Annotated in this window: 188 protein-coding genes and 7 pseudogenes (2 of these 195 only partly in view); 154 read left to right on the plus strand and 41 right to left on the minus strand. The window is 41.6% G+C overall.

The genetic code is table 11. The annotated features are described in order from the left end of the window. From ant(6) to NQ117_RS01515, 3 genes are all read left to right on the plus strand, one after another. Positions 1–101 carry the final stretch of an aminoglycoside 6-adenylyltransferase gene (gene ant(6) / locus NQ117_RS01505; RefSeq protein WP_258278126.1) on the plus strand. It extends 754 nt beyond the left edge of the window, so the window shows 101 of its 855 coding nt (coding positions 755–855); the start codon falls outside the window, past its left edge; its stop codon occupies positions 99–101. 213 nt (positions 102–314) lie between these two features. Beyond that, positions 315–1,367, plus strand: coding sequence for an NADH:flavin oxidoreductase/NADH oxidase (locus tag NQ117_RS01510; protein ID WP_258276266.1), 1,053 nt, complete (start codon positions 315–317; stop codon positions 1,365–1,367). A gap of 180 nt (positions 1,368–1,547) precedes the next feature. Beyond that, a complete protein-coding gene (locus NQ117_RS01515) occupies positions 1,548–1,991 on the plus strand; it encodes a MarR family winged helix-turn-helix transcriptional regulator (RefSeq protein ID WP_258276267.1) in 444 nt (147 codons plus the stop codon). A 44-nt stretch (positions 1,992–2,035) separates the two neighbouring features. Here the strand turns inward: NQ117_RS01515 and NQ117_RS01520 are convergent, their stop codons facing one another. Further along, positions 2,036–2,734, minus strand: coding sequence for a L,D-transpeptidase family protein (locus NQ117_RS01520; protein ID WP_258276268.1), 699 nt, complete (start codon positions 2,732–2,734; stop codon positions 2,036–2,038). 348 nt (positions 2,735–3,082) lie between these two features. Here NQ117_RS01520 and NQ117_RS01525 point away from each other — a divergent pair, with 348 nt between their 5' ends. After that, the gene (locus NQ117_RS01525; protein ID WP_258276269.1) at positions 3,083–4,024 is read left to right on the plus strand and encodes an aminoglycoside phosphotransferase family protein; all 942 of its coding nucleotides are present in this window, start codon (positions 3,083–3,085) and stop codon (positions 4,022–4,024) included. 57 nt (positions 4,025–4,081) lie between these two features. On the opposite strand, the gene NQ117_RS01530 is transcribed toward NQ117_RS01525, so the two are convergent. Then, entirely contained in the window at positions 4,082–4,945 is an 864-nt protein-coding gene (locus NQ117_RS01530; protein WP_258276270.1) for a LysR family transcriptional regulator, read from the minus strand. 125 nt (positions 4,946–5,070) lie between these two features. On the opposite strand from NQ117_RS01530, the gene NQ117_RS01535 reads away from it, so the two are divergent. The 6 genes from NQ117_RS01535 to NQ117_RS01560 all read left to right on the plus strand — a co-directional run bounded on the left by NQ117_RS01535 (position 5,071) and on the right by NQ117_RS01560 (position 12,785). After that, a complete protein-coding gene (locus NQ117_RS01535) occupies positions 5,071–6,060 on the plus strand; it encodes a zinc-binding dehydrogenase (protein ID WP_258276271.1) in 990 nt (329 codons plus the stop codon). Between the two features lie 153 nt (positions 6,061–6,213). Continuing rightward, a complete protein-coding gene (gene trxA, locus NQ117_RS01540) occupies positions 6,214–6,534 on the plus strand; it encodes a thioredoxin (RefSeq protein WP_258276272.1) in 321 nt (106 codons plus the stop codon). A gap of 199 nt (positions 6,535–6,733) precedes the next feature. Continuing rightward, entirely contained in the window at positions 6,734–7,345 is a 612-nt protein-coding gene (locus NQ117_RS01545; protein WP_258276273.1) for a TetR/AcrR family transcriptional regulator, read from the plus strand. Positions 7,346–7,392: 47 nt separating this feature from the next. Further along, positions 7,393–8,613, plus strand: a complete 1,221-nt coding sequence (locus NQ117_RS01550) for a cytochrome P450 family protein (protein ID WP_258276274.1) — start codon at positions 7,393–7,395, stop codon at positions 8,611–8,613. A 348-nt stretch (positions 8,614–8,961) separates the two neighbouring features. Then, complete coding sequence (locus NQ117_RS01555) at positions 8,962–12,246, plus strand: tandem-95 repeat protein (protein WP_258276275.1); 3,285 nt, start codon at positions 8,962–8,964, stop codon at positions 12,244–12,246. Positions 12,247–12,311: 65 nt separating this feature from the next. Further along, positions 12,312–12,785: a GyrI-like domain-containing protein gene (locus NQ117_RS01560; RefSeq protein WP_258276276.1), complete on the plus strand. Its 474-nt coding sequence runs from the start codon at positions 12,312–12,314 to the stop codon at positions 12,783–12,785. Between the two features lie 487 nt (positions 12,786–13,272). Here NQ117_RS01560 and NQ117_RS01565 read toward each other — a convergent pair whose 3' ends face one another. Further along, positions 13,273–14,520 (minus strand): hypothetical protein, encoded by a 1,248-nt coding sequence (locus tag NQ117_RS01565; RefSeq protein WP_258276277.1) that lies wholly within the window; start codon positions 14,518–14,520, stop codon positions 13,273–13,275. Positions 14,521–14,845: 325 nt separating this feature from the next. Between NQ117_RS01565 and NQ117_RS01570 the strand changes: the two genes are divergently transcribed. Together NQ117_RS01570 and NQ117_RS01575 are read left to right on the plus strand one after the other, a co-directional pair. Continuing rightward, on the plus strand, positions 14,846–17,230 hold the full coding sequence (locus NQ117_RS01570; protein WP_258276278.1) for a polyprenyl synthetase family protein: 2,385 nt from the start codon (positions 14,846–14,848) through the stop codon (positions 17,228–17,230). A 651-nt stretch (positions 17,231–17,881) separates the two neighbouring features. Then, positions 17,882–18,367 (plus strand): HXXEE domain-containing protein, encoded by a 486-nt coding sequence (locus NQ117_RS01575; protein WP_258276279.1) that lies wholly within the window; start codon positions 17,882–17,884, stop codon positions 18,365–18,367. 68 nt (positions 18,368–18,435) lie between these two features. On the opposite strand, the gene clpP is transcribed toward NQ117_RS01575, so the two are convergent. Further along, a complete protein-coding gene (gene clpP, locus NQ117_RS01580; RefSeq protein WP_258276280.1) occupies positions 18,436–19,020 on the minus strand; it encodes an ATP-dependent Clp endopeptidase proteolytic subunit ClpP in 585 nt (194 codons plus the stop codon). Between the two features lie 181 nt (positions 19,021–19,201). Between clpP and NQ117_RS01585 the strand changes: the two genes are divergently transcribed. The 4 genes from NQ117_RS01585 (at position 19,202) to NQ117_RS01600 (ending at position 23,034) form a co-directional block, all read left to right on the plus strand. Continuing rightward, the gene (locus tag NQ117_RS01585) at positions 19,202–19,942 is read left to right on the plus strand and encodes an RNA polymerase sigma factor (RefSeq protein ID WP_258276281.1); all 741 of its coding nucleotides are present in this window, start codon (positions 19,202–19,204) and stop codon (positions 19,940–19,942) included. 347 nt (positions 19,943–20,289) lie between these two features. After that, the gene (locus NQ117_RS01590; protein ID WP_258276282.1) at positions 20,290–21,495 is read left to right on the plus strand and encodes an MFS transporter; all 1,206 of its coding nucleotides are present in this window, start codon (positions 20,290–20,292) and stop codon (positions 21,493–21,495) included. Between the two features lie 185 nt (positions 21,496–21,680). Then, positions 21,681–22,454 (plus strand): alpha/beta fold hydrolase, encoded by a 774-nt coding sequence (locus NQ117_RS01595; protein ID WP_258276283.1) that lies wholly within the window; start codon positions 21,681–21,683, stop codon positions 22,452–22,454. Beyond that, positions 22,438–23,034, plus strand: a complete 597-nt coding sequence (locus NQ117_RS01600) for a TetR/AcrR family transcriptional regulator (protein WP_258278127.1) — start codon at positions 22,438–22,440, stop codon at positions 23,032–23,034. The genes NQ117_RS01595 and NQ117_RS01600 overlap by 17 nt, the downstream gene beginning before the upstream one ends. A gap of 86 nt (positions 23,035–23,120) precedes the next feature. On the opposite strand, the gene splB is transcribed toward NQ117_RS01600, so the two are convergent. Together splB and NQ117_RS01610 are read right to left on the minus strand one after the other, a co-directional pair. Continuing rightward, positions 23,121–24,149: a spore photoproduct lyase gene (gene splB / locus NQ117_RS01605; RefSeq protein WP_258276284.1), complete on the minus strand. Its 1,029-nt coding sequence runs from the start codon at positions 24,147–24,149 to the stop codon at positions 23,121–23,123. Next, positions 24,142–24,399 carry a transcriptional regulator SplA domain-containing protein gene (locus NQ117_RS01610; protein ID WP_258276285.1) on the minus strand — a complete coding sequence of 86 codons (258 nt, stop codon included), beginning with the start codon at positions 24,397–24,399 and terminating at the stop codon, positions 24,142–24,144. Before NQ117_RS01610 ends, splB begins: the two co-directional genes overlap by 8 nt. A 197-nt stretch (positions 24,400–24,596) precedes the next feature. On the opposite strand from NQ117_RS01610, the gene NQ117_RS01615 reads away from it, so the two are divergent. From NQ117_RS01615 to NQ117_RS01640, 6 genes are all read left to right on the plus strand, one after another. Then, positions 24,597–25,793, plus strand: a complete 1,197-nt coding sequence (locus NQ117_RS01615) for a serine hydrolase domain-containing protein (protein ID WP_258276286.1) — start codon at positions 24,597–24,599, stop codon at positions 25,791–25,793. A gap of 37 nt (positions 25,794–25,830) precedes the next feature. Further along, the gene (locus tag NQ117_RS01620; protein ID WP_258276287.1) at positions 25,831–26,808 is read left to right on the plus strand and encodes a phosphotransferase enzyme family protein; all 978 of its coding nucleotides are present in this window, start codon (positions 25,831–25,833) and stop codon (positions 26,806–26,808) included. A 235-nt stretch (positions 26,809–27,043) separates the two neighbouring features. Further along, positions 27,044–27,400 carry a HesB/IscA family protein gene (locus NQ117_RS01625; RefSeq protein WP_309137839.1) on the plus strand — a complete coding sequence of 119 codons (357 nt, stop codon included), beginning with the start codon at positions 27,044–27,046 and terminating at the stop codon, positions 27,398–27,400. Between the two features lie 19 nt (positions 27,401–27,419). Further along, positions 27,420–27,662, plus strand: coding sequence for a YuzB family protein (locus NQ117_RS01630; protein WP_258276288.1), 243 nt, complete (start codon positions 27,420–27,422; stop codon positions 27,660–27,662). 60 nt (positions 27,663–27,722) lie between these two features. Next, positions 27,723–28,667: a bifunctional riboflavin kinase/FAD synthetase gene (locus tag NQ117_RS01635; protein WP_258276289.1), complete on the plus strand. Its 945-nt coding sequence runs from the start codon at positions 27,723–27,725 to the stop codon at positions 28,665–28,667. A gap of 449 nt (positions 28,668–29,116) precedes the next feature. After that, positions 29,117–30,493 (plus strand): alpha/beta hydrolase family protein, encoded by a 1,377-nt coding sequence (locus NQ117_RS01640; protein WP_258276290.1) that lies wholly within the window; start codon positions 29,117–29,119, stop codon positions 30,491–30,493. Between the two features lie 206 nt (positions 30,494–30,699). Here the strand turns inward: NQ117_RS01640 and NQ117_RS01645 are convergent, their stop codons facing one another. After that, positions 30,700–30,990 (minus strand): peptidoglycan recognition protein family protein, encoded by a 291-nt coding sequence (locus NQ117_RS01645; protein ID WP_258276291.1) that lies wholly within the window; start codon positions 30,988–30,990, stop codon positions 30,700–30,702. 273 nt (positions 30,991–31,263) lie between these two features. On the opposite strand from NQ117_RS01645, the gene ahpC reads away from it, so the two are divergent. Next, positions 31,264–31,827 (plus strand): alkyl hydroperoxide reductase subunit C, encoded by a 564-nt coding sequence (ahpC, locus tag NQ117_RS01650; protein ID WP_258276292.1) that lies wholly within the window; start codon positions 31,264–31,266, stop codon positions 31,825–31,827. A 13-nt stretch (positions 31,828–31,840) separates the two neighbouring features. Continuing rightward, positions 31,841–33,370 (plus strand): alkyl hydroperoxide reductase subunit F, encoded by a 1,530-nt coding sequence (gene ahpF / locus NQ117_RS01655; RefSeq protein ID WP_258276293.1) that lies wholly within the window; start codon positions 31,841–31,843, stop codon positions 33,368–33,370. 132 nt (positions 33,371–33,502) lie between these two features. On the opposite strand, the gene NQ117_RS01660 is transcribed toward ahpF, so the two are convergent. Then, positions 33,503–34,153 (minus strand): helix-turn-helix transcriptional regulator, encoded by a 651-nt coding sequence (locus tag NQ117_RS01660; RefSeq protein WP_258276294.1) that lies wholly within the window; start codon positions 34,151–34,153, stop codon positions 33,503–33,505. Between the two features lie 322 nt (positions 34,154–34,475). Between NQ117_RS01660 and NQ117_RS01665 the strand changes: the two genes are divergently transcribed. The 8 genes and pseudogenes from NQ117_RS01665 to NQ117_RS01700 all read left to right on the plus strand — a co-directional run bounded on the left by NQ117_RS01665 (position 34,476) and on the right by NQ117_RS01700 (position 41,122). Next, the gene (locus NQ117_RS01665; protein WP_258276295.1) at positions 34,476–34,751 is read left to right on the plus strand and encodes a HesB/YadR/YfhF family protein; all 276 of its coding nucleotides are present in this window, start codon (positions 34,476–34,478) and stop codon (positions 34,749–34,751) included. A gap of 133 nt (positions 34,752–34,884) precedes the next feature. After that, on the plus strand, positions 34,885–35,883 hold the full coding sequence (locus NQ117_RS01670) for an NAD(P)/FAD-dependent oxidoreductase (protein WP_258276296.1): 999 nt from the start codon (positions 34,885–34,887) through the stop codon (positions 35,881–35,883). A 358-nt stretch (positions 35,884–36,241) separates the two neighbouring features. Continuing rightward, a complete protein-coding gene (locus tag NQ117_RS01675) occupies positions 36,242–36,508 on the plus strand; it encodes a CD3324 family protein (RefSeq protein WP_258276297.1) in 267 nt (88 codons plus the stop codon). A 184-nt stretch (positions 36,509–36,692) separates the two neighbouring features. Continuing rightward, a complete protein-coding gene (locus tag NQ117_RS01680; protein ID WP_258276298.1) occupies positions 36,693–38,168 on the plus strand; it encodes an amidase family protein in 1,476 nt (491 codons plus the stop codon). Between the two features lie 247 nt (positions 38,169–38,415). Further along, positions 38,416–38,745 (plus strand): PadR family transcriptional regulator, encoded by a 330-nt coding sequence (locus NQ117_RS01685; RefSeq protein ID WP_258276299.1) that lies wholly within the window; start codon positions 38,416–38,418, stop codon positions 38,743–38,745. 14 nt (positions 38,746–38,759) lie between these two features. After that, positions 38,760–39,629 carry a pentapeptide repeat-containing protein gene (locus NQ117_RS01690; RefSeq protein WP_258276300.1) on the plus strand — a complete coding sequence of 290 codons (870 nt, stop codon included), beginning with the start codon at positions 38,760–38,762 and terminating at the stop codon, positions 39,627–39,629. A gap of 13 nt (positions 39,630–39,642) precedes the next feature. Further along, a pseudogene (locus NQ117_RS01695) lies at positions 39,643–39,795 on the plus strand (ATP-binding cassette domain-containing protein); the annotation flags it as partial. Positions 39,796–39,913: 118 nt separating this feature from the next. Then, the gene (locus NQ117_RS01700) at positions 39,914–41,122 is read left to right on the plus strand and encodes a cytochrome P450 family protein (RefSeq protein WP_258276301.1); all 1,209 of its coding nucleotides are present in this window, start codon (positions 39,914–39,916) and stop codon (positions 41,120–41,122) included. A 19-nt stretch (positions 41,123–41,141) separates the two neighbouring features. Here the strand turns inward: NQ117_RS01700 and NQ117_RS01705 are convergent, their stop codons facing one another. Continuing rightward, entirely contained in the window at positions 41,142–41,837 is a 696-nt protein-coding gene (locus NQ117_RS01705) for a Crp/Fnr family transcriptional regulator (RefSeq protein ID WP_258276302.1), read from the minus strand. A gap of 85 nt (positions 41,838–41,922) precedes the next feature. On the opposite strand from NQ117_RS01705, the pseudogene NQ117_RS01710 reads away from it, so the two are divergent. The 8 genes and pseudogenes from NQ117_RS01710 to NQ117_RS01745 all read left to right on the plus strand — a co-directional run. Continuing rightward, positions 41,923–42,102, plus strand: a pseudogene (locus tag NQ117_RS01710) (HAD hydrolase family protein); the annotation flags it as partial. Between the two features lie 771 nt (positions 42,103–42,873). Then, positions 42,874–43,605, plus strand: coding sequence for a hypothetical protein (locus NQ117_RS01715; RefSeq protein WP_258276303.1), 732 nt, complete (start codon positions 42,874–42,876; stop codon positions 43,603–43,605). A gap of 19 nt (positions 43,606–43,624) precedes the next feature. Then, positions 43,625–44,221 (plus strand): hypothetical protein, encoded by a 597-nt coding sequence (locus tag NQ117_RS01720; RefSeq protein WP_258276304.1) that lies wholly within the window; start codon positions 43,625–43,627, stop codon positions 44,219–44,221. Positions 44,222–44,751: 530 nt separating this feature from the next. Continuing rightward, positions 44,752–45,519, plus strand: a complete 768-nt coding sequence (locus NQ117_RS01725) for a Cof-type HAD-IIB family hydrolase (RefSeq protein ID WP_258276305.1) — start codon at positions 44,752–44,754, stop codon at positions 45,517–45,519. A gap of 156 nt (positions 45,520–45,675) precedes the next feature. Beyond that, positions 45,676–46,803 (plus strand): NAD(P)/FAD-dependent oxidoreductase, encoded by a 1,128-nt coding sequence (locus NQ117_RS01730; protein ID WP_258278129.1) that lies wholly within the window; start codon positions 45,676–45,678, stop codon positions 46,801–46,803. Between the two features lie 585 nt (positions 46,804–47,388). Beyond that, positions 47,389–47,643: pseudogene (locus NQ117_RS24225) on the plus strand (S-layer homology domain-containing protein); the annotation flags it as partial. Between the two features lie 225 nt (positions 47,644–47,868). Further along, positions 47,869–48,471, plus strand: a complete 603-nt coding sequence (locus NQ117_RS24230) for an ankyrin repeat domain-containing protein (protein WP_258278130.1) — start codon at positions 47,869–47,871, stop codon at positions 48,469–48,471. 98 nt (positions 48,472–48,569) lie between these two features. Continuing rightward, the gene (locus tag NQ117_RS01745) at positions 48,570–50,060 is read left to right on the plus strand and encodes a DHA2 family efflux MFS transporter permease subunit (RefSeq protein WP_258278131.1); all 1,491 of its coding nucleotides are present in this window, start codon (positions 48,570–48,572) and stop codon (positions 50,058–50,060) included. A 73-nt stretch (positions 50,061–50,133) separates the two neighbouring features. Here NQ117_RS01745 and NQ117_RS01750 read toward each other — a convergent pair whose 3' ends face one another. Together NQ117_RS01750 and NQ117_RS01755 are read right to left on the minus strand one after the other, a co-directional pair. Further along, positions 50,134–50,670: a hypothetical protein gene (locus tag NQ117_RS01750; protein ID WP_258276306.1), complete on the minus strand. Its 537-nt coding sequence runs from the start codon at positions 50,668–50,670 to the stop codon at positions 50,134–50,136. 118 nt (positions 50,671–50,788) lie between these two features. Beyond that, on the minus strand, positions 50,789–51,451 hold the full coding sequence (locus NQ117_RS01755; protein ID WP_258276307.1) for a class I SAM-dependent methyltransferase: 663 nt from the start codon (positions 51,449–51,451) through the stop codon (positions 50,789–50,791). A gap of 230 nt (positions 51,452–51,681) precedes the next feature. On the opposite strand from NQ117_RS01755, the gene NQ117_RS01760 reads away from it, so the two are divergent. From NQ117_RS01760 to NQ117_RS01800, 9 genes are all read left to right on the plus strand, one after another. Next, a complete protein-coding gene (locus NQ117_RS01760) occupies positions 51,682–52,506 on the plus strand; it encodes a MerR family transcriptional regulator (protein ID WP_258278132.1) in 825 nt (274 codons plus the stop codon). A gap of 77 nt (positions 52,507–52,583) precedes the next feature. Next, positions 52,584–53,606 carry a serine hydrolase domain-containing protein gene (locus NQ117_RS01765; protein ID WP_258276308.1) on the plus strand — a complete coding sequence of 341 codons (1,023 nt, stop codon included), beginning with the start codon at positions 52,584–52,586 and terminating at the stop codon, positions 53,604–53,606. A 236-nt stretch (positions 53,607–53,842) separates the two neighbouring features. Then, positions 53,843–54,751, plus strand: a complete 909-nt coding sequence (gene rbsK, locus NQ117_RS01770) for a ribokinase (RefSeq protein ID WP_258276309.1) — start codon at positions 53,843–53,845, stop codon at positions 54,749–54,751. Positions 54,752–54,790: 39 nt separating this feature from the next. Then, positions 54,791–55,189 carry a D-ribose pyranase gene (gene rbsD, locus NQ117_RS01775; RefSeq protein WP_258276310.1) on the plus strand — a complete coding sequence of 133 codons (399 nt, stop codon included), beginning with the start codon at positions 54,791–54,793 and terminating at the stop codon, positions 55,187–55,189. 31 nt (positions 55,190–55,220) lie between these two features. After that, positions 55,221–56,723: a sugar ABC transporter ATP-binding protein gene (locus NQ117_RS01780; RefSeq protein ID WP_258276311.1), complete on the plus strand. Its 1,503-nt coding sequence runs from the start codon at positions 55,221–55,223 to the stop codon at positions 56,721–56,723. Further along, positions 56,713–57,660, plus strand: a complete 948-nt coding sequence (locus NQ117_RS01785) for an ABC transporter permease subunit (protein ID WP_258276312.1) — start codon at positions 56,713–56,715, stop codon at positions 57,658–57,660. The genes NQ117_RS01780 and NQ117_RS01785 overlap by 11 nt, the downstream gene beginning before the upstream one ends. Positions 57,661–57,709: 49 nt before the next feature. Then, positions 57,710–58,663, plus strand: a complete 954-nt coding sequence (locus NQ117_RS01790) for a D-ribose ABC transporter substrate-binding protein (RefSeq protein ID WP_258276313.1) — start codon at positions 57,710–57,712, stop codon at positions 58,661–58,663. Positions 58,664–58,797: 134 nt separating this feature from the next. Further along, complete coding sequence (locus NQ117_RS01795; RefSeq protein WP_258276314.1) at positions 58,798–59,781, plus strand: LacI family DNA-binding transcriptional regulator; 984 nt, start codon at positions 58,798–58,800, stop codon at positions 59,779–59,781. 221 nt (positions 59,782–60,002) lie between these two features. Further along, entirely contained in the window at positions 60,003–61,223 is a 1,221-nt protein-coding gene (locus NQ117_RS01800) for an MFS transporter (protein WP_258276315.1), read from the plus strand. A 113-nt stretch (positions 61,224–61,336) separates the two neighbouring features. On the opposite strand, the gene NQ117_RS01805 is transcribed toward NQ117_RS01800, so the two are convergent. Then, positions 61,337–62,224 carry a LysR family transcriptional regulator gene (locus NQ117_RS01805; protein ID WP_258276316.1) on the minus strand — a complete coding sequence of 296 codons (888 nt, stop codon included), beginning with the start codon at positions 62,222–62,224 and terminating at the stop codon, positions 61,337–61,339. A 149-nt stretch (positions 62,225–62,373) separates the two neighbouring features. Here NQ117_RS01805 and NQ117_RS01810 point away from each other — a divergent pair, with 149 nt between their 5' ends. After that, complete coding sequence (locus NQ117_RS01810) at positions 62,374–63,132, plus strand: arylamine N-acetyltransferase family protein (RefSeq protein WP_258276317.1); 759 nt, start codon at positions 62,374–62,376, stop codon at positions 63,130–63,132. A 110-nt stretch (positions 63,133–63,242) separates the two neighbouring features. Here NQ117_RS01810 and NQ117_RS01815 read toward each other — a convergent pair whose 3' ends face one another. After that, positions 63,243–64,403, minus strand: coding sequence for a serine hydrolase domain-containing protein (locus NQ117_RS01815; protein ID WP_258276318.1), 1,161 nt, complete (start codon positions 64,401–64,403; stop codon positions 63,243–63,245). Positions 64,404–64,601: 198 nt separating this feature from the next. Between NQ117_RS01815 and NQ117_RS01820 the strand changes: the two genes are divergently transcribed. From NQ117_RS01820 to NQ117_RS01830, 3 genes are all read left to right on the plus strand, one after another. Further along, positions 64,602–64,949 (plus strand): DUF1904 domain-containing protein, encoded by a 348-nt coding sequence (locus NQ117_RS01820; protein WP_258276319.1) that lies wholly within the window; start codon positions 64,602–64,604, stop codon positions 64,947–64,949. Positions 64,950–65,000: 51 nt separating this feature from the next. After that, on the plus strand, positions 65,001–65,474 hold the full coding sequence (locus NQ117_RS01825) for a GNAT family N-acetyltransferase (protein WP_258278133.1): 474 nt from the start codon (positions 65,001–65,003) through the stop codon (positions 65,472–65,474). Between the two features lie 74 nt (positions 65,475–65,548). Beyond that, on the plus strand, positions 65,549–66,103 hold the full coding sequence (locus tag NQ117_RS01830; protein WP_258276320.1) for a GNAT family N-acetyltransferase: 555 nt from the start codon (positions 65,549–65,551) through the stop codon (positions 66,101–66,103). 58 nt (positions 66,104–66,161) lie between these two features. Here NQ117_RS01830 and NQ117_RS01835 read toward each other — a convergent pair whose 3' ends face one another. Further along, complete coding sequence (locus tag NQ117_RS01835) at positions 66,162–66,863, minus strand: MerR family DNA-binding transcriptional regulator (RefSeq protein WP_258278134.1); 702 nt, start codon at positions 66,861–66,863, stop codon at positions 66,162–66,164. A 159-nt stretch (positions 66,864–67,022) separates the two neighbouring features. Between NQ117_RS01835 and NQ117_RS01840 the strand changes: the two genes are divergently transcribed. From NQ117_RS01840 to NQ117_RS01885, 10 genes are all read left to right on the plus strand, one after another. Then, positions 67,023–67,529: a DUF6022 family protein gene (locus NQ117_RS01840; protein WP_258276321.1), complete on the plus strand. Its 507-nt coding sequence runs from the start codon at positions 67,023–67,025 to the stop codon at positions 67,527–67,529. A gap of 70 nt (positions 67,530–67,599) precedes the next feature. After that, on the plus strand, positions 67,600–68,493 hold the full coding sequence (locus NQ117_RS01845; protein ID WP_258276322.1) for a Vgb family protein: 894 nt from the start codon (positions 67,600–67,602) through the stop codon (positions 68,491–68,493). 174 nt (positions 68,494–68,667) lie between these two features. Then, positions 68,668–69,900, plus strand: coding sequence for a phosphatidylinositol-specific phospholipase C (locus NQ117_RS01850; RefSeq protein ID WP_258276323.1), 1,233 nt, complete (start codon positions 68,668–68,670; stop codon positions 69,898–69,900). A 297-nt stretch (positions 69,901–70,197) separates the two neighbouring features. Further along, on the plus strand, positions 70,198–70,581 hold the full coding sequence (locus NQ117_RS01855) for a GntR family transcriptional regulator (RefSeq protein ID WP_258276324.1): 384 nt from the start codon (positions 70,198–70,200) through the stop codon (positions 70,579–70,581). Further along, a complete protein-coding gene (locus tag NQ117_RS01860; RefSeq protein WP_258276325.1) occupies positions 70,578–71,444 on the plus strand; it encodes an ABC transporter ATP-binding protein in 867 nt (288 codons plus the stop codon). The genes NQ117_RS01855 and NQ117_RS01860 overlap by 4 nt, the downstream gene beginning before the upstream one ends. After that, positions 71,437–72,057, plus strand: a complete 621-nt coding sequence (locus NQ117_RS01865; protein ID WP_258276326.1) for an ABC-2 transporter permease — start codon at positions 71,437–71,439, stop codon at positions 72,055–72,057. Before NQ117_RS01860 ends, NQ117_RS01865 begins: the two co-directional genes overlap by 8 nt. A gap of 58 nt (positions 72,058–72,115) precedes the next feature. Then, complete coding sequence (locus NQ117_RS01870) at positions 72,116–72,997, plus strand: CPBP family intramembrane glutamic endopeptidase (protein ID WP_258276327.1); 882 nt, start codon at positions 72,116–72,118, stop codon at positions 72,995–72,997. A 306-nt stretch (positions 72,998–73,303) separates the two neighbouring features. Continuing rightward, complete coding sequence (locus NQ117_RS01875; protein WP_258276328.1) at positions 73,304–74,380, plus strand: LytTR family transcriptional regulator DNA-binding domain-containing protein; 1,077 nt, start codon at positions 73,304–73,306, stop codon at positions 74,378–74,380. Positions 74,381–74,539: 159 nt separating this feature from the next. Further along, a complete protein-coding gene (locus NQ117_RS01880) occupies positions 74,540–75,388 on the plus strand; it encodes an ABC transporter ATP-binding protein (protein ID WP_258276329.1) in 849 nt (282 codons plus the stop codon). Further along, positions 75,385–76,098 carry an ABC transporter permease gene (locus tag NQ117_RS01885; RefSeq protein ID WP_258276330.1) on the plus strand — a complete coding sequence of 238 codons (714 nt, stop codon included), beginning with the start codon at positions 75,385–75,387 and terminating at the stop codon, positions 76,096–76,098. Before NQ117_RS01880 ends, NQ117_RS01885 begins: the two co-directional genes overlap by 4 nt. 226 nt (positions 76,099–76,324) lie before the next feature. Here the strand turns inward: NQ117_RS01885 and NQ117_RS01890 are convergent, their stop codons facing one another. Then, positions 76,325–77,185 (minus strand): hypothetical protein, encoded by an 861-nt coding sequence (locus NQ117_RS01890; protein ID WP_258276331.1) that lies wholly within the window; start codon positions 77,183–77,185, stop codon positions 76,325–76,327. Between the two features lie 120 nt (positions 77,186–77,305). Between NQ117_RS01890 and NQ117_RS01895 the strand changes: the two genes are divergently transcribed. Continuing rightward, on the plus strand, positions 77,306–79,903 hold the full coding sequence (locus tag NQ117_RS01895; RefSeq protein WP_258278135.1) for a winged helix-turn-helix domain-containing protein: 2,598 nt from the start codon (positions 77,306–77,308) through the stop codon (positions 79,901–79,903). A 251-nt stretch (positions 79,904–80,154) separates the two neighbouring features. Here NQ117_RS01895 and NQ117_RS01900 read toward each other — a convergent pair whose 3' ends face one another. Then, positions 80,155–80,994: a response regulator transcription factor gene (locus NQ117_RS01900; protein WP_258276332.1), complete on the minus strand. Its 840-nt coding sequence runs from the start codon at positions 80,992–80,994 to the stop codon at positions 80,155–80,157. 62 nt (positions 80,995–81,056) lie between these two features. Then, positions 81,057–82,682 carry an ATP-binding protein gene (locus tag NQ117_RS01905; RefSeq protein ID WP_258276333.1) on the minus strand — a complete coding sequence of 542 codons (1,626 nt, stop codon included), beginning with the start codon at positions 82,680–82,682 and terminating at the stop codon, positions 81,057–81,059. A gap of 84 nt (positions 82,683–82,766) precedes the next feature. Here NQ117_RS01905 and NQ117_RS01910 point away from each other — a divergent pair, with 84 nt between their 5' ends. From NQ117_RS01910 to NQ117_RS01950, 9 genes and pseudogenes are all read left to right on the plus strand, one after another. Next, the gene (locus NQ117_RS01910) at positions 82,767–83,831 is read left to right on the plus strand and encodes a TRAP transporter substrate-binding protein (protein ID WP_258276334.1); all 1,065 of its coding nucleotides are present in this window, start codon (positions 82,767–82,769) and stop codon (positions 83,829–83,831) included. Between the two features lie 164 nt (positions 83,832–83,995). Then, positions 83,996–85,288 carry a dicarboxylate/amino acid:cation symporter gene (locus tag NQ117_RS01915; protein WP_258276335.1) on the plus strand — a complete coding sequence of 431 codons (1,293 nt, stop codon included), beginning with the start codon at positions 83,996–83,998 and terminating at the stop codon, positions 85,286–85,288. A 202-nt stretch (positions 85,289–85,490) separates the two neighbouring features. After that, on the plus strand, positions 85,491–86,036 hold the full coding sequence (locus tag NQ117_RS01920; RefSeq protein WP_258276336.1) for a GNAT family N-acetyltransferase: 546 nt from the start codon (positions 85,491–85,493) through the stop codon (positions 86,034–86,036). A gap of 634 nt (positions 86,037–86,670) precedes the next feature. Beyond that, a complete protein-coding gene (locus NQ117_RS01925) occupies positions 86,671–87,648 on the plus strand; it encodes a hypothetical protein (RefSeq protein WP_258276337.1) in 978 nt (325 codons plus the stop codon). A 211-nt stretch (positions 87,649–87,859) separates the two neighbouring features. Continuing rightward, positions 87,860–88,617: pseudogene (aiiA, locus tag NQ117_RS01930) on the plus strand (quorum-quenching N-acyl homoserine lactonase AiiA). Between the two features lie 747 nt (positions 88,618–89,364). After that, positions 89,365–90,159: a hypothetical protein gene (locus tag NQ117_RS01935; RefSeq protein ID WP_258276338.1), complete on the plus strand. Its 795-nt coding sequence runs from the start codon at positions 89,365–89,367 to the stop codon at positions 90,157–90,159. 38 nt (positions 90,160–90,197) lie between these two features. Beyond that, positions 90,198–90,995 carry a hypothetical protein gene (locus NQ117_RS01940; RefSeq protein ID WP_258276339.1) on the plus strand — a complete coding sequence of 266 codons (798 nt, stop codon included), beginning with the start codon at positions 90,198–90,200 and terminating at the stop codon, positions 90,993–90,995. Positions 90,996–91,125: 130 nt separating this feature from the next. After that, a complete protein-coding gene (locus NQ117_RS01945) occupies positions 91,126–91,485 on the plus strand; it encodes a hypothetical protein (RefSeq protein ID WP_258276340.1) in 360 nt (119 codons plus the stop codon). 199 nt (positions 91,486–91,684) lie between these two features. Next, positions 91,685–93,349 (plus strand): DUF6138 family protein, encoded by a 1,665-nt coding sequence (locus tag NQ117_RS01950; protein ID WP_258276341.1) that lies wholly within the window; start codon positions 91,685–91,687, stop codon positions 93,347–93,349. 141 nt (positions 93,350–93,490) lie between these two features. Here NQ117_RS01950 and NQ117_RS01955 read toward each other — a convergent pair whose 3' ends face one another. Beyond that, positions 93,491–94,876 (minus strand): SMI1/KNR4 family protein, encoded by a 1,386-nt coding sequence (locus NQ117_RS01955; RefSeq protein ID WP_258276342.1) that lies wholly within the window; start codon positions 94,874–94,876, stop codon positions 93,491–93,493. Positions 94,877–94,949: 73 nt separating this feature from the next. After that, positions 94,950–95,504 (minus strand): SMI1/KNR4 family protein, encoded by a 555-nt coding sequence (locus NQ117_RS01960; RefSeq protein WP_258276343.1) that lies wholly within the window; start codon positions 95,502–95,504, stop codon positions 94,950–94,952. Positions 95,505–95,568: 64 nt separating this feature from the next. Between NQ117_RS01960 and NQ117_RS01965 the strand changes: the two are divergent. From NQ117_RS01965 to NQ117_RS01990, 6 genes and pseudogenes are all read left to right on the plus strand, one after another. After that, a pseudogene (locus NQ117_RS01965) lies at positions 95,569–95,807 on the plus strand (DUF2935 domain-containing protein); the annotation flags it as partial. A 258-nt stretch (positions 95,808–96,065) separates the two neighbouring features. Next, positions 96,066–96,800 carry a hypothetical protein gene (locus tag NQ117_RS01970; protein ID WP_258276344.1) on the plus strand — a complete coding sequence of 245 codons (735 nt, stop codon included), beginning with the start codon at positions 96,066–96,068 and terminating at the stop codon, positions 96,798–96,800. A 143-nt stretch (positions 96,801–96,943) separates the two neighbouring features. After that, complete coding sequence (locus tag NQ117_RS01975) at positions 96,944–97,336, plus strand: BlaI/MecI/CopY family transcriptional regulator (RefSeq protein ID WP_258276345.1); 393 nt, start codon at positions 96,944–96,946, stop codon at positions 97,334–97,336. A 17-nt stretch (positions 97,337–97,353) separates the two neighbouring features. Beyond that, complete coding sequence (locus NQ117_RS01980) at positions 97,354–99,189, plus strand: M56 family metallopeptidase (protein ID WP_258278136.1); 1,836 nt, start codon at positions 97,354–97,356, stop codon at positions 99,187–99,189. Between the two features lie 731 nt (positions 99,190–99,920). Then, positions 99,921–100,376, plus strand: coding sequence for an MBL fold metallo-hydrolase (locus NQ117_RS01985; RefSeq protein ID WP_258276346.1), 456 nt, complete (start codon positions 99,921–99,923; stop codon positions 100,374–100,376). Positions 100,377–100,538: 162 nt separating this feature from the next. Then, on the plus strand, positions 100,539–101,813 hold the full coding sequence (locus tag NQ117_RS01990; protein ID WP_258276347.1) for an alkyl/aryl-sulfatase: 1,275 nt from the start codon (positions 100,539–100,541) through the stop codon (positions 101,811–101,813). A 44-nt stretch (positions 101,814–101,857) separates the two neighbouring features. On the opposite strand, the gene NQ117_RS01995 is transcribed toward NQ117_RS01990, so the two are convergent. After that, a complete protein-coding gene (locus NQ117_RS01995) occupies positions 101,858–102,418 on the minus strand; it encodes an NAD(P)H oxidoreductase (protein ID WP_258276348.1) in 561 nt (186 codons plus the stop codon). Between the two features lie 286 nt (positions 102,419–102,704). Here NQ117_RS01995 and NQ117_RS02000 point away from each other — a divergent pair, with 286 nt between their 5' ends. Further along, a complete protein-coding gene (locus NQ117_RS02000) occupies positions 102,705–103,607 on the plus strand; it encodes a copper amine oxidase N-terminal domain-containing protein (protein ID WP_258276349.1) in 903 nt (300 codons plus the stop codon). A 75-nt stretch (positions 103,608–103,682) separates the two neighbouring features. Here the strand turns inward: NQ117_RS02000 and NQ117_RS02005 are convergent, their stop codons facing one another. Next, positions 103,683–104,069, minus strand: a complete 387-nt coding sequence (locus NQ117_RS02005; RefSeq protein WP_258276350.1) for a VOC family protein — start codon at positions 104,067–104,069, stop codon at positions 103,683–103,685. 259 nt (positions 104,070–104,328) lie between these two features. Here NQ117_RS02005 and NQ117_RS02010 point away from each other — a divergent pair, with 259 nt between their 5' ends. Together NQ117_RS02010 and NQ117_RS02015 are read left to right on the plus strand one after the other, a co-directional pair. Next, complete coding sequence (locus NQ117_RS02010; RefSeq protein WP_258276351.1) at positions 104,329–105,387, plus strand: hypothetical protein; 1,059 nt, start codon at positions 104,329–104,331, stop codon at positions 105,385–105,387. A gap of 96 nt (positions 105,388–105,483) precedes the next feature. Next, positions 105,484–106,002: a DinB family protein gene (locus NQ117_RS02015; RefSeq protein ID WP_258276352.1), complete on the plus strand. Its 519-nt coding sequence runs from the start codon at positions 105,484–105,486 to the stop codon at positions 106,000–106,002. A 60-nt stretch (positions 106,003–106,062) separates the two neighbouring features. Here the strand turns inward: NQ117_RS02015 and NQ117_RS02020 are convergent, their stop codons facing one another. After that, a complete protein-coding gene (locus tag NQ117_RS02020) occupies positions 106,063–107,001 on the minus strand; it encodes a helix-turn-helix transcriptional regulator (protein ID WP_258276353.1) in 939 nt (312 codons plus the stop codon). 110 nt (positions 107,002–107,111) lie between these two features. Here NQ117_RS02020 and NQ117_RS02025 point away from each other — a divergent pair, with 110 nt between their 5' ends. The 3 genes from NQ117_RS02025 (at position 107,112) to NQ117_RS02035 (ending at position 109,900) form a co-directional block, all read left to right on the plus strand. Continuing rightward, positions 107,112–107,561, plus strand: coding sequence for a VOC family protein (locus NQ117_RS02025; RefSeq protein WP_258276354.1), 450 nt, complete (start codon positions 107,112–107,114; stop codon positions 107,559–107,561). Positions 107,562–107,761: 200 nt separating this feature from the next. Further along, positions 107,762–109,324, plus strand: a complete 1,563-nt coding sequence (locus NQ117_RS02030; RefSeq protein ID WP_258276355.1) for a sigma-70 family RNA polymerase sigma factor — start codon at positions 107,762–107,764, stop codon at positions 109,322–109,324. 180 nt (positions 109,325–109,504) lie between these two features. Continuing rightward, positions 109,505–109,900, plus strand: a complete 396-nt coding sequence (locus NQ117_RS02035; RefSeq protein ID WP_375163010.1) for a collagen-like protein — start codon at positions 109,505–109,507, stop codon at positions 109,898–109,900. Between the two features lie 283 nt (positions 109,901–110,183). Here NQ117_RS02035 and NQ117_RS02040 read toward each other — a convergent pair whose 3' ends face one another. Then, the gene (locus NQ117_RS02040) at positions 110,184–110,684 is read right to left on the minus strand and encodes an Rrf2 family transcriptional regulator (protein ID WP_258276356.1); all 501 of its coding nucleotides are present in this window, start codon (positions 110,682–110,684) and stop codon (positions 110,184–110,186) included. Positions 110,685–110,895: 211 nt separating this feature from the next. On the opposite strand from NQ117_RS02040, the gene NQ117_RS02045 reads away from it, so the two are divergent. The 23 genes from NQ117_RS02045 to NQ117_RS02155 all read left to right on the plus strand — a co-directional run bounded on the left by NQ117_RS02045 (position 110,896) and on the right by NQ117_RS02155 (position 158,702). Then, entirely contained in the window at positions 110,896–111,333 is a 438-nt protein-coding gene (locus tag NQ117_RS02045; protein ID WP_258276357.1) for a carboxymuconolactone decarboxylase family protein, read from the plus strand. A gap of 194 nt (positions 111,334–111,527) precedes the next feature. Beyond that, positions 111,528–112,058 (plus strand): GNAT family N-acetyltransferase, encoded by a 531-nt coding sequence (locus NQ117_RS02050; protein WP_258276358.1) that lies wholly within the window; start codon positions 111,528–111,530, stop codon positions 112,056–112,058. A 157-nt stretch (positions 112,059–112,215) separates the two neighbouring features. Beyond that, complete coding sequence (locus tag NQ117_RS02055) at positions 112,216–113,700, plus strand: aminotransferase-like domain-containing protein (protein ID WP_258276359.1); 1,485 nt, start codon at positions 112,216–112,218, stop codon at positions 113,698–113,700. Between the two features lie 148 nt (positions 113,701–113,848). Then, complete coding sequence (locus tag NQ117_RS02060; RefSeq protein ID WP_258276360.1) at positions 113,849–114,787, plus strand: D-alanine--D-alanine ligase; 939 nt, start codon at positions 113,849–113,851, stop codon at positions 114,785–114,787. Then, entirely contained in the window at positions 114,780–115,964 is a 1,185-nt protein-coding gene (locus tag NQ117_RS02065; protein WP_258276361.1) for an aminotransferase class I/II-fold pyridoxal phosphate-dependent enzyme, read from the plus strand. The genes NQ117_RS02060 and NQ117_RS02065 overlap by 8 nt, the downstream gene beginning before the upstream one ends. A gap of 253 nt (positions 115,965–116,217) precedes the next feature. Beyond that, positions 116,218–116,994 (plus strand): glycosyltransferase family 2 protein, encoded by a 777-nt coding sequence (locus tag NQ117_RS02070; RefSeq protein WP_258276362.1) that lies wholly within the window; start codon positions 116,218–116,220, stop codon positions 116,992–116,994. 578 nt (positions 116,995–117,572) lie between these two features. After that, the gene (locus NQ117_RS02075; RefSeq protein WP_258276363.1) at positions 117,573–117,902 is read left to right on the plus strand and encodes an ArsR/SmtB family transcription factor; all 330 of its coding nucleotides are present in this window, start codon (positions 117,573–117,575) and stop codon (positions 117,900–117,902) included. Next, positions 117,899–118,297: an SRPBCC family protein gene (locus tag NQ117_RS02080; protein ID WP_258276364.1), complete on the plus strand. Its 399-nt coding sequence runs from the start codon at positions 117,899–117,901 to the stop codon at positions 118,295–118,297. The genes NQ117_RS02075 and NQ117_RS02080 overlap by 4 nt, the downstream gene beginning before the upstream one ends. Before the next feature lie 186 nt (positions 118,298–118,483). Then, positions 118,484–120,739: an excinuclease ABC subunit UvrA gene (locus tag NQ117_RS02085; RefSeq protein WP_258276365.1), complete on the plus strand. Its 2,256-nt coding sequence runs from the start codon at positions 118,484–118,486 to the stop codon at positions 120,737–120,739. Positions 120,740–121,152: 413 nt separating this feature from the next. Then, a complete protein-coding gene (locus NQ117_RS02090) occupies positions 121,153–122,127 on the plus strand; it encodes an ABC transporter ATP-binding protein (RefSeq protein WP_258276366.1) in 975 nt (324 codons plus the stop codon). Continuing rightward, positions 122,120–123,637: an ABC transporter permease/substrate-binding protein gene (locus tag NQ117_RS02095; RefSeq protein WP_258276367.1), complete on the plus strand. Its 1,518-nt coding sequence runs from the start codon at positions 122,120–122,122 to the stop codon at positions 123,635–123,637. The genes NQ117_RS02090 and NQ117_RS02095 overlap by 8 nt, the downstream gene beginning before the upstream one ends. Before the next feature lie 23 nt (positions 123,638–123,660). Further along, positions 123,661–123,795 (plus strand): hypothetical protein, encoded by a 135-nt coding sequence (locus NQ117_RS02100; RefSeq protein WP_375163011.1) that lies wholly within the window; start codon positions 123,661–123,663, stop codon positions 123,793–123,795. 154 nt (positions 123,796–123,949) lie between these two features. After that, positions 123,950–126,496, plus strand: coding sequence for a winged helix-turn-helix domain-containing protein (locus NQ117_RS02105; RefSeq protein WP_258276368.1), 2,547 nt, complete (start codon positions 123,950–123,952; stop codon positions 126,494–126,496). A 180-nt stretch (positions 126,497–126,676) separates the two neighbouring features. Continuing rightward, positions 126,677–128,182 (plus strand): hypothetical protein, encoded by a 1,506-nt coding sequence (locus NQ117_RS02110; RefSeq protein ID WP_258276369.1) that lies wholly within the window; start codon positions 126,677–126,679, stop codon positions 128,180–128,182. Continuing rightward, on the plus strand, positions 128,175–129,797 hold the full coding sequence (locus NQ117_RS02115) for a hypothetical protein (protein ID WP_258276370.1): 1,623 nt from the start codon (positions 128,175–128,177) through the stop codon (positions 129,795–129,797). Before NQ117_RS02110 ends, NQ117_RS02115 begins: the two co-directional genes overlap by 8 nt. A 3-nt stretch (positions 129,798–129,800) precedes the next feature. After that, a complete protein-coding gene (locus NQ117_RS02120; RefSeq protein ID WP_258276371.1) occupies positions 129,801–132,638 on the plus strand; it encodes a hypothetical protein in 2,838 nt (945 codons plus the stop codon). 589 nt (positions 132,639–133,227) lie between these two features. Further along, positions 133,228–144,582: a non-ribosomal peptide synthetase gene (locus NQ117_RS02125; RefSeq protein ID WP_258276372.1), complete on the plus strand. Its 11,355-nt coding sequence runs from the start codon at positions 133,228–133,230 to the stop codon at positions 144,580–144,582. 21 nt (positions 144,583–144,603) lie between these two features. After that, positions 144,604–151,515 (plus strand): non-ribosomal peptide synthetase, encoded by a 6,912-nt coding sequence (locus tag NQ117_RS02130; protein WP_258276373.1) that lies wholly within the window; start codon positions 144,604–144,606, stop codon positions 151,513–151,515. 89 nt (positions 151,516–151,604) lie between these two features. Continuing rightward, positions 151,605–152,834 (plus strand): MFS transporter, encoded by a 1,230-nt coding sequence (locus NQ117_RS02135; RefSeq protein WP_258276374.1) that lies wholly within the window; start codon positions 151,605–151,607, stop codon positions 152,832–152,834. Positions 152,835–152,849: 15 nt separating this feature from the next. Then, entirely contained in the window at positions 152,850–154,133 is a 1,284-nt protein-coding gene (gene fabD, locus NQ117_RS02140; protein WP_258276375.1) for an ACP S-malonyltransferase, read from the plus strand. Next, positions 154,130–155,857, plus strand: coding sequence for a M28 family peptidase (locus NQ117_RS02145; RefSeq protein WP_258276376.1), 1,728 nt, complete (start codon positions 154,130–154,132; stop codon positions 155,855–155,857). Before fabD ends, NQ117_RS02145 begins: the two co-directional genes overlap by 4 nt. A gap of 192 nt (positions 155,858–156,049) precedes the next feature. Then, positions 156,050–156,703, plus strand: coding sequence for a GNAT family N-acetyltransferase (locus tag NQ117_RS02150; protein WP_258276377.1), 654 nt, complete (start codon positions 156,050–156,052; stop codon positions 156,701–156,703). Positions 156,704–157,022: 319 nt separating this feature from the next. Further along, the gene (locus NQ117_RS02155) at positions 157,023–158,702 is read left to right on the plus strand and encodes a S41 family peptidase (RefSeq protein ID WP_258276378.1); all 1,680 of its coding nucleotides are present in this window, start codon (positions 157,023–157,025) and stop codon (positions 158,700–158,702) included. Between the two features lie 315 nt (positions 158,703–159,017). Here NQ117_RS02155 and NQ117_RS02160 read toward each other — a convergent pair whose 3' ends face one another. Both NQ117_RS02160 and NQ117_RS02165 read right to left on the minus strand, forming a co-directional pair. Then, entirely contained in the window at positions 159,018–159,515 is a 498-nt protein-coding gene (locus NQ117_RS02160; RefSeq protein ID WP_309137841.1) for an MFS transporter, read from the minus strand. Then, a complete protein-coding gene (locus tag NQ117_RS02165) occupies positions 159,502–159,777 on the minus strand; it encodes an MFS transporter (protein ID WP_258276379.1) in 276 nt (91 codons plus the stop codon). The genes NQ117_RS02160 and NQ117_RS02165 overlap by 14 nt, the downstream gene beginning before the upstream one ends. A 270-nt stretch (positions 159,778–160,047) precedes the next feature. Between NQ117_RS02165 and NQ117_RS02170 the strand changes: the two genes are divergently transcribed. From NQ117_RS02170 to NQ117_RS02200, 7 genes are all read left to right on the plus strand, one after another. After that, the gene (locus NQ117_RS02170; RefSeq protein ID WP_258276380.1) at positions 160,048–160,767 is read left to right on the plus strand and encodes a lipoprotein BA_5634 family protein; all 720 of its coding nucleotides are present in this window, start codon (positions 160,048–160,050) and stop codon (positions 160,765–160,767) included. A 41-nt stretch (positions 160,768–160,808) separates the two neighbouring features. Continuing rightward, positions 160,809–161,516, plus strand: coding sequence for an ABC transporter ATP-binding protein (locus tag NQ117_RS02175; protein ID WP_258276381.1), 708 nt, complete (start codon positions 160,809–160,811; stop codon positions 161,514–161,516). A 2-nt stretch (positions 161,517–161,518) separates the two neighbouring features. Continuing rightward, a complete protein-coding gene (locus NQ117_RS02180; protein ID WP_258276382.1) occupies positions 161,519–163,507 on the plus strand; it encodes an ABC transporter permease in 1,989 nt (662 codons plus the stop codon). Positions 163,508–163,594: 87 nt separating this feature from the next. Then, positions 163,595–164,290 carry a response regulator transcription factor gene (locus NQ117_RS02185; protein WP_258276383.1) on the plus strand — a complete coding sequence of 232 codons (696 nt, stop codon included), beginning with the start codon at positions 163,595–163,597 and terminating at the stop codon, positions 164,288–164,290. 4 nt (positions 164,291–164,294) lie between these two features. Beyond that, positions 164,295–165,530: a HAMP domain-containing sensor histidine kinase gene (locus tag NQ117_RS02190; RefSeq protein WP_258278139.1), complete on the plus strand. Its 1,236-nt coding sequence runs from the start codon at positions 164,295–164,297 to the stop codon at positions 165,528–165,530. Between the two features lie 320 nt (positions 165,531–165,850). After that, entirely contained in the window at positions 165,851–166,681 is an 831-nt protein-coding gene (locus tag NQ117_RS02195) for an MBL fold metallo-hydrolase (RefSeq protein WP_258276384.1), read from the plus strand. A gap of 90 nt (positions 166,682–166,771) precedes the next feature. Next, on the plus strand, positions 166,772–167,185 hold the full coding sequence (locus tag NQ117_RS02200; RefSeq protein WP_258276385.1) for a MarR family winged helix-turn-helix transcriptional regulator: 414 nt from the start codon (positions 166,772–166,774) through the stop codon (positions 167,183–167,185). A 243-nt stretch (positions 167,186–167,428) separates the two neighbouring features. On the opposite strand, the gene NQ117_RS02205 is transcribed toward NQ117_RS02200, so the two are convergent. Continuing rightward, entirely contained in the window at positions 167,429–167,983 is a 555-nt protein-coding gene (locus tag NQ117_RS02205) for a DinB family protein (protein ID WP_258276386.1), read from the minus strand. Between the two features lie 318 nt (positions 167,984–168,301). Between NQ117_RS02205 and ppsA the strand changes: the two genes are divergently transcribed. Then, the gene (ppsA, locus tag NQ117_RS02210; protein WP_258276387.1) at positions 168,302–170,917 is read left to right on the plus strand and encodes a phosphoenolpyruvate synthase; all 2,616 of its coding nucleotides are present in this window, start codon (positions 168,302–168,304) and stop codon (positions 170,915–170,917) included. A gap of 85 nt (positions 170,918–171,002) precedes the next feature. Here the strand turns inward: ppsA and NQ117_RS02215 are convergent, their stop codons facing one another. Then, positions 171,003–172,346, minus strand: coding sequence for a lytic polysaccharide monooxygenase (locus tag NQ117_RS02215; protein WP_258276388.1), 1,344 nt, complete (start codon positions 172,344–172,346; stop codon positions 171,003–171,005). A 403-nt stretch (positions 172,347–172,749) separates the two neighbouring features. Here NQ117_RS02215 and ric point away from each other — a divergent pair, with 403 nt between their 5' ends. From ric to NQ117_RS02240, 5 genes are all read left to right on the plus strand, one after another. After that, positions 172,750–173,448 (plus strand): iron-sulfur cluster repair di-iron protein, encoded by a 699-nt coding sequence (gene ric, locus NQ117_RS02220; RefSeq protein WP_258276389.1) that lies wholly within the window; start codon positions 172,750–172,752, stop codon positions 173,446–173,448. Between the two features lie 509 nt (positions 173,449–173,957). Then, positions 173,958–175,421 (plus strand): Msr family ABC-F type ribosomal protection protein, encoded by a 1,464-nt coding sequence (locus NQ117_RS02225; protein ID WP_258276390.1) that lies wholly within the window; start codon positions 173,958–173,960, stop codon positions 175,419–175,421. A 756-nt stretch (positions 175,422–176,177) separates the two neighbouring features. Then, the gene (locus tag NQ117_RS02230; RefSeq protein WP_258276391.1) at positions 176,178–177,806 is read left to right on the plus strand and encodes a discoidin domain-containing protein; all 1,629 of its coding nucleotides are present in this window, start codon (positions 176,178–176,180) and stop codon (positions 177,804–177,806) included. A 224-nt stretch (positions 177,807–178,030) separates the two neighbouring features. Continuing rightward, entirely contained in the window at positions 178,031–178,627 is a 597-nt protein-coding gene (locus NQ117_RS02235) for a TetR/AcrR family transcriptional regulator (RefSeq protein WP_258276392.1), read from the plus strand. Between the two features lie 16 nt (positions 178,628–178,643). After that, positions 178,644–179,534, plus strand: a complete 891-nt coding sequence (locus NQ117_RS02240) for an alpha/beta hydrolase (protein ID WP_258276393.1) — start codon at positions 178,644–178,646, stop codon at positions 179,532–179,534. A gap of 223 nt (positions 179,535–179,757) precedes the next feature. Here NQ117_RS02240 and NQ117_RS02245 read toward each other — a convergent pair whose 3' ends face one another. Both NQ117_RS02245 and NQ117_RS02250 read right to left on the minus strand, forming a co-directional pair. Beyond that, the gene (locus NQ117_RS02245; RefSeq protein ID WP_258276394.1) at positions 179,758–180,549 is read right to left on the minus strand and encodes a polysaccharide lyase; all 792 of its coding nucleotides are present in this window, start codon (positions 180,547–180,549) and stop codon (positions 179,758–179,760) included. 534 nt (positions 180,550–181,083) lie between these two features. Next, positions 181,084–182,436: a lytic polysaccharide monooxygenase gene (locus NQ117_RS02250; protein ID WP_258276395.1), complete on the minus strand. Its 1,353-nt coding sequence runs from the start codon at positions 182,434–182,436 to the stop codon at positions 181,084–181,086. Positions 182,437–183,189: 753 nt separating this feature from the next. Here NQ117_RS02250 and NQ117_RS02255 point away from each other — a divergent pair. After that, the gene (locus NQ117_RS02255) at positions 183,190–183,897 is read left to right on the plus strand and encodes an FAD-dependent oxidoreductase (RefSeq protein WP_258276396.1); all 708 of its coding nucleotides are present in this window, start codon (positions 183,190–183,192) and stop codon (positions 183,895–183,897) included. A 147-nt stretch (positions 183,898–184,044) separates the two neighbouring features. Here NQ117_RS02255 and NQ117_RS02260 read toward each other — a convergent pair. Beyond that, positions 184,045–184,440: pseudogene (locus tag NQ117_RS02260) on the minus strand (DUF1398 family protein). A 225-nt stretch (positions 184,441–184,665) separates the two neighbouring features. On the opposite strand from NQ117_RS02260, the gene NQ117_RS02265 reads away from it, so the two are divergent. The 10 genes from NQ117_RS02265 to cydC all read left to right on the plus strand — a co-directional run bounded on the left by NQ117_RS02265 (position 184,666) and on the right by cydC (position 197,664). Continuing rightward, the gene (locus tag NQ117_RS02265; protein ID WP_258276397.1) at positions 184,666–185,442 is read left to right on the plus strand and encodes an NUDIX hydrolase; all 777 of its coding nucleotides are present in this window, start codon (positions 184,666–184,668) and stop codon (positions 185,440–185,442) included. 156 nt (positions 185,443–185,598) lie between these two features. After that, positions 185,599–186,168, plus strand: coding sequence for a cysteine hydrolase family protein (locus NQ117_RS02270; RefSeq protein ID WP_258276398.1), 570 nt, complete (start codon positions 185,599–185,601; stop codon positions 186,166–186,168). A 2-nt stretch (positions 186,169–186,170) separates the two neighbouring features. Further along, positions 186,171–187,655: a nicotinate phosphoribosyltransferase gene (locus NQ117_RS02275; RefSeq protein WP_258276399.1), complete on the plus strand. Its 1,485-nt coding sequence runs from the start codon at positions 186,171–186,173 to the stop codon at positions 187,653–187,655. 32 nt (positions 187,656–187,687) lie between these two features. After that, a complete protein-coding gene (gene nadD, locus NQ117_RS02280; protein WP_258276400.1) occupies positions 187,688–188,302 on the plus strand; it encodes a nicotinate (nicotinamide) nucleotide adenylyltransferase in 615 nt (204 codons plus the stop codon). Positions 188,303–188,320: 18 nt separating this feature from the next. Next, complete coding sequence (gene nadE, locus NQ117_RS02285) at positions 188,321–189,139, plus strand: ammonia-dependent NAD(+) synthetase (protein WP_258276401.1); 819 nt, start codon at positions 188,321–188,323, stop codon at positions 189,137–189,139. A gap of 277 nt (positions 189,140–189,416) precedes the next feature. Then, a complete protein-coding gene (locus tag NQ117_RS02290; RefSeq protein ID WP_258276402.1) occupies positions 189,417–191,024 on the plus strand; it encodes a polysaccharide lyase 6 family protein in 1,608 nt (535 codons plus the stop codon). A gap of 656 nt (positions 191,025–191,680) precedes the next feature. Then, the gene (locus tag NQ117_RS02295) at positions 191,681–193,048 is read left to right on the plus strand and encodes a cytochrome ubiquinol oxidase subunit I (protein WP_258276403.1); all 1,368 of its coding nucleotides are present in this window, start codon (positions 191,681–191,683) and stop codon (positions 193,046–193,048) included. Then, complete coding sequence (locus NQ117_RS02300) at positions 193,045–194,058, plus strand: cytochrome d ubiquinol oxidase subunit II (protein WP_258276404.1); 1,014 nt, start codon at positions 193,045–193,047, stop codon at positions 194,056–194,058. The genes NQ117_RS02295 and NQ117_RS02300 overlap by 4 nt, the downstream gene beginning before the upstream one ends. A 67-nt stretch (positions 194,059–194,125) precedes the next feature. Continuing rightward, positions 194,126–195,940, plus strand: a complete 1,815-nt coding sequence (cydD, locus tag NQ117_RS02305) for a thiol reductant ABC exporter subunit CydD (protein WP_258276405.1) — start codon at positions 194,126–194,128, stop codon at positions 195,938–195,940. Further along, positions 195,937–197,664 (plus strand): thiol reductant ABC exporter subunit CydC, encoded by a 1,728-nt coding sequence (gene cydC / locus NQ117_RS02310; RefSeq protein ID WP_258276406.1) that lies wholly within the window; start codon positions 195,937–195,939, stop codon positions 197,662–197,664. The genes cydD and cydC overlap by 4 nt, the downstream gene beginning before the upstream one ends. A 165-nt stretch (positions 197,665–197,829) precedes the next feature. On the opposite strand, the gene NQ117_RS02315 is transcribed toward cydC, so the two are convergent. The 3 genes from NQ117_RS02315 to NQ117_RS02325 all read right to left on the minus strand — a co-directional run bounded on the left by NQ117_RS02315 (position 197,830) and on the right by NQ117_RS02325 (position 199,913). Then, positions 197,830–198,318, minus strand: coding sequence for a DinB family protein (locus NQ117_RS02315; RefSeq protein ID WP_258276407.1), 489 nt, complete (start codon positions 198,316–198,318; stop codon positions 197,830–197,832). Positions 198,319–198,363: 45 nt separating this feature from the next. After that, positions 198,364–199,329 carry an NAD(P)H-dependent flavin oxidoreductase gene (locus tag NQ117_RS02320; RefSeq protein ID WP_258276408.1) on the minus strand — a complete coding sequence of 322 codons (966 nt, stop codon included), beginning with the start codon at positions 199,327–199,329 and terminating at the stop codon, positions 198,364–198,366. 422 nt (positions 199,330–199,751) lie between these two features. Further along, positions 199,752–199,913, minus strand: a complete 162-nt coding sequence (locus tag NQ117_RS02325; RefSeq protein ID WP_258276409.1) for a hypothetical protein — start codon at positions 199,911–199,913, stop codon at positions 199,752–199,754. A gap of 82 nt (positions 199,914–199,995) precedes the next feature. Between NQ117_RS02325 and NQ117_RS02330 the strand changes: the two genes are divergently transcribed. Next, positions 199,996–200,238, plus strand: coding sequence for a response regulator transcription factor (locus NQ117_RS02330; protein WP_258276410.1), 243 nt, complete (start codon positions 199,996–199,998; stop codon positions 200,236–200,238). 83 nt (positions 200,239–200,321) lie between these two features. Here NQ117_RS02330 and NQ117_RS02335 read toward each other — a convergent pair whose 3' ends face one another. The 3 genes from NQ117_RS02335 to rocF form a co-directional block, all read right to left on the minus strand. Beyond that, positions 200,322–201,281: an arsenic resistance protein gene (locus NQ117_RS02335; protein ID WP_258276411.1), complete on the minus strand. Its 960-nt coding sequence runs from the start codon at positions 201,279–201,281 to the stop codon at positions 200,322–200,324. A gap of 220 nt (positions 201,282–201,501) precedes the next feature. Beyond that, positions 201,502–202,689: an ornithine--oxo-acid transaminase gene (locus NQ117_RS02340; RefSeq protein ID WP_258278140.1), complete on the minus strand. Its 1,188-nt coding sequence runs from the start codon at positions 202,687–202,689 to the stop codon at positions 201,502–201,504. Positions 202,690–202,713: 24 nt separating this feature from the next. Next, on the minus strand, positions 202,714–203,655 hold the full coding sequence (rocF, locus tag NQ117_RS02345; RefSeq protein WP_258276412.1) for an arginase: 942 nt from the start codon (positions 203,653–203,655) through the stop codon (positions 202,714–202,716). A gap of 733 nt (positions 203,656–204,388) precedes the next feature. Here rocF and NQ117_RS02350 point away from each other — a divergent pair. Further along, the gene (locus NQ117_RS02350; RefSeq protein ID WP_258276413.1) at positions 204,389–204,799 is read left to right on the plus strand and encodes a hypothetical protein; all 411 of its coding nucleotides are present in this window, start codon (positions 204,389–204,391) and stop codon (positions 204,797–204,799) included. A 553-nt stretch (positions 204,800–205,352) separates the two neighbouring features. Here NQ117_RS02350 and NQ117_RS24105 read toward each other — a convergent pair. Further along, positions 205,353–205,598 carry a Tn3 family transposase gene (locus tag NQ117_RS24105; RefSeq protein ID WP_375163012.1) on the minus strand — a complete coding sequence of 82 codons (246 nt, stop codon included), beginning with the start codon at positions 205,596–205,598 and terminating at the stop codon, positions 205,353–205,355. A gap of 48 nt (positions 205,599–205,646) precedes the next feature. Next, positions 205,647–206,531, minus strand: coding sequence for a LysR family transcriptional regulator (locus NQ117_RS02355; RefSeq protein WP_258276414.1), 885 nt, complete (start codon positions 206,529–206,531; stop codon positions 205,647–205,649). 278 nt (positions 206,532–206,809) lie between these two features. Between NQ117_RS02355 and NQ117_RS02360 the strand changes: the two genes are divergently transcribed. The 13 genes and pseudogenes from NQ117_RS02360 to NQ117_RS02425 all read left to right on the plus strand — a co-directional run bounded on the left by NQ117_RS02360 (position 206,810) and on the right by NQ117_RS02425 (position 218,122). Further along, positions 206,810–207,436: an FMN-dependent NADH-azoreductase gene (locus NQ117_RS02360; protein ID WP_258276415.1), complete on the plus strand. Its 627-nt coding sequence runs from the start codon at positions 206,810–206,812 to the stop codon at positions 207,434–207,436. Positions 207,437–207,478: 42 nt separating this feature from the next. Continuing rightward, positions 207,479–208,105 (plus strand): FMN-dependent NADH-azoreductase, encoded by a 627-nt coding sequence (locus NQ117_RS02365; RefSeq protein WP_258276416.1) that lies wholly within the window; start codon positions 207,479–207,481, stop codon positions 208,103–208,105. Positions 208,106–208,629: 524 nt separating this feature from the next. Continuing rightward, positions 208,630–209,478: an SPFH domain-containing protein gene (locus tag NQ117_RS02375; RefSeq protein ID WP_258276417.1), complete on the plus strand. Its 849-nt coding sequence runs from the start codon at positions 208,630–208,632 to the stop codon at positions 209,476–209,478. Between the two features lie 14 nt (positions 209,479–209,492). Then, the gene (locus NQ117_RS02380) at positions 209,493–209,675 is read left to right on the plus strand and encodes a type II toxin-antitoxin system antitoxin (protein WP_258276418.1); all 183 of its coding nucleotides are present in this window, start codon (positions 209,493–209,495) and stop codon (positions 209,673–209,675) included. A gap of 53 nt (positions 209,676–209,728) precedes the next feature. Next, the gene (locus tag NQ117_RS02385; RefSeq protein ID WP_258276419.1) at positions 209,729–210,358 is read left to right on the plus strand and encodes a hypothetical protein; all 630 of its coding nucleotides are present in this window, start codon (positions 209,729–209,731) and stop codon (positions 210,356–210,358) included. A gap of 944 nt (positions 210,359–211,302) precedes the next feature. Next, entirely contained in the window at positions 211,303–211,989 is a 687-nt protein-coding gene (locus NQ117_RS02390) for a response regulator transcription factor (protein WP_258276420.1), read from the plus strand. Then, the gene (locus NQ117_RS02395) at positions 211,986–213,797 is read left to right on the plus strand and encodes a sensor histidine kinase (RefSeq protein ID WP_258276421.1); all 1,812 of its coding nucleotides are present in this window, start codon (positions 211,986–211,988) and stop codon (positions 213,795–213,797) included. The genes NQ117_RS02390 and NQ117_RS02395 overlap by 4 nt, the downstream gene beginning before the upstream one ends. Positions 213,798–213,935: 138 nt before the next feature. Then, positions 213,936–214,781 (plus strand): polysaccharide deacetylase family protein, encoded by an 846-nt coding sequence (locus NQ117_RS02400; RefSeq protein ID WP_258276422.1) that lies wholly within the window; start codon positions 213,936–213,938, stop codon positions 214,779–214,781. Position 214,782: 1 nt separating this feature from the next. Beyond that, positions 214,783–215,874 (plus strand): alpha/beta hydrolase, encoded by a 1,092-nt coding sequence (locus tag NQ117_RS02405; protein ID WP_258276423.1) that lies wholly within the window; start codon positions 214,783–214,785, stop codon positions 215,872–215,874. A gap of 533 nt (positions 215,875–216,407) precedes the next feature. After that, positions 216,408–216,647: pseudogene (locus NQ117_RS02410) on the plus strand (chromosome condensation regulator); the annotation flags it as partial. 135 nt (positions 216,648–216,782) lie between these two features. Continuing rightward, on the plus strand, positions 216,783–217,097 hold the full coding sequence (locus tag NQ117_RS02415) for an erythromycin esterase family protein (RefSeq protein ID WP_258276425.1): 315 nt from the start codon (positions 216,783–216,785) through the stop codon (positions 217,095–217,097). Positions 217,098–217,120: 23 nt separating this feature from the next. Continuing rightward, a complete protein-coding gene (locus tag NQ117_RS02420; RefSeq protein WP_258276426.1) occupies positions 217,121–217,438 on the plus strand; it encodes a hypothetical protein in 318 nt (105 codons plus the stop codon). 450 nt (positions 217,439–217,888) lie between these two features. Beyond that, positions 217,889–218,122: a hypothetical protein gene (locus NQ117_RS02425; protein ID WP_258276427.1), complete on the plus strand. Its 234-nt coding sequence runs from the start codon at positions 217,889–217,891 to the stop codon at positions 218,120–218,122. Positions 218,123–218,644: 522 nt separating this feature from the next. Here the strand turns inward: NQ117_RS02425 and NQ117_RS02430 are convergent. From NQ117_RS02430 to NQ117_RS02440, 3 genes are all read right to left on the minus strand, one after another. After that, positions 218,645–219,847 carry an MFS transporter gene (locus NQ117_RS02430; protein ID WP_258276428.1) on the minus strand — a complete coding sequence of 401 codons (1,203 nt, stop codon included), beginning with the start codon at positions 219,845–219,847 and terminating at the stop codon, positions 218,645–218,647. Then, positions 219,844–220,671 carry a MerR family transcriptional regulator gene (locus NQ117_RS02435; protein WP_258276429.1) on the minus strand — a complete coding sequence of 276 codons (828 nt, stop codon included), beginning with the start codon at positions 220,669–220,671 and terminating at the stop codon, positions 219,844–219,846. The genes NQ117_RS02430 and NQ117_RS02435 overlap by 4 nt, the downstream gene beginning before the upstream one ends. 118 nt (positions 220,672–220,789) lie before the next feature. Next, positions 220,790–221,797 (minus strand): alpha/beta fold hydrolase, encoded by a 1,008-nt coding sequence (locus NQ117_RS02440; RefSeq protein WP_258276430.1) that lies wholly within the window; start codon positions 221,795–221,797, stop codon positions 220,790–220,792. A gap of 207 nt (positions 221,798–222,004) precedes the next feature. Between NQ117_RS02440 and NQ117_RS02445 the strand changes: the two genes are divergently transcribed. The 7 genes from NQ117_RS02445 to NQ117_RS02475 all read left to right on the plus strand — a co-directional run. Next, positions 222,005–222,898 (plus strand): LysR family transcriptional regulator, encoded by an 894-nt coding sequence (locus tag NQ117_RS02445; protein WP_258276431.1) that lies wholly within the window; start codon positions 222,005–222,007, stop codon positions 222,896–222,898. Positions 222,899–223,226: 328 nt separating this feature from the next. Next, positions 223,227–225,770: a DUF4097 family beta strand repeat-containing protein gene (locus tag NQ117_RS02450; protein ID WP_258276432.1), complete on the plus strand. Its 2,544-nt coding sequence runs from the start codon at positions 223,227–223,229 to the stop codon at positions 225,768–225,770. A 135-nt stretch (positions 225,771–225,905) separates the two neighbouring features. Next, on the plus strand, positions 225,906–226,751 hold the full coding sequence (locus NQ117_RS02455) for an STM4015 family protein (protein ID WP_258276433.1): 846 nt from the start codon (positions 225,906–225,908) through the stop codon (positions 226,749–226,751). A gap of 2 nt (positions 226,752–226,753) precedes the next feature. Continuing rightward, the gene (locus NQ117_RS02460; RefSeq protein WP_258276434.1) at positions 226,754–227,968 is read left to right on the plus strand and encodes an STM4014 family protein; all 1,215 of its coding nucleotides are present in this window, start codon (positions 226,754–226,756) and stop codon (positions 227,966–227,968) included. Positions 227,969–227,987: 19 nt separating this feature from the next. Beyond that, a complete protein-coding gene (locus tag NQ117_RS02465) occupies positions 227,988–228,773 on the plus strand; it encodes an STM4013/SEN3800 family hydrolase (RefSeq protein WP_258276435.1) in 786 nt (261 codons plus the stop codon). 19 nt (positions 228,774–228,792) lie between these two features. Beyond that, positions 228,793–230,169, plus strand: coding sequence for an STM4012 family radical SAM protein (locus tag NQ117_RS02470; protein WP_258276436.1), 1,377 nt, complete (start codon positions 228,793–228,795; stop codon positions 230,167–230,169). After that, positions 230,166–230,686, plus strand: partial view of an STM4011 family radical SAM protein gene (locus tag NQ117_RS02475; protein ID WP_258276437.1) — the 5' portion only. Its footprint extends 337 nt past the window's final position; only the first 521 of its 858 coding nucleotides appear in the window; its start codon is at positions 230,166–230,168; its stop codon lies beyond the right edge, outside the window. Before NQ117_RS02470 ends, NQ117_RS02475 begins: the two co-directional genes overlap by 4 nt.

Below are 230,686 nucleotides of genomic sequence, written 5' to 3' on the forward strand. Positions count from 1 at the left end.
AAACGTCTCAATTAATCGCAGCACAACTAGGATACAGCTATTCTGATTATGATGAAAAAGTAAGCACTTATTTGGATCGTATTCGTCAACAATATGCCTAACAAGTATATTTGCATCGTCAACAGTGCACCTTGTAGTTAGAGGTGGTTTTTTATTATTGTTTGTTTTGAAAGAACATGTAGCAGCGCAATATTAGGTTGAAAAGAAATGCGTAGTTGACAGAAGATAGGATGCACATTATATTAAATGCATGCACATGCATGTAACTTCAATGACCACGATATATATAATTTTGATATAAGAGGAGAGTTATCATGGATCATTTATTTACCCCTTACGAATTAAAGGATTTGAAATTGAAAAACCGCGTCGTTATGCCTCCGATGTGTCAATATTCTGTCACGAACAAAGACGGGATCGCAACCGATTGGCATTACAATCATTATGTGAGTAGAGCTATTGGCGGAACGGGATTAATTATTATCGAAATGACCGATGTTGAGCCAGATGGACGAATTTCCGATTATGATCTTGGTATATGGTCTGATGATCATATTGCGCCATTGGCAAAAATAGTGGAGGCTTGCCACGCTTATGGGGCAAAAGTAGGTATTCAAATTGCCCATGCAGGACGTAAAGCAGAAGATGCGGAAGTTCCTGTAGCGCCATCAGCGATTCCATTCGGTCCTGAATCTAAAACGCCTAGAGAATTGACGACTGTAGAAGTGAAGGAAATGGTCGAGAAATTCAGACTGGGTGTAGAACGTGCTGTCAAAGCGGGATTTGATGTCATCGAGCTTCACGGTGCACATGGTTATCTGATACATCAGTTCCACTCGCCATTATCAAACCAGCGCACAGATGAATATGGAAAGGATGTAACACTGTTCGGTCGTGAAGTTATACGTGCAGCGAAAAGTGTAATGCCCGAAGAAATGCCCTTGATCATGCGTATTTCCGCTAGAGAATATGTACAGGGTGGATACGGAATTGAGGAAAGCTTACGCTTCAGCAAAGCGTATCAAGAAGCAGGGGCAGACATTTTCCATATCAGTACTGGAGGCGAAGGTTCAATTGGGGTAGGACCAATTGCAATGAATGACAAACCAGGGTCCCATGCTGCCTACCAAGTGCCATTTGCAAGAACGATCAAGCATCAGCTAAACGTTCCTGTTATTGCAGTTGGCAGATTGGATGAGCCAGCACTTGCGGATGCAGTCATTGGCAATGAAGATGCAGATCTCGTTGCAGTAGGGCGAGGGATGCTGAGAAATCCATACTGGACGCTAGAGGCAGCTCACCAACTTCATAAACAGACGGATGTTCCTCGACAATATCAATTCGGATTTCCTAAATGGAACAAATAAAGTTGCAGTTAAAATTATTGAGAGACCAGTCAATTCGTTTTGACGGTCTCTTTTTATAACAGGGACCACTTACAAGCGCTATCCAATCGATTCTACTTGACGGTTGATGTTATAATTTGTACAGGTAAGATAGAGTGAATATATTGATCAGCAGCTTGACGCTCAGGAAGGAACTATGAGATGGACAACGTTCTTAACAATGACTTGATATCGAATTGGCTGACCCTAACACAAATACAAATGAACGTAGCCAATGAATTGGAAGCGCATTTGCAGGCGAATTATCAGCTGTCATTAAAAGAATTTTATTTGCTATTATCGCTGTCTGAGGCTCCAGGCAAGAAACTAAAGCTGCAGCAGCTAGAATCCATGGTTGGACTAAGTCAAAGCGCCGTATCCAGACTTGTAAGCCGCTTTGAAGCCAAAGGTTGTGGAGCACTGCAACGAATTAGCTGTGATGATGATCGCAGAAGCATATACACTTCACTAACCCCATACGGTCAAGACAAGATTGACAGGGCGTTAGCAGCGTTTGAAGAAATTCTGTTATCTATCTTCCCTGAGCAGCAAGTAGAGCAATTGCTGCAACAGATGTTACATTTTAAGCAGAGCAAGTCTGAGTAAAGCCCAGTATGGGCTTTTTTTATAGGTAAAGGTATTGGAACGGTTTATTCTATCAATCCCAATGCCTCATAAATGTGCTGTGAGACGACTCCATCTTGTATCATACGCTGGTCGCGTTGGAATTTCTTCAAGGCTGATGTTGTGCTGGCACGAAATTTTCCGTTGCATATCCCGTCAAAATATCCTGCGCTCTTCAAGCGGCTTTGAATCAGCAGTACATCTCCGCCAACATCACCCTCTGCTAAATCCCGAGGACTATCTTTTGGAGCTCCCAATACATGGCCATAAATAGTTACCTTCGTACCAATCGGAATCATTTCATACAGCTCAAGAACATCACGATTAAACATACGAATGCAACCGTGGCTCATATGTTGGCCAATGGAGTACGGCTTATTCGTGCCATGAATGCCATAGTTGCCCCAAGGAACGTTTAACCCCAGCCATCTTGGACCAAAGGAAGGTCCCCAGTCTGTTCCCTTATAAGTAATGTAATATACGCCAATAGGAGTAGGGGTCGATGGGTTTCCTACAGCAACGGGATACGCTTTAATTTGCTGGCCTCGTACTCGAACAATCAAACGATTTCTTTGCGGATATACTTCGATCGTATAAATAGATTGTTCTGCTGCGATTGGCCGTAACGGGTAGGCATATGCAGCGATGGGGCTAATTGCTAAAATGATGCTTATGATAATAATAAAAAAAGCAATGGATCGAAGTGGAAAGTAGATAGTTTGCATTTTTTCACCACAATTCAGGTATATAGATACTTTTCTAGATTGTCCCAATATTCGACATTCATGCGCTTCTTGGAGCCATGTTTATTTCCCTAGATTCACCAATATGAGTTATGGCAGAATGGAAAAAGTTCGATACAAGAGCGACTATTCCTTATGTGCAGTCACTAAGCCCTGGGTATAAGGGTATACGACCTGTTGATTATGGTGCGGAGCACCGGCTTGATTTTTGGAAGAGCATGACTCCATAGTAAGCTATGATAGGATGCGAATTCATCATAAAACCGAACATTTGCTTACTCATTGTTGTGAAAATGAAGCAGTAAGAGTATAGGAGGATGGGAGGAACTTATGAGCAATTACCGATTCATGTTAAAAGAGCAATACGGTATAGAAGCGACTGAAATAACCACACAGCAAGGAGGTTGGTCGGCACTAGCTTACAAAGTACACAGCAACCAGAATTACTATTTTCTCAAAGTATATGAAAAATCGAGAGCATCCACGCCTAAATGGACCGCTTTAATTGACCAATATGTGCCCATCATCCAATGGCTTGCGCATCATACCGATCTACAAAGGAAAATTCCAATTCCTATATTAACGAAGAACTCAACCTACAAATATGAAGATGATAGCGGGGTTTATCAGCTATTTGCCTATATTGAAGGCACGACAATTGGTCAGTCTCCTTTAAGCCACGTTCAAATTCGTCAGCTTGCAGAAATGGTCTCAGAGCTGCATCGTCATGGGGAAGAGATTCCGATGGATACAGATGCGATAAAGGAAGATTTTAAAATTCCTTACTTGCCGGCATTGAAAGAAGCGCTGGCTCAAGATGCCAATAGAACGCTAAGTGATGTTAAGGAATTAGTAGCTCCGTATTTAGAAACCATGCAGCATCAAATCGCTGCTTTAGAAGGGCTATCTTATACATTACAATCTAGCAATATGAAAATGAGGCTATGCCATACGGATATTCATAATTGGAATTTGATGCAATCTAATGATGAACTGATTCTTATTGATTGGGAAGGGTTGAAATTGGCGCCAGTAGAAGCTGATTTGATGTTCTTAGTGGATGAGCCTTATTTTGATGAATTTATGGCTGGCTATGTAAAGATACATTCACATTTCACGATCAATCACGATGCGTTGATGTTTTATCAACTACGACGCAAGCTTGAAGACATTTGGGAATTTATTGAGCAGATTTTATATGATGACCTGCCAGAGCAAGATAGAGTAGAGGTGCTCAGCAGCATAAAGAAAGAACTGGAAGGAATTTTTTAATGCTCGCTTCAACTGAACGCTGCAGACAATGAACGGTATAACAAACAGCCCAGAACTCTAATGTTCCAGGCTGTTTGTTATGAATTCCGTTAGTTTTACTAACGGAGTTGAGTACATCGAATCTCGTCTATACACGAAATAAATTTCCAAATTTCTATATTCCTCTGGTATCCGATGAGAAGTAATCAATCCCGTCTCTTCATCCCTACTAATCGCCGACTTGGGCAGCAATGAAACACCGAGACCTGAGCGCACTCCATTTAAAATGACTTCCAACGTTCCAAACTCCATCATTTGATAAGTAACAATCCCATGTTCCTGTAGAAATTGCTCCGCTTTTGCACGATGCGTGCATCCAACATCAAAAAACAGCATTGGCTTTCTAAGCAGTTGGTGCAGATTACATGTATCTGGTTGAGAAATGAAAACTAACTCATCTTCAAAGGCAGGAATACATTGAATATCTGCGTCTTCTATAGGTCCATAGACAAATGCTCCATCAAGTTCATATTTAAGCACCTTCTGTAGGAGATTGTGAGTTCCACCTGTTACTAGGGAAAGCTCAACATCCGGGTAGAGGGAGTGATAATCGATGAAAAGTGGAGCAAGCTGTGCAGCGGCTGTCGTTTCGATTGAGCCTATGCGTAATGGTCCACTAGGATGCTCTGTAAATTGTGAAGATTTCACTGCTTCATCAACTAGATTTAAAATTTTGTCCGCATATTTTAGCAAATTTTCACCTGCAGGCGTTAAAGTCATCCCACGATTCGAGCGACGGAATAAAGGGATTTTTAATTGCGACTCCAAATATTGAATGCGGTTTGTCACATTAGACTGCACATAATTCAGAACCTCCGCTGCCTTTGTTATGCTGCCTTCACGAGCCACGGTTTGAAATATTTTCAAGTCCTTCGTCTCCATCTTCTGTCACCTGCCTAGTATGATTTTTTCAGATAGTCACGTTCTATTCCATTCATTTTACTGAAACAAATACGCTAAGTACAATTTTTAATAGATACACAGAGTCCCAATTAGGAGGAGAGAAGATGAAAGCAATCGTTCATGCCAACAGCGTCGGTTTGCAAGGTATAACTTATCAAGATCATGTTGAAAGGCAGCCAAGCTATGGCGAAGTGAAAGTTAAGTTGAAAGCAGCAGGTTTGAACCATAGAGATTTGTTTATTATGGATGACCGCAAGGAAGGAGAGGGTCCTTTGATCATCGGTTCAGACGGTGCAGGCATCATCGAAGCAATAGGAGAAGGTGTGTCTGAGCTTAGAATAGGGGCGGATGTAATTATCAATCCTTGTATAGGATGGGACGTTACAGACGAAGTTCCATCTGTGCCAGCTATACTAGGAGGCCCTACGGATGGAACATTAGCCGAATATGTAATCGTTCCAGCTCGTAATGTCTTCAGCAAACCGGCCTACTTGTCATGGGAAGAGGCAGGGGTGTTACCATTAGCTGCACTAACAGCTTATCGAGCACTCTTCACGAGAGGACAATTACAGCAAGGTGAGCATGTGCTTATTCCTGGAATTGGTGGTGGAGTAGCCACTTATGCGATGCTTATGGCGCTAGCCGTAGGGGCGAAAGTCAGTGTAACCTCACGAAGTGAATCTAAACGACAAGCTGCGCGCACATATGGGGCTCATCATGCATTTGACAGTCATAGTAAATGGAAGAAAATGGTTGATTGTAACCATGTAGACCTTATCCTAGATAGCATTGGCCCAGCAGCATTTCAACAATATTTCGATGTCATTAAACCAAATGGACGTATCGTCATGTTTGGAGCAAGTTCAGGGGATCGAATAGAGCTACCAGTCAGAGATATATTTTTTCCTCAAATCAACATCATAGGCACTTCAATGGGCAGCAGCGAAGAGTTCGTGGAAATGCTTCAATTTATGGAACGTCACTCGATTCATCCTATTATGGATAAAGTATATCCTTTGCAAGATACGGTTCAAGCCTTTTATCGAATGAAGCAAGGAGAGCAGTTAGGCAACATTGGAATCCGAATAGATTGATCCTGATAGGTGATTGTTACGATAATATCCATTTTTGAGGTAGTGCAACAACTATATTTTTCACAGAAGTAGTTCATCATTAATATCAATGTAGGAGCGGTACCTGTACAGGTACGAAAATGAATTCTCATAACGAACGGGAGGAACACATGAATGACCATTTTCCATACAACGGATGCTACCTTTAAAAAGGACATAAAAAGCAAGGGTTATACGTTGGTGAATTTCTGGGCACCTTGGTGTGCGCCGTGCCGCTCACTTGCTCCTATACTTGAAACGTTTGCTCACAATCATAGCAGTGAAATCAAAGTACTCAAAGTAAATGTTGATGAGCAATCCGAATTGCCAAGCAAATTCGCGGTTAAAGGTCTTCCAACTACGATTTTATTCAAAAACGGCAAGCAGGTAGAAAAAATAATTGGACTTGTTAGTACGGAAAAGCTGCAGCAATTTCTCTCCGTTCATAAGAAATAGACAGTCGGAATGTAGAGTAGTTGATGTCAATGGATGTTGCTAGTCTTGGACGGCAGCTGCTGTTGTGCATAAAATCCCGTCGGTATGGAGCTTACATCCATCCGGGCGGGATTTTTATTTTGAGAAACTTGACTACTGGTAAAAATTGATCTATATTCTTACTGACCAATTGGTTAGTAAGTGAGTGGGAGGTGGGGGATTGCCTTTACAACGATATGACAAAGAGAAGGTGCTAGAGGCTTGTATGTCTGTGTTTGCGCAGCATGGATATAAAAATACCTCAACAATCATGTTGGCGGAGGCAGCTGATATTTCGAAAGCTTTGATCTTTCATCATTTCAAAAGCAAAAAGAATCTGTACCTTAGCCTAATGGAGCATTGCATCACAAAAATTCGGTTTAAGCTTGGTGTGGACGCTATTATTGAGCATGGTAATTTTTTTGAAGTAATCGAGAAGATTACGCTTTTAAAGTTCGACTACTATCGGAAGTATCCAACTGAATATAAGTTTGTATTTGAGGCTTTTTATGCCGTACCGGAGGAATTAAAGAAAGAGATTGAAGAGAGATATGGCATAGGATCTGCAGAGCGGTATCAACTTTTAGAACAATTATTTGAAAAGGTTCCACTTAAAGACGGTGTAGACCGTAATCATGCCTTTGAACTTCTCATGATTGCAATCGAGCATTTCGATAAGAAATTTATATCGGAAGTCACAGATATCGAGGCAATTGATGAAGAGTATGGTCCGAATTTTTTAAAAGAAATGAATCTTTACCATCGAATGATTCGCCTAGGAATTGCAAAGTGAAGCTAGCTCTAGTGTACTTATCCTTTATTTATGAAAGGGGTATTCCCATGAGACAGTTTACGAGCGCCGAATTTATTTCTCCTGAAAATATGCGTGATTTTAGTTCTCTCTACAAAAAACTTACCGAAACAGGTGAACCGATCCATCGAATGGATGACTTTTTTGGTATGGGAGCAGCATGGATTGTTCATAGTCATGATGATGTAGCCAGGATCCTCAAAGACCCTCGTTTTGTGATAAATATGAAACATCTCGCTTCGAATACTCCAAATTCAGAAAGTTCAACGATTCAATCACTGGTCGAAAAGTTGCAAAGCATGCCAAATATGATTACTGTGGATCCACCTGATCATACTCGTTTGCGCAGATTAGCCTCCAAAGCATTTACTCCCCGTATGGTCGAGGAATTGCAACCTCGTATCCAACAAATCGCAGATGAGTTATTGGATGCTGTACAGGCACGCGGGCAGATGAATATTGTTGAAGATTATGCGTATCCGCTTCCCATTAAGGTTATATCTGAAATGTTGGGAGTCCCTGCCTCTGACCATACTCGATTCCGTGAATGGACAAAAACAATTAGTAATTCTTCTTTGGATCCGAGCAAATTAAATGAAGTCGAGAGCGCGTTGGAAGCATTTATGGAATACATCAAAACATTGGTGGAAGAGAAACGAAAAAAGCCTAGCAATGATGTAATAAGCAGCTTGATTCAAGCATACGAAGATGGGGACCAGTTCACTGAAAATGAAATTATATCCACGATATGGCTTCTCATTACCGCTGGTCACGAAACGACGGTTCATCTTATTACAAATGGTACTTTAGCTCTCTTGCAGCACCCCGAACAAATGAACCAACTCCTTAATGACTCTTCTTTATTGCCAAGCGCGGTTGAGGAAATGCTGCGTTATGCTGGTCCTGTCATGTTTGGTATGAGGATTGCCGGTGAGGATCTGGTCCTTCATGGTCAGGAAGTTCGCAAAGGTGAAGTAGTTGTCCTTTCTATTGCTGCAGCCCATTTAGAAGCAAGTAAGTTTGAAAATGCGGCGGAATTCAACATTACACGTGAAGAGAACGATCATCTTGCATTCGGAAAGGGGATCCACTTCTGTCTGGGTGCGCCATTAGCTCGTCTAGAAGGGAAAATTGCTTTTGGTACGCTGCTGCGGAGATGTCCTAATATGCGCTTAGCAGTCGAACCGGAACAATTAGTATTTAAACATAATTCAATGCGTTCACTTGAGAGCCTGCCAGTTGTATTTTAAAAGGCTGCGTACTCATAACGGTTGTTGTAAGATACGATTGATGATGACGTCAAATCAGATTAGACTTTAAAATTGAATTAAGTATTTGGTGATAAGAGTAGGGTCGGATGACGTTAAGTCGTTCGGCCCTTTTAGGTGATGGTGATTGAAGATATGCATGTTCTTATTTCCATTGAAATTGCTATGAAAATGTATTCCAGTAGAGCCCGTTCTCTATTATACTGAATTCACTAGGCGCATCGTTCTACTAGGCTTTACAAGGCTAAGAGGAATAGCCGTGTTTAGATATGGTTTGCAAAGGATTGCTAGTGCTAAAGGTATAAACAAATTATGGGGTGAACAAATTGTATGATTAGAAAATGTTCAATGTTGTTAATTTTAGTACTTGTTCTTCAGCTTGTTCCTGTTGAAAATATGTTTAGAGAAGTACAGGCATCGGGGGGGATGACAACGTACACGATGAAACCAGTTGCTGCGGGATTTCAAGATAATAGTGGATATTATCCTAATGGCGACGGTGGTCTTCATTATGCTGGTTACGAAGTTGACCCTGCTTTAGGGAAGAGCGTTGGGGCATTACGCTTTGATTTGAATGGCGTAACAGGAAAAGTAATTGAGGCAAAGCTGAGGCTCTACGTACAAGAAATTCAGGCGCATGGTGGTCCTGTGTATGTTGACTTGAAAGTGGCTTCAGATGATCAATGGATTACCGATCTTCCACAAAAATATGCTCCTCATGCATGGACAACTATATACAGGGAAGGGAACTTTCCCGCTAGCGTAATATACAATCAACCGGTTGAATTTGTAAACTCTGCGGCAATAGTGCCGTACGTCCAAAATGAAATAAACGATAACAAAGTTATTTCCTTTGTATTAGATGGTAATTCATCAATCACACCTGGTTATCCCTATAACGGAAATTCGTTTATGGCCTATAGTATGGCAGAGCTTATTATCATAACAGAGCCGATAGTGAACAAGGCACCAATAGCTGGTGATGCAAATATTATCCTTTTCGAAGATAGGGTGGCAGGAGGTATGTTATCTGGAACAGATCCTGATGGCAACCCACTTACATACAGTATCGTCACACCGCCAAATAAGGGCACGGTCACAATCACGAATGCATTTACAGGTACTTATACATATACGCCTTATCCGAATGCATCAGGGAATGACTCGTTTACCTTTAAGGGTAATGACGGGTCACTAGATTCAGTCCCAGCAACGGTAAGTGTTACGATAAATCAAGTAAATGATGCACCGGTTGCTATTCCCGGGACTCTATCAGTTGTAGGAGGGGCTCCTACTAACGGAACGGTTACAGGAAGTGATATTGAAGGGGATATATTGACCTTTAGTTTGATAACAGCCCCCAGCAAAGGTACTGTCGTGTTAAATGCAAACGGAGCATACACGTATACACCAATTTTGAATGCAACAGGTACGGATTCGTTTATGTTTAAAGTGAACGATGGCGTACTCGTTTCGGCGCCAGCGACAGTTAGGATAACGCTTACCCCTACTGCAAACACAGTTCCTTTAGCAGCAGCAAGCACGATAAGTACAGTGAAAAATACAGCTGTGGGCGGTACGTTGCTGGGTACAGATGCTGATGGTGATACGTTGGCGTACAGCATCGTACAGCAGCCGAGTAAAGGAAAGATTTCATCTCTGGATACAGCAACAGGAACATACACGTATACACCGAACAATAATGTAACCGGCAGCGACACTTTCACATTCCAAGTGAACGATGGTACGTCAAATTCAGCACCAGCTGCGATTTCAGTAGTAATTGCACCGATTAATGACGCACCCGTATCCGCAGATAGTACATTGTCGGTTACGGAAGATACGTATGAAGATGGAAGGTTAACCGCAGTGGATGTCGATGGAGATGCATTGCGGTACAGCATCGTGACATCACCTGCAAAAGGCACGATAACTATTATCGACCCAGCAACAGGCGCATACAAATTTACGCCGAATCAGAATGTCACAGGAACAGATAGCTTCACCTTCAAAGTCAATGATGGAGTGGTAGATTCCAATACCGCTACGGTATCGGTAACGATTGCAGAAGTGAATGATGCTCCAATTGTAAGCGAGGTGATGATTACAGGAATAGCTCAGGTAGGGAAGGTACTGACTGGAACGTATACCTATGCCGATGTGGAGGGTGATCGTGAGGGGGCTTCTAAATACCGTTGGTATGCAGTAGATGCAGATGGTAACCATAAAGTTGTTATTCCAAATGCAACTGGAACTACAGTTACCTTAACGTCAGCACAGCAAGGCAAGTATATTACGTTCGAAGTAGTACCGACAGCTTCCCTAGGAATGTTGGAGGGGACAGCTGTTGAGAGCGCAGCAACAAGTATGGTGGCTGCAACTCCTAGCGTACCAAATGTGTATATTCCCGTTACCAATTCTGCATCTGTGATCGACAAAAACGGTGATATCATTTATCCAGAAAATATCGATACAACGAAGCCGTCGATTACGCTTGAAGTAGCTCCTAAGAATGGGGGCACTTATGTTACGATTCCAGCAGGCATTTTAAAACGTTTCGAACAAAAAAACAATCGGTTTTTGATCGAGATTAAAGCACCTTACGGCAGTTATCATGTCCCTGCTAATCTAGCATCTCTTATTCCAAATCTTCAGGACTTACTTAAAATAAACAACCTGAAAGAAGAGGATGTAAGCTTCAAGATTGTCATAAATGAAATATCCTTGGACAAGGCTATACAAGCAGCATTATATGAAAAAATACCTAATAGTACTATTTTAGGCTTACCCGTGGACTTTTCGATGCAAATCATTAACCATCATACAGGGAAAATAGTTGGCAATGCTGATCAGTTAAGTCAGTCAACTACAAGGTTGATTCCGATGCCTAAAGATATGTCTAGTCTGCCAGCACATTGGGGAGTGTTCCGCTATACGGAAGCAACAAAGAAATTTGAATTTGTCCCTGCTAAACAGCTACAAATTGATGGTGTATGGTATGCTATGATAAATTCATATTCAAACCGTGTACACGTTGCAGTCGAAAATGCGATAAGTTATTCCGATATGAAGCAGCACTGGGCTAAATCTTATGTACAAACTGCCGCTGCAAAAGGGCTTGTTGATGGAGTTGGCAGCAGCAAATACAATCCGGAAAAAGCTGTGACAAGAGCGGAATTTACGGCAATGGTCGTTCGAGCACTTGGACGCGGCGTGGCTATTGAATCGAGCAAAGTGCTCTACAACGATGTTAAACCTGATGCATGGTATTTCAATACGGTAACGATTGCACAAGAATATGGATTATTGAAATTTGCAAAGGGCGATTCTTTCATGCCTAACAAGCCTATTACACGTGAAGAAATGGCAAGTATGCTTTCTGCCGTTATTTCCGTAGAGAAACTACCAATGACAATGGAATATGTCAGCTTGGAAGGCTTCAAAGATATCGGCAATGTGAACGCAGCTTACCTAGAGGATGTTCGTACGATGGTGAAGCTAAAAATTATGTCGGGCCAGGATAAGGCAACCATCCTACCGAAAGGTGAAACAACTCGAGCGCAAGCAGCAGTCGTTTTAGTCAAGACTTTGCAAGCCCTAGGCTCCATTGACTAAAGCGGGAAGTGGCAAGAATAATTGACTAATCCGTATTACATTTTGAACTAGGAGACGTGTCCAATATGAGCACAGAACAAGTCCAAACATTGCAACTCAATGAAAAGAAGTTGGTTGGTTTCTCTGTAACGGTCTCGCTAAATCAAGATTTAGAAAATGGAATTGTCGTAAATTTGCGAGAAGAACTCATTTCTAAACGTTCTGAAATTACAAATCGAGTGGATGAGGGAATATACTTAGTTCAAGTGTATCCAGATTGTGATTGGACACCTGATGTTCCATTTGAAAGTATTGTTGCAGTCGAAGTTACTGGAGATAGAGACACGCCAGAGGGATTCATTCAGTATACGATACCTGCTGGAGACTTTGCAAAGTTCACACATAGGGGACCAGAATCCGAACTAGGAGAAACCTATGATGCCATTCGAGAAACAGGTATCGCAGCACTTCGTCCATTTGATTTTGAGTATTGGGCAGATAGTAATGCGCTAGAGCAAGACGAGAGCACGATAGACATTTATTTGCCATTGGATGCTTAATGTTTTTATAATTCTGATTGTTCATAGGAATGAACGTTATTTTTCATAATGTATAATGTCGTCAAAAGAAAACCAGTCTAACGCATGATTAATGTGTTTAGACTGGTTTTTTCTACTCTTTCCATACAATGCCGGCAGTATCAACGCCGATTTATACTTCTACATGAGACGAACTTGCTGCAATGACCTTGCCCAATCCAGATATGAGGCCGAGATGAATAGCTTCATGGGCAACAGCAAAGTTAAACACCTCTCCAGCCGTTTCAAAACGAAAGTATTGTTTCTGTCCATTCCGCAGGATTGGTTCCTGATTTAAACCATTCTGCATACGGTTTAGGGAGCTTATAATCAAGTGGTACGATAGTAGATAAAAACCAACTCATGGATGCGATCATATGTCCCACATTCCATTTAATTGTATTGCTAAATGCTTCAGGTTGAATATCGTACCATTCTTCTGGAATGGCTCAACACCGATTATTTTTCGCTATTTTGAGGTTATAGAATGTGTTTTATCCAAGGCAATGATGCTGGCTGGCGACTTCTCCTTTAATCTAAGCGCGACTAATTTAGCTCCGGCTGTTTGCCAATTATAATAGGTTCGCTCTGGTACATAAGTACGAAACCATGCGAGCGCCTCCAAAGCGGTAGCATCTAGCTTATCCGCTGAATATCTCATACTGTATGGCTTAATCCCGACAATGTAAGGGAAATAAAGTGCATTATAATATCGCCATTCATCTGAAGTGCCGAAATCCTCACCTTGTCTGGGCTTTATATTTCCAATGCTTTCAAGGAGGATGGATTTCAGCTCAATGGCTCTTTCCACAACGTCCTCCTCAGCACCGCGATCATGCAAGCGGGTATCAATAAGCTTTAGCTTCGTAAGGGGACTAGCCGCGAGACGCTGCAGATCACCAAATTGGCTCAGTGCACGGCGTGTATGTCGATAAAGCTCATCCTCATCCATTTCCTCTGGCTCCGCTTGATCATTTAGCCTTGTTTGAACATCTTCAACCATTCGCAAGTGGGCACGTTCTTCACGAAGCTTCGGAAACATAGAAAATGCAATGCTGTCCAAGAGCGCGCGCAGTGGATACACAAACACTTGAAAAGTAATCGATATACAAATACTTATTAGCAAAAGCAATATCGTCATGCTGTTCCAAGTAGAAGTGAGTTGGATAACTAGGGCAATTTGCCCGGTGAATATCGTGGTAAATATAATCGAGTAATCCAAGGAGCGAAGAAAGTCGGGCAGGTATGCTTCACCTTGTGCTGCTAGTTCTTTTATCAATATGCGAATCGAGAATGTAAGGAGTGCAGTTCCGAATAGAATCCAGTTCCATTCAAAATCAAGATTCCACGATAGAAATCTTCCTTTTAGCGAAATAAGTATATACACAACAAAAGGGAGTGTAGTGATCACTCGATCAATCACAAGCATTTTCTTCCATAGAAAGACGCGCTTCTGCGTTTCATCGTCCATTTGAGTAGTAGATCCTAATGCAGCAATCATCCATGTTATAAAGGTAACGTGTAGAAATAGTGCGGAAAATAGGTAGGTGTGATCAAATAAATCAGTAACAGAAAGCACTAAAGAGGCGCCGAGTCCTACGGCAGCTAGCAGTAAGCATAAACCAATGGTTAGAAATAGCTTATTGTATGTATCGCGGTTACATATATATAATCCTAGCCAAAAAAGAAGACCGAACATCATATAGGTTAACACCATCCGAACGTATCACCTCATCATCAATTTCCACTGACCTAAAAAGAATGGAGTACAAAGTAAGATTATATACGTCCAAATTATAACATGAACCTGACGAATATGATTCACAATCGTGGGACAACGAACGATATTTTTATAAATAACTCCACAGCGGATGTAACCCAGAAGATTCCTTTACGTATTAAAATATGAGAAAATAAAAGATGCCGCAGCAATTCTGATGAGGCACGTATACAAACTATTTCATGTTATTGCATTGCGTAATCTCGTTCATCCGTAATGGATGCATGTGAAATAATAAATAGAAGCTGAGGTAATCCATTATATGTGTGAGGAAATTACAGATCATGCCGATACACGGTATCGACTGCATGAGCAGAAGGCAGCGCAATATTTTGCATCACTTCATGCTCAAATAAAAGAAAAAACATATGTAGCATCTTTGATTGACGATTTCCATTTGTGGAAAAAGAATCATATTCATTATCATTCCTTGCTTTCTTTATTGTCACGAGGGAAGAGGAAGCCAGACTCGAAGGACTACCATCGTTATATCCAATGGCTGAATTATATGGGGAAACTGGACGATTATTTAGATCGAAGCATTTCTTATATTTATATGAGAGATTTAGGAAAAGCGCTGTATGCTCCCGATACACAGGTTAGCATTCAACGCCTTGTGAAGAATATAAAAGATCATTTGCTTCGTTCTACCTCTAGCAGCAAGCATAATCAACCTGAGTTCATGAGTATGGCGGGCATATACCGTTGGGGGCAGAAGGAAAACATTGAGCACGCAGTAATCTGGATGATGGATAAAATTAAATCGGTTTCTGCTCATATTCCGAAAGAAATGAATGCGGAACATGCCGTTCGCAAACTAATCAAAATTATTCTCGGTGTTATTCTTCATGTTCTTGATGAGATGGACGATAGTACACCGCCTGCGGAGCGTGCACGGTCTCTGGATGATGCGATTCGATTGGGCTACTGTTATGGACTGACGTATCCCTTTATTGATGATCTGCTTGATTCCGACGCCTTAAACGAATATGAGAAAGAGCAATATTCCAATATGATTCGTACTGCTATCACTAGTAGAGAAGTTCCCGAGCTGGGGGAATGGACGGGTAATAACGCAGACATCATCCCTTTCATACATGCAGAGCTGCGCGATGCTTTTGAGTATATTAAGAACCATCAACGATCAGAAACGTTGAATACGTTCTTTGAGCAATCCTATGTATTTTTTCATTCTCAAGATATCGATAGAGTTAAAGTGCTTACGAATACGAACTACACAAATGAAGATTTGTACGTACCTATCATTTTAAAATCAGCTTCCTCCCGGTTAATTGTCCGTTCTGTCATTAGTGCACCAGTTGATGAGGGGTTTGATAATCGAACGTTTTATTATGGCATTTACAATCAGCTTGCTGATGACTTTGCAGATATGTTTGATGATATGAAAGAGGGAGCGGTAACACCGTATACGTATTACTTAACCTACCGGGATCAGCGACCTGATTTGATTAACCCATTTGAAATGTACTGGACCGTCATTTCAAATTTGATTCACAATGTATATCAATCTGATGCCAAGACGCGAGAAGTAATACTAGATCGTGCCATCAATGGCTTAAAGCGCTGTAAAGAACGTCTCGGACTCGAAAAGTACAATGAGATTATGAATATATTCGCGTCAGGGATGCCAGAGCTGAATCAGCTGATTCAGCAAATGGTTCGAAAAGCGGATGATGTAGATTTCTTTGATAAGCTGGTTCGAGATCAGATGGTGACCACATTACGAAATAATCGAACAGAAAAAGAGCACTTTTTCAATACGATTAAATCGGTTCGTAATCAAATAAACACGTTATTGCAAATTCCGAAACATAACGGGATTCCAGCGATGAAAGAGTCGATTATCGATGCTGCTAATTACAGCCTTGAAAGTGGAGGCAAGCGATTAAGACCTATTATGGCGTGGGTGATGGGTGTAAATGAATATGGACTTCCATCTACTGCAATTATGCCCTTGCTGCGATCGTTAGAGTATATGCATACGGCATCCTTGATTTTTGATGACTTGCCGTCGCAGGACAACGCATCTACCCGCAGAGGACGTCCGACTTTGCATCATTTGCATAATAGCGCGATTGCGGAATTAACGGGTCTATTTCTAAACCAAAAGGCAATGGGAGAGCAGGCTTCTCTGAACGATTTTGATGCGAAAGCCGTGTTATCCTTAATACAATACTCGTCCGAAAGGGCAGCGGATATGTGTGCAGGTCAGGCCATGGATTTGCAATCTAAAGGAAAAGCGCTCACACTAGAGCAGTTGAATACAATATGCTTCTACAAAACGGGAATTGCATTTGAAGCATCGCTCGTTATGCCTGCCATTCTGGCTCAAGTGCAAGAAACGGAAATTAGCACGCTGAAGAAGTTCGCTTATCATGCAGGCATCGCTTTTCAAATTAAGGATGATTTGCTTGATCTTGAAGGAGAACAGCAACTGCTTGGCAAGCCAGTTGGGCAAGATGCACACAACAATACTTCGACGTTCGTGAGTATCCTTGGTAGTGAGGGCGCTAGGAAAGAGATGTGGGAGCATTATTGCCTTGCTACGGAAGCTTTGATAGATATGCCGCGCAATACTGCATTTTTGAAGCATTTATTGAATTATATGATTCATAGGGAATCTTAAAGGTTAGGGATGTTGTTACACAACATTCTAATGGCTGCGAACGAATTTGTTCGCAGCTTTTTTGCGTGGCAATGTGCTGTAAAGCAGTATTAAAAGCTGCAGTAGCTCCACAACTACATCGTCTACATACGTGCGTAGAAGGCAATAGTGGCGGGCCAGATTATACCTTTCCTTAAAAAAGCTTTTCTCTGTTAAATTTGGTTCAAAGTTTCTCTGACTTCTTATCTATCATAACAAACAGCAGCAGGGCTTTCCCATTGTTTGTCATAATAAATGTTGATAAACTAATTGAAATGGAGAATGAGCAGCGTGAATAAGATTTAGCGGTCTTAAGTATTCGATTTATTCTTATTAACGGATTAAGTAAGCGTAACGGTTGCCATAAGCGCTATTTAAACGGATTCTCCTGATTTTTTGCTACAACGGTTGTGACTGCGCTTATGTGATTGATTTAGCGTTTTTTCTGCTTATTTTAATCAAATAGCTTCTCTCACAACCGTTACGTTTCCTATGGGAGAAATTTCACTATCATAGCGATCATAGTAACCGTTAGGGCGCAACAGGATTGCTTTAAAAGTGAACTTTCTCGACCACGCCTTCAAAATGAAAATTATGTTATCTGTCTAATTATAAGTCTGGGAGGAAAATAGGATGGACAGTTCGATGTTGGTGCTATTTTTATTTGCCTTTGCCCTTCACAATGCTGAAGAAGCTGTGTGGCTAATCAGACAATCTTCGTCCCTTAAAGTTAATTTGCACCAATCCGTTACTCAGGATCAATTTCTATTTGGCTTACTATGGGTTACTGGATTGGCATGCTTGATCACCGCGCTGTATATTTTCCTTCCTCACCATGAGATATTGAAATATGCTTATTTTGGCTATGTGGGCACGATGATATTGAATGTTTTATTTCCACACTTGATTTCTACAATGATAGAGCGAAGTTATTCTCCAGGCTTATTTACCGGCATTCTATTTCTAATTCCAATTAATAGTTTGATTATAAAAATGGGGCTGGATACAAATACGATTACATCCGTTCAACTTATTGTGAGTACGTTAGTGGTTACCTTATTTCTGGCAGCGAGCATCCCATTAAGCTTTTGGCTAGGAAGGAAGCTTATTACCTACTAGATGCTTATTTGATAATTTGAAATAAACATACAAAAGCCACCAATTCGGTGGCTTCTCTCATACATGGATTAGACGGATGTGAGCACCTTATCGATAATTCCGTACTCTAGGGCTTCCTCCGCAGACATAAAGTAGTCTCGATCCATGTCTTTTTCTATTCTTTCAATTGACTGTCCTGTCCGTTCAGCGGTGATTTGAACCAATTTCTCACGGGTTTTAAGAATGCGTTTTGCACTAATAGCAATATCGCTTGCCTGGCCTTGGGCTCCTCCATGAGGTTGGTGGATCATAATCTCACTATTAGGCAGTGCAAAGCGTTTACCTTTTGCTCCGGCGAGGAGCAGCATAGCTCCAAACGATGCAGCAAACCCAGTACAGATCGTGTGTACCTGGGGCTTGATGTACTGCATCGTATCATAAATACCGAAACCAGCACTGACCGAGCCTCCGGGGCTGTTGATGTACATATAAATATCTTTATCAGGATCTTCAGCCGCGAGGAGCAGCAGCTGTGCAATAATGCTGTTGGCGAGGGGATCATTGATCTCTGAGCCAACGAATATAATTCGATCCTTAAGCAATCTTGAATAAATATCGTATGATCTTTCGCCGCGGTTGGTTTGCTCCACAACATATGGGATAAAACTAGACATGGCATTACCTCCGTGTTTGAATTTGAGTAATGTAACAACAGGTAAACGAATCCACGGTGTCAAAGGGTACGGAGATAGCGTAAATAAAAAGATTAAGAACAGCGTAACGTAACGCATGTATTGTTCGTTTACTTATAAGATAATCTAAACAACGCAACGGATAAGGAGCTGACTGTGAAGGATGAATGATTCATTAACAACATCGCATGAGATGGGAGAAAGCAGTCTGGAACAGTTGAATGAGCTGCTCAATCGATACTGTCTTTCTTTAACCCATTCGGTGTGGGATTCCGAAGATTTAGTGCAGGATACATGGGTGAAATATTTGGACCGCAAGCAAGAACATGTTCACGCCAATCCTGAAGCATTACTATTGCGAACAGCAAAGAATTCGTGGATTGACCAGCACCGACGCAAAAAAGTATTCGAGCGAATATTGAATGAAAATAGGGAGCAACTAGATAACGGGGAGAAGTTCGCCCAAGACAGCAGTAGCTTCGATCTTGAAACGGCATTCCAGCAGCTCATGAAACACCTGTCTCCGCTGCAAAGAACGGTTCTCCTGTTGCGTAGTGTATTTGGTTACTCGGTAGCGGACACGGCTAAGAAGCTTCAGACAACCGAAGGTGCTGTTAAGGCTGCTTATCATCGTGCTCGAAAAGAACTGCACGGGTTAGCAATCGACATGGAAGATGTGCCAATAAGTTCTGAGGATGAGGAAGCTCAATGGAAATCGGGCGCTATCGTAAGAGCATATATAAATGGTGATGTGGACGAGGTATTAAGGCTTGTCCAAGGAGATCAAGGAGCTATTTATGCATGCAGTGCCTATTCGATCGCTTCGATCCGTGTGCAAATGAAAAATAAAACCCATCAACATCGTTACGCTGTAACATTTACAAAAGCTTTGATGGCAGCGTAGGGTAGAACAGGAAGCCAATTAGGCTGCTGAATTGACAACTCAGAGCTTTAAATGTTACGATTCGCTTACTATTAATAAGGAGGCTCGACATCTATGACTCATTCCATACGTTTAAGATAAGCTGGCAATAAAAAAGCGGATTTTCCATCCACAGTTGTGGGCTTTTTTTGAGCTGCTTATTTTTGCGTAGAATGACATAGATTGCGATTAGGTTAACTTTTTTGTTGTGCCTTATATCGCCGTGTCCTCACTCGTGATCATGCAGATCTTACGCCCACATGCCGGCTTGGATCTGTATTTTTTATTGCCTAAAGCAGACAAACAATAAAAAATACGGGAGCATGAATATGAAACAACAAAATTGGAAGCGAAGTTTCTTTACGATTTGGGCAGGTCAGGCCGTTTCTCTTATTACAAGCGCAGTTGTACAAATGGCGATTATATTGCATTTAACAGATACAACAGGGTCTGCGATGGTCCTTTCAATAGCTACGATGGTAGGCTTTTTACCACAGGCTGTATTGGGAACGATGATAGGCGTGCTTGTTGATCGTTGGAATCGAAAATTGGTTATGATCGGTGCAGATCTTTTCATTGCAGCAGCGGGTGCTATCTTGGCACTAGTAACACTTACGATGGACCTGCCAATTTGGGTTGTCATGGTCGTTCTATTCGTACGTAGTGTCGGCACTGCATTTCACACACCTGCATTAAGTGCTGCAACACCATTGTTAGTACCGGAAGATCAATTGACTAAGTGCGCTGGATACAGCCAATCCGTCCAATCGGTCAGCTATATTTTAAGTCCTGCTATCGGTGCATTTCTATATGCATCATGGGAACTAGGGGCCATTATTGCCCTTGATGTAGTTGGTGCGATAATTGCATGTATAACCGTAGCGTTAATCAAAATTCCAAATCCAGACTCGCAACATGCAAACGCCGAAAGCAGCTTTATTGAGGAAACAAAAGAAGGCTACCGTGTATTCAAACAATCAAAGGGACTATTTGCTTTGCTGTGGATCGGTGCTTTATATGCCCTTGTCATTATGCCGATCAATGCTTTGTTCCCATTAATGAGTATGGGGCACTTTGGAGGAACAGCTACTCATGTCTCGATTGTTGAAATTGTGTTTGCAGTAGGTATGCTTGTTGGTGGCTTGCTGCTTGGAGCTTGGGGTGGTTTTAAGAAGCGTGCGTTTAGTATTATTTTCTCTATTGCATTGATGGGCATCAGCTTATTGATTTCTGGTCTGCTGCCGATAGATGGCTTTGTTATTTTTGTACTATGCAGCGCATTGATGGGCTTCTCCAGTCCATTCTACAGTGGAGTGCAGATGGCGCTCATTCAAGAGCAGATTGAGCCTGAATATTTAGGTCGAGTATTTGGTCTGTTAGGCAGTATTATGTCCTTTGCTATGCCGTTCGGGTTAATCTTGTCGGGCATTTTCGCTGATCAGATTGGCATTGCGACATGGTTTATGTTATCAGGAGTAGGTGTAATGGGAATAGCGATTCTTTGCGCACTGATTCCATCTATTCGCAAGTTGTAAGTCAAGACTAGTGAGATTGGGATATAGTTGCTCAGAAAATAGTACGGTGCAATAAGAAGTAGTAATGATTAATAAGCAAAGATCATCCGTGTAAATGGGTGATCTTTTTTATATTGACTTAACGTTCATTCAATAATAAACTGTGATCATCTTTTCGCATTACCAATTCATGGAGGGGTTGCCGAATGGATTTGCATTATGAAGTACATGGTGAAGGAGAACCTGTTGTTCTTGTGCACAGTGGTGCTGCTGACGTAAGAGATTGGGCGTATATCACGCCAATTTTGGCTAAGAAATATCAGGTCATTGTTTTTGATGGTCGTGGATGTGGACAATCGCCGTCTCCAACAGTGCCTCCTAATTACGTGGATGATTTGCTTGCCGTGTTGGATCATCTTAATCTTGAACAGGCAACCATTGTAGGGCACTCGATAGGAGGTCGGATTGCAACCGATTTTGCCTTGACCTATCCGCAGCGCGTCATTAAGATTGTGCTCATAGCTCCAGCCTTGTCTGGATTTCAACATAGTGAGGTATTCACGAAAAACATGCTAGACATACAAGCGGCATCCCCGGATGTCGATAAAATGATCGAGATATCATTGAATAACTGTATGTATCGTCTTGTTTTGGCAAGCCCGCAACGAAAATACTTTATCGACATGCACAAGTTCAATATGTTAAAAATGTTCCATTGGCAGACTTGGGAGTCTGTATGGCCGCAGCCTCCGGCGATTGAACGACTTGGTGAGCTTACAGCTCCAACTAGCTTCATCATTGGAGAAGAAGATTCATCTGATCTGCATAGCATTGCTGAGCATTTTCAGGTTGTTCCTAATATCCAATTTGTTAGGATTGAAGACGCTGATCATAAACCTACACTAACTCACCCAGAAGAACTGAGCCGACATATACTTGAATTTTTGGAGGATGATTATAACCGTGCCTCGTACCCCTGAAGAGAACGAACGTATTCGACAAGCTGCCAAAGACAAAATTCATGCAGCGGCGATGGTGCTGTTTGTTAAAAAAGGTTACCACGCTACCTCTGTTGAAGATGTAGCCAAACAAGCCAATATATCGAAAGGTTTGCTCTACAATTACTACAAAGGTAAAGAAGATCTCCTTGCATCTATGATCCAAGTTAGGATCGAAGAAATTGCCGAAGTGATAGAAACCGCCGCTACGATAAAGACACCGATTGAGCAGCTGCGCTATATTGTGGATGGTGCATTAGATAACGTGTACCAGCGCCCTGAAGTGTATCGATTTTACTTGAATTTGCAAACACAGCCAGAAGACGATCTCGTGCTTGCTGCCTATAGGAAGCAGTTGAATGAGGAATCCCGCAAGCAATTTGAAGTGCAGTGCCAAATGTTTGAAGGTCTAGGGGTAAAGGAACCGAGAATGAGGTCGCTATTCTTCTCTTCTGCGCTTCATGGCACGATGTTGATGATGGCAACTTATACAGAAGGCTTCCCTGTAGAGAAGATGAAACAACAACTGATGCGAGAATATGGCAGCTGCAAGGAGCAATAAGGGATTGCTGAATGGCAGTACTAACTTGCTTTATAAAAATAACGCGGCAGTTAAAGTACAATTTCGTACTCTAGACTGCCGCTATATTAAGTGAAATACTCTATTTTTGCTTGTGGAAAATAGGTGTTAATCAAACTACCTAATGTATCTTTTATTTCTTCTTGTTCCTTGTCAGTATAGACATACTTTCCAATCCCGTAGCGACCCCATTTCCATTTTCGCTTAGATTCTTCAAGCTCCAATTTTGTCATCGGATAGTTTTGCTGAATAACGCGTTTGGCTGGCTTTGTAAAGCGATGCTGAATCATTTCAAACGTTACATTGCTTTTTGCAGACGCAGGAAGTGAGGACGCAAGGTTTGTGATAAGCTCGGTATAGCCTTCCTGCCAGCCTTCATGCAAATAAATAGGAGCAATGATAAATCCTAACGGATAACCAGCTTCAGCAACCTTAGCTGAGGCTTCAATTCGTTCTTGAAGTCTGGACGTTCCAGGTTCAAAGTTTTTAATGATATAGTCAGCGTTTATGCTAAAGCGAAAGCGGGTTCTCCCATTATGCTTGGCATCCAGAAGATGATCTACATGCGCAAACTTCGTCACAAACCGAAGCTGGCCATGCTCAGATTGACCAAAATGTTCAATCGTTTTTTTCAATGTATGTGTCAAATGGTCCACACCGACAATGTCTGATGTACAAGATGCTTCAAAGCGAGTAGGGTGTGGAGCACGCTCCTGCATATACTTGTCAGCTGCTTCTAAAATATCCTCTACGTTTACATAGGTGCGAATGTATGGTTTACTTCCCATTGTTGTTTGCAAGTAGCAGTAGTGGCAGTGACCCATACAGCCGGTTACTAATGGAATCGCATACTCTGCGGATGGCTTGGATGTGTCAAATTTGAGAGTCTTACGAACACCAAGTACGAGTGTTGATTTCGCAATACGGTATCGCTGGAAGTCATTTTCTCCAGGCAAGTTACGAATTTGGTTATGGGAAGTTGTTTGTCTAATTTCAACACCCATCTGTTCAAATTTGTGGACCAATTCTTTGCCTAATGGATATTCCAATGCAGTAGGCTCAACATAAACAAGCTGCGGTACAAATGGCTTAACCATAGTAGTTCTCCGATTCTCCTATACCAAAGGCTTCTTGATATGCCAATTCAGCATCTTCCAAAGAAGAATATACGGCAACTTCATTGGTTAGCGGATAATAAGTTTCATACAAAAAGAGGGCCAGCCCACTCGAAACTTCAGGATTGTGGACAACAGCGGCTTGTTGCACGTTAGCTACATCTTGAGAATGGGGGTTCCGAATAATGACATATACTACTTGTCCGGGTGAAAAAGGTACGCTGTAATCCATATATGTATCTTACCTTTCTATAATCAAATTGACTTTCTAAATTTTGCTTACAGTATTAGTGTCCTAATCCACATCATTTATGCTTGTCGTGCAAATCATTTCCATTTGCAGGTGAATAATATCGTAAACTAGAACAATAATGTAAGAATTCATGCTCTAAGATATAAGTTAAGGAAGCAAAAAATGGAGGTGCTGTAATGTCGAAGCCAGCATGGTCGTCAGAAGGACTTGAGCAATTAAAAGCTGCGGTTGCTGCACATGTAGAGCGTGGGGCGCTCCCAGGCGTCGTTTACGCGGTAAGTCGTAAAGGAGAGACACACGTTGAAGCTATCGGTAAGATGGAAGTAGCAGGTGATCATCCGATGACACGGGATGCGATATTCCGTTTGGCTTCGCTGACAAAGCCAGTTGCAGCCGTCGCGGCGCTGATTCTAGTTGAGCAGGGTAGATTGAACCTGGACGATCCTGTAGATCGTTGGCTTCCCGAGTTAGCAGAACGCCGCGTTCTCCTTCATCCTGATGGAGCGCTTGATCAAACGGTGCCCGCCAAACGCCCGATTACTGTACGCGATTTGTTGACATTAAAGCTAGGTATTGGCCTTGTCATGAGGCCTCCAGGAAGTACGCCAATCCAGCGAGCGATGGAAGAGGTCGGCGTCGCTCCGGGTCCCCATTATACGGTTTTACCGCCAGATGAGTGGTTGAAACGGCTAGGCAGCCTGCCATTAATTCATCATCCTGGGGATGAGTGGATGTATGAAACAGGCAGTGAGATCCTTGGAATATTGATTGCGCGAGTATCTGGACACTCGCTAGAGGAATTTATGCGCGAGCAGATCTTTGATCCGCTTAGGATGAAGGATACTTCATTTAGTGTTTCTCCTGAGCAAGTACATCGTCTGCCGACCAGTTATATGACGGATTGGGAATCGGGTGGCTTAGCGATTCATGATGAGCCAAGCAGCAGTCGATGGCTCGTTCCTTCCATATTTTCATCCGGGGCTTCTGGTCTTGTATCTACAATAGATGACTATTTAGCGTTCTATTATATGCTGATGAACAAAGGGGCCTTTGAAGGAGGACGCATTTTGTCTGCTTCATCGGTGGAAATGATGGCATCTGATCAATTGACCCTACCTCAAAGATTAGCCAACCAATTCATTTTAAATGAAGGGGGAAGTTGGGGCTTGGGAGTAGGCATTGCGGTCGAGCGCACCCGTTGGTTTGAAAAAGGGAGCTTTGGATGGAATGGCGGCACTGGTACGAGTGCTTATATCGATCCCGAAAATGAACTGATAGGCATTTTGCTTACACAACGAATGATGGATTCTGCCGAACCGCCTCCTATTTTTGATAATTTCTGGACAAATGTTCATAAGGTATTTCATAAATAAATTGTAAAACTAGTGCAGGGAGAGGATGCTTACGATCATGACAAACGAAATACTCTATGACATAGTAAACTGCTACGACATCGATCAGCCTGCGATTACCTTTCTAAGGCATAACGAGAATAGGACATATAGAGTAGATGATGCTCTTGGTAAATCATATTTGCTGCGTATTCATCAGCCAGTGAAAGAAAGTATGGTAGGCCTACAGCATACTTACGCAGGACTTCTTGGTGAGCTCGAAATGCTAGATGCACTCGCAAGTCAGAGCCGTCTAATCGTTCAGTCGCCGCTTCGTAATCGAGAAGACGAGTTCATTACGGTTGTAGAGTATGAAGGGCAGCGACTTAATTGCTCGGTACTGACCTGGCTCGATGGAAGAGATCTTCAGAAGGAGGATGTTGCGAATCGAGAGAGAGTAAAGCAGTTGGGTGCTCAGCTTGCTGAACTCCATTCTTTTTTTCTCAAATATCCGCATGAAGGTTTAGAGAATCGTCCTAGTCAAGGAATTGCTTATAACTTGGGAATGATAGAGACGATTAAGGAAGGATTGAAGTTAGAATTATTCACGTCTTCAGATCTCTCTATTATTGAAGATACAATTGTGTTCATTAACGCCCACTTAGAGAAGGTAGGTCACACTTCAGATACGTGGGGACTGATACACGGTGATTTGGGTCTAGGAAATATCATCGTGACTACTGAAGGAAAGTTAAGCTTTATTGATTTTGGCTTTTTTGGGCCTGGCTATTATCGGACAGACGTCGCTATGGGAGCTCAATTGATTCCCGCGGAGCACAGAGACACTTTCCTAGAAAGCTATTACGGCCATACCAATTTGAATTTTGATGAACTTATTCTATTAGAAGGGTATATGCTAATCTCGATCATTGGCTTCTATGCTTTTATGATAGGAAATGAGTCGGTACATGAATGGATGCGAGAAAATATGCCTCAGTTGTGCGCCGATCATTGCCTTCCTTATATGAAAGGTGAACGAATATTTTATAAGGTCTAGAACGGTTAGCAAACAGGCAGTGTTTCAGCACTGCCTGTTTGTTATTCTACTTGATTATACGTTTGTAGTAGAAAGTAGATCGCTCGATTTGTTAAGCACCATCTATTTAATATACATTTAGATATAAAAAATATAATTATTGACGCTACAATCTAGATGGGGTACCATTTGTTCATATACTTATTATACTTTTATGTATAATTAATGGGATAAACTTTCTACTTATGGGGTGAATATGATGATCGAAATTAGTGATAAAGCTGCTGACCAAATCAATGAAATGCTTAGCACCTTGGATTGGCAGAACGTATTTTTGCGTGTCGGAGTTGTTGATGGAGGCTGCAGCGGTTTGTCTTATGACCTGCGTCCTGACGATACAAAGACAGAAGTTGATCTTTCACTTGAGGAGAAAGGCGTCCACATTATTATGGACGCCAAGAGCGTCGAATTCCTCGTCGGATTGAAAATCGACTATAAAGTGCAAGGAATGACTGGTGGATTCACGATGGATAACCCAAATGTGAGAGCAAGTTGTGGATGTGGGGCTAGCTTTAGAACGGCTACATACCGGGGCAGCGCGAAAAAGTGCTAGAGGCTGTGAAACAATCATTATGTTTGGTTTTGTAATTGTTGAATTGTGCGGATCGAACCAAATTCATTCCGCGGAGCTTGAACATTTTGAACAAGAACATCTAGATCTCCCTGTTTTGAAAATGGAGTGTCTGAATCGCTGCGGACTTTGCCGTTCACGACCGTATGCGCTGGTAAACGGCAAGGTGGTCACAGCTCGTACAATTTCGCAATGCTTTGAAAAAGTTACTAAGGTGATTTCTGAAATCAATGAAGAGTTTTAATAGAAGAGGCAGTACCGAACGAGCGTGCGAAAGGAACGGAAGTGGGAGGGTCGAATCAGCATGGAGTTTATTCATCTAGCAGGCAAACCACCGATTGATACGCAATCACAAGTACTGTTAATAGGGAAGTTTGATGGTGTCCATAAAGGGCACATTCAGCTGCTGCAAACAGCAAGAAGTTATTTGGAAGCTGGCGATATTTTATCCGTGATGAGTTTCTCGGAACACCCATTATGGGTATTGCGTCAAAATCCTGAATATAAGCATTCGTTAACACCAGTACAAGAGAAAATAAAGATCTTATCTGACTTTGGTGTAAAACGTTTTTATCAAATTGCATTTACCCAGGAGTACGCGCAGGTGTTAGCAGATGATTTTGTTCTGGAGCATCTTCTTAGCTTACATATTAAAAGAATTGTTGTGGGTGAAGGGTTCCGATTTGGGCATAAAGGTCAGGGTGACATCCAAAAATTGATTTTACTATGCAGTCAAATTGGTGTTCAGGTAACCGTTGTACCTCATATAAATGCCAATGGTGAAAAAATAAGCAGCACAACGATAAGAAACTACGTACTTGAAGGTAAAGTAGAAGCAGCTCAAGCTTTACTAGGCAGGCCCTATCGGATCACAGGACATGTCATTCACGGAGATGCATTAGGAAGACAACTAGGTTTCCCTACAGCCAATTTGGAAACGGTTGATGGATACATTCTTCCAAAGCCAGGCATTTATGCCGGAATAGCGGAGATTCATAGTGATTTATCTGGAAATGAGTTTTGGAATTGCCTTATAAGCGCAGGATATCGGTCTACTGTTGGTGGAACAGAGTACTGTATGGAGGCGCATTTACTTGACTATTCCGGGAACTTATATGATAAGACCTTGTCCTTATCTTTTCTAAGCTATTTCCGAGATGAGATAGAATTCAATAATCTCGATGCGCTCGTAGATCAAATGAACATTGACAAAGATAACGCTACAGCATTTTTTGGAACTAAACGTTGAATGAAAATGAGACAGTTAATTTGTAAACTACTATGTGCAGTATGATCGAATATACGAACAAAAGCGAGGGGCCACAGTGATGACTGAGGCTCCTTTTTGCAATTACATACATTCAAAATTCTAATGAAGGATGCATGCCATTTTAGAACGTCCATTATAAGCAAACATATACTTGCTTCACATGAACAACACGATTAGACACTCCATTTATCCCTTCTTTGCACCATAATTCTCATACAGCTTCTATCTTTTACAATGAAATCCAACTCATAGAGTATGGTGCTTTATCAAACAGACACATGTCGCAATCAATTCTGGCCATTGCTTCACATTTTCACCTAAAAAGAAAAGGGGTATTTCAGTTGCGGACTTACGTAGACAAATGTAACAAGGCAATCATATGTTTTTTATTAGTCAGCTTTATAGCAATGCTAATTCCTAGTGGGGTTATGAATGTAACCTCGGCACTAGCTAAAGCAGGGGCTTTCCGGGAAGAGAAAGTTACTTTCGTGAGCGGCAAAGGAGAGTTTGAGGAAGTCATCGAAGGTACGATATTGATTCCTACTCATAAAGCTTCCACGTATCCGGGTATTGTACTCGCGCATGGTTCTGGTATCAATAAAGAGGGTGGCGGCGGAAATCAGACAGCACTCCGCAAAGAAGCCGAGGTGTTTGCTAAAGAAGGGCTTATCACCTTAGTGTATAACAAGCGCAGCAAAGGTTACTCCAAAACGAATCGATCTTATGATCTGTTAGCGCAGGATTTATTAGCAGGCGTACATGCATTGCAAGAGAGATCAGATGTAATGAAAAACAAAGTCGGCGTGTGGGGAATTAGTGAAGGTGGATGGGTTGCCCCGATTGCAGCATCGCAGTCCACAGACATCGCATTTGTCATAACGAGTGGAGCACCAGGAATTTCTCCGATCCAGCAGCAAACATGGAATGTGGAAAATCGACTGCGACACCAAGGGGTGACGAATCCAACACCCATTCAAGCTCTTGTACGCAATGGAGCAGGTGTTATGTTGTCGCTATCTTCATCGGAAGCAGATATGTACGATCCTGTTCCCATTCTAAAAAAAGTTCATCAACCATTTCTAGCAATTTGGGGCAGTATCGATCGTCAAGTGCCACCTGCTGAAAGCGCGCAAATCCTTAAAGATGCATTTGATAGTTCTGGCAATCGACATTATACGCTTCAATTTATAGAGGGAGCCGATCATTCCATCTATAACAATACCGATGATGGATTCCGTACACTGAAGACACTATATCCTGGCTATGCGGAAGCAATGGCCTCTTGGCTTAAGCAAGTTGTAGAAGATCAACCTCCTGTGGCTCAAACGATTGGAAAGACGCCTGTACAAATGAGCTCAAGTCCAAAAGAAGTAGCAAAAATAGATTGGTATGATTTATATTGGGTACATTTAGGCGTATCGGCAATCCTATTGATCATTTGCTTAACTGCAATTATTGTGTCGCTTGTTAAAAAGATCCGTAGTCATCAGCCACTTTTCATAAATGGGTATACCAACTGGATTTGTTTGTCGGCGATGATTTCAATTACTGGTTTCTGGGCATATCTTGTTACTCTATGGATGAATGGCGGGAGAAATATCGGGTTGGTAGTATTCGGAACCCCATTGCTGTGGCTGCTTATCCAAATCGTGTCTACAGTGACGGTAGTTCTTACCTTGCTTTCAATCGTGCGTGTCATTCGTAAAAGAGAAGGGCAGCAACGGGGCAAGATGGAGATCATCGTTATTGGTGCGGGTATCGTATATATTCCATGGGCGTTGTACTGGCATTTGTGTTTCATTTAATAAAATAGGTGAATTAGGTAGAGGCGCATCCACAACTGGAGCGCCTTTCTATCCGTTGGATATTCATCTCGGTTACGCTCAACACGGCTTCCAAATTTTATATCGTTACTGTTAAATAGGACCCATCTGTGTTAAAAGGCGATTAAACTTCATTTTCAACCATGTTAATAAATTCATTTTTGCCTATGCTTGTGCCTGGACAACTTTTAGGCAGGGAGTCCATTAATTAAACACTCTCGATGAAAAACAATGTCTACACCTTGTTCATGAAAATAACGAGTAACCGATAACGCGCTATGTAACTGTTTGCCCTCCAGATGATCAAAGCCTACATCGAAATTTCCAATCATTTTGAACATGAATGGATGTTCACTATCATTTCCGTTGCAGCCTTTAGCTGATGCCGGTGTAGTATTGATATTACGTCCAGTCATAACAGTGCCATCTGGAAAGATGGTAATATGTTGAGCAATATCAGACCATCCGTTGTTTTCCATGTGATAAGTTCTCATTTCATCTTGTAATTGACGATGGTTATTACCATTACGAATACGATAGTGCAATTCGTATCATAATGAATAATGTTCCATTAAGAGAAGAACCCAAACTGAAAAATGTTCTCATTTTATAATGATTATAAATAGCTTGACAGATTGCACCCTCTAGTAAATAATAATGATTATAAAGTAAGTTCGACTGCTGAGTTTAGCATGTCATGAATTTACTCTATACCTATAAAATAAAACTATACGTCAAAGGAGATATAAAACATGTCACTTATCGGAACAGAAGTACTACCATTTACAGCACAAGCATTCCAAAACGGTAAATTCCTTGAAGTATCTGAGCAAAACTTCAAAGGTCAATGGAGCGTAGTTTGCTTCTATCCTGCAGACTTCACATTCGTTTGCCCAACAGAGCTTGAAGATTTGCAAAACCAATACGCAGAGTTGAAACAACTTGGCGTTGAAGTATATTCCGTATCTACAGATACTCATTTCACACATAAAGCTTGGCATGCAAGCTCCCCAGCAATCGGTAAGGTTGAGTACATTATGATCGGCGATCCATCTCATGTGATCTCCCGCAACTTCGATGTATTGATCGAGTCCGCAGGTCTTGCAGATCGTGGAACTTTCATCATCGATCCAGAAGGCGTAATCCAAACAGTTGAAATCACTGCTGGCGGCATCGGTCGTGATGCAAGTGCGCTTATCAGCAAAATCAAAGCTGCTCAATACGTTCGCAACAACCCAGGTGAAGTTTGCCCAGCTAAATGGCAAGAAGGTAGCGAAACACTTAAGCCAAGCCTTGATCTTGTAGGCAAAATCTAAGGTGGGACTGTAAATGGCATTAGATCAAGACATCAAACAACAGCTAGCGCAGTATTTACAGCTATTAGAAGGCGATATCGTTCTAAAAGTTAGTGCTGGCGATGATGCCGCATCTTTAGAGATGATGTCTCTTATAGATGAGATTGCCAGTATGTCTACCATGATTATCGTAGAAAAAACCGAATTACCTAGAACACCAAGCTTTAGTGTAAATCGTGTTGGTGAAGAGACAGGCGTATCCTTTGCGGGTACGCCTCTCGGACACGAGTTTACTTCTTTAGTATTGGCATTGCTTCAGGTAAGCGGAAGAGCTCCTAAAGTTGATCAAAGCGTGATTGATCAAATTAAGAGCATAGAAGGCGAGTATAAGTTTGAATCTTATATCAGCCTAAGCTGCCACAACTGTCCAGATGTGGTACAGGCATTGAACTTGATGAGTATCTTCAATCCTGGCATTTCACATACGATGATTGATGGTGCAGTATTCAAAGAAGAGGTAGAGAGCAAGAACGTTATGGCTGTTCCAAGCGTTTACCTCAATGGCGAGTTTTTTGAGAGCGGTCGTACGACGGTTGAAGAAATTCTCGCTAAGTTGGGTACGGCTCCTGATGCATCGGAGTTTGACAATAAGGCTCCTTATGATGTTCTTGTTGTCGGCGGTGGCCCAGCTGGAGCAAGTGCAGCGATTTACGCTGCGCGCAAAGGGATCCGTACAGGTATCGTTGCAGATCGCTTTGGCGGTCAAGTGAATGATACGTTGGGCATCGAGAACTTTATTAGTGTAAAGTACACGGAAGGTCCTAAGCTCGTTGCTAGTATTGAAGAGCAAGTCAAGGAATATGGCATTGATGTAATGAAAACGCAGCGTGCTAAACGTCTTGATAAGAGCGACTTCATCGAGATTGAGCTTGAAAACGGTGCTGTTCTCAAGAGTAAAACAGTCATTATTTCAACGGGGGCTCGTTGGCGCAATATTGGCGTACCTGGTGAAGCGGAGTTCAAGAACAAAGGGGTGGCTTACTGCCCACATTGTGATGGTCCTCTATTCACAGGCAAAGATGTTGCAGTTGTCGGCGGTGGTAACTCTGGTGTCGAAGCAGCGATTGATCTCGCTGGTATCGTGAAACATGTGACGGTTCTTGAGTTTGCCCCAGAGCTCAAAGCAGATTCAGTGCTTCAAGATCGTTTATACAGTTTGCCGAATGTTACGGTTCTGAAGAACGTTCAGACGAAGGAACTAACGGGAACTGATAAGCTCGATGGCGTTACGTATATCGATCGCGATACAGGTGAAGAGAAGCATATCGAGTTGCAAGGTGTATTTGTGCAAATCGGTCTTGTGCCAAACACAGACTGGTTAGCAGATACCGTTGAACGCACTCGTATGGGTGAAATCGTGGTTAACAGTCATGGTGCTACAAGCATTCCTGGAGTGTTTGCTGCCGGTGACTGTACGAATAGTCCATACAAGCAGATTATCATTTCAATGGGATCTGGTGCGACTGCGGCTCTAGGTGCATTCGATTACCTAATCCGTAATTAATCGATTATGAGATAGGAGCAAATGCTTGTTATCTCTGAATAGATAAGAAAAACAGCCCTTACTTCATGCGAAGTAGGGGCTGTTTTTTGATCTTAGTTAAGTTTTTAAAGATGAAGTATGATCTCACAAGAGCTACACTATACTTTTATCCACTTCATCAAACTTTACGACAAACTTGCAAAAATGATCTCCATCTGTACGGCAGCATGTTCTCGATACATCTTCCGTACCGAGCACACTTTTCAGCATATCTGTTTCGCAGCTACAAGCGGTCTTAAACTCTCTCGCAACCGATAGAATAGGGCAGTTATACTCCACTAATTCGTATGTGGTTTCATCAATTTGAGAATAGCCAGCCATGTAGCCTTTTTCGTTCTGAATCTTAACCATTTCAGTAACTTTTTCAGATGCAGTTTTGTTGTGCATTCTTGTATCATATTCATTCGTCAATCGTTCTTGTCTCTTATCAAAGAGACGTTGAATCGCTTCGTTCCCATACAACTCTTCAATATCGTGAAGAAACTCAAGACTAATGCCATCATAATTTTTAGGGAAGTAAACCTCTGCCTTTTCCGATAAAGAAAACGTTTGAATCGGTCTTCCCATAGGCTGCCGTACTTCATTCGTTATAATGAACCCGTCTTTATCCAGCACATTCAGATGTTTTCTCACAGCCATATGCGTTATATCTAAAAGTTCTGTAAGTTCATTTACAGTCAACACAACTTCTCTTTTAAGCAAAGTAAGAATTTTATCTTTCGTGCTTTTCTTTGTAATTTCCATGCAACTGTCCCTCCAATAAACAGGTGGAGTTAACTCTCATTCAAACACCGTAGTTTTCACTCAAATTTTAATCTTATAATTATACTATAAAGTATAAAATATTGATAGATATGCGGATAGATAAGAGTAAGGTATGTTTAGGTCAAATCATATTGATGAGCATTTAAAATGAAGTTTATTGACGAAAAGCTTAATAAAATATTATACTTATAGATATAAAAAGTATAACTTACTTTTTGGGTAGTGGAAAGTTCCAGAACAAATTAACAATTCTATAAGTGAAACCGCAGGTACTTATAAACAGGATTGGAGTGAAATCATCATGGAAATCGTAATCTCTGAAAATGCGATCCGTTCTTTCCAACACGAGTGGGCGTTAGTAGAAGGTCAGTATGTAAGAATATATGCGAAATACGTTGGTGCAAGCGATGATGCTTTCGCAATCGGCATAAATGCGAGTGCAGATCCGATTGATCCTGCTCTAGTGAAGACGATTGGCGGCTATCAATTTTTTATTGAAAATAGCGATGCATGGATGTTTAAACATAAAATATTGAAAATAGATAGCAATGAAGAAGAGGGAGTATTTTTCCATTAAGCTCATTTCGTGTCCGTAAGTATGTATGCTTTACTATATAGAAATTTATATATTTTAGTATATAAGGTATACATATTGATTACATGAAATGAAGAGATAAATATTATTGTGTTACCGTGAGAGGAGAAACATCATGCAGGAGCAACAAACAAATGAAATCGTGGATATGATCATAATTGGTGGAGGCCCGGCGGGTATGTTTGCTGGATTCTATGCAGGAATGCGCAGTGCAAGCGCGAGAATCATCGATAGCATGCCTCAATTAGGAGGTCAGCTGGCAGCCCTGTACCCGGAAAAATATATTTATGACGTTGCAGGTTTCCCTAAAGTGACAGCTCAAGAGTTGGTAAACCGTTTGAAAGAGCAAATGAGTGCATTTCCGGTTGATATTAAACTAGAGGAGAAAGTACTGCAAGTCATTAAGGAAGATGAGCGTCTATTTAAAGTGGTTACGAATAAAGGTGAACATATTGGACGTTCTGTCATCATTGCAGGAGGAGTAGGTTCCTTTGAGCCGAGAAAGCTAGATCTTCCTGAAGCAGCTGCGTTTGAAGGAAAAGGGCTGCATTATTTCATTGGTGACTTACAGTCCTTTGCTGGACAAGACGTTGTCGTATGTGGAGGCGGAGACTCTGCTGTTGACTGGTCCCTGATGCTAGAAGGCATCGCGAAGAGCGTAACGATTATTCATCGCAGAGACAAGTTCAGAGCACATGAACATAGTGTTGAGAACTTGATGAAATCCAGCGTTAACGTAATGACTTTCATGGATGTTAAACAGCTCAGTGGCGAAGATCGCTTACATGAGCTTACGGTCGTAAACAATCGTACGGGTGAAGAAATGAGCATTGCTTGTGATGCGTTAATCGTCAATTACGGCTTTGTTTCCTCCCTAGGCCCTGTCTCTGAATGGGGATTGGATATTGAAAAAGGTTCCATTCGTGTCGATACGAAAATGGAGACGAACATTCCAGGTATTTTTGCTGCAGGAGATATTACGACGTACCCTGGTAAATTGAAGCTTATTGCTGTAGGATTAGGTGAAGCACCAACGGCGATCAACAATGCGAAAGTGTATATTGATCCAAGTGCTAAACTTTCCCCAGGTCACAGCAGCAATATGAAGTTTTAAAACATCATATTTCGTTAAATAACAGGTAATAAGCCCGCAAGCGAACTTGCGGGTTTTTCTTTGTGTAAAGGTATTATATCCGGTGAGAAGGAGTTAACGTAAATATCATCGAATAATGAATGATGGCGTTATCGTTATCAAAATTTTGGTATCGTAATAAGGAGGGAATAGCTTGAACTATAGTGCTGCTAACAAGAAGCTCCATGCAAAGTCTATATGATAATGACAGCGGTTATTTGCATGGAGCCGACTAAAGAGGACCGCATGTTTTCATTGCTAACTCGTATATGGTGAGAACCGTTTATCGTATAGATTTTGCTGCCTTAAAATGATTTTGATTTTAAGGAGTCGATCATCTTTGAAATATACGAGTGCAGAAGCTGTTTTACCAGAACATTTATTGAAGGAAGTTCAGAAGTATATACAAGGTCAGACGTTATATATCCCTAATGCTGAAGGATCTCGCAAAAAGTGGGGCGAAAAATCAGGCAACCGAACTTACTTGGACTTGAGGAATCGTCAAATTCAGCAGCAATTTAAAGAGGGGACAACGATTGATCAGCTTACGGAACAATTTTTTCTTTCTTATAATAGTATCAAGAAAATTGTGTACGCAAAAAAATAGCGAAACGATAAGGTTTGTGGGAGTAAGCCCGCAAGCCTTTTTTCTATGTGCAAACATGATTAGGAATGATTTTATATATATAGGTGGAGAAGCATTCAATCTATTATGAAATGACAACTGAATCGAACATCATAGGACTATGAAAGCGCAATGAAGTGAATGAAAATCGAAAGCAGGGATACGCATGGATCATATTTTCCAAATAAACAACGATGTGAATTTCGAGGAAGCAACCATACTGGAGCTACAGAATGCCATGAATAGAGGTGAGATTACCTCCAGAGAACTCGTCATGTATTACATGTACCGCATAGCCATCTATGATCAGGATGGGCCGATGATTAACGCTGTTATGGAAATCAATCCAGATGCGATATTTATTGCAGAGGGGTTAGATCGAGAAAGAAAACAAACAGGAGCAAGGGGACCATTACACGGTGTTCCTGTATTGCTGAAAGGAAACATTGAAACGAATGACAAGATGAATACATGTGCTGGCGCATTAGCATTGCAGCATCATGTAAGTTCTAATGATGCATTCTTGGTTCAACAGCTAAGGCAAGCTGGCGCTATTATTTTGGGAAAAGCAAACCTGACCGAGTGGGCCAATGGGATGTCATCCACGATGTGGGCGGGATACAGTTCAGTAGGAGGTCAAACCCAAAATCCATATGGTGATCATTTTCCTGGTGGATCGAGTACAGGTTCTGCCGCATCCGTTGCAGCTAACTTCACTACAGTATCAGTGGGGACAGAGACGTCTGCCTCCATTTTAAGCCCAGCTGTCAATCAAGCTATCTTTGGGATTAAACCGACCGTAGGCTTAATAAGCCGTTCGGGCGTTATTCCATGGTCGTATTCGCAGGATACAGCGGGACCAATGGCAAGAAATGTGACGGATGCAGCGATTGTACTAAGTATTCTTGTAGGGAAAGATGAACAAGATCCAGCCACTTGGAAGCAAGAACGACCTAACTTAGATTACACGGCTTTCTTAGATAAAGAGGGATTAAGAAATACAACCATAGGTGTATTCAGGAATGCTGCATCTAACCATTTCCGTGATAGTGGCGAATATGACGAACAATTATTTAATGATGTTGTATCTGCACTGCAAACGTGTGGAGCCACGATAATTGAAAATGTTGAAATTCCGACTTTCCATAATGAATGGACGTACAACAAAATGCAGTGTGAATTCAAGCATGCGATGGAGAACTATTTGCAAAGCCTACCAGCTCATCTTCCTGTTCACACATTAGATGAGTTAATAGAATGGAACGAACAGCATGTTGATCAGGCATTAAAATATGGACAGGACAAGCTAAAGTTTCGTTCGCAGATAATCCATCCATTAAAAAATCCTAAGTACCTACTAGAGTCCATCAATGACTTATATGATTCACAAAATAGAGGGATCGATTATGCTTTGCAAAAATATCGATTAGACGCAATATTATTTCCAGCTTATGTGGGTGCGGATATTAGTGCGAAAGCAGGTTACCCTTCCATAGCGGTACCTGCTGGATTCCAAGCGAATGGTAGGCCGTTCGGTGTTACCTTTGCAGGGACAGCCTTTAGCGAACCGACACTCATTCGTATCGCTTATGCCTTCGAACAAGCGACGAAACATAGAAAAATGCCCGATTTAAAGCGTTAGGAATCGTACAAGCGAAGTTGATAACATCCACAAAATAGATAGGATTATATGAAATGTTTAAGTTCCTCTTCCGCAGGCGCGTAGGGGAGCTTTTTGCTGTTCCTGGAACTTCAACCTCCAGCCTTAGTGCTCGATTAACTAATCCATCTAAAAATGATTCAAGTTTCTTCAACAAAGTATTATAATTAAAATACTACCTTGACAGTCACAGTACTATATCGTATTATGCAAATAAGGAGGTGGTTGAATGAGTGAGAAGAAAATCACATCCGACCTGCTGCGCGGACATACAGATACGATGATTTTACGGCTCTTGTCAGAAGCTGACCGCTATGGCTATGAGATTGTCAAACTGATTGCCGAGCGCTCGAGTGGTGAGTATGAATTAAAGGAAGCCACGATGTATTCCAGTGTCCGTCGGCTTGAGGCAGATGGCGATATTGAATGGTATTGGGGCGATGAATCGCAGGGCGGACGGCGCAAATATTTTAGGATTACCGAAAAGGGCAAGGTTACATACTCGCGCAATAAAAGCAATTGGGAGTATGCCAAGCACGTGTTAGAAAACTTATTATAAGGGGATTTGATGCGATGAATCAGAAATTGACCGATTATTTGAATGGCGTTTTTACGCCATACGACGGGGTAAAGAGCGCCACCGAGTTAAAGACCGACCTGCTTTCCGATCTACAGGAACGGTATAGTGAACTTAGAGCTGAGGGTAAAGACGATGAGACGGCATTTAAGATGACCATTGATAGTATCGGCGACATTGAGCAGACGATCTTGGAGGTCGCGAATCTCTCCCGATCGTTGGAGCGGCAAGTGCAGATAAACCTCCGCGCGATCGATTTGCAAGAAAGTGATTTCGCGGGTGTTATTTTGCACAAAGGAACATTCAAAGCGAGTTCCTTGAACAGAGCCGACTTTACTGGCGCAGACTTGACTGGTAGCTCGTTTGCAACCAGTGATGTGAGTGAAGCCAAGTTTGACAGCGCAAATTTGACAGACTGCAACCTATCCACCATTGACCTTACGAATGCGAGCTTCCATAAAACGATCCTTGTTCGCACCCACTTCAACACGTCCGGGCTGGACGGAGCAAAATTTAAAGACGTAAAACTGACCGACGTCACTTTAACCAAGAGCGATCTTAGAAAAATAAGCTTTGAGAACTGTATCTTTAACGGCGTTGATTTCAAACATTGCGATCTGCGCGGGATTCATTTTGACGGACAGACCTTCATCGGTGTCAAATTTGACAAGTCTGCACTTAACGATGTTTCGTTTAGGGGAGCGACACTCAAGAACGTGTCATTCCGCCTTCCTTTTTCCATGACAAACAAATCTTACCTTGATTTTAAAACCGTCTGCTTTGACGGCGCGACGATGGATAAGCTGACCTATGCTGCACTTAAAGGCCTATGGGTCGTTGATTTGTCTAAAGTTACGGTCATTTAAGTGAGGGATTCAGATGCAAACCGTACAAACCAAATCCATTCAAGTAAAAGGGCTTCAAAAATGCTACAAGCAGCATCAAGTGCTCAAGGGCGTTGATTTCGAGGTGGAGAAGGGGAGTGTTTTCGCTCTCCTTGGCTCCAACGGGGCAGGCAAGACAACGGTTGTCCGTGCGGTGGGCAATTAGTCTGACCGGGCAATTTGCTGCTGTTGATGAAATATTAGAATTATGCTCGTGTCTTATATCTTTACAATGAGAGCATATAAACGAAAGAGAGGGGAAGCACATGCAAAAGATTACAACAGAAGATTTTAGTTCGCCACAAAATATGAAGGATGTTGTTGGCTTTTATAAAAAGCTAACGGAACAGCAAGAGCCGCTTATCCGATTAGATGATTATTATGGAATGGGACCGGCTTGGCTTGCGATTCACTATGAGGATACAGCAGCTATTCTCAAAGATCCTCGGTTTATTAAAGATGTGCGAAAGCTACAGCCTACACAAGAACAACCAGACTTAGAAGATCGATCTGAGAAGTGGGAATGGAGTATCAATTTTCCCAATATGCTGGACTCTGATCCTCCTGATCATACTCGTTTGCGCAGGTTAACAGCCAAAGCCTTTACTCCTCAAATGATCGTGAATTTAGAACCTCGCATTCAACAGATTGCAGATGAATTATTGGATGCAGTACAGAAAAAAGGAAAGATGGATCTTATTGCAGATTTCGCCTTTCCGCTACCATTTCGGGTTATTACCGAGATGCTAGGAATACCTGTTTTGTATCAACATAAAATTCGTGATTTGTGGGTGAGCATAAAGACAAATCCGCAGCAAGACCATCAAGCATGGATCAAAGCATATTACTCATGCATCCGAGCAACATTGGAAGAAAAACGAAAACATCCAACGGAAGATGTAATCAGCGCTCTTTTACATGCACACGATCAAGGGGATAAACTAAGTGAACCAGAACTGCTCTCTACTGTTCAATTACTCATTACGGCTGGACATGAGACTACAACGAATTTGATTGGAAATGGTATGGTTGCTTTGCAGAACCATCCCGACCAATTAGCATTGCTGCGCAGTAATCTTTCCTTGCTGCCTAATGCGATTGAAGAACTGCTTCGCTATGCTGGGCCGATCATGATTAGCTTGCGTTTTGCAGGTGAAGATATAACGATGCATGGGAAAAACATCCGAAAAGGTGACATGGTACTATTCTCTCTTGGCACAGCGAACTTTGATCCCAAACAATTTTCCAATCCTGAAGTATTCGATATTACGAGAAGTGAAAACGCTCATCTTGCTCTCGGCAAAGGTATTCATCACTGCTTGGGCGCGCCACTTGCAAGATTGGAAGCCAAGGTTGCCTTTCGTACTTTATTTAGACGCTTCCCTGATTTAAAATTGGCGGTTGATCCAGATGACTTGGTTTATAACCATAGTGGAATAGTGCGTTCCATTTCTAGCATCCCCATGACTTTCTAACCTTCGGTAATTCAACGCATTAATCATATCGTAGTCCATTGGACAGTTCGTCCAAACGCTCCCAATCTAGCACATATAACTTTTTCTTTTCTTTACGTAGGATATCCATTTCATTCAGCTTTACAATGACACGATTCAGATGCCGCGGAGTCGTTCCTATTAAAGATGCGATCTCAGAAATGTGCGGCGTCAGCATCTCCTTACCGAACTCATTTTTAAGATGTGTCGTTAATAGATAGCTTGCAAAGCGCTCCTCAACAGAAGCTAATAGATTGATTCTTGAAGCTGTGGTACAGGTTTGAAGTTTATAAGAAAGATGTTTTAGAAGCTCATTTAAAAAGTGATAATCTTTCATGAGTTCAGTTTCAACGGTCTTCTTGTTCACGTATAAAAAAGCAGTCGGCTGTACGGCTTCAACCTGAGACTGAATGACAACGTTTTGGATCAGCTCAATATCACCAAACACAGATAAAGGATGGCAGAACCGAAGCAGCAGCGCTTTTCCTGTCTCGACACTGGATGACACTTTTGTTTTTCCTGCAACTTGAAAATAAATGCCATCCAGTTCTTCTCCTTCTCTAAGTATGAGTTCATTAGGCTTATAGATGCGAAGTTGTAGTGGCAAGGAATTGGATTGCGATTGTGCGAAAAGATTATCGAGTTGATATTTTACGAGATAGTGCTGGATCATATCGCTATCATGAATCATTTTCATCGTATACTCCTCATTTCGGACATCTGTCCTTTTTATTATACAAGCAATTGATATGATAAAAATAAAAAGCGAAGGAGAATAAACGATGAAAATGGTTTTTGATTTGGACGGAACAATCTGTTTTTCGGGAAAGCCTTTAAGTAGCAAGATGATACAGGCGCTTGATTTCCTGGTGAATGACGGTCATGAAATTATTTTTGCTTCTGCGAGACCAATTCGTGATCTATTGCCCATAATTCCTGAGCATATGCACTCTTATTCGATGGAACAGGTACATAATGAGGAAAAACGAGTGGTTGAAAAAATTATAATTTTTTTGATTCTGTAGGATTAGACAAATATCACCTTAAAGTTCTCAATCTAAGTCGAATTATTAAATATAATTATGCGGGTAAAGTAATAAGCCATACTCATTTCTCTTAAAGCAATATTATTTTGAAAGATACATTAAACATTAGAAAAGTCACTAACGCTATACCGATAATTTGCAATATTAATGCTTTAAGTAACCCGTTCGACAAAAAGGTATATAAATTCAAATACATGTGGTTGACAAATGTTTGGAATGTGATAACATATTATTTTCCAAGTATAAATACTCCTAAAATTATCCTCGAATGTAATTTTTTCAACGGAAGTGCTTTGAATTATTATTCTATCCGAACCTTATACTCGATTATTTCTAAGAAATAGATAGTTACTGAAACCCATATGAAATTATTAAATAGTATATATATTAGATCATTCGATACTTATCAAATAAAATTGAGCATTTTAAAATCACGGTTATTTGCTTTATTCTTGTGAATTATATTCAAAAAACTTATATGACAACTTGCATAGATAGAGTTCAATTTGTTGTTAGATATATTTCGGGTATTAAATAATAGGGTCTGCATAAATATTATAATCTAACTCTAGAGAATTTTGAGAATAATACAGGCCTATGTCAAGACTTTTGCATTTATGTACTATTGTTGATAAGCTGGCCAGCTATATCATATAAGCAATTCAAGAGAAATAGAGGAGGATTCAAATGAAGAGATTTTCTATTTTTGCGACGACTATTCTTTTGTTTATTACAGTTTTTTCTGTTAACGTTACTGCAAAGGATCTTTCTATTGAAAAATTAAAGAGTATGGGCTTCTCTGATATTGAAATATCAGGAATGGATAATATTAAGAGAACTGTTCTATTAAAGATCTATGATAAATATAATGGAACTGCTAAAGTATTGTCTTCTGAAGCTCAGCCCTCCACTTTAAGTGGTATAGACGACATCAATGTTACAATTATTGGTGGAAACACAGGAAATTCTTGTATGAATGGTTTTACTTGTAAAGGGATAACTGTAATGGGTGGGGTTGATAAAGGCCCTTTGGAGTTTGACCAAATAAAACAAGTAGCATCTGGTACCGCCTGGTCTGATAATTGGAATGCAATAAATTATAGTGCTGAAGTACATTATGGAGACTATTGGGGGAATCCGGTTTATAAATCTATGAGCTTGATTTCGGCAGTGCCAGAAAGCGGTGTTTCTTTTGCGTTTTCCAGTGTTCCAAGTCATATTAATGATATCTATACTACTGTTGATGTTTCATTAAGACGTGCTTCGGGAGATACTGGTACAACAGATGCAGTAGGTGTAGTAGGCTATACAGGTAAAAGTATGCAAATTTCTGCATCCGTTGGTTATCCACCATCCGTTACGTTTACCCCATCTACTGACATCTATCAAAAGTCGCATCTTACATCATTTTATTATTAATTGAAAGTGCGTCTAACTTATGATTAATAGAATTAATCATAAGTTAGAATTTTTACGGAAGTTGATTAAGGAAAAAATGGCTGCACCTTCTGAGCCATTTTTTCCAGTTGAGGAGATAGATATGAGATTGAAGACAATTATACGTTATGTACTATTTTTAATTCCTATTCTCTCCTTGATATCTTGTCTTGGATCTAGTAAAAATATTAAAGACGCTATTGATTGGCAGGAGATTCATGATGATTTTTCAATTCTTCATACTTTTGATGTAGAAAATGGTCATATATCTTTATTTGAAAGAACTACTTACTCTGATATAGGAATAGCATATATCAACAAGTCTAGAAAAAAGTCTCTAACAAGTATTAACGGATATTTGAGTCAAAAAGCTGAAGCCCCTGAATGGATTTACTCATCAGGGAGTTTAGGTGGGGGAGTATACTCTATTTACTATGGAAGATTAGATGAAAGACCTAACGGAAAAGTATTTGTACAATTCAATAATCAAGGATTGAGCAAAGAGGCCACTTTAATAGAAGCAAGTTCTAGTATGATATGGGTTGTTATTTTTGATGAGAGATTTGAATCTAAAGATATTAGAATAATGTATAAATAATTTTGTTTTTAAGTGTGAAGTGTCGAGCTATATGACATGACAGTTTGTATAAATTATCAACTTCAGATTATTTAAGTTGTCTGCTAAATTCAAGAAGAGTTAATAAGAGAATGAAAATTTGATATATCCTTATCAAGTAATAAAAGCTATGCCTTAATGCTATGACCGTTTCCCGATTTTTTATCGGGGAACGGTCATTAATTTCTTAATTGAGACACTCGCGACTATAGAAATACATAATTAAAAAAACTTTACCTCATTATGTTATTGATAACAATTGGGAGATGTATCTTTTCTCTTTCAAAATGTGAAAATAACGAATGCACACAGCGTTGTCAAAGTAGTCCCACGCTCAGAATAGTGATAAATATTCCAATTTGGGTAGATTCATTGATAAGAGGTTGGGATGCAATAAAATCTATTTTTGCTATAAAATCCATTTTCATCGTGTTCTCCTCATTTCGGACATCTGTCCTTTTTATTATACAAGTAATTGATATGATAAAAATAAAAACGAAGGAGAATAAACGATGAAAATGGTTTTTGATTTGGACGGAACAATTTGTTTTTCAGGAAAGCCGCTAAGTAGCAAGATGGTACATGCGCTTGATTTCCTGGTGAATGAAGGCCATGAAATTATTTTTGCCTCAGCCAGACCAATCCGTGATTTGCTGCCTGTTATCCCAACACATATGCACTCTTATTCGATGGTAGGAGGAAACGGTGCATTTGTGGCAGCGCTAGGGAACATTTTATCGACCGTGCACTTTGATACAGGACTGACGGACAAGCTTATTCGACTGATACAGGAGTATGAGGCTAGTTATTTAATAGACAGCAGATGGGATTACGCTTATACCGGTGATGAGGATCATCCGATAAGACGAAATGTTGATCCAGATAGAAGGGCAGTACAAAGACCTCTTGAAGAGTTAAATGAGATCGTGAAAATAGTTATTTTACATAGTAATGATCAGCAAAGTTTACTAAGTGAGCTGCAGCAGCTTTCGATCGTTATTCATATGCATGGATCTGAGAACATTATTGATATCAGTCCAACAGGCGTGGATAAATGGGCAGGGTTGCAAGCATTGGGACTGCGTCCACAGGAGTTTATCGCATTTGGAAATGATGCGAATGACATGTCCATGTTCAAACACGCTCAACGCTCTATTTGTGTAGGGAATCATCCTGAACTTACGGACTTGGCCACGGAACAGGTACTTAATGAGGAAGAAAGAGTGGTTGAAAAAATTATAAATTTATGTCGTGAACATGTAGCTGTAGAGTACATGTAAGTTGCCTGTCCTTTTGTACGATGATGTACTTCACTTTCGTAATAATGAATAGCTGCTATGATGATGGTTGTTATGATCTGAAATAATTCGTTACTATTATGCTTTTATGTGGAATTCGCTATAATGGAAACAGTGAGTTAGGAAAGGAATGCAATTATAATGAAAGTCATCGTAGTAGGAGCAGGAATTCTAGGGGCGTCTACGGCCTACCACTTAGCAAAAATGGGTGCTGAGGTCCTGATCGTAGACCGCAAAGATAAAGGACAAGCTACAGATGCAGCCGCTGGCATCATTTGCCCATGGTTAACACAACGACGCAATCAAGCTTGGTACCGTCTCGCGAAGGCTGGTGCACGCTTTTACCCTGAATTGATTGAACAACTCGAAAGCGAAGGTGAAACCAAGACGGGCTATGCTCAAGTTGGATCGCTAAGTCTTCATCATGATGTGGAGAAAATCAACAAGATGGTAGAGCGAGCGCATCTCCGAAGAGAAGATGCACCAGAAATAGGGGAGATTACCCAGCTTCATGAAAATAAAGCCCGTGAGCAGTTTCCACTGTTAGCGGAAGGATATCATGCTGTACATATTAGCGGTGCTGCCCGTGTAGATGGTCGTGCGCTGCGAGATGCACTCTTTCGATCTGCACAAAGAAACGGGGCTGTCCTCATTCATGGGGATGCCACGCTGCAATATGAGTCGAATCGTGTATCTGGAGTGAAAGTCGGTGCAGAAAGCTACTCGGCTGATGCAGTTGTCGTGTGCGCTGGTGCATGGGCAAAGCCACTTCTACAGCCATTGGGCATTAACTTTAAGGTAACGTATCAAAAAGCACAAATTATGCATGTACAAGTTCAAGATGCACCAGACACGAGCACTTGGCCTGTAGTTATGCCTCCATCTGATCAATATTTGTTAGCATTTGATCATCAAAAGATCGTAATTGGAGCAACTCACGAAGATGATATAGAAGGCTACGATACAAGGGTAACATCTGGCGGCATGCAGGAAGTTCTGAATAAAGGGTTAACCTTGGCACCTGGATTAGCTAAGAGCACGTTTGAAGAAGTACGAGTTGGTTTTCGACCTTTTACACCGGGTTTTCTTCCAGTTATCGGTGCTTTTCCTGATTGGGATGGTCTTATTGCGGCTAATGGACTTGGCTCATCGGGCTTAACAATGGGTCCATTTATTGGGATGCAGCTCGCTAAACTGGCGCTAGGAATGGAACTGGATATCGATATAAATGATTACGATATTCGAAAAGCAATGGATGAAACCTGATTCAGTGAATAGCCTTGCTATTACAATAAAAAGTGCTGGGGAGTTGTTTCTCTCCTCTTGTAAATAAAAGTGAAAACAAATCCAGACAGTCCATTGACGAAGGATGATCTTATAAAGTTAGCTAAAACAATGGTTAAAAAGTAGACGATTAGCGGGTTCTTTTATCCAGTAATAATTAGAAACAATTACAGTCTTATGCGGCGGATCTCCTTCTCTGTGAGGAGTATCCGTCTTTTTTTACACACGTAAAAGCCTCTAATTAATTTAGTTACTTCGAAATAGTTCTCGCTTCTGATATCCTTGAACTTCCACGTGCCTTTATTCTTTCATACGAAAAAGATATGTAAAGTTAATTTTTTTAATATTTTTCATATGCGTTATAACCATGTTAGCATGTTTACATGTAAAAATGTAAGGAGTACATGAGGGTGCATCGCAGCTTTGTGTGAAATGGAGGACCTATCGATGAAAAAACTTTCTACTAAATTAGCTAGCTTATTGCTTATATCTGCTCTAGGAACAACAACCTTACCACTTTCTGTTCTCCACGCAGAACCAGCCATTAAGCAGGCCTTGACACAAGATATGGAACAAGCTGTTCAAGAACTCGCCAAGCTTCGAGTAATGACCGGCTACCAAGACGGCTCTATGAAAATACACAACGTACTCACTCGTGCAGAACTAGCGAAAATGGTCGTTCTTGCGTTTGGATTACAAGGTAAAGCGAATCAAGGAGCCACCTTCACGGATGTGTATTCGAAAGCATGGCATTACAAGTATGCGGCAGAGGTGGCAGCTCGAGATATCATGCAGACAAAAGACGGACGTTTTGAAGCGAATGGAACACTGACAGACGCAGAACTTGTGCAGATCGTAGCCAAGGCGTTAAATCGGGATGTGAAATCCGTGGAAAAGTGGGCACAACCTTTTTATTCAGAACGAAGCAATGCTACTCGCGGAGAAGCAGCGTATCTATTGAACATTGCCCGGCAAGCTAGTAAGGCTGAAGTCGGACAACCTGTAGAGGAGCAAGTAAACCAAGAAAACCAAAAGGGAGTGAAGGATATGGAGAAGTTGAATGGCGATTTGTTAGCAGCTGTGAAGCAAGGAAATCAAGTATTAGTTGTAAAGATTTTGAAAGATGGCGCTAATATAGATACAACGGATGAAAGAGGCCGGACTTCAGCGATGATCGCTGTACATACAAACCAGCTAGATCTGTTTAAACTGCTTGTCAAGCAGGGAGCTAATATCGACATTAGAGAAAATAATAAGGATAACCCGTTGCTATTTGCTGGAGCTGAAGGGAAGCTGGACTTTGTAAAAGCTGCGATTGCAGCAGGGGCTGATACGACGATTACTAACCGCTTTGGCGGCACTGCTCTTATTCCAGCAGCTGATCGTGGGCATGTCGAGGTTGTCCGGGAATTACTGACTAATTCCGACGTAAAAGTGAATCACGTAAATAACCTAGGCTGGACCGCTTTACTCGAAGCTGTCATTTTGGGAGACGGCGGGAAACATCATCAGGCGATCGTCAACTTATTGATTGAGCACGGAGCTGATGTCAACCTTGCTGATAATGATGGCGTGACTCCGCTGCAGCATGCTAAGAGCCGCGGCTATCAAGAAATGATTGATGCTTTGGAGCGTGCCGGCGGGAAATAGATTTTCATTCATAAAGGGATAGAGCAAGCCATTTATCTCTGGCACTCTATCTCTTTTTAGTTACATACAAGTAGAAGGAGTCATACATGACAGCTCATATGCAATCTAGCCAAGCGAATAGGAAACAGATTAAAGTTATTCCGCTTATGATGTCTTTACTCATTTGTGGTTTTATGGGGATGTTTAGTGAAACAGCCTTAAATATTGCCTTACGTGGTTTAATGATCGAATTTCAAATTTCAGCATCAACTGTACAATGGTTAACAACGAGTTACTTACTTGTTCTCGGTATTCTTATTCCTATTTCAGGGCTGCTTATTAAGAGGTTTCCGACTAGGAATTTATTTATTACGGGTGTTTGTTTTTCCGTGATAGGATTGTTCATTGCAGCAACTTCCTCTAGTTTCGTTATATTATTAATCGGTCGAATCGTTCAGGCAACGGGCACAGGTTTAATCACGCCTTTGTTGTTTAATACCGTTCTCGTTATTTTCCCCATACAAAAACGTGGAACAGCGATGGGTATTGTTGGCCTTGTTCTTATGTTTGCACCAGCGATTGGGCCGATGATTTCAGGATTTATTATTCAGCAGCTTGATTGGCACTGGATATTTTGGATACCGATACCGTTTTATTTGCTAGCCTTAGCGCTTGGTATCGTTTATTTGATTGATTTATCGACGGATAGGAAGCCCAACATCGATATGTTATCTATTATTTTCTCAACAATGGGTTTCGGAGGACTTGTGTTTGGGTTCAGTCGAGCTGGAGAAAATGAGGGATGGACGAGTTTGACTGTATTAATACCTCTCGTTGTCGGCGTAACTTCTCTGATTCTTTTTGTGATTCGGCAGCTGTCCCTAAAGGAGCCGATCCTGAATGTGAGGGTATTTACATATCCGATGTTTAGGATGGGGATCGGACTAACGGTATTAAGCAATATGATTATTTTTTCGAGCACCTTGCTTTTGCCGATGTTTATGCAGGGGGCGCTCGGCTTCACCTCAGCTGAGGCTGGATTATATTTGTTAGCTGGTGGAGTTTGCAATGGGATCATGGCACTTTTAAACGGACGTATTTTTGATAAATATGGACCGAGACGGCTGGTTATCCCGGGTTTTGTACTAGCAACGATTTCCGTTATCGTATTTACGAATTTATCTACTACGATTAATCCTGTAATCATTATTATTTTCCATACGTTACTAATGGTAGGAATGTCGATGACTACGACGCCTTCACAAACCAATGGTCTTAACCAACTGCCACGATCTATGTACCCGGATGGTTCAGCTATCGTCAATACGACGATTCAAACATGCGGTGCTATCGGAACAGCTATCGGTGTAAGTATTTTGAATGCGAGTCAACGCACCTATTTGGATCAGGCTAACCATTCTTCTAGCCCAGAAGTTCAAATCGAGGCATTGGTTTCCGGCGTTCAGCATGCCTATATATTTGCATCCATTGTTGCTGTTATCGGCCTTATTTGCTCTCTCTTCATCAAGCGAGTGATCGTTGGAGATGCGGAGAAAAGGGATAAACAAGAAAAAGGTAATTATTCATTAGAAAGCGATAGAGTGAGTTAATAGATGATAGAGTGATAAAAGGGAGCAATGCATAGTCGATGCAGAGCTCCCTTTTACATGTGAGTAATGATGATTACTTTCTTGTTTTTCTCCGTTTGTTGACCCATTTGTTCCGAGCAGTTCCGCCTCCTCCTACCGCATGCTGCTGTTTCGTTCCCGTGCTTTCGATGGCGGAGTTCGTGCCGCTAGTACTGTATTTCCCAGCGCCGCTTGCGATCTGTGTAGCTGATGCGTTAGGAGCATTTGCAGGAAGTTTTACAATTTGATCGTTGAGGACTACAACAATTTCTTTATAAGGACGACGAGATTTTCCCCAGTTATTTCGGCGGTTCAGTTTGTGATGAGCAGATTTCAACCATTTATTGGTGGCTATTCCTCCAGCTCCGACGCTCTGCTGCTGTTGGGTATAGGGTGACTTTATAGCAGCATTATTCCCAGCAGCACCGCTGCGGCCTGCACCACTTGCAATTTGTGTTGTATTGGGGGCATTCGTAAACTGATGGTTTACGACAAATACTAATCTATCTACTCCAGCAAGCGGTGTTCTAGTGACTATACGTTTCTTTCCTTTTTCTATAATTATAGTGAGTCTGTCAGATTTCTTAACCACGGACGAACATCCTCCTCATTCTAGTAGATCTTTCTAAAGTATATGTCTGGAAGAGGAATCGGAAAGGTATAGGTGTCAAGTAGGTTGTCGTATAGTTTTTATCGTTAGTAGATTAACGTTATTTTTCCCACACAATGCCCATAGCCCAGCCCAATTTATGAAGTCTGCAATTTGGTAATAACGATTCATATAAATCATGATATTGTTTTTCTGATAAATACTTATCAGATGCTAGATGTTCAAGCCATGATTTTGAAGTGTTGTGTTTGAAAATTCTAATGGCGTTTTTTAGCCCGAATTTGCGAAGATGTGGAGTAAACTCAAGAATTGCTCCAATCACATAGACGTAAGTAGGAGGAGTTTCTACCTCCGATACATTATCGAAAATGACCATTTTTCCGCCATCATTCAGTAAGCTTTTGATATGGTTTATAACACGCGGTATATCATTTAGATGATGAACAGTAGTCCGACTCACAATGAAATCAAATTTTTTATCAAAGGCAAGATGCTCTGCATCCATGTTGATGTAGGTTGTATTTGAACGCTGACGCTTCACTTGAGCTATTTTGAGCATTTCATCTGAAATATCGATACCAATGACCTCATCGAAATGAGAGGACAATTCATCTACAAGTATACCTGAACCGCAGCCAACATCTAAGGCTCGACCTCGTTGCAAGGGGAAGTTATTCATAAAAAAAGAGTAGTCATATAATAACGTGTTCACAAAATCATATTCTTCTGCAACTTTGTTAAATTGATGTATCGTTGTTTTCAAAACGGTTACCTCTTTTACACGTATTTAATCAGTTGTGATTACCATTTTTTTATTCGACACTAAGTTCTGTAATCCTTGATCTCTAAATATCGGCACGCAGAAACACTATATTACTTTTCGTGTTGACCTTACCCTTAGGGGAAAGTGTACAGTGAAAAAGAAGCAAGTTTCGATAAGGAAAGGATCAAGCAGTAACAGCCCATACCAAAAGGAAGAAGGGAGGCGAGTTGGTGCTAGCGATTGGCGAATTTTCAAAAATATGCGGAGTATCTACGAAAACGCTTCGCTATTATGCTGAGGTTGGACTACTGATTCCTGATGAGATAAATCCAGAAAACGGATATAGGTACTACTCCATCAGGCAGCTCAAAAAAATGATCTTTATCAATCGCTTGAAATCCTATCATTTTTCTCTGGAAGAAATCAGAGAGGTTCTAGAATGGGAGGAAGACCAATTCGAAGAAAGTCTTCATAAAGCCTTACATCGTAAACGAAGCGGGGTACAGGAAAAGATACAAGCTCTTGCGTATACCTTGAAGCAGATGAATAATGATATTTCCAAATTAGAAAAGAGCGTTCCTTTTATGTCTTATCTTGATGAGATAGAAATACAGCTTGTTGAAACGCCAACAATGAATATTCTTTCCATCCGTCAGCTGATAAGCAGTGATGATCTCGTTGCAGGATACGGACCGTATTTTAGCAGACTTTATGAAAAGGTTGCTGCCGATCAGCTTACGTTACTTGGCACGCCGATGACGATTTATCACAGTCCTGATTACAATCCTGCTGGCAATGATACGGAATTTGCTCTTCCAATAAAAGAGGCTGTCAAGGGAACGAGAGATTTGCTTGGAGGCCTTTGTGCCAAGTCTATTTTAAAAGGCCCTTATCCTGAATTGACCTCCGTATACGCCAAGCTGATGGAGTGGATAGAGCAGGAAGGCTATTCGTTGGTGAAATCCCCATACGAGGTATATATAACAGATCCTAGCCAAGTCACTGCTCCAGAAGAACTTGTTACCGAAGTGTATTTTCCTATTAAGAATAAATAAAGCGCAATCCGTTGTTTTCCTGAACTTTTACTGTAGAGAATTAAATGAATTCTACTCATGTAGGGAGGTACGATTTCATGAAAAGAAACGATTGGCCAACTACAACATGGCAAGCTATAGAACCGGATCTCTTGGACATGGATGTGAACAAGCTTACGGACCTCGACACTAAGATCAAATACGAGTACAGAAATATAACGGGTGTAGTTATTGCAAGACATGGATATATAGCCTACGAAAAGTATTACAACGGCTATGGTCCAGAAGATACACACCATGTAGCTTCTGTAACAAAGAGCATTTTATCTGCGCTTATTGGTATTGCGACAGACAAAGGATTTATCAAACATATTGATCAAACGGTACTCGATTTTTTCCCTGATTATATGCCAGATCTTGATGATAATCTGAAACAGAAAATAACGATACGCCATCTGCTTACGATGACAGTGCCTTATCCATTCGAGGATTGGCGCGAACCGTTGGATAAGCTGTGCATCCAGCCTGATTGGGTGACGTATACGCTAAATATGCTTGGCCAAGGAGGAAATCTTGGAACGTTTAAGTATTCCACTGCTGGAGCGCATCTGCTCTCCGCTATTATTACTCGCAGTACAGGAAAAAATGCACGAGAGTTCGCGAATGAACACTTGTTTAAGCCGATTGGTATGCAAGAAATCTCGAATTATGAAATGGAGTCATTTGGCTTCGATGATCTATTTGGGGAAAATGTAAAAGGGTGGGTGCATGACCCGCAAGGAAATTCTACAGGAGGATGGGGACTTACATTAAGTCCTAGGGATATGGCTCGTTTTGGTTTGCTTTATTTGAATCGTGGCGTTTGGGACAATCAATCGATCATTTCAGAAAAATGGATCCATGAATCAACAGCGATGAATCCCAATCATTACGGGTATCTATGGTGGATGCGTGAAGAAGTTGATGTTCGTGCAAACTTAGCACTAGGGGATGGAGGGAATGTCATTTGCTGCATCCCGCAATTGGACCTCGTTGTAGCCATTGCATCCTCTTTTGTAATGAATCCAAGTGATAGATGGACTCTAATTAAGCAGTTTATTATTCCGTCAATTAGAGCATAGCGTAAATTAGAAAAGCACATGGATACAAAGGTAAATCCATCCTACTGATACGTCATAGGATGGATTTTTATTGTGTCATCATCCGTTCACTACAAAAACATCAGCTGAATAAAAACGGGTATGAATCTTAATTCCACATTTTATGAGATTGACTATTTATACTACGCGTACTATGATCAGTGTGTAAACGGTTACACAAAACAAAGCACATTTTGATAGAAACAAGGGGTGCACACATGAAAAAACCTAAAATTACGGTTGTTGGCAGTTTAAACATAGACATGGTGAACGAAACAAAGCATTTTCCAAATCAAGGTGAAACCGTAATTGGAACCGCTTTCTATAGCTTTGTCGGCGGAAAAGGCGCTAATCAAGCAGTAGCTTGTGCCCGTCTTGGCGCACAAGTAACAATGATTGGCTGTGTAGGGGAAGATCATTTCGCGAAGCAACTCTTAGAAACACTAGATAGAGAAGGTATTACTACGAAATATGTGAAAACGGTTCCACATCAAACAACAGGCGTAGCAACGATAACCTTATATGATAACGATAACCGAATTATTGTTACACCCGGCGCCAATCACAGGCTTCTACCCGAAGATGTAGTGTCGCTAAAGGAAGTTATCGCTGATTCTGATATGGTCCTGCTGCAGCAGGAAATTCCTTTTGAGACGGTAGAAGCAACGATTAAGCTTGCAAATGAATTACAAGTTCCCGTTATGTTGAATCCCGCTCCAGCGATTGAGCTGCCTAGTGAGCTGTTGAAGCAGGTTGATGTTATAACACCAAATGAATATGAGCTTGCTGTATTGCTTGGACTCGATGAAAAGCAGGTACAATCGTTCGAGTACATTATTAAATGGTACCCGTATCGCATCGTAATGACAGGCGGAAGCAACGGAGCCTTTTATAAATCGCCTGATGGTCAGATTAAGCATGAACCAGGAAGACAAGTAGATGTTGTGGATACAACGGGGGCAGGGGACACCTTCAACGGAGCATTGGCGGTAAAGCTTAGCGAGGGTTCAACGCTAGAAGAAGCAGTGAAGTTCGCTGTAGCTGCCAGCGCGTTATCTGTAATGAAGCTTGGAGCACAGAGCGGCATGCCTTTACGTTCTGACGTGGAACGATATATGGAATCATGAAACTTAGACATATTATAGGACTTGGAGAGGGACTTAACGATGAAAAAAACTGGCATATTAAATAGTGACATCGCAGCAGTGATTGCCAAGATGGGTCATACCGATTGTATTGTAATTGGCGATTGCGGGCTGCCGATTCCAGATTCGGTTCAGCGAATTGATTTGGCTGTAAAGCTAGGCCTTCCATCCTACTTGGATACATTAGAGGCAGTATTAGCCGATATGGAAGTCGAATCCGTCACCATTGCAAGTGAAATGACGGAGCACAATGAAGAAATCTATGAAGGCACACAGCGACTGCTGGGCGATATTTCGATAAATCAAGTTTCTCATGAAGAGTTTAAAAAATTAACTTTTCAAGCTAAAGCAGTCATACGTACAGGCGAAGCAACACCATACGCGAACATTATTCTTCAATCAGGTGTTTTCTTTTCATAAAAACTTTTGTTTAGCAAAAGGGGTGATATAGATGGAAGCATTATTCGAAATGACAGGCATTTATAAATCCTTTTCTTCCGTACAAGTTTTAAAAGGTGCTGCGTTTCAGCTCAAGCCTGGCGAGATTCACGCGCTAATGGGTGAGAACGGTGCAGGCAAATCGACGCTGATGAAAATACTAACAGGCGTTTACAAAGCGGACTCCGGCTCGATTAAAGTGAAGGACAAAGAGGTCATGTTTACGGATCCGAAGCAAGCTGAAGAAATGGGTGTCGCGATTATCCATCAAGAGCTAAACATTATTCCAAAGCTGACCGTAGCGGAAAACATGTTTCTCGGTAGACAGCTTACTTATGGCAAAACAGGATTTGTACGGGATAAAGAAATGAAGCGCAGAACCCGAGAATATTTGCAGCGATTAGGTGTTGATATCGATCCAGATGTACCGGCAGATACATTATCAATTGGGCAACAGCAAATGATCGAAATTGCGAAAGCGCTATCAAAAAATGCCGAGGTCCTTATTATGGACGAGCCTACTGCGGCTTTGACGGATCGGGAAATCGAAGCATTGTTTAAAATCATGAACCAGCTCCGCAGTGAAGGAGTCGGCATCGTCTACATTTCGCATCGAATGGAAGAAATCTTTCTCATGTGCGACCGCATTTCTGTACTACGAGATGGTTCGTTTATTGGCACGGAGAACATTGCTGAAACGACGATTGATCATATTGTTCATATGATGGTAGGCCGCGAGATTGGCGAGCGTTACCCAGAGCGCAATAGCAAAATCGGCGCTGAACGACTGCGGGTTGAAAACTTAAGTGACGGTAAGAAGGTAAGTGGAATTAGTTTCTCAGCTGCAGCTGGAGAAATCGTAGGTGTCGCTGGGCTAATGGGAGCAGGACGAACGGAAATCGCACGGATGCTGTTCGGAGCCGACAAGAAAAAGCAGGGCAAAATCTTTATTGACGGACAAGAGGTATCGATAACAAGTCCATCAAAAGCGATTGAATCAGGAATTGTATTCGTAACGGAAGATCGAAAGCATCAAGGGTTAGTGCTAGGGATGTCTGTCCGTGAAAATTTATCATTAACCAACTACAAGCATATTTCAAACTCTGGTGTTATTTCGTCCAAGAAGGAAGAAGAGCTTTCTGAGAAAATGATTAAGCGCTTCCATATTCGAACGCGTGATCCCGAACAGACCGTGAAATCGCTAAGTGGAGGCAATCAGCAGAAGGTAGCCATTGGAAAATGGCTGGGCGAACTGCCTAAAGTGTTTATTCTGGATGAGCCAACAAGAGGGGTAGACGTTGGGGCGAAAAAGGAAATTTACACAATGATGAACGAGCTGAGTGAACAAGGCGTCACCATCATTATGATTTCATCGGATTTGCCTGAGGTTCTAGGAGTCAGCGACCGTGTCATCGTCGTTCATGAAGGACACATCGCTTCGATATTGGACAAATCACAAATGAATCAGGAAACAATTATGCATGCAGCGACAGGGGGAAGCAGCAATGGCCACTGACAAAAAACAGCTATCATCGACATTGCAAAAGCTAGGTCCACTCATCGGACTCCTTATTATTATAGCTATATTAATTATTGCAAGTCCTAACTTCTTGACTCTCAACAATATATTGAATGTGTTCCGCCAAGTATCCATTAATGCGTTAATCGCGTTCGGGATGACCTTCGTTATCCTGACTGGGGGCATTGATTTATCAGTCGGCGCTACACTTGCATTATCGGGGGCATTGACCGCAGGGTTGTTGAATGGCGGAATGGACCCAGTAACAGCCATCATGATTGGACTTGCTTCCGGTGCTGTAATGGGGACCATTAACGGTGTTCTCGTGACGAAAGCGAAGATAGCACCATTTATTGCAACGTTGGCGACAATGACCATATACCGCGGTTTAGCACTTGTTTATACGGATGGTAGGCCGATAACCGGATTTAATAGTGAATTTTTCACACTCGTTGGTGGAGGTTACTTCTTCGGGATTCCGGTGCCAGTCATCATCATGGTCATGATATTCGCCGTACTATTCTTCATCCTACGCAAGACGACTTTCGGCAGAAACGTATACGCAATTGGGGGCAATGAAGAAGCTTCACTTCTTTCTGGTATTAAAACGGGACGCGTTAAAATTTATGTGTACGCGCTGACTGGCTTGCTAGCATCGCTTGCAGGGATTATTCTTACGTCTCGTCTGAACTCTGCACAGGCAAATGCCGGTATGGGCTATGAGCTAGATGCCATTGCAGCGGTCGTGCTGGGAGGTACCAGCTTATCTGGCGGTAAAGGATGGATTGTGGGTACGTTAGTAGGGGCGCTCATTATTGGCGTATTGAATAATGGCTTGAATTTGCTAGGTGTTTCCTCCTTCTATCAGCAAGTTGTTAAAGGGTTGGTTATCTTGTTGGCAGTCTTGCTTGACCGTAAGAAAGCGAATAGTTAACTTCTAAACAAACTAACAATGAATACTACATGAAAAGGGTGGTTACAACATGAAAAAGACAACTAAACTACTAAGTATCGGTTTGACGGCAGTTCTGCTCCTTGCAGGTTGTTCAACAACGGCACCCGGCTCAAATAATAATGAAGCTGCACAAGGTGGCAATAAAACAGATGGTATTAAAATTGGACTAGCCGTATCGACGCAAAGTAATCCGTTCTTCGTTACGTTAAAGGAAGGTGCAGAGAAAGCCGCGGCAGCTGGTTCAGCTGAGTTGATTACGGTTGATGCGCAGGATGATGCAGCTAAACAGGCGTCCTCCATCGAGGACCTCATCCAACAGCAGGTAGATGTTATTATTATTAACCCTACAGACTCAGGAGCTATCATTCCAGCTGTTGAATCTGCAAATGCAGCAGGAATTCCGGTTATTACGGTCGACCGCACATCTGATGGTGGTAACGTAACGACGCATATCGCATCTGATAACAAAGCAGGCGGCGTACTAGCGGCTAAGCATATTGCTGAGCAGTTGGGCGGCACGGGGAAAATGATTGAGCTTGAAGGGATTCCGGGCTCTTCCGCAGCACGTGAGCGTGGTGCAGGCTTTAATGAAGAAATAGCAAAATCAAGCGGTATTCAAGTCGTAGCGAAGCAGCCTGCTGATTTTGACCGTGCGAAAGGCTTGACAGTAACGGAGAACATTTTACAAGGAAACAAAGATATTAAAGCAATCTTCGCACACAATGATGAAATGGCTCTAGGCGCACTTAAGGCAATTGAAGCATCTGGTACAAAGGGCATCACGGTTGTTGGGTTTGATGCGACAGATGATGCAGTGAAGCAAGTAGCTGATGGAAAGTTGAGTGCAACAGTAGCTCAAAAACCGGAGAAGATAGGAACTTTAGCTGTCGAAACGGCAATGAAAATTGCAAAAGGTGAGACGGTTGAAGCTTCGATTCCTGTCGAACTTGAGCTCATTACAAAAGATACAGCTAGCAAGTAATCTAATTTAGTAAAATAAGTTGTACATCTAACAAACAAGTGTGTTTATGTTCTTTGAGCGTAGCACACTTGTTTTTTTAAAGGCTCTTTCCGTATACTTTATAGGAAGGTTACTCGTGAAAGGTTTTGTTATGAATGACGACAATTAGAGATGTTAGCAAGCTAGCGGGTGTATCTGTAGCAACGGTTTCCCGACTGCTTAATCAAAGCGGTTATGTGAGTAAGGAAGCAGAGATCGCAATTATGGCAGCGATTCAAAAATTAAACTACAAGCCAAACAATATTGCAAGAAGCTTGGCTGGCAAAAAAACGGCTGCTGTTGCCTTGATGGTGCCCGATATTTTAAATCCCTTTTTCCCAGAAATCGCTCGTGCAGCAGAAGATGCTGCTGCGGCTGAAGGTTATACGCTCGTGCTATGCAACACGGACGATAACCCTGCTAAAGAAAAACAGTATATCGAAACGCTTATTAACAAGCAAATTGACGGTATTATTATTTCATCTTATACGATTCAACCTGAGCAAATCATTGCTTTGCAGGATCGTTCCATCCCGGTTGTAGCTATCGATAAATCTTTTCCTGACCATCCGATCGTTACCATTACAGCGGCCAATCGTCATGGCGGTGAAATGGCAGTTAACCATCTTTTATCTATTGGTAGTCGCAAGATTGCTCATATTTCTGGTCCTACGCATGTGCATGCATCTAGAGAAAGAACGCTTGCCTATGAAGAAATTTGCAAGGAGCTTCCCTGGTTTACACCAAGCCTAATTGGTTACGGCAACTTTACGGTAGCGGGGGGCTATCAAGCTATGAAGGACATTTATAAGAAGCACCCTGATGTTGACGGTGTATTTGCAGGGAACGATTTGATGGCGGCCGGAGCATTGAAGGCACTGATAGAGCTAGGCGTTAGGGTACCTGAACAGGTGAAGTTAATCGGCTTCGACGGCATTCGAATGGATATGGTGTACCCTGAGATTACAACGATCTCCCAGCAAATTTACTCCTTCGGCGAAACTGCGATGAATTACTTAATCCGTTTAATTAACAATGAGCCAGTTGAGCGTAAAAATTACGAGTTTGATGTAGAACTGCTGCGCAAGGGGACAACTTGATGTAATTCTATTTACAAATGATTGTGCCACATCAATAACGAATCAGCCAGCAGGCTCCACGAGTTAAAGTGGGGCCTGTTTCTAGTACGTTCATATGTTTTATATGTTATTGAAAGTAGGGATGTGCTTGGCGTTTCGATTTCATTACGTTATCATATTGAACTAGAGAATAAATGATCTCCATGTAAATAAACATGAGATGGTAATACGGAGGTGAGGACATGGCTCTAGAAAAGAGCTGGAAACGTACAATTGCGCTATTCATGACTAGTCAAACGGTTTCTATGTTCGGTTCGACATTAGTTCAGTATGCAATCATGTGGCACATCGTGCTAACGACGCAATCAGGTATCATGTCAACGATTTATATCATTTGCGGTCTCGTACCAACTTTCTTACTTTCTCCGTTTGCTGGCGTATGGGCCGATCGATATAATCGAAAAAAGTTGATCTTGCTGTCTGATTCAACCATTGCGCTGTCAACACTTCTCTTAGCGATATTATTTCTAGCTGGCTATGATTCACTCTGGATGCTCTTTGTTATATCGTCCATCCGCGCATTTGGGGCTGGAGTCCAAACACCTACAGTCGGAGCCTTACTTCCCCAATTAACTCCATCAGACAAGCTGACTAAAGTAAATGGGATCAACAACAGCCTTCAATCCTTCGTTTTTCTTCTATCTCCTATGCTGAGCGGTGCTTTACTGACCATTGCTTCTATCGAATTCATATTATTCATTGACGTGATTACAGCTGCTATAGCCGTGCTTATCTTGCTGTTGTTCGTGCGGGTGCCCGACCATGATAAAGTTTCCGAACAGCAATCTCTTAGCTATTTTGAAGATATGCGCTCTGGCTTTGCCTACATCAATAAGCAGCGATACGTGAAGACCTTTTTCATCTATACCGCATGCTTCATGATATTAGTTGCTCCGGTTTCTTTTTTAACACCACTGCAGGTTACACGGAGCTTTGGCAGTGAAGTGTGGAAATTAACAGCGATTGAAATTGTGTTTTCCATCGGCATGATAGCAGGAGGGCTTCTAGTCGCTTTTTGGGGAGGTTTCAAGAACAAAATACACACGATGGCATTGTCGAGTGTTGCGATTGGTATTTGTACCTTCGCTCTTGGCATCGTTCCACTATTTTGGATATACCTCATTTTCGCTGGGATCACCGGTGTCGCTGTGCCGTTCTTTAACACGCCTTCAAACGTCCTCTTGCAGCAAAATGTCGAAGAAAATTATATGGGCAGAGTCTATGGGGTTTACGGGATGCTGTCAACTAGCATGATGCCGTTAAGCATGCTAGTATTTGGTCCAGTCGCTGATCTTATTCCGATCGAGTGGATATTAATAGGGACAGGCATACTGCTTTTTGCACAGGGACTCGCCATGTTTGGCAGCAGAGCACTTGTCGAGGCGGGGGAGGCCAAATCATAGTAAAATGCGAATGATTAAGCATTCTTTGTACACATTCGTCCCCATTAGGAAAAGAAGCGCCCGGTCGTTGTTCGCTGTTCCATGACTGGGTGCTTCCTATTAGAATTTTTCAATTAGAAATCAGACTGTGCTGTATCATGATGTCCCATTATAAATTTGCGAAACGCCTGTGCCGCAAGGGATAGATAATGTTCTTCAAGCCATATTAAATGAGGCGTCCACTGACATAGCGGTTCTTCAATATGAAGCAAATGAAGAGGTGGCAGTTCTCGCTTTGCGACTGCTGGCAGAAATGCAACTCCGAGACCAGCTCGAACTAAACTGCTAATCGCTGCGGGTTCATCGCCTTCGCAGATGAGATTCGGTATGAAACCCGCTTTATTGCAAAATTCATCGGTAATCCTCCGAAAGCTGTATCCCTCTTTCAAATTGATGAATGGATCATTGGCTACCTCGCTGAGACGAATACTGCTGCGCTCCGCAAAACGATGCGTAGATGGCACAGCCAGCATAATTTCTTCCGTCTGCAATGGAAGATTACAAATGCCAGGTTGTTCGATCAATGAAGTAGCGATACAAAAGTCGATTTCCCCTTTGTCCAGCAACTCAACCATGACTTCCTCTGTAATGGCTTGAGTAATGCGGAAGTTTACATGGGGATGCAGCGAGAGAAAAGGGCCTAAATAATCAGCGACCCGATGTAAAGTTGTGGTGGCTAATAAAATACTGCCTTGTTCCAAGCCTGCCATGTCTTCCATTTCACGACGACCTTCTTCTAACGCACCAAGAGCTTTGTCTACATGTTTAAGATAAGCTTTACCGAACACATTAAGACGAATTTGTCGCCCGACCCGATCAAACAACTTCACGCCCAAATCCTCTTCCAAACGTGCAATCATCACACTAAGGGCAGGTTGAGCGATATGCAGCTCTCGCGCTGCTTTCGTCATATGTTCGGTACGAGCTACGGTCTGAAAATATTTGAGCTGCAGCAAGTCCATTGTACGTTACCACCTTAATCCATATCATTTACATTATTAATATGATAAACATTTATATATTTTTCATTATGTACAATTCATTTTACAATAATAAATGTACCGGCACCATTCAATAATAAAGATGAATAGGAAAAGGACAGGTGATACGCATGGACGTACAAACATATTTAGATCGTATACAAGCTGAAAAAAGAGTGGAGGCGAATCTTGATTATTTGTCCCACCTCCAAAAACAGCATGTACTTAACATACATTTTGAGAATCTAGACATCCTTTCTAAAAAACCATTATCTTTAAAGGCAGAGGATCTTTATCAGAAAATGGTTCGTGATCAACACGGAGGCGTCTGTTACGAGTTAAACGGATTATTTTATCATTTGTTAGATGAGATTGGCTTTAAACCAAATTTAATGGCAGGAACCGTATATGTCGGCAACGGGGTATGGGCGCTTGAAAATGCGCACATGTTCATCATCGTGCCGATAGAAGGCAAGGAATACTTGGTCGATGTAGGGTTTGGAGGCAACTGCCCACGTCTGCCTGTTCCACTCAATGGGGAAGAGGTTATAGATAGTGATGGGGTGTACCGAGTTAGTAAAGACGAATCCCAATCATGGTTCTACTTGCAAAAGAAGAGTGACGAAGAATTTGAAACGCTTTATCGATTTGATACTCCTTCGAATCAATGGGATTTGGAAACGATACACCCTTTATGTGTATTGACTGAAACGGCTCCTGACTCTATGTTTAACAAGATGTATTTTCTTTCACGAGTTACAGAAGAGGGTCGTATCACGTTGTTAGGGAATACACTCATCATTGTTAATGGGGATCAAAAAACGAAGCAGAAGCTTGAAGAGAATGAGATTGTTGGTGCAGTTCGTCAACATTTTCAGCTAACGATTTGACAGTTGGCCCAATAGCATACCTATTTATTGAATGATGTTGATGTGTCACATCCTATCTTATCTTTTCACGAGAAAGAGTTCGATAGCATGTGACACATCTTTTATTTACCTTATGCAGTCTTGTCCACTTTATTCAAATGTTCAATGATCGTGCGATATGCAGTAACCGCCTCATAATCATGAATATTAAAGACAGTAGGGTCAACCCCAGATTTAACGATAACCGTATGTTCCTTCTGATTCACATAAATATGCTGTCCGTAAATGCCTCGCGCCATAAACTCCGTGCCATCGCTTCCGAGTGGAGCCCACCATTGGTATCCATAGCCAAAGAAATCATTCGCTGCCCCAGGCATCAAATCTGCGCGGTCTGGCGTAACGGATGCTTTAATCCACTGCTCAGATATAAGTTGGCGGCCATTCCAATTGCCATTATGCAAATAGAGTCTTCCGAACTTGGCGTAATCTCGAAGTGTCGCGTTAATAAAGGTAAATGCGATTTCATTGCCATGCAGATCGGTACTCCAATAAGCATCCTGCTCCATGCCTAATGGCTTCCATAACTTCTCCTCTAAATAAGCAGAAACATGGTTTCCAGTCGTTTTTTCTAGCAGCATCCAAAGTACTTGCGTATCAACGCTTTTATATTCAAAATGACCTGGCTCCTGCAATTTTGTGAGCTGCTGTACGTATTTCGAGATCGGGACAGCTTTTTCACCGAACACGTCACTCAAAAAGGTGTGGATTTCCGCATCTTTATCATTGTAATCTTCATTGAAGCGCACACCAGATGACATTTGCAATATATCTTTAATGCTAGCCCCATCAAAGCCGCTTCCTATGAGTTCAGGCAGGTAGGAAGTAATAGGATCATGAACGTCTTTCAACGCTCCTTCATCCAATGCAATGCCCACTAAGGCAGAAACGATCGATTTGGCTACAGACATCGACATTGCAGTCGAATGTTGGTTGTAACCGTTATAATATTGCTCTGTCACAATCGTATCGTCATGAATAACGAGAAATCCTGTAGCAGAAGCCTTCTGCAAGTAATCGGCAACCTTACTGCTGTAGCCATTAAATTCATAGTTAATTTCCGTCAATGGTTGCTCGTTCTTTTGAAACAAAAATTTGTGTTCGGGCGCATGGATATCGTTCTTAGGCATAATCTTGTCCATATTTCGAAAGCTCCACGCGATATGGTCTTCGTTCAGCATCGTAGCTAATTTGCTTAAATCATATTGCTGCTTGTGTTCATTGTTCAATGTCATCGAAACCTCCTGATGCGAAAATGTGCGTGTGAATTCTATACTTTTCATTGTACCTTACGATTAGTGAGTATACAAATTCAAAACAATTATTGATGCTAATAAGATCAAATTTTCAAAATCACGAAAAAATTCAGTGATATTAAAGTACGTTAATTAGCTGTATACTAATAGTAAGTATGTAGAAGGGGAATTGATTGTATGCCATTTTTGAGGTTCAAAGGTTTTGATAAAAGCATTATTGAGCAAGTATCACCATCTATCATTGAACAGTTTTCAACGATTGTTGATATCCCACAAGAGATTGTAAAAATAGAGCTTCTTCATGTTGATCAAATAGCCAATTCACCGTTATCGGTAGAAATTTATATGTTTCAACGCGAACAAGAAATTCATGATGCCGTTGCGGCTATGATTCATGCAAAGGTGAGCGAGTATAATTGTCATAATCCACACATCTTTTTCGTAATCTTGTCGCCTTCCCTCTATTACAAAGAGGGTAAGCCATTGAATGCTTTACGGAAAACATCTTATCAAACAAGTAAGTAAAGCGGCTTTGCATCGATACAAGAAACAAGGGGGTTTTTAAAAAAGATGAGTATAAAAATCATTAGATTTAGAAACTCTGACATGAAAGAGATTATGGAGCTGTTTTATGAGACTGTACATTCCATTAATGCTCAAGATTACTCGCCAGCACAACTAGACGTATGGGCACCGAAGGAAGAACAAGTACGTAGAGAGCAGTCATGGATGGAGTCTTTAAGCAACAATATCTCGTTTGTCGCTCGAATGAACGATGTAATCGTTGGCTTTGCTGATATGTCCCATAGTGGGTATTTGGATAGATTATATGTTCACAAACATTTTCAAAGGCAAGGAATCGCTTCCTCTTTAGTGGATGTGATTGAATCTGAGGCTAAGAAACTTGCTCTTATGGAACTAAGTACGGAAGCAAGTATCACAGCAAAGCCCATTTTTGTGAATCGAGGATACCAGATCGTTCAAAAGCAAAACATAGAACGAAAAGGCGTTACATTAGTAAACTATAAAATGATAAAAGCATTAAGGTAGCAAATCATTTCATTTTTCTTTCAATTTAGCGAGACAATAAATAACATGCAGCCTACATAAGGAGAACATTATACATGAGCGAGACAGATTTTGAGACTATCTTCCAGATAATGAAAGAATCATTTCCTGAGTATGAGCGGAGAACATATGAGGGACAAAAGGCATTGTTAGGCGATGCTCATTACCGAATTATTTCAAAAGTTAATGACACGAATCAATTGGTCGCTTTTATGGCTGTATGGGAATTTCCTTTGTTCCGCTTCGTTGAACATATAGCTGTTACACCAGCTGGACGGGGAAGTGGTATCGGTGGAAAATTAATGGCCGATTATATTGCGGGATCACAAAAGCCTATCATCTTGGAAGTTGAGCTGCCTGATACGGATTTGGCTCAGAGGAGAATAGGATTTTACGAGCGATTGGGGCTTCACCTTAATGACTTTGGATATGTACAGCCTTCTCTTCAGAAAGGGCAACCCGATATACCGCTCAAAGTGATGAGCTATCCTCAAACGCTCACGGAATCGGAGTTTGTTCTGTATAGAGATATCTTGTATACAAACGTGTATAAAGTTAATAGTACGCAAGATTTAATCGAGCATGCGAGAAATCAGGAAAGCCGTCCTTAGATAAGGACGGCTTCTTTTTGCATGCTGAACCGCTGTTTTCTGTCTGTTACATTCCCATCTATTCTGGAGCTTGAGTCAACCGAAGTAGTGGGTACAAATAGGATATCCCTCGCATCTGAGATTCGATGATTTGATCGAAGTAAGAACGAATATGTTCCGCAAGGTTTAGGATTTGAGGCAAATCCGTATGTTCGACTGAGGCAATCATTTGTTTGAAATGAACGGTGTCCTCTGAATAAACGGAGTTTTGCAGTAGTTGCAGCAACCTGATTTTGAACAGGTGAGATCCGCTATATACACGATATCGGTTAGTAGGATCCCTGTCGGCAGTTACATAGCCAGCTTGCTCCCAGTAGCGGATCGCTGATTTGGGAACCTGTGTCACTTCAGATACTTCGTTGATGGTGAGGCATTTTTCATTTATGCGAGTTTGATTTTCTTTAGTATACATCCTTATATCCACGATTAATGCTTTTAATCTTGCTTTTTCCTCATACAAGGCAACTTCTTGTTGGCGTACAACCCACAAAGCCTCATAAGGCTTTTCTTGTTGGAGGAGATTTAATACCTCCGTTGTTATTTCCATTCCGAAAGCTGGAGCCATTGCTTGAATACATGCCAAATAAGCTTCATGCAGATTCGTATAAACACGATAACCATTAGCAGAACGTTCCGCAGCGGGAATTAGACCTTTAGTTTCGTAATTTCGTATGGTGCTAGGGCTAATGATGAATTTAGATGCTAGTTTTTTAGGACGCATCGTCAATTGTGTCTCTCCCTTTGAAAATGATCAGTATTAAAGTTGATTGTAAGGTTTTCGATAAAAGAACCCATTTTCCTGCTTTATATTCATAAAACCTTTCAATTGGCTTCTATGTTCTACAATGGAATTGAAATGATGAATAGGAGGCGGTTATTTATGATGAAACGTATCGAACTTTTCCAAAAAGACATGACAATCGTAGAACTGGGTGAGGCAGCTAATAAGAACATTGCGTTCGAATGGAAGGGCTTGTATGATTCTTTGCATGAGCAACTGACGACTGCTTTTGCTGAGATCGAAGATGCGGCCTATGGTGTTTATTTAGACCAACTAATGACGCCATTATTCGAGCAATTGGAAGCTGCGGGTTTTAGCCTGATGGAGGAACTCAAGGAAGATGATTTCGTTATCGCTAAATGCTTAATTTTCCGCAATTCTCTTGAAAAATGGGGCACGGAAGACAATCGATCGAGGATATTTTGGAGCGTGGTCCGCGACGAGAGTGGCCAGCCGATGGGCACTTTGCTCACGGAAATTCCTCATTCCCATCTGAAATTTGACATTCCTTCTGCACCTGTCATTTATTCGATAGAAGTGAGCGACAAGGAGCGTATTGTGCAAGAAATGAGGAGAATAAAAGATGCAGGATCTCAAATTTTGTGATAGGCGTTGTTGTTTAGTAGAAAATGAATTTCATGAAGGGATGATGTTGATATGATAGGAGGCAATAGATATGAGGACAACGATAAACGAATACGCAACCTCGCGTGATTCAGGGCCATATGGAATTACGGCGGGTAAAGATGGCGCTGTATGGTTTACGGAACAAAAGGGAAGTCGAATCGGAACAATCAATGCGGACGGAGAGATAACATCATTCTCACTTCCTACAGCAGATGCTGGAGTAATGGCGATCATTTCAGATCGGAATGGAGACTTATGGTTTACAGAATACAACGCAAATCATATAGGAAAAATGTCGCCCACTGGCCATTTTACAGAATATAAGCTTCCTACGGTGAACGCATCACCTTTTGGCATAACGGAAGGCCCTGATGGCGCAATCTGGTTTACCGAAATAAATAGCGGCAAGATCGGAAGGATTTCCACTTGTGGAGAAATCACCGAATTTGAATTACCAGACCCCACTGCATTTCCATCCTATATTACTTCCGGCTCAGATGGTGCTTTATGGTTTACACAAAATAAGAGCAATACGATCGCGAGAATAAACATGCTTGGTGAAGTAACCGAATATCCAATTCCAACCTTGAATTCCGGTCCTGTTGGCATTACGAATGGCCCTGATGGGGCACTATGGTTTGTGCAAATTATGGGCAATAAAATTGGTAGAATGACTACTTCAGGCGAGGTCACGGAATTTCAACTTCCAACAGCGAATGCTCGGCCTCATGCGATTATTTCCGGCAATAATAATGATCTTTGGTTTACAGAATGGGGCAGCAACCAAATTGGCCGAATAACTATAGAAGGGGTTATTTCGGAGTTCCCAATACCTACACAGAATTCAGAGCCTCATGGCCTGACCATCTGTTCAAAGGGGGATATTTGGTTCGCTGAACAGTGCGATCAAATTGGACGTTTGATCATCGATTGGAATAACTGAAATCATGTCACGAGATTGCAGCATTATTGAAAGCTATGAGCTATCCGTATATTAGTTCATAGATAATAAGATTTCTTATGAATCGCTATGGCATGGCATCTTCAAAACTATCATATAATTCCCCGTAAGTTACTCTCATACAGCCATATAGATGGCATATTAAGGAGGAGCATAATGGCTTCTATTCGAACGGACTTAAAAGTAACGAACAATACCCCCTTAAGCATGGTTCGGATTTGGGTGACGGACACCGATAATTACGATTGGGATGGGGGATCACGACCTGATCATAATTTTCAAAATGTAAGTCTTGCAGCCTATGACAGCCGCGAGGAGCGTGAAGAGCTTAATTATTGGGCAAGCTCTGCGTGGTACAGACTTCATATCCAATTCCAAAATGGTGATACCGTTTCTTTTAGAAACGATCAGTATGATGCTCGACATGATCATAAACGAGAGATAGGGTTGGATGGTGCAAGTGCAGACAAATATATAGCAACTCAGCTCTCTGGCGACGATTGGAACAAGATTACGATTTCATTGCGCTTGCCTACTAGTAGCTGGATGGACAAACTAGCAGGAAATTCAAAATTGTCAGAGCTTAACATTCCTGGTACACATGATACTTGCGCTTTATATGGTGGAGACTTGGCCATTTGTCAAACACAGACCCTTCAAGAACAACTGGAAGCAGGGATTCGTTTTATTGATATCCGATGTCGTCATATCGAGAATCGATTTGCGATTCACCACGGCATCATGTATCAGCACTTAATGTTCGGCGGTGGAGTAAGAGATGTTTGCTTAAAGTTCTTAGAAGATCATCCGCGAGAGACGATTATTATGTCGGTCAAACATGAATACGAAGATGCGGATGACACGAGAAGCTTTGAGGATACATTCCGTTGGTATCTTGAAGGCAACGAATCGATGTGGTATCTCGACGAAACCATTCCATCATTAGATGAGGTGCGAGGAAAAATTGTACTGCTTCGTCGCTTTAAGTCCAATCTTACCCTAGGTATCGATGCAACGGCTTGGAAGGACGATGCTACGTTTTCTATCGAAAGTTCCTATGCCGTTCTCCGTATTCAAGACGAATATAAAGTCCCAACCGTGTTTAATATCGGAAACAAATGGGATCATGTGAAATCGCTCTTGGATAAGGCTGTAGATGGTGCGCAATCGGATTGGTATCTCAATTTTACATCGGGTACTTCTGCTGGTGCGTATCCATATACGGTTGCAGAAGGAAGTCCAGGTATTGAGGGACTTAATTCCCGTCTGTACGGTTACTTGGATCAAACTGCATCGAAGAGAATAGGTACGTTGATTATGGATTTCCCTAACAAACCGATACCTAGCTTGGTTGAAAGGATAATCGCATCCAACAAATTTTCGCTGTAATTATCTTTCTAACAAATCTTCTCGGATAGAAACATCTTATAGAGGGTTGTAGTGGCATAGGGAACAAAGATCACAATCAGAAAATAAGATCATTCCGCATGAAAAAACCGCCGCCTTGGCGGTTTTTTTCGTTGTATGTCAGTTGTTTTTGTGCTGGGGCTAGCTAGGGGATAAAAGAGTAGGCATTATACATGAAATCCAATTGTACATGTATTCATATGTTGACGATTGGGTGAATACTGTATATATTGTATATACACAGTAGTTAATCGATTAACTTAGACCAGGTGGTAGAACATGAACATTATTATATCCAATGCATCAAGCGATCCGATTTACATTCAGATTATGAATCAGATTAGACAGAGTATTCTGAGCGGTGAATTGCAAGCAGGCGACAGCCTTCCTTCGATTAGACAGCTAGCTAAAGATTTGCAAGTCAGCGTTATTACAACGAAACGTGCCTACGAAGAGTTGGAGAAAGAAAGCTTGATTGACTCTGTCGTTGGGAAAGGCAGTTTCGTATCAGGAGCCAACAAAGACTTTATTCGTGAGCAGCGCATGAAACGACTTGAAGAGAAAATGATTGAAATCATTCGAGACAGCAAAGAACTCAGCATGAATCAGCAAGATGTACTTGAGCATCTTACCTTATTGTTCGAGGAGGAACAGACATCATGAATGCAATCGAACTACGCAATCTAACGAAAACATACCCTCAGTTTACAGTTAACAATATATCTTTGGATGTGAAGCAGGGGTACATTACCGGGCTCATTGGTCCAAATGGTGTAGGTAAAAGCACCCTGATTAAGATGATGCTCGGCATGGTTCGTCCCGACTCTGGCAGCATAAAAATATTAGGCTGTGATATGCCTAAACAGGAGGTAGACATTAAGCAGCGGATCGGTATTGTGTCGGATGATTGCTTTTACTATGAGCATCTAACCATTCGTGATATGAAGAAGATGATCGCACCTTTTTATGAGAAGTGGAATGAACAAAAGTTTAACAGCTATTTGGAACAATTCGAACTGTCTCCCAAAAAGAAGATCGGACAGTTGTCCAAAGGGATGAAAGTTAAGTTTTCCCTAGCTGTAGCCTTATCACATGAGGCGGAGCTGCTTATTATGGATGAGCCAACTTCTGGTCTTGATCCTGTGTTTAGACGGGAGCTGCTTGATTTGCTTGCGGATATGATGCAGGACGAAAGGAATTCGATTATTTTCTCGACTCATATTACAACCGATTTGGATCGTATTGCCGACTATATTAGTTTCATTAATCGAGGTCAGCTCGTATTTAGTGAATCCAAAGATGAAGTGCTCGATAGGTACGCAATTGTGAAAGGGGATAGGCAACTGCTTGACTCGGACATTCGAAAGAAGTTTGTAGGAGTCCGTGAAACTCCTTTTGGATTTGAGGGATTAGTAGAGGATAGGCAGGAAGCTGCACAATTATTTGGTAATTACGCTGTGTTTGAAAAACCATCCCTAGAAGATATTATCTATTACAACGCCAAGGGAGGCCGTGTTCATGCTTAACTTGCTTAGAAAAGACTTCATAGCCTCAAAGATATCTTTAGGCATGAGCCTCTTAATTTTTGCAGTATTTTGTATCTTTTTTATGAAAAAAGAAATGTCTATGCATCTTGTAGGTATCATTACAGCTTTCGCTACCATTAGCAGCCTTACTTTGAACGATACGAAAAACCATAATCATCAGTTTCTAGTTACATTGCCGATTAGTCGCAAGCATATTGTGCAAGCCAAGTTTATGGCATCTCTCATTTGTATAATTGTTGCAGTCCTTGCTTCTTATGGGGTTCACTCGCTTGTGAAACTAGTCGTTCCAGGGTATATCATCGTGGATTATGCCATTATCGATATATTGGCCCCTATAGCCATTTTACTTGTTCTAACTTCTATATACTTGCCGCTTTTTTATATCCTTAGTGAAAAAGGGGCCCCTATTTTAAATGGTATATTTTTGTTCAGTTTTATTGTTATGGCTGATCCAGTAGCTCGTTTTATTTATACGGCATCTCAGAATGGAGTTAATTATCAAATCTTATATACTATTCTACTTAGCACCGTACTGTTGTTTGTTGCATCGTGTTATTTAACGGTATATCTGTTTACGAAAAAGGACTTATAGGAGAAGACATTATAAAGTTGTATGACTATGGAATAAATAGAAAAGGAGAGTTTGTCGTATGAAAACGAAAAAATGGATACAGTTGCTACTTGCCGGATGGGCAACATTAGTCATGGGCTTGTTCCTGGCGACTTGTTCTGGTGAAGTTGCTGGACAGTTGTTCGGCTTAGAAAGACAATCTCAAAAATGGGTTCAAGCCATTGTGATGACTGCGCTTGTTGTTCCTACCATTTTATATTTGTATCGGTATGTCTATCGAATAACTGGAGCTAAGCCTAAAATACCAGAATATTCGTGGAAAAAGCTTTATCACCTATTTACGGGGATATTTTTTGCAATAGCACTAGCTGCATTAGGTTTCATGATCGCTAGTTCGCAAGGGTTGATCTCCATTGTACAATGGCATGCACCTGATCAGTGGTTCACTGCGTTATTCGTAAATATAATCATTGTTTTCTTATATGAAGCATTCCCAGAGGAGTTGGGACTGCGAGGATTTCTGTTCGATGTCTTGCGACATCGGTTTGCTGCATGGCTAGCCATACCAATTCAAATGTTGTTATTTATATCTGTCCCCATTTCGGTCACACTGCTTCAAGTGCTAGTTGGAATGGCTCCGGGCAACGTCATTAATATGGGTTACGTCATTCTTATTGTAAGCTTTGGACTCGTGTTGCAGTTGGTTCGTCTATGGAGCGGGAATATATGGGCGTCGATTGGCTTTCATATTGCACATTTAGAAATCATGAGATTTATTGTCACTGCACATGCTTATGGCGCACCACCAATTCTAACCTATCATGAATCAGTGCCAGGGATTATAGGCATCATTCCTATTGTGGTGATTATTGGAGGTAGTGTGGTGTCTCTCGTTATACTGGGAGTGAAGCATTTGGTACAGAAAAGGAAAATCAAGCGAGCTGCAGCTCTTTCAAACTAAAGAAATGAATATATGATCATTAGTAATAATTAAATCATGTTTTAGAGTCGACTGCTAAATCGTTATTTGGTGGTCGACTTTTTTAATAATCGATCAATTAGGAGGATGATTGAAATAAAATGAAAGATATTCCCCAACAAGGTCGTCTTATGAAACCTATGAAATAGTTACATTTTCTGCTTGCCGGATGGGCTGCATGAAGCTTCATATTCCGTTCAAAGCCAACGTTACATTTGTTCAAAGCTAATTCTCATCCACCTGCAAACTAACCATCATGCCAAATTTTCGAGTAGAGAGGAGAAATTTATGGCTGTACTTACGATTGATCATTTAATAAAAAGACAGGGCAACGCACCACTATTGCCAGAGATAAACCTGCAAATTACGAGCGGTCAGTGTGTCGTTATACAATGTAACAATGAACTTGGGCATTTATTAATCCAGCTGCTTCTAGGCGATATACCGGCATCTAGTGGTCATGTGCTTATCGAAAGCGAAAATTTACCTCAAACCTTTAAGAAAAAGGCACACAAAATAGGCGTTTCCTTTCTAGATGATGGACATTACGGGCGGCTTAAGGTGAAAGATTCGCTCACTTTTTATAAGGACATATACCAGGCAACTATCTCCATCGATGAAGTATTGCACAAAATCGGATTAGAGGACAAACAAAACAGCAAAATTTCTTCACTAACCTTCTCCGAGAAAAAACGATTGAATCTAGGAAAAACGATTATACATAACCCTATGCTGCTCATCTGGGAAGAACCCGAGCAGAACGTAGATATGGAAAGCCATATCATTATTCGAGCATTACTTACTGAACTTCTGAACGAAGGAAAGGCTATTCTGATCACAACATCCTACCTTGCCGATGCCATTTCCATTACTAATGAAGTATACAGACTAAATGAGCATGAGTTCAAAAAATTGGATGTTATCGATGATTCGGTTACTGATCCTCAGACGGACATTACTATTACCATTGGGGAACATCCATCACAAACGGTAATCCTTCCACCCACAACAATCGAAGTTCGACCCGTTCGGGTGGAGAGAATCCCCGCCAAGGTGGACGATAAGATTATCTTGTTCGATCCAACAGAAATCAATTTCATTGAAATTAGTGAGGGGATATCGATCCTTCATGTTAAGGGGGCCACTTTCCCTTGTGTGTTCACCTTAAATGATCTGGAGAGCAAACTAAAACCACTTGGTTTCTTTCGGTGTCATCGTTCCTATATCGTAAATCTACAAAAAGTACGTGAAGTCATTACATGGACACGTAATAGTTTTGGCCTCATATTGGATGATGACAAGAAAAGCTCCATTCCACTTTCCAAAGGAAAATATGATGAGTTAAAGGGGGCGTTGGGCATCTAAAGATGCCTTTTTAATGCAACAGCTCCTCCATTCCACATCAAAAATGAAGCATTCAGCCCCCCATTTACTCTTTCTATCCTGTAAATAATGCGCAGTTATGCGATTTTCCTTACAATTGGTTCTGCACAAGCAAGATCAACCGATAAAGGAGCTAACAGGATGAAACATGAGATCGAAGTAAGGCGGATGGTAAAATCTTTTGGTAAAAAGTCGGCTCTTAATGGCGTTGATTTCCATGTTCAAAAAGGGGAGATTTTCGGGTTTTTAGGTCCAAGCGGTTCCGGTAAAACAACGATGGTGAAAATTCTCACCTCACAACTCCAGCATACATCAGGCTCCGTGCAAGTGTTCGGTACAGATGTAAGCAAGCTGCGTGATTCATCGCAAATGAAACGGATAGGCATCCTTACTGACAACAGTGGGTTGTATGATCGGCTGTCTGTGTATGAGAACCTAGAACTCTTTTGTAAGCTATATGATGTAGAGGTAAAGCGCATTGATGAAGTGCTAGAGGAAGTTAATCTTATTCAAGACAAGAAAACCGTAGTGAGTAAGCTATCCAAAGGAATGAAGCAGAGGGTCACATTAGTAAGGGCCTTATTGCATAAACCTGAACTTTTGTTTCTGGACGAACCTACATCTGCATTAGATCCGACCAACAAACAACAAATACATGCAAGCCTCCGTAAGTTGAATGAGTCAGGTACAACCATTTTTTTAAGTACCCATGACATGCAAGAAGCAGAAGATCTTTGTCAGCGACTTGCTTTTCTCGATCATGGCAAAATTGTAGAGTTGGACAATCCACACAACCTACGTGTGAAATACGGGGATTCTACAATTAACCTCGTACTTAGAAACGGTAGCCGTATTCAAATCAAACAGAATGAGGATGGGGCACAATCTGTTGCTCAATATGTAACCAATGGGGAGTTGATGTCCATTCACTCGAATGAACCAACTTTAGGAGAGATATTCATTCAACTTACAGGGAGGTCTTTGCAATGACATTTTCAATTCGAAGAGTATCTGCCATCGTTGCAAAAGATGTAAAGGATCTGCTCAAGAACGCTTATGCTATTTTAATCACTATATTTTTGCCATTAGGACTGGCAGCCATGTTATCTCGTTCGGGCTCGGATGACGCCAGTCTGCTAGGTACGCCGATCAATCTGGCACTAGTTATAACAGGCGCCTTTGTTCAGGCTACTATAATGGCTGAAGAAAAGGAGAAAAATACTCTACGCGCCTTATTGCTATCTCCGGCTACACGGATGGAAATAATGCTAGGCAAGAGCCTTCTGTCTTCTCTAATTACGATCTTGGTCGTTATTGGTTCGATCTTTATAAGCAACATGCAGGTGCCTGGGCTTTTTTATTTCACCATTATGGTTCTACTTTCCTTAATCATATTCATCTCATTTGGTACCATTATTGGACTTGTCTCACGCACGGTTATGGAAACCTCCATTGTGGGTCTGCCACTTCTTGTGATCTTTACCTACGGATCGATAATAAGCGCAATGCTGGATAACCCTCTCGTCAGTAAGATCATTACCTATCTTCCTACCGAGAGCTTCTCATCGGCACTCAACATTCTAGAGCAAAATGGCGGTTTCTCAGAGATCAAATGGCATCTCCTTAATATGCTTCTCTGGGCGATTAGCTCTCTCGTCATTGCAATTATCAGCTATGGCAAGAGTCGTTTTGATAAGTAATTAAAAAATAGAATGCGAGGTCATATAAAATGAAATTTAACCTGAGAAATTTTATTATTCAATTTGTAATTGCTGTAGTTATTGTCGTTGTCATTTTAGCTGCAATCAAATAATGATCGAGAATACCATTTTGAGAGAGATTGTCAAAGCGTTTAGGGGAAGAATATAGGAAGTTGTAAAAAGCCCGCCGAAGCGGGCTTTCAAGCTGTCGAGCAAGTCTCGACAGCTATTTTAATATAGGATGAGGCAAGGCAAATGAAGCAATCTGATTGCTTGTCGAATCAACGAGGTTAATTTCGGAATAATCATAATAGTCTAGCAAGATTTCTTCCGTGATGATTATTGTCGTAGGGATATTTGCTGCTCTCATCATATTTTCAATGTTAATCCCCCAGAAATGATGGCCATTGTGCTTATCTTCATAATTAACTGCTGTGTAACCCGTCAAAGACGCTTCATATTCTATCATGACTTTCATAGTGCCGTGGCTGGCATTAAGTTGAACCTCAACAGAATCGCCGTCTCCTAACTCCACGGTAACACCGCTTTCGCTGCCTATTGTAATGGTCTCGCTTTCGGAGTCTTCGCGTCCCCATTCATGGGTATAAGATAGAGTTGTTGATCCTCCGCCGCCTGCACCTAAAAAGGTTATGCCGTAATCGATGCTTTGCTCAAAACTAACCGAATTGCTTTGCGTCCAAGTGCTTGTCGACGTTTCAGATACTTCATAAGTGATGCCAGCGTTAAATGTAGCGCGGTTCTTGCTCTTGTTTTCGAATTTTTTGGTAGCAATAATGGTAGGTTTCGAGGTAATTTCCGTAATAGTAGCGCTTTTCACACTCAATACAGTTTGTACTTGTGGCCAGCCGTATCTTTTGTAAAGATCGTCCCAAGGAGTAGGACTATGCAGATAGGCATCTGTAGGTTCTTCACCATAATAAATCTTCACTGCATTTTTCAATGCATCATCATTCAGTCCAAATGTTTCTCTTTCTCGGTCAGTAATAATATGCTGCATAGAACCCGTTGCTGTTACCTTTGAAGTCTCTTTATCATTTCCGGCTTGAATGCTCACTTGAATGGTCATCTCATGAGTCTCCCTTCTATTATTTGAATGACATCCATTTTGGATGATATTAAAATATCTAAAAAGAAGAGGACGAACAAGCAAGGAAAGTTGTCTTGACAGGAGGGGTTAATTGTGAAAATGAATTTTCATAAGAGCGCAGCTCTACAACTCAATTATGCTGGGCTCATGCTAACTTCGAAAATTTCGATACCAGCGCAGTCAGCTCATGACGTTATCCGAACACGCTTAATGACACGACTCGATGATAGCATCATAAATCGGCTGACAATCGTTACCGCACCTGCTGGTTTTGGCAAAACGACGTTAGTTAGCCGCTGGATTCATATCCGCAATAGAAGGGCTGCATGGATTTCTTTGGATGAAACTAGTAATGAACTTATTAGTTTTTGGTCTGATGTCAGCTATGCAATCGATTCGCGCTTTCCAGGGTTTGCTGGAACTATGCTGCCCATATTACAGTCCTGTAAAGGCTATTCAGGTGAAATGGTCGCTTCGTTTCTTTTACAGGAACTAATCCGATTAGACGAACGATGTCTTCTCGTACTGGACGATTATCATATGATTTCTAATAGTACGGTGCATAACAGCCTTTCATTTGTGATTGAGCATTTACCAGAAACGCTTCGAATCATACTCCTCAGTAGGATGACTCCGCCTTTACCGCTGTCACGGTTGCGATCACGCAAACAGATGGGTGAAATCAATGGAGCAGATCTCCGATTTACTTTAGAAGAAGTACATGAACTACAACTTAAATCTTCTCAAAGCTTACTCTCTGATAACGATCTCGCATTAATCCAGCAAAAGACGGAAGGGTGGGCAGCTGGACTGATTTTGGCCTTTCTTTATGTTGAAGGGAAGGGTAATATATCAGCAACTGTTAAGACGTTTTCGGGCAACAATCACTACATATTTGACTATTTCATGGAAGAAGTACTTTCACGCCAATCTGATGATATACAATTGTTTTTACTTCAAACCGCTGTACTGGACAGCATTTGTATACCGCTTGTGAATGCGGTTACAGAACGTAGCGACGCTGCACAACTCCTCAGCACACTCGAACGCAATCATATGTTTCTGAATCGGATAGATGATACGCGCACTTGGTATCGTTATCATCATTTATTTATTACGATGCTTAGAGAACGTCTCGTTTATAAACTTAGTTCATTAGATTTGAAAAATCTACATCGTAGAGCATACGAGTGGTTGAACAGCAATGGCTTATGTATGCAAGCGATATCGCACGCCCTTCAAGCGGGTGCTCATGAAGCTGCGGCTGAATGTATGGATAGGAACTTAGCAGTCATTATTAGCAGTGGTGAAGAATCGACTCTATTAGATTGGCTGGAGCAAATTCCGCTTTCTCTCATTGCAACACATCCGGATTTATTTTATTTTCAGGTAGGAAAGATGGCATTTATGGGGCGGCTTGAAGAGGCGAGCAGGCTATTGGAGCAGGTCATGCAGCACATAAATAGAGATGCTGGAAGCATTATTACTGCATCTGCAATGAATCCAGGCGATGAGCGTTTGCGGCTTGGGCTGTTTCAGGCTTCCATTGCCTATTATCAGGGAGATGTGGACAAATTCATTGCCTTAATTGACGTCAATATGGAGGGTTTAAAGAAATTCGCCTCGATTGTAAAAGTCGTCAATCTTCATGAGGCGCTTCTGTATCGAGGACCAATTGGCTTCGGCGGGAGATTAAGTAAGATGCATGAATTGTCAATGAAAGTGTCAGAGTCAGAGCAGAGGAGGCAGGCGGTTCATTATGCATTGCAGGGGCACGGTTATGTGTTTTTAGCAGATTTGTATTACGAATGGAATCGTTTAGATGAGGCGGTCAGTGCGCTCGATCAAATAGCAACTGTACGCTTGTCTCCACAAACGTTGGGAATCATGGTACCATGCGTTATTTTGCAGTCAAAAATTCATCAAGCTAGAGGGGAATGGGATGAAGCAAAAAACGTAATCGAACAGATGATACGCTATTTTGACAACCAGCCTTACAAACATTGGTTGATTATGTTAGAAGCTCGACTCGTACGAATCTGTTATGCTCAAGGGGATTTAGAAGCGGGTGAGCGTTGGATGAAATCACGTCACTTTCAGTCGCTTGACGCAGCAAATGTCCATGTGGCAAGAGAATATGAACAATTGACGGTCATTCGTATCCTTATAAAGCGACAGCAGACGGATCGAGCCATCCGAATGTTAAAACAATTAGAAAAAGAATCTAGAGCGATGAACCGATTAGGAAGCAGAATTGAAATATTGCTGCTGCTGGCGCTAGCATACCACGGCGCTGGAAAAGAATTAAGCAGCAAAAAGTCGATGGAAGAAGCGTGCAGCTTAGCTGAACCTGAAGGTTATACTCGAATATTTCTTGATGAGGGTGGGGAGATAGCTGAACGGCTTGCTGCTTGTGGAGCAGCGTATGCGCAGCAACTCTTATCGTTGCTATCTGGTAACATGTTGGTTCAAGAACACACATCTAGCGCCACGAGTACGGCAATTGTCTCGCTTACACCAAGAGAGCAGGAAATGCTCCAATTCATTGCAAACGGATATTCCAATGATGAGATTGCTAGAAGTTTGTATTTGTCAGAAGGTACAGTGAAGCGTTATATTCATCATTTATATCAAAAGTTAGATGTTAAAAATCGTGTACAAGCTGTATCGCAGGCAAAGAAGCTGCACTTGTTATAAGAATGATTGTTCAAACGTGGTTAAGATGAAACGAAGACAGTGGCTTGTAGTTGTTTTTCGGGTGCGATGTTACAATTTGTACCGTAAATTTACTATAGTTGGATGTTTAAAACCGATCCTGTATGCAGGATCGGTTGTTTAGGCTGATCGGCTGTCGCACGTGAGCGACTGCCAATAATAAGTTGAAAAAAGTAGACAACTGGCTTGCGAACGTATAAGAAAAATCTAAGCACGAGTATGCGATTCACGGTTCATTCAGTAGAAATAAGTCCATAACGATTAACCGGCCTACCGACGTTACCATATCGTATATCAAGGCGAACAGAGCCTGATTGCACTAAGTAATCTAAATAACGGCGAGCAGTTACCCGCGCCAATCCAACACCATCGGCTACTTCCTCAGCCGTCAATAATGACCGCTGCAGCAGCAGAAATTGTACAATTTGCCTCATGGTACTCGCTTGCAAACCTTTCGGCAGCGCAGTCGCTATGTCTATTGCGAAGGCTGAGGATATACTCAAATTGTTGTCTGCCGTTGGGCTAGATGTTCCATCGTTAGTCAGACTCTGGCCCAACACCGCCGAACCGGCTCCACGATGATACTCTACAGGTATGTTGGACGATGCTTGCGAAGCCTTGCTGCGTAAAATAACATCCAGCTCCGCCTGTGTAACTTGGCGCTCTTCATGCAGAGCCATCCGATATGCCCGATACTGTTCCAGTGCTGACTCAATTCGCTCAAACTTAAACGGCTTTATAATATAGTCGAAGACTCCTTTTTGCATAATCTGCTTCACAGTAGGCAAATCTTTAGCTGCCGTCACAACTATCACATCGACATGAAGTGCTTCCGCCCGTATTTGCCGCAGCGTCTCGGCACCATCCTGCACAGGCATAAACATATCTAGAAACACGAGATCCGGCTCCAACTCCCGTGCCAGTTTTAATCCCTCCGCACCGTTGCTAGCAATGCCCTCAACACGAAACCCAGTTACATTCTCGATAAACTGCCGATTCACTTCTTGGACCATCGGATCATCTTCAATTAATAAGACACGGTATCCATTTGTTTGAGCTTGCTTCGAATCCATCCTTATTGACTCCTTTCACAAGTACAAAGCTTACATAGTCATATAGGGTCGTGAATTTTAGATTATGATGCTCTTTCTTGCATCGGGAAGGTGATAATAATCGTTGTTCCATTGCCAGGAGAGGAGTGGCAGACGAGTTCTCCGCAGCCTTTTTCAATGATGTTTCCGATTAAATACAGACCGATGCCGCGTCCTTCGGAAGCCTTGGTGGAAAAGCCTTTCTCCAGCATATGCTGCTGTGTAACATCGTCCATTCCGTTTGCATTGTCCTCGACCATAATCGACAGCACCTCATCATCTTGCTCTATGCTAATGACCATTTCTTTGTGTTCACGATCCGATGCTTCGAAGGCATCGAAAGCGTTTTCAATTAAGTTTCCGAGCAGCAGCACAAAGTCGTGACGATCCAACTTCGGTGGAAAATACGTCAATCCGCTGCGTTTATCTAATTCTACGTGAATACCGATTTCTTGACCACGCGAAATTTTACTGAGCAGTAGCCCGCCAATCCCTTCATCTAAGAAACGCTCTTTGACAAAGGAGAGCAGCTCTTCCTGCCGTTCGGACACCTCGAACAAATAATCGAGTGCTTGTTCGTAATGTTCCAATTGTATAAGACCCGCTATTGTATGCAGCTTGTTCATGTATTCATGATTTTGGACACGCAGTGCGTCGACAAAGGCTTTAACGCCAGTTAATTCTTCCGCCATGTGCGTTAGTTCTGTTCGATCTTGGAAAATAGCAATCGCTCCAACGGTCTGCCCCTGGACGGTAATAGGGATTCGATTGCTCCAAATGACCGCATTGCGTACGATTAGCTCTCGATTATAGATGGGCTGCTGCAGCGTCAAGATTTCTGGCAACCGCGTATCCGGAATGACATCGCGAATTGGCCGACCAACTGGATTGCCCTCAATATCAAAAATTTGCTTGGCACGATTATTAAATATCGTGATGCGCTCCTTGTTGTCCACCGCGATGACACCCTCATGCATCGCTTGAAAAGCGGCAGTGCGCTCCAATAAAATGCGCGCGATTTCTTGCGGCTCCAAATTGTACATTTGCCGCTTAATATTCCGGGATAGCTGCCATGCCCCTAGCAATCCGAATAAGAGGGCGAGCATCAGCGTAGCTGCAATCGGACCGCGCTGCTCCCAAATCATCTGGCTGATACTGGGCAGTATCATACCAGCCATAACAACGCCGACTTGATGATGCTGTTCGTTCATAATCGGTACATAAGCCCGCAGGGCGGAGCCTACTTCGCCTTTTACTTTAGATAGGTACGAGTGCTCCGCGAAGGCGGGCTCTGCATCCTTTTCCGCAATGGGTTGGCCGATCCGATCTGTGATCGGGTGTGAATAGCGAATTCGATCCATATTGAGCACGACGATATAGGATACATCGTTGATCATCCGAATATTTTCAGTTTCGTAGGCGATGTCTTGTGCTGCTTTTACGGGAAGCTGCACTTTTTCTCGGATATGCGGCTGTTCTGCTACGGTACGCGCTGTCGTCATCAATCGGCGACCAAGCTCATCCTCGGTCATGCTTGTCATAATGCCAAGCGCGATGATGCCACCTATTAAGAGCGAGAAGGAAGTAAGGCCAAATGCAAGCAGTGCAATTTTGCCGTACACAGGCAAATTGCGAATATGGCGCAAGTGGCGAATGTGGAATCGCTGCATAGATCGGTTCGCTCCCTACCATTTACGTCTTTCTATCATTGTGAAATAATAAATGGAAATAATCAACAGGGAAGGAGTAAATATATGAGATCTTTCGTTAGCATGGGGTTATTTGTCCTTGTTGGTCTCATTACCGCTATGTTGATCGGATTTCCGCCTAATATGTCAAAATCTTTGCCTTATGATGCGGAACAAGTAGGGTTAAAAGATCGCATCGTCATCAAATTCAACCACGTTGTCGCTGAAAATACGCCTAAAGGCTTAGCGGCCGAACATTTTGCCAAGCTTGTGCGCGAGCGATTGAGTGATCGTGTTGAAGTGCAGGTGTACCCGAATGGAATTTTATATTCGGATAAGCATGAATTGGACGCCCTTAGTCGAGGTGATATCCAAATGATAGCCCCGTCTTTCTCGAACTTAACCAATGCATTTCCAAGCTGGGGTGCATTTGACTTGCCATTTGCTTTTCCTAACCAGCAGGCGGTAGATGAAGCACTTCGCGGAGATATTGGCGAGCAACTGCTTGCTGAGCTAACGAGTGCGAATATGAAAGGCATTTCCTTCTGGAATAACGGATTCAAGCAGGTGACTAGTGCGCATCGGCCATTAATTCATCCTGCGGATTTTGCAGGTCAGACGTTTCGAATTTTGCCAAGCAACGTACTGGAGAAGCAGTTCCATGCCTTAGGCGCACAAGCGGTCATGATGCCTTTTACGGAAGTGTATCGGAGTGTGGTGCGAGGTGATGTCGATGGGCAGGAGAATACGATATCGAACATATATAGTAAACGACTCTATCAAGTACAGCGGTATATGACAATTAGTAATCATGGCTATTTAGGTTATACGGTTATTGTCAATCAGTCATTCTGGGAAGGGCTTCCGGCTGATATTCGCAGCGAGCTAGAGCTGATAGTAGCAGAGACGACAGAATGGAATCGAGAACTTGCGCAGCGGCTAAACCAGCAGCAGCTCGATCAAATTAGGAATAGCGGCATGATGGATATTCACCAGCTCACAGTTAAGGAGAGGGAGGAGTGGCTAGAAGCGCTAGCGCCAATCTACGAGCAGATGGAGCAAGAGATTGGGGCACCATTACTCGCGCAGATTAAAGCAGTAGGACATAAATATGACTCTCATCAACCCTAGCCATATTAGTAGGAGTGAACACGTACACGCTTCGAACCGATCCTGTTAAGACCAAAAAGACCAATATGACCATATTATTGAATGGAACCGCTTTCTTTTCTACAATGAGGACACAAATTCACAATCCCTTCACATTGTAGACCTGACAAGAAAGGATGTTCCGGATGAGAATCAATTTTAAAAACTTGACGGTCCAAGTCGTTATCGCCATTATTCTCGGTATATTGGTCGGTCACTTCTTCCCAGCCTTTGGTGAGAAGCTCAAAGTGCTCGGAGATGTCTTTATTAAGCTGATAAAAATGGTTATCGCACCAATTGTCTTGTTCACGGTTGTAAATGGTATTGCCAGCATGGGTGATATGAAGAAGGTTGGTCGCATCGGCGGTAAAGCGCTGCTGTATTTTGAAATCGTTACCACCATTGCGTTGGCAATCGGACTTATTGTGGTTAACGTTATAAAGCCGGGCGAAGGCTTTGACACTTCTGCTGTAAAAGCGGACGTCAGCCAGTACGTACAAAAAGCAGAGGAAAGCAATCAGAGTATGGTCGAATTTTTAATAGCGATCGTACCTGAAAATGTAGTTGGCGCGTTGGCCCAAGGTGATTTGCTGCCTATCTTGTTCTTTGCCGTACTGTTTGGCGTGGCCTTAACGGCAATGGGGGACAAAGCAAAGCCGATTGTTGATTTGTTTGATCGACTATCGCATGCCTTTTTCAATGTCGTTAATATGGTGATGAAGGTGTCACCAATTGCGGCGTTTGGTGCAATGGCGTACACGATTGGTAAATTCGGTATTGGATCATTAACAAAGCTTGGCTTATTGATGACGTGCGTATACATTACTATGTTCTTGTTCGTTGTATTTGTTTTGGGCGGTATTGCACGTATGTATGGCTTCCGACTATTTAAATTTATTCGTTATATTAAAGATGAAATTTTGCTTGTTCTTGGTACCTCTTCCTCCGAGTCGGCGCTGCCACGTATGATGGATAAGCTGGAGAAGTACGGCTGCTCGAAATCTGTTGTCGGACTAGTGGTGCCGACAGGCTACTCGTTTAACTTAGACGGAACATCGATTTACTTGTCTATGGCTGCTATATTTATTGCACAAGCATACGGCGTAGATCTTACAATGTGGGAACAACTCGTGTTGCTCGGAATTTTGATGCTCACTTCCAAAGGAGCAGCAGGCGTAACGGGCTCTGGATTTATTACGCTTGCCGCAACACTTGCGGCGTTTCCGACGATTCCGGTCGCAGGGCTGGCGCTGCTTATCGGTGTAGATCGCTTTATGTCTGAGGCACGTGCGATTACGAACTTGATCGGTAATGGCGTAGCTACAGTTGTAGTTGCGAAAATGGAAAAGGAATTCCATCCGCCTGCGGAATATGCAGCAGATAGTGATTTTAGAAATCGCGCAGCTATCGCCAATACGCCAATAACGGAAGCGAAATAGGTCATGCTTATTGACCTCCAACACTACGTTGTAGTGGGATGGGGGTCTTTTTTACGTGACAAGAAGGGGATTTCTATTTCTGTATAAATCATTACCTTATGCATTGACGTTCAATTCCCACTATTATACTATATCAAGAATACTCTTTTATTCGGTGCTGAATAATGATGAATAGCTCTTGACTATATAAGGAGGTAATGCAATGTACAATCAGGAGAATAGAACTATTAGAACCGACAGGTTGTTGATAAGACCGTTTCAATTATCGGATGCACAGCGTGTCTATGAGTTCTGCAACAATTATAATGTCTACAAAAGTACATTGACGCTTCCTTATCCATATCCGATAGAAAGTGCAATATCATGGATTCAAACCCATGAAGATAATTTTAATAATAATCGATATTATGAGTTTGCTATCACGGATAAAAATACACACGAGCTCTATGGGGCAATAGGATTAACCAATCATAAAACACATAAAAATGGTGAACTTGGCTATTGGATCGCTGAGGAATATTGGGGTAAAGGGTATGCGACGGAAGCAACCAAAGCTGTTATTGCGTTCGCCTTTTCAGAAAAACAATACCACAAAGTTTACGCTAGGTTCTTCGCTTCCAATCCTGCTTCTGGGCGGGTTATGCAGAAGGTTGGCATGCTGGAAGAAGGTAGATTAGCTCAGCATGTCTATAAAGAAAATAAATATGAAGACCTTATTCATTATGGAATTTTAAACAGTGCGATATGAAAACAGTGAATATCGCTGCTGAATGGTACTTGATGTAGAATGCATCGAAGAAGTAGACAACGAAGCTCTTTGACGATACGATTATCGTATGGAAAATAAATATCATTGTTGTGCTACGTGCGTGAACTTTAGAGTCATTAAAGAAATTGGAGCCAGAGTTACCTATAAATGTGAAAGACTCGGCTATGAAACGAACCCAAAATATCAGTTTAATTGTTGGCAGCCAAAGTCTGCTAGCACAAAAAAGAGCCCGCATTGAATGTGAGCTCTTTTTTTCTATGTGAATATACAAAAAAACCAATTCCTTTCCAGAATCTACTGGACTTTTAAAAGAATCGAGAGTATATTAATCCCAAGCAAAATAAAAATTCAAAAAAACAGCCCCAAAGTAAAGTTTTTCTGCAAAACTCCCTCAAATCCACCACGAAAGATGAGGTGAACACGAGCATAACTATCTATCCATTCCACAGCACAATTCCTGTATTAGCTATGTTGGAACACTTTCAGCACCTAACATTATCATTTGAAATTTACCTGGCTTAAGTAAGCTTTATTTTGTTATACCTGCGAAAGGTATGGAAGCGCATTCGAGCGATGCTAACAACTAAAAACGATATTGATGGAGGTTACTATTATGAAAAGTAGACTGACTTTGAAACCTAGAAAGCCTTTCATCCTCTTTGTAGTCTTTCTCCTCTGTACAACGGTGATGATACCTCTTACAGCGAGCGCGGCTTATTTCAACACGTATACCACTGTTGCAACGCTAGAAAATGCAAATGGAGGCAACTCCGCACAAGGCTTTGATGTGGGGTCCACCTATGCATATAGCGTAAAAGTCAGCAATGGGGATCAAAAGCAGGTCATTTACCGTACGAATATGAACACAGGAGCTACCGAGCTCATGACAAATGGTGATAACGGAACTACCTACAGAACTGACCTGGGTCACGCTAACGATATTGTACTCAGCACCATCGATGGAACTCATTATATGTTCGTTGCCACGATGAAAGACGGAACTGCGGGCGTTATGAGTCTGGTGAAGTTGAAATATGTAGGTTCGACGTATTACAAAGTTGGTAGCTACACCATTAAAGAGGGCGGAGTAAACAAGTCCGTTTCAGGTGTGAAAGTACTTAGCAAAGACGCTAATACGATTAACTTTCTTTTCAAAAGGGGAGAAAGCTTTTATAAGGGTTCACTTCCACTGAACGCAAACAGCGGTACCATTAACATGACTGCTGCCTTTAGCATTAATGTTAAAGGAGCGCTGGTCAATGGCAGCCCTCTCCCTGATATCACTTATACACACCAAAGCTTCGCTATTTATAAAAACGCAATATTTGTACCCATAACAAATAAAAATGTTAGTATCGTACTTGTTTATCGTAATGTATCTAATGCATCGGGTCGAATAACTTCCGATCCTAATCTGTCATTCCGCATTACATCTGCTGCGTACCCTGAATTATTTGAGATTGAGGGTGTTGGAGTCGCGCACGGAGATAAACTATGGTTCAACACGAATCGCAAAAAAACATCGACTGATCTCCTGCATGACGGTGTACACTATTTCAATGATTTCAATGCTTCCCAGTTTATACAGTAATTTCTTACATTTCGTAGAAGCGGGTGGCGCATAGCTTCCTCTTACTATTTATGTACTGTCTATCCTCCTACATATGTAGGGGGATTTTTAATGTAAAACAAGAAGGGCTTCGTCTTGGTGACTCTATAACTTTATGAATAACAAAAGAAAAGAAACGAGATGGAGAATAAGGGTGTACCTGCACAACCAATTTTAATTGAGGTGATTAGTCATGATTGAAAAACTGTATTGGCTTCCAGCAGGCAAACTTTCCATGGATAGTACTGCATTCAATCAAAATACAGCACCAGGAAAAATGGTCACTATCCAAATTTGGTCATATCTTTTTGAAACCAAGGATGGGCCGATTCTTCTTGATACCGGTATGCCTGAATCCTTTATTAACAACCCTGATTATTTTAAAGGCACACCATACGAAGGAAAAATAATTCCGCTAATGGAGCCCGATGATCATATTGACTCCATGTTAAAAAAGCAGGATACGTACCTAGCGATATTATCGCCGTGATTAATTCCCATCTTCATATGGATCATGCTGGTGGTAATCCTTATTTTCCGAATACCCCGATTTATATTCAACAAAAGGAATGGGACCTTGTTAATCAGGGGAATGCTTCGTATGCTCCTCCTGAATGTATGCTGCCAAACTTGAACTACAAAATTGTAGAAGGGGATGTTGAGCCTTTTCCAGGAATAAAGCTTTTGTCTACGCCTGGCCATTCCCCCGGCCATCAATCTGTACTTGTGACCACAGAGAAAACGGGATCAATTCTATTAACTGTTGATATGGCATATACACGAAATAATTACGAGGATGGGGTTCCATTTTTCACATTTGATAGCACACAAGCTGCCCAGTCTATTGAACGCGTTAAACAGGAAATGGAAGAGATTCAACCGAGCATAATTTTCTTTGGGCATGATATTGAGCAAGGGAAGGCACAGGAGGTATACCCGCAATTCTATTAATTTAGAAAATCATTTCTGGTTTTGCTTATCATGGTGGTTAGCCGATCCTGCAAAAAGGGTCGGCTATTTGTATATAATGCTGCTATTCTCATCGTTCAACATGTATTTTTATAAATTGTTTACATGAACATAGATGAAAGCGTGCAATTCTCCTTCTTTTTTGTGAAATTCGTCCCTGTCGCATCATCGCTTTGCAAGTGTATCATTAAAAGGAAGGGAAGAAGTCAGCGCTCTGGAATGATCAATATGGGGGGGCTCCCTCAAACGGTCGCCATTGACGTTATTTTTGCGAAATCGTCCATTGTGGAAGTTTAACGGGCGTAGGAGCGCTTATTTTAGCTTGGACGGTGAATAAGACTGCTCCAATTGGCAAATAAGCTCTAAGACACCCGTTACATTCAAAATAAGTAAATATAGGCTGAATAGCCTCTATGACGACCGTTAAGCGACCACTGCGGGGAGGGGAGGGCAGCTCCTGAACCTGCTAAACGTCCTTTTCAAGCTTCACTCGTTTTTTATGTTAGGGTGATTGGGCTAGTACTCAACGGTGAAACTCTCTTCATTAAATTACAAAAAATAGAGAATGGAAATTGGAGAAATAATCAGGCTAGGGGACTCCCTCCTTCTACTATATCTAGTAACGGAATATAGGGGCTCCATTCTCCTGATTTTTATTTTATAGGTTTATAGGGCGAAATTATTACAAAGGAGTTTGAATTAGGTTAATAGATGACGGAGGTGGTTATTGTGTGTACAGGCATTGCGATTTATGGTACGGAGGAGATTGCGCCAGCCGATGCTTTTGACATCGGATTATCCTTTTTTGAGGTGATCGGTGTAGGTGTAAATGGAGGAAGTTATTTTGAGCATCTAGAGCATGGAGATCACGAAAGAGATCATGATTTGTTCGAAATCTCTCCAAAGCAGTTAAGAGAGAAGGTAGCTACAGGCGACTGCGATTCTTTTTTTCTCTATCATTCCCGTAAAGGGTCGGTACCTTGGTATGCTGCTTTTAACAGGCAAACGAGTGAATATGGAAGCTTTCCGCATTTGACCGCCCTTTGTGAGTTGCCGCTTGAAGAGGTGTACCTTCCAATTAAAGCATGGCTTACAAACCTAACTCAGCAATACCCCAGGTTGTCATATGGGATTGTTTACTCCGTCAATCATATGACAAAGGCCTATTCTTATGCGGCGGGCAATAATGGAGTCGCAATGTTTCTATATGAAGATCGTTATGCCTTCAATAAAGAAACACCAGGCCGCTATGATGGCAAAGGCCGATACACTGGGGAAATGCTTCGAATGATCTATCCCTTAAATGTAATTAACATTCGACATTTGAAAATTGAATTCAACGGAGTCACTCTAAAAGAATGGATTACAGATAACGAACAGCGTGGCCGGCTTACGGATATCGGTAACGACCTTTGGCTATGGGAAGTGGAAATGGAACAGCTCGAACAAATCAATCAAGTTTGCGGAGAAGCTGGATTACTGGTGGCTTGGAAAGCTCAGCTCACGAAAAAATTGTACAGATAAGATTGCAATACATTTGAATGAATGGGAGTCGAACTTGAATGGATGCTAAAGCAAAGAAAATATTAATAAATACGTTTTGGAGCTCTGGCGGATGGAGAGCGGGCGGTTACTCCTGTGCAAATGAAGATTTCCAATATGCGAAAAGCAAAGGGCTAATGTTTGACCCAATAACCCTGTCACACGATGAATGTGTCCTTAAATTAATGGAACTGCATGAGCAAAAGGTCACCAAAGAAAAAGTGGTACGTGCCTTTCTGCACAGTTTGTCCACGCGCAAGGTCTATTTGCGCAGCGCCTTATCCAGCTATGCATTGACGCATCATTTACCTATACATACCTTCGCAGAACGACAGGCAGAACAAATAAGCTACTGTGCTTGCGGTGATTGTAATGACAGTAAGCTGATGGCGAATGAACAATATGATAATGAGAATCTGAATGTACTTAACTTTGAGCGAATCAAATGGGGCGGAGTCCGCTTGAACTGGCTGATCTATTGCATGATGGACTTGGAGCTTCTCAGCAAGGAAGAGGAGTATGAGGTTAGAAGCGAGGATGTTGATATCCTTAAGCAAATGATTCAAGCAATAGAGGCATGCGCGGAAAAGGATGCGGCCCGACAGCTGGAAAAGCGCTGGAAAGATATTTTTCCTAGCAACCAGCATGAACGAGACTGCGTGATGGAAATATGGGGATACACCGGTTTACTGCAGTCCCAGAATGATTACCGTAAGGAGCGCGGACGTGGAACCGACTTTATGTCGATGGCAACTTGGAGAGGCGAGGATGGATATTGTGCTGATACGCTAAAACACTACTTTGGGGAATATTTGTAGTCTTAATCTACTGCAAAATGACGTTTTCTATTTAAAATAGCTGCACTTTGTTCTAGCCGTGGAATTGATTTTGAATTTTGACTAGATTAATTCAAGGGTTTTAAAAAATTGGTAAAGAGGTGGGCTTCTTTTGATTACAACGATTGAGATTTTTTCAATTATCCATAGAGACGGTTTCTTTGAAAAGGTTTTTCATAAAGAAGTGGACTGGGACGCAGAACTAGACGCCAGGGATGATGCTGAATTTGATAGGGCATGGCGCTCTAGCTATGAAGAATTAAATCAACTCGTTCCCGATGAAAATGAGTTGATTCGAGATATTAGGGAGTTTGCGTTCAAGCAAACGTTTCGGATAACGCAAAATCCAGAGCTGGCAGGGTATACGTCGGACGATTTTGGCCTTATTTCCAAAGCGTTTGATAACAAGGTCGATATTCCATTTATTCAAAACCTATGGCAGTCCTATCTACAAGGAAAGTTTCCAACATGATCCTGTTTCATTTGAACTTCATGTGTAGATCAAAGAAACGGCGGAGGGGATGCATTGGAAAGAACACGCCCTAAGATTGAAAAAGATCTTGGATTAATATCTAGCACGTAGTGGATGGCTCTACATTACATAGCATGTGGAAAGTAGAATCGCAGACAGCGCATAGGCTAGGAACACCTTTTAGATGGAGGAGAATACATTGAATCAGTTTGTAGAAGCATTTTTGAATGATGTATGGCAGGAAATTACGTCCATTTACGCAAAAGAAAGCAAAAGGATCAATGAATTAAAAGACCAAAGCAGTCTGCAAGCGGGAATCATGGACTACCTTCAGATTGCATGGCGTAAGGGGAAGTTTGCATGGGCTAATGGGAAGATTCATATCGATGTCTATGAACCATTCTCTTGGAGTGACAACTCGTATAAATTCGAAGCGGGCTCCTATATTACGGAGTTAACCGATGAGATTTTGAGTGAACAGTTTTTTCCTGCTTTGTGCGGACGTATAGAGCAGTTATTTCTATCAGAAGATTTGGGACCTCGTTTCTTTGATTACAAGTTTGAAGTCGTGTTTGAGTTCGAGTGGGAGCAGTCGAAAATCACCCTTAAAAAGAATTTGTTACATGAGTCTAAGTTGATTCAACTTCGAAAATCATTGGAGCAATTTATAGAAACTAAGATTTTGCCTGATCCGCCTGTGCTGCCAAAAGAAAAAGATCTGTTCTTCTTTGCCTATCATCTGGTTAATCCAGATAACTTTCAGCAGAAAGTCGAAGAAATTGAGCCTCTGATTCGTCGTTTATCTGACAAGCTTAAGACGAATCAAGATCGTAAAAATGATTGGACCAGTCAATATACAAGAGCCTTCATCCAGTGGTCTGAGCAGCATTTTTTACCGCAGTATTTTAGTCGTTCTGAAGATTACGGATCCAATTGGGTCGTGAAGGAAGAGGGCGATCATCCTCCTGTGGATGTAGGAGAATTGGATTTCTTTCTTTATGCAGCCCTGCAGATCGGCTTCACCGATCCAGATAATCGGCAGAAGTACCTGGAGCTTGCGGTCCTATTAGGTTCCAAGCAAGCAGCGGACTATTTAAAAATAGGCAGCGGGAAATTTGAGAGTACCTATCAGGGAAAACAGATAGAAGCCAAAAACAATGACGTCATGCAGACGATCGAAATCCGCATTCTTTCTGAAGAAGAGACGGCTTATGGGGAAGCGCTCGATTATATGATCCAACTTTTGCGACAGGATTTTCCGAAAGGCTACAATCTAAAGTTAAAAAGCAGTCAAAAGCATTTTCTTCCGTTGAAAAAGTTGGCGAAGTCCAAACTGCATCAGTTTTTTGCGAATGCGCTCAGCTACCCGAACTTATTCCCTAAGCTTGCGGAATATGCGGATACGGCGATGGAGGAGTTCGCATGGTACAACGATGTGGAACCAGGAGAGAAATCAGTCATGCCGGGCACCTATGCCGTATTCGGCCTCGGACTGTACAGCGAATCCTATTTCCGTCTAATAAGCCGTTACATGGAGCTAGTGGATACGGAGCACCAAATGGTGCAGGATAGTTATGCGCAGGCATTTATTGAGGCACATGGCGTAAAGGTAGAGCATATACCAGTGATCGTCTCCATTTTACTAGGAGGCAATGACGAAGGAAGACAGGTCAAAAATCTCATCCTCGATCGTCCAGAGCTTTCCAATGCACTTGTCCAGGCACTGAAAGGCAAAGAGCTTTATGAACGCGAGCTCGTTGTGTGTCGGACTTTCGGAAGTGTGAAAAAACTGACCGCAGCAGCTAAAAAAGCAGATTGGCCTCTAAAAGAAAGTTTAGAGGAGCTATTAGGGCTTACAAGTTAAGTTAGTTAACCCTTCTAAAATAAATTTCAATGTTTATTGAACTCATAAAAAATGAAGCTAACACGAAGAAGAGCCCGCATCGAATGTGGGCTCTTTTCGATCATATATCATTTGGTTCAATTTTTGTTGTTGAACGGGTTGCTAGGCTTTGCGCAGCTGATTTATCAGTTCTTCGCTGAACTGCTCCGTAAACCGAAGTCGTCCATTTTCTTGTATGATTTGACCTTCTTGCTCACGTCGATCAAGCCATTCGGTAATCCATCCTGGTGCATAGCCACCTTGACCGAATTCTCCGCCGAAGGCAATCATTTTTTCATAAACAGCCAAGTATTGTTCTCGATCGGTATCTGGGTATGACTTCGTGTATAACCAAAACTGAATATCATACATCAAATACGATAATTCATCCGCATGGAAAGAAAAATGGCCTTTTTCTTCGACAATCTGTGTGCAGATGCGACGAATCTTCTGATCGATATGATCCACTTCCGTTACTTTCGTACAAAGCTCCTCCAGCAAGGGAGAAAATTTCCCGTTGGATACTCTGTACAAATCCGCTTCTTTGTCCTCTTCAGAAGTATCATATTCCTCCTCGTTCACAAGGCCTTTAATAAACGCTTCGAAATTATCAGCAAGGAACGTAATTTCATAATCGCTCTCCTGATCAACATGGATCACTTCGGGTTCACCATCTCTACCACAGGCGCGGTAATCCAGCATGACGACATCATGGCCAGCTGAAGGACAATCGCAAATAACTACGCCAATGTTGGGATATCCCCATTCTTCAATCATAAACGGGCTGCCAAATTCCCCGCCAAGCGAATAGCTTTTTTCACGGCCGATGCCCATGATCCCCGTAATAGCGATATGATCCTCAGCCCAAGAAGTGGGCTCCTCTGTTGGAAAGGTAGTATTCTTCGGAATTCCTCCATTTTGCTGCTTCATCAGCGCAATGTAAGAGGAGGGGAGCTTGTAGCCCAGCTCTTCCTCAATTGAGGCGATCATTTCATCTGTGGGCGGCTCGGATAGATAAGATTCTCTTGCATAATCGCTATCATCCCAAAAATCATCGAGTGACATATTCGAAAAAGGAACATAGTTTGCTTCCGATCCGCGCGATTCCATTAATGCTTTCCTTTTGGCAGCGATTCGCTGTTCTTCTTTTTGCTGCTTTTCGGCTTTTTGCAAGCTAAACCTTAACAAGTATTCGGTATTAGGATTACCGGGCTCTAATTCATCAGCGGTACGTAACGCATGAGCCGCATTTTCATATTTTTTCAAATAATAAAGGGCAAAACCTACCCGATAGTGCCATAGAGGATCATTTTGACCCGCATCCGCAATTTTTTCAAACTGGTCAAGTGCTTCTTCATAAAGTCCTAAATTATTATACGCTCTGGCCAGTCGGCTGGTCGCTTCATAGTCCCGTTCCTCCTTAGGAACGGCTAACAGTGTGTCCACAATATATTGATGTTCATCTTCCTCATGCCATTGATCCAATTGATCTGTAAGTGTTTGGTCCATTGCAGCCTCCAACATGATAATGGTTTAAAATTTGTGTACCTTTGCTTGAACATACTTTATGCAAATTCATATGCTAGCCATAGAGAAAATCTTCTACCGAAATGGTTCCTAGACATAGTTCCATAAAGGTTTCGGCAATTTGTGCAGCATCCTCGTAACCTAAATTTCCTGAGTGAGTTACGAGGATAGGGTATTCATCGTCTTCCCTGTCAATTCTCATGTCCCATGCATAATGATGACCGCAGCCGTCCATTGCGAATGGTACGGCTCCAGGCATATACTGGGGGAATTCATAGGCAAGCATCATCGCTCTTAACTCATCCGCGCTAAAAAATTGAAAGTGCCGTTCTCCATTACCAAATTCACCACCATCTGAATAACGAAGGAAGTCGAGATAAGCAGCGGGCAATCGCTTGTTTGGAATGATCCATTTTGCCGGATCAAACGGCTGGTACAACTTATATAGTGGGTCCGACTTAGGGAAGGGGTTGCGCTGCCTTCCTGAAATCTCCTCGATTTCTTGTTGGGAAAGAGGCTGATGCCAATGATTGATAAAAAACTCCAATTCTCGTTCCTTTAATCCGGGCAGCTTTTGATAACATTCTTTGAAAATGGATTCCCAATTCATGCTGCTGTTCCTCCTAAAGTTATCTACTAAATGATTGCGTTTAATATAAGATTAATGTAGTTCGTATAATTTGAAAAGCATCGAGATGGCGGGGTACATGAGGACGAAGCTTCGAGACTTCCCGGCATTCCGCAGATGGAAGATTTAGAACTTTCAGCTGAAGTGCTGGACCGCATCTCACCGCTCATGCCGGATCATATGCTGAGGGAAGAATGCTATTATTTAATGAAACTGGCCCAATTAGGATTGGTTCCTGATCCGAAATGCAATCCCGCTCAACCAAGAATCGAAGAGAAGATTTAAAATATGCATACGATGCAGAGTGGAACCCCGTAAATACGCGGTTTTTTTGTTTTTAACACAACAACTCGATTCCAAAAAAAGCAGACTATAGCTGTACCATTTGGCTGAATTATTCAAAGAATATAATACGAAATTACAAAAAAGAAGTAAATTTTCTCCACAAAACTTGTTGACATTCAGAAACTACAGTTGTAGTATTAGCTTGGAACTACAGTTGTAGTTTAAATTTTATGAGGAGAAAGAAAGGAGAAATTCAACATGAAAGCAGCGTCAAAAGCAGCAATTGCAGCACTAAGCGGTGTCTTATTGCTAGGTTCCTGTGCGTACTTTACAGCAGGGGTATCAGCTAATAAGGCAATGCAAGTAAAGGCTTCTAAAAATGCAGCCAAATCGACCAAAGCAATATCTGAAGAGGACAAAAAGTTTATCGAAAAAGAAATGAAGAGAGTGAAGGAGTTAAGCGAAAAGTCCGGTGATATGTATATCTTGTATCATAAATACAAGGAATTGAATAACGGAATGGATATAAGCTACTGGGGCGGAATCGATCATTTTAAAAGTTACGAGGAATATTTGAAAAAAGTTACTACTTTGAAAGGTTCTCGTTTGCAGCAGCCTTCAAACTTACCAAAGGGTTATACATTTTCCGAAGCTAAAATTGAAGGCCCGACTGAAGGTAAGTTCGTAGCTGAAGTGAGAACAGAAGGCAAGAAAAGTGGAAAACCTCTTTATATCAAAAAGATAGATTGGAAAGAGGCAGCAGCCATGCGGCTTACGTACACGAATGGGAAAGAAACGATTGCTTTTTCCAAGTTTGCGTTAGACGCAGATTCTACTAAGAAAAAAGGGTATTACGAGGATGAGCTGCCTACTCATATTTATCCTAAATACGTGTACTGGCAAGATGGTAAATTCGGTTACAGTATTTCCACGACATTTGACATGCCAAAAAAGCAAAAGATTGAGATCTTGAAAAAAGCGATTAAAAAATAAGAGATTCTAATTCTGGTGCATGAAGCCAAAAAGCTTCTCTACTACATAAGTTGACATAAAAAAACTACAAATGTAGTATCTATTTATAACTACATACGTAGTCTATGTGTAGTTCGAGAAAATGTACTGTGGAGGTTACATGCATGCAACACATCCCATCTATTACAGATGCTGAATTAGAAATTATGCGTATCTTATGGACAAATCCAGAGCGCCCTTCCAGCGAAATCGTAAAGTTAATGGCAGATCGCAAGGATTGGAGCCCAAATACGACCCGCACGCTCCTCAACCGATTAGTGCAGAAGGAAGCTGCAGGTATGAAGCTTGATGATAGTGCGAAACGTCTCCAGCTATTTTATCCAATTATTAATGAGCAGGAATACTTGCGATCGGAAACTAAATCTTTTGTCAAGAGGCTATATGGCGGGTCATGGAGGCCTATGCTGGCCCATTTTTTAGAGGATGAAAAGCTGAATGCCAAAGAAATCGAGGCTTTAAAATCTTTATTTGACGATAACGGCAGTGACAAACAATAAGAAGAGAGAGATACGTGATGAGTCCTTCCTTATATGCAAGTGTATTGTCTGTTTTCGAGTGGGTCATTCAGGCATCCTTCATGGCGAGCATTTTAGTTGTATTTGTTCTCATTCTACAATTTCTACTGAACAACAAATTGGAAGCTAGATGGCACTATTTACTCTGGATGCCTGTAGTGATCCGTCTGCTGCTCCCATGGGCACCTGAATCTTCGCTTAGTCTATATAATATGTTTCCACTGGACAGCATAGCGCCAGGCATTCATGAGCGGGTTCAAGATTCAGCCGCTTGGCATAAATGGCGGACGGAAGCAGCGGATATGAATGAAGCATCTGTTCTTAATGGATCTTTCGCTGCGGAAAAAATGAATGTATCGAACCAGCCTCATTTATCAGGATCTGAGCAACGAGATCATTCGTGGTGGAGCGTGTTTAAGCAAATGGGCTTCACGAATATGCTCATGCTGGTATGGCTTGTAGGTGTTTTGTTCTTAACTGTAAAAACAGTAGTTGATCAGCTTCGATTAAAACGAGCGCTGCGTGCAGGCCGAGCAATTGATACGCCTTATTTGTCTTCAGTATTTCAAGAGACGAAGCAGTTACTAGGTATAAAACGAAATGTTTGCTTTGTCGCAACAGAACAAATATCCGGACCAGCAGTGGTTGGTTTACGAAACCCTGCAATCGTTATTTCACCAAGTCTACTAGTTACGCTGCAAAAGGATCAGCTTCGCTATATTCTGGTGCATGAGTTTGCTCACATTAAGCGCTGGGATGTGGCAGTAAATTGGATTATGCATATCCTTTTGATTCTCCATTGGTTTAATCCATTATTATGGCTTGCTGTACATAAAGCTAGGCAGCATCAGGAGATAGCGTGTGATGCATGTGCGCTGGATAGGCTCAGTCCGAAGCAAAACTACGCATACGGGCAAACGATTCTTCATGTATTGGAGCATTTTTCAGGATATCATCAGCAGCCAGGGCTTGCTGCTCTGTCTGCCACTCATAAACAAATGAAAAGGAGACTTATCATGATCAAACATTTCCATAAAAAATCATATAAACTTTCTATTCTAGGATTGTCGATGCTTCTTGCACTTGGCAGTGTATCCTTGGTTAATGCTAAGGAAAGCAATACAGGAAGTGCATCTCAATTAGAAATGGTATACCCAGAGGGAGTAGATTCTGCGGAAGAGCAAGTGAGTTATAAAAAAGGAGTAGAGGAAGCTCATAGAAAATACGCTGAGGCAGCCAAATCTATACCCGCAGAAGATCTGAAATTTATTGAAAATGAAGAAAATAGAGTGAAGCAATTGCACAAAGAAACAGGCGGCATGTTTATTTTGTATCATAAATACAAGGGCATGAATAGCGGACTCGATCTGAGCTATTGGGGAGGAATCGAGCATTTCACAAGTTATGAAGACTACTTGAAAAAAGCTTCTACTTTGGAAGGGGCCATCTTGCAGCAGCCATCCAATCTGCCAAAGGGATTTACGTTCTCCAAAGCTAGAATTGAAGGACCAACAGAAGGAAAGTTCGTTGAGGAAGTAAGAGCCGAAGGAAAAAAGAGCGGGAAACCTATCTATGTGAAAAAAATAGATTGGAAAGAGGCGGCAGCGATACGTCTTGAGTATACGAATGGAAAAGAAACAATCGCGCTTTCTAAATATACTTTTGGACCAGATGATGTTAAGAAAAAGGGATTCTTTGAGGATGATCTCCCAGCGCATATTTATCCAAAATATATGTTCTTGCATGATGATAAGCACGAATATAGTGTGTCAGCTACATTTGACATGTCTAAGAAAGACAAGATCGAAATTTTGAAAGAAGCGGTTAAAAAATAATATAGTGAGTATGCCATAAATATGGCACGATAGGCCCATGCAGTCCAAAGCGGTAATAGGATTGCATGGGTTCTTTTGTTTATTTTGCGAATTCCTATGCTCAATGATGCTAACGTTATGGCAATCTGATGAGACTCGCGAAAATTATGGGCTCTATCGTTGGCAGTTGGCTCGATACACGGTACTTGGATTACTGAAAAGCACTTGGTTTGCGATAAAGCATTGCATTGCGATGCGATACGCTGTAAGCCAGTTTACGTGACGCCGTTATTGAAACAGGGCACTTCCGCTAACGGTTATCATTGACTTTATTTTCGCGAAATCGTCCATTGTAAAACTCTAACGGTCATGAGAGAGCTTATTTTAGCAAATATGGTGAATAACATCGCTAAATCAGGCAAATAAGCTCTCTGACAGCCGTTAGATTTTAAAATAAGTAAATTCAAGCGAAATAGCCGATGTGGCAACCGTTACAGCAAAACGATGGGCGAATTTCATTTATGATCAGGCGTGGATATTAATGAATATAAACGTTAGAAAAACGGGGACAATAGCAATGAAAATAGAAGGTTACATATTTTAAATGTCAGGTGAAACAAACGAGGTACAGTCGAGATTGTGCTGGAGTAGCATCATAACAGCAATAAAAGGCACAACTCGATACGGTAGTGTAAGCGATATTCTATGGCCGAATACTTAAATAACAGACACATATGTGGAGGTATTAACCAATGCCTGATGAAGCTCAACCTAATACGGCTACTTCTTATACAAGGAAGGTACACGAACAAATATATAACTACTTGAATTTTAAAGATAAGCAAGATTTTGAAGATGCTCAAAAAGGGTTTATTGCACCTTTAGAAACGAAGTCTTTGAATGATAAAGGTGAGGTTGCTTGGAATTTGGATAAAATTAAATTTCTAGACCAAGCTTCTGCACCCGAAACGGTGAATCCAAGTCTGTGGAGAAATGGACAATTACAGGCAATTACAGGTCTATTTAAAGTTGTAGATGGCGTATACCAAGTTCGAGGACAAGGATTGGCCACCACAATTTTAATCGAAGGAAAAACGGGAGTCGTTGTTTGTGATACGCAATCAACCATAGAATCGGCAAAAGCAGTAATGGAATTGTATTATAAGCATAGACCGAATAAACCGGTAAGCGCCATAATTATTAGCTAAAGTCATATCGATCATTATGGCGGGATTCATGGCGTCGTACAGTATGCCGATAACTCAGATATTCCTATAATAGCCCCCGAAAATTTCACAAAAGAAGCGATAAGTGAACAGGTTCTGTTAGGTACAATTATGACCCGTCGTGCACAATATCAGGGTGGGGCTATGCTGCCCGTTGATCCTGCAGGACAAGTAAACGTTGGGATTGGGCTTGATTTAGGTGATGGCATTGTAAGTTTTAAACAACCTACTATTGAAATTGACGAGGATTTTCTTAAGATGGAGGTCGATGGTTTAACCTTTGAATTTATTTTGGCATTAAACACAGAAGCCCCTTCTGAAATGCACTTTTATGTTCACGATTACAACATTATGTTTGCATCCGAAAATGCCAATAGAACCATGCATCAACTGTATACGTTACGAGGTGCAAAACCACGAGATGCCTCAGCATGGGTGAATGCATTAGATCGCACCATTGATTTCTGCAGAAAAGTAGAGGTCGAGGCTTTACTTATGATCCATGCTTGGCCTGCATTCGGTAAGGAAAATGCTTTGCATCATTTGAAAATGCAGCGTGATATGTACAAATATATGCATGATCAAACTGTACGCCTAGCTAATCATGGATATACGATGGATGAAATCGCGGAGACCATAAAACTCCCAGACAAGCTGAATAAGTATTGGGGCAATAGAGGCTATTATGGAACGCTAAAACATAATGTCAAAGCGATATACAATTTTTATTTGGGCTACTATAGCGGTAATCCATCAGATTTAGATTCATTGCCGCAGGTGGAATCCGGCCATAAGTATGTGCAGTATATGGGTGGCGCTTCTAATGTACTGAAACAAGCAAAAGTGGATTATGAAAATGGGGAGTACCGTTGGGTTGCTCAAGTCTTAAAACATATAGTAATGTCTGATCCTAATGATGAGGAAGCTAAAAGATTATTGGCAGATGCCCTTGAACAATTAGGATTCCAAGCAGAATCTGCAATTTGGCGTAACGTATATCTCGCTGGTTCTTATGAGTTAAGACATGGCGTAAATGCAGGAACAAAAAATACATCTAAGATGTTAGACGATGTACCAGTCGATGACTTCTTCAAGCTGTTGGCAGTCAAGTTAAATGGGCCTAAAGCAGAGGGAGTAAACATAACGATGAGTGTAACTTTTTCAGATACGAACCAAGCGTATGCGGTGTATCTAGAAAATAGTGTGTTGACATATAAAGAAGGTATAGTGGAGGATAAACCAAATGTAGTCTTATCTATCGACAAAACCGCGTTTTATAAAATGGGCAGTGGGCAACTTTCACCGGATCAAGCACTAGGCGATGGCCAGTTGGAGTTATCTGGTGATGCTAATAAACTGAATGAGTTTTTAGACCTTCTGGATACATTCGATATTTGGTCCAACATCGTGACTCCTTAATGAAAAAAACGAAGCCGCGGATTTCGCGGCTTTTTTATATAACATTAATCGTAATCGCGCCCAAGCTGATTAGCACGCTCCAGCAAACTTTCAATATGCTGCTTGGATTCTGAAAGGGTATCGTACAACAGCTCAACCCTAGATTCCTTCACTCGAGCATAGCCAGAAACCAAAACATTAAGATAGTGAGTAAGTACTTCCTCACGCTTATATTTCGCCATGTGAGCTTGATCTCCACCGGTTAGACAGATCCAAATAACCTTTTTCTCTCCCATCTTTCCATAGATCCCTACATTCCATATTTTATCCAAATAGGCTTTGAGCATCGAAGGTACGCTGTATTGCCATAACGGAAATACAAAAACAAGCGTGTCTGCATCCGTAATCCGATCCATTTCCTTTTGTACCTGAGGAGAGAATATCTTGTCAGGATTCATCCAATCTTTTTCATCTTCAACGGTATAAATAGGATCGAAGCCATCGTGGTCCAAGTGCAGCAAATCGACTTCGTGCTTGTTTTGCTTCATGCCTTCGACAAAACGCTCCATCACAGCATATGTGAGAGAATCTTTGCGGGGGTGAGTGACGGTAACAAGAGCTTTCATAGGCTAACGACCTTCCTTTGCATCATATTCCCGGCGGATTTTATGATTGATCATACGAAGTGGCATTCATTGACCGGTTACAGATGCTATTGTGCAGGTTATTGAATTTATTGTGAAGTACGTACTTAAAAGTACTGTAGGCACTTCTAGGTGCTTTAGGTACTTTAAAGTTCTATAGTATTTGATGCTATTTTGTAGATAGTCTGTCTAATGTATAGAAACTTTTGTGTATGAAAATACGTCTATATATACAAATACATATAAAACACTAACCCGGAGGTACGTTATGAAGAAAAGCTTACTTAGTATTATGGCAGCAGCGCTTGTCTGGGGAACAATTTCAGCGGGGTCAGTTGTACAAGCATCTGGTCTACAACCATCTCCAGAGGTCTTTATCGACAGTACACGGCAGGACGATGTCTTAACGTTAGAGGGCCGAACGCTCGTGCAATTGGTTGCGTTTAATGACCCTACATGGGTAAATTACTCCTATGATAAAAAGAAAAAGACGATAAATATTACGAATAAAGCTAAATCAATCGACATCCAGCTTACCGCTGATAAGAAAGAGGCTTTGGTCAATGGAAATAAAAAAACGCTGGACGTTCCAGTAACGATCCGTAACGGACGTACCTATGTACCACTTCGTTTTTTGTCTGAACAACTAGGGGGCAGCGTTTATTACCATAAGCAGAGCAAAAATACGATTGTTCAAACCCCTTCCCGGATGAAGCAAGTCGAAACGCTAATGAGTGGGGACTTGGCTGATGCTCGACGGATTGCGACTTCGTTACCAGTTTTGCGTGAGAAGGGCGCGTTAGAGTGGACTGGTGAAGGGTTTACTAGCCGCTATATTTTCCCTGAGGGTGAGTCATTACGATTCATTAGAGAGTATAAAGGACTGAGGGAATATATTGAATTCAATGAACATGGTTTTGCCGAAGTAAAATGGGCGAAAGATATGTACGATTCGTCTGACACTAAAAACCGCGAGTGGGGGACAAAGCCAGCGGCATTTGGAAACTCCGTGTACTTTACTGATATTTTGATGATGGATACCACCGAATACGGAAAAATTAACAGCTCCGGTGACGAAACGCAACTTGGACGTATTGACAGGTCTCAACCGGAAAATAAAAATAAGATTATCGTCCCAATCGAAGGTGAAAAACGAAAGGATGCCAAGTAAATATCGGCAGCACAGTAAAAAAGTCGACTCCTTATCCAGGAAATCGACTTTTTTACATTTAAATTTCTTTTGGTATTACGATTTAAAATAGACGATTTCCCAAAGGTGTCCATCGGGATCTTTAAAGTACCCGGTATAGCCCCAATCATATTCTATAGCCTCCGTAGGTATTGTACCTCCAGCTTCTTTAGCCTTGTTTAAGATAGAATCTACTTCTTCTTTGGAGTCAGCGCTATGGCTAAGACTAATTGCAGAATGCCTCTCAGTTGTGCTTGATTGATTAGCTGATTTATCGAATTCATGCCTTAGATAGAGCACTAATGATAAATCACCCTCCAATTGAAAAAGGATATGATCTCCTCCAAGGGTAATGTCGCTCAAACCTAATCCATATCTATAAAAAGCTAACGATTTATCTAAATCGTCTACTGCAAGTGTAATAATAGAAACCCGTGGTTTCATCTGTATCCACTCCTATCTAAATATTATCAGTAGATAATTTTCCTCCTAGGGGGAAGTTTTTCGCAAGTTAATATAATCGTCTAGACTAAAGCATTATTTTATCGTTATATAATAACACAGCACTGATTATATAGCTTGCCTACAATCGAACTAGACTAAATGCTTGTACAAATTCGTAGTAGAACCATTGACAACTGTTTTACTGTAATCGCTTACGTCCTATTCACTCTAATTGGACTTATCAGAAGGGGAGAAACCTATGAATGTTGTACAGCTTCCGGTATTCAATCCACCACTTAAAGGATTTTTACGGTGGGCTTATACGCTTTCGATTACCAGTGGCCACGAAGAATCGCTTCCTTGGTATTACAGCAACTTTATCCAATGGTCTTGCACAAAAAAAATTCTAGATGGCGACAGGCAATTCTATGTCGATTTTTTCAGGGGCAAGCCCAACGAACTCAATTTCAACAACCCATTTCTACTAACATGCTCCGTCAACTATTCGATTTTGGACAGTTTGGCATTAGATGATTGGCCTAAATTTTTCGCGGATCAAATTCGCAATGGCTACTACTGTATCGTATTTTTAGACGAATCAAAGCTATCGACAGCGGCCTGTTATCAAAAACATCCTTTCCCTCATCATCTTTTTATATATGGCTTCGATTGGGACCAAAGCATTTTTTATGTTTCCATGTTCGACAATAAAGAAGTTTACCGCAATCTGCAAATTTCGTTCCAAGAGTTTGAGGATGCTATTGACTCCATGCGACAGCTTCTTAAGGAAAACTACACAGCCGATCATCATACGTATTTTTATAAATACGAGCCGCATTTTCCTTATCCTTTTGATACAACATCCGTGATCGATCAACTTCAAGATTATTTACATGGGGAGACCCATTTAAACCGAATCAATTATAATTTTGACAATGAAGAAGCCTACGGAATTAAGGTGTATGACTATTTGCAGATGTACTTTGATGCCGCAGAGAAAAACGATCCTCGACTCAAAGATCCAAACAATTTGAGGCATCTTCATGTAATCTGGGAGCACAAAAAAATGATGAGTGATCGAATCGGATATATGGTGGAAAAGGGAATCATCCCGTACGATGAAGAACTTGTCGAGGGATATAAGGATATAACAAAAAGGGCAATGAAATTGAGGGATCAATACATTCGTCATAAAATTCGCGAAGACAAAAAAATGTTCGAAACGGTGAAATTACGGCTCGACCAATTTAAAAATGAAGAGCTTGCTCTGCTGCAAAAACTGACTACCATGCTTGATAAAAATTTAGTCGTCACCTGATGAACGATGTACAGGTACTAGCGGGATGAACATACTATTGATGGGTTAGACGCATAATTGCCCTTTAACTGCGTGCTTCCCCGATAGAAACGGGGAATGACATTGAAAACGTATATGCTGCAGCAATTTGACTACCATGTTTGGGCAAACCAGCAAGTTTGCAATTATTTAAAGAACCTTCCCGATGCGGTGTACCGACAGAAAGTCGATAGTGATTTTCCAACGATATACGATACGCTCGTTCATATGTATGTAGTCGATCGAGGTTGGCTGTCTTTTCTGAGGGCAGGTGTTGCATCTGATATGTTCGAAGAACATGTGGAACACTTGAAAAGTTCCATTGACAGTATCTCGGCAGAGACCAAAGGCAGGAGTATCGAAGAACTAGGTCAGATGCAAGAGGAGTTAGCGGTTCGGTTTCGCGCATTCATTGAGCAGCTTGATGACATAGAAGTTATACATCCATCCGGTACATTTCAGGCCAGATGCGTGGACTATATCCAACATGTGGTGAACCATGGAACTTATCATCGTGGTAACATAACTACCATGCTTAGGCAATTAGGTCATCTTGATACGTCGACATGTATCAAGTTCAAGCAAGCCATTAGTTAACCACAATAAAAGCAGGACAGAGACCCAAAGATCAATTTCTGTCCTGCTTCTTCATGCAATTTATAAGTTTTGATAATGTGCTAGAAGATTTTTTATTCTTACTTGGATCAATTGTTTTAGTGATTCAGGTTTCACAGAAACAACATATTGACCATATCTCATAAAGTAGTCCGCCAAAAACAACTCTTCCCCGGGGTTATAGCACCCCTTAATTACTGTCTTATTACCTACTTCTAAGCGCATAGAAGGGTAATGTTCTTTATCAAAAATATCCTTCGCTTGCTCTAAAACTTCTACTTCAAAGGGAATACGCTCCTCAGATTGATACATTTCTAATGAACGACGAATGAGTTCATCAACAGAAAAGGGAGATTCGCTGTTTGCTTCTTCTATAGAAGTGATTCTATCGCATCGAAATACTCTAAATTGATTTGTAGTTAACTCGATCCCAGCCGCATACCATTGCCCGAATTTAGCGGAAATTTTGAAAAACTGTACCTCGTATCTCTTTGTCTGGTGCTGTTTCACATATTGAATTGTACAGTTACTTTTATTAAGAATACTTCTTAATATATTATCTAAAAAGTGACTGACATTACGGTGTTGGGACATTTCAAATTGCAGTACTTTTTTCATTTTGTGAATTTGCTCGATTTGTTTTTTGGAAAGGCAGTTCTCAAACTTTTCATTCAGTTTATGGACACGCAAATGAAAAGGCGTGGATTGATAGGATTCTAACGTCAACATGGCAAAATACAATGCATACACTTCATCGATCGTAAAGGTAATAGGGGATAGCAACCTGTTTTTTAAAATACCATAGCGTCCATATCTGCCATGTTCCGAAAAAATAGGCATCCCTAATTGCTCTAACGAGCTAATATCACGTAAAGCCGTGCTTTTTGAAATATTGTATTTATCCATGATATCACTTAAGTTAAAAGACTCTCGACCATTTAAGAAACGTATCATGTCATTTAATCGTTCCGATTTCTTCATCGTAACCCCTCATATAATGGTGTCATCTTTTGATACCTTTACATATTACAATAAGCTCAAGGTATGCATCAAATACCCTAATATCACGACTCAAAAAGGAGACTTAAACGATGAGTGCCACACTAGAAGCAGCTATTTTCTTATCGATGAATGGCAGAGCAAAAGAAGCAATCGATTTTTACAAAAAGCATTTCAACGCAGAGCAATTGTTGCTTGTTACGTATGAAGACATGGCGAAACGCGACCGCTCGATGCAGCTTACGGATGAAAATAAGAATCATATAACTCACTCCGTACTATCCATCGGAAAAACAAAAGTAATGCTGGCTGAAGATACAATGGATGTAAAAGAAAGCTATCGCGTTGGCAACAACACTTCATTATGTATTCAAAGTGCAGACGTAGAAGAAATCACACGTTTTTATACGAGTTTGCTTACCGATGACAGGGTGAGAATCATTGTGCCTTTAGCTAGAAATATATTCAGCGAAGCATACGGTATTATTGAAGACCCGTTTGGGATTCAAATACAACTTATGTATGATGAGCGATTACGATAAACATATAGTGCTGAAAAGAATGACAACCATGTCTATTGTGATGTGGTTGTTTATTTATTATGACTGACATAGGGAATTACCTTTGTTACTATCATTAATCGTTTCGATGTGAAAAAATAATAAGTAGCCATTTGGTAACCTTTTGTATCATTAACGACACTTTACTTATAGATAAAATGTTAAAGGAGGTTGAAAAGAAAGTGATTCAGAGGGTGGAAGAGGCCAAACGAGGCAGTGCGGAAGCCTATGATGAATTGGTTAAACATTTCAGCGGCATGGCTATAGCTGTCGCTTATGAAAAATTACATGATCTTCATTTGGCAGAAGATGCGGTTCAAGAAGCCTTTGTCGAAGCCTTTGTCAATCTGCAAAAGCTGCAGGATCCCAGACGTTTTCCGGGGTGGTTCAAAGTAATCGTAGAGCGTCAGTGCTATCGCTATTTACGGCGTAAGTCATTTCACACGTCTCCGTTTCATGAGCTTGAGCTGCCAAGCGATAATCAGGAGAGTTTGGAAGCGATTGTCGAGAGAAGAGAGTTATTTCGGACTCTCCATGCAACTGTGGCGGATCTGCCGTCACATCTGCGTATTGCGGTACAGCTTTATTATTTTCAAGGGTACAGCGTCCAAGAAATATCAGATACATTGGAAATATCCTCGACAGCATTGAAGAAGAGATTATTTGATGCACGTAAGAAACTGAAAAATACCCTGCATGTAGCCGATTTGGTTTCGGTGTTCACTGATTTATATGAAGGAGGTACACGAATGCTTCATATTGTTAATGGAGATGTAGTAGCAGATAAGCTGAGACAAGGAAATATGCAAGGGGAGATATTAGTATGGCGGGAGCTCTATCCATTCGGACCGGTATTTAAGGAAATGGGCGAGTTTAATAACAGAGAGCTGCGGGCGAAGTACCTAGAGCGCACACTTGGGATTCCGGCGTCCGAATATATCCGCATTGCTAAAGAGCAGGAGCAGAAGCTTCACCAATTTCAAAATTATGATGAAGTCGTGCTCTGGTTTGAACATGATCTTTTCGATCAGACGATGCTAAGCTATTTGCTTAATTGGTTTAATGGAAAGTCGCTCGGAAAAACAAAACTTAACTTGCTGTGTATCGGGTCTTATCCCGGGATCCAACTGTTTCGCGGATTAGGCCAGTTGAGCACAGAGCAGCTTGAAACTTTATCCGGTACATGGACTCCTATTGGAGGTGTTGAATTAGAGTTGGGCAGTAGAGCATGGGAAGCCTATGCGGCAGAAGATCCTAATAAAATGATAGAGCTGCTGGTACAGGACACTTCAGCACTGCCTTTTCTAAGGCATGCTTTCGAAGCGCACTTAGCACGTCTGCCTTCTGAGTTGAACGGTCTAGGAATTATAGAGCAGTTTACATTGGAAACCATAGCAAGTGGAATTCACACACCTATCAAGGTGTTCCAACATGTTGGTGATCGTCTTCATGAACTTGGGATGGGCGATCTGGAGTACTGGTACATACTAAACACCCTTATCGTTGGGCAGAATCCATTGTTGAAAGTTAAGAAGGGGATTGTGCCGTTCGCTGATTTGAATCAGTCTTCGCTGCCGTTCCATGAAAGTGTACTGCAACTAACAGCATTGGCTGAAGACGTATTAGAGGGGAAAATAGACTATACTGACTTAGAGAAGCTGGATAAGTGGGTAGGCGGTATTCATTTACAAGGGGCAGCGAACTGGCGCTGGGATTCGAAGCTTAAGCTAGTGGTAAAAGCATAGAAAGGATGCACTTTATACGTACAAGCATTGAAGCCTCGATTTTAATTCATCGAGGCTTTTTTCATGGAACTAGGAAAACTTGAACAAGTATAAACTTAATCGCGCGTAGGTATTCGTCCAATCCGATGAAATCACCCCAACATACATTGTTTTAGCCTATCTTCAAAAGGAGTGAATTAAATGTCGTTTATACCATTGCCAGGACCAGGGCCATCTGGGCCGTTAATGCCTCCACCAGGTCCACCACCTGGTCTAGGACCACCCGGACCCGGACCGTCATTCCCGCCATCCGGCCCAGGTCCAGGATTCGGACCACCTGGAGGCGGAGGACACCAAGGACCAACGGCTCCACCTCCACCATTTGTACCTCAAATGTCTCCCTTCGCTATTGACCCCGGAGCTATTTCTAGATGTTTATTTCGGAATACTTACGTTTGGCTGAGAAACGGGGATAGCTTCTGGTTTTTTCCAACCTTTGTAGGACGAACTTCAGTATCGGGATTTAGATTTTTCCGTGGAAGGTGGATATTCTTCGGGGTTGATTTGAGGCAAATTGTTTCCTTTACTTGTTTTTAACTTCACCTCATCATATATCCAAATGGCTGCCTGCATATGGAGGGCAGCCATTTATGATCAGGGGAGTGAACATGTACGTAAGCCATCTTGTCAGACAAGCTACATAAGGCAACAAAGAAGCCTTATGTAGAATGAATCCAGTGAACTTGTTGCTAAGACAGTGGGGATCATTCTAATCCATATGTAGTTAGCAGACAGTTACATACAAAAAAAGCAGACAATCCCTAGATGTATAGGGTTGTCTGCTTTTTCTAAACAACGGAGATTCTTTTAATGAAAGTACTTATTCTTTCTTATCAAAGAAAGCTTTGGTATTTTCCCTACGCTTAGGAGGTAATGTTCTATCGAGCTCTTTGTCTAACCAATCAAGTGTTTTAGCTCGTAATTCGTTTCGCATTTTTTCTTCTGCTTCTAACATGACCAAATTAATGGTACAGCTAGGATTATGAGATTGGCAGCTTGGTTTATCCGAATCCCGATCCAAAAATCCCTTACTGAGAATATTTTTGCACTGAAAGATAGGCTTATTACCTTCGATTGCCTCCACGACATCCCAAAATGAAATAACATTAGGAGATTTTGCTAAACGATAGCCGCCTTTGACTCCAGGTACTGAATGGACGATACCTGATTTCGATAACTTACCGAAAATCTTGGATAGGTATGTTTCTGAAATACCTTGAAATTCTGCTAATTCTTTTATACCAATTGTTGAGTTGGAAGGGATACCAATCAGGTAAACCAAACAATGTAATCCATACTCTACACCAATGCTATAAGCCATATGTATCCTACTTTCTGTTTACGTTCCTATATGTGTTCAATCTTAGAAGGAATGGAGATTAAATGTCAATATCGAACCCATGTTAAACCTTTTGCTAAAAAATTGACTTTCAAAATAAAATATTTTATTCTAGATAAATCATATCGTCGATTAATATTGTCGACAATAATAACGTTCTTGATTAACTATTTTAATAAAGGAGTGTTTAGAAATGGCACAACGCTTTAACTACAACGCAAAACCAAGTGAAGGTTTAAAGTTATTGTATGAAATGGAGAAAGTAATTAATCATTCGTCGATTAGCAAGACGATTAGAGAGCTGATTAAAATACGCGCATCTCAAATCAATAAATGTGCTTTCTGTCTCAATATGCACACAGCAGAAGCAAGAAAACTCGGCGAAACGGAGCAAAGACTTTACTGTTTAAGCGCATGGGAAGAGTGTGATTTCTATACAGTTGAAGAAAAAGCGGCATTACAACTAACAGAACATATCACACTTATTCCAGACCACGGTGTCACAGATGCCTTGTATCAACATGTTCGTAGATTCTTTAATGAAGAACAGTACTTTGAATTACTCATCATTATTGGTCAAATTAACACGTGGAATCGAATTTCTATTGCAATGGGCAATACCGCGAAGTGAAATTCAAATAGGCATGCATGATGGAATGTATGGTTGTTTCATAATCAAACCATACCAACATTTGGTTGAATAGTATGGATTAAGACTACCCAGTCTTGTATAATGAAACTATCTTTCTTTATGAAGGGACTGAACTATGCGCAGATGGTCAATATTCTAACACCAACTATTTCAATATAAGGGAGGTGAAAATATTGATTGCAGAGTTGTATACAGAACGATTGCATTTGAGAAAAATGAAGGAATCCGATTCATCAAGTTTGTTTACCATTTGGTCTGATCCGGATGTCACCCAGTTTATGAATGTCACTTCCTTCACGAATGAAGATCAGGCTAAGGATATGATTAAACTACTAGATGAACTTTCTAAGGATAACAAAGCCATTCGTCTATCTATCATTGAGATGGAGTCAAATGAAATTATAGGTTCATGCGGCTTCAACTATCTAGATTTTGAACATGCAAAAGCAGAAATCGGATATGATATGGCTAAAGCATATTGGGGGAAAGGATACGCTTCCGAAGCTGTCCGTTCGTTGCTAGATTACGGGTTCTCCACGTTAAATCTAAATCGAATCGAAGCCAAAGTAGAGCTAGAGAATGTGAGCTCTATAAAACTTCTACAAAAGCTAAACTTCACGCTTGAGGGGACACTCAGACAGTATGAAAGAGTAAATGGAAGATTTAACGATCTCCACATGTATTCCAAATTAATATCCGATTGATTTTCTTCTAAAGCTGACGAGAACAATCGAACCGATTAAAGTGAAGCAATTAGACATGGTCGAAGCAGTAGAACCACCGTAGGATGAAAAATCCAATGCGGTGGTTCTTTTTTTCTCACGGTTCCTATGCCACAATTATAAATGGGGGCGATGAAGAATGTTCCAAGATTTCCAAGTCGTTCGTGACCGTCCGGTCTCGATACAAGTAAAAGAATACGTCAAACGTTTAATTATAAAAGGGGCATATCAAGTAGATCAGAAGCTGCCCGCTACAAGAGAAATGAGCGATTTGCTAAAGGTGAGCCGCAACACAGTCATTGCAGCCTATGAAGGTCTAGAAGATGACGGTTTTACATATACGATTCCCGGCAAAGGCAGTTATGTGGCCGCACTGGTACGTCATTCGAATGTAAATAATGAAGGAACTGACAGTTCTACTGCCTGGCAGATTGACTGGAAGGCACGAATGAACGAATATGCGGTTTCGGCTGTGGAGCTAGATTTGATGAAACAGGGCATCCGCGCCCAAAAAGGAACGATCTCGTTTACAAGCATCGCTCCAGATGAGCAGTTGTTTGATCTGGGTGATGTACGACGAGCGTTTATGGACCGCATGGCTATCGAAGGGCAAGTGCTGCTTAATTACGGTTATGCGAAGGGGTATAAGCCGCTCATCGATTATCTAATGCATTATATGGAAAATAAAGGTGTTGATTTAACCGGCAAGGATATGCTGATTACGAATGGATTTACGGAGGGCTTCGATATTGTGCTGTCTGCACTACGTCCTTCCGGGCGCAAAGGTAGGGCCATTTGTGAAAATCCAACCCATCATACAGCGATCAAAAATTTGAAGCTGCACGGATTTGAGATTACAGGTATTCCGATGGAGCGTGATGGTATTGATGTTGGGCAGCTAGAATCCGTATTGAAACAGGAGGCAACCAGCTTTGATCTAGCTTACTTGACTCCTTCCTATCACAATCCTACTGGCATCGTGATGTCGCCGGCGAAGCGCAGCGCCGTTATGAAATTAATGAGGAAATATCAGATTCCCGTGATTGAGGATGGATTCAATGAGGAACTGCGTTACTCGGGAGCACATGTTGCGCCATTAATAGCGACAGCAGGACAAGGCAACGGAGTCATCTATATTGGCAGTCACTCTAAGGTGCTGTTTCCTGGCTTGCGAGTAGGATGGGTGCTCGGAGACCATGCGCTTATCCACCATTTAGAAAGCATGAAGCGTGCTCGTACCATTCATACCTCAACATTCGATCAGGCGATATTGTATCAATATTTGCTCAATGGAAATTTCGATAAATATGTAAAAAAAGCGCGCATGGAATATAAGCGCAAATACGAGCTGACGAAGGCATACTGTGAAGTTTATCTCCCTGAAGCACAGCTATCTGGTGACGGGGGATTACATTTGTTTCTTACCTTCCAGACCAAAGTAAATACACATCAATTGCTAGAAGCGTGTACAGTACAAGGCGTTATTTTTACACCAGGGGATAAATTTTTTATTGAAGAAGGCGAAGGAACGAATACATTACGGCTTGGGTTCTCGCGAGTATCGGATGAAGATATTAAGTTAGGTATTCAAATCATCGGCGAGCAGTTGCGAAGCTTGCTTTAACTAAGGACGAAGCCATTAATAAATTGGCTCAATTGAAGTAGCATGTTCTTTTTTTACCGCTCGACAAGAGTTATTGAAAAATAACAATGATTATGGGCGGATTAACCATCCGTCGGCATGCAACGACTATAAAATATGAGGTGTCATCATGAGAATCGGTGTCATTATGGGTGGTATTTCCACTGAGCGTGAGGTTTCTTTACAGACTGGTCAAGAGATGATCAGTCATTTGGATCGTAATAAATACGAAGTAATTCCAATCGTTATCGATCAACGAGCAGATTTAATCGGTCAAGTGCAGCAGACTGGCATCGATCTCGCACTATTAGCACTGCATGGTCAATATGGAGAAGACGGTACGGTGCAAGGAGCATTGGATACATTAGGCGTTCCATACACGGGCAGCGGTGTTTTAGCTAGCAGTCTATGTATGAATAAGCAGCTCTCGAAGATGCTGTTGAAAGCAGGAGGCGTGCACACGCCTGCAGGCCTTTGCTGGCAGGGGATGGACGATTATAATCCGGAAGCGGTAGAAAAGTTGGGTTACCCTGTTATCGTGAAACCGAATATGGGAGGCTCCAGTATCGGCATCCAGCTTGTGCATAATGAGAAGGAACTGCTGCCAGCTGTGCAGGAGGCTAGTCTCTTGGATCAAGCTATTTTGATTGAACCCTATATTAAAGGAACAGAGCTTACTTGCTCAATTGTAGATGGCGAAGTGTTGCCAATTATCGGTATTCGCTCCGTTCATTCAGAGTGGTTTGATTTTAAAGCAAAATATGAGACTGGTGGTGCTGAGGAGAAGGTAATTCAGCTTCCTCCCGTTGTTGAGGAGAACGTGCGCGAAGCTGCGCTAGCCAGTTATCGGATGCTGCAGTGCAAGGTGTATGCACGGGTCGATATGATCTTGTGTGAGGATAGACCGTACGTGTTGGAAGTCAATACGTTACCGGGGATGACAGCCAACAGCCTGCTTCCGAAGAGCGCAGCCGCGGCCGGGATGAGCTTTGCTCAATTGCTGGATCGCATTATTTCTAGCTCGCTACATGAACGGAAACAGGAATGGGAGATGGTGCAATATGTGTAGAGAAGAGGGATCAGGACAATTTTTATCCTCACGTGTACGGGAAATCAGACCATCAGGCATTCGCGCATTTTTTGATCTAAATGAAACGGGTGGAGATACGATCGCGGTTGGAGTCGGAGAACCAGATTTCATTACACCAGAGAAGATACGTGAAGCATGCATTCAAGCGTTGCGGGAAGGGCATACAAAATATACTTCTAATGCTGGCATGATGGAGCTGCGGGAGGAGATTTCAGGATATCTTTTTAGCAACTTTGAGCTCTCTTATGATCCGGATCAGGAGATTATCGTGACGATGGGGAGTAGTGAAGCCGTTGACTTGGCGCTGCGAGCAGTAATCAATCTGGATGATGAGGTGCTAATTCCAGCGCCAAGCTATATCGCCTATGAGCCGATTACTCATTTGCACGGTGGTAATGTCGTCGAGGTGTCTACTACCGCAGAAGAGCAGTTTAAACTGACAGCGCAAGCACTGCAACGTTCGATTACACCTCGTTCAAAGGTTTTGATGATCAATTATCCGTGCAATCCGACGGGAACAGTTATGACTGAGCAGGACTGGTTGCCGATTGTGGAGCTCATTAATAAACACAATTTGGTTGTGATATCGGACGAAGTATATGCGGAATTAACTTATGGTAGAAAGCATGTCAGTATTGCCTCTTTGCCAGGCATGAAGGAACGTACGATTGTTATCAGCGGCTTTTCCAAAGCATTCGCGATGACAGGCTGGCGGGTTGGTTATGCATGCGGCCCGCACGAATTAATAGCTGGTATGTTGAAAATCCATCAGTATACGGCTATGAGCGCTCCAACTATTTCACAGATCGCTGCGCTCGAATCATTGCGTCATGGCCTGGCAGCCAAAGATGAGATGATGGCGAGTTATGATGAGCGCCGCAAACTGTTTGTAGCTGGCTTGAATGCAATCGGGTTAAGCTGTCATGTGCCTGAGGGCGCTTTTTATGCCTTTCCTTCTATAGCTTCCACAGGTATGTCATCTGAGCAATTTTCTCTTCGTCTGTTAGAGGAAGCCAAGGTAGCGGTAGTGCCGGGACATGTATTTGGATCGAGCGGAGAGGGTTTTATCCGCTGCTCCTATGCAACTTCGCTCGTCGATTTGGAGAAAGTGCTGGAGCGGATGGGAAGGTTTATGCAGATGATGCAGTTTGCTTGAAGAAACGATCATCGTTGATGAAACGTTAGTTGACTTTATCGCAATGGGTTATAGACAATATTGCCTCGCAAATCACGTCGTATCTTTATTAAGCATATAAAAAAACAGCCTAGAACATTAGGCTGTTTTTTTTATCTTGATCTTGATACCCTGCATTCATCACGTGACTAGTAGTGATCATCATATTAGATGAAAAACAAATCGACAGGATAATAGCAGATGCCATTCTACGTGCTAACTACATATTGTAAGCATGAAAGGAGGACTGTATGTGAGTACGGTTATTTCCCATTTTTACAATGAAGAGTATTTACTTCCATGGTGGCTAAAGCATCATGTCCCGTTGTTTAAACATGGTATTCTTATTGATCGCGGTTCTAACGATCGTTCCGTTGATATATGCAAAAAGCTTGCTCCTCATTGGGAAGTTCGGGAGTCCAAAGTAGCTGAATTCGACGCCTTACTCGTTGATCGTGAAGTGATGGAAATAGAGGCGGAATGCATAGGTTGGAAAATGGTGTTAAATACGACCGAATTTCTCTGTTTCCCAGACAAACAGCCGTTTTTTGCGAAACTTGAAACGTTAGGCAGCAGCATGTATCATATTCGGACCATATTTCTAGTCGATGATCCTAACTATGGATATACAGAACCAGACCCAAAAGTTCCGCTTGTCAAACAGCGGCATCATGGTTTTATACTTCCGCATGCCGGAAGGTTCATTCATCGTTATAAACATGGAAGTTATACGGTCGGCAGACATTCGACGGATCAATCGTTTACCTACTTGCCGTTCCTAGATGTTCCTGATCCTGCGTTTGTTATTAAATGCTACTTCAGTCCGTGGACAGAAGAATTGAAGCTCCGTAAACTTCAAATTGGTCCTACGTTGTCAGCTAGTAGTATTCACAGCAGGTTAGGACATCAACATCTTGTTAATCGTGAGGAACTTGAGCAGGCGTATTTGCATTATGTACAGCAATCAAGTGATTTGCGACTTTATCCAGCTTATCAACGATTATGGGAATGAGCACAAGAGTCTGACAAGGTTGTATTTGTGAACAAATGGTAATTATAGGCGATTCAGTTGCAAATGAAGAGACAATTTCTTGAAAGAACGAGGGGAAATTGTCTTTTTGTTATGTAAATAAGCAAACCATTTTCATATATTCAAGCATTATCTCTTTTGCAAACCAGCGAAGATTTATGTTCTGTGAATGAGTTACCCCTTTTCATTCGATAAGCTTTAGTAGAAAATAGTAGATATCTATAACCGAATGGGAACAGTTAAATAGCCTCGCATCCTACATAACGGAGTCATGATCATAGAAGCTTTTGCACCATTGCACGGAGGCTTTTTAACTTGTGGACAGGTAGATGAACGTCTTTGCATCATTGTTTAGACACCCAGCTGACTCATCGTATTCATGCGGAATGTTAACATGGTGTTGACAAGACACCAAAAGGTGTCCTATAGTTGAAGTGACACTGAACGGTGTCGAATTAGAAGTTCTCGCTTTATCGGCGATACATTCTAATAGCCGCATGCTTTAAGAAGGTTGTGAAATTAACGGCTGTCCCTTGGTAATAATGTGAGGAGAGAGTGTTGTGAGCGAGAACAACCCGTCGCGGGATGTGTTTGACGCGATTGCAGATCCGACTAGGCGCCAACTCATTTCTCTGTTATCAGAGGCTGAGGAGATACCGCTTCATGAGTTGACAGCACAGTTTGAAATGGGCCGGACAGCGGTATCCAAGCATTTGACAATTCTTAAAGAGGCCGGACTGGTGCTTGATCGAAAAGTAGGCAGAGAAACGCGTTTTAGACTAAATGCTTCCCCACTTAGAGAAGTTCAAGATTGGGTGGCTTTCTACAGTAAGTTTTGGAGTGCGAATATGCTGCGCTTAAATCAACTATTAATGGAGGAAGAAGAATGAGTTTAAAACTAGAATTAGATTTTCAGTATACGACAACGATTGAGAAGCTATGGTCTGCTATCACTGATCCAAATAAGCTTGAAAAGTGGGTATTGCCCAATGATTTCAAGCCTGAAGTAGGACATCATTTTCAATTTCGAGCTGAGCCTAATGAATGGTGGGATGGCTTAATTGAAGGAGAAGTATTAGTTGTGGAAGAGCCAGGTCGTTTGTCTTATTCTTGGGCCAGCGGAGCGGAGAAGCATTTGGTCGTCTGGACGCTGCAAGATTTAGGAGATGGAAAGGTTAATCTTCATTTAGAACAAACTGGATTCTCCAATCCTCATGGACTTGCAGGTGCTAAGCACGGCTGGACTGGCTGGTGCGGCAAGCTTGAACAAGTGCTGGAACAATAGCTGCAAATGGATACTAGCTATGTCCTTCTATAAGGCTAACCTTAGTAGGCAAGTTAGTTGAAATCCTGCTTTCTTACATCAATATAAACCGGCTGCATGTGGATTGCAGCCGGTTTATATTTCTTACCGATCGTTTAACCATTATGAATAGAAGTAGCTACTATTACTAACGGAGGGAAGTAAGTCATGAACGAATCGAATCAAGAGTATATCGTAATCTCGGCTGCGAGGGAAAACAACCTTAAGAATGTATCTTTGCGCATTCCGAAGCGAAAAATCACCATTTTCACGGGGGTATCTGGCTCAGGTAAGTCATCGATCGTCTTCGATACGATTGCAGCCGAGTCAACACGATTGCTGAACGAGAACTTCAGCATGTTCGTGCGTACTTTCTTGCCGCGCTATCCGCAGCCAGATGCGGACGCAATCGAGAACTTGAGCATGGCTGTTATTGTGGATCAAAAGCGACTCGGTGGCGGCTCACATTCCACGATGGGGACGATTACTGATATTTCTCCCATTCTCCGTCTTCTCTTCTCTCGGGTGGGTCAGCCCTATGTTGGGCAATCGAACATGTTCTCGTTTAACGATCCGCAAGGCATGTGTCCAGATTGCAGCGGGCTAGGCCGCCAATTAGGTGTTGACATGAGTAAGGCTGTAGACATGAACAAGTCGTTGAATGAAGGGGCAATTATGCTGCCGGGTTATAACGTGAACGACTGGGAATGGAATATGCTCGTGCAGTCTGGTTCCTACGATCTGGACAAAAAGCTGAGCGATTATTCGGATGAGGACCTAGAGGAACTACTGTACGGCAAGGCAAGGAAAGTGAAAATGGATTTCGCCGGTAAGGCTACGAATATTACAGTGGAAGGCGCTCTTGAGAAATTCACGAACAAATACATTAAGCAGGATGTGAAGGCAAAGTCCGAGCGTACACAAAAAACGGTTGCACCATTTATAACCGAGTGTTCTTGCCCTAGCTGCCACGGTGCGAGACTAAGTCAGGCAACGCTTAGTTGCAAAATTAATGGACTCAATATCGCGGACATGTCCTCTATGGAGGTCGGCCAGCTCATTCGCGTCATTCGGGAGATTGACGATTCTGTCGCTGCCCCAGTCATAAAGTCTTTAGCGGAACGATTGCAGCATCTGGTGGATATCGGACTTGACTACTTGACGTTAGACCGTGAGACAGATACATTGTCTGGCGGTGAATCGCAGCGCGTCAAAATGGTGAAGCACCTTAGTGGTAGTCTGGTGGATGTTACTTACATTTTCGATGAACCTAGTGTTGGCTTGCATCCCCGTGATGTACATCGCTTAAATGAACTGCTTCAGAAGCTGCGCGACAAGGGTAATACAGTCATCGTCGTCGAACATGATCCCGATGTAATCAAGGTAGCGGATCATATCGTCGATGTCGGGCCGCACGCTGGCAGTCGCGGCGGTACGATCATGTATGTAGGAAGCTACGAAGGACTACTGGAATCAGGTACATTGACAGGCACCCATATGAAACGTCCGCTCCAGCTAAAGCAGGATTGCAGGCAGTCATCAGGTAAACTGTCCATTACGAATGCAACTCTCCATAACCTGCGAAATGTAAGTGTAGATATTCCTACTGGCATACTTACAGTAGTTACGGGTGTCGCTGGATCAGGTAAGAGTACGCTGATTAACGATGTATTCCTTAGCCAGCATCCAGATGCGATCGTCATCGACCAATCCGCGATAGGCGTGTCAACACGCTCAAATCCCGCAACTTACACGGGAATTATGGATGATGTGCGTAAGGCGTTTGCTACCGCAAACAAGGTCAGTCCAGGCTTGTTCAGCTTTAACTCCAAAGGGGCTTGTGAAAATTGCCAAGGCCTTGGCGTTGTGTACACTGATCTTTCATTCCTCGACAGTGTGAAGCTGCCATGCGAAGTATGCGATGGGAAACGATTCAAGGAAGAAGTGCTAGAATACAAGCTGAACGACAAGTCAATAGCAGATGTGCTAGAGATGACTGTGGAACAGGCATTGGAGTTCTTCAAGCTCAAAGAGGTAGTACGCAAGCTGCAGGCGATGAGTGATGTGGGATTAAACTATATTACACTCGGCCAGCCGCTCAGCACGCTTTCAGGTGGGGAATGCCAACGCATCAAGCTGGCAAGCGAACTGCATAAGCAGGGCAGTATCTATGTGATGGATGAGCCAACAACTGGCCTTCATATGTCAGATATCGGACATATTGTGGAGATCATGAACCGACTCGTGGATGCAGGTAATACGGTAATTGTCATCGAGCATAACATCGATGTGATCAGCCAAGCTGATTGGATCATCGATATGGGACCGGACGGAGGCAGCAATGGCGGCCAAGTGGTGTTCGTGGGAACTCCGACGCAAATCATCCATGCGGATCAGTCCATTACGGGAAGATATTTGAAATAAGCTTCAAATCCAATATAGAAATGGACATGGTTCGTTATCTCCTAGGATGGTTAGAAAATTAAAGGTTAACAATTAGGGCTGTCGGCATATTTGACAGCCTTTTTCTTATGGACTTTAATGAGGGCAGAGGACGAAATAAGCTTAGGTGAAATACCAGAGAAAGAAGATCGGAAATTTGACGATAGTTGGATGTAAAACTATAATGGCTATTTAATAAAATAAAATGCAGCTTCACTCATAAGTCAAATTAGAGACGCCGTAATCAAACGATTAACACGGAGTTCAAACGACGCCATGTTAAAGGAATCGTTCCTTTTTTATGAGTAAAAAATCGTTCTATATACAAAACGTATGTAAATACCTTTCAAAGCTGATAATGACTGAAAGTCAGACGAGAGAAATGGAGTAAAAACATGATTCAATTCCAAAATGTATCTAAGTACTTTGACCAAGGTACGCCTATAGTAAAAGCTTTAGATTTGACAATAAATAAAGGTGAGTTTTTTGTTCTGATTGGTCCCAGCGGCAGTGGTAAAACAACAACTTTAAAAATGATAAACCGTTTAATTGATTTATCTGAAGGAACCCTTCTCATTAACGGGAAAAGAATCAGCGACTACGATATTCATGAGCTGCGTTGGAACATCGGCTATGTTCTACAGCAAATCGCTTTATTTCCTCATATGACCATTGCAGAGAATATAGCTATCGTGCCTGAAATGAAAAGGTGGGATAAAGAGAAAATTGATGGACGGGTACATGAACTAATGAAATTGGTAGGCTTGGAACCTGACATCTATGGACAAAGAAAACCTAGGGAATTATCTGGTGGACAGCAGCAGAGGATAGGTGTCATCCGCGCGCTTGCAGCTGACCCAGAAATCATTATTATGGATGAACCCTTTAGTGCTCTGGATCCAATCAGCAGAGAAAAGCTGCAGGACGATATATTGACCCTTCAGAAAACGATCAAAAAAACGATAGTGTTTGTTACTCATGACATGCAGGAAGCATTAAAGTTAGGGGATCGCATCGCGATTATGAAAGACGGGGAAATTGTGCAGGTGGGAACACCTAATGAGTTAGTTCATCATCCAGCAAACGACTTCGTGTCGAGCTTTATAGGTAGGACAGAACCTATGCTTCGCATAGCAGATTTTGATCTAGAGCTCCTTTTATCCCAATCTGAATCTGTAACTCCAGTGGGTGCCGGAATGGAGACCTTATCTGTAAATAGTTCACTGGAAAGGACTCTTGAAGTATTATCCGAACATGATCAAATATCCGTTGAAAAAGATGGAGAGATTATCGGTGTGATAAGTCGCCAAACTTTGCTGCAGTATGTAAGGAATCAGTTGAGAATGAGGGTAGGTAACGTTAATGAATAATTTGTGGCAGACCTTTCTGGACCGAAAAGCAGACCTTTGGAGCGCATTAATCGAGCATATGACCATTTCATTAATCTCCTTATTTTTTGCTCTATTGATTGCCGTTCCTTTAGGGATATATTTGACGCGACAGAAAAGAGCAGCTGAGCTTGTAATCGGAATATCGGCTGTATTTCAGACCATTCCATCTTTAGCTCTGCTCGGTCTTCTCATACCCTTAGTAGGAATTGGGACAGTTCCAGCTATCATCGCTCTCGTCATTTATGCGCTTTTGCCTATTTTAAGAAATATATATACTGGAATTATTGAAGTTGATCGCAGTTTAATTGAAGCCGCTAAAGGTCTTGGCATGAATAACCGCAGGCTTTTGCTTAAGGTGGAGCTTCCGCTTGCCATGCCGGTAATTATGGCAGGTGTACGTACAGCAATGGTTTTAATTATTGGAACGACAACCATAGCTTCTCTCATTGGAGCAGGTGGACTGGGAGATTTAATCATCGTCGGGATCGATCGTAACGATACAAGTCTCATTTTACTGGGGGCGATTCCAGCCGCTGTATTGGCGTTATTATTCGATTTTCTGCTAAAAAAGATCGAGAAATTCTCATTCAAAAAGTCAATGATTTCTGTAATCTCCGTTGTCATCGCCGTCTTCCTCGTTATCTTTGTGACTTTAGGGTTTCAACCACAAAAGGCAGACATTGTTATAGGCGGCAAGCTGGGATCGGAGCCAGAAATATTGATGAATATGTATAAACTTCTTATAGAAGAGAATACATCACTAAATGTAGAGCTAAAGCCAAATATGGGAGGCACCACCTTCGTATATAACGCTCTTTTATCCGACAGTATCGATATGTATACTGAATTTACTGGAACAGCTATCGTCGATCTTTTAAAAGAACAACCAATAAGTACAGACCAAAAGCAAGTATACAAACAAGCCAAAGATGGCTTGCAAAGTAAACTAAATTGGGTCATGTTGGAACCGATGGCTTACAACAACACCTATGCACTTGCAATTCCTTCATCTATGGCAGAAAAGTATAATATCGGTACGATTTCCGATCTGAAAGCAATCGAGCATTTGATTGCTGCCGGCTTCACACCAGAATTTCCTGAACGGGAAGATGGTTATTTGGGGATCCAGAAGTTGTATGGCATTCAATTTGCCAATATCAATATTATGCAGCCAGCACTAAGATACACTGCCTTGAATTCAGGGGATATTCAGCTGATTGATGCTTATTCAACAGATAGCGAAATCCAACAATACAACCTTACCGTATTGAATGATGACAAACATTTATTTCCACCTTATCAAGGGGCACCCTTACTGAAGGCGGACACTTTAACTAAATATCCGGAACTGCAAGGGATATTGAACAAATTGTCCAATAAAATTACGGATGATGAAATGCGACTAATGAATTATAAAGTAAATGTTGAGAAAAAAGGGGCAGCTTCGGTCGCAAAAGAGTTCTTGGAGAAGAACAATTTGCTTCCTTAATGAGGGAGAGGGGTTTCATTTACTTGATTTTTGATAGCGATGCCTGCGGTACGTACCAACTAGTCTATAAACGGTTAGCGATGCTTGAAAAGGACACCTCCGAGCATACACATCTTGAAAACAACGTGTTGTTCGAACGAATTCGTGCAGCGATGTAACTTTTAATAGAAGCCCTTCTTCACTAAGTGAGGAAGGGCTTTTTTTTTCGATAAAGACAGATGTAAAAATGAAACCTAATCCGAGAGGAGAATTTTGAAACGAATCGAATATATGTACATAAATATGCTGAAACGACCCATTGGAGGAGTACCTTTGTTTATTCAAATCAAAATTGAAATTCCTCAAGCTCGCAGATCTATGGTATCCAGGCCAAGGCTGGTCGGTAAGTTTAATGAGGGCTTAGAGTCCAAGCTTACGCTTGTGTCTGCTCAGGCCGGTTACGGCAAAACAACAGCGCTCGGCACGTGGGCGAAACAATGCGGAGTTCCAGTTGCGTGGGTTTCGTTAGATAAGCTGGACAACGATTGGACAACGTTCTGGAACTGTATATTGACCTCCATTCGAAAAAGAGTTCCCGGTTTCGGCGAGAAGCTGGGATTTCTTCTGGAAATGGAGTCCGCAGCATCGTTTGAGCCGGGAATATCGGCGCTTCTGAACGAGCTGCAGCAACTAGATGATTCGCTTGTCCTCGTTCTGGATGACTACCATGTCATTGATTTACAAGCCATTCACCATTCCCTTAGCTATCTTCTTGAGTATCTGCCTCCCCATGTCCATCTTTATATCGCGAGCCGCGTCGAGTTGGCTTTCCCTACCGCCAGACTGATGGCTAAAGGAGAGATGGTCCAGATCAATATGAAGGATTTGCAGTTTAATTTGGATGAGGGCGTTATTTTTTTCAGAGATATGATGAAAATCTCCTTAACGAATGATCAGATCTTCGAACTATTCCGCCAGACGGAAGGATGGGTTAGCGGGCTGCAGCTTGCAGCGATTACGCTGAAGCGCAGCAGCAACATTGCAGCTTCCATTCGCCAATTCAACGGACAACAGCGACACATATCCAGTTATTTGCTGGAAGAGGTCTATGGGAACCTTTCGGAATCGATGCAGCAATTTTTACTCGCAACTTCCTTGCTCAGTCGGATGAATCGGGACTTGTGTCAGGCAGTCACAGATCAGAAGGACAGCCAGGGGCAGCTTGAGCGGCTGGAGCAACTAAATTTATTCCTCATTCCACTTGATGACCGACACGAGTGGTATCGGTACCATCATCTGCTATCCGATTTTTTGCAGCAGATCATTGCCAGAGATAATCCGGAGCAGTTGAGGCAATTCCATGTTCGCGCCGCGAGTTGGTTCGAAAGCCAAAGCTTAAATGAAGATGCGATAGAACATTACATCAAGGCTCAGCAGGTAGAGGATGCCGTTAGGTTGATCGAAAGTCTCCTTCCAGAGCTTATGAAATCGAAAGTAAACGTGCTTATCCGGTGGATCACATCCTTGCCCGAGAGCAGTTACGAACACAAACCGTTGTTCGAGATATTCTATATTTCTAAGTTAATAGAAGGTGGAGATTGGAACAAAGCGCTGCAACGAGCCGAACAAGCAGAGAAACGCTTCGAATCGCTCAAGGCCGTCATTCCAGAATTAGAGTGGAAACAGTTGATGGGAAATCTCTATTATTTCTGCGGAATCATTTGCTATCTGAAGCGAGATGTGATTAGAACTTCACATTATTTCGAACAGCTCGATTATTATTTGCCGGAAGGAGGAAGCTTTCAAAACTATGGAAGCAATCGATACCAAGACTATTATCTCTTCACCGATCTTCTCTCCCTTAACAATGATCTTCATGTTGTGGAGCAATTTCTACTGAAGTGGATTCATGTCTGGGGGGAGAGGGAGCATTATCCTTTTGTCGGCTATCTATATATTTCGTATTGCATGCTCCATTACGAGTGGAACAATTTAGAAGAAGCAGAATTATATCTTGGACAGGCGATGAAACGAGAGGATTTACAAACTAACATATGGATGCGGGTTCAGCTTCATCTGATATCGTCGTGGCTCCAACTGGCTCTTGGCAGAGGAAGCGAAGCCATCGAATCGCTAACACGTTTCAGCTTGACTATTGAATCACCGGACTATGATTTGATTATGCGCAGGATCAAGGAGCAGCAGGCTCATCTATTTTTGCGTCAAGGCCAGGTCCAGAAGACGATCGATTGGTCGGAACAGAATGGGCTGTCGTACAGGGATGAAGTCTCCCTGCATCGTATGGAGGAATATCTGGTGCTGGCAAGAGTGCTGGCGGTAAGTGAACGGATAGAGGAAGCGATTCATTTGATAGATAATTTGGAACGGTTGGTTGAGAAGGAGAATTACTTACGACTTCGCATCAAACTATTGGTAGTGAAGTGTACGGTGCTGTGGTACTCAGATCAGCCTCGGGAGGCTTTTGAAGCATTGAAGGCAGCTCTGTGGATCTCTGAGCCGACGGGATATATCCGCAGCTTCATTGATGAAGGGCCGGTAATGGAAGAGATGCTGTCCAATCTGGAAGAACGGCATGAACCAGGTTCCCGAGCAGTACCTTTCGGTTATATTTCGAAGCTGCTCCATGCATTCCGAGCCAGGCATTCTGACAGACTTTCTCGTGAAACAAGATTGACGGATCAGGAGGAGAATGTGCTTGACCTGATCGCTGAAGGATTGTTAAACAAGGAGATTGCTTCTCGATTGCAAATCTCTGTGGATACGGTAAAGTTTCATGTAAAAAACATCTATCGCAAGCTCGGCGTGCAGAGGCGCACGCAAGCCATCCAGCATGCGAAACAAAACCATTCTTTCAAGTGAAGGACAACCTACCTTATTTTTTACAAAAACCTACCCGTATGGGTAGGTTTTATTTGTTCACGCCCATTCTAGAATAAAAGAGAAAGTACGGGAGAGGTGAGTGATCAAGGGATTAAGCTTTGCATGAGATGCACGGCTGTACGATAACTTGGATGTCATTTCAAAAACAGGAGTGATTTTGTGTCTGTAGATTATCCAGCAATAAATAAGCTTGTAGAAGCGATGAAAGGAGTGCCTGCGACGAATCAATGGGATATTGTTTGTTCTTATAACGTCCAGCAGCTAAACCAATTTCTCCTTTCACAGTATGAAAACGGCAGATTGGCTAAAGAAGTTCATTTATCTACAAATCGTGAAGACCCCTTAACAGGGTCACAATTTACGATCAACTATAATATTCACTTTGCTTCTCCACAACTTTCTTTTGTCAGCGGCATGTCAGGTCATGCCAATTTAATCATGCCGATTATGGAAGGAAGTTCATATTCCGTTGTAGCAAGCGAATCCGGAAAACTCATTAGACAAGCTGATATTCCCACAGGCCACAGTGTCAATGCCATTGTGCCGCTTGCAGCGATATGCGGCGATACGGGACAAGTGGTGGAGCAAGGTGGCATGATTGAATTTAGTGACGGGAAAGAACATGATGCGCATATCATTATTCATTTTAAAAGCCAAAAAGGAACGTCATATTCCATTTTACCTATACCAGACCCGAAAGACAGGGACCCGCTTGTCACTTACCTTTTACCGATTTTAAGCGAATATTTTCAAACAGAAATAAAAGAAGTCGACTACGCTTTGTCCACCTTAAACAATAATGTTTCGAGCAGCGGACAAACGTTTTTAACGCCTTCGTCCTTTGTGTTTGCTTCAAACGGGGACAATGATGACGGGATTCTAAGCTTATATATTCAAACAAAAGAAAGCGGCAATCCTCCGGGCAATGTGACCCCGTCATTCCAACCCGGGGATCAGTCTTTCTTGCCAGTCCCACAAGGATATACGGCGTCTTTGATTCTATCTAATTCTTTAATTTCAAAAATATACTTACAGCCACAATTGAACCAATTAGGGTATGACGTAACATTTAATTCAGCGACAGAGGGCATTGCCGCAACCTTAAAAAGTCCTTTATCTGTTATCGCTGCAGGGGACGGCGGACATTACTACACCAGCGATTGGAAGTATGAAGGACTAAACGTAAGCTTTGAAAATGTTCCTTTGCGTTTAAGTCTAGCCAGGGGAGGGGTAACTCTAGCTTGGGAAAGCAGCACCATTTCTTCATGGGAGGAAACACAAGGAAATGCTCCTGGAGTTCACGGCATGCCCCAAACGAACAGCGGCAAAGTAGTGGTTGCGATTAGTTTAAACAAAGGTCCTGTTCCGATTCTATTGGGTGATAACGATATCATTAGTTCTGATTTAAATGTGTCGCCGAGTGACTTTCAGGTTCATATGAAAGCAGTCGGGGGAGGCGATATACCACGATTTTATACGGACGAAATGACGCTTAATGCCCCTGCCGTACATTTTGCTTTTCAAGGTTTAAATGTTTTCAGCACAACAAACTTACTTGCACCGGGTAAGCAAATGATTCAATTTGACACGAACGTGGGCATTTATACGCCGCATGATTTTCTACTTGTAGGATACGTAACGAAGGGGGAGGACTTTCATGCCTAGTATTTTGGATAGTCTCGTTTATCAAGCCGTTTACAGGGTGACAAAACGCCTCATTACGAGCGGCAGCTCGAGTTTAGAAGGGTATAGAAGGAATTTAAATGAAGGAACGGCATTGTATCGATACGTCGGATATCGCGGTTTCCGGCCTCAACAAGAAATGGCAGGAAGAACGATATGGACCTCGCCGCTTAACGATAACGCTAACCGTTGGACCGGAGTGGACTGGGAAAATAAAAGCGGGCAACAAGGCCTATACCTATCTTCAGAAGAACCGAGACAGATGGATACGAGTTTCCCCGAATTAGAACATTACCAAGACTCCACTTTACCGCCGGATCAAGAGATCAGTCATTTTGAATATTCGAGCGGAGATGGGGAGCTTGTGTGGAAAAGATCGAAAGTAAGCGAACTCAGAACCATGTTTTTGTTTACTACTAATAAAGAATTAACGGGCATTGATCTGAATTATGAAAACGATTCAAGAGGTATCATTCAAGATATCTATAGAGATGCAAAATATGAAATACCCGCCGCATTTCTTTCTGGGCGCACGGCGGAGGAGCTTTATTTCGATCCTGAAGACGCAAGCTTTAACCGGGCAATAGGCAATGCTGTATTGGAGTCCATGCCAGTAGACTTTTTTATTACAACTTCTGTACGCGATCGCAAAAGCCAAAATGTAATTATGAGAGGAGAACAGGGGACTGCAATTGAATGTTTAAAGCCGCAAGGCAGAAATACCTTCTATATGAATGACACAACAAAAACGACTGAATCCGTATCTACCGTAGCCGACTTGATTTACAACGATACATTCGATGAATCGAGTGAAGGTATCTTTATCCCCAAAGAACTATTGGAGAAAACATGGGGGGAGTTAGCTGGTCTCGCAAATGAAATTGAAAAAGATCTAAATTGGGAAGATGGCTACAGGCAAATAGATGAGAAGATCAGTTCAGAAGTTTCAGAAAAATTAAAATCTACAAATGATCCATTTGCTCAAAGCCTAGATAAGCTCGAAGAGCAGTTGTTGAACGATAGTTTTGTAGAATCTGTCAAAAAAACGTTTCATGATTTCGTCATCGCTGATTCAACACTTTCTAAAAGCTTTCTTTCCCTATATTCAATGATTGGGATAGCGGATGTCACTACCGTACTTCAAAAAGTAATTGTAGAGCCTCGGTTTGAAAAGATTGCCAACAAAGACGGTTCCGATGCGCAAAGCTATATCGCCAGCACCCTTTTGAGCGAGTTAGCGGGCCGAAAACTTCACTGGCTGGAGCAAAATGCTCCCCTCATTCAACAGCGGCTCGTTGAAGCCAGCATGACTGTAACTGAAACAAGCAAAGAGCTGCAAACCAAGCAAAGCTCACTGAGCGAAATTAACGAAGCGTTGAAACAAGTTCCGAATGACGTGCAATTGCAGCTAACGGCACATAACCTTCGCAATGAAATCGATCAGCTGACAGAGAAACTAAAGGATGCTGAATCAAGGAAGGAACAAGCCGACACCGATACTGTGGACAATGAGCGAGAGAGAAAGGAAGCTTACGAGAGAAAAGAACGAATGGATGAAATACGGAAAGAACATCGCCGTGAAAGGGAGAGGGTGTAGCCGATGAAAAGCGAACTAACAACGGACATACCCGATATTTTACTCAAACAGCCGCTTGAAGAATTGCAAATCGTCAACATCCATAATCATTTGGTTGTCGTGAGTTCAGAAGATTTACTGCAAATCGGCTCACACACTTCATTTGGCGAAGATTTTTCGAGTCTTGACAGCGTATCTATTTATGCTGAAAGTTTATTGCTGTCAGAAGTATTCCGTTTGAAAAAGGGCGTCATTTCCGCACATTCTCTTACTGTTGCTGGCAAAGGAGTCATTGACGCTTCCGGAAAACCGGGAGACAGCAAAGATACGCCGAACGAACATCCGGATGAAAAAGGCCTCACAGGAGGAAATGGAAAACCTGGCGGTGATTTATCTATTTATGTAGAAATGACGGAGTCCCAGCCTTTAAATGTCCATGTATCGGCAAATGGGGGATTGGGCGGCGAAGGCCAGCGCGGCACACTTTCCACTATAGGCGGGGATGGGGGAAGCGGCGGCGACGGAGGCCAAGTCATCGTACTTACGGGCTCGCCTTATTTGGTTTGGCTTTCGAAGCTTAAAGGGGTGAACCAGCTTCAGACGGTCGAGGAAATTCAGCAGGGCATTAAAGAATTGCTAGATCTGATTCCTAATTCAGAGGGATTATCCGGTGTCAAAGAATCGTTAACGGAAATAAGTTCGCCGGCAGACGCCACAATAGAACATTGCCAAAAGGTTATAGAAAACGTTTCATTTCAGCTGCTAGGACTGATCGCAACATGGAACAACTCCGTACAATCATCTATTGATGTATCCGGCGGTGATTATGGCGTGTATGGGGAAGGAAAGATAAATGGCGATAATGGGCATGAGGGAAAGCCGGGCATTTTGCAGCATATTAATTTTGATGAACCGCTAAATGTCATGCAAAAATCTTTTTCTCCCTTTATGATGATTCACCCGAGCCAGTGTACTCGTTTATTGGAAAAAATAAAATTAATGTATTTAACTATTGATCCAGTTAATAATCCGCAAGGCGTTAAGGATATCGCTGCTTTACTTCTGCGATTACAATCCCGTACAGCGTTGTTCGATCAACTGGAAGTCGAATCCGAACTTGCGAAGTTTTATAATGAACATGAGTATGAGATTGGCGCCATTGGAGCTATTTCACAATTAAGAAGCGTGTATAGCCAAACAAACAATTACCTGGATCAGCTGGCAAAAGGAAAAAATTTGTTTGGCTTTGACAGCAGCCACGTGCCGCTCGCGTCCTTTGCTTTTTATAATGACACATTAGATAAATTGATCGACAATTTTGGCAAACTGCAAATCGAATATAACAACTACTTTGAACAGTTGAAAAATAATCAAGCGGACATGGAACATATAAAACGGGCAAGAGAGACATTATCCGTCGTCAAAACAAATGCGCAAGAGGACCTTCAAACCCTGAAAGAGACCCTTTTGAAAACAGCTACCGTCATTGACAGCTATCAAACGATTATTCCCCTATTAAAGCAAAGAGTGACTGACGCCATCGAGGGACTTGAGGAAGATATTCAGTCCTACTTTGATTTTAATTATGATAACTTGTTTCAAGCGTTAACAAGCTTGGCTTTTGCACCGGAATCAGGCTTTATGATATCTGTCTTAACGAGTGAATTTGTTTACAAGGGAACAACAAAAATTATGGATGATAAGGATTTACCGGTTAATAAAGAGTATTTAGTAAGGGAAATTAGGACAGTCCAAGCAGATATCAAAAGTTTGGAAGAAGGTTATCAAGCGCTGAATAACGGTACTTTGACTCCTGAGGATCCGTCTGCGGGAAGGCTGATCACAACAGCAAAGCAGCTTTTCAGTTTTTTGGACGATTTTTATGGGAAATTTCCGCATCAACTAGATGATTTGAAAAAAGTATTTAAAGATTATATTAGTCATGTCATTGAAAGAAACAATAAAATCTTAACCTATAACGCAATCGTGCTGCTTATGCTTCGAAACCATGAGCTAATAGAATCGGCGGATGATCGGTGCGAGGAGCTTAATGACGAAGTCTTGAATAAACTGTCACCGGATTTGCCGGATCTTGTATCCTTTATGTCCAGCAGCATCTATACGGCCAGAAATCAAATTATGGAAGTACTGGATTTGACGGCTCGAGCATACCGTTTTTGGTCTCTTTCGGATCATAACCCGCTTACTAATCTTTATGGAAATAAGACACTCCCGCAAATGAATTATGCTACTCTATTATCTATTAAAAATAATATCATGATCGATTATCAACAAGCGGTAGAAAGGTTCGGAACAAACCACTCCGATTTTCCTCACGATCCCAATGATCAGGGGTTAATTTACGAGCTTCCTTCGTATCAGGTGGAGATTCTAAAATTAGTGAAGCATATCTGTGTCAAGATCCCGACAGTCACGCAGGGAACCACTCTACAGGAAGGTAATATATTTGCAAAGATGGCGAATGTAAGAGTAAGACTTGTGAGGGTATGGATTGACGGGGCGAAAACAGCCAATAATCAACTAAGGGTTCATCTTACACATTCAGGCGATGAGGAGATCACAAGCCAGTCCGGAGAGGTGTTCGCCTTTTCTCATGCACCTGTCAGCAAACCGTTTTTTTACCATTTAGACACAGGTAAAGTAATGGAGGAAGCTAATTTCGGGATGGAAGAAGACAAAACGAATTATGCGGCTCTCGGTCCGTTTACACAATGGAACATCTCTGTTAGTGATGACGATAATGCTTCGCTTGATTTATCAGGGGTGACAGGTATTCGGCTTGAATTCCATGGGACGAACTATGATTTTGACAGCAACAAAAAAGAGGATAAACAAAAGTGAATGTACAGGTTATATACTAACGATAAATGAAGCAGGAGCAATTCAAGTGAAATTGGATCTAACCCGAAAAGAGAAATAATAGCGATGTGTGAGTAGCAAGCTTGCATGAAATGAGACAGCCATAGACCGGCATTTACGGACTATGGCTGTCTTCTTTTTTATAAGAGGATTGGGAAGTCTCTTTTAAAACTTTTGACTGCAGGGAGATTTATAAATAGATACTCGCTCTGCTTATTTAAGATGCACTGGCAGCGGGCAGAACAACGATATTCAACCTCTCTAGTACTATTGTGGCTCTCGGCTGAAATATACATTGTTCATCGGAAGTAGATATACACTGATTAAATTTATTAAAATTGAATCTAAAATACGACAGACTTCGACTTTATCACGCTGTTATATTGTTATTCTGTAGGTGATTAACGATTTGAGAGGGGTGCATAACTCAGTACATAATAGGAAACGCAACTTCTGTTCACCGAATATTTTTCAAATTCAACTTCATCACATTCATTACAAACAAACAGACAACATACCACGCAAGTTTGCTTAACCCACCGACCACCATTCCTGTAAGAGGAGAATAACAATGTCCATAAATACGAAACTTCAAAGTTTAGTAGATGTAATTAAGGATCTAGGTTTATCTAATAATACAGCTGGAATAACTTTTATTTTAGGTCAACATCAAGAGAAACATGTCTCTTATGAGGAACTTTACAAGAGTTCGCTAGGCATATTACATTACCTGCAAGAACAAGGTATTCAAGTTGGCGATGAAGCCGTGTTTCAGATCGACGATCACGAGGAGTTTATTAAAATCTACTGGGCATGCTTGTTAGGGGGAATAATACCTGTTCCAGTCACTGTAGGCAGTGCCGAGGAGCACATCCTTAAGTTCTTTAAAATTTGGGGCGTTTTACATCACCCATGGCTCCTTACAAATGAGCAAGTAGCAGCCTCGCTACATGATTTTTCCGAACATAACGACTTAATGGTACAAATGGAAGTCATTCATGCGAAAACTTTACTTGTACATGAGGTGATCGAGAACTCAAATGCTGGCAGCGGAACGGTGTACAATGCTAAGCCTGATGACATTGCGTTCGTTCAATTTTCCTCTGGCTCGACAGGAGACCCAAAGGGCGTAACCCTCACTCATCGCAATTTATTAGCGAACATGGATGCAATTATTTCGAATAGTCAAATAAATGATCAGGATTCTGTGCTAAGCTGGATGCCCTTAACTCATGATATGGGCTTAATTGGTGGACATCTCGTGCCGCTTCGAATGAACATTCCACAGTACAGTATGTCCGTTACGTTATTCTCCAGAACGCCGCTATTATGGATGGAGAAGGTAAGCCAGTATAGGGCTACCTTGCTGTCTTCCCCCAATTTCGGTTACCAGTACTTGATGAAACTTATGGATCGCAAAAGCGCTCGCAATCAAGATTTTAACTGGGATTTGTCTTGTGTTCGTTTAATTTTCAACGGTGCAGAACCCATATCAAGTGAAGTCTGTAAGCAGTTTTTGGACGTCATGCAGCATTATGGCTTAAAGCGGAATGTTATGTATCCTGTTTATGGAATGGCAGAGGCGAGCCTAGCTGTTACATTTCCACCCCCACAGGAAGAGATGATCACGTTATATCTTGATCGCAGCAGCGTGGTCACTGGAGAACGCGTAACTCTTTTAACAGACACTGAATCTGACCAAGCCGTTTCTTTTGTAGATTTGGGAGTTGCAGTCGAAAATTGTGAGTTTCGAATTTGTGATAAAAATAATAACTTAGTGGAAGATTTAGTAATCGGCTATATCCACATTAAGGGAGATAATGTAACAGGCGGCTACTATAACAACCAAGCCGCAACTGATGAATCATTTACTCCAGATGGCTGGCTCATAACAGGGGATCTTGGATTTACTAGAAATGGACGTTTAATGGTTACGGGACGTGCAAAGGATATCATTTTTGTTAACGGTCAGAACATTTATGCACATGATATTGAACGTGTTGTTAGCTCCATGCCTGGTACGGTGGTACCAAACTCAGGTGCCTTTAGTGTATTCAATGAAACGTCTCAGCAAGAAGATATTATGCTAGCGGTGGTATACAGAAAATCTGTCAAAGAATTCATTCCAGTGGAGCGTGAATTAAAAAAATACATAAACAAAGTAATGGGTTTAGATATTAAACACGTAATACCTATTAAGCGTATTCCAAAAACAACGAGTGGAAAAATACAACGTTACAAATTCGCTCAGAGCTACATCGCAGGTGAGTACGATGCGCTATTGCATGAGATAACTAAGATCCTCCATGAAGAAGAGATGAATAGGGAGCTAACAGTTCCCTCAACAGACACAGAAGCAGCTATTCTAGCCTTTTTTCAAGAAGTACTCGGCATTGAGCGGATCGACATTCATGATAACTTTTTTGAAATAGGAGGGAACTCCCTTCGCGCGGCTGCGCTCGTTACCAAAGTGCAAAAAGCATTTGGAGCAATGCTTCCCATTAGCGAAGTTTTTAAGGCTCCTACAGTAAAAGAGCTTGCTGCTTGGGTTGAAACAGCAGAAAAGGTTGTTTATCCGACTATCAGCAAGGTTGAGGAGCAAGAGTATTACGAGCTATCTTCTGCTCAAATGAGGCTCTATTTATTGAACCAGATCGAAGGAACAGGAATTAGCTATAATCTTCCACAATTATTCAATATGGAAGGCAAGATAGATGTTGAGCGGCTTGAACGAGCTTTTAACGAATTAGTGCAAAGACAGGAGAGTTTGCGAACTACATTTGAGCTAATTGATGGAGTTCCTATGCAGCGAATCCATCCGCAGATGGAGCTCAAAATTAGCCATATCGAGCCATCTGAAACGGATATCGTTCTCATTATGAAAGATTTTATTCAGCCTTTTAAGCTGGAGCATGGTCCACTGCTTCGAATTGGGATCATGAAATGTGCAGAAGAGAAGCATATGCTGCTATTGGATATGCACCACATTATTTCAGATGGTACATCCATCGTACTTCTGCTAACGGAATTGATGAATCTGTACAATGAGGTTAAATTACCAGAACTCTCGATCCAATATAAAGATTTCTCTTCTTGGCAAAATAAACTGCTTCATGGCGAAGAAATGCAACAAGCTAATAACTACTGGCTGGGGCAGTTCCACTCAGATATTCCTAAGCTTGACCTACAAACGGATTACGCAAGACCGTCTGTGCAAAGTTTTGAGGGTGACAGCATCCTATTTAGTTTGGACAAGCAGCTAACGGAGAAGATTAAGAAGATGGCAGCTCAGGAAGGCGCTACCTTGTTTATGACGTTGCTTGCTGCTTACAACGTATTACTTTCCAGGTACACGGGCCAAGATGACATTGTGGTGGGGAGCCCTATAGCCGGTAGGAGACATGCAGATCTTGATTCCATCGTGGGTATGTTTGTGAACACCCTCGCACTACGGAATCAACCTGATAGGGAGAAAACCTTTAGAACCTTTTTACAAGAGGTCAAGCAAAACTCGATTCATGCCTATGAACATCAGGATTATCCGTTCGAAAAATTAGTAGAAGAACTTGATCTTCCTCACGATGTAAGCAGAAATCCTTTATTCGATGTTGTATTTGTACTCCAAAACTTCGAAACCGTTTCACCCCAGTCCGATCAGCTTTCAGTTATCCCTCACACATTAAAGACTGATACTTCTAAGTTTGACTTGACGATGTATGCTAGCGATAAAAACAATACCCTAGAATTTGAATTGGAATATAGTACGAGGCTTTTTACAGCCACTCGTATGACAGCCGTAATGAATCACTTTATCCGTGTTCTACATGAAGTGGTGGAAAATGTGGAGATAAAGCTCGGTGAAATCGAGATTTTAACAATAGAAGAACAACAAGCTCTTTCATCCGGATTGAATGTCACAGCTGTTTCCTACGATCTGGATAAAAGTATACACACGTTGTTCGAGGAACAGGCTGCGAGAACGCCTGATCATCTCGCGGTTGTGTTCGAAGGAACGGGTTTGACCTACCGAGAGTGTCAACAAAAATCTTCTCAGCTCGCTATCGAGCTGCAAGCACGAGGAATAGGCACAAACGACATCGTTGGTATCATGGTTAAGCCTTCTGTGGACATGATTGTAGGCATCTTAGGTATTTTAAAGGCAGGAGCTGCTTTTCTACCTATCGATCCTGCCTATCCTTCCGAACGAATCGCGTTCATGCTGGAAGATAGTCGTGCCTCCTTATTGTTGAGTCAAACAGCTATTTATGAAAAAGCACAATACAAAGGTGAAGTGATCCTCGACATCATGGAGTTGACTTACGAGACTTCAATCATAAATGCTGTGGTCCAAGAGAAAAAAGCGGATTTGGCGTATGTGATTTATACATCAGGCACGACAGGGCTCCCTAAAGGTGTCATGGTGGAGCATCGCTCTTTAGTGAACTTTGCTCAATGGCAGCGAGATGCTTTTAACATTACAGAGCATGACAAGACAACCAAATATGCAGGCTTTGCTTTTGATGCAACTATATTAGAAACTTTCCCTTATTTAATTGCAGGAGCTGCCATCTATATTGTACCGGATGAGATACGTCTCGATGCAGAAGCACTGAACGAATTTTTTATGAAAAATGGTATTTCAATAGCGTTTTTGCCAACTCAGATTTGCGAGCAATTTATGCAATTGGAGAACGACTCACTACGAATTCTTTTAACGGGTGGTGATAAATTAAAAACGTATATCCCGCGAAGCTATGAGTTAATGAACTGCTATGGCCCTACCGAAAATACGGTCGTTACATCGTATTTCCCAGTAAAAGAATGGAGTCAAAATATTTCCATTGGTAAGCCAATCGCGAATACGCAAGTGTACATTGTGGATGAGCATGATCGCCTACAGCCAGTTGGTATCGCAGGTGAAATTTGCATTAGTGGCGACAGCTTGGCAAAAGGATATTTGCATCGACCTGAGCTGACAACGGAGAAGTTTGCAGCCAATCCATTTGTACCTGGAACACGGATGTATCGAACAGGTGACTTGGCTAGATGGCAAGCTGACGGAACGATTGAGTATCTCGGTCGGATCGACCAACAAGTTAAAATACGGGGCCATCGGATCGAGCTGGGAGAAATCGAACATGTGCTGTTGACATATGGACCTGTCAAAGATGTAGTCGTTCGCGCACATGAAGACTATGAACATCAAAAGCTGTTGATTGCCTATGTGATTGCGCAAAATTTGAGAACAGAGGAACTTCGTATTCATGCACGCAAAGTGCTGCCTGACTATATGATTCCAGCACGGTTTGTAGTTCTAGATCAGTTCCCACTGACGCCTAATGGAAAAATAGATTGGAAGTCGCTTCAAAATGTAGAGTTGGCAGCGGGCGACGTTGCCGAATGGATCGCTCCTGTAAGCGAAGTAGAGCGGAAGCTCGCGGAAATATGGCAGGAAGTGCTGAGTGTCAAGCAGGTTGGTTTGTATGATAACTTCTTTGATCTTGGTGGTCATTCCTTAAAGGTAGCGGCACTTTCATCCAAACTTCACAAAAAATTTGGTGTAACCATCCCGCTGACTGAGCTCTTCAAAGCTCAAACGTTACAGGAACAATCCGCACTGGTAGAAGCAGGGGAGTTAAATCCGTTCACGGACATTAAAAAAGTAGCTGAAGCTGAATACTACAACGCTTCGAGTGCACAGCGCAGGTTGTTTGTCCTTTCTCAGCTTGAGGGCGCAGGTATTAATTATAATATGCCGCAAGTACTCGACATTGAAGGTCATTTGAGTCTAGAGCGCCTCACAGCAGCATTTCAACAGTTAGTACAGCGTCATGAATCATTGCGAACCTCATTTGAAATAGAGCATGGCGAGGTTGTTCAGCGGATTCATCAGCATGTCGAGCTAGAAATTAGTCAATTGGAAGTATTAGCAGGCGATTCTGAGCAAGTGATTAGCCGTTATATCAGACCATTTGATTTGAACCAAGCTCCTTTAATGAGAGTAGCGCTATTGAAAGAAGCTGATCAAAAAACGAAGCTGCTTTTTGACATGCACCATATCATTTCCGACGGTATATCGATTTCGATTATGATTAAGGAATTTATTAGCCTATACAAAGGAGAAACATTGCCCGAAATTGCTGTTCAGTATAAAGACTTTTCCGCATGGCACCATACGTTCTTGCAAAGTGAAGAGTTGAGAGAGCAAGAGGCCTACTGGCTGCAGCAATTTGCGGGAGAAATTCCGATACTGAATTTGGCGACCGACTATCCAAGGCCCTCTGTTTATAGCTTCGAAGGGGATAGTATTAAATTCCGCTTAGACCGTGAATGGACGAATAGGCTGAGATCCTTCGTAGCCGAGCATGGTGCAACCTTGTACATGGCGTTATTAGCTGCTTTCCATGCTATGCTGCACAAGTACAGTGGGCAAGAAGATATTATTGTCGGAAGCCCGGTGGCGGGACGCGATCACGCTGATTTTGATAATGTAATTGGCATGTTTGTCAACACATTAGCAATGCGGAGTAGACCAGAAGCAGGTAAGACGCTGCGACAATTTCTCACAGAAGTTAAGCATACCGCACTTGATGCATTTACAAATCAACAATTTCCATTTGCAGAGCTAGTAGAGAAAGTAGATCTGCAGCGAGATATGCGCAGACATCCGCTCTTTGATGTCATGTTCCTTATGCAAAATATGGACAAGACAGCGATAGAAACAGAGGAGTTCACGTTCACTCCTGCTAATTTTAGCAGTAGAGTATCGAAATTCGACTTTACAATGTTTGCGGAGGAACAAGAGGATTACCTCCAATTCGAACTTGAGTATTGCACGAAGCTTTTTAATAGGAACAGCATGGAACATATGGCAAACCATTTTATTCAGATTGTTAAATGCTTCATTACAACTCCGGATCACACTTTGTCGGATATTTCTATGTTGACCGATGAGGAAGAACATAAGATTATTTACGAATTTAACGATACAAAGACTTCCTATCCAAAGGATAAGACGCTTGCGGATTTGTTTGAGGAACAAGTACAAAAGTACCCCGATCATCAAGCTGTTATTTATGGCGATCACCATGTCACGTACTTGGAGTTGAATGAGCGAGCTAATAGCTTGGCATGGATATTGAAAGCGAACGGGGTTATGCCCGAAACGACGGTTGCCATTATGGCAGAGCGTTCGATTGAAACGATAATCGCCATACTTGCCATTGTGAAATCTGGTGGTGCATATGTCCCAATAGATCCGGAGTATCCGGCAGAGCGAGTAGAGCTGCTGCTTGAGGATAGCGGAGCGAGTTTACTATTAACGACTAGAGAACTCGCAAATAAATACAAGGTGAAACAGGCTATCATCGATATAGGCGACGACAGCTTATTCAATGGCAATCATACAAACCCCGAAGTCGTCAATCGATCAATTGATCTCGCCTACATTATTTATACATCAGGATCTACAGGTAGACCGAAAGGTGTCATGGTTGAGCACAAAAATATTACTCGGCTTGTTAAAAATACGAATTATGCAGCCTTTACGCACGATGATCGATTCCTTCAGCTCGGAGCTCTCGTATTTGATGCTTCCACCTATGAAATTTGGGGTGCTCTATTAAATGGTGCGAGCCTATACCTCGTCGATAAGGCTGAAATTGTAGATCCAATTCTGTTTAGTGATGTACTAAAGCGCTACGATATCACATCCATGTTTATTACAGCAGCACTGTTTAATCAGATGGTTATTCACGACGGAGGTGCCATGTTCGCGGGGGTCAGAAATCTTCTTGTCGGAGGAGAGGCTTTGTCACCAGCGCATATGAATCTTGTTCGGGAGCATCGCCAAGGGCTTGAGGCAACTAACGCCTATGGACCTACGGAGAATACGACTTTTTCAGTCTGCTGCAACATTGACAGGGAGTACGAAGGAAACGTTCCGATCGGCAAGCCCATTTCAAATTCTACAGCGTATATTGTTGATCAAAGTGGTAATCTTCAGCCGATTGGTGTACCAGGCGAGTTGTGGGTCGGAGGAGATGGCTTGGCGAGAGGGTATCTAAACAGACCGGATCTGACTACAGAAAAATTTGTGAGCAACCCATTTGCTACAGGGGAAAGAGTTTATAAGACAGGCGATCTCGCAAGATGGTTGCCAGATGGAAGTATAGAATACCTTGGTCGTATAGACCAGCAAGTGAAGATAAGAGGGTTCCGAATCGAAATTGGTGAGGTAGAAGCAGCTATTCTTGGCATGGATGATATTCGTGAAGCAGCCGTTGTGGTCAAAGACGAGGAGAGCATGGGCAAATCTTTATTCGCCTACATCGTCTCAGGCGAAAACTTGGCACAGTCTAATTTGCGAGAACGTCTCACTAAAGTGCTGCCAAGCTATATGATTCCATCCCAATTCATCCAGATCGAGAAGATACCTTTGACTACGAACGGTAAATTGAACACGGTTAAATTACTTACACTAGAAGGGCAAGCTATTCATGACCATGCCTATGTGGCACCTTCAAGTCCAACAGAAGAAAAATTAGCGGCGATTTGGAGCGATATTTTAGGTATCCAACAAATTGGTGTTTCGGAAAATTTCTTTGAAATAGGCGGACATTCCCTGAATGCAACATTGCTTGTTTCTCGCATTCATAAGGATTGCAATGTTTCTATTGCTCTAAAAGAAGTCTTTACTTCACCGACCATCAAAGAAATGGCTGTCATCATAGATTCCACAGCAGTGAAAAATAGCTATCAAGCGATCCAACCAACTGCCAGATCAGAACACTATGGGGAAGGAATATATCCTACCTCGGCAGCACAGCGCAGAATGTATCTGATGTTTAGAATGGACGAGCGTTCGGTCACATACAACATTCCTGTTGCTTTAGTGATCGAAGGCAGCATTGATTTACCGCATATGAAAAAGGTGTTTGGTCAACTGATCAACAGACATGAATCCTTACGTACATCTTTTAAAATGATAGGCAGCGAGGTTGTCCAGCAGATCCATCAAGACACTGCATTCACCATTCCATATATCGAGAACAACAGACCATATCAGAACGAGAACGAGCAAATAAAAGAGGCGATTCAACAATTCGTTGCACCATTTCATTTAGAGCAAGATCCACTGTTCCGCGTTGAATTAGTCAAGCTATCTGATGACAAGCATGTGATGTTGTTTGATATTCACCATATCGTAGCAGATGGAGTATCCATGGATATTCTAACGAACGATTTCATTCGTTTGTATGCCGGACAACAGCTTGCACCTTTAGAGATTCAATATAAGGATTTTTCAGCATGGCAAAATAAGCAAGTAGAAACGGGCGCGATTCAGCAGCAGGAAATCTATTGGAAGGATTTGTTTAGTGGTGAAGTCCCTGTATTAAATATGCCAACCAGCTATCCAAGGCAGGTACAGCGTAGTTTTAAAGGGGAGACGCTTCATTTCACGCTCTCAGGCAGTTTGGTTGAGAAGTTATATACACTAGCATCACGAACAAGCTCCACGATGTATATGGTTCTTTTAGCATCATTCAACGTCGTCTTGTCCAAATACACAGGACAAGAAGATATCGTGGTTGGTTCGCCAGTAGCAGGAAGAAGACATGCGGACTTGCAACAGATGATTGGGATGTTTGTAAACACCCTCTCGATGCGAAATGCACCTGTAGGAACGAAAACCTTTGTACAATTCCTAGACGAAGTAAGGGCAAATACATTGAATGCGTATGAGAACCAAGACTATCAATTTGAAGAACTAGTAGCCAACTTGGGACTTCAACGCGACTTAAGCAGAAACCCATTGTTCGATGTTATGTTCTCTTCACACAGCTTCGGACAGAACGTGTTTGAAGCCGATGGATTGGTCTTTACCAACTACGCTATGGAAAATAACATTTCGAAGTTCGACCTTTCTTTAGACGCAGTACTGGAAGAAGATCAAATCAAGTTCAGTGTGGAGTACGCAGTGGATCTCTACTCCCAACAACGCATGGAAGCCTTTATTGAGCACTTCATAAACACGCTTGAACAAATTGCAGAGTGTCCCGATACGAAGCTCTCTGATATCGATACGTTATCGCAAGCGGAAAAAACAAATATTCTCGTCCACTTCAATGATACTAAGCTGTGCTACGAATCATCGAAAACGTTGCAGCAGCTATTTGAAGAGCGGGTTGAACTGCAGCCTAATCATCCAGCTGTTCATTTCGAGGGAATCACGCTTACCTATGCGGAATTGAACAGCAAAGTGAACCAACTTGCTCGTTACTTAAGGGCATCTGGTGTGCAGCGTGAGCAATTGATCCCGATTATGTGCGAGCGTTCCATTGACATGATTGTAGGAATTTTGTCCGTATTAAAAGCAGGCGGCGCCTATTTGCCAATTGACCCTTACTATCCAGCAGATCGTATTAAGTTCATGCTGGAGGATAGTCATGCAGCGATTTTGATTACACATAGTCGTTACTCAGGTAATCATATTTTTGCAGGACAGACGTTATTGCTTGACGATACATCCTTGTTTAACGAGGATGATACCAATCTATCAAGTATCAACGAATCAAAAGACTTAGCTTATGTCATTTACACCTCGGGCTCCACAGGGAAACCTAAAGGAGTCATGATTGAGCAAAGAAGTGTTGTTAACTTGTCGACATGGTTGAGTGGCATGCTTAATCTGGCCGGTAAAAGATTTTTGCATTTGTCTAACGTTTCCTTTGATAATTCGGTGGAAGAAATATTTCCGCAGCTCATCTCGGGAGCTACCGTCTATATGTTGAGTAAAGAGGACGCACTTGATAGAACTATTTTCACGAACTTTATCAAGCGGCATAGTATCGATATTGTTAACCTGCTGCCAATGACTATGAAAGAGCTGCTTGCTGGACAAGACAAAATTGAGTGTCTGAAGCATGTAATGGTCGGCGGAGATAAACTGGAACATTCCTTGAAGGAGCAAATTCTTGCTCTTGGATATACACTTACTGACCATTATGGTCCTACAGAGTCAACGGTCGATGCTATTTTTACGCATTGTGCGGTAGATAAGACCGTTATCGGAAAGCCGATTGCAAATACTCGTGTCTACATTGTTGATGCATACGATAATCCGGTTGCAGTAGGAGTCATGGGCGAAATCTGCATTGCTGGCGATGGTCTAGCAAGAGGGTATTTGAACAGACTTGACCTTACTGCCGAAAAGTTTGTTGCTAATCCATTTGAAGTCGGGCAGCGAATGTACCGAACAGGAGATTTGGCTTATTGGACGACGGAAGGGGAAATCGTCTATGTAGGCCGAGTAGACAACCAAATCAAGATTAGAGGCTTCCGTATTGAGCTCGGTGAAATTGAGAAGCAGCTGCTTTCCTATGAACAGATTAATGATGTAATTGTAATTGATCGGAAAAACAAGCAGGGCAATACTTACTTGTGTGCCTATTTCGTTGGAGAAGACGTAATTAATACCACCGATTTACGAGCACATCTGCTCAAGGAACTTCCAGATTATATGGTGCCTACTGCCTATGTTCAGCTGGATAGACTGCCACAGACACCGAACGGCAAAGCAGATCGTAAAGCACTTCCTGAGCCAGAGGTAACTTTTGCAGCACAGACTGAATATGTTTCTGCCCGCAATGAAACGGAAACAAAACTCGTTAAAATTTGGTCAGAAATACTGTCCGTTGATGAGAGCCAAATTGGAATGAATGATTCCTTCTTTGATTTGGGTGGCAACTCGATTACGGTGATGCAGGCTGCGAATGTAATTAACGACCTATTTGAAACACAAGTTGTGCGCGTTACAGACCTGTTTAACTTTACGACCATTGGGGAAATCGCTGCGCATATCAACAGCGAGCTCGGTATCGTAGAAGAAGAGGAAGAAGCAGAAATAGTTAAATTCACCCTCTAATTGAGAAGGAGTGTTCATCTTATGGGGTCTCCCATTAAGTCATACAAGGACGATGATATTGCGGTAATCGGGATGTCCGGTCTATTTCCAGAAGCAGAAAGTCTAGATGTCTTTTGGGACAATCTTGTAAGCGGAATGGATAGTATTCGAGAATTTCCTACCAGCAGAAAAAACGAATTAAAAGACGTTATTCCTGATGTGTATCAACGAGACTTTATGAAAGTAGGCTACGTTGATCAAATCGCGCAGTTTGAACCAGAAATTTTCTCAATCAGCCAAGAGGAATCTAGATTTATTGACCCACAGCAGCGTTTGCTTATTCAACTGGTGGAGGAAGCCATTTTACATGCCGGTTACGCCCCTGATCAACTTGCTGATCAGCTTGTTGGCTTATATTTTGCGAGTAACTTAAATAGCTACACGGATCAAATTGCGTCAGATTCACCAATGAAGTTCTTAAACAGCATTCCATCCATGATGGCCGGACGTATCGCATATACGTACAATTTTAATGGACCTGCGCTCACATTTGATACCGCGTGCTCTTCATCCCTGACTGCATTTCATTATGCTGTGCAAAGCCTTAGGTCGGGTGATGCAGACATTGCCATTACAGGTGGAACAAGCCTGGTCATCCTTCCTGAGCAGAAAAAAGATATTGAAAAACAGTCTGTCTTGTCTGTAGAGCAAAAAGTGCGTACTTTCGATAAACATGCGGATGGTACGGTTGCCGGAGAAGGTGGGGGCGTCCTCATCTTGAAAAGGCTCAAAAATGCATTAGAAGATAGAGACCCGATTCATGCGATCGTGAAGGGAAGCTCGTTAAATAGCAATGGAAATCGGGCCAACGGTCTGGCTGCTCCAAGCGAACGCGGACAGGCTGAAGTTATTTTACGAGGAATTAAAAATGCGCAGATTGATCCATTGAGCTTGTCTTATATTGAGACTCACGGGACCGGAACCAAAATTGGTGATCCGATCGAAGTGATGGCGCTCACGAAAGCACTTAACGAGCTAGGATATCCGCGTCAATCGGTTGCCATCGGTTCTTTGAAGTCGAATATTGGGCATCTGGACTCTGCGGCAGGTATTGCGAGCGTAATCAAGGCAATATTGTCTCTGAAGCACGAGCAAATACCGGCATCGATTAACTTTGAATCGCCAAATCCGCTGATCGATTTTGTTGATTCACCAGTCTATGTCAATGATATTCATGCTGATTGGCAAGCAGATACGGTGCGCAGAGTCGGAGTGACTTCGTTAGGCATGATTGGGACGAACGTGTTCTCCATCTTGGAACAACCTCCTGTAACTAAGGAAGAGGTAGGAGCAGCCCACAGTAATGTGGTGCTGCTCTCTGCCCGAACATATGAATCTTTACAAGGCGTCGCACACAGATTGCTTGTTCATTTGGAACGAAATCAGGCAATGCCGTTGGATGATATCGCCTATACATTAAATACGGGAAGAAGAAAGTTTCCAACAAGATTATCTATTGCAGCTGATAGCACAGAAGAACTAATACACGCCTTACAAGACTTTATTGCTAAGGATAAAGAGCAGATAGTTGCTGCATCGATTGAGCAGCAGTCCCATAGTTCCATTCTTATGATTGCAGACTTAGAGCATACGGATCTGCACTCAATCGAGCAAATGACTGACAAACATCCACAATTTAAGAGATGGGTGGACGAATGTCAAAACCAGATTGTGAACGAAGAGGATCAGCAAAATGCTAAGCTTATGTACCTAACATACATGTATGCCTATGCGAAGCTGATTACAGCTTATTCCATTCCTATAAAAGCTGTCTTGGGCATCGGAATGGGTGAACTTGTTGCTGATTTAATTATGAAAAAGAAAACGTTCGAAGAAACCGTAGACAGAATAAAAAACTACAACGAACCGGAAAAAGTGATTGAGGACGCTAAGCTTAAGGCACTTGGACAGCAGATCGTTAAATCAGGTATTCATACCTTTATCACCTTATGTTTCAAACCAGAATTAATTGCTCAGTTCAAACGAGCAATTGAGCCGCTGCCAAGTACTACATTATTGACATTTACCCTGCAAAGCCGTTCATTTACAGATGCGATTAGCAGCTTGATACAAAACGGATTAGAAATTGATTGGACAAAAGTGTATGAAGGCGAGAAGCGTTGGCGAGTTAGTCTGCCGGGCTATGCCTATACAACCCAAAGCTACTTCATCAAACCTGGAGAGCTAGTTTCATCCGTGTTAGGGGGAAGTTCTGTTGTACCTGAAATCGCTGAGATCATGAATGACCTGCCTATACAAGAAAACGTACAGCTGATGTTCAGAGAAGTATATACAGGCTCTACGTATACACTGACCGATCAGACCGGAGAACTCCAAATTGATTCTATTATGGTGATGCAGTTCGCAGGTAAAGTAAAGAAAGGATACGGAGTAGACGTACCGCTCTCTCTCTTTTTTGAAAACAAACCACTTGGTGATGTATTTGACATCATTGAAAGCTTAATCGACAGCCGATCATCCCATGTTAATGACATTAGTAAGCAGCCGGAGAAGGAATATTATCCTGCATCGCCGCCACAAAAGCGTATTTTTATTCTTAATCAGCTTGTGGACGATAACATCAGCTATAATATGCCGGGCGCCATGACTATTACAGGCAAGCTTGACCGAGCAGCGTTTCAACACGCATTCCAAGCCCTTATCGAACGCCACGAATCATTGCGTACGACTTTTGAGTTAGTAGATGATCGTTTAATTCAGCGTATCCATCCAAAGTTGGAGCTGGAAATTGAATATGTTGCGAAAGCGGACATCCAGCATGTTATAGCGGAATTTGTTAAGCCTTTTCGTTTGGATCAACTGCCATTATTACGAGTTACGCTAGTAAAGTTGAAAGCAGAAAAGCATCTCTTTTTGTTTGATATTCATCATATTGTGTCTGATGGTTTGTCGATGGGCATTTTAATAGAGGAACTTATTCATCTCTATGAAGGGCTAGAGCTGCAACCTCTTACCATTCAATATCGTGATTTTACTGTGTGGCAGGCGGAATGGTTTGAAACAGACAGCTTTAAGCAGCAGGAACAATATTGGTTAGATAAATTATCTGGTGAACTCCCAGTTCTAGCACTGCCTACCGATTATCCGCGACCAGCCATTCAGAGCTTTGAGGGCAGCAATTTTGAATTTGAAACGAATCAATCATTGACTGAAAAAGTGTTCAAAGTGACTGCGCAAGAGGATATTACGCTTAACATGCTGCTCCTTACGGCTTACAACGTCCTCCTTTACAAGTACACCGGACAAGAAGATATCATTGTTGGTTCACCTATCGCTGGAAGGCGACACGCAGATTTAGAAGGTATTATTGGAATGTTTGTGAACACGTTGGCTATGCGTAATCATCCACAAGGGACGAAGACATTCCGTACCTTTTTAGATGAAGTGAAAGAAACGGCCATTGACGCCATTGATAATCAAGATTATCAGTTTGAAGATTTAATAGAGAAACTTGATGTGCGACGAGATCAGAGTCGTAATCCATTGTTCGATACGATGTTTGTGCTGCAAAATATGCACAGTGGGGATGCGGACACAGGTAGCTTGAAATTCGAGCCGTATCTGCTTGGCAGTAAGGTGTCCAAGTTCGATCTGAACATGACGGCGTCTAATGATGAGGAAAAGATTCATTTCAGTCTTGAATATTGCACGAAGTTGTTCAAAGAAGAAACGATTATCAGACTGTCGCAGCATTATCTCAACATTTTAGAGCAAGTCGTTCATAATCTTCATCTCAAGCTGGATGCAATTGATATGCTCTCATCAGATGAAAAATCAACACTTCTGCATCGTTTTAATGAGACAGAAATGGACTATGAACACAGGAAGACCATTCATGAGCTGTTCACAGAACAGGTTAATCAAGCACCTGATCAGATTGCGCTCGTATTTGAGAATACACAGCTGACGTACAGAGAATTACATGAGAAGTCCAACCATTTAGCCATCGAGCTTCGGCGTCGTGGAGTTGGGCGCGATCAAGTTGTAGGGCTGCTGGTTGATCGATCGCTTGAGATGATTATCGGCTTGATGGGAATTTTGAAAGCGGGAGCAGCATATTTACCAATTGACCCTAAATATCCGGCTGAACGCATCGAATACATGCTTGAAGATAGCCGTGCGCGCCTATTAATCACACAGGGTGACTTGATATCGGATATCCAGTTTCATGGTGAAACCTTCGATATCCGACAGCTTGAGGAGTGCTTTGAAGGAACGGATCTCCTATTGAATACAAGTACGCCAAGCGATGTCGCTTATATTTTGTATACGTCTGGCTCTACCGGAAAACCGAAAGGCGTCATGATTGAGCATAAGGCTGTCAACAATTTCATACATGGTATTACTCAGGCTATTGATTTTGCCACAAATAAGACAGTACTGTGCTTGACGACCATTTCCTTCGATATATTTGTGCTGGAAACGCTGCTGCCACTTACGAGAGGATTAAAGGTTGTAATAGCCAATGAGAAAGAACAGGTAGATCCGAAGCTGTTAGGCCAAGTAATTGTGAATAATCGCGTTGAGATGCTGCAAACTACACCTTCTCGTCTCCAACTGTTAGTAAGTGATTCAACGGGTATCGAAGCTCTACAACACCTGAATGTAGTAATGGTTGGGGGCGAACCATTTCCAGAGACTCTACTCAACATGTTGAAACGACTGCTGGGACTGCGCATTTACAATATGTACGGCCCAACGGAAACGACCGTCTGGTCTGCGGTTAAAGAGCTGACTAACGAGGACCAGATTAGTATCGGCCAACCCATTTCGAATACGCGTTTCTATATCCTGGATAAAAACAACCAGCTTCAGCCAGTTGGAATTCCCGGTGAGTTGTGTATCGCGGGGGAATCATTGGCTAGGGGATACTGGAATCAACCCGAATTAACGGCAGAAAAATTTGTCCCGAATCCATTTGAAGCTGATACGAGAATGTATAGAACAGGTGACATGGCAAGATGGCTGGCAGACGGTAATGTTGATTTTATCGGACGAGCGGATAATCAGGTGAAAATACGCGGCTACCGGATTGAACCGAGTGAAATTGAGTCCTACATGCTTCAATACGAGCCAATAAAAGAAGCGATTGTACTTGCAAGAGAAGATGCGAGTGGTACGAAATATTTAGGTGCGTATTATACGGCAAGTGAGGATGTTACAGCAGCGAGTATCAGAAGCTACCTCTCGCAATCACTACCGGACTATATGATTCCTTCCTTCTTTATGCAGTTAGTACAGATGCCATTGACACCGAATGGAAAGCTAGATCGGAAACAGCTCCCTATGTTTGATGGGCAGCTCAGCACAACGACGGAGTACGCTCCGCCAAGAAATAAAACCGAAGAAAAGCTGGTACAGATATGGCAGGAACTGCTCGGGATAGAGCAGGTGGGCGTAAATGATAATTTCTTTGAGCTCGGAGGCCATTCGTTAAAAGCTGCACTTTTTATTGCAAGAGTCAATAAGGAGTTCGGTTTCCATATTCAGTTAAGAGAAATATTCCAGCAGCCGACTATTCGACACATTGCAGTAATCCTTGAGACGAGAATAGGAGATTCTCAACTATCTATTGCAGCGGTTGAAGCTCGTACGTATTATCCGGTACCACAGGCTGTACAAGAAGTTCTTAGACATAGCCTTAGCAGGGAGACAAACACGCTCTACAATAAAACACTGATCACTCTTATTAAAGGACCATTAGATCGAGCGCAGCTTGAAAAATCGCTTGCATCTTTAATTCAGAGACATGGCATATTACGAACTTCCTTCGAAATCGTCGATGGGGTGTATGTTCAAAAGGTTCACGAGGAAGTGCAGTTTTCGATTATCGATCTTATCCCAGCCGATATCGAAGCCATGATCCACACATTCGTTCGCCCATTCCAAACCGATCAAGCACCACTAATCCGAGTCGGACTTGCTGAGCTGGCACCGGAATCATTTGTACTGATGCTAGATATGCATCAGACAATGACGGATGGAACTTCCGGGAATATTTTAATCCGGGAAATGATGGCACTGTACGCGAATTTGGAGTTAGAGCCATTGAGTATCCAATATAAAGATTATTCGGTCTGGTTGGCTGAACAAACCGTTTCTGAAAATAGGAAGAAACAAGAACAATATTGGTTAGATGTATTTGCCGATCAGGTTCCGGTACTAGATTTCCCAACGGACTTTGCGAGACAAGAAATTCAACAATTGGAAGGACATCGATTCAAATTTGACTTGGATAAGAAATTGGTTAATCAGGTAAAGCAATTTTCTACTAGTGCCGGCGTAACCTTATTTATGACCTTGTTCGCGGGCTACAACATGCTGATGTACAAGTACACGAACAAAGAAGATGTTGTCGTGGGAACCTCTGTTGCATGTAGACCTCACAGCGAACTTCAAAAGGTTATTGGGTCCTTCACGAATAGCCTTGCAATGAGAAATTATCCAAAATCAGAGTTATCGGTGATGGAATTTTTACAGAACGTGAAGGAAAACACGTTAGCCGCATTCGAACATCAGGATTACAGATATGCGGACTTAGTCGACAAGCTTGGATTACGTGACGATTTAAGTGGTAACCCGCTGTACAGAACGATGTTTGTGCTGCACAACATGGAAATTAGTGAAGCTAAAATGGGAGACATGACATTTACTCCGTACGAACAGGAAACATGCTATACGAAGTATGATTTCATCTGGCATGCTCACGAATCGCAGGATGAAATCAAAATAGATCTGATGTATAGCTCCACTTTATTCAAGCAAGAAACGATCCACCAACTTGCGGATGACTTCATCTTCCTTCTTAGCATGATGACCCAGCATCCGAGTGCAAAATTGAAAGAGATTATCTCTACGGCCGCAACGGTTTAAATGTGTAAAGCCATGGGGCTATAGATGTACCTCATGGCTTTACAACTTTTTTAAAAATGGAAGTATGAATGTAAAGAGGTGATGGCTATATGAAAAAAAATACACTCGCTGCGCATAACATCAAAATGTTGTTTTGGTTAACGATTTTGCAAAGCACTAGTTTTATAGCTCCCGTGTTGACGTTGTTTTATTATGCAAGAGATATGACAGGAGCTCAGATCTTGTTAATGCCCGTGTTTTGGAGCTTATCCCTCTTACTAGGTGAGGTTCCTGCTGGCGTATATGCGGATCGGTTTAATGCTAAGATTTCATTTATGACGGGTACTTTTATCCGTATTGTCGGGGTGAGTATTCTCTTATTTGCCAATGAACCTTGGTTATTTTATTTAAGCGCTATTTTAAGTGGATTATCAGTCGCTTTCTTCTCTGGTTCTGATCAAGCTTTAATTTATGATTCCTTAAAGGAATCTGGCGAAGAAGATAGGATGGATAAAGCGATTGGCAAAATCCAATCAGGTACCTTTATTGCTACGTTTTTTGCTGTAGTTACCGGAGCAATTCTTGCCCGTGATCTACGTGACGAGCAGTTTATTTTATTAATCGTGCTAGGACTTGTTCTCATTGTGGCTTCGATCTTTTTCATCTTGCGCTTGCGTGTACCTCAAAACCAGCAAGAGGTGGCCGTAGATGGCTCACTAGCAACCGTATTAGAAGGGATTAAAGTCATTCGACAAGCTCCTCAATTGCTATTCATGGTGTTAAATGCGACGCTCGTGTTCACCTCAGGGGTGGTGGCCTTCGAACTATTTGATCAGCCCTTTTTAAATGGAGCAGGACTGCCTGTTGAATATATTGGCCTTATGTATGGCGCTGGGGCAGTGCTCGGTTTTTTCTCCTCTCATACGATCGGCTGGTTAACTCAACGTATTTCAAGGATCTCGCTCTTGTTTATGACCGGATTGTTAGCGGCAAGCTCGCTGCTGTTAGCGGGATTATTCGGAAATATTCTCATCCTAGCATTAACCGTATTTTTAGCATTGAAATTTGTTAGCGCTGTTCGGGTACCTATTTATTCTCAACTAAGTAATGACTTGATCCCTTCACACGTCCGAGCAACAACGATATCTCTTCTATCCATAATTGATGGGGTATTAGATTTGATCGTGTTTGGTACTTTGACATTTTTCGCGGTGGGTGGAATCTCGAGCATTTACATCGTGTGTGCAGGTATCGCTTTACTCGGTACGTTATTACCTATTCGCAAGGTTAAAGAAACTATGGTGGTATCAAGTTCGGAAGTATCACTCGAACATAAATAGAAGGGTTGATTATCGATGAGCAAAATTGCGTTTGTGTTTCCTGGTCAGGGAGCTCAATATGTTGGGATGGGACGAGAATTATATGAGGAGCATGTCATTGCTAAGGAGCTATTCCACCAAGCCAACGAAGTGCTAGGGTTTGACCTGATGAATCTGTGTTTCGAAGGTAGTATCGAAGAACTAACAAAAACGGAAAATGCACAGGCTGCAATACTCACGCATAGTGTAGCTGCATTCCAAGTGTTTACACAAGAACATAAAGTAGAACCGTCCTATTTGTTAGGTCATAGTCTCGGAGAAATTACGGCATTGACCTGTGCAGGAGCCATTGCTTTTAAAGATGCAGTGAAGCTTGTGTACCAACGTGGGAGATTGATGCAGGATGCCGTTGCAGAAGGTGTTGGAGCAATGGCTTCCATCCAAAAAGTAGACAAAGCTATCGTTCAACAACTATGTCAGCAAGCATGTGTGGATGGGAAAATAGCTGTTATATCGAACTACAATTCTCCTAATCAAGTGGTTATTTCTGGCCACAGCGAAGCATTTGTTGCGATAAGTGAAATCCTTAAAAATGAATACGAGGGATTCGTCGTTCCCCTAAAAGTCAGTGCTCCTTTTCATAGTCCTCTTATGAACGAAGCCGTGCCGAAGTTCCGAGCGGAATTGTCCACATATACGTTTCACGATTTGAAATACCCTGTCATTTCTAATGTAACAGGGTTGCCCTACGAAAGTCGTGATGTCATCATAGAGAATCTCAGCAATCAGATCGTAAGCGCTGTGCAATGGCAACATTCAGTTCATTATATTGAAGCTAATGGAGTAACCACGGCGTTTGAGTTTGGACCTAAAAAAGTGCTGAAAAATCTCATTAAGAGTTGTACTCCAACAATCCAAGCCTATTCTTATGATAGTAAAGAAGAACGAGATTTAATGGCTCAAGAGCTGCTAACGCTTCAGGCTAAAGAGATCGCTCTCTATCCTTACAATCTACTGGCATTAATAGATCGATGCTTGGCAGTAGCCATCTGCACGAAAAACAATAATCCTAGCCAAGAGGAATATGAAATTGGTGTATTAAAGCCATATCGTGAAGTGAAATTGAAGCAGAGTGTACATGAGCAGGAAGAGGGGAGAAATCTTACCATCCACGACGTAAATGAGGCTATACATATGCTTCAATCCGTCTTTACCACGAAACGAACACCCCTTTCCGAGCGAGCGTTTCGTTTTACTAACATCCAACAAGAGGCTCGTGTAAGAGGGGTCGCTTTAGAGATAAAGGAGCAGATCGTTTGAGATCAGAAACGGTTGTACAAACCCACCTGAATCGTATTCATCCAGCAATCAAAATGCTTTGTGCTTTAGCTGGTATAGGTACGCTTGTTATATTGACATTGTTTCTTCAAAAGCCGCCAGAACCAAAGGCAAGTGATGTCCCCATTCAGGAATTTTCATCTGCGCGAGCGATGGAATATATAAAAGTAATTGCGGCAGAGCCACATCCGACTGGTTCCGCAGCCATTGAAAAAGTAAGACAATACCTCGTGGATCAGTTGAAACAGCTTGATATCAATCCTAAGATAGACACTTTTAACGGATTTCTTGAAACCTCCTATTTTAAAGGCAACATAGAACTACATAATATAATCGGTATTGTAAAAGGTACAGGAAACGGAAAAGCCATTATGCTTTCGGCTCATTATGATTCCGTGGACACAGCTCCGGGAGCTAATGATAATGGAGCTGCCGTTGCAGCTTTATTGGAAACTGCACGAGCACTGAAATCTGGGCCACAGCTGAAAAATGATGTGTGGTTCGTCTTTACTGATGGGGAAGAAAAGGGATTGCTTGGTGCGGAAGTGTTTTGGAGAAATGAACAACATCGTCAACAAATAGGCATGATTGCAAATTTTGAAGCAAGGGGATCAAAAGGATCATCCATGATGTTTCAAACGAGCCATCAAAATGGGAAACTGATTCGTGAATTTGCCGAGAGTGCCCCAAGTCCGTTGGCCAACTCTTTTATGGGGGATTTGTACAAAAAACTTCCGAATGACACTGATTTTACAGTTTCTCTAAAGCATGACATACCGGGATTGAATTTTGCTTATATAGATGGGTGGGAAAAGTATCATTCCAGCGAAGACAACATCGATCATGTTGATCCTTTTTCACTTCAACATCACGGAGAGAATGCCTTATACATCGCCAAACATTTCGGAAACTTAGATTTGGAAAACTTGAAAACAAGTAATGAGATCTATTTTAGCTTTTTCGGGAAAGTAATTCATTTTCCAGAATCGTTTATAGGTATGGCAACCTTATTTTTAGCCATTCTATTTACAACTATCGTCATTTGGGGATTCAAAAAAAGGCTCCTACGATTTAAAGGAATGAGTGTTAGCTTCCTTTATATATTATTGAGCATCCTGTTGTCTGCTCTTGTAGCGGCTGGGCTTTGCTTTGGTATTTATCAATTGTGGGCAGAGCGCATGACCTTAACCAATGATTATACACATGATTCTATACTTTACAATTTTACCTTCCTGCTCGTCGCTTTAGTTGTTAACTCATTCCTCTTACCGATTTTCAAGAAAAAATTCAATGATCTAGAGATGATGTTGACGGGCATGCTGTTATTTTTACTTCTAATGCTTGCTTCCGCTCTGTATTTACCAGGTGCAAGTTATTTGTTGGCCTTGCCTTTGCTTATACACTGTCTCATTATCGGATTTGCACTTACTAGACAAGACACACTGGCTTTTCTGAACCATCCGCTTGTTATAGCCGCTCTTGCATTTTTACCCATCGTATTGTTTACTACCGTATTCCACTTACTGTTTATTGGTTTGCCTCCTGTTGTCAACGTTGCTGGAGCAATCATTCTATCGCTTCTACTTGCTATCCTTCATACATTGAATAATTGGCTAGTTGGAGCTCGTCGTATATATGTAACGATTATATTGATCAGCATCGTTACCTTGATAAGTACGGGATTGATCCGCTCTCTTTATCTATGACTACAAACAAATGAAACGAAATAAAAGTAAATTCGAAAGCCGATGATCTGTTTTGATCTCGGCTTTTCATTTTGAAAAATCACCGAATTGATCAAAATTTGACCATATCTGTAAAATGGATTGACCTTGACACTATGTCAAAGCTTAATCTAATGCTAAGAAAAGTGATCAAGAACATAAGGAGATTATGAAATGAATACAAACGTGATGATCCTACCGATCACGATTGAACCTATGCAGGTTAAATATAATTCGCAGGTTAGCAGATTACTTGTACACGTATTTCGAGGAAAGTTTCAACATCTTACAACAATGAGTGATGACGATCTTGCACTATTTTTCGAAAAGCTTTTTGAACATCTTCCCACTGATCCAGCACATCAAAGAATGATCGCTCTGCAAGATGGAGAAGTGATTGGAACGATATCCGTGAAATGGAGAGGTGAATACGACAACCGACACAAACAGAAGCTGTCTTCGTGGAAAAATTTCAATAGGTTTGGGAAATGGAACTCACTTAAGATGTTGATTGGGTTGCGTTTATTTAACCATAAACCTGAAGTGGGGGAATGTTACATCGCAGACGTTGTTGTCCATCCAGATCATCAGAGCAAGGGAGTTGGAAAGCTGTTATTGCAGTGGGCATTACATTTTGTACAAACGGAACCAACCTTGGATATGCTAAGCTTGTACGTCTCTGGTAAAAACCCGAGGGCTAAGCAACTATATGAGCAATTATCATTCCATACGCATTCGCAATCGAATAGCATAGTATGGCACTTTTTTTTCAACGAAATGAAATGGTATTATATGGTTAATAATCACAAAGAAGTTGGTGACTCTTAAAGCCAGTCTATTATGGTTGTACTTTACGCCAATGTGCAAGAAAGAAGATTCAGATTAACTGTAAGTAGGCATTAACATAAATCAACGGAACCGCGTAGCTACGCGGTTTTTTATTTTAAGGATATATGTCTTGTCCAAACCAAATAACTGGGTGATCATTTAATAGTTTTATCTACATGTATTTTTCACTGAACCTAGTGAGTTATATAAATGAATAACGGATAGTGAATGGACACCGTACAGAATAATTCCTCACTAAATTGAAAAGCCTAGCATTGTGAGAATCTATTCACAAACTTATAAGAAAGAGGAGACATTAATGGTAATTACAATTGAAACTGCGGACTCACTTTTAGAGGGCTCTGTTACACTTGCTAATTTTCATGAAACGACGAAGGAACTTACATTAACGGAACGCCGGACAATCGTAGACCAGGCACTAATTATGATTGACTCCGTCTATGTTCACCTGCCGCTAAAGAAAGCCATGTATGCTGTCAATCCAGTACAAAAGTTGAAGATTTTGCGGCGTCAATTGAACACCCTTTCTGAACGAGCGTTTCACAGTGAGATGCTTACAATTTTCAAGGAATTGCGTGATCTACACACAAATTATATTTTACCTCCTCCATACTATGGGCATACTGCATTTCTGCCATTCTTGATGGAGGAGTTCTATGATTCCGACAATAAACGCCACTATATCGTTTCAAGACAGATTCGTGGCTTTGATCACGATACTTTTAAACCGGGTGTGGAAATCACCGATTGGAATGGAGTTCCGATAGACCAGGCAGTGGCCATAAATGCCGACCGGGAAGCTGGCAGCAACGAAGCAGCTAGACACGTACGAGGGTTAGACGCCATGACCGTACGGCCAATGGCTATGTCGTTGCCACCAGCAGAGCAATGGGTTATTGTCGGCTACTCTAGTAATGGAAAGGATTACAAAATACAGCTATCCTGGCAAGTGAATCAGATTAAATCATTCAACGAAAGTTTATCCCATGCTGCAACCGGGGAATTCGCAACTGCTAACGCACTGGATCTCAACATGGAACTTACGAATAATGCTAGAAAGGTGCTATTTGCCCAGAATGCCGTTGATTTGAGCAAACAAGCTGCTGATTTCAGAGCTGGTACCGTCGAATCCAATAAGGGGGAAGAAGATTTCTTTAGAAGCAACAGTCGTTACCCCGATACCTTCCAGTTTCGAACAGTTGACACCACTCATGGCCAAATCGGCTATCTACGTATACGAATATTTAGTGCTCCTATGCCTGACGCCTTTGTCGACGAAGTGATCCGGATATTGGGGCTTCTACCGCAACAAGGTTTAATTATTGACGTACGTGGTAATGGCGGCGGTATCATCATGAACGGTGAACGAATACTGCAACTCTTCAGTTCTAATCGAATTGAAGCCGAACGAATGCATTTTATTAACAATGAAGTAACCCTTGCTATTGCTAACTCAGATATTTGGGATGGATTCGCCAAACAATGGGCAAATTCCATTGACTTGTCCACGATTACCGGTTCCATTTACTCTCAAGGCTTTCCAATCGAATCTCCTGAACTCACCAATAGTATAGGGCGGCGTTACAACGGTAGCGTTGTTTTGGTTACAGATGCCCGCTGTTACAGTACTACAGATATCTTCGCAGCTGGGTTTCAGGACAATAGAATTGGAAAAATTCTAGGGGTCGATGATAATACAGGTGCAGGTGGTGCCAATGTTTTTACCCATGATCTATTAAGAGATATACTAGCGGGACCGGACTCTCCCTTTCAAGAGCTCCCTGGAGGTACCCAAATGCGAGTTGCCTTCCGTCAGACCTCACGTGTGGGAGACAAGGCTGGTCTGCCCCTTGAGGACCTTGGGATACAACCTGACGCAATTCATCGCATGACTCGCGACGATGTGCTATATGAAAACCGTGACCTTATTTCGGCTGTTGCCGTGTTGCTGCTGCAATCTTCCGGAGACACACAATAGTTTAATTTCGGGAGATTTGTGAATACCCAGAACGCTATTTTTCAACAGTACAATAGCCACTAGTTGGAAACGATAGTCAGTAAAACAACGGCAGTCTAGTAATTTAACTTATTTGATGAAGTAATATTAAAAAAATGAAAAACGGGATAGCCCCAAAAGAAGTCCTGCTTCTTCTGTAATCGAAAGAACCGCGATGGAATTCTTTGCGGTTCTTTATGTATGATGAGCCCTTATGAGCTTATTCGATTAGGCAGTGTGCGAAATAACAAAATAGAGGCAACAATGGCGATAACTCCATTAATAAGGAAAGAAACTTCAGCTCCGAAAGCCTGCCATAGCCAGCCTGTTAGCAAAGAAGCGGGAAAGAGACCAATGCCCGTAATCATCGAGTAAAATCCAAGGGCAGTGCCTTTTTTTGGCCGAACCGGAGAGATCAGCAACCAGTGCCTTCTCAACACCCTTTGTGAAGGTTATATACAGTCCATAAACGGTAAACAGAACAATTAATCCACTTGTTGAGTTAACCTCAGCGAAGCCAATATAGACAAGCCCATATAAAGCATAGCCCATTACTAAAATACCTCTTCTCCCAAATCTGTCTGACAATACGCCGGATAAATACGACAAAGAGGAGCCCACAAGAGTGAAGAGCAAATATAGTAATAATACATTGACGACAGATACCCCTAGATCCGACGCTCGCAGTAAAAGAAAGGAGTTCGAGGAATTCACGATTGTAAAAAGAAAGACAACGAGCATGAGCTTTTTGACCGTAGGATTTAGAGAACTCCATCTCAGCTTAGGCAACATCATTTACATTTTGATCTTCACTCATTCTCAAAATGAGATACGCAATACCAATCCCCAGTGAGGCGCCAAGCATATCCATCATTTTATGGAATCCAAAAACACGTCCTTGTTTCTTCTTTCCACCCGCCTCTGAAATAAGCGCATCTCTAGGAGCGGTTCGAATTCCTTCACCCGTTCGATCGATCAGCTTCCATACAAAAACAGCTATCCACGAACTTGATATCAACAATACGATTCGACCTAGACCTGACAAACCATACCCCATGATAGCAAGTCCTTTTCTATTTTATTTCGGTCTGAGCGTCGACCAGAGTAAAACTTTAAAACACTGGCTAAGCTCTCTGAGAGGCCATCTATAATGCCAATAATCATTGGCCCAGATGAAGCATATAAATTCTAGCTATGTATTGTCTCTATTCTTACAAAACAGTAAGATAGAAAATTAAAATGGTTAGACTAGAGTCATTCATTTATATAAAAGCCTCGTCTATAATTCAGTCATAAACTATTTATAAGAGATATAAGGAGCAGTCAGATGAAAAAAATCATAGGCTTTTTACTGGTTATCGTTATTTTTGCAGGGATAGGATATGGAGTAAAACGTTTTGTGGAAGGTCCGTCACAACCCGTCAATGGTGTTTTAGTTATAGGTACAGCACAAGATGTGAATAAAGTGAAGCAGATCTACACAGAAAACACGAAACAAACAAGTGACTACAAATTGAAATTGGTGACAACGACAGAAAAGACTGAACTGTCAGAACAAGATCAGAAAGAAACGGGTCAACAATTTGATATCCGGCATATTAACTATTCGGTTATTAATCGCTCTACAGCTGAACAATTCATCAAGAAAGGCATTATCAGAGCTAGAAAAGATCCTAACAGCTTGTCCATTATTTCAGAGCCTGTTACTAGCATAAATGAATTATCTACAGGCCAAAATCTTTTCTTCTCTTTAAATGATGCACAATTGAAAAATAACCAGATTGATTTGAACGGTCAGATGGTCCCTGTACAGTATGTTCAACATCAGGCATGGATCGGATATGGACCTAAAAGGGATCTTGTTATTGTTAATGATCAAACGTATAACCAATTGGTTGAAGCAGAGTCTTCGCTCTCATTAATTCATTCTCAAAAGCGCAGCTTCGATTATAAAAATAAAGAGAAGGTGGGCGAGGTTCTAAACGAGATTGGGAAAGTCTATCCTGACAGCGAAGAGATGATAAATTTTGTAGATGTACAAGATTAAGTTTAAGTAATCGCATTTTAAGGGATGAGAGGTAGAACAGCATGGAAGTTGTACGTATGGAAAACGTAGTGAAAAGCTATGGAGAAGGCAATAACAAAGTAGAGGCGCTTAAGGGGATTAACCTTTCCATTCAGCAAGGGGAATTTGTCTCCATCGTGGGCGTATCCGGTTCTGGAAAAAGTACCTTACTGCATATTTTAGGTGGGTTGGATCGGCCCACTTCGGGACAAGTACTTATTGGTGATCATAATATTTATAACTATTCAGATGATGAACTATCGATATTTAGAAGAAGAAAAGTCGGGTTTATCTTTCAGTTCTTTAATTTAATCCCTGTATTGAATGTACAAGAAAATATCGCTTTACCTACGTTGCTAGATGATGAATCGATAGATATGACCTATCTGGATGAAATCATTGAAATTCTCGGGCTCGATGAGCGGAGAAGTCACTTACCTTCTGAATTATCTGGCGGTCAACAGCAGCGTGTTTCCATTGGTAGGGCCTTAATCAATCGGCCGCATTTGATTTTGGCTGACGAGCCTACAGGTAATCTGGATACGCGAAATACGAAAGAAGTGATGGACTTATTAAGATTAACGGCCAAAAAATACAATCAAACCATTGTTTTGATTACACATGATCTAACGATTGCCTCGGCTTCCGACAGGATCATCACGATAGAAGATGGAGCTATCATTTCAGATCAACGGCTAGCTGCGAATAAGCACAAGGCTGGAGGAGAATGAATGTGATCAGCAGTTATAAACAATTAAGCGCTAGATATTTAAATGGGAATATAAAGCGAACCGTGCTAACCTTTGTTGGAATTGTACTCTCTGTCGCTTTAATTTCAACGATCGGTCTCTATATGAAAGGATCTCAACTGTCCCAAATTGAGAACATCAAAAAGATAGATGGAGCTTCTTTTCATGTCGGTATTTCAAACTATGATCAAGCAATATTAAATAAAATTAGATATAATCCTCAAATTGCATCGGTTGGTTTGATGTCTCAGGGTGACATCGTTCCAGTTGGAGAAATTTCTGTGCAAATGAGTTTCGCTGATCATTCTGCCATGGAGTTTTTAACTTACAGTCTCGTGGAGGGAAATTTACCAACCAATGGCGATGAAGCTGTTGTCGATTCATGGGCGCTTTCTTATTTAAACAAGGACCTTCAGATTGGCGACTCTTTTGAGCTGATTGGAAAAACATATAAACTAGTCGGGATTCTGAATAATCGCGAATTTACACAGAAAAATAAAGTGGCTCGATTATTAACTTATAAACAGGACTTCATTGCTGGTGAAGGCAGAATATTAGTCGAAATAAACGAGAAAGCGAACTTTACCGAGGTATTAGTTGAAATCAAATCATTAACGAATGACCAAGATATCGATATCAATACACAATTGATTAACGTCTTGAAACCGGGATCGAATAATTCGATATTGGCCATGGTTATCATCGTTGTCAGTATTGTTGTAGTTTCGACGGCTGTCGTTATTTATAACGCTTTTCAAATCAGTGTCGTCGAGCGGATGAAGCAGTTCGGTTTGTTAAGAAGCATTGGCGCTACGCGCAAGCAAATTAGACAAATCGTGATGAGAGAAGCAGCTGTGCTGGCTGTCATTGCTATCCCGATCGGGATTGTGTGCAGCATAGTGGCTCTTGCTGCGCTCCAATTCATCTTTGACATGATAGTAGTAAATGGTACAGGTGTTGCGTTCTTTCATATCGATTGGCAGATTCTATTGATCAGTTCAATCATAACGCTAACGGCTGTGTTTGCATCAAGTTATTACCCGGCTTTTTATGCGGGCAGAATCTCTCCCTTGCTAGCCATTAGCAGCAGGTTATCTATTAAAAAGGAAGCCATTAAGAAACAAAAAAGTACCGTGCTGAAAAAGCCGTTATCTTTTCCGTTGAGCATGGCCTTAAAAAATGTAAAAAGAAATAAAAATCGTTATACCATTACAATCTTATCAATTATTATTAGTAGTGTATTGTTTATTACGTTCACGTCTATTATGGATATGGCATTTTCATCCAAATATATGGATGATTTATCTACGAAGTCGGATATAACGATTCACTTGCAAGTTGATAAACAGGATTCTTCCGTTGAAGTAGAAGGTAAGCAAGTATGGACGCTGTTGAAATCGGTTGAAAATGTATCCGAAGTTCATATACAGAATTCTAACTTAGAGATTCAATTAAAAGATGTGACTCAATCTACCACGACGGTTGAGGACATTCAGCAGGTGGTTGGATCAAAGCACGCGATAACAATCGTTAATAACGTAGATGAAAATAACGCAAAGAAAGAAACCGAACTCGTTATTAAAGTACTCGTATATAGTTTTATTGCTGTCGTTTCTTTGATTGGCAGTCTCAATATTATCAATACGATTACGATCAGCATCGTCATTAGACGAAAAGAACTGGCTGCGTTAAAATCAATAGGAATGTCACAACGAGATTTGAAAAAAATGATCATCTACGAAGCGTTGATTTACGGTTTCTCAGGAAGTTTGCAAGGGATCTTCTTCGGTTGTATACTTTCCTATATTATGTACTTAGCTGTTTCAGGCATCAGCGAAATTGAGTGGTCGATCCCTTACGGGGCGTGTTTGATAACATTTGTTGCTGCTTTGTTTATTAGTTACGTATCTGTTCTAATTCCACTAAGAAAAATTCAAAAAGATAATATTATTGATGTGATCAGGGAACAATAATTTGGAGGGCCCGGCTATTTTATAGTCGGGCTGTTCTCATTTGTTGGTCCATGACTGAAATGGTATGAGGAAAAGGGGAGAACATCCTTGAATAAAATATTGCTAGTTGAAGATGACGAGGCACTTGGTTTAGCTATTGAATTTTCGTTAAAAAATGAAGGTTATGAGGTTGTCAGAGCAACGAGTGTAAAAGAAGCGAAATGCCAGTTTGATGAGCAAGCTTTTGATCTGGCTATTCTGGATATCGGACTTCCAGATGGAAACGGCTATGATTTATGTCTTCATTTCAAACAACAAAACGATACATCGGTTGTTTTCTTAACGGCCCTTGACGAAGAAGCAAATGTAGTTATGGGACTGGATATTGGTGGGGACGATTATATCACGAAGCCTTTTCGAGTCAAGGAACTGATGTCCAGAGTAAAAGTACAATTGCGCAAACAAGCGCGTTTGGAAGCTTACTCGAAGATCCTAACATCTGAGAATATACAACTCGACTTGAATTTAATCAAATGTTACAAAGATCAAGAGAGCATTCCACTAACGAATTTAGAATATAAGCTGCTATTAGCTTTTATGACGAACGCCCACAAAGCATTAACGAGAGATGAGCTCCTGATGAAAATAACGAATGACGATGAAGTGTTTTTTGACGAAAATACGTTATCTGTATATATTAGACGCTTGCGAGACAAAGTGGAAGTCGATCCCAAAAAGCCCCAGTTTATCGTAACGGAAAGAGGAATAGGCTATCGCTGGAGTAAGGATGTGAGCAGTAAGTAGGATGATGAAAAATACCGAATTGAAGAGCTATATGCTCATACTGGCCGCGCTGTTATTTCTATATATAGGCTACCAGTTCATTACACATCAACAGTTTTATAGTCAATTGAAGACCGACTCTATTACAACTTGGAGTGAGATTACAGCTAGATTGGTTGAGCAGAATCCAGACAATGAAGCGGAAATTATGAAAGTGTTAGCTGGCCATTCTACAGATTCAAGTATGTACCAGGAAAAAGGAAGAGCGATCTTTAAACAGTATGGAATTGATGAAGATTTGGAGTCAGAACTATTTCCCATTTTAAATAACCATATTGCTGATCATAATCAATCTATTTTATGGGGACTATTGATTTTTGTATGTATGCTGTTTGGGACGAGCTATTGGCATTACAAGATGATTCTTAATAAAATTAGACAACTTACTTCAGCAGCGAAAAAAATCATTGAGGGAGATTACTCGGTCGTCATTAACGAGCATAAAGAAGGGGAGCTTGCCAAATTAGCGGCTGCCTTTCGATCCATGAAAGACATCATTAGAAAGAGTATGCAGGATCTGCTTGAAGAGAAGAAGTTTCTAGGAGAAATGCTGCAAGATATATCCCATCAATTAAAAACACCACTATCAACGATATCTATCTACAATGAAATGATGCTGAATGAAAACTTGCCCCGCCAACAGCAAGTTCAGCTACTACAAAACAATGATGTTCAAATTTCCAGAATGAATGTCTTGATTCAAAATTTGTTGAAAGTAGCTAAAATAGACGCCAGAGCCATTTCATTCGATAAAGAAAAAGCTAACTTAGTGGAGACCGTAGAGGAAGTTGTGGACCGCCTGGCAAGTATGATCAGCGAGCGACAACTATCGATTGACTGGGATGCGCCCGAGGAAGTCGTCGTTGTTCACGATAAGATGTGGATGCAAGAAGCGATACTGAATCTACTAAAGAATTCGATCGAACACTCCAAGCCAGGAGGAACAATCATCATTCAAGCTAAAGACACACCAATATATACGGAACTGGTGATTCAAGACTTTGGAGAAGGCATTGAAGCCGAGGAACTGCCACAAATCTTTGATCGATTCTACAAAGCAAGAAGTTCTAAAAAACATGATTCAGTAGGGATAGGCTTGGCGCTTGCCAAAGCCATTATCGAGGCTCATCAAGGCTTGATTAAAGTAGAGAGTGAAAGAAATGCCTATACAAAGTTCACGGTTACCTTTATAAAATTTTAATTCAGTATCTTGTTCAGAAGCGGTCCGCTATAATGCGGACCTTTTGTTTATCTAGAATACGGGAGAAGCCCTTTGCTCCAGCTAAAAGGATGATGATTGATGAAAATAATTGACAGTAGTTTAGTTCATGAACTAAACTAAATCTGTAAGTCACCAGTAAGTGAAGTACTTAAATAAGGAGGAGGGATAACGGAGAAATAAAATGAAACGATTCCATTCATTCAGCTTCTGGAATTTTAAATCTTCATTAGCAGTATATTGACGTAGCGAGAGCTAAGAAAGCGACTTTAACTACAATATATAGAAGGGATGAAATAGCTATGATTAAAGCAACTATTATTTGCGAAAATACAGTGTTTGGTAACCTTGGAGCCATTGCCGAGCATGGTTGGTCTGTATATGTGGAGACAGAACATGGACATTTTTTATTCGATACAGGTCAAGGAAAAGCCCTGATTAACAATATGAGCTTATTAGGCAAGAAGTGGTCCGACTTATCCGGCATTATCATAAGCCATCATCATTGCGATCATACAGGTGGATTACTGTCTGCTCTGCAAGCGATGCCCCATACCAAAGTTCCTGTATACGCACATCCCCAATTATTTAAGACAAGTTACCTTATTCGGTCCAATCACCTATATATCGGAGTTCCGCATAGAGAAGTAGCACTAATTGATGCAGGTGCTCAATTTATTTATAACCGCGATTTTGTTGAAATTGTTCCGAATCTCTATCTAACAGGAGAAGTGCCCAGAACCAATGACTTTGAAATTGGAGATACAGATATCGTAATTGAAACAGAGAACGGGTATGAGATTGACCCTGTTGAGGATGATCAATCGATTATTATTCGAACGAAGAAGGGCTTGTTTATTATACTTGGCTGTTCTCACGCCGGAATAGTTAATATTATTAATTATGCGATTAAGAAGACAGGTGTTCAACGCGTTCATACGGTTATCGGAGGCACTCATTTGTGGGCAGTTAGTGAGGATCAAAAGGAGAAGACCATTCAAGCGCTATTAAAAATGGACATTGAACGAATTGGCGTTTCTCATTGTACTGGATTTGAGGTCAGTGCACGATTAAAACAGGCATTTGGCAGCCGTTTCTTTCACTGTAATGTAGGTACTGTAGTAACCGAGTAAATGACGGCTTAACGCATCCATCTCTTGACAATGTAGAGAGGGTACTCTACCTTAAAATATAACGATTATAAGGTAGGAGTTAGATTACATTTGGACAATCATCATGTTATAGGCCAACTTATACACAAGCTGCGAAGAATGGAACGACAGCCCCGCATTTTTGGTGAAGCGGGAGCGCTTACCCCCTCTGAAATGCATACCATTGAAGCGATTGGATGTGGCGAAGGCATTCTAATGAGCGAGCTTGCTTTGAAATTAAGTATTACAAAAGGTGCGGCTACCCAAATTGTATCCCGTCTTGAAAGGGAAGGGTTTGTTAGTCGGCATGCTCATCCTGTAGACTTAAGAGCTGTTGTCGTTCAATTAGAAGAAAGAGGGAAGGTCGCATTCGTGTCCCATGAGGAAATGCACAAGGAGTTTATCAAAGCACTACGTGAAGAACTTGGTGATGACGGATATCGCACTTTCGAAAAAGGAATTGCTAAGTTTATTGAGTTTTTATAACAAAGGAAATTAGCAGGCAATGAAATCGGGTAGGTTTAAGCACATGCTGTAGTTCCGAGTATATCGAAAAACTGATACCCGACTCCAGCTATGCGCTAGCCCTTAACAGGAGCGATTCTTCATTATGAGGAATCGCTCCTTCCGCTGTTCAGCAACTCTATTATCAGTAGAGATTTCTACGATAAAATTCTATACGCCAATCTCCTTGTAGCAGGAATAATCGAGGAGGTTGGATAAGGATAATTATCCATTTTCTCGATTTCGTGAAGCGTAAAGAAATCGGCAATATCCAATTTCCGCCGCGTTCTTCATAAGTTCCAAATTGAGCCACGCCAATAGTTCATAGAAGGACTTGTCCCTGAAGGGCCAGTTGGTGCGAGTGCGTTCATGAAGTTCATGCGGGGAAAGTTGCGCCACTGCAGTTTCCCACTTATTCTTTATTAGATATATGCGATCAATCGCTTCGCTCGCGCTACCATAGCAAGGAACAGATTCATGCTGCAGCGTTCCATCTCCGAACGAATGGTCTAGAACCATCGACCACCAATAAGTTATGTGCCAGGTCAACCAAGCGATGCTTGGAGGTCCGATTTCATAACTCTCCGAGTCAGGCCAATCTGCACGCCAAATTCCCGAATCGTATGTCATATGAAGTCCTTTCGGCGCAGGTCTCCAGCTATATTCATCGTCAGTCAGGTCAGTTAGATGAATATCTAACAGTTGACAAGAGATGTCGTACTGAAATTGAAGAGTTCCCTGAGTGGGATCATTGGGAACAAGCATGTCTTTATTGGTCATTTCGATAGGCCTCCTTGATTAATTCTACCTCAGGATTTCCTTAGGTTGCATAGAACGGCAAGGTGATTTGCAGGACGGAGTTCGGCTCGAACCATGGTTTTGTGAAGTGAATAATGATAGTGGGGAATCAAAAAAAGAACCAGAGAAGAATTATCAGGTTCTTTTATATTGCATATAAACAGACACGGTGATATAATCAGATCGCGACTCTTTTTATTAAAAATAAACATAATTAATGCATCTTACAATTTTATATTATCATGTCGGTAATCTCTTGTCAAATGTTTTTCTCAATTCGATGGTTAGGGGAGATATGGAATGAGTTCTTTGATTCTCGGTTTTCAGGAAATAGAAAAAACGCAACTTTTGCACGTTGGCGGAAAAGGGTTACATTTAGGGGAATTATCAAAAATGGAAGGAATACAAGTACCTGAAGGGTTTTGTGTTACAACAGTGGGATATCAAAAAGCCATCGAACAAAACGAATCATATCATGCTTTGATGAATCGACTAACCATGCTAACCGCAGAAGATCGGGATCAAATTGGTGAGATCAGCATGAAAATTCGCGAGATCATTATGGGAGTAGCAATTCCTTCTGATGTAGTAAATGCAGTTACTCACTACCTCTCACAATTTGGTGAGGAACATGCTTATGCAGTGCGTTCTAGTGCGACTGCTGAAGATTTGCCACATGCCTCTTTTGCTGGTCAACAAGACACCTATTTAAATATCATCGGCAAAAAAGCAATCTTGCAGCATATCAGCAAATGCTGGGCTTCCTTATTTACGGATCGCGCGGTCATCTACCGTATGCAAAATGGGTTCGATCACAGTCAAGTGTATATATCCGTTATCGTGCAAAGGATGGTTTTCCCACAAGCTTCAGGGATTTTATTTACCGCTGATCCGATCACTTGTAACCGTAAACTGCTATCCATCGATGCCAGTTATGGACTTGGAGAAGCACTAGTCTCAGGCATGGTATCTCCCGATTGCTATAAAGTAAAGGAAGAACAAATCGTCGATAAGAGGATAGCAGCTAAAAAGCTGGCTGTATATGGACGGAAAGAAGGTGGAACAGAAACCAAACAACTTAATCCTGAACAGCAAAAGACCCAAACCCTTACTGAACAACAAATTTTACAACTGGCACGGATCGGAAGACAGATCGAAGCTTATTTTGGTTGCCCACAAGATATTGAGTGGTGTCTAGTTGATGATACCTTTTATATCGTCCAGAGTCGTCCTATCACGACTTTATATCCGATCCCTGAAGCGAACGATCAGGAAAATCGTGTATACGTTTCTGTCGGACATCAACAAATGATGACGGATTCCATGAAACCATTGGGATTGTCCTTTTTCTTGTTACTAACTCCTGCTCCTATGCGTAAAGCTGGTGGAAGGCTCTTCGTTGATACTACATCCATGCTGGCTTCACCTGACAGCAGAGAAATGTTATTAAATAACCTAGGGCAATCCGATCCTCTTATCAAAGACGCACTGATGAACATATTAGAGCGCGGAGATTTTATAGCATCGGTTGCGAAGAATGAAACAACACCGAGTCTAAGTAAAAGCAATACAGGGATAGCGTCTGCAGGTTTTCAAACAGAATTTGAAAACAATCCGGCAATCGTTTCTGATTTGATTAAGAGTAATCAATCATCGATAGAACAATTAAAACAAAGCATCCAAACGAAATCAGGCTCAGATTTATTTGATTTTATTCTAGAGGATATCCAGCAATTGAAGAAGTTTTTATTTGATCCGCAAAGTTTGGGTGTGATTATGGCTGCTATGAATGCTTCATCGTGGATCAATGAAAAAATGAACGAGTGGTTAGGTGAAAAAGGCGCAGCAGATACGCTCTCTCAATCTGTACCAAATAATATTACGTCCGAAATGGGGCTCGAATTATTAGATGTTGCAGATGTGATTCGTCCTTATCCTGAAATCATTGAATACTTACAAGATATAAAAGAGGATAGCTCTCTGGATGAACTGCTTAACTTGGATGGCGGACAGGAAACCCAAGATGCTATCTATAATTATCTCAACAAATATGGAATGCGATGTGCCGGAGAAATCGATATCACCAGAACCCGTTGGAGCGAAAAACCATCTATACTAGTCCCTATGATTCTAAGCAACATCAAAAACTTTGAGCCGAATGCTAGCAAACGGAAATTTGAGCAAGGGCGACAGGAAGCTTTGAACAAAGTACAAGGGTTATTAAATAAATTGAAGCAATTATCAGACGGGGAACAAAAAGCTGCAGAAGCAAAGCAAATGATTGACCTAATTCGAAACTTCATCGGCTACCGGGAATATCCGAAATACGGCATGGTTAATCGCTATTTTGTTTATAAACAGGCTTTATTAAAAGAAGCCGAACAGCTTGTACAAGTGGGCGTTATTGATGAAAAAGAAGATATATACTATCTCTCTTTTGAAGAGCTTCACGAAATCGTACGCACAAATAAACTAGATTACCAGATTATCAGCACACGAAAAGATGAGTACAAAGGTTATAAAAAACTAACACCACCACGTGTGATTACGTCTGATGGGGAAATCATTATAGGTGAGTACAATCGAGAAAATCTCCCATCTGAAGCTATTGTAGGTTTACCTGTTTCTGCTGGAATCATAGAGGGGCGGGCACGTGTCATCTTAAACATGGAAGATGCTGATCTAGAAGAGGGGGATATATTAGTTACCACCTTTACTGACCCTAGCTGGACACCGTTGTTTGTATCCATAAAAGGTCTAGTCACCGAAGTTGGTGGTCTAATGACCCATGGAGCCGTTATCGCACGTGAATATGGCTTGCCTGCGGTTGTAGGGGTAGAAAATGCCACGAATCTAATAAAAGATGGACAACGAATTCGTGTGCATGGAACAGAAGGGTATATCGAAATATTATAATTATTAAAAACTCACACCGCTCAGTGAAAAAGACGACCATATCCTATACGACGGGGTTATAGTCGTCTTTTTGTATTCACCTAGGCTAAGGGATTACCTTCCATACCGTAGCAGTTGAAGTGCTTGGCGTTTCGTTAAGCGTCCACCATTTCGCTTCATAGTTGACGTTGTTGTGTGTTACTTTATTACCTGCGACATAGACAGTCGTCGGGCTCCATGTTGGATAAATGGCAGGTGATAAAAGCGTCGTCACATTAAGTACATTGCTTGCTGTCGAAATATTGCCTGCTTGATCGACTGCTTTTACTGTAAAGGCATACGAAGTATTAGCAGTTAAGTTCGTAACGGAGTATTGTAGAGACGTTGCTGGTACAGTTGCTACATAAGTGCTTCCACGGAATATGTGATATTCTTTGACCCCGACATTATCTGTCGATGCATTCCACATGAGAGGTACAGATGTCGAGGTGATCGCTCCCATAACATGAAGGCTGGACGGTGCAGTAGGCGCAATAGTGTCTGGTCCTATCACGGGGAGAGTTGTGAATGTAATCGTATTGCTCGCATTGGAAACATTGCCTGCGGCGTCGAACGCTTTAACGGTAAGGTTGTATGTCGTATTCGCCGTCAGACCAGTCAGATTTGCAGAAAGTGCTCCATTTGTTGTTGCGATTTGGTTAGAACCGTTGAATATTCGGTATCCAAAAACTCCAAGATTGTCGATTGAAGCCCCCCAAGATACCGTTGCAGTTGTCGTTCCGATATTGGATGCAGTACCGTTGGATGGAGCGGTAGGAGCAATTTCATCGGTGTCACCGCCAAAATTAACATCGATAACATTATAGAACGCATTATTTGTGTCGTAGATTTCCCACACTGCTAATATAACTTGGTATCCTGTACGGTTTGGAATATTGCAAGTATCGGAATAAGAACCACCTGGCATCGATCCACCGGACGATACGCTGCAAAATGGAGTGAGATCAAAGGAGGCGCGTGATAGAGGAGCATTAGGGTCCCAATTCTGTTTCGTGATGTAGTATTTCCAGCTGGCAGTTTTATGAGGAACTTTAATATACCAGTTAAATGTGTGTGATCCTGGGCTAATGCTTACCTTAGACCAGCGAGTGGACGATTGTTGATCAAGTTGTGTGAACCAAGTGTTAGCGCTTGCGATCTTTCCGTCTTGAGGTCCTCCAGTTGGAAATCCTTTTGGTCCTTCTAAACTATAAGGCTCGTAAATAATTTGTCCGCAGTTCTGATTCTGACCGCTTGCACATAATGCCGCTCGGCTATTCGTAACATTACCATGCGCAGAAGCGTTCTGGACGAACAGGGTATTTGATAATACGAACAACAGTGCAAACATAATACTGGATACAACGAATAGCTTTAGCTGCTTCGAAACAGTCGAATGTAAAGTAGACACTAATAATCCCTCCATCGTCATCTTTTTTACAATCAGCTTATTCAAACCATTACAACGAATTGAAAACCCGATTCATTTAGTGCGGCGCTAATCTCGTGTTTCTATGAGCAGTCAACCACCCCTCCATCATGTGTTATGGTTGTGGGATTCACAAAGATGCTTATGACGAGACAGAATATGAGTATGTGAAATGTTTTAGTACTAATAGATCGAATGAATACGGTAGTCATAAAAAATAAGGCTAACCAGAAAGTAATCTGGCTAACCTTAGCCTACACAATTCACACAATGTTACGTTTAAATATGACTGGAATCACACATGCGGAGCGAGAGTTTTTCTATACTTAATTTATGTTAGTGAAGATTTTCACAAAAAAGAGGCAAATCTAAAGGAGGTTCTACTATGAGTTCATTTACGCTTCAAAGTCATATATCTGATATTGTTACATCCATACCGCAGACTGCGGATTTATTCCGATCGCTCCGCATTGATTTTTGCTGTGGAGGGAAGGTGCCTTTGAAAGAGGCAGCTATACAACTTCAGTTAGATCCTGCTGACGTGCTGGAGAAGGTGCATTCCATAGAGATCAAATTTGCGAATTACCAGGAAAGCCGACCAGCATCGTTAAAGGAATCAGAGCTGATTGAATATATCCAACAAAAGCATCATGTTTTCTTGCGAGAAGAATTGCCGGCTTTAATGCCTTATGTGACGAAATTGGCTCGTGTGCATGGAGAGAATCATCCTGAACTTATTAGGGTGCAGGAGCTCTTCACTGACTTGAAAAAGGAGCTGCTGGACCATACGAAAGATGAAGATGAACATGTATTTCCACTCATCTTGAAATTTGTTGACCAACCTGATTACGAAGTTGCAGCAGAACTTGCGCCGCATGTATCTGAACTAGAACATGAACATGCTCAAGCTGGCAGCTTGCTTCAAGAGCTCAGAGAAGTAACATCTGATTTCACACTTCCGGATGACGCCTGTGGTACGTACCAACTGGTCTATAAACGGCTTGCCATGCTTGAAAAGGACACCTTTGAGCATATACATCTTGAAAACAACGTGTTGTTCGAACGAATTCGTGCAGCGATGTAACTTTTAATAGGCGCCCTTCTTCACGAAGTGAGGAAGGGCTTTTCGACTCAAAGAAACAATACTCAATCAAGAGATACATAATATACTAAATTGACAGTGGGAGTAGTCAATGTTACGATTAAACAAATTTTAGGTAGGAGGCTCGTCATCTATGTTCTTTCCAGTCGTTTAAGATGAACTAGCAATAAAAAAGCGGATTTTCCATCCACATTCGTGGGCTTTTTTTGAGCTGTTTATTTTATGCGTGAAAGACATAGATCTCGATTTGGATAGGTTTTTACCTATACCTTTTCGGCGTTTTCTCTCTCTCGTGATAAATACAGATCTAAGCTCCTATGCTGGACTTGGACCTGTATTTTTTTATTGCAAAAAAACAAAACAATTATAAAGAGAAATGGAGTTATTAGCATGCGATATACGCACTGGTATTTCTTTATTTAATCCTCACTTCTTAAATCGCGGGCTATCCTGCGAACAGAAAACTGCGATTTATGGAGGAGGAAATTATCGTGAATGTATTAATAAAAGCAAAAGATATTTATGTGGAATATATGGGGCGCGATATACTGGATATCGACGAACTGGAACTCTACGATTACGACCGTATCGGTCTGGTAGGTGCAAACGGAGTAGGTAAGACCACGTTGTTAAAAATATTGCTGGGTGAAATATCTCTGCCGCACGGTAAAATGGTCCGGGATGCTGATTTTACTTATATCCCCCAGTTGGATGATGTCGTAGTCCACGACGTAAAGGATCACGCTTTAATGGGTAAGCTGGGGATTGACCAAATTCATGTGGAAAATATGAGCGGCGGGGAAGAAACACGGCTAAAAATTGCGCAAGCACTGTCTAATAGAGTGCATGGTATTTTTGCCGATGAACCGACATGCCACTTAGATCGTTCTGGCATAGAGTTTTTGATTAACCAGCTTAAACATTATTCTGGTGCATTACTCATTATAAGTCATGACCGCTATTTCCTCGATCAAGTAGTCGATAAGATTTGGGAACTAAAAGATGGAAAGATCACTGAGTATTGGGGCGGATATTCTGAATACTTGGCGCAAAAGGAAGAAGAATGGCAAACTCAAGCGGCACAATATAAGCAATTTTCTGCTGAACGAGATAGGTTAGAGAAGGCAATCTTCGAAAAACGGAATCAGGCTCGGAAGCTGGATCAAAAAGCGAAGGGAGCTTCAAGAAAAAACAACTCTGAGAGCGGCGGACGTCTTAGTCATCAAAAACCGACGGGCAGCAAACAGAAGAAACTCCATAATGCCGCTAAAAATATGGAACATCGTATCGAGGAGCTTGGCCATGTGAAACCACCTGAAGCTGTTCGTTCCGTCCAATTTCGACTAAGTAAAGCACTGGAGCTTCACAATCCATTTCCTATCACAGGCAAAAAGATACACAAACAGTTTGGGGACAAGGCTGTATTTGAAAATGCGACTTTTCAATTTCCATTAGGCGCCAAGATTGCGATCGTCGGTGCAAACGGAACAGGCAAAACAACGCTTTTCAAGATGATACTAGATCGTGAAGATGGCATCTCCATATCTCCTAAAGCAGAAATCGGCTACTTTGCTCAACACGGTTACAAGTTGGAGCGTAATCAGGGAGTTATGGAGTTCATGTTGGAAAACTGTGATTATCAGATATCGGAGATTCGCGCTGTACTGGCATCTATGGGATTTTCTCAGCTTGATGTGCGCAAAGAGTTATCTGTTTTAAGCGGAGGCGAAATTATTAAATTGCAGCTTGCTAAAATGCTGCTGGGGCGATATAACATCTTGCTTATGGATGAACCAAGTAACTTCCTTGATCTTCCTGCCGTAGAGGCGCTAGAGAATTTGATGAGGGATTACGCGGGTACAATCCTATTTATCTCGCACGATGCTCGTTTGGTAGAGCGCGTAGCTGATATCGTATTTGAAATTGAGGCTGGTAAGATCATTCAGAGGACTTAGCAGCATTTCAGCAGTGAACAATGATTATCTAATGGTAACGTCACTATAAAGTTGACCGCGATCTTGAGTATACTAATTCTTATACTTAAGATTAGATATACAGATGCATTCTTTACTACCTATAAGAAATTCAGATGTTCTTATAGCTGATGTGGCCGACCATACAAAACGAAAGACCTCATCCTCCATTTTATTTTGGAAGTTGAGGTCTTTTCACTTTTGATTGAGAATTGGCAGCTCTTCGCATAACAAGTCTCTAAGCAGGTCTGGGACGGGTCTAGAAGTATATCCTTAGATCCTACAGCGTGCGATATTGCCGTTCCATTGATAGTCCCGTGTTCAGTAAACGGCACACGTAACGTCGCTAGTTATTGTCGCTCAATTATGTTAAGATGGGAGTAGCTCAATTTGGATTTTTCTGTAATCATGGTGATATGATAACTCTCATTTTACACAAATTCGATCATGAGCCTTTTGTTTTCTTAGGTGTCGAACTTCATATTACAATCCTTCATAATGAAAGTCATACTTCTACCACTTCATTACAGATTCACATTTCATCGAGGTCACGAGAGTATTATCCTACATCCAACATTCAAAAAAAGGCTATTTGCGCTACAAACATGATCGTTCCTTATGATTATTCTGGCTATTTTTTTCGTATTGAACAAGTATCCCAATCGGAATAGGGCTATGTTGAGGAACGCCATAAGGCATATCCAGATTAACTCAAACCAATTATGTAAGAGTAAAGGAGTGTTTCGCATTAATATTAATTACTTAGATTATTTTAAATTTAGGCATTTGAATTGCGGGATACATCAAGTTTTGTTTGATCTTCTTAATAAAGGTGTTCCTGTTGATTACCTTTTTTATGATGCTTATATTGAATGTGAGGATATTTATAATCAGATTGTTGTTAAAGGTATAGATCGTTGGTACATGCACACTCGCACGTTGAGCGATCTTAGTGATATAGGGATGGATGTGAAAATTACAAAGTTCCCAAACTTAGCATCCTCATACCCCTTCGTTCAAGAAAAGTTTTCTGAAGGAAAACGAATTTTTCTTTGGATATGGACAGAATATCTCCCCCATCTAGCAAATGAACCACGAAGTATGCATGCTATTAGTCTGGAATCATATGATCAAGAGAAGGGAACTTTTATAATTTCTGATATACCTAATTTAATGGGACACACTTATGATGAAAGCAGAATACAGGAGGCTTTTGACTGCTTAGATGATAGATGTAGAAACATGGCTTACATATGTGATGAACAGTATAACTTCACTGAAGAAACAGTTAGCTTATTGATTAATAAGTTTGAAGATGGTTTTTTAGCTGTTAGTAATAATTTGAATTTGTACGATACGATAATAGAAAAGCTACAAGAACATTCCTTGCACATGGAGGAATATAAAAAAGATATAAAAAATTATGAGAACGTATTGGCTATGGTGGCAGGTTCTCGTTATTTTTTATCAAAGTTTTTCAGAATTACTCGATACCCAGGGACAGATAAATTAGAAGAAATCGTTGACCTATCCACTACTATTAGGAATGTATTTCTCAAGATCTTATTAGGTGGAAAGAGCAATCTTAATAAAACCATTGAGAAAATAAAAGCGCTAAAAGAATTAGAAACAGAAAACATTAAGATGATCAAGAAAAGAATTATTCAAAATAGAAGCCACTCTGTAAGTAAAATGAGTCTCCAACCTGAAACAATAGTAGATCTGAAGCTGAAATACGAAATACTACCAGGTAACGGGCTTTTGCTAAAGTGGGAAGATATTCTCGATGAATATATTTATCAGTATCAAATATATGCTAACAATACACTACTAGGAGTAACGGTTCGGAATTTTTACGAAATACAAAATGTGGATCATACCGGTGAATATAACATAAAAGTGAAAGTTAAGACGGTTAGAGGTGACATCAGTCTGAGCAATGATGAGGTAACCTTAATTACAGCATCTAGAGGAAAAGATTATGCATTAGGAAAGCCTGTTTTCTGTTCATCGGAAGAATCAGACGTTAATCGAAAAGAAAATGTTAATGATGGCAGCTCCAAAACAAGATGGAGCAGCGCAGCAGGAAGTGATCATGAGTGGATATGTATTGATCTGTTAGAAGAGGTAGAGATCCGGAGTGTTGTTATAAATTGGGAAGAAGCTTATGCTATATCATACACAATTGATATATCGAACGACAATGAAACATGGGAGACAATCGTTAATACTGATTCAGGTAAGGGTGGAATTGAAGAATATAGCGATTTTGGAAGTGCCATGTGTAGATATGTAAAATTGACTGGTGTAAAAAAGGCGACTTTATGGGGATATTCATTGTGGAAGCTAGAAGTGTACACCGATTAGCGGAAATGTGTAGAAAAGGCGGTCGTAATTGAATTGCTCCCATCATAGTAGACAGTGTAAAAAACTTCTACTGCTACAATGATGGGAGTTTTTCTGATGTCTAAAAGAAGATGTTCAACTTCTTTTGAAACGATCAAGAGCTTCTCCATTAATCTTAAAAAGATTCATTTGACTGAGGGTCAGTCAAATATGTATAATCTAACCAACGTTAAAGGAGGTTCGGTATGAGGACAACAAAAAAGCCGGATGAGCGACGGAAAGAGTTTATGGATACCGCAATGGCATTGTTTCTGAAAAATGGGTACGAAAAAACGACGGTAGAGGATATTACCCAAACCATACAAGTCGCAAAAGGAAGTTTTTATTACTACTTCAAATCTAAACAAGATGTATTTGAAGCCTGCATTTACTCCGCAGCGAGAGGGATTGTCGACAAATACCTTATTATCTTGAACAATAGCGATAAACCAGCTGCAGAAAGAATCGTTGAATATATCGAATTTAATTTTCAATTATCCGAGACAGGGCAATTGAACGATATATTTGAAACGATTCACTCTCCAGTTTTTGAAGTCGTTCATAATCGAGTGGCTGCAGAAAGCATGAACGAATTGTTGCAGTCTTTAACATCATTAATTGAATCTGGAAAACAGGATTGCGGGTTCCAGACGGACGATGCTGAATTTACTGCCGCAGCACTTCTAGGTGCTCTGCGAGAGGTGCATAACCTGCTGTCTAAAAGAATAGGGGAATCGTCCAACCACCAGCGTAGACTCATTTACAATCTGATAGAGCGTATTGTTGGCGCGAAAATTCAATAGGGAAGGTGACCACATCATGGACAAGGGAGCAGTTCGTACTGAAAGATTAGAATTTCAGAGTGGTGGGGCAACTTGTGTCGGGTATTTATACCGTCTAGAGGACGACAGTCCGAAGCCATGTATGATTATAGGTTCGGGATTCGGAGGAACGCAGGACACGCCAAGTCTTATCGCGGTCGCGACTGGCTTTGCTCAGGAGGGGTTTTGCGCCTTTACATTTGATTATCGCCATCTTGGTGAGAGTGGTAGCCTACCTAGGCAAATCGTGAGTATTTCGGGACAACAAGAGGATTTTTTATCGGCGATTCGATTTATCCGTGAGCATCCATCAGTCGATGAACGTCGCTTAGGCCTATGGGGCTCATCGCTCGGCGGGGGGCATGTTATATCCGTTGCATCGAAGGCACCAGAAATTAAGGTTGTTATCGCCCAAATTCCATATAACGGTTTTCCGAAAAAAAGCGGGCATTCTTGGTGGCAAAGGCTAAAGCTACTGAGGCTTATTCGCGAAGATGAGAAACGCGCCAAAAAAGGAATTCAGCCGCTCTACATCCCCGTAGTCGGCCATACCGGAGAACTGGCCGTTATGGTAGGGAGCGATGCCTCCAGAACGATTGCGGGCATGCAGTCCAAAACATGGCGCAACGAAGTTGCTCCAAGAGTGATTATGGAGATGGCGAAATATAAACCGAGCAGTTCAGCGAGAAACGTTAAGGCATCCGTTATGATATGCTATGGCGAATATGATAAAGAGACGCAGGGGCCACAGACGAAGGAATTAATAGAAAGCCTTCCAAAAGTAGAGGTAAAAGCTTATCCTGTTACTCATTTTGAGTTTTATGAGCCCGGAGTGAGGGATGGCATTATAGCCGACCAGATCAAATTTCTCAGAAAAATGTACTCGTAGAGTAACCCAACCTCGCGTATAGCTTCAACATGTCGGGATTGGCTAACAAGCGATACTGTTAAACGGAATCTCAGCATGATCCAGTTTTTTCATCAAATCCGTAATCCAGATTCTCGTAACAAATAAAGATGCACCCTACTATAAGAAGCGGACTATCGAGCAGACTTCCGCTAATTATAATAGGGTGCATTTCTCTATCCATACGAATGGCGACTAGTAAAAATTAATGTTTACTAATTTCGAAGTTGGCAAACTGAATTTTGGCTTCTTTAATATCGGCATAATGTTTGCGGTAGATACCCCATTTCGGGCGGATAATGTTTGCTCCATCTATCCACATGTCTTGGTTACCGCTATAAGGTGGCAATACATCTTGACCATCTAATGTTTTCAACGTCATAGAAACGGATCCATTATCTGAATTTACAACCGTTACCGTCGCTTCAACCCAGACGTTTCTATAATTCGTAAAGTCAGCTTGACTTAGAACTTTACGCTGCGTATTATCCGTACCTTTAGGATTGTGATAAAACTTTAAAACGTTCTGATCCAAGGAAAAGGTGAGTAATGGAATATCATCATTTTGACCGATTGCTTTATATTGAAACATAGCAAAAAAGTGAGCCTTTTTAGGGAACTCGAAGTTTTCATCTAATTTGAATTTCCATTTATACGTGTAATTTGAGTCTTTAGGAGCTTTTAGTTCAGCGCGGGAAGCGTTATATACTTTCACTTCGTTGCGTTGACTTGTATTATTTTCGAGTGGATCGTTGCTTTTGACAATGAATTCAAATGCGTTACCAACAATAGGGGAACTTACTTCAAAAATACGATCACCAGCAGCACCGTCTACTGGTTTTGGTCCAAAATGATCTTTGAATATTTGGTACGCATCTTTACCGTAGTTGGGGCCATCTGAATTGACGGTTAAGGTGAATGTTGCAGCTGACACAGCCGTTGACATCAATCCGAACATCATGGTCAGCAGTAGAATAGTAACACTTTTTTTCCTCAAATATTTTCGCCTCCATATTAAAATAAGGTAATTTAATCCACTTGTAATTCTAGTTTATAATAAATAGATAATCAATAAACGTTTAGGTAGGGGGCATTTGTGCTAACGTTTGCCATAGAGCCTATTCCATGTAAATGGATGTATTTTAAAATGTAAAGGGCGTCACAGCGCTTATTAGTCATATGGAGTGAATTTTTCACCATTATCGTTAAAATAAACTCGCCTACAACCGTTACATTTCTATGAAGGGCAATTTAATGAAAATAACGCCCATGGCGCCCGCTAGAGGGTGGTATGGACATAATCCGCGTTGTAGAGCAACCTGAAATCATATCTAAAACCTATATTAGGTTAATCAATAGGCGTGATCCAACATATCCAGAATCCACTTTCATAATAAGGAACGATTCCAGAACAAACGAAACAAGCTGACTCCGGTTGAATACCGTTGCCAGCTTGTTTACTAGAGCTTTTTTCAATGTCTATTGAATTGGAGCTCGTCCAATCTGAAGAATTACTTACTAAAGCTAATTATTATTGTGCTTGCCACAAAGAAGCAGATGCACTCGGTGTCCAACCAGCTTGCGAAGTATGTGCTTGGATACACTTATACGTCACACCGTTATAAGAAACTAAAGCATTTACCGCATAGGCTGTATTCACTGCCCATGGTGTTGCCGTAGAAACTTGTGCGGTCGTGACGGTGATGGAATTACTATTACCGGATTCATTTAATGATGGATCGATTGCGCGAACCGAATACGTATACGACGTATTCGGAGTCAGCCCCGTAATGTACTTACTGGTAGCTGGACCTGTTACGGTTGCAACCACAGTCGAACCGCTATAAATGCGATAGCCTGCGATTCCCGCCGCATCCGTTGATGCATTCCACATTAACGTAAGCGAGTTCGTGCCAGCTGGTCCCATGACATGTAATCCCGTTGGATTGGTCGGCGGTGTTACATCGTTCTGTAGTGGACTGGTAGTTACCTGGACGCTATTGCTGGCGGAAGAACGATTACCAGACGGATCATAGGCTTTGACCGTAAAATTGTAGGTCGTTCCCGCAGTTAAGTTCGTAACCGTTGTGCTGAGCTGGTTGCCCAGTACGGTAGCCACTGGTGTTGAGTTCGAGCCTGCAAAAATTTCATAACCTGTAATCCCATTTTGATCCGTTGAAGCGCTCCAAGATAATGCGGCAGTTGTTGTGCTAACAGCACCCGAAGTCAAATTCGTAGGTGTTGTTGGGGCAATATTATCGGCCGCTCCAAATTGCACGTCAATTACGTTGTACCATGCCATTGGAGTATTTGAAATATCCCAAACAGCTAGGATGATATGATAGCCTGTTCTAGCAGGCACATTACAACTGTGGGACAACGTTGTTGGCGGAGCTTGTCCGTTTCCTTGAACAGTACAGAATGGGGTAAGATCAAGTTGGGCACGTGATAGGGGGGCATTAGGATCCCAATTCGGTTTTGTAATAAAATAACGGTAGCTAGTTGTCGCATGAGGTGCGGTAAACTTCCAAGTAAATGTATTTGTGCCGCTGCTGATACTTGCTTTATTCCAGCGTGTAGCTGTTTGCGCATCTAGATTTCCAAAGCCAGCAAGGCCTGCACTTGCGATTTTTCCATCTGCTGGTCCAGCTGCAGGAAATCCTTTATAACCTTCAAGACTTTGAGGCTCATGAACGATAGAGCCGCAATTGGTATTTAAACCATTTTTACATTGTATCGCCCGACTAGCAGGCGAATCTACATAGCCGTGGGCAGAAGCCGACTTAGCAGATATAAGCATACAAGCTAAAATAAGTAACGCACCACCACAAACAACCCAAACGCGCATCATATGACTCGAATTCATTCTCATATTCTTCGTCATTACATTACCTCCTAGGTTTTTGGTATGGTATTGTATCCACCCATGTCCTCACATCTAGTAAGCAGCGTTATTAGTTGCCTCCTTTCATTCACTTTCACAATCACGTACAAATGAATAGTTCATAACTTTAGCATATCATCTCCTTATAAACCGATTTATATAAACTCTAATGAGCTTATACACGTTGTGGATACATAATGTTGAATGGATTGGGACTCTTTTGAAATGCCAGATTGGGTAGGGGCTGAGGAATAGTAGATAACTCTATAATAATGGAAGCGCTATCATGAATGCACTGAGATTTTAGAACTATTATCAAAAAGCTTGATATAGTGCCAACCGATACGCTCAATGACCTATGTGAATGATAGTATTAGTCTCGAAAGGTACTCCTCGTGTGTGAAAAGTCACGGATCTCTGACGAATTATATTTCGTTTCTAAGAAAAAGATCTGTTTATGATAGAACATTATCAAATTGGTGGAGTTTAAAATGGGGTTGACAGGACACCAAATGGTGTCTTAAAATCAAAACGTCACTAAACGGTGTCCAATTAGGGACCCGGATAAGTATCACGTACAGATAGAAATGTAACGGTTGTCCTTTGATGACAAGAATTAGCTATCTAGAGACATTACCGATGCCTTTAACTTTATAGAGTAGAAAGCACGTTTTAGTTAGAAGAGTTCGCAATAGCAACTGTAATTGCTACAAACAAGTACGGTTTGCAAAATGAATAAAGGGAGATGAATGTATGAGTTTTTTTAAAGACTTATTTTCAATATTTAAAAAGAGAGAGCTATTATTTCTCGAAAGCCAGAAAGAATCAGAAGATGTATATTCTTTTCTATTTGAAAAAGATAAAGATTTTACCTGGAAAGCAGGACAATATGGCTTGTTTACTATTACGCATAAGAAAATAAAAAATCCAACGAAACCATTCAGTATAGCATCTGCTCCTACAGAGAACATTGTTAAATTAACAACGCGTATCGGTGATAGCCCAAGTGATTATAAAAAAGCATTGTTAGAATTAAAGCCAGGAATGAACGTTAAGGCAAGTGGGCCTGTAGGAACTTTTTATATACAAGATAACAGTCCTTCACTTCTGATTGCGGGTGGGATTGGAATTACACCATTTCGGTCGATTTTGAAACAATTAGAGGCAGAACGGGTTGGAGACGGGAAGCAAGTAGAACTACTCTATTTTGATAGCAATAAGTCATTTATCTACAAAGATGAACTTGATGAAATAGCTAACCAAACTTCAATAAGTGTAACTTATCTTGATTCAAGAGATGACTTACATCAAGAAATGGATACGTTTAATGCCTTATATAAAAACAATGGGAAATACTTTATTGCGGGACCGAAGTCGATGGTAGATTCTATTTCTAGCTATTTGCAAAAAAATGATGTTTCAAAACGGAATATTAAAAAAGATTCCTTTTTTGGGTATTAAGTAAGAATATAGTCTGGATTTTCAAATGAACGTGGACTTGAAGGAGCCACATGTTATCAAACCTGAAGACCAGTTTCAAGAACTGGTCTTCAGGACGTATATAAGTAAGTGCACAACACATGTTGTCTGTATACATGTACGAGAATATTAGCATTCATATTCTGGGATAGGCTCGATAACTACGATATGGTTGGATGCATCAAAATAAGACACGTCCATTTTTATTAAATCAGCAGTCCAATAAGCAATACCTGCTTCTCCGGCTAATTCAATAAATGTTTCAAAATCAATCTGCCCACCTTGGGCTTTTTTAATCGCTGATTGAATTCCTTCTTTAGAGGTAATGTTATTGACCTTTTTAGCGATGCCATTTAATTGTGTCTCGATGCGGATATTCCCATCTGTAAAAACATAAACGCCACGATCCACTATAAAATCATATTTTGTAACTCCTAATTTTTAAAACCCATGAACAACCTTTGGGAAATCTCCTGCATTTTCTTCACTCGTTGCAATATTCAAAATGCTTTCTTGATTAAATATCATCTTAGTACGACCTCCAACGTGTTTAGTAATCATCAACATTTTGAAACTCAGGATATGGAGCATCCTATATTATAGCAACATAGACAGTCAACACAAAATCAGACAACTGGAACAACAATTATTAAAAATAGGCAATATACAGGTTGACAAATGTATACAATACGATTAATATATAATTAACACATTGTTAATTGTTAAAAGAGAGAAGAGGTTGTGCTTTCCATGTCAAACAAAGAAGCTTTAGCACAATATGATGTTAAAAAATATCGAACGCCTGATGGCTATACATCTGACATTGCTGTATTTACGATAGTGCCTATTGAAAACGAAGTATTCAAACCGCCCGTACTGGATCTCAAGATTATGCTCATTCAGCGGAGTATGCTTAACAGTGAAGGGCAGCCAAATATCGAAGCAGGGAAGTGGGCGTTGCCCGGTGGCTTTGTAAATCCAGATGAAACTGCCTATGAAAGTGCACAACGTGAGTTACAAGAAGAAACAGGCGTAGATAACATTCACCTGGTACATTACGGTGTATATGATAAACCAGGACGTGATCCGAGAGGCTGGATGATTACAAATGCACACTTTGCCATTGTTCCGGAACATAAGTTGTCCCAAAGACAGGCAAATGACGATGCTGCAGATGTTCAGTTGTTCTCGGTCAAAGAAGTCATGAATTTCGATCTTGCATTTGATCACGCACAAATCATCGCAGATGCGATTCATGTGATTCGCCAGAAACTGCTCAATACGACTGTCGCAAAGGAGTTTCTACCCGAACAATTCACTTACTCGGAGCTTCAAGCCGTTCTCCTTACGGTCACGGATGATTCAGCCATTGCGATGGAATCGGCATTCGCAAGAAAGATCAAATCTTTGCCCTTTATCCAAGCGGTTGAAGGGGAGAAAACAAGCCGGACATCTAAACGACCGACACAGCTATACCGATTCGTAGATATGGATCTAAACAAATCCATTTATTATACAAAAATATGATTGATGATAAGTGATTAAGAGAATATGGTGGCTTAAAGTAGGTAGCACTTCAAAAGTCGACGTGTGAAGTGCGAGTATAACTTTATGGTCACTACTCTTTTTTACAACAAACAATTAACAATTATGCAGTAGTTAAATTAAAAGGAGGAGTACTTAATGAAAAAGAAAAAAGCACTGATTCATATTGATTATACAAAGGACTTTGTTGCGACTGATGGGGCATTGACTTGTGGAACACCAGGGCAAGCGATTGAAGAACGTATTACTGAAATTACGCACGAGTTCATTCAAAACGGTGATTTTGTTGTTTTCGCTATCGACATTCATCAGGAGAATGATCCATTCCATCCTGAAACGAAACTATTCCCGCCGCACAATATTGAGGGAACCGATGGTCGGAAACTCTATGGTCAACTGGAGAATCTGTACCAAGCAAATAAAGACGCATCTAACGTCTACTGGATGGACAAAACAAGATATAGTGCATTTGCTGGAACGGACTTAGAACTCCAACTTCGAGCAAGAGGAATAAGTGAACTTCATCTTGTAGGAGTTTGTACGGACATATGCGTACTCCATACGGCAGTAGATGCTTATAACAAAGGTTTCGAGCTTGTTATTCATGAAGATGCCGTTGCAAGCTTTGATGCCGAAGGTCATGTATGGTCGCTAAGACATTTCAAAGGTTCGCTCGGAGCAGCAGTAGTAAAAAAGGAGGAAAAATGAACATGAATAAGATCGAACTTCCGGTATTCAATCATGGTGATGACAGTCTCGCGCTGCATACCGATAAATATCAAATTAATATGGCGCAAGTCTACTGGCAAAATGATATGCATAACCGTAAAGCTGTGTTTGAAGTATACTTCCGTAAGCTTCCCTTCCAGAACGGATATGCGATCTTTGCAGGCTTAGAACGAGTCATACGTTATTTGTATGACTTCCGTTTTACTGAGAGTGATTTGGATTATCTCAGAGAAGAAGGATACGGTGAGGAATATTTGGACTACCTTCGGACCATTCGTTTCACAGGAACCGTTCGTTCGATGAAAGAAGGCGAATTGGTATTTGCGAATGAACCCATCATGCGAATTGAAGCACCGCTTGCAGAAGCACAACTATGTGAGACGGCCATACTGAATATCGTTAACTACCAAACCCTGATTGCAACAAAGGCATCTCGTATGAAGCAAGTAGTGATGGATGAACAATGCATGGAGTTCGGAACGCGAAGAGCGCAAGAAATGGATGCCGCTATTTGGGGTACGAGAGCTGCCTATCTTGCAGGGTTCGAAGCAACGTCGAATGTAAGGGCAGGGAAATTATTTGGCATCCCAGTTTCGGGCACACATGCTCATTCCATGATTCAAGCATATCGTGATGAATATAAAGCATTTAAGGCATATGCCGAAACGCATACAGATTGCGTATTCCTTGTTGATACCTATGACACACTAAGATCTGGTGTCCCTACGGCTATTAAAGTGGCAAAAGAGTTCGGTGATCGGATCAACTTTAAGGGAATCCGACTTGATAGCGGAGACTTAGCGTATTTATCGAAAGAAGCTCGTAAAATGCTTGATGAAGCAGGCTTCCCGAATGCCAAAATCTATGCCTCCAACGATCTCGACGAACAAACGATCATGAACCTAAAAACACAGGGGGCTAGAATTGATGTTTGGGGTATCGGGACAAAGCTAATTACAGCGTACGATCAACCCGCTTTGGGTGCTGTATACAAGCTAATCTCGATTGAAGACGAAAATGGAGATATGGTCGATACGATCAAAATCAGTTCGAATCCTGAAAAGATTTCGACTCCTGGACGCAAACGTGTATTCCGCATCGTCAACAAGGCTAATGGCAAATCGGAAGGCGACTACATTGCACTGGAACACGAAGAACCGAAGGATGATCAACGCTTACACATGTTTCATCCCGTGCATACGTATATCGCAAAATTTGTAACGGGATTTGAAGCGAGAGAACTTCATCATACTATCTTTGAAAAGGGTAACTTGGAATACGATTTGCCTAAGCTTGAAGAAATCAGGAAGTTTGTAAAAGAAAATCTCGATGTATTGTGGGATGAATATAAACGTACACTCAATCCAGCAGAATACCCTGTCAACCTCAGTCAAGCATGCTGGAATAATAAGATGCGACTGATTGAAGAAGTTCGAAATAAAGTTCAAGAAGCTCTCGAAGCTTAGATGGAAGCTGCCTTAGAAGGAGGCTGTATACGATGGCGAGAATCGGTATTTATGGTTCATCCTTTGACCCTATCACGAATGTCCATCTATGGACAGCAAGTACAATAGCACATCGATGTAAGCTGGACAAGGTGATTTTCCTGCCTTGTTCCAGTCAGAGACAAGATAAGCAAATGCATGTTTCAGATGAACATCGTATAAACATGGTTCGGATTGCGATAGAGGACAACAATAAATTTGAAGTCGACGATTTTGAAATGAATCAACTTGCTTGGGAAATCGCAACATACAAAACAATGAAGCATTTTCGCGAGATATATACGAATGACGAAGTGTATTTTATCATGGGCGCTGATCTTCTAGTAGATATCGGTGAAGGGAAATGGAAACGAGCAAAAGAACTAATTCGTGAAAATAAGTTCATTGTTATGGCAAGAGACGGCATCAATATGCTGTCTGCCATTAGCAAATCTCCAACTCTTCGGAATGCTGACGATGGTCATACGTTTCATTTGATCGATAAAGGGCTCGCAATGGAGATTAGCTCTAGTTATATTAGAGAGGAATTCAAAATGGGCGGAGAGCCACGCTACTTGATTCCTGATAAGGTTTACGACTACATTCGAGTCAATCACCTATACAAATAATAAAAGGGGAAGCGAATTATGAATAAGCAAACAGAAATCATCCATGCACTACATGTAAAACGCACGATTGTACCTTCGGAAGAACTTCGTAATAGGGTGAATTTCCTTAAGGATTATTGCCGGAAAACGGGAGCGAAAGGATTTGTCTTGGGAATTAGCGGAGGGCAGGATTCAACACTCGCAGGGCGAGTATCACAATTGGCAGTTGAAGAGCTTCGTGCAGAAGGCTACGACGCAACGTTTATTGCGATCCGACTGCCTTACGGGACACAAAAAGATGAGGACGATGCTCAACTTGCACTACAGTTCATTAAGCCTGACCACACGCTAGTGTTCAATATTGAGGGTTCTGTAGATGCTCTGGCAGTATCTTATGAGAGTGCTGACGGAAAAGTCCTTTCGGATTATCACAAAGGGAATGTGAAGGCAAGAATGCGTATGATTGCACAGTATTCTGTGGCAGGTGAACATCAGTGTCTTGTAGTTGGAACCGATCATGCAGCAGAAGCAATCACGGGTTTCTACACAAAGTTTGGTGATGGTGGTGCTGATATTCTCCCCTTGGCTGGACTTACAAAAAGTCAAGGGCGTGATCTTTTAAAAGAGCTTCATGCAGAAGAACGTTTATATCTGAAAACGCCAACAGCAGATCTACTCGATAACAAGCCGCAGCAAGCTGATGAAACCGAGCTTGGGGTGGAATATACTGTACTAGATGCGTATCTAGTCGGCAACGAAGTTGCTCCCGAAGCGAAGATAAATATCGAAAACCGCTACGCTAATACACAACACAAACGGGAATTGCCCGTAACACCATTCGATCAATGGTGGAAGTAATGAAGCTGACACTTCGCTTTGAAAGCGGCTTAATGACGATAAAGAGCGATGGTCGAATTAATGAACTAGAAAGTTTATGGAATTTTAAGAAGACAGTTTAGGACAACAAGTCCCGAACTGTTTTTTTGCTATCCGCCATCATTAAATAGCGCTTTTGAAGAAAAAAGTTGGACCGTTTCTTCGGTGACTTTTTAATTTTTTACCAATTCCAATATACTTTATACCAAAAATAGGTTATAAATAGAAGATAGGATTACAATTATATACAGAGGTGATCGTGTTGAGAAAACCTAGCAAAGTTAGACGAATATTACTTATTACCTTGTTGTCAATAACCTTGCTTCCCGTAACAAGTTATTCCGCAGCGGAAAATCAGTTAGCGGGTGGGTCCCCCGGAGTAACAGACGTCGTTTATGACGCTGCGGCTGAATCGGGGATAGTATCGGTATCGAGGGTAGTAAAAGTGTCAACATCTGTACAATTAGAGAGAGAAATTGCCCAAGCAACTGCTGGGACAACCATTGTGTTGGCAGATGGTACATACACAGGAAGCAAAGCGCTGCAAATCAGCGGTAAGCATGGTACGAATACAAATCCGATTACGATTAAAGCCGCCAACCGTGGGCGAGCGGTTATTGCGGGTGCTGAAGTGTTACACATTGACCGTTCCTCGCATATTGTCGTGGAGGGTCTAAAAATTACGAATACTGGAACTGCCGCCCGCAGTGCAGCCGTTCAGCTTGACGGCTCGAACCATATTCGACTGACACGCAATACGTTTGCTGTTCCTGCAACGGGAAATAAACTGATCTGGCTGGAGATCAAAGGTAAGGACAGTGGGCACAACAAGATTGATCGCAACGATTTTAATGGGAAAAGCGATCCTTCACCAGTAATTGCTTTTAGTGGATATATCAATGAATCTGGAACTAAACCTATTAAACAAATTTCTCAGCATGACGTGATTGAATACAATCATTTCCGCAACGTTGCGCTTTCTAAAGCAAACGGCAATGAAACGATTCGTCTAGGAACATCGAAGATTTCCTTATCCAAGGGTCATAATATAGTCCAATCCAATCTATTCGAGAACTGTGACGGAGATCTGGAAGTCGTGTCGGTAAAGTCAGGCGATAATGAGGTTAGGTATAATACGTTCATAAATAATCGTGGCGGCGTGACATCCAGACATGGTCACAATAACAAGTTCTATGGCAACTTCTTTTTTGGGAATGGGGTAAATGAGGAGCTGCGGGGGATTCGGGTGTATGGAAACGACCATAAAATTTATAACAATTATTTTCAAGGTATAACAAGTCAGGCTATATTTTTGGATAGTGGCGATTATGACGGAGGTACAGACGGTAAGGCACCGAATCATACAGAAGCTGATTTAAAGAAACAATGGAGAGTGTATCGTGCCACTGTCGTAAATAACACCATCGTTAACAGTACAGTCGGCATTACGGTCGGTTCAACGAACACGAAAAAAATATACGCTCCGACTGGCAGCTGGATAGCCAACAATATCGTCGCTAACCAGACGGGCATCTTATATCATGAAGACAGCAGCACCGACACCGTCTTTAAGGGTAACATCGGCTTTGGAAGCACATTGAACAATGCGTCACGTGGCCCTTCTGAAATAGTTGCCGTAAATCCAGCTCTCACGATTTCTGACGGCTTGCATAAACTTTCTGCCAGCAGCCCAGCTATAAATAAAGCAGTTAGTGACATCCATCTTGCAAACCCAGTGGAAGTGGTAGATGATATGGATGGTCAACTACGCTCGAAAACCGATGTAGGAGCTGATGAATTTTCGAGTGTGGCTAGCAGCCGTAAACCGCTTAAAGCATCTGATGTGGGTCCAAATGCACCGGAATAAACGGGATATAGTAATGGACTTACTTTTACTTTTATAAAAAACAATGATTATGTCGCAGTTACAAAATAACGAACCGTTCCCCAACTAGAGGAACGGTTTTTCTTTCGACAAATAGCGAAAGAATACTGAACGGGCCATTTAAAAGAGGCAACTAACAACATTCGAATTGAGAGGAGACTCACAGCACCACGTATGAACAAATGAATCAATAGATCCATTGCGTGATGTGATGTTTTTCACAGAGTTGTCGGAAAGAGGTGTCGCTTTCTTGAACATTTAGGGTCAAAGATGTGTCACTGATTGAATTGCTTGGATACAACGATATACTAATTTTAGCTATTAGGTCTTGTCTAGTACTTTGACTGCATTCCGTACTAGGTTCATACAGGCTCGTCAGATCTCGCTTCAACCAGTAACGATGGGGGTAAGACTTATTAAACATGTGGCAAGACATCATTACGCCTTATTTTGTGAAAAAAATCCCATATTACATACAAAGTTCGAGGAAGGTCTTATGAAATAAAAACCGAACATGTAATGATGTTGTTGAGCCTGACCAAACCAGATATGGAATGAAGCCCTACGGCTTACAGACCTAAAACTAATTATCCATTTATAAGAGAATGGAACAGAAATATGAAAGGTGGCAGTATAGAATGGCAATTGATACGGTGATGTGGAGCAAGTTGGTGACAGGAATGACGTTGGCGTTTCACGTTATTTTTGCGACACTTGGCGTCGGTGTACCATTAATGATCGCTATTGCAGAGTTCATAGGGATTCGCAAGAAGGACCCCCATTACACACTAATGGCGAAGAGATGGGCACGAGGATTTATCATATCTGTGGCGGTTGGTGTCGTGACCGGTACAGCGATTTCACTACAATTGGCTCTAGTGTGGCCGAATTTTATGAAAATGGCCGGGAATGTCATCGCACTCCCGTTATTCTTGGAAGTATTCGCATTCTTCTTTGAAGCTATCTTCCTCGGTATTTATATGTATACGTGGGATCGGTTCAAAAATCCATATATCCATTGGCTGCTGACAATCCCGATTGTGCTCGGGGCATGTATGTCTGCTGTATTTATTACGACGGTGAACGGATTTATGAACCAGCCTGGAGGCTTTGTCATGGAAGCAGGTCAATTCACAGCGGTTGACCCAGTGCAGGCGATGATGAATACAGCGACATTCTCTAAGGTGTTCCATGTACTAAGCTCAGCCTATTTGACAGGAGCTGCTCTATTAGCTGGAATTGCAGCCTTTACGATGCTGAGAAAAGGTGTATCCGCCTATCACAAAAAAGCTTTGAATCTTATGATGGTGCTTGTTTTGCTGTTCGGCTTGCTCAACACGTTAGCAGGAGATGTGTCCGCTAAGTTTTTGGCAGAGCATCAGCCTGAGAAGCTTGCCGCAGCAGAGTGGCATTTTGAGACTGAAAAAGGCGCAGATTTAATTTTGATGGGATGGCTTAATGCACAGCATGAAATAATAGGGGCGCTGCATTTGCCCAAACTGCTCAGCTTCTTGGCCTTTGGCGATTTTAATGCAGAGGTAATCGGGTTGGAGGAATTCCCTCAGGATGAATGGCCGCCATTGCTCGTTCATTACCTATTTGATTTGATGGCCGGAGTCGGATTTGCACTGTTCGTTATTGCGCTGCTGTATTTCCTGTTTGTGTTCTGGAAAAAGCGCAATGAACTTAACAAGTGGATGCTTCGTATCATCGCACTGAGCGCACCACTCGCTTTCTTGGGTATTGAACTGGGCTGGTTTTATGCAGAGATCGGGCGCCAACCGTGGATTATCCGAGGATATATGCGTGTAGAGGAAGCTGCGACTACATCACCGAGCATTAGAATTTTATTTTTCGTCTTCTTGCTTCTTTACATCGTACTCGGCACCATGTGTGTTGTTGTACTAAGACGCTTGTTCAACAATAATCCGCCAGAAGTTGAAATGGAGAAATGGATGAAGGAGAAGCGCAATCAATCTATTGAAAAGGGTGAGTCTACACAATGAGTTACGAGCTAATTGGCATCTCGGTGCTCTGGCTGTTCTTATATGGCTATCTTATTGTAGCCTCCATTGATTTCGGGGCGGGTTTCTTCGCCTTCTATGCACGCTGGACGAAACAGGATCACCTGATTAATCGTCTCATTTCCCGATATTTATCACCCGTTTGGGAGATTACGAATGTATTTTTTGTCTTTTTCTATATTGGCATCGTTGGATTTTTTCCGGATACGGCCTATTACTATGGAAACGCACTGATTGTTCCGGGAAGCATTGCCGTTATCCTTCTTGCGATTCGCGGTTCGTTCTATGCTTTTGAAAATTATGGTTCCAAGAAAAACATTGTGTTTCTCTTTTTATACGGAGCAACAGGTTTGCTTATTCCGGCTTCGTTGTCAGTTGCGTTAACATTGTCAGAAGGCGGCTTTATCGTGAAGCAGGGTGAGACGGTTTCTCTGGATTACTGGGCGCTGTTTACCAATCCATTGTCGTGGAGCATCGTTGGACTGGCGATCGTATCCGTTTTGTTCATTAGCAGCTCATTTCTGGCATTTTACGCTTCTCGGGCAGAAGATCATGCTGCGTTGAAACTGATTCGGGGCTATGCTCTGTTTTGGAGCACACCGACGATTATTGTCGCATTGACTGCATTTATTTATTTGGGTCAGCACAACGAGCGGCATTTTCAAAATATGATGGACTTATGGTGGTTGCTCGCGCTTTCGGTTGCGTTCTTCATGATTGCGATGTGGCTGCTTTATAACGGACGCCGTTACGGATTAGCCTTTATATGTGTCATGCTGCAATTTTTCTCTGCCTTTTTCGCATACGGGATTGGGCAATATCCATACATTCTTGATCCGTACATCACGGTTCAGAGCAGTGCAACTTCACCTGCGATGGGTATCGCGCTAGTTGTCGTGTTCATCGGTGGCCTGTGCATGTTAATTCCATCCCTGCTTCTGGTCTTCAAACTTTTCTTGTTTGATGCGGATTATGTAAAAGGAAAAAAATAAAGTTGATTCGTCTATTACGGCCTGTTAGAGGTTTCTCTACAGGCTTATTACAAAGGAGGAGAGATCTGTGAAGAAGAAATCCAGCCTGATTGCTCAGCAAATGTCTTCACAAAGGAAAAGTATGGCCCTCCTCACGGTCATTTCGCTCGCGCTTGGTGCGGCCATTGTTAGTCAGGCCGCACTGCTCGCTGAAGCAGTTCAGCGTATTTTTGTGGAGAGTGCTTCTTTTTCATCGATTATCGTGCTGCTCAGTATACTACTAGCCGTTATGGCAGCACGCACATTGCTGTCGTATGGAAACGGTAAGGTTGGCTTGCAGATGGCTGCCACTGCCAAGACGAATATGCGAGCAGCTGTTTTACAAAGTTTAACCCATGCATCCATGCCTTCAACCCTTCGTGGACAGACAGGAGGGAAGGTCAGTATTGCGCTGGATGCTGTGGATGAAGCTGACAGTTACTTCAGTCTGTACATGCCGCGTATGATGGAAGCTGCTATAATCCCGATTCTGATTTTGGTCGTTACATTTACCCAACATGCCAACACAGGATTCATTATGCTGTTTACAGCTCCGTTTATTCCGATATTCATGATTTTGGTAGGTCTAAAAACAAAGAACAAATCAGAAGAGAAATATGAGGAATTGGCCCAGTTTTCAGGCACGTTTCTAGATTCCCTTCAAGGGCTGGTAACGTTGAAAATATTTGGACGGGCTCACCGTCAGCAGAAGGAGATTGAGCGCAGCAGCTTGAGTTACCGTGATGCCACGATGGGTATTTTAAAGATTGCTTTTACGAATACCTTCATGCTGGAATCGATCGTGATGTTAAGCATCGGTATTGTTGCTCTAGAACTGGCGATCCAACTGCTCGTCTTCAAATCAATGACGTTCCACACCGCTTTTCTCGTTTTGCTGCTCGTTCCTGAGTTTTACAGCCAGTTAAAGAATATGGGAACGGCTTTTCATAGTGGTCGAACAAGTATGGGGGCCATTCGCAAGGTGGAGCAAATGCTTGCTGAAACAGGAGGGGAGAGCAGCAGCCTGAATAACCAGGAAGAAGTAGACACATCCTCCGATGGCATTAATGGGATGGCGCAGCTAGATAAGTTCCAGACAATTCATACGGATCTGCTGCCACTGCCACCATCCATTGAACTGGACAATGTCCGGTTTAAATATGCACCAGATTCATTTGAGCTTGAGGCAGGACCGATCTCCCTTGGACCGAGAGAACACATTGCCATTGTTGGAAAAAGCGGTTCCGGTAAAACAACTTTGCTGCATCTCATTGCCGGTTTGCTGAAACCTGAATCGGGAACGGTTCAAGTGAATGGAATCCCACTTTCGCAATACGATGAGGCAGCATGGTTCAAACATGTTAGCTACATTACACAGCATCCCTATATTTTCTCAGGCACATTTGCTGAAAATATTTCGATTGGTGCTGGTCGTAATGTCTCACGGGCTCAAATTGAGCAGGCAGCCGAAGATGCCGGACTTGCTGAACTTGTTGCTCAATTGGAGCAGGGCTTGGATACCTTAGTTGGTGAAGGAGGCAGGGGACTGTCTGGTGGGGAAAAGCAAAGGCTTGCCTTGGCGCGCGCTTTCTTGAAACGACCTGCCATCATCTTGTTTGATGAACCTACAGTGGGACTGGATTTGCACACTGAGCGGGTACTGCAACGTTCCATTGCTAAACTGGCAAAAACGGCTACGATGATTACGGTAGCTCACCGATTATATACGATTCAACAGGCCGATAACATTTTATTTATGGACAATGGAGTGTTAGTGGATTCAGGACGACATGACGAACTTCTAGAGCGCTTGCCTCAGTACGCTGAGATGGTTGATGTCCAACGAAAAGGGGGGTTAGCATGAATGAGCTAGCTGTTCTGTCAAAAGCTATGATACAGGAGCGCAAGGATATTATCCTTTCGATTTTGGGCGGATTTATCGCCGGCATAGCTGGTGTGATACTCTTTTCCGCAAGCGGGTACACGATCTCGCAAACGGTATTTGCGCCACCACTTTACACATTAATTGTACTCACATCGCTGGTTAAACTGCTTGGTCTGCTACGGGCGGCGAGTCGATATGGAGAACGCTTATATTCTCATCGAGCAACGTTCTCCATGCTTAGCCGTTTGCGTACATCCTTTTTTGCCAAGCTTATTCCTATAACGCCGGGTATTTTTAATAAACATCGAAGCGGTGATTTGCTTGCGCGGATCGTTGGGGATGTAGAGAGTTTGCAGCATTATTTTTTACGAGTCGCTTATCCACCGATTATTGTCGTCATGGTATTTTGCGCTACGATTCTGTTTACTTCTGCCTTTTCGTTCTGGATTGCATGCTTGTTTGTAGTAGGAATGCTGGCAACGGCATTGGTTGTGCCGGGAATTGTTTTATTAGGTCAGCGGAAAATACATGGACGTGTTCGACAGCAACGGGCATTGCTTTCCACGGAAGTAACCGAAGTATTGTATGGTTTCCGGGATTTAAAAGTATATGGGCAATTGGCACAACGAGAGCAACAGCTTCAGCAGGCTTCCGCTCTGTTGGCAGCCGAGCAGAAGCGAGCTGCTGGACACTTGCTGCGCGGGCAATCGATGCACGCTTTCGTTACATTTTTCATTTCCTGGGGTGTGCTGGCACTTGGCGCCTATTTAATTATGGACGGAGCGCTTGCAGGCGTATTTCTTGCCATGCTGGTCATGGCCTCACTAACTGTATTCGAAGAAGCAGCAGCAATGGCCATATTACCTGCGTATAAGCAAGATAGCGAACACGCAGCCAAACGACTAACGGAAACGGTACAAACCTTCGATGTGCAGTCTTCGCAGCCAAGCGGTGCGTTGTCTGTTGATCATGCTGTTTCGATAGAGCTATTCGGTGTTACGTTTCAATATGAAGGGGAGTGGAGACCGGCGCTCAGGGATATGTCCCTGCCTATTTTACCTGGCTCCAAAACGGCGATTGTCGGGCCAAGCGGGTCAGGGAAATCAACGATTATCGAATTGCTGCTCAAGCTGCGTACACCAACAGTCGGCGATATACGATTGAACAACGTTTCAGTGAAGGAACTGGATGAAACGAGCATTTGGAAATCGGCTAATGTAGTGCTGCAGCAAAGTCATTTCTTCCGGGGAACGATTCAGGACAACCTGCTGCTGAATGAAGAAGAACATGCTGACGAACAATTGCTGGAAGTACTGGATAAAGTGCAGCTGTCGAGTAAATCGTTGACTGATATGGTGTATGAAAAAGGGGAGAACCTGTCAGATGGCGAGAAGCAGCGGCTGGCTCTGGCACGGGCGATGCTCCGCAAAGGACGATTATGGCTGTTGGACGAACCTACTTCCTCGCTGGATTATGTGACAGAGCAGCACGTGTTGAAGCATCTCTACGCGCAGGCGGCTAATGATACGCTTCTCCTGATTTGTCATCGGCTTACCGGATTAGAAGAGATGGATCAAATTTTGGTCATGGACCAAGGCAAGGTAGTCGAAAGAGGTTCCTATTCGGAGTTGATGGAGCAAAAAGGCTACTTTTACGAGATGAAGAAAATCGAACAGCAAATGATCGGAGAAGATGGAGTGTAAAAAAATGAGATGATAAATGGCTTACCTGTGTGATTGTTGAGAAGAGTGCCCACCTAATAGGTAGACTCTAAAATAATCACAATGTTATCATGGCATATAAGAAATTGGACAAGAACGGTTCTTGTCCAATTTTTTATTATTATTAACGATTTTAATATACAGCGACTATACAGATAATCCTAATATGTCTGTATTTTTAGGCATATGACCAAGTAAACGCAGCATCGTTGAGATTTGTCCTTTATGATGAAATTCATGCGTAATAGAATGAACTAGCAATTGATGCGGAGTTTTTCTTATAGCTCCAATGCCTATTTTCCAAGAAGGCTCTTTTTCGATAATCTCATCAAATTGATTGGTATACTTATTAAATACCTTATCTACAAAGATGTCTGCTTGTTGAAAATAACGTTGAATATCTTCCATCTTCATTGCATGGATTACTTCTTTTGTTAATAGCGGTGATGTTGTTTCTGACAGCACAAAAGAACCGAGCCAAGCATGATAACAACCAGCCACATGAACCAAAGAATCTCTTATACTTGGGAATCCTAGCTCAAACTCTGTCGTAAGTTCATTTTCATTTAATTGTTTACACTGGTCTAATAAAATCTGTCTTGTTTGTTTTACCCATTCATACTCCTGTTTTTCCATAACTATCCCACCAATTAAGAACATTTTTAATTACAAGCAAATTTACTATTTCTCCTGCAAGACATCTAACGCTTGCTTATATTGCTGCTTTAATTCTACAGCAACTTGTGCGACAGGAGCGACATGTTGGATAGTGCCTAAGCCTTGCCCAGCTGACCAAATATTTTTCCACGCTTTGGCGTCTGTCGCGTTAAGTTGGGAGAAGTCGACGTTATCTTTCTTATTCAGTTGAGCAGGATCAAGTCCAGCATTACGAATGCTCGGAATAAGATAGTTTCCCTTTACACCACTAATGGCATCGGTGTAAATTAGATCATCGAGCGTGGACTCGATAAGCATCCTCTGGTAATCGTCATGTGCAAAGCTCTCCGTTGTCGCGATAAAGCGTGTGCCCATGTAGGCCAGATCGGCGCCGAGCACTTTAGCAGCCAAAATATCCTGCCCATTCGAGATGCTGCCAGCGAGAATAGTGATGCCTTTCCATGTTTTTTTGACTTCAGCGATAAAAGCGAGCGGGTTGATTGTACCCGCGTGGCCACCAGCGCCACTGCATACGAGGACGAGTCCGTCTACGCCGCGCTGCGCAGCTTTAGCCGCATGTTTAAGTGTACTGACATCAGCAAAGACGATCCCACCGTATTGATGTACGACATCGACAATGGGCTGTGGGTCACCAAGCGACGTAATAACGATCGGTGGCTTATGCTTCTTAATTAGGGCTAGGTCAGCTTCTAAGCGCTTGTTCGTGTGGTGAACGATAAGATTGACTGCCCACGGAGCGATTCTTTGTTCGGCCTCTTGGCTCTTTGCGGCGAAGAGGGCGTCCGTTATTTGCTGCATCCAGTCGTTAAGTTCATCGGCTGTGCGTGCGTTTAAAAGTGGGAATGACCCGATAAGACCTGCTTTGCAACTTTCGATAACCATTTTCGGGCTAGAGATAAGGAACATAGGCGCGACGATAACAGGTAAGCTGAGTTGCTGAGCTATTTCTTGGGGTAACTGATTAGACAATTGAACTCATCCTCTCGTAGTTCATATTTTTTGCAAACAAAGTTAGTGGCATGAGAAGCTGCTCAGAGGCTTGTGTATTATAGATATGAAAATGTAAGCGCCATCAATTCGTTGTGTCACAAATTAACTTAGCAGCCGTTGTTGTTGTTTAATTAAGAAGACATTGTTATTTATTGGGTGTGGGTTTATTGCTTTCTGCTTAGGTTTACTAATGGAGACGGTGCAGAGGACGATTTTATGAGATAAGTTGATGATTTTCATATACAAATTAGTATATTAATTAATAATTTGATTTGCAATATCTTACTAGGCAAGCGGATGTCCACCACTTGAATATAAATGATTGAGCAGGCTATCAAGGCCTGCTCTTTTTTAACAAACAAGATTCGCAAAAAGTTGCGGGAGTTTTATAAGTATCTCTATCAGGAGGTTTTCTTTTTCTTCCACGGCTTGAAGACTGAGATAGCAAAAATCAAGAAGGTCAATATGATTTGAACCATTACTGCATACTGCCTGTACATATGATTCTGCAAGAACATCGGATTAGTCAATGCCTCAGCCTGCTGTACATCCAGCATGTTCATATTTGCCACCATCAGTTTGTCAACAACGAAAATGCCAATGAACGTCTGAATAAAATACAATCCATTTGACCGTGATCCACCGATGTTTGAAAAATCCCCAATTCCTAAAAATACCGTACACAAAACCGACGAGCAGCGTACCGACTGCACCAATGCGTACGATTTGATCGCTGACGAGCAGAAGATGCTTGATTTCGTGAAGCCATTTCTAGAAGATGAAGGATATGAAGTATGGACAGTACGGAAAGGTAAAGATGCCGTTCGTATCGTTCAAGAGCTTAAGCCGAATACCGTGTATGGAAAGAAAGACAAGAGGTGCAGCTGACTCCGACGGAATTCAAGCTTCTGATGACGCTCGCGGCCAAAAAAACAAGCGTCCAATGGACACTTGTTTTTATGATGAATGGTCTAATCCCTTAATAGGACATTGGGTACAACGCGTATATAAATGAGCTCACATATTAGTTCAACAATCGTTTGAGTAACAATTACGGCTGCAACTAGCGTACTAATCTCAGGTAAAGCTAGCCCGAGAGGAAGTACGACTAAAGAATTTCGAGTAGCACTACTGAAAATAAGGGTCCTTCCTGAAGAAACATCTAATCTAAATAATTTCCCTATATATTTAGCGATAATCGGCATAATGACCATAAAAGCAATGTAAATAGGAATAACTTTTACTATCTGATCTTTAAAATCAGGAAGCTTACCTATTTGAGAGGAAACAACCACAAAAAGAGTAATAGCCATCAATGGTACTGGAAGCCAAGCTGAAACATGTAATGTCTTTTTACCTATTAAAGATCTCTGGGAATTGATCTGTAAAAGTATAGCTATAACAAGAGGAACTACAATCAATCCAAGGAATGCTTCAATAAAAGGTCTTGGTTCAACAATCATCGCCATTTCACTTCCGATGAATATCCATAAATATACGGGTAATAGCAGCATTTGAGTTAAAAAGAGTAGGGGCGTAGAAACTAAAATAAGCTTTTCGTTTCCCTTTCCTAAAGAAGTAAACACAATTACATAATCGATGCATGGTGTTAATAATACTAAATAAACACCTATCAATAGAGAGGGGTTATCAGGTAAGAACTTGGATAAGCCCCATACTACAATCGGAACTATAATAAAATTAGTAGTTAATAACGCACCGATAAATCTAGAATTTTTAAATGCATCTTTTAACGATATAAATGGAATCTGTGAAAACATACTATACATTAAAAGGGCAATCACTAACGAAATGGATAGCTCTAACTTCTCTCCAACATTGGGCCATACAAAACCAAACAAAGCGGCGAATATAAGTACAATGAAATATATCGACACTTGATTTTCTTCAAGTTGTTCTCTTGTAATCATAAAAAGCTCCTTATAAGAATGAAATTTATACCGTTCAATACTATCACAAAAATAATTTATATAAAAAAATAATCCCCAAATGGATTCTTTGCTACAGAACGCAAAATGGAGATAGGATAAAACAATAAAAGCTGTCTTGCCCATGATAAGGAATGACGAGAGTCAACCTGTTATGAGAGAGACAGCTTTATTTTTTATAGCAATCGTCTAAAATGCTAAACTATAGTACTTGTTTGATACGTTCCAAGGCCCAATCCAATTCGTCTTGTGTAATAACAAGCGGAGGTGCGAAGCGGATAGTGTTATCATGCGTTTCCTTTGCAAGCACGCCTAAGCGTTGTAGTTGTTCGCAATAGGGTCTAGCGGCTTCTGTCAGTTCAACGCCGATGAACAGCCCTCTACCACGGATTTCCTTTATAAGCGGGGATTGAATACCTCGTAGTGCAGTAATAAAATAATCACCTAGTGAAAGAGAGCGATTGACGAGTTGTTCATCTTTCAGTACTTGAAGGGCCGCTACAGCTACCGCACATCCGAGTGGATTTCCACCGAATGTAGAACCGTGTGAACCTGGATTAAAAATGCCTAGTACATCCGCATCTGCCGCTACGGCAGAGACAGGGATTACGCCTCCTCCCAATGCTTTACCTAGAATATACATATCCGGAACGACATCTTCCCAGTCACAAGCGAACATTTTCCCTGTACGACCAAGTCCTGTCTGAATTTCGTCGGCGATGAACAAGACATTATGCTTGCTGCATAGCTCCCGAGCTGCTTGCAAGAATCCGTGCTCTGGCATAATAATTCCGGCTTCACCTTGTATCGGTTCCACTAAAAATGCGGCGGTGTTTACGGTTATCACTTTCTCTAATGCCTCAATATCACCGTATGGAATCGTGACGAAGCCTGGAGTGAAAGGTCCAAAGCCGCGTTTATAGGCATCCTCGGATGAAAAAGACGTTATCGTGACCGTACGTCCATGAAAATTCCCTTCGCATACGATAATCGTCGCTTCATTCTCAGGAACATTTTTCTTATCGTACGCCCATCTTCGCGCCGCCTTAATTGCAGTTTCCACGGCTTCTGCTCCTGTGTTCATAGGAAGAATTAATTTTTTACCTGTAAGGTTGGACAAATGTTCATATAAATGGCCAAGCTGATCGTTATAGAAGGCTCTCGAAGTTAGCGTGACTTTGTCGGCTTGATCCTTAAGTGCTTGAATGATGGTCGGATGGCGATGCCCATGATTCAAGGCAGAATAAGCGCTCAGCATATCCATATAGCGTTTGCCCTCAGGATCGACGACCCAGACTCCTTCGGCTCGTGAGATCACGATAGGCAAAGGATTATAGTTGCGGGCTCCGTACTGTTCGGTCTGATCGATAATTTGCTTAGATTTATTCATCATCAATCCGCTCCTTGTTAGGAATTATAAAATGGTTTGGCCGAGCAGTGAGCAGATGAGCCCATTAGCAAGACGCACGGTTCGCTTATCATGATCTAACGTTGGGTTGACTTCAACAAATTCTGCGGAGGTTATAAGTCCTGATTCATGCATGATTTCCAAGGCAAGATGAGCTTCACGGTAGTTCACGCCGCCCTGCACAGGTGTTCCTGTACCTGGTGCTTCATACGGATCGAGACTATCAATGTCAAAGCTGAGATGTACGCCGTCTGTGCCGTTGCCGACGATAGCAAGTGCTTCTTCCATAACACGCATCATGCCCTTGCGGTCGATATCATGCATCGTGAAACAGGTGACACCGAAGGAGCGAATGTATTCGCGCTCTCCTTGATCAAGCGATCTGGCGCCGATAATAACAACCTTGCTCGGATCAATCGGGTAAGCAATTTGTTTAATCTGGGTGAGCAGAGGATGGCCTTGACCGAGATTGACAGCGAGCGACATACCGTGAATATTTCCTGTTGGACTTGTAGCTTCTGTATTCAAATCACCGTGGGCATCAAACCAAATCACGCCTAAATTGCGATAGTGTCGCCTCATTCCTGCAATTGTTCCTATGGAGATACTATGATCACCGCCAAGGATGAGGGGAAATTGCCCTTGTTGAACGATATTACTTACTCTTTCAGCGGTAGCTGTATTCAACATGATGATTTCATCTAGGTATTTAAGATTGGTGGATGCGCTTACAAAATGTTCGGTACTCGTATCCGTTGCGGATAGTTCAGAGGCTGCTGCGATGGGAGGAAGGACGACTTCCCCTTCATTAATAACTTGAATGTTCAGATTCGTTAGGTGGCGTACAATTCCAGCTTCGATCAAAGCCTTTGGGCCAAGCTCTGCTCCTTGTCGAGCTCCGCCTAATCCGAACGGCACACTTAATAAAGATACAGCTTTGTTTGTCATGTGAGTGCCCCTTTCCCTGTGTTCGTGAATATGAAACAAACAAGAACGGTGGAGATAATCAGCTATTGCAAAGACAAATAAGCGTTTCGCCGTACAATTCGCTACTTAGTATAGCAGAAAATAATGTAAATTTAACAGCTAAAAATTTAAATACTAAAAGTTGTATTTCTATGCAAAATGCCCGGTATACGGGAGGATGGTTCAGAATTTGATTCTACCTTAGCATATGAAGACATGCTGTGAATTGTTAACCGGTGTCTAATAAAATGGCGTTTTGAATAATCATACGAAGGTGATCGTTTATTAAGTGTAAGATGGAATGTTTAAGGAGGGGGAGGTGCAGTTGAATAGGGAGTGAAAAGTGACTTCTTCAAAAACGCATATGGGTTTTTTATAACTAGTTTCAATTCATAAGGCATGTCAAAATGATTGATTGTGACACAAATTGTGTCGGATCACAAGAACATAGAGACATTACCGATTAAATAATAACAATGCCTCCTCGAGTAAACGGAACGTAATACGTTCTTTGACATTTTCTTTACACGGATGTGGCCTTCGTTACGATACAAGCAGTGAACATTTTTTCTGACCGATTAATGTCCATAGCTAATGAATTAGTACCATAATCCTATATATCTCTCTATGTGCTTACTTTATAGTGATAGTTGCATACATATTTAAACAGTGGTTAATTAAAATTATCGGTTAAACAATTAAAGGAGGCGCTAGAATGTTACAAAAAGGGATGTTGGCAGGTACGATCTTAGCAGTAAGTTTATTAGGTACTACTACAGTACAAACGAGTGTTATGCATGCAAGTGAGAAACAGTCACACGTATCCTCGATGAATCAATCTTTGTCTGCTGCCCATAATTTTACTAAGCGATATGAAATACCAACGGGAGGCTCTTCTCCTAAAGAACAATTGTATTTGAAAAAAGGTCAGCGAGTTCATATTCAACTAAAGGGAGACAGTGCCGTTTCTTTCACGCTCAGTGACAGAAATGGTGCAAGCATCGGTTCTTATTCACATTCGATCATTTATACTGCTACAGAAGATGGCAACGTATATACACAGTTTCATGCTCCATTCATGTATGAAGATGTCTTAAAAGTTACAGTGACATACACGATTCAGTAACGGTGAAAAATCGTTTTAGTACGGCGATTGCTCCAGTCGCACAACAATAGCTCTTCTTTTTCTCCGGTATTACTTTTTCCTCTTCTAAATAGGTACAGTATAGTCAACTATGATAAATGGCTTAATGTTGTAATTGTTGGGAAGTTGTTTCCAAGCAATATGTAGAAGCAAAAAGAAAACCTGTATAAAGGACTACGGGTTTTCTTTTTGCTTGTATAAAACATTCGCATATACTAACCAGTGCTTTAAGTTATGGTGTGTAACACTATATCTTATTTAATATTCACAATGAAAGAGATATATAGTGTGTAACATTATATTAGTTAAACAAGTGTCGGATGACAAGAACATAGAGACATTACCGATTAACACTGGTTAATTAGAGAGTTGCTTACGCTCTTATTTTGCTTGTAGGGATCATACCAACAATAAGAGCAAAACATACGATATAACATATTTCGGAAGAGTAAAGCTGACTTTTCCTACGCTAAGGAAATATCGGCTTAACTCTCTATTCAATATGAGGTATTAATGAATGTAAACTAGCGACCTTTTACAAATCAAAATTGTGTTTCCGTCCCAGGGGTGAAATATAATGTAATAATTCTACTTTGAAGTCCTTGCTAGTTCTTACACGTTTAACTGCTTCGGCAAGATAAACGGTATTCCATACGCTGATCGCATTAATGATGATGCTTACCTCTATAAGCGAGATGACTCGACCATCTTTGATGGTTCTCGATAGGATCTCGACAAGTTCGACTTGGTTGACCGTATCGAAATATTTCTCCAAGTCCATATCTACTACATACTTGTACCCTTGCTCAATGATGAAAAATGATGGCGATTACCGGATAGGTGTTTGACCATAGTGCTCCATTATGAAATCACGAAACGATTGTGCCGCAAGGGAAAGATAGTGTCTTTCTAGCCATACTAAATATGGAGTCCACTGACAAACTGGCTCTTCAATATGAATCAGATGTAGCGGCGGCATCTCTCTCTTGGATGCTGCCGGCAAGAATGCTACACCGAGACCAGCACGAACCATGCAACTGATCGCCGCAGGTTCGTCGCCTTCGCATACGATATTCGGTATAAACCCGGCTTTGCTACAAAATTCATCCGTTATCTTCCGAAAACTATACCCCGATTTCAAATTGATGAACGGATCATTAGCCACTTCGCTGAGATGAATACTGTGGCGTCCTGAAAGGCGATGTGTAGACGGCACAGCCAATACAATTTCTTCAGTCTCTAAAGGAAATGTACAAATTCCAGGTCGTTCGATAGCTGACGTAGCAAAACAAAAGTCGATTTCACCTTTTTCGAGCAGATTAACCATAGCATCCTCGGCAATGGCTTGAGTAATGCGAAAATTAACATCTGGACGTAAAGAGATAAAAGGTCCTAAGATATCAGCTACTCGAATTAATGTTGTTGTGGCTAGCATAATACTTCCCCGTTCTAACCCAGCCAGGTCCTCAATTTCACGCCGACCTTCTTCCAATGCTCCAAGAGCCTTGTCTACATGTTTGAGAAAAGCTTTTCCAAATAAGTTGAGCCGGATTTGTCGCCCGATGCGATCAAACAACGGTACTCCTAAATCCTCTTCCAAACGTGCAATCATTACACTGAGTGCTGGTTGAGCTATGTGCAGCTCAAGTGCCGCCTTTGTCATATGTTCTGTACGGGCGACGGTTTGAAAATATTTGAGTTTCAGCAAATCCATACTCTGTTACCACCTTTAATTCATATATGATTAGTTATCAATATTATTATTAATTATATATTTTTTATTATCTTAATTTAAGCATACAATGTCTGTGTACGGATACTCCAATCTAGCAATTCATAAATCGAGAGGTGATAGACATGGACCTACAAAAATATCTGAATCGTTTACAGGCAGAATGAAGAGATAAAGTGAGCTTTGACTATACGTATTAATCTCAAACACGTCATTAACTAAAAGTTATTATCTAATTAAAGTAAAGGATTGTGGATATTTTGAATAAAGTACTTTTTATAAAGGCGAACGATCGCCCGGTTGAGCAAGCTGTAAGCTTACAGCTGTATGAGGCTTTCACGAAAACCTACAGGGAAACGCATCCAAATGACATCATCGCCGAGCTGGATCTATTCGCAGAAAATCTTCCATACTATGGGAATGACTTGATTACTTCCATGGGTAAATATGGAAAAGAAATAGATATGACCGCTAAAGAGCAAAAAGGTGCTGACCTCGTAAACAAATACTTGAACCAGTTTGAAGAGGCAGACAAAGTGGTTATGGCATTCCCATTGTGGAACCTCACGATTCCTGCTGTTATGCAAACTTACTTTGCTTACCTCACTCAAGCAGGCAGAGCGTTCAAGTACACTCCGGAAGGTTCTGTAGGACTGATGGGGGACAAAAAAGTCGCTCTGCTGAGCGCTCGCGGTGGTGTTTATTCCGAGGGCCCTTTGGCTGACATGGAAATGGCAAACAAATATGTTCGGACCCTTTTGAACTACTGGGGTATTAGCAATATAACGGAAGTGATTGTAGAAGGCCACCATCAATTCCCGGACAAAGCAGCTGAACTCGCTGCAGCCGGTGAAGAAAAGGCAGCAAAACTAGCGGAATCCTTCTAAGTAATTTTATTAAATTTTAGAAAGAAAGGTGGATATATTATCATGAGTAAAGTACTTTTTATCAAGGCAAATGATCGTCCGGTTGAGCACGCTATAAGTGTGCAGCTGTACGAGGCTTTTATTAAAACCTATAGAGAAACGTACCCAAATGATACAATCGTTGAATTAGATTTGTTCGCAGAGAATATTCCATACTATGGAAATCAATTAATCACAGCTATGTTGAAAGATGGCAAAGGTATCGAAATGACTGCTGAAGAGCAAAAAGATGCTGACTTCATTAACAAATACTTGAATCAGTTTATAGAGGCAGACAAAATCGTTATGGCATTCCCATTGTGGAACCTCACGATTCCTGCTGTTCTGCAAACATACATCGCTTACCTCTCCCAACCAGGTAAAATGTTCAAGTACACTCCGGCAGGTTCTGTAGGACTGATGGGTGACAAAAAAGTTGCTTTGCTCAGCGCACGAGGTGGCGTTTATTCTGAAGGTCCTTTAGCTGAGATAGAAATGGCAAACAAATATGTTCGTGCCATGCTGGGCATGTGGGGTGTCAGCAAAATATCTGAAGTGATCGTAGAAGGCCACCACCAATTACCGGACAAAGCAGCTGAGCTCGCTGCAGCCGGTGAAGAAAAGGCAGCAAAACTAGCAGAATCCTTCTAGGTGATGTGCTCCTCAAACTGAACCAACGCGCACCGTGCGAATACCGCTGTGCGTTGGTAGCATAGCTTTTTTAATGTTTGCTTGAGAGGGGTATGACTAGGGCAACGGGTTTTCTTTTTGCTTGTATAAAACATTCGCATATATTAACCAGTTGTTTAAGATATGGTGTACGCACCATATCTTATTTAATATTCACAACCTTTTCTCTCAGCTAGGGCGATAAATACTTGTCCTGTTCACACTTAGCATAACTGACTGGCGTTTAACCGAGATTTCATTGATGTTACGCTCAACCATAGTTTTTCGTGTTTCGATTAGTTCATTAGCGACCGGATTTTTTGAGCCGATCGACCTCTACTGTGAGTTGGGTAACCAGCTTCTGAAAATGCATTTGCTTTCTACACCTAAAATCCACAATAAAAATCGTGCCGGGATTGTGAAATGTAAAAATAATTTACAACATGAGGAAAAAGTGATATCATATAAATATCAAAATAATATACAAAGAGAAGGGATGGATCGGAATGTTTCAAGAGAAGAAGAGTGCGCGTGTTAATGGATTCGCTGGTCTGCTTGTGACTGTTCTACTAATCGCTGCAGGTGGATATCTGATTACGCTGCTACAATTGCCTGCCATTATAGGTGGTTGCGTAGCGGTTCTGTTGGGCTTGATCCTGATGACTGGCTTGACGATTGTTCAGCCAAATCAGGCTAATGTCGTTACGTTCTTTGGTCGTTACATCGGGGTTATTCGTGAGAGTGGATTTTTCATGACGCTTCCCTTCACGGATCGCAAGAAAGTGTCGCTTCGTGTTCGTAACTTCAATAGTGCTAAGTTGAAAGTCAATGATGTGGATGGTAATCCGATTGAGATTGCAGCTGTCGTCGTATTTTCAGTCGTAGATTCGGCTAAGGCGTTGTTCGAAGTGGATGAGTACGAGACATTCGTCGAGATACAGAGTGAAGCAGCGCTTCGACACGTAGCAAGCAAGTATGCGTATGATTCCAATGAAGGCTTCTCTCTTCGCGGCAATGCAGAGGAGATTGCGAAGGAATTGACGGATGAATTGCAGAACCGCCTGTCGATCGCAGGTGTAAATATTATCGAGTCTCGCTTGACTCACTTGGCGTACTCTACGGAGATTGCCAGTGCGATGCTGCAGCGTCAGCAAGCTACTGCCATTATTGCAGCGCGTGAGAAAATCGTGGATGGTGCTGTGACGATGGTTCAGATGGCGATTGACCGTCTGCAAGCTGATGGAGTTGTGGAATTGGATGATGAACGCAAGGCTGCTATGATTAACAATTTGCTTGTAGCTATCGTTTCTGACCGCTCTGCCCAGCCGGTCATTAACACGAGCACCTTATATTAAGGATATCCAGCAAGATGGCTAGCAAGAAAAAGAGCTTTCCGCTGCGCCTTGATCCTACCGTACACGAGGCTTTGGAGCGCTGGGCAGCAGATGAGTTCCGAAGTGTAAATGGTCATATAGAGTACCTTTTGCGCGAAGCCTTGAAGCGAGAAGGAAGACTTCCTTCTCCTAAGTCGCGTGCTAGCAATGAAGAGTGAACGGACGAAGGGTCATGACCTCACTCCATGTCAATCGAGGAGGGAAGATTCAGATGCGTTTAACAACATCACGTGTACCATCAAAGGAAAAGTTGCGCAAGAAGAGCTTGTGGGAATCTAAGCATACAACTCTTTTAAAGCAATATGCGCATGACTATGGCGGGACATATGTGCCCGCCTCCTTTAAGAATTGGGAGTATGTCGGTGAACATGTCAAGATCGATGCGCCAAAGGGAGAAGGGCCCATCTATATTGCACTGAAGAATAGTGGTAATTCCAATGGCAAGGGCCAATTGTCTATCCTTGAAATGAAGTTCTTATTTCGACCACGGCGCAAGTTGGAGTTCTCTCTATTCTCTACGAAGCGGAAAGTGCTATCCATGTTCTATCCGAATATGCGACCGGCAACGATGCCAAATGCGGTGCTTAAGAAGTTGTTCAAGGGAATGGCCACACATCCGAATTTATTGCGTTCTTTGTTGAAGCATGAAGGGCTGGAGGAAGCGCTGATGCCGTTCTTCTCTTCACGATTCAACTTAAGAATTAAGGATCAGAAGGCTACCTTTCGTATCAGCCAGACATTGAATGCTCCGGATATGCAAGCCATACACGAGCAAGTGCAGTTACTGATTAGATTCATTGCAGCGTTGCATGAACAGAATGTAATCCATGATTTACGATAGATCAGGCAGTCGAAAGGTTAATAATGTACTGGCATTAAAAGCAGGCCAAAATGAAAAGAGTCTCATCGAGTTTTCATTACAGTAGCGGTTTCAATCCGTACCTCGCTATTAACTGCCCGGCAAGATGGTGATAAGATCATACCTAAAACTCCTGCTGCCCGTACCATTAAAATTTAATTTGCAGTTTGAGGACACCACCGGCATGGTGATATATAAACTTGACACTACAACTAGGGTGAACCAAAGGAGTATGCCCGTCATTAATGGATACTTTTTTTGGGGGGAGGTTAGCTTGACTTTGCCAACAATTTTCGTCAACCTGCAACCTCCTCTTTCTAGTCTGAGAGGCATTGTGTTTCATTTCCCCAGTGAACCTTCCTTCAGTTGTAATCATTGATTTATTGGGCGTGACATCATCTCCTCGAGCAAACTTTCCCATCTAACACCAGCATTAACCATTCATTTTTGAAAAGTTTCAACTGAAAGGCTACTTCAAATCAGATATCAAAAAGCAATTATATAATCACTCCTCATTGCAAATGGAGAAGATAGTTCAATGAAACAGCTGCGAAAGAAATTGGGGACTTTCCGTTCCTGATAAGAACATATAGACATTACCGATTACTAATGATCTTAATTACTCACGACTATAGAGATAATCCTAATATTTCCGTATTTTTAGGCATATGACCAAGTAAACGTAGCATCGGTGTAGCTTGATAGATTTATAATGACTCAAGGAAGGAAATATTGGATGTGACGTGTGAAAGATTATAAATTATAATGCGAGAATGTCTATTCCTTCGGGAGTAGGCATTTTTCTTTGTTAACTTATAGCTCTTCTAATTGGAGGAGATTAAATGTCTCTACCTATGGATATAAAAATAACGAAGTCATTAAGAAGGAGAATTAATCATTTTATAAATTAACAGGAGACAGCGTATATGCAAAAAACAATTCTAATTGTAGAAGATGAAGATATCTTACGTGAAATCGTAAAAGATTATTTATTAAATGAAGGTTATGAAGTAATAGAAGCAGTAAATGGAAAAGAAGCACTATTTAAATTTGAAGCGAATGAAGTTCATCTAGTGATTCTTGATATTATGTTGCCTGAATTAGATGGCTGGTCTGTTTGTCGCAGAATTCGTAAGACGTCTAATGTGCCTATTATTATGTTAACCGCTCGGGCGGATGAAGATGATACGTTGCTTGGCTTTGAATTAGGTGCGGATGACTATGTAACAAAACCATATAATCCAGCTATTTTATTAGCGAGAGCAAAACGATTAATGGAAAGTCGTTATTCTTCCATAAATGAACCCGCAAGAGAGGAGACATTGACTTTAAGTGGGATTCGTATTCACTTCCGATCACGTACAGTCACAGTTAATGGGAAAGAGATTAACTTAACACATACAGAGTTTGAAATATTAACTTATTTAATGCAAAATCAAAAGATTATTATTACAAGAGAGCAATTAATCACGAAAATTTGGGGCTATGAATTTGTAGGAGATGACCGAACAGTAAATAGTCATATTCGTAATTTGCGTCATAAATTAGGGGATAAAGCCTCATGTATTACAACTGTTGTTCGATCCGGTTATAAGTTTGAGGGAAACATATGAAAAAAGGAATTGTATTGAAATTATTTGTACTAACAACGAGTTTATGTATGCTTATTTTGGCAACGATTTTTTTTGGACAAACCGTATTTTTCAAACAATTTTATGCTCATAAAAAAGTCGACGAGATTCAAAAAAGCATGCAAACTTTTCAAAATGAATATATAAAGAGCAATAATAATCTACAAGTAATTCAACAGCTAGAGCAAGAATTTCACAAAAAACATTCAGCGTGGATTACAATGTTAGACAATTTAGGGAATGTTAATCATATTAGTGATTTCTACTTAGAGATTCAATTAGGCCCTTCTCTATATGAAAAATTTTCTAACCGTGTCATAACAGTTCCTTTGTATAGTATGCTTAATATAGAAGATTTAAATGAAGCAAAAAATTTTCTTCGTTCTGGAAATTCGGTTAAGATGTCCGGAATTACTAGAGGAACATCTTTAGTTCCTACAGACATATGGATATCTGCTGGGCCTAATAATGAGAGCTACGATTTAGAAAATATCAAATTTAGGAAGACGATGTATGGAAATGTACAAAAAGAGCCGTCACCTCGTGAACTAAGAGACGATTTAGTATACGACTTGCCTGGGACTATCATAAAGGCACAATTACCACTAGAAAATATTTCACCAAATTCGATTTATACAAATCATTTATTAATCGAAAGAATAAAGGAGTTCCAATTACAATTAGTATTGAATGAAGAAAATATAGATGATCAATTACCACAAGAGATTGATTATGAAGAAAATAAAATTAAATATAAAATATTAATACAACCAATAAAAAATGCAGATGGATTAGAAACGTATATTTTTGCGATGGCATCCCTTCAACCTGTTGATGAAGCTGTGCAAATGATAAAAGAGTATTACATCTATTTGGTTATATTTGTACTACTTCTTATTTTCCTCGCTTCTTTTTATTATTCAAAGAAGATTGCCAAACCTTTGTTACAACTAAATGATACAACAAAAAAAATTGCGGATTTGGATTTTTCAGAGAAGATACCAATTACATCACAAGATGAAATTGGTGACTTATCACAAAATATTAATAAACTTTCTAGTGCATTACATTCGCATATTCATCAATTACAACAAGATATAGAGAAAGAAAAGCAGTTGGAAAATACACGAAAAGAATTTATTGCGGGTGTATCACATGAACTCAAAACACCGTTGAGTATCATGAAAAGTTGTTTATCTATTTTAAAAGATGGTGTTGCCATCCATAAAAAAGATTATTACTTTGAAGCGATGGCAAAAGAAGTAGATAAAATGGACATGCTAATTGTTGATATGCTGGAGTTAGCGAAATTTGAGTCTGGTACGTACCAAATGCAAAAAGAGGTTTTTTCAATTGACGAGGTGATTGAGCATACATGTGCACAATTATTCATGGAAATAGAACGAAAGAAATTGCATGTTCAAAAACACTTGGCTAATGTTGACGTATATGCCAATCAACATCGAATAGAACAAGTTATCACGAACTTTATTACGAATGCGATTCATTATACACCGGAAGAAGAAAAGATTATTATTACTACAACAAACGATGGTGACATGGTCAAAGTATGTATAGAGAATCAAGGAGTTCATATTCCCGAAGAACAGTTAGATAAGATATGGGATCGTTTTTATCGTGGTGATGCATCTCGTCAGCGTTCAAAAGGTGGAACAGGGCTTGGACTTGCTATTTCTAAAAATATTTTAGAGTTGCATCATGTGGAATATGGTGTATCTAATACAGAAGACGGCGTACTATTCTTCTTCTATGTACACAAAAAGGTGTAGAAACTTTGTTTCTACACCTTTTTTCTATTCTTTATATCATTTCTACTTTATCTGCATTTTATCTGCATCTCTTCCTATTAATCTATTTATTGTAGATGAAGTCATCTATGAAGTGAATAGAGAGAGGGTATATGAAAAATGAGTAAGGTTAAAATCATCAATAAAAAGAAGAGATTTATTACTTTTGCATTAGGAGTCGTACTGCTAACTATATTTCTCGCATCTCTTGAATTAGTAGAATTTGCAGGGAAAGATACAGCAGGAAATGCGCAAGCATATACGATACAGTCAGTTAAACAAAACAGTGAATTAGTAGATGGAGCAAATGAAGAAAAAAAGAAACAGGAGCAAACAAGTAGTAAAAAAACAGCTGGAAAAACGGTTTATTTAACATTTGATGACGGCCCATCTACATTAACTGGACAATTTCTAGACGTATTAAAAGAGCACGATGTGAAAGCAACATTTTTTATGCAAGGGAATAATTTGAATAATACAACTTTTCAGGAGAATGTGAAACGAACCGTACAAGAGGGCCATTATCTTGGTGCACATAGTATGACACATGATCATCACAAGATATATACAAACAAGCAATTTGTACCTGAAATGAAAGAGACGATAAATCTTATCCGTGATATTACAGGTGTGAACTCTACATTGGTTCGTCCACCCTATGGTTCAGCACCAGGGTTAAAGAGCAAACAAATTCGTGACGAAATCGTAGATGCTGAAATGAAAATTTGGGATTGGACCATAGATTCAGAGGATTGGAAATTAAGAGACAACCCCGATAAAATCGTAGAGAATATAAAAGAGGGAACGTTAAGAGATGTAGAAGTCGTTCTTATGCATGAAAAAACACAGACATTACAAGCACTTCCTGCAATCATTAACTTCTACAAAGAAAGAGGCTATGAGTTTGTCGCTTACGATGAAGATCATCATTTCTCTCTTAATTTCCAAAAGGATGAACGTCTATAACATGAAAGTACTTGGAGTGTTAATTATGAAAATATGTAAACGCGAAATTCTATTGATTCTTATCTTAACGATGAGTGTTACCATGTTCGGTACTGCTGTACAGGCTAATTCGACCAAACAATCGTCGTTAATCGTCGCAACAGGAAGTTCGGTACCTGTCGATGCCTGTATACCTACTAAATTGAAGGACAAAGCGGTGCAGTTCAAAACCTCGGATGGAATCTTGTTATCGGGACTCCTGCTCGGAGAAGGCTCAAAAGGAGTCACGTTGGGTCATGCTAGCGGTTGGGATGTGTGTAGCTGGCTGCCGATGGCGGAAAAACTGGCAGACCACGGTTATCAGGTCATTTTGTGGAGCTATCGATACAATAATCCGAACGGGGAAGCTACAGGAAAATCCTTATCTCGTGAAGATCTCGACGTACTGGCGGCGGCCCAGGTGCTTACCGAACGGGGTGTTACCAAGATCGTCTCGGCCGGAGCGTCCATCGGCGGCACATCATCAGCCGTAGCTGCACCCCACATTCCACAACTTGCGGGTCTTGCGATCCTGTCATCGCCGCGGACGTTGCTGGGAAGCGAGTCGCCTCCCAATCTTAGCGCGGTTGAAGCCAGTAAGAATATCCGTGTACCTTCATTTTTTGCAGTCTCCACCAACGATCCGACTGGAGACTACTATTCCGAGGTCGAGGCCTTGTACAAAGCCTCCGCTTCCGAGCAAAAGGAATTTGTCGCCATCGATGAATATGCGCATGGCACAGACATGCTCTCCGACACACTACAAGGGGAGACGTGGTATAGCAAGGGCAAGATCATCGATAGAACTCAAGGAAAGCAGTTGACTGACAAGCTCTGGGCTTTCTTCCTACGAACGCTTGGAGATCCAGATCAAACAAATGAAAGTCTAGCATCAAGCGATTCGGATAAGACGCAGCAAGAGCCCATATATGACAAAGGAAAGGGCGTCCTCAATGAGTCCGTTACAAAGAACGACGAACGGATAACCTTCAAATGGATCGGCGGAATTCTGTTGGTAGCGTTGATTACTATCGGTGGGCTGTTTGTCATTAAATGTAAGCGTCGGCGTCCTTAATCTAGATGTTGTAAAACCACGTCAATCCATGTATGAAGTAACGCATTTTGAATAAAATGAAAAGTCTGGAGTAGCTATGTAAAATAGCAATATCCAGGCTTTTTTCTATGTAATAATTTGGATTGGCGATGTTTTTGTTCTCCTGTATAGTTGCAGAATTAAATGGACAATCGCAGTAATTACGCTGTCAGATAACCGATACGCCTGTCTTCCAAGAAAGATTTTTTCGATAATGTCATCATATTTATCGTTATATTTTTCAAACACCATCTCTACAAAGAGATCCGCTTGTTCAAAATAACGTTGAATATCTTCTACCTACATTTCATTGATTACTTCATTTATTAATAGAGGTGTTATTGTTTCTGATAGCACAAAAGAACCTAGCCAAGCACGATAACAACCGGCCACGTAACTAAAGAATCACTTATGCTTTGGAACCCTAACACAATCTGTTTTCAAGGAGGTAAAACGTGGATTACTATTTACCAATTGAAGCGGCATTAAAGGTGAACCAATGGCCTAAATATACCATAGCGGCAGGTCGTCGGCATACCGTTGGACTTAAATCAGACGGAACGGTGACGGCTGTGGGTGATAATAAAAATGGTCAATGTGATGTAAGCGGTTGGCGCGATATGGTGGCAGTGGCGGCGGGTTGCGCTCATACTCTCGGCCTTAAGTCGGACGGAACGGTGCTGGCTGTAGGTGATAATGAATATGGTCAATGCGATGTGAGTGGCTGGCACGGCATCCAAGTAATCAGCAATTAGTTACCCCTGGTGGAGAAGCATGGACACAATGCTCAGCGGATATCATTCTTTGTTACAGTATGCCAAGTGAGGAAAATAAACAGCATTCGGTTGAATACTTCTACAAGGAATAGCCGCTCTTACGGGTGGCTTTTGTTGTATGCAGGCAATTTTTTTAACAAACAGATTGCCATGCAGAATGCGCGGTCTATATATGTCAACTATTCGGGGATCAATGATTCTTTGCTGCGAGATTATAGTAAAGGTTATGGTTACTTGCACTTTATGTCAGGTATGAATAGTCGTGATGCTGCAATGAAAGAAAAAGTAGATTGGGTTTTAAATCAAGCGAACGGACCTATACTCGTTGCAGGGCATAATGGTCATATCAATAATAAAAATCAAGTGAGTAGGGACATTATGGTTCAAACTGCAAAAATAGAGGAGTTCGTGTCGATAGCGATATGCTAAAATTTACGGCTGTAGGAGAACATTTGAAGAAAAGTTATGGTGAGGCTTATTATGCAATTGGAACATCCTTTAATGAAGGTGTATTAGCAGCACCCAAAAATATAATAACAGTTAAAAATCCGCCTACTTTAGCCGTTCGTAGTGACAACATATTGCTTCATTCATTTGTGCAATTGTCAGAGGATGTTTATTTCTTGGACTTTAATCGTGCTAAGCAAGATAAGCAATTAAAGCGACTAATCTCTAAAAATGAATTGAAAATGCCTTATATCGGTAGCATTGTTGTTGATATTTTGACGATCCTGACAGTCGTAACATGGACAATTTCTATGTTGACATGAATTTAGATGAGAGCGAACTATAGAATACAAATAAAGATGCCAAGCAATTTGGCATCTTATTTTTATTTATCAAACAAGGCAACAGATCTGAGAGCAGCCTTAGGCGATTGAAAGCAGAGTGAGATGAATTGAAGACTTGGAAACATATTATCCTATTTTGATAGTGATTAATAATAAAGTAATTGTGCGGATCGATTTGTTTCCCCGTATCGTGAAAATCCAGAATGTTATAAAGGCAGAGGAAAGTTCCATTTATATTAAAAAGGAGGGGAGACAAATTCGAAGAATATTACATTATATCAAAACATGTCAGATGATAAAAACATAGAGACATTACCGATTAATGAGCATAACTATGAATTAGGACGATAATCCTATAGCTCTCACTGCGTGCTTACTTATAGTGATAGATGCATACATATTTAAACAGTGGTTAAAGGAGGCGCTAGAATGTTACAACAAGGGATGTTGGTAGGTATGCTCCTAACAGTATGTTTGTTTGGTGCTGCTACAGTACAAACAACTGTTATACATGCAAATGAGAAACAGTCACACGTATCCTCGATGAAGCAATCTTTGTCTACTACCTATAATTTTACTAAGCGTTATGAAATCCCAACAGGAAGCTCTTCTCCTAAAGATCAATTGTATTTGAAAAAGGTCAGCGAATTCATATTCAACTAAAAGGGGACAGTGCTGTTTCGTTCACGCTCAGTGACAGAAATAGTGAAAGCATCGGTTCTTACTCACATTCGATCATCTATACTGCTGCAGAAGATGGCAACATAAATATACAGTTTCATGCTCCATTCATGTATGAAGATGTGTTAAAAGTTACCGTGACATACACGATTCAGTAACGGCGAAAGAACGTTACATCTCGGTAATAAGTAAGACAACAAACTGCCCATCATGGTAGCTTGTTGTCTTAAAGTTGTTTTAATCGATGCAGTGCAGCTAATGCTCCATTGTACAACAATAGTTCATTTTGTTCTCCAGAATTACATTTTCCTCATTTATAATTAACGCATTCGTTTAATTACATAGTCAATTACATTCGTCTTCACATGTCATACTCCGTAAACGTAGCATCGTTGCACCTCAAATCTATAAGAAAAGCTATATCATGTATCCATAGCCGATTATATGGATGGTCTAATGTTAATTAGTATCGGCGTTTATTAGCTAACAGGGAAGATGACAGATTCAATCGGTACATACGTTTCGTTTTTTATGGTCTTCAAATATCGTTTCATTTCCCGCTTTATAAGCGTAAGCGAACAACCGAACAGCGGCCAGGAGCGCAAACAAGACCAGGATAAATGCGGGCCAGCCGAGGTTGCTTGTGGAAAATCTACTGATTACCATCCCACCGATTGCCGATCCGAAAGCGAAACCGAATTGGATAAACGATGTATTTACGCTTAAAGCAATATCCGGCGAGTGGGGAATTAAGGACACCAAATACAACTGCTGTGCCGGGGAAGTCATCCATGTGCCCACCATCCATATCATGATCAACGGGATGGTCGCGTAGATCGAACCGTTTGTCCAAGGCAGCAGCAACAGTATACCGGCTTGGAGTGAAAGACCGAAATAGATTGTTAATTTGGCTCCTTTCGTATCCGCAAGCCATCCTCCAAATTTGGAGCCGACAAAGCTGCACAGGCCTGCAAGCAGCAAAATGCCGGAAAGCACAGCAGCCGACAGTTCGACATTCTCTTGCAGAAATGGCGCAATATAAGTAAACAGCGTCGAGTATCCCCCGATATAAAGTAGTGTAATCGCAAGTGCAAGCACAATTTTTTTGTCCTTCAAAATGGACAGCTGCATTCCAAATGTCATCGCCTTTTGCTCGGTAATGGAAGGGACTTTGGCAAAGACCGCGAAAAATGGAATCAACGTGAGCAGTCCAATAAAGATGAATAACGTTCTCCAACCAACGGCTTCGCTTAAAAACGTGCCGACAGGTACGCCGAGAACAAGCGCACTGCTTAAGCCCATCAAAATCGTGCCAATCGCCCGCCCGCGATGTTGGACTTCGACTAAGCGTGTAGCCACAGCCATTGCAATTACCGTAGCGGCGCCTCCACTGAGTCCTTGAATCACTCGTGTTACCAGCATCATCTCAAATGAGGGACTGAAATAAACGAGGAAGCTGCTCAAAATAAAGACACCGAGCATGGAAAGAAGCATTTTTTTACGATCTACCCGGATAGTTACCGCAATCACGATAGGAGCGCCAATAGCCGCGGAAAGGGCGAATGCCATGACGAGCATGCCCGCAGCAGATGTCGTTATTCCAAAATCCGCTGCGACCATTGGGAGAATTCCACTTATTATGTACTCCACGGTCCCAATGAGAAATACAGCCAAAGCAAGTAATGATACGACCCATTTAGGATTCATAGACGATTCTCTCCTTCTTCAATCGGAATTTGGATTTCTATAAGACTTGTCCCTGGATCCCCTGAAAAGGGCACATAGATTTCCCTGCCGGGTCGGTCACTTCGAATGCGGTAGCCGTTGTGTTCGATCCATGCAGCCAGATCCAAGCATGCCGTCTGGGAAAACGCTGAATCCGAACGGAACAGCAGTGTAGCTACTGTCTCCGAAGGCAGAATCCGGAGATTTAGATACTCGGGCAACTTGGGGATGTCCGCTTTTACGGCATAGCCAACCTCGAACTCAAAGGCATCCGGTGTACTACCAGATGCATTCCACAACAATGTTTGCGGACCAGATAAGGAGGATCTGCAGCACCTATCGAGGAGCCCATCGAAGATATCGAAGAGGTGCGGTATTTCCTCAACTGTGCCCGTGGAGGCATAAGTGATCATATGCACGGTTTCAACTTGCTTCAATACAACCTCCTGTTCTTTATCCATTTTTCCATCGCGCTCCACAAGCTGCATTCGTTCTTTAACCCGGGCAAGCTTGGAACGTTCGATATCTAGCTGCCGCTCGATTTCACTTTCTTTCAATTTAAGCATGCCACGAATCTGTTCAGCCGATATATCTTGTTTAAGAAGATGAGTGATCTGCTGCAATGTAAACCCCAATTCTTTAAAAATGACGATCTGATTGATCTCCAGCAGCTGTTCCGCGGAGTAGTACCGATACCCGGTCGATTCATCGGTTTTAGCCGGATTAAAAATTCCGAGCTGATCGTAATAGCGCAGGGTTTGCAGCGGAATTCGGCTTAGTTTGGAAAATTCACTGATCTTAAACAATGCTTCACCTTCTCTCTTTTACTTCGGTATGAGTATACACTCTCTAGTGGGCTATAAAGTCAAGAGCTCAGTCAAACTGAGCTCCGTTAAAATATTTTGAAATTTTGAAAATCATGATTTACTGTAAAAATTGTTTCAGATGGTTATCGATTATGAATGAATCTGGTTCGTTGGCTCCTATTCCGAAACAGTGGCCCCACTTAGATTCGACATGTCGAAAAACAGCATTCGGTATATGTTTTACTTCATATGCGCTGTCCTCGGGAGTAAAGAATAGATCGGTCGAACCCGGCATGACAAGGGCATGCGCGGTGATTCGGTTCAATGCCTGTTCCAAATTTCCGTTGTCGGCAGGAGTGGCGCTAATATCTCCGTTTATTCCTGTTCGGAGCATGGCAATCAAGTCGTTCGCATCGAAAGAAAAGAAGACTTGATCCCAGTAGTTTTCTAGATAAGACTTCAACGTTAGGTATCCCTCTGCCTGATAAAGTTGTTCCAAATAATACGCCTGAGAGAATCCCCAAGGAGCATAAGCGCGTCCCATTGCAGCAAGTCCAGCTGTAGGCTGACGAGTATAAAATCCTTGCTTCCAATTGGAATCGGCTTGCAATGCGGCGATCAACGCTTCAAAAACTACTTGTGCATGCGGTCTGGTCTTTGCTGTTCCGCCAAATGGCGCAATTCGCTCAACCATCTCCGGATAGCTTGCTCCCCATTGAAAAGTTTGCAGCGCCCCGAGCGACCAACCAACGACTAAAGCAAGCTTCGTAATGCCGAACTTCTCAGTTACAAGCTGGTGCTGCATCCGGACATTATCGTAAATCGTGACAAGCGGGAAGTTCGCTCTGTCATGAGGGGCCGGTGTATTGCTTGGTGAGGAAGACAGACCATTCCCCAACATATTGGGCACAATAATAAAATAGTTGTTGGGATCAAGCGCTTTGCCTGGTCCGATCAACCACTCATTATCGGTATGTAAGCCTGCAAACCAGGTCGGATAGACAATTGCGTTGCTTTTGGCGGCGTTTAAAATTCCATAGGTTTTATAGGCAAGGAAGGCTTGGGGTAGCGTTTGGCCTGATTGCAACTTGACATCTCCAAGTTGATATATTTCGTAATCTTTCATGATTCAATTCTCCTTGTATATTATTTTTCCGAAGATACAGGCAAGTCCATAATCTTGTGAGATGAACGTACATTCTTATTCGAGAATCCTCATTGCTCACAGGTAAATGAAGCTTGATTTTACTTTACGATGCGGTTACTATCAAATCAATTGAACGTTTTTGATCATAATATTCATTAATTTTGAATTAAAGAGGTGTCTTCCCCAATGGAAATCCGCCAGCTGAAAACATTCTGGACGCTTGCTTCCACTCGAAGTTTTAGTCGCACTGCTGAATCACTGAATTATGTACCGTCTACTGTAACGATGCAAATCAAAGCTTTAGAGGAGGAACTAGGGGTCAAGCTCCTAGATCGTCTGGGCAAAACTGTGGTGTTAACAGACGCAGGCTACCAGTTCTTACCCTATGCCAACAAAATTTTAAATGATATAGAAGAGGCTCGGCACTTCTCAAGTCAAAGTGGGGAGCTAACCGGTACCGTTACAATCGGTGCAGATGAAGTACTCTGTGCGTACCGGTTGCCTGCATTGCTCCGGCTTTTTCGCGAGCGCTATCCGCGTATTCGTCTTTTGTTCCGCCCCTTGTCCAGTCATAATTTGAAACAGAGCTTGCGAGAAGGAAATGCGGATGTGGTCTTTATGCTTGATGAACCTGCCGTATCTGGGGACCTTCATACGGAACTTTTGCTAGATGAACCCTTTCTTATGGTAGTTTCCCCCGATCACCCATTAGCTTCACGGTCAAAACTAAGCATAGAAGATTTTCACGGAGAGCATATTCTATTAACCGAAAAGGGCTGCTCTTATCGGTTATATTTCTATAGCACATTGTTGCGAAAAGGGGCTGACAGCCTGACCGAACTGGAATTTAACAGTGCAGAAGCCATTAAACAATGCGCAATGACGGGACTCGGCATTGCCTTGCTGCCTGAAATGGTGATCAAGGGAGAAGTGGAGCGGGGGGAACTGATCGTTTTACCTTGGGATTTATCTGAAATACGATTTACTACTCAAATGTTATGGCATCAAGAAAAATGGATTTCACCTTCGCTTAGGGCCTTTATCGAATTGGCTAAAAGTGTGTTGCAACGCAGCTCTTGAGAAGTTTTCATTAAAACCATAAATTTCAAAGAGAGTAGGACAGACACAGGGGATAAAAAAATGCGGCGATGGTGAGGTTTCGGTCAATCACTATGTGGTAGCACAGCACGCGTTGACGTGCTGTGCCTTTTTCGTAAATATGAAGTCCAATAAAGACAAGTTTGATTTGAAAATTTTGAGCCTGGAGACACTGTGGTATTTCCTGAGTATATTTTAGAGGCTATAAGGAGAGCAGCATGAATACAAATAGACTAGTTAATTTGATCTTGACAGTCCACTATTTCATTGTATAATCTCATTAAAACTCAATATTGCTAGGAGGGGTTTTATGAAAAAAGGCTCATTTTTCCCTCTTGTCATACTAACTTACATTTCTATCTTTATAACCTCAGATCTTGCCTCTGCCAAACAATTGCCTCAATTGCCTATATCTCAAAACAACATAACCAAATTAGTTATTCATTCTTCCATTAACAAACTTACGATTCGAGGCACTCCTGATACTGCATCTATACATCCTCGCTTAACAACAATAAATAATCCTGATAACTTAGACTTTCACTTAACTCAAGATAAGGATATAGCATATTTATCAATAAATCGAAAGGTTGCAAAGAAAGAAATAATAGATTTATTAATTACACTGCCGCCTAACTTAAATATCGAAATTTTTGATAAAGAAAGCATCCTTGAATTATATGACCTTGCTGGAGAAATATCGATTACCGATAATGAAAAAGACATTTATATTGAAAACACAAGTAATTTATCAATAAAAGACAAATCAGGGGATATAAGAGTCAATAATAGCAGCCTTTTAAATGCCCCAAGCTCAAATCAAACGTTAGATATAGAGGATGGCTCTGGTAATATTAACTTAATAAATATTAATAGTTCCATAAAAATAGTAGATAGATCCGGCGACGTTCATATTAGCAAAATCCATGGTAATGTTGATATTACAGATGATGCTGGTCATATAAACGTTAAAGACGTTAAACAAAAAGTCATTATTGATGATGCATCCGGTGATATACATGTAGAAAGAGCTGGCGACTTAATTCTTAAAGAAACAGGATCCGGAAACATAACCTACGATAAAAAACTTCCTATCTCTTTCCACTCCCTCAGACATAGTTCAATGTGTAATATATATGAAGGCATTTATATACAAAAAAATGGAGGTGAAAAAACTCCATTTCCTTCACCATCACCGATCGACATAGAGCCCCATTCAAACATTGTCATTTCTATTTCAAACTATAAAAATTCAATCTTCGATAGTTTTCATTTTGATACAAACTCAAGTTCACTTATCCCTAGTTTAATTAGAAATATAGGGGAGGGCGCCTCCGTTGCTATAAATATTGATAATAGCGCCAATGTAGAGCTTTTAAATACGCTTATTGTAGGGCAAAAAAACTACGATGAAAATGATAATATTATTATTGAAGATACATCTTCTATAGAGCCAGCTTTTATTAAAGATTTAATAATTGGGACTATTGCTTCAAAAAGTAGTATAAACGTAAATATTAATAATTCAGCAAATGTGACTTTAGCTAATAATGACTCTACCTTACATATTGGTGGAGGAAGTTTGATTGAAAGTGTGATAAACGTACCTTCTGATTCAGGTTCCATAAAGATTAACGCAAAAGAGATTAATGTTAGTATTACGAATAGTACTAACATCAATTCAAAATCAGGCAAAAATATGGGGACTGTTAGAATATATAAAGGGCAGTTTATCAATGAAATGATAGATGGTAGAGTCATTTCAAACAGTGACATAAATCTTACTGTTGAAAAATCTTCTAACGTATCATCAAAATCAATTACTATTATTGATGGTGAATTAATCGATGAATTAATTGACGCTGAAGACATTAAATCTAGTGCAATTCAAGTGAAATTTGTTGATACGGGAAACGTTAATGCACTGACTAAGGTAGAAATAAAAGACGGTGAACTTATTGATGAAATGATTGATATGGAAAATCTTTTCACTTCAACTATAAATGTTAGTTTATCAAAGACTTCAAATGTTACTAGTCCCATATTATCTGTTTATGAAGGTGAGTTAATTGATGAAACCTTAGATGGTGAGGGTTATTATAATTCAAATATTCAAATAAACTTTATAGATTCTTCAAACTTTTATGGAAAACAGTTGTTTATTGAAGAAGGTGAATTAGTTGACGAGGTAATAGATTGTGAAATTTCTAATGCTTCTACAATAAAAATAAATCTGAATAATACCAGTAATATAAATACTGAACAATTAAAAATTACCGCAGGTGAACTCATTGATGAAACTGTGGATATCGAAGATGATTTCACCAATACAATTATGGATATTACTTTGACCTCATCAGCTAAAGCTTATGGAAATAAACTTGAAATTATTGCTGGCGAATTAGTTGATGAGATACTAGATGCAGCTAATGGCATTGGAAGTAGCATTAATGTTTTTATAAAGGATACGGGAAATTTTGAAAAAAGGGGGTCTCAACTAAGCGAGGTTCTAATAACAGATGGTGAATTAATGGATGAGATTTTAGATGTAAGTGAATCTATTTCTATGACAAGTGGAGCTATAACAATTGAATCAACAGGAAATGTTACTTCTGATGTAGTTATCCTTACAAACAGCCAATTACTAGATGAAATAGTGGATGGAGCTTATATCCGAGGAAGCACACTTTTTGTAAGCGCTATCAATTCAGCTAATGCTAAAACTCCTTCGTTAACCCTCCTAGGTGAAAGTATTTTACTACCTCCTATTGCTATTGACTCTAAAGATCGATCAAATATTATTTATAATGTAAAAAATTCTGGGGTTCACAATGCACAGATCAAGGGAGACTAATTTCTCATTAGAGCACCATTAATCATAAGAGATCATTTGGAATACTTTGCAGACTGAATTGGCAAACATTTGTAACTTGCAAGTGTGCCTATTATAATAAAAGAAAGTTATTATCCATTTTCAGGAGGTATGGTTATGTCCGAATGTAAACTATCTGTCGATTATGATCAGTACGAGAATGGTGTCAAAATCGTAGATTTAATAGAGACGCTTGCAGGCAAAGATGAGAGCTTGCAGCTTGAAAGTCTCATCATCGGTGACTGGGGCGGCGCCTATGAGAATGATTCTAGTGATATTGTCGAAGCTCTTGTTCGGTTGAAAGACCGCTTTCCGAAGCTGCGGAGCTTATTTATTGGCGATATGTCCTATGAAGAATGCGAGGTTTCTTGGATTAATCAATCTAATCTAGGGCCGATTCTATCTGCTTATCCTGAGCTTAAGTCACTCACCATTAAAGGGAGCACCGATCTCAGCCTAGATCCGGCTCACCACGACAAACTGGAGGAGCTTACTATTATTTGCGGCGGGCTTGGAAAAGACGTCATTACTAGCATAAGTGAAGGCAGTTTCAAAAATCTGAAGAAGCTGGAGTTGTATTTAGGGGTAGACAATTATGGATTTGACGGAAGTCTCGCAGATCTGCTCCCGTTGATTGAACCTGGGAAATTCCCTCTGCTTTCCTATCTGGGGCTCAAAGACAGTGAAATTCAAGATGAAATCGCAATTGCCGTAGCCAATGCTCCGATTGTTGATCAACTACATACATTAGATCTTTCTATGGGGACGTTGACAGATAAGGGAGCTGAAGCACTTATCAATAGTGAAAAGATAATGAAACTGAAATCGCTTGATTTAAACTATCATTACATGTCCGATGAGATGATGAATCGTTGGAAGCAGTCAGGCCTTAATGTAGATATTAGCGATCAACAAGAATCTGATGATGACGAGGATTATCGCTATCCTTCATTGACGGAATAACGATGAGTTCAATGATTATCATTGGCAATTCCGGTAATAGAAGAACAACTGGACTACAAGCGGCAAGAGCTCGGCTGGGGTTACCCCCAGCTCTCGTTTTGAATTATATGGATGTGCTGCAGGGAAATGCATCATTGAGTTCTGTTGCACAAATCTTGGGGCAATTGGATGAACCTCCTTTACTACGGATCGATGCGCCTGGGGAACATTTTGAAGTTGAACGTCAGCTCATTGCACTTGGCGCCCCTGATACGGCAAACACCCAGATAGACGAACGTTGGCTTAGATATAACAAGAACGTTGTTCAGCCAATTTCAGCAAGGACGGCCAAAGGGATGAAGGAAAATAAGGGTAAGCTATATCATCCTTCACAGTGGTTTCGTGGATATTGCAAGCTGTTATCTCGACTGGACAGGGAGGCAGCACAGCTGTGGAATATGCCACGCTGGATGAATGCTCCCGAGGACATAGCTGCAATGTTCGATAAAAGGTATACCCACCGGCTCTTATCATCAGCTGGTTTACCGGTGCCTAGAAGATTAGCTGCACCGGAAGCTATCCCGGATTACGATGCACTTAGGGATACAATGGTAAAAGAGCGAACCTATCGTTTATTTATAAAGCTAGCAACTGGCTCGGGCGCATGTGGTGTGATCGCGTATCAGGTAAACCCTGTTACAGGAGCAGAATCGGCCGTGACTACAATTGGTGTGGAGAACTATCTACGTAGACCTCCTATCTTTTATAACGTAAAAAAGCTAATGAACTATAAAGAACACCAAGTCATTCGCCAAATCATCAACTGGTTGTTGGGACATGGCGCTCATGTAGAGCAATGGATTCCAAAAGCGTCTTATCGGGATCGCACCTTTGATATCCGGCAGCTTGTCGTAGCAGGTAAAGCTTGTCACAGTATCGCAAGGGTAAGCAGAACACCGATAACGAATCTGCATCTCGATAGTGATCGAATGAGCCTAGAGGAGATTGGCTTGTCTGATGATGTTCAAGCTGCCGTACAGCAATGCGCTGAGCAAACGTTATCGGTATTTCCACGTTCTACCGTCGCAGGCATAGATGTATTATTGAGCAGCGGTTCTTATAGACCTTATGTATTAGATGTGAATCCGTTCGGAGATTTACTATATCATAGTCATTATGAAGGCCATGATCCCTATGAATGGGAAATGAGAATGGCTTCACTCTCTACGACTATATAAATGGAAGAGGAACACCACGATGTTTAACATGAATGAAATTGTAGGCAGTCACGATATTTTGATGATTACGCTGGATACGCTGCGATTTGACGCCGCTGTATTGGAGGAAGCAAACTGTCCGAATTTGTGTGGGGATGGACATTGGGAAAAGCGGCATACGCCAGGAAGCTTCACTTATGCAGCCCATCATGCTTTCTTTGGCGGATTTCTGCCTACACCGGCTACGACAAGTAAGGAAGAGCATGTTCGATTGTTTCATTCGAAAAATACGGGATTAAAGACACATCCGCATACATGGCAATTCGATTCAACGGACATCGTATCTGGATTGCAGGCAGTAGGCTACCGTACGATTTGTATAGGAGGAGTCATCTTTTTTTCCAAAAAAGTTCCGCTTGCCAAAGTTCTTCCAAGCTACTTCCAAGAAAGCTATTGGCGGATGACCTTTGGGGTTACGAATCAACGCTCGACAGAGCATCAGGTGAACCATGCCATCAAGCTGCTGCACAATTCGAATCCGACAGAACGTCTGTTTATGTTTATGAATGTATCAGCGATTCATGGGCCCAATCAATATTTTGTACCCGGAGCAAAAAAAGACTCCATAGAGACACAGCGCGCTGCACTTCGATATGTTGACGGTGAGCTTGGTCGTTTATTTCAGGCATTCAGAGAACGAGAACGGCCTGTATTTTGCATGGTATTCTCTGATCATGGCACCGCCTTCGGCGAGGACGGCTACAACGGCCACAGGCTTGCGCATGAGGTAGTGTGGAACGTGCCTTATCGTGAATTTATTTTGTAAAGTGAGAGAAGGGATCATTATGGGCCTTACGGTTTACCCTAATTACATGGACATCATTCAGAATCCGGAGGCTCTGCGCAGCTGGAAGGAAAATATAACATCAGAGCCTTACCGGTCTTATCTATACGCTTATCCACACAAAACCTCCTATCGAGAATTGGAGAGGAAGCTGCCCTTGTCCGAACTGTGGAGTCAGGAAAAGGCAGATTCGCTCTTTTTATATATGCATATCCCGTTTTGTGGAGCACGCTGCGGCTTTTGCAATTTATTCACATTGCCTGACAAGAGAGCCGATGTACATACCAATTATGTAGATGCTTTGGAAAGACAAGCTGCACAATGGGCTCCGCTTATTCCGAATAAGCCGATTGCAAGATTTGCTATAGGAGGCGGCACACCGACTTTACTAAAACCTGACCAGTTGGATCGGTTGTTTCATATTGCTCAACATGGGATGGGTATGGATCCGAGTCAAGCTTCCATCTCGGTAGAGACATCTCCCGAGACGATAAGCACCGAACGCTTGGACATTTTAAAAAGCAGGCAAGTGGATCGGGTCAGCATGGGCATTCAAAGCTTCGTAGAATTTGAAGCAGATGCGATCTATCGTCCCCAAAAGCCGCAGGAAGTCGAAAGAGCTCTGAGACAGCTCAAGCTGTATCAGTTTCCGATCCTTAATTTGGATTTGATTTATGGCCTTCCTGGTCAAACCCTTGATTCATGGATATATTCGCTGGATAAGGCATTGTCTTATAATCCAGAGGAGTTATTTATTTATCCGCTATATACTCGTGAGCATACGATTGTAAAGCCAGAGCAGATAAGGCAGAGCGGTGAGGATCAGCGGGTAAGCTTCTATCGTGTAGCACGAGATCGTTTGCTTGCACATGGATATACCCAGTACTCGATGCGCAGATTTGCTAAAGCAGATGCTATTTCAAAGAAAACATTGCTTCCTTATGGATGTCAGGAGGAGGGGATGATAGGACTTGGTTGTGGTGCACGATCTTACACAAGAACGGTCCATTACTCCTCGCGGTATAGTGTAGGTCGTTCAGCTACAGCAAGCATCATTGCCGACTACGTGGATTCAGCCGACTATACCCATGCCGATTATGGCATTGTGTTAAGCAAGGATGACCAGCAGCGACGATTTATATTAAAAGCGCTGCTTCATACGGAAGGCTTGGCATTGGGCAGCTACGAGGAGCGGTTCGCAACGTCATCTCTCGTCGATTATCCCGAGTTGAATCTGCTTTTGCATACGGATCTTGCCGTTATAGAGCATGAGGTGCTTCGTCTAACGGATGAAGGGCTTATGTACTCCGATTCCATAGGAGATTGGTTCATTTCTCCCGATATACGGGCGCGTATGGAAAGCTGTGTACTGTCATGAACGCAACGATTTATTTTCGCGGAAGTTTGAGCTCATGCAATTATGACTGCCCTTACTGTCCTTTTAGTAAGAACACGGATAGTCAAGAGACATTGGCGAAGGATCGGCTGCAGGTACAGACATTTGTCGACTGGGTAAGGAAGCAAGCAGGAGCCGGGCATCAGCTGTCCGTGTTTTTCAATCCCTATGGTGAAGGACTTACGCATCGTTGGTACAGAGAAGCTATGGTTAAGCTGTCCCACATGCAGCACGTTAATAAGGTCGCTATACAAACCAACTTATCCGTTAAGCTCGATTGGACGGCTGATTTGAATCCGGTTACGGCTGCATTCTGGGTAACCTACCATCCTGGGCAGACGAAGGAAGAGCGATTTTTACAGCAATGCGGCAAGCTTTATGAACAAAAAATATCGTTCAGTGTAGGCTGTGTCGGTGTGAAGAGCGCGTTTAATTCCATTTCTTCATTAAGGAAGGCACTACCTGATGATGTTTATATGTGGGTGAACGCCTACAAAGA

The organism is Paenibacillus sp. SC116, from assembly GCF_024733555.1.
Classification (GTDB): Bacteria; Bacillota; Bacilli; order Paenibacillales; family Paenibacillaceae; genus Paenibacillus_B.

Excerpts from the sequence above, each read along its gene's own strand:
- NQ117_RS01510 (WP_258276266.1), top strand. The coding sequence starts at position 315 with ATGGATCATTTATTTACCCCTTACGAATTAAAGGATTTGAAATTGAAA.
- NQ117_RS01515 (WP_258276267.1), top strand. The coding sequence starts at position 1,548 with ATGGACAACGTTCTTAACAATGACTTGATATCGAATTGGCTGACCCTA.
- NQ117_RS01520 (WP_258276268.1), bottom strand. The coding sequence starts at position 2,734 with ATGCAAACTATCTACTTTCCACTTCGATCCATTGCTTTTTTTATTATT.
- NQ117_RS01525 (WP_258276269.1), top strand. The coding sequence starts at position 3,083 with ATGAGCAATTACCGATTCATGTTAAAAGAGCAATACGGTATAGAAGCG.
- NQ117_RS01530 (WP_258276270.1), bottom strand. The coding sequence starts at position 4,945 with ATGGAGACGAAGGACTTGAAAATATTTCAAACCGTGGCTCGTGAAGGC.
- NQ117_RS01535 (WP_258276271.1), top strand. The coding sequence starts at position 5,071 with ATGAAAGCAATCGTTCATGCCAACAGCGTCGGTTTGCAAGGTATAACT.
- trxA (WP_258276272.1), top strand. The coding sequence starts at position 6,214 with ATGACCATTTTCCATACAACGGATGCTACCTTTAAAAAGGACATAAAA.
- NQ117_RS01550 (WP_258276274.1), top strand. The coding sequence starts at position 7,393 with ATGAGACAGTTTACGAGCGCCGAATTTATTTCTCCTGAAAATATGCGT.
- NQ117_RS01555 (WP_258276275.1), top strand. The coding sequence starts at position 8,962 with ATGATTAGAAAATGTTCAATGTTGTTAATTTTAGTACTTGTTCTTCAG.
- NQ117_RS01560 (WP_258276276.1), top strand. The coding sequence starts at position 12,312 with ATGAGCACAGAACAAGTCCAAACATTGCAACTCAATGAAAAGAAGTTG.
- NQ117_RS01565 (WP_258276277.1), bottom strand. The coding sequence starts at position 14,520 with ATGGTGTTAACCTATATGATGTTCGGTCTTCTTTTTTGGCTAGGATTA.
- NQ117_RS01570 (WP_258276278.1), top strand. The coding sequence starts at position 14,846 with ATGTGTGAGGAAATTACAGATCATGCCGATACACGGTATCGACTGCAT.
- NQ117_RS01575 (WP_258276279.1), top strand. The coding sequence starts at position 17,882 with ATGGACAGTTCGATGTTGGTGCTATTTTTATTTGCCTTTGCCCTTCAC.
- clpP (WP_258276280.1), bottom strand. The coding sequence starts at position 19,020 with ATGTCTAGTTTTATCCCATATGTTGTGGAGCAAACCAACCGCGGCGAA.
- NQ117_RS01585 (WP_258276281.1), top strand. The coding sequence starts at position 19,202 with ATGAATGATTCATTAACAACATCGCATGAGATGGGAGAAAGCAGTCTG.
- NQ117_RS01590 (WP_258276282.1), top strand. The coding sequence starts at position 20,290 with ATGAAACAACAAAATTGGAAGCGAAGTTTCTTTACGATTTGGGCAGGT.
- NQ117_RS01595 (WP_258276283.1), top strand. The coding sequence starts at position 21,681 with ATGGATTTGCATTATGAAGTACATGGTGAAGGAGAACCTGTTGTTCTT.
- splB (WP_258276284.1), bottom strand. The coding sequence starts at position 24,149 with ATGGTTAAGCCATTTGTACCGCAGCTTGTTTATGTTGAGCCTACTGCA.
- NQ117_RS01610 (WP_258276285.1), bottom strand. The coding sequence starts at position 24,399 with ATGGATTACAGCGTACCTTTTTCACCCGGACAAGTAGTATATGTCATT.
- NQ117_RS01615 (WP_258276286.1), top strand. The coding sequence starts at position 24,597 with ATGTCGAAGCCAGCATGGTCGTCAGAAGGACTTGAGCAATTAAAAGCT.
- NQ117_RS01620 (WP_258276287.1), top strand. The coding sequence starts at position 25,831 with ATGACAAACGAAATACTCTATGACATAGTAAACTGCTACGACATCGAT.
- NQ117_RS01625 (WP_309137839.1), top strand. The coding sequence starts at position 27,044 with ATGATGATCGAAATTAGTGATAAAGCTGCTGACCAAATCAATGAAATG.
- NQ117_RS01630 (WP_258276288.1), top strand. The coding sequence starts at position 27,420 with ATGTTTGGTTTTGTAATTGTTGAATTGTGCGGATCGAACCAAATTCAT.
- NQ117_RS01635 (WP_258276289.1), top strand. The coding sequence starts at position 27,723 with ATGGAGTTTATTCATCTAGCAGGCAAACCACCGATTGATACGCAATCA.
- NQ117_RS01640 (WP_258276290.1), top strand. The coding sequence starts at position 29,117 with ATGAATGTAACCTCGGCACTAGCTAAAGCAGGGGCTTTCCGGGAAGAG.
- NQ117_RS01645 (WP_258276291.1), bottom strand. The coding sequence starts at position 30,990 with ATGGAAAACAACGGATGGTCTGATATTGCTCAACATATTACCATCTTT.
- ahpC (WP_258276292.1), top strand. The coding sequence starts at position 31,264 with ATGTCACTTATCGGAACAGAAGTACTACCATTTACAGCACAAGCATTC.
- ahpF (WP_258276293.1), top strand. The coding sequence starts at position 31,841 with ATGGCATTAGATCAAGACATCAAACAACAGCTAGCGCAGTATTTACAG.
- NQ117_RS01660 (WP_258276294.1), bottom strand. The coding sequence starts at position 34,153 with ATGGAAATTACAAAGAAAAGCACGAAAGATAAAATTCTTACTTTGCTT.
- NQ117_RS01665 (WP_258276295.1), top strand. The coding sequence starts at position 34,476 with ATGGAAATCGTAATCTCTGAAAATGCGATCCGTTCTTTCCAACACGAG.
- NQ117_RS01670 (WP_258276296.1), top strand. The coding sequence starts at position 34,885 with ATGCAGGAGCAACAAACAAATGAAATCGTGGATATGATCATAATTGGT.
- NQ117_RS01680 (WP_258276298.1), top strand. The coding sequence starts at position 36,693 with ATGGATCATATTTTCCAAATAAACAACGATGTGAATTTCGAGGAAGCA.
- NQ117_RS01685 (WP_258276299.1), top strand. The coding sequence starts at position 38,416 with ATGAGTGAGAAGAAAATCACATCCGACCTGCTGCGCGGACATACAGAT.
- NQ117_RS01690 (WP_258276300.1), top strand. The coding sequence starts at position 38,760 with ATGAATCAGAAATTGACCGATTATTTGAATGGCGTTTTTACGCCATAC.
- NQ117_RS01700 (WP_258276301.1), top strand. The coding sequence starts at position 39,914 with ATGCAAAAGATTACAACAGAAGATTTTAGTTCGCCACAAAATATGAAG.
- NQ117_RS01705 (WP_258276302.1), bottom strand. The coding sequence starts at position 41,837 with ATGAAAATGATTCATGATAGCGATATGATCCAGCACTATCTCGTAAAA.
- NQ117_RS01715 (WP_258276303.1), top strand. The coding sequence starts at position 42,874 with ATGAAGAGATTTTCTATTTTTGCGACGACTATTCTTTTGTTTATTACA.
- NQ117_RS01720 (WP_258276304.1), top strand. The coding sequence starts at position 43,625 with ATGATTAATAGAATTAATCATAAGTTAGAATTTTTACGGAAGTTGATT.
- NQ117_RS01725 (WP_258276305.1), top strand. The coding sequence starts at position 44,752 with ATGAAAATGGTTTTTGATTTGGACGGAACAATTTGTTTTTCAGGAAAG.
- NQ117_RS24230 (WP_258278130.1), top strand. The coding sequence starts at position 47,869 with ATGGAGAAGTTGAATGGCGATTTGTTAGCAGCTGTGAAGCAAGGAAAT.
- NQ117_RS01745 (WP_258278131.1), top strand. The coding sequence starts at position 48,570 with ATGCAATCTAGCCAAGCGAATAGGAAACAGATTAAAGTTATTCCGCTT.
- NQ117_RS01765 (WP_258276308.1), top strand. The coding sequence starts at position 52,584 with ATGAAAAGAAACGATTGGCCAACTACAACATGGCAAGCTATAGAACCG.
- rbsK (WP_258276309.1), top strand. The coding sequence starts at position 53,843 with ATGAAAAAACCTAAAATTACGGTTGTTGGCAGTTTAAACATAGACATG.
- rbsD (WP_258276310.1), top strand. The coding sequence starts at position 54,791 with ATGAAAAAAACTGGCATATTAAATAGTGACATCGCAGCAGTGATTGCC.
- NQ117_RS01780 (WP_258276311.1), top strand. The coding sequence starts at position 55,221 with ATGGAAGCATTATTCGAAATGACAGGCATTTATAAATCCTTTTCTTCC.
- NQ117_RS01785 (WP_258276312.1), top strand. The coding sequence starts at position 56,713 with ATGGCCACTGACAAAAAACAGCTATCATCGACATTGCAAAAGCTAGGT.
- NQ117_RS01790 (WP_258276313.1), top strand. The coding sequence starts at position 57,710 with ATGAAAAAGACAACTAAACTACTAAGTATCGGTTTGACGGCAGTTCTG.
- NQ117_RS01795 (WP_258276314.1), top strand. The coding sequence starts at position 58,798 with ATGACGACAATTAGAGATGTTAGCAAGCTAGCGGGTGTATCTGTAGCA.
- NQ117_RS01800 (WP_258276315.1), top strand. The coding sequence starts at position 60,003 with ATGGCTCTAGAAAAGAGCTGGAAACGTACAATTGCGCTATTCATGACT.
- NQ117_RS01805 (WP_258276316.1), bottom strand. The coding sequence starts at position 62,224 with ATGGACTTGCTGCAGCTCAAATATTTTCAGACCGTAGCTCGTACCGAA.
- NQ117_RS01810 (WP_258276317.1), top strand. The coding sequence starts at position 62,374 with ATGGACGTACAAACATATTTAGATCGTATACAAGCTGAAAAAAGAGTG.
- NQ117_RS01815 (WP_258276318.1), bottom strand. The coding sequence starts at position 64,403 with ATGACATTGAACAATGAACACAAGCAGCAATATGATTTAAGCAAATTA.
- NQ117_RS01820 (WP_258276319.1), top strand. The coding sequence starts at position 64,602 with ATGCCATTTTTGAGGTTCAAAGGTTTTGATAAAAGCATTATTGAGCAA.
- NQ117_RS01830 (WP_258276320.1), top strand. The coding sequence starts at position 65,549 with ATGAGCGAGACAGATTTTGAGACTATCTTCCAGATAATGAAAGAATCA.
- NQ117_RS01835 (WP_258278134.1), bottom strand. The coding sequence starts at position 66,863 with ATGCGTCCTAAAAAACTAGCATCTAAATTCATCATTAGCCCTAGCACC.
- NQ117_RS01840 (WP_258276321.1), top strand. The coding sequence starts at position 67,023 with ATGATGAAACGTATCGAACTTTTCCAAAAAGACATGACAATCGTAGAA.
- NQ117_RS01845 (WP_258276322.1), top strand. The coding sequence starts at position 67,600 with ATGAGGACAACGATAAACGAATACGCAACCTCGCGTGATTCAGGGCCA.
- NQ117_RS01850 (WP_258276323.1), top strand. The coding sequence starts at position 68,668 with ATGGCTTCTATTCGAACGGACTTAAAAGTAACGAACAATACCCCCTTA.
- NQ117_RS01855 (WP_258276324.1), top strand. The coding sequence starts at position 70,198 with ATGAACATTATTATATCCAATGCATCAAGCGATCCGATTTACATTCAG.
- NQ117_RS01860 (WP_258276325.1), top strand. The coding sequence starts at position 70,578 with ATGAATGCAATCGAACTACGCAATCTAACGAAAACATACCCTCAGTTT.
- NQ117_RS01865 (WP_258276326.1), top strand. The coding sequence starts at position 71,437 with ATGCTTAACTTGCTTAGAAAAGACTTCATAGCCTCAAAGATATCTTTA.
- NQ117_RS01870 (WP_258276327.1), top strand. The coding sequence starts at position 72,116 with ATGAAAACGAAAAAATGGATACAGTTGCTACTTGCCGGATGGGCAACA.
- NQ117_RS01875 (WP_258276328.1), top strand. The coding sequence starts at position 73,304 with ATGGCTGTACTTACGATTGATCATTTAATAAAAAGACAGGGCAACGCA.
- NQ117_RS01880 (WP_258276329.1), top strand. The coding sequence starts at position 74,540 with ATGAAACATGAGATCGAAGTAAGGCGGATGGTAAAATCTTTTGGTAAA.
- NQ117_RS01885 (WP_258276330.1), top strand. The coding sequence starts at position 75,385 with ATGACATTTTCAATTCGAAGAGTATCTGCCATCGTTGCAAAAGATGTA.
- NQ117_RS01890 (WP_258276331.1), bottom strand. The coding sequence starts at position 77,185 with ATGACCATTCAAGTGAGCATTCAAGCCGGAAATGATAAAGAGACTTCA.
- NQ117_RS01895 (WP_258278135.1), top strand. The coding sequence starts at position 77,306 with ATGAATTTTCATAAGAGCGCAGCTCTACAACTCAATTATGCTGGGCTC.
- NQ117_RS01900 (WP_258276332.1), bottom strand. The coding sequence starts at position 80,994 with ATGGATTCGAAGCAAGCTCAAACAAATGGATACCGTGTCTTATTAATT.
- NQ117_RS01905 (WP_258276333.1), bottom strand. The coding sequence starts at position 82,682 with ATGCAGCGATTCCACATTCGCCACTTGCGCCATATTCGCAATTTGCCT.
- NQ117_RS01910 (WP_258276334.1), top strand. The coding sequence starts at position 82,767 with ATGAGATCTTTCGTTAGCATGGGGTTATTTGTCCTTGTTGGTCTCATT.
- NQ117_RS01915 (WP_258276335.1), top strand. The coding sequence starts at position 83,996 with ATGAGAATCAATTTTAAAAACTTGACGGTCCAAGTCGTTATCGCCATT.
- NQ117_RS01920 (WP_258276336.1), top strand. The coding sequence starts at position 85,491 with ATGTACAATCAGGAGAATAGAACTATTAGAACCGACAGGTTGTTGATA.
- NQ117_RS01925 (WP_258276337.1), top strand. The coding sequence starts at position 86,671 with ATGAAAAGTAGACTGACTTTGAAACCTAGAAAGCCTTTCATCCTCTTT.
- NQ117_RS01940 (WP_258276339.1), top strand. The coding sequence starts at position 90,198 with ATGGATGCTAAAGCAAAGAAAATATTAATAAATACGTTTTGGAGCTCT.
- NQ117_RS01955 (WP_258276342.1), bottom strand. The coding sequence starts at position 94,876 with ATGGACCAAACACTTACAGATCAATTGGATCAATGGCATGAGGAAGAT.
- NQ117_RS01960 (WP_258276343.1), bottom strand. The coding sequence starts at position 95,504 with ATGAATTGGGAATCCATTTTCAAAGAATGTTATCAAAAGCTGCCCGGA.
- NQ117_RS01970 (WP_258276344.1), top strand. The coding sequence starts at position 96,066 with ATGAAAGCAGCGTCAAAAGCAGCAATTGCAGCACTAAGCGGTGTCTTA.
- NQ117_RS01975 (WP_258276345.1), top strand. The coding sequence starts at position 96,944 with ATGCAACACATCCCATCTATTACAGATGCTGAATTAGAAATTATGCGT.
- NQ117_RS01980 (WP_258278136.1), top strand. The coding sequence starts at position 97,354 with ATGAGTCCTTCCTTATATGCAAGTGTATTGTCTGTTTTCGAGTGGGTC.
- NQ117_RS01985 (WP_258276346.1), top strand. The coding sequence starts at position 99,921 with ATGCCTGATGAAGCTCAACCTAATACGGCTACTTCTTATACAAGGAAG.
- NQ117_RS01990 (WP_258276347.1), top strand. The coding sequence starts at position 100,539 with ATGCTGCCCGTTGATCCTGCAGGACAAGTAAACGTTGGGATTGGGCTT.
- NQ117_RS01995 (WP_258276348.1), bottom strand. The coding sequence starts at position 102,418 with ATGAAAGCTCTTGTTACCGTCACTCACCCCCGCAAAGATTCTCTCACA.
- NQ117_RS02000 (WP_258276349.1), top strand. The coding sequence starts at position 102,705 with ATGAAGAAAAGCTTACTTAGTATTATGGCAGCAGCGCTTGTCTGGGGA.
- NQ117_RS02005 (WP_258276350.1), bottom strand. The coding sequence starts at position 104,069 with ATGAAACCACGGGTTTCTATTATTACACTTGCAGTAGACGATTTAGAT.
- NQ117_RS02010 (WP_258276351.1), top strand. The coding sequence starts at position 104,329 with ATGAATGTTGTACAGCTTCCGGTATTCAATCCACCACTTAAAGGATTT.
- NQ117_RS02015 (WP_258276352.1), top strand. The coding sequence starts at position 105,484 with ATGACATTGAAAACGTATATGCTGCAGCAATTTGACTACCATGTTTGG.
- NQ117_RS02020 (WP_258276353.1), bottom strand. The coding sequence starts at position 107,001 with ATGAAGAAATCGGAACGATTAAATGACATGATACGTTTCTTAAATGGT.
- NQ117_RS02025 (WP_258276354.1), top strand. The coding sequence starts at position 107,112 with ATGAGTGCCACACTAGAAGCAGCTATTTTCTTATCGATGAATGGCAGA.
- NQ117_RS02035 (WP_375163010.1), top strand. The coding sequence starts at position 109,505 with ATGTCGTTTATACCATTGCCAGGACCAGGGCCATCTGGGCCGTTAATG.
- NQ117_RS02040 (WP_258276356.1), bottom strand. The coding sequence starts at position 110,684 with ATGGCTTATAGCATTGGTGTAGAGTATGGATTACATTGTTTGGTTTAC.
- NQ117_RS02045 (WP_258276357.1), top strand. The coding sequence starts at position 110,896 with ATGGCACAACGCTTTAACTACAACGCAAAACCAAGTGAAGGTTTAAAG.
- NQ117_RS02055 (WP_258276359.1), top strand. The coding sequence starts at position 112,216 with ATGTTCCAAGATTTCCAAGTCGTTCGTGACCGTCCGGTCTCGATACAA.
- NQ117_RS02060 (WP_258276360.1), top strand. The coding sequence starts at position 113,849 with ATGAGAATCGGTGTCATTATGGGTGGTATTTCCACTGAGCGTGAGGTT.
- NQ117_RS02065 (WP_258276361.1), top strand. The coding sequence starts at position 114,780 with ATGTGTAGAGAAGAGGGATCAGGACAATTTTTATCCTCACGTGTACGG.
- NQ117_RS02070 (WP_258276362.1), top strand. The coding sequence starts at position 116,218 with ATGAAAGGAGGACTGTATGTGAGTACGGTTATTTCCCATTTTTACAAT.
- NQ117_RS02080 (WP_258276364.1), top strand. The coding sequence starts at position 117,899 with ATGAGTTTAAAACTAGAATTAGATTTTCAGTATACGACAACGATTGAG.
- NQ117_RS02085 (WP_258276365.1), top strand. The coding sequence starts at position 118,484 with ATGAACGAATCGAATCAAGAGTATATCGTAATCTCGGCTGCGAGGGAA.
- NQ117_RS02090 (WP_258276366.1), top strand. The coding sequence starts at position 121,153 with ATGATTCAATTCCAAAATGTATCTAAGTACTTTGACCAAGGTACGCCT.
- NQ117_RS02095 (WP_258276367.1), top strand. The coding sequence starts at position 122,120 with ATGAATAATTTGTGGCAGACCTTTCTGGACCGAAAAGCAGACCTTTGG.
- NQ117_RS02115 (WP_258276370.1), top strand. The coding sequence starts at position 128,175 with ATGCCTAGTATTTTGGATAGTCTCGTTTATCAAGCCGTTTACAGGGTG.
- NQ117_RS02120 (WP_258276371.1), top strand. The coding sequence starts at position 129,801 with ATGAAAAGCGAACTAACAACGGACATACCCGATATTTTACTCAAACAG.
- NQ117_RS02125 (WP_258276372.1), top strand. The coding sequence starts at position 133,228 with ATGTCCATAAATACGAAACTTCAAAGTTTAGTAGATGTAATTAAGGAT.
- NQ117_RS02130 (WP_258276373.1), top strand. The coding sequence starts at position 144,604 with ATGGGGTCTCCCATTAAGTCATACAAGGACGATGATATTGCGGTAATC.
- NQ117_RS02135 (WP_258276374.1), top strand. The coding sequence starts at position 151,605 with ATGAAAAAAAATACACTCGCTGCGCATAACATCAAAATGTTGTTTTGG.
- fabD (WP_258276375.1), top strand. The coding sequence starts at position 152,850 with ATGAGCAAAATTGCGTTTGTGTTTCCTGGTCAGGGAGCTCAATATGTT.
- NQ117_RS02150 (WP_258276377.1), top strand. The coding sequence starts at position 156,050 with ATGAATACAAACGTGATGATCCTACCGATCACGATTGAACCTATGCAG.
- NQ117_RS02155 (WP_258276378.1), top strand. The coding sequence starts at position 157,023 with ATGGTAATTACAATTGAAACTGCGGACTCACTTTTAGAGGGCTCTGTT.
- NQ117_RS02160 (WP_309137841.1), bottom strand. The coding sequence starts at position 159,515 with ATGATGTTGCCTAAGCTGAGATGGAGTTCTCTAAATCCTACGGTCAAA.
- NQ117_RS02165 (WP_258276379.1), bottom strand. The coding sequence starts at position 159,777 with ATGGGGTATGGTTTGTCAGGTCTAGGTCGAATCGTATTGTTGATATCA.
- NQ117_RS02170 (WP_258276380.1), top strand. The coding sequence starts at position 160,048 with ATGAAAAAAATCATAGGCTTTTTACTGGTTATCGTTATTTTTGCAGGG.
- NQ117_RS02175 (WP_258276381.1), top strand. The coding sequence starts at position 160,809 with ATGGAAGTTGTACGTATGGAAAACGTAGTGAAAAGCTATGGAGAAGGC.
- NQ117_RS02190 (WP_258278139.1), top strand. The coding sequence starts at position 164,295 with ATGAAAAATACCGAATTGAAGAGCTATATGCTCATACTGGCCGCGCTG.
- NQ117_RS02195 (WP_258276384.1), top strand. The coding sequence starts at position 165,851 with ATGATTAAAGCAACTATTATTTGCGAAAATACAGTGTTTGGTAACCTT.
- NQ117_RS02205 (WP_258276386.1), bottom strand. The coding sequence starts at position 167,983 with ATGACCAATAAAGACATGCTTGTTCCCAATGATCCCACTCAGGGAACT.
- ppsA (WP_258276387.1), top strand. The coding sequence starts at position 168,302 with ATGAGTTCTTTGATTCTCGGTTTTCAGGAAATAGAAAAAACGCAACTT.
- ric (WP_258276389.1), top strand. The coding sequence starts at position 172,750 with ATGAGTTCATTTACGCTTCAAAGTCATATATCTGATATTGTTACATCC.
- NQ117_RS02235 (WP_258276392.1), top strand. The coding sequence starts at position 178,031 with ATGAGGACAACAAAAAAGCCGGATGAGCGACGGAAAGAGTTTATGGAT.
- NQ117_RS02240 (WP_258276393.1), top strand. The coding sequence starts at position 178,644 with ATGGACAAGGGAGCAGTTCGTACTGAAAGATTAGAATTTCAGAGTGGT.
- NQ117_RS02250 (WP_258276395.1), bottom strand. The coding sequence starts at position 182,436 with ATGACGAAGAATATGAGAATGAATTCGAGTCATATGATGCGCGTTTGG.
- NQ117_RS02255 (WP_258276396.1), top strand. The coding sequence starts at position 183,190 with ATGAGTTTTTTTAAAGACTTATTTTCAATATTTAAAAAGAGAGAGCTA.
- NQ117_RS02265 (WP_258276397.1), top strand. The coding sequence starts at position 184,666 with ATGTCAAACAAAGAAGCTTTAGCACAATATGATGTTAAAAAATATCGA.
- NQ117_RS02270 (WP_258276398.1), top strand. The coding sequence starts at position 185,599 with ATGAAAAAGAAAAAAGCACTGATTCATATTGATTATACAAAGGACTTT.
- NQ117_RS02275 (WP_258276399.1), top strand. The coding sequence starts at position 186,171 with ATGAATAAGATCGAACTTCCGGTATTCAATCATGGTGATGACAGTCTC.
- nadD (WP_258276400.1), top strand. The coding sequence starts at position 187,688 with ATGGCGAGAATCGGTATTTATGGTTCATCCTTTGACCCTATCACGAAT.
- nadE (WP_258276401.1), top strand. The coding sequence starts at position 188,321 with ATGAATAAGCAAACAGAAATCATCCATGCACTACATGTAAAACGCACG.
- NQ117_RS02295 (WP_258276403.1), top strand. The coding sequence starts at position 191,681 with ATGGCAATTGATACGGTGATGTGGAGCAAGTTGGTGACAGGAATGACG.
- NQ117_RS02300 (WP_258276404.1), top strand. The coding sequence starts at position 193,045 with ATGAGTTACGAGCTAATTGGCATCTCGGTGCTCTGGCTGTTCTTATAT.
- cydC (WP_258276406.1), top strand. The coding sequence starts at position 195,937 with ATGAATGAGCTAGCTGTTCTGTCAAAAGCTATGATACAGGAGCGCAAG.
- NQ117_RS02315 (WP_258276407.1), bottom strand. The coding sequence starts at position 198,318 with ATGGAAAAACAGGAGTATGAATGGGTAAAACAAACAAGACAGATTTTA.
- NQ117_RS02325 (WP_258276409.1), bottom strand. The coding sequence starts at position 199,913 with ATGAACATGCTGGATGTACAGCAGGCTGAGGCATTGACTAATCCGATG.
- NQ117_RS02330 (WP_258276410.1), top strand. The coding sequence starts at position 199,996 with ATGTTTGAAAAATCCCCAATTCCTAAAAATACCGTACACAAAACCGAC.
- NQ117_RS02335 (WP_258276411.1), bottom strand. The coding sequence starts at position 201,281 with ATGATTACAAGAGAACAACTTGAAGAAAATCAAGTGTCGATATATTTC.
- NQ117_RS02340 (WP_258278140.1), bottom strand. The coding sequence starts at position 202,689 with ATGAATAAATCTAAGCAAATTATCGATCAGACCGAACAGTACGGAGCC.
- rocF (WP_258276412.1), bottom strand. The coding sequence starts at position 203,655 with ATGACAAACAAAGCTGTATCTTTATTAAGTGTGCCGTTCGGATTAGGC.
- NQ117_RS02350 (WP_258276413.1), top strand. The coding sequence starts at position 204,389 with ATGTTACAAAAAGGGATGTTGGCAGGTACGATCTTAGCAGTAAGTTTA.
- NQ117_RS24105 (WP_375163012.1), bottom strand. The coding sequence starts at position 205,598 with ATGGACTTGGAGAAATATTTCGATACGGTCAACCAAGTCGAACTTGTC.
- NQ117_RS02355 (WP_258276414.1), bottom strand. The coding sequence starts at position 206,531 with ATGGATTTGCTGAAACTCAAATATTTTCAAACCGTCGCCCGTACAGAA.
- NQ117_RS02365 (WP_258276416.1), top strand. The coding sequence starts at position 207,479 with ATGAGTAAAGTACTTTTTATCAAGGCAAATGATCGTCCGGTTGAGCAC.
- NQ117_RS02375 (WP_258276417.1), top strand. The coding sequence starts at position 208,630 with ATGTTTCAAGAGAAGAAGAGTGCGCGTGTTAATGGATTCGCTGGTCTG.
- NQ117_RS02380 (WP_258276418.1), top strand. The coding sequence starts at position 209,493 with ATGGCTAGCAAGAAAAAGAGCTTTCCGCTGCGCCTTGATCCTACCGTA.
- NQ117_RS02385 (WP_258276419.1), top strand. The coding sequence starts at position 209,729 with ATGCGTTTAACAACATCACGTGTACCATCAAAGGAAAAGTTGCGCAAG.
- NQ117_RS02390 (WP_258276420.1), top strand. The coding sequence starts at position 211,303 with ATGCAAAAAACAATTCTAATTGTAGAAGATGAAGATATCTTACGTGAA.
- NQ117_RS02395 (WP_258276421.1), top strand. The coding sequence starts at position 211,986 with ATGAAAAAAGGAATTGTATTGAAATTATTTGTACTAACAACGAGTTTA.
- NQ117_RS02400 (WP_258276422.1), top strand. The coding sequence starts at position 213,936 with ATGAGTAAGGTTAAAATCATCAATAAAAAGAAGAGATTTATTACTTTT.
- NQ117_RS02405 (WP_258276423.1), top strand. The coding sequence starts at position 214,783 with ATGAAAGTACTTGGAGTGTTAATTATGAAAATATGTAAACGCGAAATT.
- NQ117_RS02425 (WP_258276427.1), top strand. The coding sequence starts at position 217,889 with ATGTTACAACAAGGGATGTTGGTAGGTATGCTCCTAACAGTATGTTTG.
- NQ117_RS02430 (WP_258276428.1), bottom strand. The coding sequence starts at position 219,847 with ATGAATCCTAAATGGGTCGTATCATTACTTGCTTTGGCTGTATTTCTC.
- NQ117_RS02440 (WP_258276430.1), bottom strand. The coding sequence starts at position 221,797 with ATGAAAGATTACGAAATATATCAACTTGGAGATGTCAAGTTGCAATCA.
- NQ117_RS02445 (WP_258276431.1), top strand. The coding sequence starts at position 222,005 with ATGGAAATCCGCCAGCTGAAAACATTCTGGACGCTTGCTTCCACTCGA.
- NQ117_RS02450 (WP_258276432.1), top strand. The coding sequence starts at position 223,227 with ATGAAAAAAGGCTCATTTTTCCCTCTTGTCATACTAACTTACATTTCT.
- NQ117_RS02455 (WP_258276433.1), top strand. The coding sequence starts at position 225,906 with ATGTCCGAATGTAAACTATCTGTCGATTATGATCAGTACGAGAATGGT.
- NQ117_RS02460 (WP_258276434.1), top strand. The coding sequence starts at position 226,754 with ATGAGTTCAATGATTATCATTGGCAATTCCGGTAATAGAAGAACAACT.
- NQ117_RS02465 (WP_258276435.1), top strand. The coding sequence starts at position 227,988 with ATGTTTAACATGAATGAAATTGTAGGCAGTCACGATATTTTGATGATT.
- NQ117_RS02470 (WP_258276436.1), top strand. The coding sequence starts at position 228,793 with ATGGGCCTTACGGTTTACCCTAATTACATGGACATCATTCAGAATCCG.